This is a genomic window from Dyella sp. ASV21, assembly GCF_016428975.1.
In the GTDB taxonomy this organism is placed as follows: Bacteria; Pseudomonadota; Gammaproteobacteria; order Xanthomonadales; family Rhodanobacteraceae; genus Dyella.
This window is the reverse complement of record NZ_JAELTT010000001.1, coordinates 1-172,407: the sequence shown is the minus strand read 5'-3', so window position 1 is coordinate 172,407 and position 172,407 is coordinate 1. Positions and strand designations below refer to the sequence as shown.

Genomic DNA, 172,407 nt, shown 5'->3' with positions numbered 1-172,407 from the left:
CAACGCCTGGGCATGCGCAATTTCATGGACGAACTGCGCGGCGCCGGCGTCGACACCGGCGGCCCCGCCGCCTTTCATCCGCGCGACAAGCAAGCCTTCGCCAATCAGCTCGATCGCTGGCTAACGCGCCGTCGACAGGCGCGCTGAAGCACCGCTACAAGCCGCGCTCATCCAGATGCGCGCGTCGCGCGGCCACCTGGGCCAGGATCGACCAGTCCACATTCTCATCGCCTGCCGACAAAGCCTCCAGCAAGCTGTCGCGCAACAAGCCCGCCAGCGGCAATGGCACACGCGAAGCATCGGCCGCCGCCAGAGCGAGGCCAATATCCTTGTAGCCCAATGGCAGGGCAAAGCCCGCTGGCGTGTAGCGTTGCTCCGCAATCAGCTTGCCATAGCCCTGATAGGCCGGCGCCGCAAACAAGGTGCTGGTCATCACCTCGAGGAAGTCCGCCGCACTCACCCCGTGCGCGCGAGCAAGCGCGGAGGCCTCCGCCATGCTCTCGATAGCGGCGCCAAGCATGAAATTGCCGGCGATCTTCACCACGTTGGCGCGCTCCGGCGCCTCGCCCAATGGCCAGATGCGGCTACCCATGGCGTCCAGCAGCGGGCGCACGCGTTCGATCACCGCAGGCTTGCCCGCTGCGAGAATGTTGAGCTTGCCGGCCGCCGCCACATCAGGCCGACCGAATACCGGCGCAGCCACGTACTCCAGGCCATGCTGCGCATGGGCTTGCGCCAATTCGCGCGCCAGCGCCAGCGAGATGGTGGCGTGATTGACGTGGATGGTGCCCTTGTCCATGCCGCTGAGCAGATCGCCCGCAAAGAAGATGTCACGTGCGGCCTGATCGTTGGCCAACATGCTGAACAACACTTCGCCCTGCGCCGCACGGTCGGCGCTACGCACCGCCTTGGCACCCAATGACACCAGCGGCTCAGTCGCACCGGGGGAGCGATTCCACACCGTTACCTCATGCCCGGCCTTGATCAGGTTGCTGGCCATGGCGCTACCCATGGCGCCCAAGCCGATAAACCCTACTTTCATTCGTGCCATCTCCAGAACGCGAAAGATGCCCAGTGGAACATGCGATGCGTTCAATGCGTGCGAAATGGCCGCTACGCCACTTCGCCGGCGGCGCGGCCCGATGCCCACGCCCACTGGAAGTTGTACCCGCCCAGCCAGCCCGTGACGTCTACCACCTCACCGACGAAGAACAACCCCGGCACCCGCTTGGACTGCATGGTCGCCGACGACACACCGTCGGTATCGATGCCGCCCAAGGTTACTTCCGCCGTTCGATAGCCTTCGGTACCACTCGCCACGATCGGCCAATCATGCAACTGCGCGCCGATACTGGCCAATTCGGCCTCGCGGTACTGGCGCATCGGACGGCTCTCGAACCACAACTCGCACAAGCGCTGCGCCAGTCGACGCGGCAGGATGTCGGCCAGCACGTTCTTCAGCTCCGCCGCGGGGCGCGCGCCGCGCTGCGCCTGCAGCCACGCCGCCGCCTCCAGCTCCGGCAGCAGATCGATGCGCAAATCGTCGCCCGGCTGCCAATACGAGGAAATCTGCAGGATGGCCGGCCCGCTTATGCCGCGATGGGTAAACAGCATCCCGGCGCGAAAACCGCGCTTGCCTACCATCGCCTCCACCGCCGGCAAAGCCACACCGGCCAGATCCTCATAGCGCTCCTGATGCTTGCCGCTGAGCGTGAGCGGCACTAGACCGGCCCGCGTGGGCAGCACGTTGTGGCCGAACTGGCGCCCCAGCTCATAACCCCAGCCGGTAGCGCCCATGCTGGGAATGGACAGGCCGCCGGTGGCGACCACCAGTGAGGTGGCGTGCACTTCCCCGCGCGCGGTGAGCACGCTGAAGCCTTCGTCGGTCTTGCGCACACGCTCCACGCCACAACTGGTTTCGATGCGTACGCCAGCGGCCGCGCATTCATCCAGCAGCATGCGCACGATCAGCTTGGATGAGTCGTCGCAGAACAGCTGGCCGAGCTCTTTCTCGTGATACGCGATGCGGTGCTTTTCCACCAGCGCGATGAAGTCCCAGGGCGTGTAGCGGGCCAGCGCCGACTTGGCGAAATGCGGGTTCGCCGAAAGGTAGCAGCCCGGCGTTACCCCGAGATTGGTGAAGTTGCAGCGCCCACCGCCCGACATGAGGATCTTCTTGCCGACCTTGTTGGCATGATCGACCACCAGCACCTGGCGACCACGTTGCCCCGCCGTGATGGCGCACATCAGCCCGGCCGCGCCGGCACCGACGATGAGTACATCCACTTTCACCCGCGCACCGCCATCATGACCCGCTCCTTCCACATAAGTGGGGCATTATCCGCCAGAAGGCGCCACATCGCTTAAAATCGCCCCTTTCATTCTCTGGACTGCCACCATGCCCTCCTTTGACGTCGTTTCCGAAGTCGATAAGCACGAGCTGACCAATGCCGTGGATCAGGCCAACCGCGAGCTTGCCAATCGCTTCGACTTCAAAGGCTCGGATGCCAAATTCGAGCTGGACAAGTTCGTCATCACGCAGAGCGCGCCCAGCGAGTTCCAGCTTGAGCAAATGCTGGATATCCTGCGCGGCCGCCTCATTTCGCGGAAAATCGACGTCCTTGCGCTCGAAGTGGGCGATGCCGAAACCAACCTGGGCGGCGCGCGCCAAAAGATCACCGTCAAGCAGGGCATCGAACAGCCGATCGCCAAAAAGCTGGTCGCCACGCTGAAAGAAGCCAAGCTCAAGGTCGAGGCGCAGATCAACGGCGACAAGCTGCGCGTCACCGGCAAGAAGCGCGATGACCTGCAGCTCGCCATGGCGGTGCTGCGCAAAGCCGAAGTGGAGCTGCCGCTGCAGTTCGACAACTTCCGCGACTGAGTTCCCACGGGGCGTTATCCCGGCGCCTGCCGGGATAACGCTAGGCGGCCAGGCCAGCCGCGATATTCACGCTGATCGCGATGATGAAGACGTTGAAAAAGAACGCAATCACGCTGTGCAGCAAGGCCACGCGACGCAGATAGCGACTGGTGATCTGCACATCGGAGACCTGAAAGGTCATGCCGATCACGATGGCGAAGTAGGCAAAATCCCAGTAATCGGGCTGCTCGGTGCCGGGGAAGTCCAGCCCTTCGTGCTGCTTTCCAAAGTCCCCGTAGTAGCCGTGCGCGTAGTGCATGGCGAACATCACGTTGAGAAACAGCCACGACAGCACAATGCTGGCAGCGGCTACCAGCAGGGCTTGCACACCGCCACCCTTGGCCGCGCCCAGCTCGGTGGTCAGCGCCAGCGCCACCACGCCGATCAGGGCCAATCCGGTCCACAACACGCCCCAGCGGCCGGTGTCCTGCTTGTGGGCCTGGGTCTGCATCAACTCCGGCGTCTTCGTCTCGTTGAACAGCATGGCCAGGGCCGACAGATAGATCAGCACACCCAGATCGAAAGCCAATAGCAACGCCTTGGCCGGCTTTATCGCAAAGCCCTGCCATAACGCCACTCCCACCACCAGAAAGACGATGGCGGATACGGCCAGCCGCGGTCGTGCGCGCAGGTTGCGAAAAGGAATCCAGCGCTGTGGCGCACCGGCGGCCATGGGGGTTTTCTCCGTGGGTGCGCTCATACGGCGATCTTGGCGTAAAGCGTAGGGGGCATCATCGAGGCGCAGTCTCCAGTGACCCAAAGCCGGGCCTGGAGCATCTTAATGCGAATGGGACCCCACTCAGATATGCAGGTCGGCGTACTCGGGATGGCGGGTCATCCAGATCTCGGAATAGGAACATGCCGGGTCGACTTTCCAATGTTCGGCGCGTGCCTTGTCCAGCGCGGTACGGACGAGGTTGGATGCAATACCGCGACCACCCACGGCGGACGGCACAATGGTGTGGGTGATCGTCATGACGCCGTTGTCGAGCTTGTAATCGAGCACGCAAGGCACGCCATCGACCTTGACTTCGAAACGGTGGGCGCGTGTGTTGTGGCTGATCTCGGCGGACATGAAACGCTCCCGCAGGCGGTCGAGGGCGCGCAAGAATAAAGCATACGAGAGCGAACCCAGCGTGAAGAATGCATCAGTTCAACGTCGCGTTTCGTGCATACATGAGTCGCCACACTGGCCACACGCACACGACACGAAGACACGCGCACAGGTAAGGAATCTCTCTTACGACCACCATGCAATGGCTTGGCTGACGTTCACAGCATGTCATCCGCGTCCGGCCTGATGCGTTCGGTGTTGGACGGTGCGTTCGTGCACCGCTGCAAACGCAGGGTAGGTAGTGAAAATCACCTGGAACCGACGTCACTTTTTACAGGCATGCCTGAGTGGCGTAGCCTCATTGCCTTTCGCGCGCATGGCCCGCGCACTGCCTGATGGGCGAACCGCCTGTCGCCTCAGTCCGGAACAAACCGAGGGTCCGTATTATTTGGACCGCGCGCTGCTGCGCCATGACATCACCGAAGGCAAGCCGGGGCTTGCGCTGCAACTGCGCTTTGAGGTGCTGGATAGCCGTACTTGCCGACCGCTCAGCGATACCGCGCTGGAGATCTGGCACTGCGATGCGCAAGGCCAATATTCGGGCTTCACCGGCGCATCGACGGTTGGCCGCGGCATGGGTCCGCCACCGCCCGGACCGCCGCCGCAAGGGAGGCCGCCCGGACTCCGCCCACGGGAGCCGGTCGCGGACACGGTGCGTCGCCAAAGAGCGTTGCCACCGATGAGCTCACCTTTCTGCGCGGCGTACAGATCGCCGACACACGCGGTCAACTCGCGTTCCGCACCATCTTCCCGGGCTATTACCCGGGTCGTTGCAACCACATCCATCTCAAGCTGCATGTGGGCGGAAAGACGCAGGACGGGCATTACCGCGGCGGCCACGTGGTGCACACCGGCCAACTGTTCTTTCCGGAAGCAGCAAGCCTCGCCGCGATGGCGCAAGCCCCCTACCCGCGCCAAGGCACTGCGCGTACCACGCTGACGGAGGACAACGTCTACCTCACCCAGCAAGGCAGCGGCTCCATCGTCGCCCTCGCGATGGAAAACGGCGTGCAGGTAGCGCGACTCACCCTCGCGGTAGATCCCACGGGACATACGCGCGAAGGACAAGGTTGAAGGCCCTCGCGCGTCGCTCAGCAAGCCGCTGCGGCGCGCGCCGGATGTACTCGCGATAGATCCAGCGCGCGCCGGGTGCGCACAGCGCGGGCAAGCTGCTCCAGCACGCCGACACTGGCGTCCCAGCCGATGCAGCCATCGGTGATGCTCTGTCCATAACGCAGCGGCTTGCCAGGCTCAAGATCCTGGCGCCCAGCCACCAGATGGCTCTCCACCATCACGCCGACAATGCGACGCTCGCCACCAGCCAACTGCTCGGCGATGGCACCGATCACGGCGGGTTGGTTTTCGGGCTGCTTGCTGCTGTTGGCGTGACTGGCATCGATCATCACGCGCTCATCCACGCCCGCACGCGCGATCGCGGCGCATGCCGCCTCAACACTGGCGGCATCGTAGTTGGGTGTCTTGCCGCCGCGCAGGATCACGTGGCAATCCGTGTTGCCGGTGGTGGCCGCGATGGCCGTCTGGCCATCCTTGGTCACCGCCATGAAATGGTGTGGCTGGGAGGCCGCCTGCACCGCGTCCACGGCGATTTTCACGTTGCCGTCGGTGCCGTTCTTGAACCCCACCGGGCACGACAGGCCCGACGCCAGCTCGCGATGAACCTGGCTTTCGGTCGTGCGCGCACCAATGGCGCCCCAGGCCACCAGGTCGGCGATGTATTGCGGCGTGATCATGTCGAGAAACTCGCAGCCGGCCGGCACACCACGCTCGTTGATGTCGCGCAACAAGCCACGCGCCAGGCGCAGGCCCTTGTCGATCTGGAAGCTGCCATCCAGGTCCGGGTCATTGATCAGGCCCTTCCAGCCCACCGTGGTGCGCGGTTTCTCGAAGTAGACGCGCATGACAATTTCCAGTTCGCCCGCATGCAGCGCGCGCAGTTCGGCGAGGCGTTCGGCATATTCCAGCGCGGCGCGCGTATCGTGGATCGAGCACGGACCGATCACGACAGCGAGACGGTCGTTGCGTCCAGCAAGAATCTGGTGCAGCGCTTCACGCGAGCTGGCGACCGTGTGCGCTGCGCGTACGCTCATGGCGTGATCGCACATCACCTCGGCCGGGGTGCTGAGTGTGGTGATGGCGCGAATGCGCAAATCGTCGGTGGTCGGGTTCACGGGGATCTCCTGGTGGGGTTCCACTCGCGACCATGAAAAAGGCCGCCAGTGGTGGCTGGCGGCCTTTTGGGAATGGTGTCTTGTCGTTATGACAGTCGCTACCAACCCTCCGCCAGCGGCATCGGATAGCCGTAAAACCAAAAATACTGGCGGGCGGTGTGGTTGGTCATGGCGATAAGAGATAACACAGGCTTTTCGCGCTTGCAAAGGATGCATTTGTAACCAAGCGCTACACTGCGCGCATGCCTTCACCCTGGACCTTGCTCACCCGCCCCGCCCGCGAACCGATTCGCCGCTGGGTACTCAGCGCCTTTCCGCGCGGCGGCGGCGGCCATGTCGATTACGACCACCCACTGGGCGATCCCGGCTTGTTCGGTCCCGACAGCGCCACGTGGCGCGTGCATGCGGACTTTCCCGGCATGCTTGCCGGCGGTCTGGCGGCCTTGATGTTGCAGACCCTGCATCCTCGCGCGCTCGCCGGCGTGTGGGACCATTCGAACTTTCGCGATGACCTCGTCGGCCGCCTGCGTCGCACGACCTCCTTCGTCAGCGGCACCAGCTATGCGCCCAGCGCGCAGGCGCAACAGTTGATCGAGCGGGTCAAGACGATTCACGCGCAGGTGCGCGGCGTGACCGAGGATGGCCGTCCATACGCGGCGGACGACCCGGAACTGCTGACCTGGGTGCACGTGACCGAGGCGTATAGCTTCCTGCAGGGCTACCGTCGCTACAGCCACATCGCCCTGCCCGCGGGTGCCGCTGACCGTTACTACGACGAAGCACGGCGCGTAGCCGAGGCGCTGGGCGCACGCGATGTACCTGCCACCGAAGCGCAGATCACCAGCTACTTCCGGCGCATCCGTCCGGAATTGGCGTTCAGCGCGCGCTCGCGCACCGTGCTCGATGTACTGGCGCGCGTGCGGCTGCCCGTACCCATCGCCGGTCTCTCTCGCGACGTGTTCCTGCAGGCAGGCGCCGCCCTGCTCCCTGCCTGGGCGGACACCCTGCTCGGCCGCTCGTCGCTGCAACGCGCCCAGGCCGGCCTCGCCGCGCGGGCGCTGTGGTCGGTGGCGCCGGTGTTCCGCGCCGCCTTGCACGATGGCATCGCCGCCCGAGCCTGCGCTCGCATGGGCGTGGCGGCCGACGCGCTGGAGCGCTGGAGCTAGGGATGCCAATCGGCTAACGTCGCCCGCATCGGAACGTCAGGGGGCCAAGGTGGCGACGCTCATTCCAACCCGTAATAGTTGCCTGCCGCGCATGACCAGCGGCGAGAAGCGCTTGTCCGAGCGCCTGGAGCAGAAGCTCGAGGAAGACTACCTGCTGTGGTACGACGTGCCGATCGGCCCGCGCCAGCGCCACCCCGACTTTATTGTGTTCCACCCGCGCCGCGGCTTGCTGGTGCTGGAGGTGAAGGACTGGAAGCCCGGCACCATCCAGCACGCCGATCGCACCCTGTTCACCCTGCTCACCGGCAACAGCAGCGTCAAGGAGCACAACCCGCTGATGCAGGCGCGCGACTATGCCAGCGAGATCTACAAGGTGCTGGCACAGGACCCCGCGTTGCGCCATCCGCCCGGGCACCCCTACCAAGGCAAACTGTTGATGCCGTGGGGCTATGGCGTGGTGCTCGCCAACATCAGCCGCAAGCAGTTCGATGCCGGCGAGCTGGGCGATGTCATTCCAGCGCACCTGGTGATCTGTCAGGACGAGATGTACGAAACGGTGGAGTCCGAGGCTTTTCAGGAACGGCTGTGGGCCATGTTTCCACAGGTGTTTCCCACCGCGCTCACCCTGCCGCAGATCGACCGCGTACGCTGGCACCTGTTCCCGGAAATTCGCGTGGAGCCCGGCGAAGGCCAATTTGGCCTGTTCCCCGCCCAGGCGCCGAGCACGGCCACCAAAATCGCCATTCCCGACCTCATCAAGGTCATGGATGCCCAGCAGGAGCTGCTCGCGCGCTCGCTGGGTGACGAGCACCGCATCATTCATGGCGTCGCCGGCTCGGGCAAGACCATGATCCTGGGCTTTCGCGCCATGCACCTGGCCCGCGCGCTCTCCAAGCCCATCCTGGTGCTTTGCTACAACAAGACGCTCGCTGCACGGCTGGATCAATTGATGGGCGAGCGCGGCCTGAGCGAGAAGGTGCAGGTCTACAACTTCCACAAGTGGTGCCGCAGCATGCTCACCGCTTACCACGTGCCGCTGCCCGAGGATGGCCCCCATTTCGTGCGCGAGCTGCCCGGTGCCGTGATCGAAGGCGTGGACAAGGGTCAGATTCCGCGCTTCCAGTATGGCGCGGTGTTGATCGACGAGGGTCACGATTTCGAGCCCGAGTGGTACAAGCTGATCGTGCAGATGATCGATCCCAACACCAACTCGCTGCTGGTGTTGTACGACGATGCGCAGAACATCTACGGCGAAGCCAGCCGCAAGAAGCTCAGCTGGAAGAGCCTGGGTGTGCAGGCGCAAGGCCGCACCACCATTCTCAAGCTCAATTATCGCAATACCCTGGAGATTCTTTCGGTGGCCCGCGCGTTCGCCAATGAACTGTTGCTCGAGCGCAGCGAGGATGACGACAGTGTGCCGCTGATCGCCCCGGAGAGCACCGGTCGGCGCGGTGCATTGCCTGAGCTGATCCGCGTGGAGCGCCAGGAAGACCAGCTACCGGCCATCATCCAGCGCCTGCGGGATGAACATGCCGGCGGCCGACGCTACTCGGATATCGCGGTGATCTTCCGCAACAGCTGGGAGGGCGAAAAGCTGCATGAAGCGCTGCAGCGCGCCGGTATCCCAAGCCGACTCGCCGAAGGCAAAGGCAAGAGCACGTTGTTCGTGGTCGATGACACCGTGAAGCTGGTCACCATGCATTCCAGCAAGGGCCTGGAGTTTCCGCTGGTGATCATCCCCGGCCTCGGCTCGCTACCCAAGCCCGGCAAGAACGAGGCGGAAGAAGCACGCCTGCTCTATGTCGCCATGACCCGCGCCACCGAGCGACTGGTGTTGATCCATCACGAGGATTCCATCTTCAGTCAGCGCATCCGCCATTCCATCAACGAGGTGCAGGACCAGCTCCGCGAAGTCGCCTGACGAGTGGCCGCCACGCCCCCTTTGCCGGGTGCGCAAAGCGGCCGATACTCGGGCCAACCATCCTCGGTAGGTAGCCCATGCTCGACCTGCTCGATGCTTCCGCGCTCGCCCCCCAATCGCTGGACTACGCGCTCAGCCTGCCGGCACGCTTTTACACGGACCCGCGCATGGACGCCGTGGACGCGCGAAGCATCTTCGCGCGCAGCTGGCAGCTGGTGTGCCATCAGACGCAGGTGCCCGACAGCGGGGATCACATCGTAACCACCATCGCGGGCCTGCCGCTGTTGGCCGTGCGCGGCGAGGACGGCGTGATCCGCGCCTTCCACAACGTTTGCCGCCACCGCGCCGGCCCCATCGCCAGCTGCGACGGCCGCGGCGCCAAGGCCTTGCGCTGCCGCTACCACGGCTGGACCTACGGCCTGGACGGCGTATTGCGCGGCGCGCCGGAGATGGGGCGCACACCGGATTTTCAACCGTCCGAGATCCGCTTGCCCGAAGTGCGCGTACAGGTATGGCAAGGGCTGGTCTTTGTCGCCATTGGCGAGGCACCGCCGTTTGCCGAGATAGTGGCCGGCATCGATGAACGACTGGGCGCCGAACGCTCCCTCGCCCACTACGCGTTGCATCATCGCGCCAGCTACGACGTGGCCTGCAACTGGAAGGTGTACGTGGACAATTACCTGGAGGGTTACCACGTGCCGCACATTCACCCCGGCCTCGACCGCCTGCTCGATTACCGCAGCTACATCACCGAAACGGCACCGTGGTACTCGTTCCAGTACAGCCCGCTGGAAAGCGCCAGTGATCTCTATGGCAGTGGCGAGGCGCTGTACTACTTCATCCACCCCAACACCATGCTCAATATCCTGCCTGGGCGCCTGCAAACCAATCGCGTGTTGCCGCTGGGCGTAGATCGGTGCCGCGTGGAGTTCGATTTCTACTATCCACCGGACGACAGCGCCCAGGCGCACGTACGTCGCCGCAAGGACGTGGCCTTCAGCGATGAGGTGCAGGACGAAGACGTCACCATCTGCGAAGACGTGCAGCGCGGATTGGCGTCAGGATCCTACGAGGCGGGTCGCCTCAACCCGCTTCGCGAAAACGCCGTGCACCACTTCCATGAACTCGTTCGCCGCGCCTACCGTGAGGCGCTGGGCCAAGCATGAACCTGCGCCTCGCGCCAAGCTGAATGCTTGCACGCAGCCATGCCAGGAATGGGCGCGCCATTGACGGCGTCTTCGCAAAGCGCGCAGTCTGATCGTGTTGCCAAAGGAGAAGCGTCCATGAAGCGATTGCTTTGCATACTGCTGTTGGCACTCGGATTCGCCGGCTCCGCCAGCGCGCAGGGGCTCAACGGCGTCGTGACCTCTTATGTCGATCTGTACGCGGGTCCCGACCCCGGCTACCCGACCATTGCCCAGTTGCCCGCGGGTACCAGCGTGGCCATCCAGGGTTGCACGGAAGGTTGGGGCTGGTGTGATGTCATCACCATGGGTATGCGCGGCTGGGTGGCTGGCACCTTCGTGCAATACACCTACCAGAACCAGCCCGTGATCGTGGCCGACTACGGCCCACGCATCGGTATCCCTATCGTCGCCTTCTCGATCGGCCTGTATTGGGGCAACTACTACCGCGACCGCCCCTTCTTTCGAAATCGAGACTATTGGTATAGCCGTCCATACGTGCCGCGCCCGCCGCCGCGCCCGCCGGGCCATGGCCCGGGCTACCGTCCACCGGGCCCAGGTTATCGGCCGCCGTCGGGCCACCGCCCGCCTTCGCCGCCCAGCCATCGGCCGCCGCCCAACCAAGGCCATCGCCCACCGCCGCAGGGCAACCGGCCACCACCCAGCCAAGGCCATCGCCCGCCCCCGCAGGGCAACCGGCCACCACCCAGCCAAGGCAATCGCCCGCCCCCGCAGGGCAACCGGCCGCCGCCCAGCCAAGGCCATCGCCCGCCGCCGCAGGGCAACCGGCCGCCAAGCAACAACCAGGGCCAACGGCCGCAAACCCGTCCAGCCCCTCGCGATCAGGGCAACCAGGGCAACCACTAAGCAGGGCCACTGGCCTCGCGACGGCACCCGTCGCTACCGCATCCTTCCCTCTACGCGCCGCACCCGGTCAGTTTCTGCCTGACCGGGTCGACGCTGCACGTCACCTCGCCGGTGACGCTCCGCATGAACTTAAGCCATTTACAGGCTTTGCCGGGCGGCAACCGCTGGCATGACTCTTGCCAACCTTCGGGCAGGAAACAAGGGATGTGAACAGCACGCACCCGAGACCTGGGCGCGTGCCAATCGCCAAGCGGACTACCACGCCATGACCTGACCAACGGGTTACCACGTGACTCTTGCCTGGTGCGGCCGCTCGATCTGTGGAACGCAGGCATGAGCATCAACGCACAAGACGTGGCAAGACAACAAAGCCCTGCGCTGGCCATCGCGTTGCCGCGCGCGGCTGCCAATGACAGCAGGCTGCGCCGCTGGCATCACCTTTCCGTGCGCTTCAAGTTCACGCTCACCTTAAGCCTTTCGATCGGCTGGGCCGTCTGTCTTTTCCATTTGACCCAGCATTGGGTGCGCCAACTGGGCGCGCTGGAAGGCAGCTTGCTCGCCCATCTGATGATGGTCGTCATCGCCATCCTGCCGGGCGCCATGAATGCCTTCTTCTTCGTGGGCCTGCTCTTGGATCGCCGGCCACCCCGCTCGCGTTTCGCCGATAGCGACTATCCCGGCGTGACACTGCTGATCGCGGCCTATAACGAAGAGACCTCGATTCTCAGCACGCTGGAAAGCATCGACCGCCAGAGCTATCCAGGTCCGCTGGAGGTGCTGGTGATCAATGACGGTTCCACGGACGACACCATGGGCCGCCTGCGCAGCGTCTCCTATCCGTGGCTGCATGTGATCGACCTGAAGTGCAATGGCGGCAAGGCCAAGGCACTGAACAATGGCCTGCGCCATGCCGCTTATCCCGTCACGGTCACGCTGGACGCCAGTGCCTACCTTTATCGGGACGCACTCCGCCGGCTGGTCGAGCGCTTCATGAGCGATCCGCCCAACACGGCGGCGGTGGCGGGCACGGTGATGGTACGCAACTCGCGCCAGAGCCTGGTCACCCAACTCCAAGAGTGGGATTACTTTCACGGGGTGGCCGCCTCCAAGCGGCTGCAAAGCCTGTTCCAAGGCACCCTGGTGGCGCAAAGCGCGCTCTCGCTGTATCGCACCGACATCCTGCGCGTGGTGGGCGGCTGGCCGGAATGCGCGGGCGAAGACACCGTGCTTACCTGGGCCATCCTGCGCGACGCGCATCGCGTGGGCTATTGCGAGGACGCCATCGCCTTCACCCGCGTGCCGAGCACGCTGGACGCCCTGGTCAATCGCCGCCGCCGCGCCTCGCGCGGCCTGTACGAGGCCTTCAAGGCGCATGGAATCTTGCTGCTGCAACCCCGCATGAGCACGCTGTTCGTATGGTGGAGCTTGCTGCTGCCCACCGTGCAACTTGCCTATACGCTGCTGCTGGTTCCCTGCCTGCTGCTGGCCTGCGCTGGCGTCTGGAGCCTGGCGGCGCCCATCGTGCTGCTCACGCTGCCCGTGGCGCTGCTCGCCAATGGCCTGATGTACCTGATTCAGTCGCGCATGTATCGCGCCCAAGGCCTCACGGTTCGACGCAACCGCCTGGGCCTGCTGCTCTACACCGTGCTCTATGGCCTTGTGCTGCGCCCCGGCGGCGCCATCGGGCATGCGAGCGGCCTGTTGAAACGGTACCGCTCCTGGTAAGCCAGCGCCGGCATCACCACCAAGGCCACCAGCCCGAGCGTTGCAATGCATAGCGATCGGCCGCGCGCTCGAAGGGGTTGCGCGCGCTTACGCCGCCGCACAGCACATACAGCGGCAGAAACAGCGGCCCCAGCAGCATGTACTGGTAAACGTGCGCGCGCTCGTGATCGGCCAGCGAAATGCATGGCTCCACGGCCAGTCCCGCGCGATGCGCATAGGTAAAGCACGGCGACTCCGGATCATCGCCGGTATACAGAATCACGTTGCCCAAGGTCAGCGCCCCACCCACGCCACGCCACGGCATGCGTCGAAACACCAGCGCACAGTCACGGGGCCGCCAAGCCACGCGGGCGCCCCACAGCATGCCGATCGCGCCGGCCAGCAGGCCGATCACACTATTGGGCAAGGTCCAGCAAATCCCTGGTAGCCACCATAGGCGCACGTGGAAACTCCCTTGGTCAGCGCTCCCGTCCTCGGCGGCAAAGCATGCGCCAACTCGCCGGCCTTGTGCGACCACGCCTGCACCACCATCTTGGGAGCCATCGCCAGCCCGCCATGGAGCCCGTCATGTCCGCCCCTCTGAGCGTCCCCTGCCCGCATTGCAGCGCGCTCAATCGCGTCCCCGCCGAGCGCCTTACCGAGCAGCCGCAGTGCGGTCGATGCAAGCTGCCGTTGTTCGATGGAAAGCCGGCCGCGCTGACCACCGCGCAGTTCGACGCGGTAGCGACACGGGGTGATCTTCCCGTCGTGGTGGACTTCTGGGCGCCGTGGTGCGGACCTTGTCGCGGCTTCGCACCGGTGTTTGCCGCTGCCGCACAAAGCCTGGAACCGCAACTGCGTCTGGTGAAGGTGGATACAGAGGCAGAACCTGCGCTGGCGCAGCGCTATGGCATTCGCAGCATTCCAACCTTGCTGGTACTACGCCACGGCAAGGAGATCGCTCGCCAGGCCGGCGCACTCCAACCGGCGCAACTGCGGCAGTTCCTGGCCGGTGTACTGGGCTAGGAACTGCAGGAAAGCATCGAACAGCCGGCCTTGTGCACGGCCCATTCGGGACGCTTCTGCGCAAAACGCTCGCGGCCCGGCTGGTCATCGTAGGGACGACGCATGACGTCCAACAGCTCGGCGATACCCGCGTAATCACCCTGGCTGGCGCGATCGATCGCTTCCTGTGCCAGATAGTTGCGCAGTACGTAGCGGGGATTGGCGGCATGCATGACGCGCCGCCGTTGCTCAGGCGTGGCGCCATCTTCCGCCACTCGCGCGGCGTAGCGCTGCAACCACGCCAGCATGGCCGGCGCCACGCTATCGCGCTCGGTTTGCGAGTAGAACGCGTCATGCAACGGTTGCAGCGAAGGCTCGGCGATATCCACGTCAGCTAGCGCGCGGAAGAACAGCGTCATATCGACATTACCTGCCACCAGCAACGCATGCAGGTCGCGCATCAGGTTCACATCATCGTCGCGGCATTCCGCCAGACCAAGCTTGGCGGCGATGTGAGCGCGATCGGTAGCGGCATACACCGCGGCGTATCGGTCCAAACCTGCTTGCAGCGGTTCCACCCCACGGAACAGCGGCGCCAGGGCCATCGCCAGGCGGCTGAGGTTCCACCACGCCACGTTGGGTTGCTGCCCGAACCGGTAACGCCGACGACCGGCATCGGTGGTGTTGGGCGTCCACTCCGGGTCAAAGTTATCGATCCAGCCATAAGGGCCGTAGTCGATGGTGAGACCAAGGATGGACATGTTGTCGGTGTTCATCACGCCGTGCACAAAACCCACGCGCATCCAGTGCGCCACCATCAGCGCGGTGCGTTCGCACACCTCGGCGAACCACGCGGCGTAAAGCGCCTCACCCTGTCCTTGCAGCCAGGAAAAGTCACGCGCGATGGTGAAATCGACCAACTGCTTCAACAAGCCAAGATCACCACGCGCCGCCGGCAATTCAAGGTTGCCGAAACGGATGAACGAGGGCGCGACGCGACACACGATCGCGCCGGGTTCCGCCTGTGGGTGCCCGTCATAGAACATGTCGCGTACCACGCTGTCGCCCGTGACCACCAGGCTGAGCGCGCGCGTAGTCGGTACACCCAGGTGGTGCATCGCCTCGCTGCACAGAAATTCGCGAATCGATGAGCGCAGCACGGCGCGCCCGTCAGCGCCGCGCGAATACGGCGTACGCCCTGCTCCCTTCAATTGCATTTCCCAGCGCTGTCCCTGCGCGTTGATCACTTCTCCCAGCGACATGGCGCGCCCATCGCCAAGCTGATCGGCCCACGTGCCAAATTGGTGGCCGCCGTAATTGGCCGCATACGGCTGCATACCCTCGAGCAGCGCATTGCCACCCAGCACACTGGCCCAGGCGGGATCGCGCATGTCGGTCGCATCCAGCCCCAAGATACGCGCCACCTCGTCCGACCACGCAACGATGCATGGCGCAGCCACCGGCGTCGGCGCCACAGGCGAATACAGGGCACTCAACACCTGCCTGGGATGGTTGCCCTGCTCAGGATCGGCCGGCAGCTCACGCACGAAAGCGTTGTCAAAGTGCAAGGGACGCATGGGGGAAGTCTGGCTCCATTCGATGACCTGCGTGGCAGCGTCTCGTTCTCTGCATATAGGGACGCATCGTGAGAAAAGCACGCTAACTATTGGAATTTGCGGTCATTCGCGAGAAAAGCCGAAAACCGCGTAATTTCCTTCGTGAAACTTGCGTGTTTATTCAGTGCGCATTGGCATTTGTGTATCGGGCGTGAACCTGTTTAAAGTGTGCTCGACGGCTGCGCAGGGGTAGCCGGGAGTACAACTATGCACATGCTTCTCGCACGTTCCGCGCTGGGTCGCGGAATGCAGCTGGTAGCAGGGATGCTCGCTTTGAAAGATCCGCAGGACGCGGCACAACATGCCACGGCAAATCAGCGCAAGTTCCAACTGGTTTCCTGGCAGCCCGGCGCACATTCGCGCCGGGAAGACGAACTGGCGCGCCGCCGCGAGCCGGACGCGGGCTGATTGCTCGCGCCGCCTCGGGCTGGCGGTTCATTCGAAGATCTGTGCGATCTCGTGAGGCTCCAGCGCACGCCACGCGCCCGGCGCCAAATCGCCCAACCCCAACTGCCCGACCGAAATACGCGTCAGCGTTTCCACGTGGTTGTCCACCGCGGCGAACATGCGGCGCACCTGGTGATAGCGCCCTTCGGTCAGCGTAAGGCGCGCGCGACGCGGCTCCAGCACCTCTAACGACGCAGGCTCCAGCGGGTCGGTTTCCGATTCCAGCATCATCGTACCGCTGGCGAACAAGGCAGCCTCGTCACCACGCAGATCGTTGGCCAGCGTGGCCTCGTACACCTTGGCCACCTTGGCGCGCGGCGAAATGATCCGGTGCAGCAGCGTGCCATCGTCGGTAAACAGCAACAGGCCCGAGGTGTCGCGGTCCAGACGCCCTACCGTGGACAACGCCGGATCGCGGCGGCGATAGCGCGGCGGCAGCAGGTCGTACACCACCCGGCCCTGGTCCTTGCGTGAGCAGGTGGCGCCCAGCGGCTTGTTCATCACCAACACCAGGCCCATCGGCGGATCGAGGGGCTCGTCGTCGATGCGAATGTGTTCGTGCGGCACCTGGTCATCGGCGTACAACACCTCGCCATCGGGATCGGTGATGCGCCCTTCGCGAAACATCAGGGCGACTTCCTTGCGGCTGCCATAGCCAAGATTGCCGATCAGCTTGACCAGTTTCATGCGCGCACTCCGCGTGCTTCGATCACTTTGAATCCTGCCTGTGTAATGACCGTGCGCACCTCGCCAAAGCGTGCGGACAGTGTGGTTTCGTAAGGTAAATGGCGGTTCGCCACCATCCACAACCGGCCGTGCGACGCGAGTGCGTTCGCCGCCGTGTCGATGAAGGCACGCCCGAGTTCGGGTAGATCCGCGCGCCCCTGGTGGAACGGCGGGTTGCTCACGATGGCGTCGTAGCGCTGGCCCAGTCCCTGGGTGACATCGTGCCAATGCAGGGCGACCGTGGCTGTGCGCGCATGCACGCGCAGCGCCTCGTCGAGATTGGCCTGCGCAGGCGCCAATGCGCGCTGCTCGGCCTCGTAGAGATCGATGGCCGTGACACCTGCGCAACGCGCCAGCACCTGCACCGAAAGATACCCATAGCCAGCGCCGAGATCGGCCACGCGGCCCGCCAGGTCATCGGGAAGATGCTCCGCCAGCAGCGCCGAGGCACTGTCCACCCGATCCCAGGCAAACAGGCCGGGACGGCTGACGTAACCGGCCTCATTGCGCCGGGGCGCATCCAGCGCGCTCCATGCGTCGAGCAAACCGCTATCCACGTTCGCGCCGACCTTGGCCCAGAACACGCGGCATTTGTGCTTGGACAAGGACGACGACGCACCCAGCAGGCGCTCGAAATCGGCCTGCCCCGATTTCGCCCCTTCGGCATTGGTCATCGCCGCCAGCACCACGCCGTGGGTGCCCGCGCGATGCACCGCCTGCGCCAGCAGCGCCCGCGCCTCGTCGCGCTGGCGAGGCGGCAGCACCAGCACCCACGGAAAGTGCGAGGTATCGGCCGGGTCGGCCAACGCCAGGCCGCTGCCGCGCAACGCGTCGGCAAAGGGCTTGAAGCTCTGCTCGCACACCCAGCCGGGACGCGCCATTTCGCGCAGGCGAAAGCCATCGCGGGCACGCAGGAACAGCACGCGGCCATCGGCCGGCAACGCCAGGGCACCCGTTTCGAAAGGAACGAACAGGGCCTCCAGCGCGGCGTCATCGGCGGCGGCAGGGAAAGCGGTAGGCATCACGCGGATCGATCCAGGGAGACGGACAACGGCCCGATAGTTTACCGGCCCACTCCGCCAAACGCCTTTATGCGGGTGTCAGCAGCACACGCTCGCTCTCGAAATGGCGTGGCTCGCCGCTGAGCGGGTCGATGAAGCGCAACGCCTTGGCCAGCAATTGCAGGGGATGTGCGTAATCGTCCGGCGCCGCATCGGCCAGATCGGGATAGAACGGATCATGCAGGATCGGCGCCCCCAACCCCGCCAGGTGCACGCGCAGTTGGTGCTTCCTGCCCGTGATGGGCCGCAGAGCGTAACGCCAGTAGTGCGGCAGACGTTCCTCCACGTCGATCCAGGTTTCGCTGTTGGGCTCGCCCGGTTCTTCCACCATGCGAAAGAACGGGTCGCCCGCCACGATGCGCGTGCGCCGCACGTGCGGATACGCCAGCCCAGGCAACGGCGGCGCCCAGGCCTGGTAGCGCTTGTCGATGCGACGCTCACGGAACAGCGCCTGATACGCGCTTCGGCTCGCCGGATGGGCCGAGAACAGCACCAGCCCGGTGGTGTGACGGTCGATACGGTGCAGCGGCACCAATTGGGTATGCCCCAGCGTGCGCGTCAGCCGGGCCAGCAGCGTTTCCTGCACGAAGCCCCCAGCCGGCGTCACCGGCAAAAACGGCGGCTTGTCCACCACCACCAGATGCTCATCGACATGCAGCAAGGTTTCGCGCAGCGGAATCGGCGCCTCGTCCACCACCTCGCGGAAGTAGCGCACATCCAGGCCGACCCGGTACGGCGTATCGGCGGCCAGCGGCTGGCCGTTGCGATCCTGCACGCGGCCACGTGCGAAACGGTCCTCCCACTGCGCCCGCCCGATCTGCGGAAACAGGACACACAAACCCTCCAGCACGGAAGCCCAAGGGCCGGGAGGCAGTTGCACGGTACTGGCGGCGATCGACATACGGCGAGAAGGCTGGCGAACAAGTCCACAGCTTATTACGCCGACGCGGCTGCCATCACCGCGCCCCATGCCGGTCATCGCGATCACCCCATGAGCTTGGCTACACTCGGCAGCGGGACGGGCGCAAGCCCGAGGACATGGCGTCGCCTGTGCGCGGCGCCTGGGACAACTTGGCAGGGGTGGAACATGGATCAGCGGCTCGCCCGCGTTCGACAGAAGCAACAAGCGCCGCGCACGTCCGGGCAACCGGCCCTGCGCTGGCTGGCCTGGCTCGCGCTGCTGGCAGCCCCCGCGCTGAGCGCCGCGACGCTGGACCCTGCCGTGCTGCCGCGCGTGCAGGCGGCCACCTTCGAGGTGGTGATTCCCAAGCCGGTGAATGACCCGCTGACCTACGAAAAGCCGCTGCCGCTGGATCAACTGCCGTTCCAGATGCGCAACGACAAGTACTACTCGGTGGGCACCGCCTTTGCCGTGGGCGACAATCGCTATGTCACCGCCGGCCATGTCATTTCCATCGGCATCGACAGCCTGATGGGCGAACCGGCCATTCGCGACGCCAGCGGGCAGGTCTACGCCATCGACAAGATCACCCGCTTCTCGCTGCAGGAAGATTTCGTCGAGTTCACACTCAAGAACCCGCCCCATATCGCCCCGCTGGAAGCGAACACCCAGCCGGCCATGAACGACGTGGTTTACGCCGTAGGCAACGCACTGGGTACCGGCATCGTGATTCGCGACGGCCTGTACACCTCGCAAACGCCGGAGGAAGAGAACGGCCGCTGGAAGTGGATGCGTTTCTCCGCCGCCGCGTCGCCCGGCAACAGCGGTGGCCCGCTGCTGGACAAGGACGGCAAGGTCATCGGCGTGGTGCTGATGAAATCGCCGGACGAAAACCTCAACTATGCGCTGCCCATCGACATGGTGCTCAAGGCGCCCGCCAACCAGGCCGACGCGGACACGCGCGAGCTGTACCAGTTGGACGTGATCGAGGCCAAATACGCTGGCCGCTTCAAGGCGCAGTTTCCGCTGCCCAAGAGCTTCGCCGACTTCAGCGCTACCTATCAGAAGTTCTACAACGCCAATGCCGACCAGGAACTGCACGCGCTGCTGACAGAGAACGCGGGCAACCTCTTCCCCAATAGCACGGGCGCCAACCGCTTGCTGCACGGCGGCTCCAATCTCAACCCCTTCCCCACCTTGATGCGACGCGCCAACACCGGTATCTGGACCGTGGCCACGCCGTCGGAGAGCAAGGGCAGCCTGGACCGCAACGGCTATGTGGCCAAGGCAGCGGTGGGCAGCCAGGTGATGTTTCACCTGCACAAGCCCGACAACGTAACCGCCAAGCAGCTCTATAACGACCCCAAGCTGTTCATGGATCTGCTGCTCAAGGGCGCGCCGATGCAGCGCACCGTGGGCTCCGAGCAGGTCAAGATCACCTCGCTGGGACAGCCCACCGAACAGCGCCCCTACACCGATCACTACCAGCGCCGCTGGCAGGTGCGGGTATGGCCCATTCCCTACGAAAACTCCAAGATCGTGGCCTTCCTGCTACCGGTGCCCGACGGCTATGCCGCCATGGTGCGCGTGGTACCCGCTCGCCGCGAACACGAGGCGCTGATCGACCTGAGCGCGCTGACCGACTTCGTGTATGTCTCCTATAGCGGCACCTTGGCGCAGTGGAAGGAATTCCTCGGCAACACCGAGCTGCTGCCCGCCGCACTCGCCGACATCGCCATTCGCTTCGACTACGGCAATGACTTCCGCTATCAGTCCAAGCGTCTTGGCTTTGCCTATACGCCGCAGTTGCAGAAGATCGATCAGGACAGCCAGCTGGTGCTTGGCATGTCCTACTTCCAGGACGGCGGCAAGGTCGTATGGGATGTGTCCAACGTGGTGGTGAAATCCAACGTGGATAATGCCGAGCACATCGGCATCAACCGCCATGTGGCGCCATCCGACGATCTGGACGACAGCTACCGCAATCACTGGAACAAGATCGTCCACCGCGATCACCCGGACGACGGTGTGCCGTATAGCGAGAACGACATGACCTATATCGGCACCGTGGGCAGCACCGCCGTCTCCGCCGATACCAAGCCGGCCGTGCTTTACACCGCGTTCTACGGGGTGGATGGACCGCGCCCGGAAGATGCGATGAAGGGTAAGTTGAACCTGCTGACCGAGAAGTTGCAGGTGAACGAGCATTGAGGATGGCGCGCGGGGCGCGAGTGGCGCTCCGCGCGGTTCTTGATGTGGCCGGCGGTGCACCTAGTCCCGCCTCGCCCTACCTCGTCGTTCCTGCGAAAGCGGAAGGGGCTTTTCAGCCGCTGAAGGGTTGGTCAGCTGGTGTCTTTCACTTTTGATCTGGCGTTGTGGCCAGCGTGCTCGCCTGCGGCGGGCTTCCGTCCTCCTGCCGGAGGCCGGGTCACGTTCTCTTGCGTGCCCAAGAGAACGTAACCAAAGAGAAGGGCACCCCCGGTGTGGCGCTTGCTGAGCTATTCGCTCGGCAAGTGCGTGAGGGGCGGCCGGGCTTTTCGACCGGGCTCCTGCCCGGGCGAAAAGGGATCGGCCTCCCTGCCGATCCCCCTGCGGGCCTTTCCGTCCACCCCTCACCGCCACACAGGGGGCCCACCACCCGCCAGGCTCGTGCCGCGAAGCGGCACATCGCACTTCATAGAGCGCATACACAGAACATGCGCATTCGCGGTGTCACGTGACGGGGCAAAAGCCAAGTTCAACTTGTGCAAGTTTGGCTTGGGTTTGCTCCTGCCTTGGCTCCGCTCCGCTTCGGGCGCGACATCGGGGGTGGCCTCTCTTTGGGTGACTTTTCTCTGGCCACTCGGCGAAAAGTGATCCGCTGGCCGGCAGGACAGAGGAAGCCCGCCGCCGGTGAGCCCGATCGCCGCTCGGCATCACAAGAACGACGTACGCTGGACGACCAACCCTTCGGCGGCTGAAAAGCCCCTTCCGCTTTCGCAGGGACGACGACGGAGTTGGGGCGGGTTTGGTGATGCAGGAGAGGATGCGCTCCGCGTTCCGCACGCGCCACTGCGCCGTAGAAACAACCCCCCGTCTCACACCGAAACAACACCCCAAAGCGCAAAGTGCGCCCAGCCACCCTCAAGGAGCCCCGCGTGACGCGATGGCTGGCCGGGATGTGGGCAAGCGCATGCCTCTGCGCAGCGTTCGCCGTATCCACAGTGGCTGCACCCGCCGCTGAGGGCGGCGCGCGCCCTGGCGCTTTCGTGGCGAGGATCGAACTGCAGGGACCCATCGGCCCCGCGGCGGCCGAGTACGTCGACGACAGCCTGCAACGCGCCGCGCGCGATGGCGCCAGTGCGGTCATCGTGCAACTGGACACGCCCGGCGGACTCTCCGACGCCATGCGCCAGATCATCGCCAGCCTGCTCGCTGCCAAACAACCCGTGCTCGGCTACGTGGCCCCCGCGGGCGCACGCGCGGCCTCCGCAGGTACCTACATTCTCTACGCCTGCCCCATCGCCGCGATGGCCCCCGCCACGCATCTGGGCGCGGCCACGCCCGTGCAGGTCGGTGGCGACAATCCGCTGCCCTCCAGCAACGCGCCAGCCCCTTCGGGCAGCACGAATAAACCGGTGGTCGATGCCGAGGCGCTGAAGGTGCTCAACGATGCCGTCGCCTCTCTGCGCTCACTCGCCCAACTCAACGGACGCAACGCGGATTGGGCCGAGCAAGCCATACGCGGCGCGGCCACGCTAACGGCGGAGGAAGCGCTGCAGAAGCATGTGATCGACCTGATCGCTCCCGATACGCGCACGCTCCTGGAAAACACCAACGGACGCCACGTTCGCGTGAATGGTGTCGAGATGGTGCTGCACCTGGGTGGCTTGCCCGTGCGCGATTACCCACCCAACTGGCGCACGCGCTTTCTCGGCATCGTGACGCATCCCACGCTGGCGTACTTGCTGTTGATGGCGGGTATCTATGGGCTGGTGCTCGAAGCGTTTCATCCCGGCGTGCTGCTGCCAGGCGTGGCCGGGGCCATCTGCCTGCTGATCGGCCTTTACGCGCTGCAATTGCTGCCGGTGAATTATGCCGGCCTTGCCTTGATGGTGCTGGGTATTGGGCTGGTGTTGACGGAGGCCTTGGTGCCATCCGTTGGTGCGATCGGGCTGGGTGGCGTGGTCGCCTTTGTGATCGGCTCGATCATGCTGTTCAACACCGGCGTACCCGGTTACGCCGTGAACCTGGGCGTGATCGGCGGCATGGCGTTCGTGGGCGTGGTGGCCTTGGTGCTGCTGCTGCGACTGGTGGCGCGCGCGCGGCGCGCGCGGCCGTTCCAGGGGAACGATCAACTACTGCTCAGCACCGGCGTATTGCTCGAAGCCGTCGATGCGGGCTGCGAAGGTTGGGCGCGCATTGGCGGCGAGCAATGGCGCGTGCGCTGCGAGTCGTCGTTGCCTATCGGTGCGCGGGTGCGCGTGGTGGGGCGCGATGGGATGTTGCTGCGGGTCATATCCGCCTAGCGCGGATCGACGGAGGACGAAAGTATGTTCGGCTTTTTCGGCGTGATCGTGGTGTGGGTGGCGGCGCTGCTGTTCCTGTCGATCAAGGTGCTGCCGGAGTATCAACGCGGCGTGGTGCTCACGCTTGGCCGCTACACCGGCACCAAAGGGCCGGGACTGGTGATCCTGGTGCCGGTGGTGCAGCGCATGATGCGCGTGGATCTGCGCGTAACCGTGATGGACGTGCCACCGCAGGATGTGATCTCGCGCGACAACGTGTCCGTGCGCGTCAACGCGGTGGTGTACTTCCGCGTGATGGAACCGGACAAGGCCATGCTGCAGGTGGCCGACTTTCTACAGGCCACCAGCCAACTGGCGCAGACACGCCTGCGCTCGGTGCTTGGCCAGCACGAGCTGGACGACATCCTCTCCCAGCGCGATTCGATCAATCACAGCCTGCAGCAGATCCTGGACGAAGCCACCGACCCGTGGGGCATCAAGGTGAGCAACGTGGAGATCAAGGACGTGGACCTCAACGAGAACATGGTGCGCGCCATTGCCCGCCAGGCCGAGGCCGAACGCGAGCGCCGCGCCAAGGTCATCCATGCCGAAGGCGAGCTGCAGGCGGCCGAGAAGTTGCGCGATGCCGCCGCGTTGCTGGCGCAGCAGCCGCAAGCATTGCAGCTGCGCTACCTGCAAACCCTCGCCGACATGTCCAGCAACGGCAAGGCCTCCACCATCGTCTTCCCGCTGCCGCTGGATCTGGTCAAGCCGTTGCTGGACCGGCTCAGCGGCTAAGCCCACGGGCGCCGGGCGGCTTGGCGATACAATGCCCGGCCTTTCGCCAGCGCGCCCGCCATGCAAGCCACGCCCTCCCACGTCAGTGTCGCCATCATCGGCGGCGGCCCCGCCGGCCTGATCGCCGCCGAAACGGCGCGTGCGGCGGGCCTGGAAGTGGATGTGTTCGAAGCCAAGGGCTCGGTGGGCCGCAAGTTCCTCATTGCCGGCAAGGGCGGCATGAACCTCACCCACGGCGAACCCAAGCCGGCCTTTGTGCAGCGCTACGGCAAGCGTGCCGCCGAGGTGGGCGCGTGGCTGGAGGCATTCGATGCCGACGCCCTGCGCGCCTGGGCACGCGAATTGGGCGTGGAGACCTTTGTCGGCAGTTCCGGCCGCGTCTTTCCCAGCGATCTCAAGGCCGCTCCGTTGTTGCGCGGCTGGGTACGCCGCCTGCGCGACAGCGGCGTGCGTTTCCACGTGCACCATCGCTGGCTGGGCTGGCATGAGGATGGCAGCCTGCGCCTGGATACCCCCGAAGGCGAACGCGCCATCCGCGCGGACGCCACCGTGCTGGCCTTGGGCGGGGCGAGCTGGCCGGAGCTGGGGTCGGACGGCGCCTGGCAACCGTGGCTGAGCCAGCGCGGGGTGGACGTGACACCGCTGGTGCCCGCCAACTGCGGTTTCGACATCGGCTGGAGCGAGCACCTGTCCAGCCGTTTCGCCGGCTCCCCGCTCAAGCCGGTGGCCATCCACCTGCACGACGCGGCCGGCGGCGAGCACGCGCGCCAGGGCGAATGCGTCATCACCGCCGCCGGCATCGAAGGCAGCCTGATCTATGCCTTTTCCGGCGAATTGCGCGATGCCATCGCCGCGCATGGCAGCACCACCATCCACCTGGACCTGGCCCCCGACCGCAGTCTGCAGCGACTGCGCACCGACCTGGCCAAGCCGCGCGGCAGCCGCTCCATGAGCGAGCACCTGCGCCGCCAGACCGGCCTTGCCGGCGTCAAGGCGGGCTTGCTGCACGAGGTGCTGGACCACACCCAGTTCCACGACGCCGACACCCTGGCCCGCACCATCAAGCAACTGCCGCTGACCCTGCGGCGTGCGCGCCCCATCCAAGAGGCCATCAGCAGCGGCGGCGGCGTGCGCCTGGAAGCACTCGACCAGCAGCTGATGCTTGGCGCCCTGCCCGGGGTGTTTTGTGCCGGCGAAATGCTGGACTGGGAAGCCCCCACCGGTGGCTACCTGCTCACCGCCTGCTTCGCCAGTGGACGCCGTGCAGGGCACGGGGCAGTTCAATGGATCAAGGGCTTGCAGCATCAGGCGACCGTTTGAGCAGGGCTTCGCAGGCGCTTGAAGACAGCCTTTATGTTTTAGCTCCCGCGCCGATACAGAAGCGAAGCGGCAGCGGGCTACGAGGGAGCACACAGCGCAATGATGGGGATCTGGGGGCGGCTATTCGCACGTGAACGCGCGTCCGACGAGCCGGCCGCGCGCCCGCTGGCGGACGCCTCGGCCACGCCGCCGGTGGCGCTCATGCCCGAGGAACAACCGCATGCCGCTCTCGCCGGGGATGAACTGGAGGAGTGCTTCTACCGGTTCGTGCTCAATCAACTGGTGAGCACCAGCGGCAACACCAACCCCAGCCGCGAGCAGGCCCTGCTGCACCGCCTGCACGAGCTGTGCGATGACGATCGCTTCGACGTGCGCAGCCTGCCCCGCATGCCCGCCGTGCTGCCGCAACTGATGCGCGCCATGCGCAACGACGACCTTAGCGGCGCCCAGCTTGCCGACCTCATCAAGCGCGACCCGGTGCTGGTAGGCGAAGTCATGCGCGTCACCGGCAGCGTTACCTATCGCACCGCCCACCCGGTGGGCAGCCTGCAGCACGCGGTGGTGCTGCTCGGCCAGATCGGCCTGCGTCACGTGGTGTCGTCCTACGCGATGAAGCCCATCCTGATGGCGAGCGCCGGCGCCAGCGGCCAGATGGTGGGCCAGCGCCTGTGGGATCACGCCGAACGCTGCGCACACGCGGCGGTGTTCCTCAGCAAGGGCCAATGCGACCCGTTCGAGGCGTATCTGGCCGGCCTGGTCGGCTACGCCGGCCTGGGCGCGGTGGCGCGGGTGCTGGACAAGGAGCTGGACGGCGGCCCGCCGGCCAGCTCGCCGGCCTTTATCGCCGGCTGCGCCGCACTGGCCTCCCACATTACCCTGCAAGCGGGCCTTTACTGGGAACTGCCGGCCAACGTGCTCGACGCGCTCGCCGAACTCACCACGCTGGACCAGCGCGGCATTTCCCTGCCGCTGAGCCGCGTGCTGCATGCCGCCCAGCGACTGGCCATGTACCAATTGCTGGTCGAGCAAGGCCTGGTGGAAGCCGACACCGGCTACGCCGACGATCCGCTGGCGCAGCTTCCATCGCAATTGCTGGCACGCTGCCAGCAAGACCTGCAACAGAACTTCACGCCAAGTTGAGTTTCGCCGTTAGGCGGCCATCAGCCGCTGGCGCACCTCGGCCACGATGGCGAACGAGCGGCATCGCGCTTCATGCTCGAACACATTGGCGGTCACCATCAGCTCGTCCGGGCGATGACGCGCCACAAAGGCTTCGATGCCCTCTTGCACGGTCCGCGCGTCGCCGATGACGGCACACGCCAGCGCGCGCTCCACGCCGAACTTTTCGGTGGGCGTCCAGTAATCCTCGATAGTGTCGATGGGCGGCGGGATCAATCCGGGGCGGCCACGGCGCAGATTGATAAAGCTCTGCTGCTGCGTGGTGAACAGGCGCTTGGCCTCCGCATCGCTGCCCGCGGCGACGACGTTGATGCCAAGCATGGCGTACGGCGCCTGCAGGCGCTGTGATGGCCGGAAATCGCGCCGATACAGCGCCAGCGCCTCGTCCATCGCATCCGGTGCAAAGTGCGAGGCGAACGCGAACGGCAAGCCCATCGCCGCAGCCAGTCGCGCGCTGAACAAGCTGGAACCCAGCAGCCACACCGGCACCTCGATACCCGCGCCTGGCACGGCGCGCACCGCCTGTGTCGGCGTGGCCGGTTCGAAATAGGACAGCAGCTCGGCGACATCCTGCGGAAACTGCTCGGCGCTATCGAAATAGCGGCGCAATGCGCGCGCGGTCGGATGATCGGTGCCGGGCGCGCGACCCAGGCCCAGGTCGATGCGACCCGGATACAGCGACGCCAGCGTGCCGAACTGCTCGGCCACCTGCAGCGGAGCATGGTTGGGCAGCATGATGCCGCCCGCGCCCACGCGGATGGTGGACGTGCCACCGGCCACATAGCCGATCAGCACTGCCGTGGCCGCGCTGGCGATACCCGGCATGTTGTGATGCTCGGCCAGCCAGTAGCGCGTATAGCCGAGCGTTTCGGCGCGACGCGCCAGATCCAGCGTGTTGGCGAAGGCTTCGCTGGCGTGGCTGCCTTCGGTGACGGGCGCCAGATCGAGTACGGAAAACGGAACCATGAGGGCTTCCTCGACGGGGAAGCCCTTCATGTGGGGACGCCGCCGGCAAATGCCAGCCCCGCCGAGGGCCGATTCAGCCCTCTAGCGTTGGCGTGCCCAGTGCGAACGAGGCCCGCGCGATACGGCCCTCGACCACCTCGTACACGCAGAGCATTTCCATGCGTCCGTTGCCTTCGGGGAAGTTGCGCGTCACTTCTTCCAGGTCCACCACCACCGCGCCCATCACCGTGCGGCTCAACAAGCGCGCATGCAGGTTCGGCTCGGCGAAGCGCGCCAGCATGCGCTGGCGCAACTGCGCATGCCCCTTGGCCAGACGATCGCCGTGCAACACATATTGCTCGGCGTCGGGGGCGTAAGTGGCGAGCAAGGCATCGATGTCCTTGCGGTTGTAGGCCTCCAGCTGACGCTGGATGACGGCGGCGGGATCGTCGGTCAACGGCGCGGGCATGCCCATCGATCAGCGCATGATGCCGGTGTGACCCAGCGAGTAGCGGCCCGGCTGCGGCCACACCGCCAGACCGTGCGGCTCCTGGCCCACCTTGATGATGCGCACCTGGCCGCTGGCGGTATCGAACGCATACACCACATCGTCGAAACGACCCGAAAGCCACAGCGTCTTGCCATCCGCGCTCACGTTGCCCATGTCCGGGCTGCCACCGCCGGGAATCGGCCAGTTGGCCACCACCTTCTGCGTGGCGAAATCGATCACCGACACACTGCCCTTGCCACCCCGCGGACCATGCACTTTGTTGGAGCCGCGATTGGCGACATACAACTTGCTGCCGTCCCGGCTGGGATACAGGCCATGCGTGCCCACGCCGGTCTTGATAAAGCCCACCTGCGTGAAGCTGGCGCCATCCACCAGGTACACGCCATCGGCCATCATGTCCGCCACGTAGAAGGTCTTGCCTTCCGGCGACACGCGGATGTCCTGCGGCATGCCTTTCTTGGAGAGATCGAGGTAGCCGAGCACCTTGCGGCTGAGCATGTCGATCTTCACCAGCTTGCCGGTGAATTCGCAGGTAAAGATCACGTAGCTGCCGTCGATGGCGAAGTCGGCGTGGTTGATGCCCTTGCACTCCGGCGCCTGCACGCTGGACTGCAGCGCCATGGTGTGCGCATCGCGGAAATCCAGGCGCGCGTGCGCTTCGGCCACCACGATGGCCTGCTTGCCATCCGGGGTGAAATACATGTTGTAGGGGTCATCCACCGGCACGGCCTTGCCCGGCTTGCCGGTGCGCGGATCGATCGGCGTAAGGCTGCCGGTGTCCTTGCGCTCGGCGTTGTTGGTCACCCACAGCGTGCGCAGATCCCACGATGGCACCACGTGCTGCGGACCCTCGCCGACCTTGAACTTGTCCACCACCTTGTAGGTGGTCGGGTCGATCACATACACGTCGTTGGAGCGCAGGTTCGGCACATAGATGCGCTGAAGATCGTCCTTCACCGCCGGGCTGAGCTTGTTCAGTCCCGCCTCGCTGTACATGTTGGCCGGGTTGGTCACCGGCGGCATGCCGGGCACCGTGGTCACGGTGGACGCGGCCATGGCGGCCCCAGCAAGGCCCAGTGCACCCAAGGCGAACGGTGCCAGGCGGAACAGACGGGAAAAACGCGGGGAATGCGTGTTGGCCATAAGCAATCAACAAGTCCGTGGAGATTGAAGGTCCACCCCGAAGGGCATCAATGCGCCTGTGTGTCTTTCCTCAGGGCATCGACGGTATGTACCACAATAGCATCGATGCCGATTTGACCCAGGTCGGCCGAGGCCCGGCGCGGGTCGCCACCGTAGACACCATCGGCCGGCCCGAGCCGGGGACCCTTCTGCAGTTGCTCCAGGCGCACCATTTGTGGTGCCACGGCCAGTTGCAGCGAGGTATCGGCCAGGCCCGCATGCGTGCCGATTTCATCGTCGCGGAAGCCGCGCTGGCGCAACTGTGCGGCATAGCCATCCGAGGAACTGGCGTAGTACTCCGGCGGCACGATGGCCGTGGCCTTGCCGCCCCAGGCCTTGTTGAGCCGAGCCGCCACGCGCTCCAGATCTTTCTGGTAACCGCCGTGATCGCCCAGGAACACCACATGGCGAAAGCCGTGCACGGCAAAGCTCTGCGCGGCGGACTCCAGCATCTGCTCGAACACTGCATCGGGCATCGTGATGGTGCCGGGGAAGCGCATGTGCGATGACGGCGGCGCATAGCCCCCCTCGGGCACATAGGCCACCACGGGTGCCACCAGCGCGTTGCCGAGGCGCTCAGCGATCTTCTGCGACAGGTAGGCGGCGCGGGCGTTGTGCTTGCCCACCGCGATGCCCGGGCCACTCTGTTCCGTGCCGCCGATGGGAATGATGATGGTGGTTTTGCCGGCTTGCACCTGATCGCGGACTTCCGTCCAGGTAAGGTTTTCGAGCAGCACGGTGTGCGGCGTCTGCGCTGCCGCGAGCGTGCTGGTGGCAAGCAGCGCGGCCAGGGCCAGCGCGCGCAAAGTGGCATGAGGCATGGGGCGACATCCTGATGGCATTCCAAGGAGCGATGGCGCGGGCGACATCGCCGCCATGCTCCGCTCTGAGTGGCATAGCTTGCCGTATCCGCGCGCAGGCGACGAGGGGCTGCGCTGTCGCGCTACACGGTGCCTTCATGCAGGGCGTGGTTTGTTGCGCGGAATCGTTCACCGCCCCTGCCGGATCGCCGCCATGAGCCGCCGCCCCTACCTTGCCCTTGTCGCCCTGTCCGCCGCGTTGACGGCTTCATTGGCCGCATCGGTCGGCTACGCCTGCACACGCACGCTCTACGTGGGCGACGACAACACCGTCATCACGGGCCGCAATATGGATTGGGCCGAGGATATGCAGTCCAACCTCTGGGTGTTTCCCGCCGGCATCAAGCGCGACGGCCAAGCCGGCCCTCACTCGCCGCATTGGACGTCACGCTATGGCAGCCTCATCACGGCCGGTTACGACATCGGCAGCACCGATGGCATGAACGAAAAGGGGCTGGTGATCAATGCGCTCTATCTGGCCGAAACGGATTACGGCAAACCCGATCCCCAGCGCCCGCACGTGTCGATCAGCCTGTGGGGCCAATACGTGCTGGACAATTTCGCCACGGTCGACGAGGCGGTGAAGGTACTGGCCAAGGAGCCGTTCCAGATCATTGCGCCGCCCTTGCCCAACGGAAAGCCACTGACGCTGCACTTGTCGATGTCCGACGCCAGTGGCGACTCGGCCATTCTCGAATACGTCGACGGCAAGCTGGTGATCCATCACGGCCGGCAATACAAGGTGATGACCAACTCGCCGATCTACGAGGAGCAGCTGGCCATCAACGAGTATTGGAAGACCATCGGCGGGCTTACCTTTCTGCCGGGCACCAACCGTGCCGCCGATCGCTTTGCGCGCGCCTCGTTCCTGCTCGACGCCGTGCCCAAGAAGCTGGCGCCCAACTACATCGTGGGCGTGCCGCAGCAGTCCTACGCCTATCAGGCGGTTGCCGAGGTCATGAGCGTGCAGCGTGCGGTGAGCGTGCCGCTAGGCATTACCACGCCAGGGCAACCCAATATTTCATCGACCATATGGCGCACGGTGTCCGACCAGAAAAACCTGGTCTATTACTTTGATTCCGCGACGCGGCCCAACACCTTCTGGGTGAACCTGCACCAGCTCGACTTCAAGCCGGGAGCACCGGTGAAAAAACTCACCCTGGCGCATGGCGAGGTTTATAGCGGAGAGGTATCGGCGCAATTCGTCGATACGCCCTCGTTCCAGTTCATGCCGGCGCCCGCGCCCTAGGGTTGGCCCGATCCGCTGCGCCCAGGCGAGCCTACGCGGGCGACTGGCCGGGGTGACGCGCCTGCCATGCCGCGAGTTCTTCGCGGTAGCGGCCCATGGCCTCATCGTAAAGATCAAAGATGCAGGGCACGCAGCCCTGCCCGCAGCAATCCTCGTCGTCGGGACGCTGCGGGCGAACCGGTGGTGGATCGTTGGAGGGCGCCTGTGCGCCCTCCGTGGTCGGCGCTTGCGACAACACAGTCAAACGATTATCCAGGCTTGCGGAAACGATAGACGAACTGGTCGGTGTGACCACGGATGGATTTGTCGAACACCTTGATGGTGTGTGGATCGGCGGGGTTGCGCAGCACACTGCTCTCGCCATCGAACACAAAGCCCACCGACTCCACCTGCTTGCGCACGATGGCCGGATCGATGCGATGCAACGTGTCGGTATCGCGCATGCCCGAGCCCGCCTCGGCCACGTGATCGACGATCACGAACAAGCCCCCGGGCTTGAGCGAATCGAACACCTGCTTGTCGAAGGTGACCGGGTCCACGTTACCCATGAACTTGTCCGGGTAGTCGTGGTAGTTCTGCGAGGTGAACACCACGTCCACCTTCTCCGGCGTCTTGAACTCCTTGGCAGGCACCATCAGCACGCCGACGTTGGCGTAGTGAGGGTTGGCCACCAGGGCCTTGGACGCCTGTACGTCGGACTTGGCCTCCATGCCGTATTCGTTGGGCCACACCGCGTAGACGCGACCCTTGGGTCCCACGACGCCGCTGAAGACCTTGGTGAAGTAACCGCTGCCTGGAATCAGGTCTACCACCGCCTGGCCCGGCTTCACCTCGGCGAAGGTCATCAGGTCGGCGATCTTGCGGCGTTGGTCGTTGACGGCATCGTCCTTGCGCGCCGCATCGTTCACGGCGGCGGTGACATAGGCGGGGGTGCCCGACGACGCCGGCGCATCAGCCAGCGCAGCGGTAACAGGGAAAGCCAGGGCTACCAGCACTGCGAGAGCGGTCGGACGCATATACGTACTCCGTGACAGGTGTAGGGACGCCATTCTGCGCCCACTCAGGGTAAACCGCAGCATGCATTTGGGCACATCAACAGAACGTTCACTGGGTCACAGGGGGACCGGCCAGCGTGGTGAGCAGTACATGCCAGTAGGCCAGGTCGTCGTAGAACGATTTGACCGGAATGCGCTCGTTGAGGCCATGGGCAAACGCGTCGCTGTTCTTCATGAACAAGCCGCCGACGCCGTACGTGGGAATGCCTACCGCGCGGAAATAGATGCCATCGGTGGCACCCGACTCCTGCACCGGCGTCACCGCCACGCCCGGGCGAATGCTATGCACGGCCTTGGTCACGGCGGCCACCACATCCGGACGCAGCGGCGAGGCTTCGCTGGTGATCGCCTTGCCGACCAGGGTCACTTCCACCTTGGGGCCGACCTGGTCCTGCAAGGTCTGGCGCACGCTATCGATCGCCACGCCAGGAAACACGCGGCAATTGATGGTGGCGGTCGCGGACTGCGGCAATGCGTTGTCGGCATGGCCGCCGCGCAACAGGGTCGCTACGCAGGTGGTGCGCGTCTTACCCACTTCCGATGGTTCATCCGCGAGCACCGCGGCAGCGGCTGCGTCATGCGGATTGCTGGCGAAATCGCGCATGGCCTGCCCCACCTTGCCCTGGGTGGTGGCGCCCAGCGCCTTGAACGATGCGATGGTGGTGTCGTTCCACATGACCGGGAACTGATAGGCCTGCACTTTCTTCAGAGCGTCGGCCAGCTCGTAGATGGCATTGTCCTTGCGCGGCAGCGAGCTGTGACCGCCTGCATTGCGCGTGGTCAACTCAAAGCTGGCATAGGCCTTTTCGGCGGTCTGCAGCCCGTACACCAGCGGCTTGCCGTTCTCGCCCAACTCGCCGCCACCGGCGTCGGTATTGAGCGCGAACTCGGCGTCGACCAGGTCGCGATGGTTCTTGACCAGGTCGTCCATGGTGTCCTGCGTGGTTTCTTCATCGCCGGTGTAGACGATGATGAGATCACGCGTGGGCACGAAGCCTTCTTTCTTCAGGCGAATAAAGTTGGCCGCCAGCACGGTGACACCGCTTTTGATGTCCTCGGTGCCGCGTCCGTAGAAATACCCGTTCTCCTCGATCAGGGTGAACGGGTCGCGCTGCCAGTCTTCCGGCTTGGCGGTGACGACATCCATGTGCGCCATCAGCGCGATGGGCTTGCCGCCGCTGCCATTGCCGCGATAGCGCACCACCATGGCAGCGGTTTCGCCATGCGGGATGATATGAATGTCCGAATCGGGGAAGCCGGCCGCGCGGAACTTGTCCGCCAGGTAGTTGGCCATCACGGGCACCTGTGCCTGCCCCACTTCGGTCTTGTACGCAATCAAGTGGCTGAAGATGTCCCGCGCGGTAGCCTGGTTGGCATCCAGTGCGGCCGCCTGCGCAGGCACGGCGATGGCCAAAGGCAGCAAGGTAGCGAGCAAGGTCTTCAGCATGGAGCGTCTCACCGGCGTCGAAAGGAGCGGTGAGTATGTACCGATCCGGGGCTGGCCGGGGAGGATCACGCACGCGCCCAGCGCGGCTCAGTCGTGGCCCCAGTCCCAGTGGCCCAGCGTCTGGTACTCGCCGCCACCCACCACGCTATGCAACAGGGAAAAGCCCTGCACCCGCCAGTGGATCGGGGCCGTCGGAGCCGACGGTGGCACCGCACCGCGGTGGTACGCGTAGGTGACGTGCGGGGTGAAACTGCGCGACAGATGGGCACCCACGCCAGCGAGCACGAGCGCTTGGCGCAGGCCCTGCCAAAACGCCTGCAAGGCGTCAGGCACCTGGCTGCAACGCAGCACGCAGGGCGGCTCGCGGCCATGGAAACCGGCGGTCTGGTCCAACACCAACTCAAACGGCTGCGCCCTTACCTTGCCCGCGGCGGCCATGGCGGCATGGACGATGTCCTGGCGCAGCATCGGGTAATCACCCAGGAAATGCAGCGTGAGGTGATAGCGCGAGGGACGGATCATGCGTGCCCGCAGCTGTTGCTCGCGCGCCGCGCCGTCGCCGGCAGCCTGGATCTGGCCGGCAACACCCGTATCCGGCAACAAGGCAAAGAACAGGCGATGGATCTGCGCGGGCGCGGCGCCGCCGAGCAGGTCTGCCTGCGGAGAGAAAAGATCGTGACTGCCGGGACACATGGATAGCGAAGGCGCTCGGAAAAAAGCCAAGAAGATGGGCATTGTAATGCCCTCGCCCGGTGCATCGGTGCGCCGGGGCTTGCCGCCACGTAGAGGAACAACGACGTATCCATCGACGATCCAGTTGCTACACCCCCCTCGCCGGTTCAAGACGTGCCTGCAGACGCAGGCATACGCATCGGCACGCTGTGCTGCACCTGCAGGGCGCCGAATAGCTCGCTGGCCGCATAGGTGACATAGACCAACCGTGTCATATCGAGCGCCATCGTTGGCGCCTCCAACGCACCGAGGCGTTGGCGCAGCACCGCCGCACTCACCCGTTGCCGATAAAGCCCCAACGTGATGTGCGGCACGTACGGGGACTGACGGATTTCCGCGCTCACCTGACCGAGCGATTGCCGCCATCGAGCGAGCCGCCGTTGCGGATCGCCCACGGGAATAAAGGCCGCGCTGGCGAAACTGTCCGGTGGCGCCAGCGGCAACTCGCAGGGAGCGGCCATGTCATGCTCCAGGCATGCGATCTGCCGAGCCAAGGCGTCGGGCGGGAAGTCATCGTGCTCCACGCGCGCCGGCTGCTGAAAGCCGCAGACGAATACCGTCAGGTGCGGCTGGCGCTGTGGGCAGGGGTGCAATAGATCGCGCAGGCGGTGCCGGCAGATGTCGATGTACGCCAACAGCGCCGGCTGTTCGATCAGTGCGACCCACGCGCCGTAACGCGCCCGCCCTTTGTGCCACTCGGGGTAATCGCGTACGTCGGCCACCTGCGTTTCAGCGGGGCCGGCCAGGGGATCGGAAAGCAACATGCCGCCGATGCTAACCGCACCGGCGCACTGGAGATGTGTGGAAAGTCATATCGCCCTTGGGTGCCGCAGGGACTAGAGTGCGCGAGCTGTCGTGCCATTGCTGGAATACTTCCCTCTGCCGGAGACCGCCATGCCCCGCACGCGCCACCCTGTTCTTGCCGCCACCGTGTGGGGCGGTCTTGTCGCGGGCACGCTCGATGTCGGTGCGGCCTCGCTGATCAGCGGCTACAACCCCGTCGTCATTCTCAAGTACATCGCCGGTGGCGTACTCGGCAAAGTCTCGTTGACCGGTGGCTGGAACGAGGCGGCGCTCGGCATGCTGCTGCAGTGGGGCATGTCCATCGTGATCGCCGCCATCTATGTGCTGCTTACCCGCAAGCGCATCGCCCGCTCGCCGCAATGGCCGTGGTGGGGCATCGGCTACGGCGTGGTGATCTTTGCGGTGATGAATTATCTGGTGGTGCCGTTCTCGGCCTTGCACGCCCCGCCCCATTTCAGCACCTTCAGCTTCGTTGCCAACCTGGCGGCGATGTTGCTGTTCGGCTGGATCGTGGCGCTGTTCGCCAACACCAAGTTGCGCGCTGCCACCTATTGAGGTCGCATCGAGGTCATCGATGCGCGACACTGCGCGGGTGTACCCACCCGCCTTTGTGCTGCCCCGATGACGCCCGACTCCGCCTCCACCGCCGCTGACATCACCTGGTGGCTGTACCTGATCGAGTGCCAGGATGGTTCGTACTATGCAGGCATCACCAACGACGTCGAAGCGCGCTACCAGGCCCATGCGGCCGGCAAGGGCGCGCGCTACACACGCTCGCATCCACCCACGCGCCTACTCGGCACACGGCCATATGCCAATCGTTCGCAGGCATCGCGCGCCGAATGGGAAATCAAACGCCTGCCCAAGCAGCGCAAGCTCGCCTATCTCCAGGCGGGTGCTGACAGTGCGTTGCCGGCATGAACCGCCAGCCCGGGTGAGTTGAGGTCGCGCTGCGTCGACCATCAACCCACCCTCACCGTGTCCCTTTACCGGCGGATCAGGAGGTCTTCTTGAGCATCGCCGTGAGTCGGTCGAGCTGGGCGCGGTAGCGATCCAGCACCTTGGCCGTCACCGTGGCGTACTGGCTGGCTTCATCCCAACGACGCGCCTCCAGCGCCTCGCGTACACCCGGCACGGTCTTTACTTCGTAGCCGGTAAGCAGGCCCGGCGCGTAGATCATGTGCTTGAACCAGGGGCGCCCCGGCAAACCGGCCTGATCGGACAAAGCCTGCTCCATCTGCGCCATCAACGCATTCAGTTCGCGCAGCTGCGCGGCGGGCAGGTCGAAGCCGGTGGCGGCTCGCGCGTTGTACGCGGCCTCGTAGGCCTGTGCGCTTTGCTTGAGTTGTTTGGCTGCCTGATCGAGCGGGTCCAGTTGCACGGCACCGACATCCGAATCGCGCGCAGGCGGCTGTACCGGCCGCGCCGGATCGACCACCAGCGCATAAGCGCCGCTATCGAGCAGCTTGTGCTGCTTGTCGGTGTCCTTGCGCGTGTCCTCGATCAGCTTGTGCAACTGGGCCACGTAACGGTCCAGCGTGTCGCTGAAGTCGCCAAAGCGCAACGGCACCACGCTGGCGTCGGCGGTACGCAGCATGATGTGGCCAGCCACCTTGGACAGCGCCACCCCGTACTGGAAGGTGGGGTCGCCAAAGCGTACGTAGTGATCGAACGAGTCGTAGGCCGAGTGGTACACGCCGTCGCTGTCGTTCTCGCCCCCAAAGCCCAGATCCAGCGAAGCGACGCCCAGGTGCTCAAGGAACGCGCTGAAATCCGAGCCCGAGCCCAGCGCCCCGATCGGCACGTCACCGCCCTTCTCCGCCACGGCGGCGTCTTCCTTGGTCGACGGGCGCGCATCCTTGCCGTTGCCATCGACCAGCAAGCGCGCACGCATGCGATCGAGCACGCTGGCCTTGGTTTCCGGATCGGCGACGCCAGCCGCCACCTCGTTCACCAGATGCTGCAGCGAGTGGCTGCCACCGGCATTGAGGAAACCATGGCCGTTGGTATCGGAGTTGAGATAGAGCACGGCTTTCTGCTGCAACTCCTTGGCATGCGTTTCGGCCCATTCCGTGGAGCCGAGCAGTCCCGGTTCTTCGCCATCCCAGCTGGCGTAGACCAGCGTGCGCTTGGGGCGCCAGCCCTGCTTGTACAGCGTGCCGATGGCCTTGGCCTCGGCCAGCAACGCCACGTTGCCCGAGAGGGGGTCCCACGCACCGAACACCCAGCCATCGTGGTGGTTGCCGCGCACCACCCACTGGTCTGGCTCGGTGGAACCCTTGAGCGTGGCGATCACGTCGTACACGGGCTTCTGGCCCCAGTTGGATAGCACCGTGAGATGCACCGGCGCATTGCTCGGCCCCACGTGATACGTGAGCGGCAGCGCACCACGCCAACCGGCTGGCGCCACATCGCCGGTGAGCGATTGCAGCAACGGCGTGGCATCGGCGTAGGAAATGGGCAGCACCGGAATCTTCAGGATGGTCTTGGCGTCCTTCAGTGCCAGACGCTTGGCGTCCGGCGTGGAACCGATGCCCGGGGTGAGCGGGTCACCCGGGTATTGCTGCATATCGGCTACCGAACCGCGCTGCACACCGTCAGCGGGGCGCCAGCCACCGTCCGGATAGGTGTCGCCCGCCCCATAGCCATCGTTACGCGGATCGGAATAGATCAGGCACCCCACGGCGCCGTGCTCCTGCGCCAGCTTGGGCTTGAGGCCGCGCCAGCCGCCACCGTAGCGGGTGATGACGATCTTGCCGCGCACATCGATGCCGCGCCGCGCCAGCTCTTTGTAGTCGTCCGGCATGCCGTAGTTCACGTACACCAGGGGCGCGGTGACGTCGCCATCGCCGCCGTAGACGTTGTATGGCGGCAGCACATCCTTCTCGATGCCGGACGTGGCGTCGCCCTGCACCGCCGGCTCATGCAGCTTGGCCGTATAGGGGTGCGGCCCCTGCAGCTCCAGCGCCACTTTCTTGGGCGTGGGGTACAGCACGTCGAAGGTTTCGATATGGGCATCCCAGCCCCACTCCCGGAACTTGGCCAGCATGAACTCCGCATTGGCCTTGTCGTGCGGTGAGCCCACCTGGTTGGGTTCGGCCGACATCAGCTTGAGCCATTCGCGCTGTTCAGCGGGGTCGAGCAAGGCATCGAAACGCTGCTCCAGGCTCTGCTGGTCACTGGTGCCTTGCGCGGTGAAGCCGAGCATCGGGCTGCCCTGGCCGTGATCGTTCGCGGCCAGGGCACTGCCCATGGTCGCCAGCAGGCAGGCCGCCAACAGCGGTCGGGTCTTCAATCGGGTCATGCCGTCGCTCTCCCCAGGAATGGTCATGCAATGGATGGGCGGGCATCACAGCCCTCGGTGCCGCCCATGGCGGCGAATCCCTGACACGGCAGTTATAGCAAGCGGCGTCGGGGCCGCGTCTAGGACAAAGGTCATGCCCTCCACCCCGGCCACGGCGAGCACTGAAGTTTGCGGCGACCCCGCCGATAAGCCTCACAGGCCCCGCCGACGGTGCATCGGCGGATCCGACGAACTCACATCACGCAGGACGGACATGCTGTATTCGTCGCCAAATCTCACTTACCTCAAGGCCGCCTGGGCCGCCTTCGCCAGCATCAGCGGCGCCAATGCCAAGCAAAGCTACGAAGAGGCCGGCCTGAGCTTCTCGCGTATCAACCACTCCGTGCTGGTGCGTAAGAACGATCTGCAGGTCTCCACCATGCCCCTGCGCTATACGCGCCAGGACCTGCGCATAGGCTTCCTGGGCCGTATCGAGAACGAGGTGCGCAAGCTGGTGGCGCAGATCGAGCCGATCCTGCTGCGGGCGCTGCAGATACCCGAAGGCCACCACCTGGTGATCGAGCTGGAGGAATGCCTGCGCTTGCTGCGCCGCAAAGGCCATCGCTCGCTCAGCATCCTGATTCAACCTGACAGCGATGCGGAGCTGGATGCCATCGTGCAGGTGGAAATGCGCGTGTTCCTGGATTCGCCGCGCGCCTGCCTGTTCATCTGCCTGGCGGACGCCACGTCGCACCACCAGTTCGACCTGCTGGCTGCCGCGCCCAAGCGCGCGCGTGTGCCGCGCGCCGACGACTACGTCTCGCTGGCCGAGCAGATGGCCGCCACCGTCAACGCGGCGCTTGAGCTCTCCTACACCGCCCAGCTGGCGGCCTGAACACCGACCCCGGCACTGGCGCCGGGATCGATGTCGATTTCCCATAGCCGTGTTCGTCGTTCTGGCAAGGCCGCGCCTGGCGGCCTGTCGAGCACAACACTGCCGGAGGTTATCGCCATGCCGTCTGCCCAGCCCCTGATTCCCGCTGCTGAACTCGCGCGCCGCAATGGCCTGCGCTTTGCAGGGGAGAGCGACGACTATCGCCGCGCCCGCGATGCATTGCTGGTCGAGGAAATCGAACTGCGCCGCCATATCGAACGCGTCGCCGAGCAACGGCGCGCGCTGCCGCCCGGGCCGCCGGTGCACGCGGACTATCGCTTCATGAGCGAGCACGGCCCCGTCGGCTTGGCCGAGCTGTTCGGCGACAAGACCAGCCTGGTCACCTACAGCTATATGTTCGGCCCGCAACGCGAGCGGCCCTGCCCTATGTGCACGTCGCTGCTGAGCGCCTGGGAGGGTGAAGCCCGCGATATCGAACAGCGCGTGGCATTGGCGGTGATCGCCCGCTCGCCCATCGAACGCCTGCTGGCCTTCAAGCGCGAGCGCGGCTGGCGTCACCTAAAGCTGTATTCGGACCTCGACGGCACCTTCAGCCGCGATTTCCACGCCATCGGCGATGACGGCGGCGACGAACCCGCCTTCAACGTGTTCACGCGCCGCGATGGCGTCATTCGCCTGTTCTGGGCGGGCGAGATGGGTGGCGCCACCGCCGACCCCGGCCAGGACCCGCGTGGCGCGCCGGACCTGATGCCGCTGTGGACCGTGCTGGACTGCATTCCGGAAGGGCGTGGCACCGACTGGTACCCCAAGCTCGACTACCCCGCCTAAGGCGCAAGGGCTATGGGCCGCATTGCACGCAGCCCATAGCCTGACTCACTCGCCTCGGGGACTTCAGCCCGGTTGCTTCTGGCAATTGACCATCCAGGCCTTGCCATAACGATCCACCCGCATGCCAAAGCGGCGCGCCCAGAACGTTTCACCGATGGGCATCTGCGCCGTGCCCCCTTCGGACACGGCCTGGAACACGCGCTCGGCTTCGACCGGCGAGGTTATATCGATATTCACCACACCGCCCTTGGTATCGGACTGCGGCGGACCATCCGCGCCCATCACGATGCCGTGCTCCGCTTCCCGCTGCCAGTGCAGCACGCGGCCGAGCGCGGCTGGCGGCATGTCCTTGGCCATGGGCGAATCGGCAGGCGCTTGAGCAACACAGCGCATCACGTTACGCCAAATCGACACGCGGCAAACCCATTGGGCGTAGGCTTGGGAAATCGCCGTCAGGAGGCTTGAACCATGTTCCGCCGCATCGGCTTCACACTGTGCTTGCTCCCGTCACTGTGGCTGTTTGCCACGCTCGCCCAGGCCGCCACCCCGCCCGCTCCCGAGCTAACCCTGCAACAGGCCGTCGCGGGCAGTTGGCGCTCCGACGCCAACAAAGCGCGTGATACCTACCGCCATCCTATCGAAACCTTGCAGTTCTTCGGCATCCAACCCGGCATGACGGTGATCGAGCTATCACCGGGCGGCGGTTGGTACACCGAAATCCTCGCGCCCTACCTCGCCGCCCACGGCCAGCTGATCGAAGCGGCGCCGCCCAAGGCGGAGAAATTCAACGCGAAACTGAAGGCGAATCCCGACGTGTTCGGCCATATCGCCAAGATCATTCCATTCGCACCACCGGACGCCGTGCAGCTCGGACCGGCGCATTCCGCCGACATGGTGCTGACCTTTCGCAACACGCACGACTGGTTGATCCATAGCCCCGACACACTGGACGCCGTATTCAAAGCGGCGTTCGACGTGCTCAAGCCGGGCGGCATCCTGGGTATCGAGGAACATCGAGCCAAGCCCTTCGGTGATCCGCGCGTTACGGCCGGCGCACTGCATCGCATCTCCGAGGACTACATGATCGCCACCGCCATGAAGGCAGGCTTCCAGTTGGCCGGCGTGTCGCAGATCAATGCCAACCCCAACGATCCGGAAGACATCAACGTGCATCGCCTGCCGCCCGACCTCGCCGGCCCCGACGATGAGCACGCCAAGATGAAGGCGATCGGCGAATCGGATCGCATGACGCTGAAGTTCGTGAAACCGTAGCGCGTCGCGCTTATGGCCAGCGCACGCAGAACAACGGGCGCGACATGAAAATGCTTGCCTTTGTGATCTGCCTCATCGCCCTGGTCGTCGGCCTGATCGGTCTGGTCGCGCCGACCGTGCTGGTGACGCTGGCTCAGGTCAGCATCGCGCCCTCGGCCTTCCTCGCCGCAGGCCTGGTGCGCCTGCTGTTCGGCGCACTTTTGATCGCGGTGGCGACGGCCACCCGCATGCCGCGACTGGTGCGCATCGCTGGCTGCGTCGTGGTGGTGATGGGTACCGTAACGGTGCTGATGTGGGCGTTCGCGATGGCGCAGGCCAACGCCATGGTCGAGCAATGGACCATGGCGGGCGATGGCGTCATCCGCCTGAGCGGCGTTGTTCTGGTGGTGCTTGCCGCCCTGCTCGCCTATGCACTGGCGCCCGGCACTCGCCGGGCCAAAGCCTAGGAATACGCTGAATCATTTCGCCAGGCACTGGCGCGAGTGGTCAGCTCGCGGCATGCCCCAGATGTTGGAACGGCACGTTACGATGACGCAGCAGCGCCTCGAAATCGCGTGCCACAGCCGCGTTGCCGAAATGCTCGGTGACGTAACTGCGTGCCGCGGCACCCAACTCGCGACAGCGCTGCTCATCGCACAGGTCCAGTATGCGATCACGCCATGCGCTGACATTGCCGGGTTCGATCAGGTAACCCGTGACCTGGTCTTGCATGGTTTCCGGAATACCGCCGATGTCGCTGCCGAGCACCGGCACCCCGCTCGCCTGCGCCTCGATGGCAACGCGGCCGAAGGTTTCGGGTTTGATCGAAGGAAATGCCAGGAACGAGAACGCGCCGTAGTAGCGCTCCGTGTCGTTCACCCAACCGGTGAAGTGGTGACGGCCGGACAAGCCCTGCTCCGCCGCCATCTGCTGGAGTCGCCCCTCGTCCACGCCCGCGCCCACCCACAACGCATGCAAGCGCGGCTGCACGGCCATCGCTTCGTTGGCTGCCTTCATCAGATGCACCACGCCCTTGCCGGCATGCACGCGACCGGCGAAGCCCATCACGATGGCGTCCTCGGGAATGCCGAACTCCGCCCGCACCTGCGCGCGCCGCACCGGGTCGGGCTTGAACACATCCACATCCACCGGGTTATAGGAAATGCTCACCAGCTCGGGCGGGATACCCCATTGGAGATAAGCATTGCGCGCGTACTCGGACACGGCGATGAAACGCTGCGCCATGCGCGGCACGCCATACTCGGAAAACTTGCTCATGCGCGGCGTGCGGTGACGGAACAGCGCCACCTTGGTATTCGTCAACCGGCCGCAAAGAATCAGCGGCCAGTACTCCTTGCCGAAGTTGCCTACCAGCCAATCGGGCGAATGCCTGGCGATGTCCTTGAGCACCGCCGCATAGCCACGCAGGTCGAAGGCATTGCGGAACGTGCTGTATGTCAGTGGCACCCGCGCCGCCTCCAGCCCCTCGCCAATAAGGCCACGACGCGACACGATGCCGCGCACCTCATGCCCCGCCTGCGCCATGGCCTTGGCCAGTGTCACGAAATGGGTCGCCGCGCCGGTGTTCTCGGGATTGGTGCCGACAAAAAGCAGTTTCATGCGCGCTTGTCTTCGTAAGCGGTAAGGATGCGCGAGGCCACCTGCGGCAGCAGGTGATGGCGAGCTATCTGAATACGCGGCAAGCGCCACAGATCCACGTCCGCACCGCCGTCGGCGCGACCACGCTGCGTGGTGGTGGCGGCGGCATAGCCCGCGCGACGTGTCGCTTCCACGGCGCGATCGTCATGGTCCCCATAGGGGTAACAGAACTGCGTGACCGGCGCGCCGATCACATCTTCCAGTTCCGCCTTGCAGCCTTCGATCTCTTCGCGCTGCTGCTGATCGCTGCAACGGCTCAGGTGCACATGGGTGCGCGTGTGCGCACCCACCTCCATGCCGGCGGCGTGCCACGACCGCAGCTGTGCCGCCGTCATGATCGGCTTGCGGATACCCAGCTTCTGGTCATCCCAGGCGTTGTACTGACCGAGCAGGCTGCTGACCGCGTAACACGTGGCCGTGAAGTCATAGCGCTGCAATACCGATAATGCCGACTCCAGATTGTCGACATAGCCGTCGTCCAGCGTCACCACGGCCACTCGCCCTTCGCGTTCGCCACGCAGATAAGGCATGGCATCGGCCATGGATACGCCGCGATAGCCGAGCATGCTGAGCAAGCGCATCTGGCGACCGAAAGCGCCCGGCGACACATACAGGCTGCGATACACCGCAAGGTCGCGCGGAGCCTTGGCAATGTTGTGGTACATCAGGATGGGAATCTTCACGAGTGCCCTGGCAACGGGTTTCGAACGGCCCCCGGGGCCTCGGTCGCCACCGACCGAATCGGCCAGTAAGGCGCAGGTAATTTCGAGGCGCTTGGGGAATGCCGACAAAGTACCTTTTCAAGCTGACGGCAAACTTACAGCGGGCGGCCAAATGACCTCTTTTGGATCAATTTACCCGCCATTTATGCTGCATTTCGCCGATGATCGTCTCTGGAACCATCGAGAAATTACGATGACCTGATTCCGGCACCGGCCACGGAAACGTCCACACCATGGATGCAATCAGGAAACAGGCAAGACTGGCGGCTTGCTTTACGCGTTGGTCGCGGTCACCGCGCCCTATCCGGGTTCACGGCACCAGGATAGCCAGCCCTCGTTATGGGTGGCACTTTGGGCAGCACTGGAGGCCCCGCCAGGGCTAGCGCCGGGAGGCAAATACCTAACGAAGCACCCTGAGCCGCCACTTCCTTGCGAAGCGGCGGCTCAGGGCAAGCTTCACATGTTGCGACGGTATTCGCCGCCCACGTCGTACAAGGCGTGGCTGATCTGGCCAAGCGAGTTGTACTTCACCGCTTCCATCAACTGCTCGAACACGTTGCGGCGCTCGCGTGCGGTGTTCTGCAGCACCTTCAGGCTTTCCGGCGCCAGCCCGTTACGCGCCTGACCAAATGCCAGCACGTTATCGATCTGCTGGGCCTTCTCCGATTCGGTGGAGCGGATCAGCTCGATCTCGGTGGCGATCTCGCCGCCGTGATCCTTGGGCAAGAAGGTGTTCACGCCGATGAGCGGAAGGCTACCGTCGTGCTTCTTCTGCTCGTAGTACATCGACTCTTCCTGGATCTTGCCGCGCTGGTACATGGTGTCCATCGCGCCGAGCACGCCGCCGCGCTCGCTGATCGCCTCGAACTCCTTGTACACGGCCTCTTCCACGATGTCGGTCAGCGCGTCGACGACATGGCTGCCTTGCCAGGGATTTTCGTTGAAGTTGAGACCCAATTCCTTGTTGATGATCATCTGGATCGCCACCGCACGACGCACGCTCTCTTCGGTCGGCGTGGTGATGGCCTCGTCGTAGGCGTTGGTGTGCAGGCTATTGCAGTTGTCGAACAACGCGTACAGCGCCTGCAACGTGGTGCGAATGTCGTTGAACTGGATCTCCTGCGCGTGCAGCGAACGGCCGGAGGTCTGGATGTGGTACTTCATCATCTGGCTGCGCGCACTGGCGCCGTAGCGCTCGCGCATGGCGCGTGCCCAGATGCGACGGGCCACGCGGCCGATCACGGTGTATTCCGGGTCCATGCCGTTGGAGAAGAAGAACGACAGGTTGGGCGCGAAATCGTCGATATTCATGCCGCGCGCGAGGTAGTACTCCACGATGGTGAAGCCATTGCTCAGCGTAAACGCCAGCTGGCTGATCGGGTTCGCACCGGCCTCGGCGATGTGATAACCGGAGATCGACACCGAGTAGAAGTTGCGTACCTTGTGGTCGACGAAGTACTGCTGGATGTCGCCCATCATCCGCAGCGCGAACTCGGTGGAGAAGATGCAGGTGTTCTGCGCCTGGTCTTCCTTGAGGATGTCCGCCTGCACCGTGCCGCGAACGGTCTGCAAGGTCTCTTCCTTGATCCGCGCGTAGGTCTCGGCGTCCACCAGCTGATCGCCGGTAACGCCGAGCAGGCCCAGGCCGAGGCCTTCATTACCCTTGGGCAGCTCGCCGGAATACTGCGGGCGACCGTTGGGGAACAGCGCCTTGAGCTGCTTTTCGGCAGCGGCCCAGCGGGCGGGGTCTTCCTTGAGGTACTTCTCGATGTTCTGGTCGATCGCCGTGTTCATGAACATCGCGAGGATGATCGGCGCCGGCCCATTGATGGTCATGGATACCGAGCTGGAGGGAGCGCTCAGGTCGAAGCCCGAGTACAGCTTCTTCATGTCGTCCAGCGTGGCGATATTGACGCCGGAGTTGCCGATCTTGCCGTAGATGTCCGGGCGGGGCGCGGGATCTTCACCGTACAGCGTGACCGAGTCGAACGCGGTGGACAGGCGCGTGGCTGCACCACCCTGGCTGAGGTAATGGAAACGGCGGTTGGTGCGCTCGGGCGTACCCTCGCCCGCGAACATGCGGGTGGGGTCCTCACCGGTGCGGCGGTAGGGATACACGCCGCCGGTATACGGGTAGTGACCGGGCAGGTTCTCGCGCTTGAGGAAGCGCAGCAGATCGCCCCAATCCTTGGTCTTGGGCGGCGCCACCTTGGGTATCTTCTGATGGCTGAGCGATTCGCGGTAGTTCTCGACGCGAATCACCTTGTCGCGCACTTTGTACTCGTTGACCTCGTCGGTCACTGACTTGTAGCGCTTGGGCCAGTCGTGCAGCAGGTGGATCGCTTCGTGACTCAGCTCCTTGATGGCCGCGTTGTAACGCTGGCGCAGGGTGAGCAGGGTGCGATCGATGCCCTCTTCATGCAGCGCCTCCGATTCGTAGCGGGCCAGTTCACGCGGCAGCTGCGTATCGCCGAGGTCCTTGAGCGATTCGTAGTAATGCTGCGCCTTGCTGGCGAATTCGGCTTCCCGCTCGATATCCTGGTTGATGCCGCGGCCTTGCTCGGCGATCTCGGCCAGGTAACGCACGCGGCTGCCCGGAATGAGCACGGTGGCGCGCGGCTCCTTCAGGGTCGTGTCCAGGTCGGGCGTCCACTTTTCGGCCGGCAGGCTGAGCTTGTCGCGCAACAGGCGGCACAGGTTGGTGAACATCCAGGTTACGCCCGGATCGTTGAACTGGCTGGCAATGGTGGGATACACCGGCACCTGCTCGTCGGTGAGCGTGAATGCGGTGCGGTTGCGCTTCCACTGCTTGCGCACGTCGCGCAATGCGTCTTCCGCGCCGCGCTTGTCGAACTTGTTGAGCACCACCAGTTCAGCGAAATCGAGCATGTCGATCTTTTCGAGCTGGCTGGCTGCGCCGTAGTCGCTGGTCATCACGTAGGTGGGGAAATCCACCAGGTCGACGATCTCCGAGTCGCTCTGGCCGATACCCGCGGTTTCCACGATCACCAGGTCGTAAGGCTGCGCCTTGAGGAAATCGATGCAGTCGCGGAGCACGGCGCTGGTGGCGGCGTGCTGGCGGCGCGTGGCCATGGAGCGCATATACACGCGATGGCTGCGCAGGGAGTTCATGCGGATGCGATCGCCCAGCAACGCGCCGCCGCTGCGGCGACGGGTGGGGTCCACCGCCAGCACGGCAATGCGCATGTGCGGAAAGGCGTGCAAGAAGCGCAGCAGCAGCTCATCCACCACCGACGATTTGCCCGCGCCGCCGGTACCGGTGACACCGAGCACCGGCGTTTGCTTGCCGGCCATTTTCCACTGCTTGCGCAGATGCTCCAGCTCCGCTTCCGGCAGCTCGCCTTCTTCGATGGACGAGAGCACATGACCCACGGCGATCTCGTCGCCGATATCCACCAGCGGTTCGATGGCGCTGGCTTCCTGGGCCTTGGCACGCTTCACCGCCGCGGCGCGCGTGCGATGCATCACGTCCTCGATCATCTCGGTGAGGCCGAGCTTCATGCCGTCGTTGGGGTGATAGATGCGCTCGACGCCGTAGCCCTGGAGCTCGCGGATTTCCTCCGGCGTGATGGTGCCGCCGCCGCCGCCGAACACGCGGATGTGTTCGGCGCCATGCTGCTTGAGCATATCCACCATGTACTTGAAGTATTCGACGTGGCCCCCCTGGTAAGAGGACAGCGCGATGGCATCGGCGTCCTCTTGCAAGGCGGCACGCACCACATCTTCCACGGAGCGGTTGTGGCCGAGGTGAATCACCTCGGCGCCTTGCGCCTGGATGATGCGACGCATGATGTTGATCGCCGCGTCATGACCGTCGAACAGACTGGCGGCAGTGACGAAACGCAACGGACGGGTTTCCGCCTGGGCGGTGCTGGCGGGGACGTGCTGTGCGGGGGAACTCATGGGGACTCCGAAACTGCGGACGCGTCGAATTCCCGATTTTAGTGGATGGTTACGTTGGGAACATGTTGCGGCGCGGTGGCGGACATCGCCATGCGGGCAAGTACGTCCCTTTCGCCGACCGGCATATGCTTACCCGGCACGCCGAATCCACCTTCTCGCTTACGCGGGAACGAGCCGCCATGCGGGCTTTCAGCTGTCCCCAAACGGCAAATTCGGCGAGGACACCACGCGCTCACCCACGACTTCGCCACGCAGGAAGGCCACCGATGCGGCCACCACTTCCGGCGCATCGAGCACGCGATGGTGACCCAGGCCTTGGGTGGTAAGCAGGCGCCCGCCACGCCAGTGGCGCGCATAGCGCTCACCTTCCGCCCACGGTACATCGTGGTCGTCCATATCGTGCACGATCAGGCCCGGCTGGCCCAACGATGGCAGGTGACGGTGCACCTGAAGATCATGGATGTTGATCCCGGTCATCGCCTGCAAGCGTTCATGCAGGCGCTCACGCAGGTGATCGCCCAGGCGCACCAGGTGCGAAAAGCGCTGCGTCGCCGCTACCGGGTCCGCCGCCGGCGCGATCAGGATGAGTTTCTGCGCGTGCCAGGCCTCGCCCTGCGCCAGCACGGCCGCCGCACCGCCGAGCGAGTGCGCCACGGTGAGCGCCGCATCGCCATAGTGACGCCCAACCTCGCGTGCGGTGTCGACAAAATCGGGCAAGGTGCAGGTGCGCCCCTCGCTATGGCCATGACCGGGCTGGTCGAACGCCACCACGGCGTAGCCCAGTTCCCGCAAGGGCGCGACCCACGGCAGATAGCGCAGGCCAAAGCTCGACCAACCATGCACCAGCAAGGCATACGGCTGCCGCCCCGGGTCACCCCAGGTGTAGGTGGCGATGCGCCGGTCGCGAATGGTGAGCTCGCCACGCTGCATGTCCGCATCCGGCTGTGCGCGCTGCGCGCGGGTGCGGCTGCTGGCAAAGGGCGTTACGAACAGGCGCAGCGCGTGCTCCACCGCCCGCGCCGGCGCCAACCGGCTACCCAACGAGAAACCGGCACGCACCGCGCCGAGCTTGAACGCGCCAGGACCGTGATGCCGCTTGGCGACGGCCGGGGATGCAGGGCGAGTCATGGCACGGAACTCCCGCCCGCAACCGGGCTGTAACTGGCTAGCAGACGTTCAAAAGCCGCCAGCGTGTGCTGGCGCGCATCCTCAAATCCAAACAGGGCCGCGTCGTGATGCAGGCCCAGCATCAGGGCATAGATTTCGAAAGCGAGCTGGGCGGGCACGGTGTCCGCCCGCAGTTCATCGTTCTCCATGGCGTGGCCGATGGTGCGGCAGATTTCCTGGCGCCAACCGGCCTGCTGGCGGATCACGCAATCGCGCAGCACACCCTCGCGTCCGTCGTACTCGCTGGCCGCGGTGAGCAACACGCAGCCGCTCTGGTATTCCTTGCCCCACTCGACCCAGTTCATTACTACCGCACGCAGCCGGGCGATACCGCGCGGCAACGACAACACGGGCCACTTCACTTGGCGCAGAAAGCGTTGCTGGCCGGCCTCAAGCACCGCCAGTTGCAGATCCTCACGTGATCCGAAATGGGCGAACACGCCGCTCTTGGACATGCCCACGTCTTGCGCCAGCGAGCCGATGGATAGCCCCTCCAGGCCTTCGCGTCGCGCCAGCTCATAGGCGTGCTCAAGAATCAGCTCGCGGGTGGCGGCGCGCTTGGGGGTGCTGAGGGCTGGACTATTCATGAGCCACAAAATAGCACGACCGTTCGTTCTTTTGTCGAGAAGAAAATCTGAATGAAGGCCCGGCCGCAGCCATCACGAAACTGAACAAGCAGGGGTAAACGGGTCAACACCGCGCCGCATACCCCGTTCCCCGCCATAAGGCCGCACGGTGCGGCCATGCACAAGGAGAACGTCATGTTGAGCACTACCCGCAAACTCGCCCTGCTCGCCGTCTTGGGCATTGCCGGCGCGGGCGCGGTTTACGCTCCGACCGCCGCGGCCGGGGTATCGGTCGCGGTGGGTATCAATGTGGCCCCGCCCGCCCCGCAGTACGAAGCAGTGCCGCCGCCGCGCGAAGGTTTCGTGTGGGCACCGGGTTACTGGCGCTGGGAAGGCCAGCGTCATGTCTGGGTGCACGGCTATTGGGTCCCGGTTCGCCCGGGCTACGTCTACCACCCGGCGCGCTGGGAACAGCACCGCGATGGCTGGCACCTCCGTAACGGCTATTGGGCGCACTGAGCCGCCCGCCGAGGGGGCTTTAAGCCTTCCGGGCGAAATCGTAAGTAATTGCCATACAAGCAAAATAACTGCAACAAGAAAGGTTCGCCTCAGCAAGGCGCGTCATCGTCGTCTCACCAAATCACCATCCTTTCACAAAGGCACCTACTCCTATGTCGATCCGCTTTCGCCTGATTGCTCTTTCCGCCGTGACCATGCTGGCCAGTGGCTGCGTGGTGGAACAGCCCGCCCCGCGCCCCCGCCAGGTCGTGGTGGAACGCGAGCCTGTGGTGCAGCGTGAGTACGTTGAAGTCATCGCCCCGCAGCCGCCCCCGGTGGAAGTGGTGGAAGTGGAGCCGCCGCATCGTCCCGGCTACGTCTGGGCTCGCGGTTACTGGCACTGGAATGGTCATCAGTACGTCGCCATGCACGGCCATTGGGAAGCCGAGCGCCCGGGCTACCACTACGTGCACCCGCACTACGAACACCACAACGACGGCTGGCACCTCAACGTCGGCGTGTGGGTCGCCGGCTGATTCAAGCCTGCTTCGACAGACGGCCCCGTTCTCGCGAACGGGGCCGCTTTGTTTTCACTGACCGGCGATGCCCGGCAGCATATGCGGGCCGCGCGATGCCCCTGCGGTGATGGCACGGTAGTCGCGCGGCGTCATGCCCACCATGGCCTTGAACTGACGGGCGAAAGCACTTTGATCGGCAAACCCGCACGCCAATCCGATGGCCGCCACGCTCTCCTCACCGTGCAATCGACGCATGGCTTCCTCCATGCGCAACTTGGTCTGCCATTGCTGCGGGGTGAGCTGGAACACCTTGCGAAAATCCCGCTCCAGCTGCGCCACCGAGACATCGGCCAGTTCCGCCAGCGTGGCGACGCGCACGCTCTCCGCGTAATGCTCCTGCAGATAGGCCAGCACGCGGCGCAAGCGCAGGTACGTGGGATGCTTGCTGTCCGGCTTGCCCAGGTCGCGCGAGATGCCCACGATGCCCTTCACCTTGCCGCCTGCGCGTAGCGGACGCTTGCAGGTCAGGCACCAACCCGGCACGCGGTTGGGGAACATGTGCACTTCCAGCTGGTTCTCGATCACCTCGCCTTCCAGCACGCGACTGTCCTGACTGGCGTAGGAGCCGCCCAGGGCCGAGGGAAACAGTTCGGTCACGTTACGCCCGATCACCTCGCTGCGCTGCTTGAGCCCCAGCCGACGCAGCAAACTCTGATTGGCGTGGGTGTAACGGCCCCGGTGATCCTTCACGAAGAACACCACATCCGGCAACGCGTCGAACAAGGCCTCCAGTTCATCGGCCGAAATCTTCATTTCCACTGCGCCCCCTTGGCCGCCGTTCGCTGCTGCACCTGCAGCATAAGCGCGGTAGCGGCCTCTGCATTGTGCCGATTTCCGCATCCAACGGGAGCAGGCGTTTCTAGACGCTCCGGTCGCCGGACCGCGAGCATAGACCGCATGCACACCATCGACGTGATCGACTCCCATACCGGTGGCGAGCCCACCCGCACCGTGATCGCCGGCTTTCCTGACTTGGGCGGCGGCTCGCTGATGGATCAACGCGAACGCTTCCGTCGCGACTTCGATCGCTGGCGCAGCGCCATCGCCTGCGAGCCGCGTGGATCGAGCACGGTAGTGGGCGCACTGCTGCTGCCACCACAGACGGCCGATGCCTGCGCGGGCGTCATCTACTTCAACAATGTGTCCTACCTTGGCATGTGCGGCCACGGCACCATCGGCGTGGTGCGCACGCTGCAACACCTGGGTCGCATCGGCCCAGGCAGGCATCGCCTGGAAACGCCGGTGGGCGTGGTCGGAGCGCAGCTGCATGAAGACGGCCGCGTCACCATCGACAACGTGGAAAGCTATCGCCACGCCAGCGGTGTACGCGTCGATGTGCCGGGCCACGGCACAGTGACTGGCGATGTCGCCTGGGGCGGCAACTGGTTCTTCATCACCAAAGACAGCCCGCTGCCTTTGGAGATCCACCATCAACGCGAACTCACGGCATACACCGAAGCCATTCGACGGGCGCTCGTCGCACAGGGCATCACCGGTGCCGACGGTGGCGAGATCGATCACATCGAGGTCAACACGACGTCTCCGGTCGCCGGACTGGACGGCCGGAACTTCGTGTTGTGCCCCGGCCTGGCCTATGACCGCTCGCCCTGCGGTACCGGCACCAGCGCCAAGCTGGCCTGCCTGGCCGCCGACGGCAAGCTGGCGCCGGGCGAGCTGTGGCAACAGGAGAGCATCCTGGGCAGCGTGTTCGAGGGACGCTACCTGCCCGGCACACGCGGCGTGCTACCCCAGATCACCGGCACGGCGTATGTCGTGGCGCGCAGCACCTTGTTGTTCGACGAAGCCGATGCATTCACCTGGGGCAGCGGCGCCGAATGAGCGCTTGCGCCAACTACGACCTGATCGTGATCGGCGCCGGCATTGTCGGCGCCAGCTGCGCGGATGCGGCCAGCGCCGAAGGTCTGCGCGTGGCCATCATCGAACCGGGCCCGATCGGCGGCGGCGCCACGGCCGCGGCCATGGGTCATCTGGTGGCGATGGATGACGACCCGGCCGAACTCGCGCTGGCGCGCTATTCGCTGCGCCACTGGGAGGCGTTCGCCGAACTCGAGGAAGCCGAGTTCAGCCGCTGCGGCACGCTATGGGTCGCGCGCAACGAGCACGAATACCAGGCCGCGCGCACGCGGTCCGCACGCCTGGCCAGCGCAGGCATCCAAGCCCACCTCGTCGATGCCGCCACGCTCTACGAACTGGAACCCGCACTGCGACCGGACCTGGCCGGCGGCATGCTGGTGCCCGGCGAAGCGGTGGTGTATCCGCCGCGTGTCGCCCGGCACCTGGTGCAGCGCGCGCTGGCCCGCAGCGCCACGCTGTATGCCGGCCGACGCGTGGTGGCATTGCCAACAGGTGGCGTTCGCCTGGACAACGACACGTGCCTCAGCGGCCCGGTGTTGGTTGCCACCGGCTGCGCGCTGCCCGAGCTGCTCCCCATGCTGCCCATGCGCGCACGCAAGGGACACCTGGTCATCACCGATCGCTACCCCCACCTGGTGCATCACCAATTGCTCGAACTGGGCTACGCCGATAGCGCGCACGGCGATGCCGACAGCAGCGTCGCCTTCAATGTGCAGCCGCGTCCCACCGGACAAATCCTGATCGGCTCCTCGCGCGAATTCAGTGCTACCGACGCCGAGGTATCGCCCGCCATGGTGCAACGCATGTTGGAACGTGCTTTTGCGTTCATCCCCGCCTTGCGCGGCCTGCAGGCACTGCGCAGTTGGACCGGCTTTCGCCCGACCACGCCGGATGGCCGTCCCTATCTCGGTGCCGTGCCGGGCGCGCGCGATCAATGGGTCGCCGCCGGCCACGAAGGTCTTGGCGTCACCACGGCGCTGGGCAGCGCGCGCCTGCTGGTGGATCTGATCCTGGGACGCCAGCCCGCTATCGATCCCACGCCGTATGCGCCGTCCAGGGTGACGGCATGAGCCGCCTGCTCCGTCTCAGCGTCAACGGGCAATCGGTCGATGTACCGGCTGGCGCCAGCGTGGCCGCGGCGATCGCACAGGCCACGCTGCACTTTCGCCGCTCCGTGCGCGGCACGCCGCGCGCGCCCCTGTGCGGCATGGGTGTGTGTTTTGAATGCCGCGTGCGCGTGGATGGCGTGGCACACGTGCGGGCATGCATGACACCGGCTGTCGAAGGCATGCAGGTATATACCGATGGCTAAGCGTTTCGATGTGCTCGTCGTCGGCGCCGGCCCGACCGGCCTGGCCGCCGCACAGGCCGCGGCCAGCCACGGCGCCCAGGTAGGGCTGCTCGATGCGCAAGCGCGGCCCGGGGGACAAGTATGGCGACACGACGTGCGACACCAGGCACCGCGCGCCGCACGCGAAGCGTTTGCCACGCTCGATAACGTAACGTGGCTGGCGCAGCACAGCGTGGTCGCGAACGAGCCGCAGGGGCTGCGCGTGGAAACGCCCGGGGGCAGCGAGCTGCTCGGCTACAACGCCTTGATCCTTGCCACGGGTGCCCGCGAACGCTTGCTGCCGTTTCCCGGCTGGACCTTGCCTGGCGTGTGCGGAGCCGGTGGCGCGCAGGCGCTCACCAAACAAGGCTGGCCCGTCGCCGGCAAGCGCGTGGTCGTAGCAGGCTCGGGGCCCCTGTTGCTGGCCGCCGCCGCCACGCTGCGTGCGCACGGAGCGCGTGTGCTGGGCATCTATGAGCAGGCCTCTGCTGCCACGGTGCGTCGCTTCGCCTCGCAACTATTGCACTGGCCGGCACGCGCGGCCCAGGCGGCGGCCTTGCGCGCGCGTCTCGCGGGTGTGCCCTATCGCTGCGGCAGCGTGGTGCAGCGCGCGCATGGCGAGGCGCAACTGCAAGGGGTGGAGGTCGACGGCCCGCGCGGAACCCAGCGCATCGATTGCGATCTACTCGCCGTAGGCTACGGCCTGGTGCCCCAGGTCGAACTGGCCGCCTTGCTGGGCTGCGCCTTGCAGCAAACCGGCAAGCATCCACGGGTGCGGGTGGATGGATTGCTGCGGACCAGCGTGCCTGGAATCTTTGCGGCGGGCGAGATCACCGGCATCGGCGGCCTGGCCGTGGCGCGCATCGAAGGAACAATGGCCGGCCACGCCGCCGCCGGATTCGACCAGGAAGCACACGCCCTGCGCGCGCAACGCGACAAGGCACGAGGCTTCGCCGCGCTGCTGGACACACACTTCGCGCTCGACCCACGCATTCACCGACTTGCGGACGCGCGGACCATCGTGTGCCGTTGCGAAGACATTACCTTGGGTGAGCTGGACGGTTTCGGCGACGCTCGCGACGCCAAGCTCGCCACGCGCTGTGGCATGGGCGCCTGCCAGGGCCGCCTATGCGGCAGTGCACTGGCCGAATTAGGGCGCTTTCCACGTAGCGGCAGTCGCCCGCCGCTGTTTCCCGCCCGCCTGGCCACGCTGGCCGGGCACACCTCCCTTTCCCCTTCCGACGACGCTTACCGAGGTAGCTGAGCATGAGCAACACCACCCTCTGGCGCGGTGTGATCCCCGCCATCACCACTCCCTTCACCGTGGACGGCCAGGTCGATCACGCCTTTCTCGCCCAGCATGCGCGCACGCTGATCGACAGCGGCTGCACCGGCATCGTGCCGCTCGGCTCGCTGGGGGAAGCGGCCACGCTGAGCTTCGAGGAGAAGCTGGCGATCATGCGCACCCTGGTTACCGCGCTGGCCGGTCGTGCGCCCGTTATCCCGGGCATCGCCGCGCTCTCCACCGACGAAGCCGTGCGGCTCGCGCGTGAAGCCAAGGCGCTGGGCGCCGCCGGCCTGATGGTGCTGCCTCCCTACGTCTACTCCACCGATTGGCACGAGATGGGCGCACACCTGCGCGCGGTCATTGCCGCCACCGATCTGCCGTGCATGCTCTACAACAACCCCGTTGCCTATAAGACCGATTTCTCGCCCGAGCAGATCGCCGAACTCGCCGCGGAATTCCCCAACGTGCAGGCGGTAAAGGAATCCTCCGGCGACGTGCGCCGCTTTGCCGCGCTGCGAACGCTGCTGGGCCATCGCCTGGAGCTGCTGGTGGGTATGGACGATGCCATCGTGGAGGGCGTGGCGATGGGCGCGCGCGGCTGGATCGCTGGCCTGGTCAATGCCTACCCCAAGGAATCGGTCAAACTGTTCGAACTCGCCCGCGATGGCGGTGCCGACGCGGCCGCCGAGCTGTATGGCTGGTTCCTGCCGCTGCTGCGCCTGGATACCGTGCCCAAGTTCGTGCAGCTCATCAAGCTGGTGCAGGAAAAGGTCGGCATGGGCAGCGAACGCGTACGCGCACCGCGCCTGCCCATCACGGGTGCCGAGCGCGAGACGGCGTTGCGCGTGATCGATCACGCCATTGCCCACACACCGGTACTCTAAGATGGCCACCCAGCCGCTATTGATCGATGGCGAGTGGCGTGCCGCCCGTGAACTCATCAACGCGTTCCGTGCGGAGAACCCCGCCACCGGCGAGGCCATCGGCCCAGCCTATCCCGTGAGCGGCGCGGCCGACGTGGAGGCCGCGCTCAGCGCGGCGTCCCTTGCCGCGTCGCCACTTGCCGCTACGCCACCCGAACGCGTGGCTGCTTTCCTGGAGGCCTATGCGGCCGGTATCGAAGCCGATGCCGAGGCACTGGTTGAACTGGCACACGCGGAAACCGCGCTGCCCACGCAACCGCGACTCGCCAACGTGGAGCTGCCCCGCACCACCCATCAGCTTCGCCAAGCCGCCAAGGCCGCGCGCAGCTATGGGTGGACGCAGCCGGTGATCGATACCGCCGCCAACTTGCGCGCGCATCGCGCGCCCTTGTGCAAGCCGGTGCTGGTACTGGGCCCCAACAACTTCCCGTTCGCCTTCAACGCCATCGCCGGCAGCGACTTCGCCTCCGCCATCGCCGCGCGCAATCCGGTGATCGCCAAGGCGCATCCTTCGCATCCGGCCACCAGCGAGCGACTGGCTCAGCTCGCGCTCGCCGCCGTGCGCGAAACCGGCCTGCCTGCGGCCACCGTGCAGATGCTCTATCACCTTGATCCTTCCTTGGGCGAACGACTGGCCAGCGATCCGCGCGTGGGCGCGATCGGTTTCACGGGAAGCCGCGCGGGCGGCCTGGCACTCAAGGCAGCCGCCGATGCGGCGGGCATTCCCGCTTACGTCGAACTATCCAGCGTGAATCCGGTGTTCCTGCTGCCTGGTGCGTTAGCCGAACGCGGTGCCGCATTGGCACAGGAGTTCTACACCTCCTGCACCATGGGCAGCGGCCAGTTCTGCACCAACCCCGGTGTCGTGATCGTGCCGAGCGATGCCGCCGGCGACGCGTTCGTGGCGGCGGCGCGCGAGCATTTCGCGGCAGCCGCGCCCCACGTGCTGTTCTCGCGCGGCGTGCTGGAACATCTGCAACGCAACCTGACCATCCTGCGCGCTGCGGGCGCGCAATTGCTGGCGGGCGGTGATGCCGGCGCACCGGGCTATCGCCACGCGCCGACCTTGTTGAGCGTGGACGCCACGCAGTTCCTGCGCGAGCCGCGCGCCTTGCAGACGGAGGCCTTTGGCCCGGTAAGCCTGCTGGTCCGCGTGCGCGACCAAGCCGAGATGCTTGCCGTGGCGCATGCCTTCGAGGGCAATCTCACTGGCACGCTCTATACCGCCAGCCATGGCGCGGACGATGCCACGGCGACGGCCCTGACGCAGGCGCTGCGTCCGCGCGTTGGCCGGCTCATCGGCAATCGCATGCCAACGGGCGTCGCGGTGAGCCCGGCGATGAATCACGGCGGGCCGTATCCCAGCACCGGCCACCCCGGTTTCACCGCCGTAGGCATGCCCGCCGCCATCCAGCGTTTCACCGCCCTGCACTGCTATGACAACGTGGCCGAGCACCTTCTGCCGGTTGAACTGCGCGATGCCAACCCGGGCGGCGTTGCGCGCTGCATTGATGGCGTGTGGTGCCTCGACCCTCTCGACAAGCAGGCACTGCATTCATGACTTCTTCTCGCCAAATCGGTGGCCTCGACCTGGCCCAGGCACGCGCCGCGCTGGCGCCCTGGCCCAGCCCCGCTCCAGCCATAGCGCCGGAGGAATATCGACAGCGACTGGCGCATGCCCGCCGCCTGCTGGGTGAGCACAAGATCGATGCCGTACTCATCACGGCCGGTACCTCTCTGCGTTACTTCAGCGGCGTCGCCTGGGGCGCCAGCGAGCGGATGGTGGGCTTGCTGCTTACACAGCACGGTGAACCCATCGTGATCTGTCCCGCCTTCGAGCGGGGTTCGCTGGAACACGTATTGCTCGTTCCCGCCGACATCCGCCTGTGGGAGGAACACGACGACCCGCACCAGCTCGTGGCCGATCTGCTGCGCGAACACGGCGCACGCAGCCTCGCCCTCGATCCGGCCGCGCCCTTCGTCATGGGCGAACGTCTGCGTGCCGTGCTGGGCGATACGTCCCTGCACGACGCCAGCGCCATCGTCGATGGCTGCCGCCTGTGCAAATCGCCCGCCGAACTGGCGCTGATGAAACAAGCCACGGCGATGACACTGCAAGTGCATCGCCTGGCGGCAGGCCTGATGCGCGAAGGCATCAGCCGCGGCGAGCTGGTGTGCTTTATCGACGAAGCGCATCGCGCCATGGGCGCGGACAACGGCTCCAGCTTCTGCATTGTGCAATTCGGCCAGGCCACCGCGTATCCGCACGGCGTACCCGGCGAGCAGTATCTGACGCCCAACGAACTGGTGCTGATCGACACCGGCTGCACCGTGCAGGGTTACCACTCGGACATCACGCGCACCTATATCTTCGGCGAACCCACCGCCGAACACCTGCGCATCTGGGATCTGGAGCGGGCCGCGCAACAAGCCGCCTTCGATGCCGTGCGCCCTGGGGTCACCTGCGCCTCGGTGGACGACGCTGCGCGTGCGGTGGTGGAGCGCGCGGGGTTAGGGCCCGATTACCAGCTGCCGGGCATCCCCCATCGCACCGGCCACGGCTGTGGAATGAGCATCCACGAAACGCCCTACCTGGTGCGCGGCAACCCAACCGTGCTGCAACCGGGCATGTGCTGCAGCAACGAGCCGATGATCGTGGTGCCCGATCGTTTTGGCGTACGGCTGGAGGATCACTTCTACGTGACCGAGGACGGTGCGGCCTGGTTCACACCGCCCTCGCCAGCCATCGACCGGCCCTTTGCCTGAGCAGGCGGCGCCACCGGAACGATCAAGGAACGCACGATGAAATTACCTTTCTTCGCCCTCGCCTGCCTTGCCTGTCTTCTGGTGGCGCCATCGATAGCCGCACACGAAGATACCGGTGCGCGCTTCCAGGCCATCTACAGCAAAGAATGGGCGTGGCGGCAAGCTCAATTCAAAGGCGAGGACGACGAAGACAGCCAGGGTGAACTCACCGATCACCTGCCCAAGGTCGATGCGGCCACCCAGCGCATGCGCGGGGACTACTGGGCCAATGTGCTCAAGCAGCTCGATGGCATCCGGCCCGAGTCCCTGCACGGCGACGATCCGGTCAACTACGCGGTGTATCGCAACCAGATCCAGACGCTGCTGGACAACCAGCGTTATCGAAGCTGGGAAATGCCGTTCAACAGCGACACCGCCTTCTGGACCAACCTGGGGTTCACCGCGCGCCGCACGCTGCGCACGGCGGACGATTATCGTCACTACATTGCGCAATTGAACGATATACCGCGTTACTTCGACGAGCAGACGGCCAATATGCGTGCGGGGCTTGCGCGCGGGTTCAGCGTGCCGCGGGTAACGCTGGCCGGGCGCGACCAGTCGATTGCCGATGTGGTCAACGCCACGGGCGATGACAACCTGTTCTACACGCCGTTCCGCCGCATGCCGGGCAACGTTCCCACCGCCCTTCAGACACAGCTGCGCGCCCAGGGTCGCGAAGCGATCCAGCGCAAGGTGATTCCCGCGTACGCCAAGCTGCTCGACTTCATGCGCAGTACCTATATGAAGCAGGCGCGCACCAGCCTGGCGGCGGAAGCCATGCCGGATGGCAAGGCGTACTACGCATCGCGCATACGCGAGTTCACTACGCTGGACATGAGCCCGGATGCGATCCATTCCTTGGGCCTGAAGGAAGTAGCGCGCATCCGCGGCGAAATGGACCAGACCATTCGTGAAACCGGCTTCAAGGGCAGCTTCGCCGAGTTCCTGCACTATCTGCGCACCGATCCTAAGTTCTATCCCAAGAGCGCCGACGAGCTGCTCAAGGATGCCGCGTGGCTGGCCAAGCGCGTGGACGGCAAGATCGGCGACTACATCGGTCGCCTGCCGCGTCAACGCTTCGCCATCGAACCGGTACCGGCCGATCTGGCTCCGTTCTACACCGGTGGGCGCGGCGGCCCGGGCATCTATCTGGTCAATACCCATGACCTACCCTCGCGGCCGCTGTACTCGCTGGCCGCGCTGACCCTGCACGAATCCTCGCCGGGCCATGCCTTGCAGATGCCACTGGCCGCCGAACACGAAGGCTTGCCGGACTTCCGCCGCTACACCTATATCTCCGCCTATGGCGAAGGCTGGGCGCTGTATGCCGAGCGCCTGGGCGTGGAAATGGGTATGTACGACACGCCGTACGACCGCTTTGGCTACCTCAGTTACCAGATGTGGCGCGCCTGCCGGCTGGTGGTGGATACCGGTATTCACCATTTCGGCTGGAGTCGCGCGCAGGCGCAGGCCTATATGCGCGACAACACCGCGCTGAGCGAGCACGAAATCGAAACCGAAGTGGACCGCTATATCGCCTGGCCCGGACAGGCGCTTTCGTACTACCTGGGCGAGCTTGCCATCGTCGATGCACGCACGCGCGCGGAGAAGGCGCTGGGCGAACGCTTCGATATTCGCGCCTTCCACGACACCGTGCTCGCGCTGGGTTCGGTGCCGCTACCGGTGCTGCAACAGCAGGTGGATCGATTCATCGCCGCGGGCGGCACCTCGCCCTATGCCAACCGGGAACCGGCCGCACCCTGATCCCCGGCACGCCTTCGCGAATTTTCAGCGCCGCACCACCACACGCAGCACGGGGAGAAACGGATGGGTCTGATCAACGACATGCTTCGCCGCAAATCGGTGGAATCGCTGCAACGCGAGGCGGCCAAGGGCGGCAGTGGCCTGCGCCGCGTGCTCGGCTTGTGGCAGCTCACCGCGATCGGCCTGGGCGGCATCATCGGCGTGGGCATTTTCGTGCTCACCGGCACCGTGGCCGCCACCCAGGCGGGCCCGGCGGTGCTGGTGTCCTTCCTGATGGCCGGGATCGCCAGCGCCGCCGCGGCGCTGTGCTATGCCGAATTCGCTGGACTCATCCCGGTTTCGGGCAGCGCCTATACCTATGGCTATGCCGTGCTCGGCGAATTCGCCGGCTGGATCATCGGCTGGGATCTTCTGCTGGAATACGCCCTGATCGCCGCCGTAGTGGCCGTGGGTTGGTCGGGCTATATGCAAGCGTTGCTGGACGCCGCGGGCGTGCCGCTGCCCACCTGGGCGCAAGGCGCCTGGGGTAGCGCGCCCGGGCGCATGGTGAACCTGCCAGCCATGCTCATTTCCGCAGCCATCACCACGCTGCTCGCGGTGCGCATGGAATGGGGCGCGCGCTTCAACACGCTGATCGTGGCAATCAAGATTGCCGGCGCCGCGCTGATCGTGGCGGCCGGCGCGGCCTACGTGAAGCCCGAGCGCTGGCACCCGTTCATGCCCTTTGGCATGCATGGCGTAGTCACCGGCGCCGCCGTGGTGTTCTTCGCCGTGTTTGGTTACGACATGCTCACCACCGCCGCCGAAGAAGCGCGTGAGCCACAACGCGACCTGCCGCGCGCCGTGTTGTTGTCGCTGGGCATCGCCATGTTGCTGTACATCGCCATCTGCCTGGTGCTCACCGGCATCGTCCCGTACACCACGCTGGACAATGACGCGCCGGTGGCCGGTGCGTTCCTGCGCATTGGCTTGCCGTGGGCCATGGTGGTGATTTCGCTGGCGTCGGTGTGTGGCATCACCAGCGTGATCTTCGCCAACCTGATGGCCGGTGCACGCATTGGTTTCAGCCTGGGTCGCGATGGCCTGCTGCCGGGTTGGTTCGCCGGGGTGCATCCGCGCTGGCGCACGCCGCACCGCGCCACCCTGTTGCTCGGGGGAGTAACCACGGTCGCCGCCGGACTGTTCCCGCTGGACGAGCTGGCCAAGCTGGTGAATATCGGCGTGCTGGGCGCCTTTATCGTGATCTGCACGGCGGTGGCCGTGCTGCGCTGGCGGCAGCCGGAGTTGCATCGGCCGTTCCGCACCCCCTGGGTGCCGCTGGTGCCGGCGATAGGGGTGGGCTTCTCGTGCTGGCTGATCTGGGGCCTGCCCACCATTACCTATGTGCGCTTTGGCGTCTGGCTGCTGCTGGGCGGCGTGCTTTACCTCGGCTACGGGCGCCGCAACAGCCGCCTGGCCACCAAAGCGGCCTGAGCCGAAGGAAAAAAGCCCCATACGCCAGCGACTTGCCGCGTCGCAACAACCCCGGCCGCAGGGACGTACTAAACTATCCAACTAAGCTCACTGCCCCGACCTCTGGTCGGGGTTTTGACTTTAAGGCTTTTGTTAGTACGCCCGGGCGGGGCCGCACTGGATCGATCCCCGCCTCCATCCTGCGGCTGTCCGTCCCCACGGTGCCGCCAAACGTGGAGTCTCCGTTCCAATGATTTTTGAAACCATCGCCAACACGGGTCACGAAGAAGTCGTCTTCTGCCATAACAAGGACGCCGGCCTGAAGGCCATCATCGCGATTCACAATACGGTGCTGGGCCCCGCGCTGGGCGGCCTGCGCATGTGGCCGTACAAGAGCGAGCAGGACGCGGTGAACGACGTGCTGCGCCTGTCGCGCGGCATGACCTACAAGAATGCCGTGGCCGGCCTGAACCTGGGTGGCGGCAAGGCCGTGATCATCGGCGACCCGAGCAAGGACAAGTCCGAAGCGCTGTTCCGCGCCTTCGGCCGCTTCGTCAACTCGCTCAATGGCCGCTACATCACCGCCGAAGACGTCGGCATCGACGTCAACGACATGGAATACGTGTTCCGTGAAACCGAATACGTCACCGGCGTGCACCAGGTGCATGGCGGCTCGGGCGACCCGTCGCCGTTCACCGCGTTCGGCACGCTGCAGGGCCTGATGGCCGCGCTGCAGGTCAAGCACGGTAACGAGGACGTGGGCAAGTACAGCTACGCCGTGCAAGGCTGCGGCCACGTGGGCAGCGAGTTCATCAAGCTGTTGCGCGAACAGGGCGCCAAGGTGTTCGTCACCGACATCAACAAGGATGCCGTGCAGCGCTGCGTGGACGAGCTGGGCTGCGAAGCCGTGGGCCTGGATGAGATCTACGACGTCGACGCCGACGTGTATTCGCCGTGCGCCCTGGGCGGCACGCTCAACGAGCAGACCATCGACCGCATCAAGGCCAAGATCATCTGTGGCGCGGCCAACAACCAGCTGGCCACCGACGCCATCGGTGACGAGCTGCAGCGTCGCGGCGTGCTGTACGCGCCGGACTATGCGGTGAATGCCGGCGGCGTGATGAACGTGTCGCTGGAAATCGACGGCTACAACCGCGAGCGCGCCATGCGCATGATGCGCACGATCTACTACAACCTGGGTCGCATCTTCGAAATCTCCAAGAACGAAGGCGTGCCGACCTATAAGGCGGCCGACCGCCTGGCCGAAGAACGCATCGAGGCCATCGGTAAGATCAAGCTGCCGACCATGGGCAACCACGGTCCGCGCTTTGCTGGTCGCATGCGCGGCCAGTAAGCGATCGCCGGGCTCACTGAGTCTCGGGTATCCACGAAGCCGCCAGCCCTGCTGGCGGCTTCGTCGCTTCTGGCACCAATGGAAGCGCACGTGCCGCCGACGGTGAACGCAGAAACTCACTCGCCCCAGGTGAGCGAAAAATCCTGGCGCCCCTAGCTCCAAAGACAGATGGGAGCTTCGTAAACTTCTGATACACTGCGATAGTTGCCATGTCTTGCTGTAAGGCTTTGCTTGCAAAGCCATTTGGCAACCAAGGGGAAAAGGGGCCAGCAACGCTGACGACGAGCAGCCGTAGGAACGTGCTGCGGAGCGACCACATACCGTGGCCGTCGTTGGCGATTGTGCGTTTCCCGGGCAGGAAGGCCCGCACAAGGGTTTGCAGCCTCGATGGCGCGGCACGTAACGCCTCGTGGCAATCACTCACGTTAGTAGGATCAAGGATTTATGAGCACCATCTTGGCCGCCGGCATCAGCGACGAGGACATCCTGTCCCGCCTGAAGCAGGTTCTGCACGATAACTTCGAGATCGAGCCGGCCCGGGTAAACCCGGATGCCCACCTGTTCACCGATCTGGAGCTGGACAGCATCGATGCGGTGGATCTGGCGATCCAGGTGCAGGACATGACCGGGATGCGCATCAAGCCCGAGGACTTCAAGAGCGTGCGTACGGTGAGCGACGTGGTCGCCACCGTGCAGGCGCTGCTGCACCGCTGAACGGGTGGTAGCACGCATGACCGCAGGTACCGTGACGGCCGGTATCAGCTTCGCGCCCTGCGCGCTGATACCCATCTACAACCACAAGGACACGATTGTCGAAGGCGTGCATGGATTGCGCGCACACGGTTTGCCGGTGGTGATCGTGGACGATGGCAGCAACGCTGCCACCCGCGATGTCCTCGATGCCCTGGCGCGCGACGTGCCGCAGGTTCACCTGCTGCGCCTGCCGCATAACCAGGGCAAGGGGCGCGCGCTCAGCGCCGGCCTGCTGGCAGCACGCGAACTGGGTTTCAGCCACGCCCTGCAAATCGATGCCGATGGCCAGCACGACGTGAACGACGTGCCGCGCTTCATCGCCGAAAGCGCGACGCATCCCGATGCACTGATCTGTGGTCGGCCCATCTACGACGACAGCGTGCCGCGCGGTCGCCTCTACGGCCGTTACATCACCCACTTCTTTGTGTGGCTGGAAACGCTCTCGCTGGATATCCAGGACTCCATGTGCGGCTTTCGCCTTTATCCGCTGGCGCCCACCTGCGCCGAACTGGCGCGCAAGCCGTTCCCGGCGCGCATGGACTTTGACACGGAGGCCGCCGTTCGCCTGTTCTGGCGCGGTGTGCCGGTGCGAAACCTGGCGACGCGCGTGATCTATCCGGAGAACGGGCTTTCGCACTTCCGCATGTGGCGGGACAACGTGCGCATCTCCGCGATGCACACGCGCCTGCTGCTCGGCATGTTGCCGCGCGCACCGCGCCTGCTGCGTCGCCGCTGGCGTCGCTCGGAGGCTGCGTGCGCTGGCTGATCGTTACCCTGCTCGGTCTTTTGAGCCTCGGTGCCCGCGCCCAGGACTCCGCCCTGCTGCAGGGCGTGCTTGGCGAACTGAGCCAACATGCCAGTGTGCGTGCCGATTTCACGCAAAGCCGCGAAAACCCCGCTCTCACCCAACCGCAACGCAGCGAAGGCCAACTGCTGTTCGTGGTCGGGCACGGCATGTTGTGGCAGGTGAGCCAGCCCTATCGCGAGACGCTCGCTCTGACCGGTTCGCGCACCGCGCGCGTGGGCGAGGATGGGCAGTTGCAAGTCGTGCGCAATGGCGATCGCGGCGTGGCCCAGGTTTCCCAGATGCTGCAATCCATGCTGGCCGGCCAGCCGGAAGAAGCCTTGCGCCAGTTCCAGGTCCAAAGCCACGGCACACTGGCGCAATGGACGCTGCGCTTCACCCCTCGCCAGCAGCGCATGGCCAAAGTGCTGCGCGCCATCGAGTTGAGCGGCGGCCGGTTCCTGCAAGGCATTCGGGTGGAGATGCAGAACGGCGAAACCACGCAGATTCGCTTCAACAACACCCGTGACGCTGGCGGGCTCAGCCCGTTCGAGCTGCACGCACTCGGCATGCCATGAGCGAACGACGCCTGCACGTGCGCGCAGCGCTCTTCGGCGGGTTCGCCGTCAGCATGCTGCTGCTGGGCGCGTGGTTGCTGTTTGGCCGAGGCGGCGCCCCCATACAAACTGATCTGCTTGCCATGCTGCCCGCCACGGAGCGTCATCCGCTGGCGGAAGCCGCGGTGGATCGCCTGGCGCACGCCAATGGCGATCGCGTGGTGATGCTCGTGGCGCATGCTGATGATGCCAGTGCCAAAGACGCGGCTCGCGAACTTGGCCGTGCGCTCGCGCGCGACGCCGTGTTCTCCTCGGTCACCGCCGAACTGCCCGATTTCGATCTCGACCAGTTGGTGGCGCCTTACCTCGCCTATCGCTTCAGCCTGCTCACGGCGGCGGATCGCAGGGCACTGACCCAGCCGGACTATGACGCTAGCCGCGCACTCGCACGCCGACTCAACGAGCCCTTTCTTGCCGGCGTCGGCACCACCGTGCAGAACGATCCCTTCGGCTGGTTGCAACACTGGCTGGATCAGCAGCCGTGGAGCCGCTCGCCACTGGTGCCCGAAGACGACCTGCTTACCGCCCATCGCGACGGACTGACCTACGTCATGGTGATGGCCTCGCTGCGCGGCTCCTCGTACGACGATCAGGTACAGCGCGAAGCGGTGGGCGCGCTGGCCCGCGCCGAGCGTCAGGTGCTGCACGATCACCCCGGCGTGCAACTGCTCAAGACCGGCGCCGTACTCTACGCCGCCGCCGCCCGCGCTGGCGCGGAGCGCGACGTGCATGTGGTGGGCCTGGCTTCCACGCTGGGCATCGCCTTGCTGCTGTTGTGGACCTTCCGTTCCGCCAAGCCGCTGCTGGTCGCCTTTGTTTCCACCGCCGTGGGCGTCGTTAGCGCACTGTGCGTCACCGTGTGGGTGTTCGGCCAGATCCACCTGCTGACCTTGGTCTTCGGCGCGGCGCTGCTGGGCGAAGCCGTCGACTACTCCATCCAGTACCTGTGTGCCCGCGCCAACAGCGGCAGCCGCTGGCAGCCCGAGCAAGGCGTGCGGCAAGTACGCCCGGCCCTGCTGCTGGCACTCGGCACGTCCTTGCTGGGTTACGCGCTGCTGGGGCTGGTACCGTTCCCGGCATTGCGACAAATGGCGTGTTTCGCCATCACCGGCATGCTGGTGGCTTGCCTGAGCGTGTTCTGGCTGTTGCCGGCGTGGTTGACCGCGCCGGCACGCAAACCGCTCGCCCCTGCCCTCGTTCGTGGCGCATGGCTCTTGCAACGACGTGGGCAATACTGGGCACGCGGTCACCGCGCGGCGCTGGCCTTGACCGCCCTGCTTCTGCTGGCCCTGCCGGGCTGGCTGCGCCTGTCGCACGACGACGATATCCACTCGCTCATCGCACCGCCGCCCGCGCTGGTGCAAGCGGATGCGCGCATCCGCGATGTCACGGGCATCGGCAACAATAGCCAGTTCTATCTGGTGACGGGCGATTCGGCGGAACAGACGCTGCAACGCGAGGAAGCGCTGGAGCTTCGACTACAAGCGCTGATAAAGAACGGGCAATTGGCCGGCTGGACCGGGGTGGCCGGCATGATGCCGTCTGAGCGGATGCAGCAAGCCAATCGCGCCGCGCTGGCGCCGCTGTTCGGTCACGCGGCTGCGCTGCAAACCACCCTGCAGCAAGCGGGCCTGAGGGCCGACATCGCCCATGACTACGTCGCCGCATGGCCCGGCCGCGTGCTCAAGATAGACGACTGGCGGTCGATGCCCTTGTCCCTTCCTTTTCGATACCTGTGGATGCACGACGACCAACACGGCTATGCCTCCATCGTGATGCCGCAGGGCCAGGACGATGCGACCGTGCTGCAACACGCTACCGATGGGTTGGAAGGCGTGAGCCTGGTAGACAAGCCTGCCAGCGTATCGGCGCTGTTCGGTCGCTATCGCAGCTATGCCAGCGGCTGGCTGGTCGCCGCCCTGCTGCTGGTCGGCGCGGCGTTTGCCTGGCGTTATCGCCTGGACGCACCGCGCGTGCTGGCACCGCCACTGGCTGGCATTGGCCTCACCCTCGCCATGCTCGGTTACCTGCAGCAACCGCTCACCCTGTTTCACTGGATGGCGCTGATGCTGGTGCTGGGCGTGGGCGCCAACTACGCGGTGTTTCTGCGCGAAGGCGAGCCGCATACCGCGGATATCCCCGGCGCGAGCTACGCCAGCGTGCTGCTCTCGGCGGTGACGGCGCTGCTCTCCTTCGGGCTGCTCGGCCTGAGCAGCATGCCCGCGCTACAGCACTTTGGCCTCACCCTTTTGCTGGGCATCGGCTTTACCGCCGTCTTGGCGCCAATCAGCCTGCCCGCCAACGAGATACGCGCATGAACCCCTGCTTCAACCACAAGGACGCCCGCCGATGAAGCGCGTGGTTATCACCGGCATCGGCGGCATCACACCGCTCGGACACGATTGGGCCACCATCTCCGCCCGCCTGCGCCAGTACCGCAACGCTGTGCGCCGCATGCCGGAGTGGGACTATTTCGATGCGCTCAACGGCCGCCTTGGCTGCCCCGTGGATGATTTCGTGCTGCCGCCGTGGCCACGTCGCCATGTGCGCTCGATGGGACGCGTCGCGCAGCTCGCTGTCGCCGCCAGCGAGCGCGCGCTGCAAGACGCGGGCCTGCATGGCAACCAATGGATAACCGATGGTCGCATGGGCGTGGCCTATGGTTCATCGGGCGGCAGCGTGGAGCCCATCCGCGTGATGGGTCACATGCTCGATACCGGTTCCATGCAGGGCGTAACCGCCACCAGCTACATCCAGATGATGGCGCACACCACCGCGGTGAACATCGGCGTGTTCTTCGGGCTGAAGGGACGCATCGTGCCGACCTCCAGCGCTTGCACCTCGGGCAGCCAGGCCATTGGCTATGGCTATGAGGCGATCCAGCAGGGCAAGCAGAAACTGATGCTGTGCGGCGGCGCGGAAGAACTCTCCGGCCCCGGCGCCGCCGTATTCGACACCTTGTTCGCCACCAGCACGCGCAACGACGAGCCCACGCTTACCCCGCGACCGTTCGACCGCGCTCGCGACGGATTGGTGGTCGGCGAAGGCGCCACCACGCTGGTGCTGGAGGAACTGGAACACGCCCGCCAACGCGGCGCGCGCATCTACGCCGAAGTAGTCGGCTTTGGATGCAACTCCGATGGCAGCCACATCACCCAGCCCACCAGCGAAACGATGGCGGTGGCCATGCGCATGGCGCTGGACGACGCGCAGCTGGCACCGCAAGCCATCGGCTATATCAGCGCCCACGGCACGGCCACCGATCGCGGCGATGTGGCCGAGAGCGAGGCCACGCATGCGGTACTGGGCGCACACACGCCGATCAGCTCAATGAAGAGCTACGTCGGCCACACACTGGGCACCTGCGGCGCGCTGGAATCATGGTGGGCGATCGAGATGATGCGTGAAGGCTGGTTCGCGCCCACGCTCAACCTGACCGACGCCGACCCCGAGTGCGCCCCGCTGGACCACATCGTGGGCGAAGTCCGCTCCATCGATACGCGCTACGTGATGAACAACAACTTCGCGTTCGGCGGTATCAACACATCGCTGATCTTCAAGGCCATCGACGCATGAAGGCGCAGGCCGCCCCTCGCGCCTCGCTGCCACGTGTCGTGGTCACCGGCATGGGCTCGGTGTCGTGCGTGGGCGTGGGCAACCAGCGTCTGCTGGAGGCCTTGCGCGAAGGCCGCAGCGGCTTGCGTCATCTACCTTCGCTGGAGGCGTTGGGCATGCGGTGCCAGGTCGGGGGCATGGTGGATGAGCGCATGCTGGACGAACCGCCGCGCAAGCTGCGCCGATTTTTCCCCGTTACCGCGCACTACGCGTGGCAGGCCGCGCGCGAAGCCATGGCACAGGCCGGGCTTTCGCCCGAACACCTGGCGTCGCCGCAATGCGGCCTGGTCATCGGCGGCGGCGCGGCCCTGAGCGAACATCAGACGGCGCTGGAGCAGCTTGCTTCGCGCGGCATCGCCAGGCTGTCACCGTACATCGTCACGCGTGGCATGAGCAGTTCGGTCGCAGCCGGCTTGGCTCACGCGTTCGGCATTGGCGGACGCAGCATGGTGATTACCTCCGCCTGCACCAGTGGCGCGCACGCCATCGGCCAGGCGATGGAACTGATCCAGCTGGGCAAGTTGCAGCGCGTGATCTGCGGCGGCAGCGAGGAACTGCACGACACCACGGCGCTATGGTTCGACGCCATGGGCGCCTTGTCCACCCATAGCAACGCCGAACCCCAGCGGGCCTCGCGTCCGTTCGATCAGGGGCGCGATGGCATCGTGCTCGCTGCTGGCGCCGGCGTGCTGGTGCTGGAGTCCATGGAGAGTGCGCTGGCACGCGGCGCCACCGTGCTCGCTGAAGTCAGCGGCTACGGCGCCAGCACCGACGCCACCAGCATGGTGGGCCCGGGTCCCGATGGCATCGCCGACGCCATGCATCAGGCGCTGTCCCAAAGTGGTGCATCGCCCGACTACATCAATGCACACGCCTGCTCCACGCCACTGGGCGATCTGGCGGAATGGCAGGCCATCGCTAACGTATTCCGTTCGCGTGGCGAAACCGTGCCTGCGCTGTCCTCGATCAAGGGGCTGCTTGGACATGCCCCCGCCGCGGCCGGCGCGCTGGATGCCATTGCCTGCATCCTGATGATGCAACATGGCTTTCTGGCGGCGGGCGGGCACCTCGACGCGCGCGATGCCGCCTTCGATGCCGCACCGCTATTGACCGAGAATGGGGTGCGCCACGTAGATCACGTGCTGTCCAACAGCTTCGGCTTTGGTGGCAGTTGCGCCTCGCTGATGTTCAGCACCTATCGGGAGGATCGCGCATGATCGACCTGCGCATCGCCGACTGGCGCGCCTGGGCACCGGGCCTGGACTCTGCCCAGGCATGGCAAGCCTGGGCGCAGGCGCCATGCGCTCCCCCTGAGCAGGGAGAACAACCGGACTGCGCGTTTCTGCCCCCCATGCAACGCCGACGCCTGAGCCGCATGGCGCGCATGGCGCTGCATGTCGCATGGCCGTTGTGCGGCGACGACGAGCAGCTGCCGCTGGTGTTTGCCTCGCGTCACGGCGAGACCACGCGCACCTACGCCATTCTCGGCGACGTGGCGGACCAACAGCCACTGTCACCCACACAGTTCGGCCTGTCCGTACACAACGCCATTGCCGGGCAATGGTCGATCCTGCGCGGTCAACGGGCCGAATCCACGGCGATTGCCGGCGAAGGCGACACCTTCGAGCATGCCTTGCTGGAAGCGGCCACGCTGCTCGACCAGGGCGCGCCAGCCGTGATCGTGGTGATCGCGGAAGAACGACCGCCTGAAGCCTACGAGGCCTGGATCGACGACGTACCGTTCTCCTACGCGCTGGCGCTGCGCATCGGCGCGTCCCGTATGGGTGACGCCACGCCCGCGTCGTCGTGGCGTTTGCGACTCGCCGGTCACGCGGCAGTTGCAAGCCGAAGCGACTGGCCATTCGCGCTCGATTTCCTGCGTGCGCTACATGCCGCACCGGCCCCCTTTGTGCATACCTGGAAGACGCGTCAATGGATCTGGCAGCCGAACCTCTGAATCTCCGCCGCAGCGACTTTTACGCATGGCGACTCATCGCCACGGCGCTGAGTTTCCTGTTGTTCGGCGTGGGCGGCATCCTGCTGCGCGTTATCGTGCTGCCCTTGCTGTGGGCGCTGCCGGGCAGCGTATCGGTGCGTCGCCGCCGATTGCGCGCGGCCATCAGCAAGGCCTTTCACCTGCATGTGCAGTTCATGTATCGCACCGGCGTGCTCACCTTCGAGGTCACTGGCGTCGAGCGCCTGGGGCAACCCGGGCAAATGGTCATCGCCAATCATCCGTCCCTGATCGACGTGGTGTTCCTGGTGTCGCAGATACGCGACGCCAACTGCGTGGTAAAGCAAAGCCTGTGGCGCAACCCCTGCATGCGCGGCCCGATCAGCCATGCGCAATACATCAGCAACAACGGCAGCCCGGAGATGCTCGAGCAAGCCGCCGAAGTACTGCGCGAAGGCCAGACCCTGATCGTGTTCCCCGAAGGCACCCGCACCACGCCCGGGCAAGCCCCGCGATTCCATCGCGGCGCCTCGGCGATTGCCCTGCGTGGCGCGCGCGTGGTCACCCCGGTATTCATTTCGGTCAAGCCCACCACGCTGACCAAGGCTGAACCGTGGTACAGCATCCCGCACCGGCGCATGCACGTACGCCTGCGCGTGGGGAACGATATCGATCCGGCCACGTTCAATACCGATACGCCCCTGCCCATTGCGTCGCGTCGGCTCAACGAACACCTGCATCACCTTTATCTCAAGGAGCTCGCCTCGGCATGACCGACCTTCAACTGGACATCGCACAACTCATCATCGATACGCTGAGCCTGGAAGACCTCGCGGCCAGCGACATCGACCCCAGCATGCCGCTGTTCGGCGACGGCCTTGGCCTGGACTCCATCGATGCACTGGAGCTCGCGCTGGCGCTGCAGAAGCGCTATGAGATCCAGATCGCCTCCGATTCGCGCGACGCCCGGCAGCATTTCGCCACCGTGGCCAGCCTCGCAGCCTTCGTCGAGGCACAGCGGACCGCATGCGCCGGCTGACCGCCATCCTGCTGCCGGTCATCGGGCTGCTGTATCCGTTCCTGGTGTACTTCGGCATGGAGCACGTCGACACGCCGGTGTTCGCGCTGGCGTTGGGTGCGGTGTGGCTTATCCGTGCTCCCAGCCTGCTCAAGCAGCCTGGCGGGCGCTGGATGGTGGGCGCGGCGCTGGCCTATTGCGTGATCCTCGCCTTCAGTGGCGAAGCGGCCTTGCTGCGCTGGTATCCCACGCTGATCAGCCTGCTGTTGCTGTCCGTGTTTGCCTTGAGCCTGCGTTTCGGCCCACCCATCGTGGAGCGCATCGCACGCGCGCGTGAGCCGGACTTGCCGGATGCCGCCATTCCCTACACTCGCAAAGTGACCTGGGTCTGGGTGGGCTTTTTCATATTCAACGCGCTCACCTCGACGATACTCACCTTGTGGGAGCCGATCAGCTGGTGGACGCTGTACAACGGCCTGATCGTCTACTTCATCATGGGCGTGCTGTTCATTGGCGAATGGGTTCTGCGACGCCGCCTGCGGGGCAAGTCATGACGACCGCCCATGCATCGGCCGCGGCCGTGCTTGGCACCCACCCCTGGGTAGCCCAGGCCGCCCTCACCCGCGTGGCTGCCGGCAACGATGGCGCAGCGCTGCTGCCGAGCCCGCTGGGTATCGCCATGCTGTGCCAGCAAGGCCGACGTGCTTTCGTGCAAACCCTGTCCGACCATCTCACCGCGCTCGGACATGCCGCACCGGTGCAGTGGCGCTTGTGCGACGAATGGCCGAACGCTGCGCACGCCGCATGGCTCGCTGCGCTGTTCGACCAACCCGCCGTGCGGGAGCCGACGCTGCTGCACGCGCAGCCAACCGCCGATGGCGTGGCGCTGAACCTGCGCCTCCCGCTCGATCTCGCACATTTCGACGTGCACTTCCCCTCCTTGCCGATACTGCCGGGCGTAGTGCAATTGGCCTGGGCACAGGCCTTCGCGGCCGCGCGGCTTGGCACCCCGGCCGTGTGCCGTCGCGTCGACATGCTGAAGTTCCAGCGTCCGCTGCGCCCCGGCGATCACGTGTGCCTGACGCTTGCGAATCAGCCGGCACAACATCGCCTGCACTTCACCTATGAACGCGCCGGCGTGGAATGCTCCTCCGGTCGACTGGTGTGGGAGACGACCGGTGAATGACGCGCGCTCCCCGCAACGCGATTGGGCCGGACGCAAGGAGCGCGGCAGCTTTGTGCTGATGAAGCTCACCGCGCTGATGGCTCGCTGGCTGGGCCGACGCGTCCTCACGCCGCTGCTCTACGTGATCGTGTTCTATTTCTATGCCTCGGACCGGCGCGGCCGCCGCAGCATCCACCAATACCAGACGCGCCTGGCGGCCTGGAGCGGCCGCGCGGAGCTGAAGCCCACCTCGCACTCGGTATTCAAGCAATACCTGGCATTTGCCGAATGCCTGCTCGACCGCCTCGACGTGTGGAATGGCAAGTTGCGCCTGGAACAGGTGCAACTGGATGACCCTGCCGATGTTCGCATGCGCCTATTGCAAAGTCGCGGGCAGGGGCGCGGCCAGATTCTGGTGTGCGCTCACCTGGGCAATCTCGATGTGTGTCGCGCCATGGCCGAGCTGGGCGAACAGGTGCCGTTGAACGTGCTGGTGCATACCCATCATGTCGGGCACTACAACCGGCTACTGGGCGAGGCAGGCGAGCATCGCATGCGCCTGATCCAGGTCAGCGAGCTGGATACGGCCCTGATGATGGATCTGGCGCAACGCATCGAACGCGGCGAATGGTTGGCCATCGCGGGAGATCGCGTGCCCCTGCACGGCGGTCGCTGCATCCAGGTTAACTTCCTCGGCGAAACGGCACCGATGCCGCAAGGCCCATGGCTGATGGCCGGCATGCTGCGTTGCCCGGTGAACCTGATTCACTGCCTCAAGGTGGAGGGGCGCTACACCATCCATCTGGAGCCTTATATCGAGGCCCCCGCGTGGGAGCGCGGTGAGCGCGAAGCGGCCATTCAACGCTGGGCGCAAGGCTATGCGGACCGTCTCGCCCAGCATTGCCTGGATGCCCCACGGCAATGGTTCAATTTCTACCCCTATTGGCAGTCACCGGGCACGGAGGCCACGCATGCGCGCTAAGGGCGTTATGCGCGTCGATACGGACCTTCTGGTGCCGTTCTTCGACGTCGATTCCATGGACGTGGTCTGGCACGGCCACTATGTGAAGTACCTCGAAGTGGCCCGCTGCGCGCTGCTCGACGCGATTGGACACAACTACACGCAGATGAAGGCGGCCGGCTGGGTGTGGCCGGTGATCGACGTGCAACTGCGTTACGCGGCACCCGCGCGATTCGGCCAGCGCATCATCGTGAGCGCCGAACTGGTGGAGTGGCGCAACCGGCTAAAGGTGCATTACGTCATTCGCGATGCCGAAAGCGGCGAGCGCCTCACCCGCGCCAGCACCATCCAGGTGGCGGTGAATCGGCAAGGCGAGATGCAGCTGGTTTCCCCGCAGGCCTTCATCGACGCCGTAGAGCGCCACGTGCCCGACGATGTGCTGCGCCGCCTGCTTCCCGCTGCCGCCGCAGCGGTCGCCTCCCCTATCCCGACGATCGAACCCGCATGACTTACGCCAGCGCTACTTATGTACCGGAAACCCGGCTCGGCTTCCGCTTCCTCGGCACGCACACCTGGCAGCATCACGTGCTGCGCGTCGCCATCAACGATCTCAAGCGGATGCGCGGCGACGCCGTGCCGCGCGGCGGTGTGCTGCTGGACGTGGGCTGCGGCCAGGGCCGATCGTTCCGCCTGCTGCACGAGGCGTTCCAGCCCGCGCGCATGGTCGGTCTGGACGCCGACCCGCACAGCATCGTGCTTTCGCGCGAGGAGGCTGGCAGGCAGCAGCTTGCGGTCGACCTGATCACGGGCGATTGCGCGCGCATCGACTTGCCCGATGGCAGCATGGATGTCGTGTTCTGCCACCAGACCTTTCATCACCTGGTGGAGCAGGAAAAGGCCCTGGACGAATTCTGGCGCGTGCTCAAGCCGGGCGGCCTGCTGATGTTCGCGGAATCCACCAAGGCATACATCGACACCTGGGTAATCCGCTGGTTCTTCCGCCACCCGATGCATGTGCAGAAGAGCGCCGACGAATACATCGCCATGCTGCGCGAGCGCGGTTTCGAATTCGGGCCAGAGCACGTCTCGCTGCCTTATCTGTGGTGGAGCCGCTCACGCGATTTCGGCCTGCTCGAACGGTGGGGACTACGCACGCCGCCACCGCCGGGCATCCGCGAAGAAACCCTGGTCAACGTGGTGGCGCGAAAACCACTGGCGCACGCATGAACACCTTCCTCAACGCGCTCGGCGTGGTCTGCGCCCTGGGCTCCGACAAGGCATCGGTGGCGAAGGCGCTGTTCGCGGGCGAGGACGCGCACATCCGCCATGAGTCTGGCTGGGTGCCGGGCCGCACAGTGGCGCTGGGCGCCGCCCACATGCCCCTGCCAGCCCTGCCCGAGGCGCTCGCCGCTACCCGTGACAACCGCAACAACCGGCTATTGTTGGCGGCGGCGCAGGAAATCGAAGCCGATATTCGCGCCGCAATCGCACGCTACGGCAGCGAGCGCATCGGCGTCATCATCGGCACCAGCACCACCGGTATCGACGAGGCCACCCAAGGTGTCGCCGGCTACCGACGCGATGGCGCCTGGCCGGAACACTATCGCTACGCGCACCAGGAACTGGGCGCGCCCGCGGAGTTCCTGGCGGAGTGGCTGGGCTTGTCCGGCCCCTGCTACGGTATCTCCACCGCGTGCACATCCAGCGCCCGCGCCCTGCTGAGTGCGCGGCGCCTGTTGCGACGGGGCCTCTGCGATGCCGTGCTGTGCGGTGGGGCCGATACCTTGTGCGGCCTTCCCATCAACGGCTTTCATGCCCTGGAGGCGGTGGACGCCCAGCGCTGCAATCCGTTCTCGCTGCAGCGGCAAGGCATCAATATCGGCGAAGCCGCCGCGCTGTTCCTGATGACGCGAGAACACGGCGCCGTGCAGTTGTACGGTGGTGGCGCCAGCTCTGACGCGCATCACATGTCCTCGCCCGAACCTAACGGCCTGGGCGCGCAGGCGGCCATGCGCGCCGCGCTGGCGGATGCCGCCATGGATGCCGCCCAGATCGACTACCTCAACCTGCACGGTACCGCCACGGCGCAGAACGATGCGATGGAAAGCCTCGCCGTAGCCGCGGTATTTCCCCAGGGGGTGGCGTGCTCCTCCACCAAGTCGCTTACCGGCCACACGCTGGGTGCGGCGGGCGCATTGGAGGCCGCGTTCTGCTGGCTGAGCCTGACCGATACACACCAGCCGCGCCGTTTACCGCCGCAGGTGTGGGATGGACAGGCCGACCCCGCGTTGCCCGCGCTGCACTTCACCTCGCCCGGACAGCATTTGCCGGCGCACGGCCCGCGCTACCTGATGAGCAATTCGTTTGCCTTCGGCGGCAACAATGCCAGCCTGATTCTGGGGGATGCGGCATGATCCTGCGTCCGCTGGCCGAGGTGCTGCCCCATGCCGGCGACATGATCCTGCTCGATCGTATCGCGCATTACGATGCCGAAAGCATCGTTTGCCTGCGCCAGGTCACCACTGACCTTCCCTTCGTCGACGCGCTGGGGCAATTGCCTGCCTGGGCTGGCATCGAACTGATGGCGCAGACCATCGCGGCCTGGTCGGGCTGTCATGCGCGCGATGCGGGACAAGCCATTCGCCTGGGGTTTCTGCTCGGCTCGCGGCGCTACGAAGCCAGCGCCGCGCATTTCGTCCCCGGCAGCACGCTGCGCATCGAAGCCACCCGCACCTTTCACGATGAGGAGGGCATGGGTGTGTTCGCCTGCCGGATAGACGCGGGCGACGTCAGCGCCCAGGCGCGCCTCACCGTGTTCAGTCCACCCGATTCCGATACCTTTCTCGCGTCACTTATCTAGGGGAAATCGCCCATGTCCGAGACTATCCTGGTCACCGGCTCCAGCCGCGGCATCGGCCGCGCCATCGCCCTGCGCCTGGCCGCCGCGGGCTACGACCTGGTGTTGCATTGCCGTTCGCGTCGCAACGAAGCCGAAGCGGTGCAGACCGCCATCGAGGCGCTGGGACGCAAGGCGCGCATCCTGCAGTTCGATATCGCCGATCGGATGGCCTGCGTGGCAGCGCTGGAGGCCGACGTGGCCGAACACGGCGCGCCGTATGGCGTGGTCTGCAATGCCGGGCTCACCCGCGATGGCGCATTTCCCGCGCTCACCGGCGACGATTGGGACCAGGTGCTGCGCACCAACCTCGATGGTTTCTACAACGTGCTTCATCCGCTCATCATGCCGATGATCCGTCGTCGCGCACCCGGCCGCGTCGTGTGCATCACCTCGGTGTCGGGCTTGATCGGCAATCGCGGCCAGGTGAATTACAGCGCCTCCAAGGCCGGCATCATCGGTGCGGCCAAAGCCCTGGCGGTAGAGCTGGCCAAGCGCAAGATCACCGTCAATTGCGTGGCCCCTGGCCTCATCGATACCGACATGCTCGACGCCGAACTGCCGATCGAAGACATCCTGGCGATGATTCCGATGCAACGCATGGGTACGCCCGACGAAGTGGCCGCCGCCGTGCAATACCTGGTCAGCCCGGAAGCGGGCTACGTCACGCGCCAGGTGCTCGCCGTGAACGGCGGGCTCTGCTGAACGACTCGGGTCGCGCAGCCAAACCCGATACCCCTGAGTGCTACCCCTAAGGAGAACCAACGCATGAACGCAAAACATCTCTGCCTTGCTGCTCTGCTTCTCATGGCCGTGCCCGCCGCCAGCATGGCGGCCGACAAGATCGTGCATCTGCCGTTCGACCAGGTCGTGGCCGAAGCCCAGCAGACCGGCAAGATCGATGGCACGGTGAAGTTCTACCTGAAAGGCCATAGCCCCACCGGCGATGTGACCGTGGTGAACGACAACGTTTCGACCAACCGCAAGACCAACGCCTTCAACAAGAAGGACGACGCCACCTGCTCCTGGGTGCTGCAGTCCGCCCTGATCGCGCTGCAGGACGATGCCAAGGCTGCCGGCGCCAACGCCGTGATCGATATCGTCAGCGACTATAACGACGTGGTCTACAGCGATCCGGCCAACTACGAATGCCACGTGGGCTTTCTGATGTCCGGCGTGCAGCTCAAGGGCAAGCTGGCCACGGTGAAGTAGGCCCTTCCGCCTCGGGAGCCCGCGACCACAGGAGCGTGGGCCCCGAAGCCAACACGATGGCGACTGGGCATGGTGCGACGCGTCATCGTATGCTGATGGAGTGAGCGCACTCCCTCTTTCCCTGGTCCAACGCTGGCGCCGCCTTCGCGGCTCCGACCGCTATGCCGAATGCCTGCGCGTCTTTGTGGCGCTGGGCGGGGCTATCGTCTGGTGCGCGGGTACCGATCGCATGGCTGGGGTGGTCGCCGTGCTGCTGGGGGTCATCGCCTGCGCCCTGGCGGAAACCGAGGATCACTGGCGCAGTCGGCTCACCACCCTGCTGGTAACACTGGCCTGCTTTGCGGTGTCCTCCGGTTCGGTACAACTGCTGTTTCCCTATCCGTGGTTGTTCGCCCTGGGCCTGACGCTATCCACCTTTGTGCTGTCGATGCTGGGCGCGGTAAGCGAACGCTATGCGACGGTGGCCGGCGCCACATTATTGCTGGCCGTGTACACCATGATCGGTGCCGACACGGCGGGCGCCACGCTCACGCATCCCTGGCATACGCCACTGCTGCTGTTGGCCGGTGCAGCGTGGTATGGCGTGTTGTCCTTGTTGTGGAGCGTGATGGCCCCCCAACAGGCGGTGCGCCATTCCCTGGCGCGACTATTCGAGGCGTTGGCAAACGTACTGGAAAGCAAGGCGGCGCTGTTTACGCCGGTGCATGGCGTGGATCGCGAAGCGCTGCAGCTATCGCTTGCCGTACGCAACGAACGCGTGGTGGAGGCACTCAACGATACGCGCCTGCTGCTGATCGACCGCATGCGCGCGCGGCGTCCGCGCGGCGCCAGCGCGGCACGACTGAGGCTGTATTTCGCCGCGCAGGACATTCACGAGCGTGTGAGTTCGGCGCACTACCCGTACGACGCCCTGGCCGAAGCGCTGTTCCACAGCGATGTGCTGTTCCGTTGCGAACATCTGCTACGGCTGCAGGCACACGCCTGTCGCCAACGTGCCGAGGCGCTGCGCCTGCGCATTCAAACACCGGCCACCGCCGGAATCGCCGAATCGGTAGCGGATCTGCACAGCGCACTCGCCGCGCTGCACGCGCAAGACCATCCGCCTGCCGCGCATCTGCTGCGCTCGCTGGAGGCCGTGATACGCAATCTCTCGGCGATCCAACAGCAACTGGAAGGGGAGGCACCGGTTGGCCTGCCGGCGACAGGCACGGAAAGCCTGCTGCAGAATCCGGGGCCGCAATCGTTGGGCGAAGCCTGGGAGCGCATCCGCGCACAACTGACGCCGCGCTCGTTTCGCTTCCGGCATGCCGTTCGACTGGCCCTGGCATTGCTGGTGGGCTACGGCGTGCTGCATCTGGTGCATCCACGGCATGGCTATTGGATCCTGCTCACCACCCTCTTGGTATGCCAGCCCAGCTACGGCGCCACCGTGCGCCGGCTGCTGCAACGGGTGACCGGCACGATCACCGGCCTGGTGCTGGGCTGGGCCATCTTGCGGCTGGTACCCGGGCTTACGTGGCAACTGCCGCTGATCGTTGCGTCGGGCGTGCTGTTCTTTGCCGCGCGCCTGCGCCGCTATCCCACCGCTACCGCCGCCATCACGCTGTTCGTGGTGTTGTGTTTCAACCAGGTCGGCAGCGGCTATGAGGTAATGCTGCCGCGGCTTATGGACACGATCATTGGCGTAGTCATCGCCGCGCTGGCGATGCGATTGATCCTGCCCGACTGGCAGGGCCGGCGCCTCGATGAGGTGCTGGCCGATATGCTGCGCCACGACGCAAGCTATCTCACGCGCATCGTCGAGCAGTACGCCAGCGGACGCCGCGACGACCTGGACTATCGCATCGCTCGACGCGATGCGCACAACGCCAATGCCACGTTGAGCGGCGTGCTCGCCAATATGCTGCGCGAGCCCGACCGGCACCGGCGTGGCAGTGAAATGCTGCTGCGTTTTCTGGCGGCGGCGCATACCTTGCTCGGCCAGCTGTCCGCACTGGGTGTGCATCGCCAAGCGGTCGCTGCGCCCGCGGCACGCGAATCCATTCAGCGCGAAGGTATGCGAGTGGTCGCGGCACTCGAACAGCTCGCCGATGCGCTGGCCAACGGCTTGGAGGCGACTCCCGCGGCGTCGCAGGCACTGACCGACACGCTCGCCACGCGCGATGCGGACGACATCGCGGGACTGGTGCTGAGCCAGCTCGCGCAGATTCTGGCGCAGCGCGACCAGTTGGCCGAGTTGGCGAACGCCCTGCGCGAGCGCTGAACCAAGCCCCATCCCTCGCCATTCGGCCGCGTGGTTGTGCGTCGCGCAACGGCTTGTCACGGGCGGCGCGCTACTATTTGCCTATACCGCTTCTTTTTTGGAGTACGTTGGCATGCGTCCGTTCCCGCTGGGTGAAGAAATCGATCTATTGCGCGAGAGCGTGCATGCGTTCGCCGAAAAAGAGATTGCGCCGCGTGCCGATCACATCGATCGCGAGAACCAGTTTCCCGCCGACCTGTGGCGCAAGATGGGCGACATGGGCCTGCTTGGCATCACCATTCCCGAGGAATACGGCGGCTCGGGCCTGGGGTTTCTCGCACACCTGGTGGCGATGGAAGAAATTTCGCGCGCATCCGGCTCGGTGGGTCTGTCCTATGGCGCGCACTCCAACCTCTGCGTGCAGAACATTTTCCACAACGGCAACGAGGCGCAGCGCCGCAAGTACATACCCAAGTTGTGCTCGGGAGAGTACGTGGGCGCACTGGCGATGAGCGAGCCGGGTGCGGGCTCCGATGTGGTCGGCTCGATGAGCTGCAAGGCGGAGAAGAAGGGCGACGCCTGGGTCGCCAATGGCACCAAGATGTGGATTACCAACGGCCCGGATGCCGATGTGCTGTTGGTGTACATGCGCACCGCGCCGCGCGCGGCCGGCAGCCGCTGCATGACTGCCTTCATCGTCGAAAAGGGCATGAAGGGCTTCAGCACCGCGCAGAAGCTGGACAAGCTCGGCATGCGCGGTTCCAACACGTGCGAACTCGTGTTTGAGGATTGCGAAATTCCCGCCGAGAACATCGTGGGTGAAGTGAACGAAGGCGTGCGCGTGTTGATGAGCGGCCTGGATACCGAGCGCCTTGTGCTTTCGGGCGGCCCCATCGGCATCATGCAGACGGCGATGGATCTCACACTGCCCTACGTGCGCGAACGCAAGCAATTCAATGCCCCCATCGGCACCTTTGGCCTGATGCAAGGCAAGGTGGCCGACATGTACACCGCCCTGCAGTCCTCGCGTGGCTTTGCGTACATGGTCGCCCAGCAGTTCGACAGCAATGTGCGGTCACGCATCGATCCCGCCGCCTGCCTGCTCAACGCGTCGCAGAACGCGGTAAAGGTGGCGCTGGAAGCCATTCAGGCGCTGGGCGGCAATGGCTACATCAATGAATTCCCCGCGGGGCGTTTGTTGCGCGATGCCAAGCTGTACGAAATCGGTGCCGGCACCAACGAGATCCGCCGCATGCTGATTGGTCGCGAGTTGTTCCACGGCAAGGCGTAAGCAGCGCGCTGACCGCTCGCCTTGGTAAGCAGCCGCACGAAAAGGCGGGGCAACCTCCAACCAGCGGCGAGAAGAACTCGCCGCTGGTTGGAGGTTTCACTACGTACCGCTGTATGGCCCGGGCACCACGCACACCTTAGAAGTTCAGGCGGTAGTTGAGCATGCCCATGGTGCCGCCGCCGTTCTGCCCGAAGTACTGATCCATGCCGAACTGCAGGCTGGAACGCTTGGACATCGCCCAGTCCAGCGTGAGTCCCGCCTGACTCTGATAGCGCGAAATACCCACGCCACCCACGGGCGCCCATTGGTCGACACCGGTGAAGCTGGCGTCGAACACATCGCCATGCGTGGCCAGCGCTTGCTGCCACTGCAAGCGGCCCTGCACGCTCAGGCTGCCGCCTCCGGCCAGCGGCCAGGTATGCCCGGCACGCAAACCCAGTCCAGCCTGCAGGCGATCCACCGATTGCGACGCCGATTTCAGGCCAAAGCCATCGCCACCGACTTCGTTGAAGCCATCGCGTTGAATGCGCGCGTATTGAAGATTCGCGTAGGGCGTGACCTGCACGTCTCCCAGCGTGGTGCGAAAACCGCTTTCGCCATACGCCACGGTGTAGCGGCCGTTGGTATCGCTGGCGACCGAGGCCATGTCGCTACCCAGCAGCAGGTGGCGGTGCATGTCCTCGCGATAGGTGCCATAGCCGAGGCGCCCCATGCCATACCAAGCGTCCTGCGTGACACCCGCATAGAGCATGCCTTCCACGGCGCGGCTCTGCCCCTGGTCGGCGAATTCGGCGAGACGTCCCAGGCCTTGGCTCTGGCTCACCGCGAAACCGAATACACCATTGCTGCCGAAGCGGCGATCCTGGCCGGCCATCCAGCCACTGAGGTCGTAGCCGATGTCGCCGTAGCCGCTACGGCTCATGCTGCCGTGATAGCCCAGTGTCTGCGCCCAGCCACCCGTGGTGCGCGTATCGACCAGGCTATCGAAGTGATCGGACAACGCACGCGTGCCGGCATCGATGGCTTCGAAGGTCATGGCGGCGCTGGCCGCGTGCAACTGGCCGGAAAGGCTTTCCAGCGAACGCTGCAACGCCGCCGTCGTCGCGGTTTGCTGCAAACTCGCCGCACCGTTGACGAAGCTGCTGGACACCGCGCCGCTGGATGCCGTGCCTCCCTGCCCCAGCGAGCTGTTGATCTGGCTGAATGCACCATCCACGCGCTGGGCGGCGGCGGCCGATGCCGCCGTGTAGTTCATGCCCGCGACCGAGGTCGCCTGCACCTGCGACACGTTGAGCCATGCCGTGTTCGGGTCGTAATTGAGGGTGGCCGCGAGCAATACGCCCTGGGCCACATCCAGGCTCTGGAACGTACCGGTCAAGCCGCCCGTAGCCGAAAGCACCACGGTGTGCGCATTGGCGACATAGTTCTTGCCGATACCGATCACATAGAGATCGCCGCCCTTGATCGTGGCGCTGCCGGCCACGCGCAACGCCGAACCGAGCTCCACGGCAAGGCGCCCCTGCGTGAGCGACAGGCCACCCGGCGGCCCCTGGTAATAGCTACCGCCCACGCTCACATCACCGCCAGCCACCGTCAGCGTGCCTGAGTTGGTCACGTTGCCAACGATGCTGCGCACGCCCTTCAAGGTCGCGCTGACGTTATTGATATACAGATCCGCCGGGATCATCGTCGCCGACAACGTGCCGTCGATTACCTGCGTCGCACCCTGGTAACTCAGCGTGTTGGTGAGGGTCAGCGTGCCGGTGCCGCGCTTGATCAGTCCACCCTGGCCGCTGATTGCGTTGCTCCAGGTGGAATTGGTGTTGAGCGTGACGTCGAAATCGCCCCAATCGAAGCGCGCGGGACCGTTGATCGCGCGGCCTACGTCGAGCGCGCCGTAGCCGAAGGTGGGATTGGGCTGCGAGCCGCCCAGGGGATCGGCGGTGCCCAGCAGTGTCTGGCGCACCTGATCGTTGGTGAAGTACGGAAACGCCTGCCAGACCAACGCCGCCGCACCGGAAACGGCGGGCGCCGCAAACGACGTGCCTTCGACGATCCAATAGCTCTGGCTGGCGTTGGTATCGTCCTTGCCGCTCACCACCACATTGCCCGGCGCTGCCAGGCAGTAGTTCATGGCGATGCCGCATTTGTTGGAATAGCTCGCCAACTGGGTGGGGTTGTTGCTGTCCAGCGCCACCGCCACCAGCCAGCCCTTCTGCAGGTCTGGCGCGAGACTTGGCAAGGCCGCGATGGTGCTGGGGTTCGGCTGCGAATCGTTGCCCGCAGCGAACACCACCAGACCGCCCCACTGGTTGACGAAGGCGTTATAGGCGTCGTGGAAACCCTTGGTCGTGGCGGTATCTGACGCGCTCCAGGTGATGCCGCCCCAGGAATTGTTCATCACCTTGACGTTGGAGCTGATCAAGTCGCCATTGATGGACTGAAAAGGGGCCGCGTCGGCAGCGGTTACCGTGGAGGGTGCCGTGGAACCGTTATCGTCCGGCGCCTTGTCCGAAATGATGCGCGCCGACACCAGCGTGGCTCCGGGTGCCAGTCCTCCGGCGAACTTGCCGAACGCCGTACCGGCGGCCACCTCCGACACCCAGGTACCGTGGCCCACGACGTCGTCGATCGCCAGATTGTTGGTGCTCGGATTGATATAGATCAGCTCCTTCGCCACGCGACCGGCGAGCGCAGGATGGTTGCGCATCACGCCGCTATCGACCACGCCGATGGTGACGCCACTGCCGTTGAGGCCCGCCTTCTGCGCGGCATAGGCGTTGGTCAACGAAAGCTGGGCGTCGATCGGCGGCGTAGGCACCGACGGCTGGGTCGGCGTCGTAGGTGTCGTGGGCGTGCTCGGATTGCCCGGTGAAGTGCCCGGACTGGTCGGCGGCTGATAGCCGGAGTTGGGGGGCTGATAGCCCGTGGACGGTGGCGTATACGGTGGATAACTCGGCTTGACGTTGCCGTTGCCACCGCCGCCACCGCAGGCGCTGAGGCCGAGGGTTGCCCACACCAAAACGGACATCTGGCGGAAGCGCAATCCGCCCAAACGGCTATCCATACATTCCCCTGTGCCCACCGTGGGCGTTCCATGCAATCCAAGCGCGGCGGCTACCTACTGGACTCCGCCAGCACCTCCCTGCGAATCGTCGCACATACTTGCAGGGAAATTCCTACGAAGGGCACAAATACGGACATCGCCGCCGACGGCCAGGGGAGCCCCCGGCGGCGATGGGGGCTAGAACGACCAGCGGTAGCTCAGGGTTTCCATCTTGCCGCGGTCGTATTGGGCGACGTACTGGGTCAATCCCAGGGACAGGCTCGCACGCGGACTGAAACGCCAGGCCATATCCAGGCCCGCTTCGCCACCGTAACGGGACAGGCCGATACCGCCCACCGGTGCCCACTGGTTGAGTGCGGTGAAGCTGGCGTCAGGCAACGCCCCGCTCATGCTGAAGGCGCGTTGCCACAACAGCCGACCCTGCAGGCTCAGGCTACCCCCGCCAGGCAACGACCACTCTTGCGCGGCGCGCAAACCAGCGCCGGCCTGCCAGCGCTCGATGGTCTGCGCCCCGGCCTTCAGGCCAAAGCCATCGCCGCCCAGCTCATTAAAGCCATCCGCCTGGATAGCGGCGTACTGGACGTTCACGTAAGGCGTAATGCGCACGCCGCCCATGTTGAGGCGGTAGCCGCTTTCGCCATAGGCCAAGCCATAACGCCCGCTGCTGTCGCTGGCCACGGCCTGCACGTCGCCGCCCAATGCCAGATGCCGCAGCATGTACTCCTGATAGCTGCCCACACCCAGCCGGCCCAGGGCGTACCACTGGTTCTGCGTGATGCCCCCGTAGAACATGCCCTCGACCGCGCGACTGCGGCCCTGATCGGCAAATTCGTCCAAACGGCCCAAGTTTTGGCTCTGGCTCACGGCGAAACCGAACACGCCGTTGGCCCCCACGCGGCGATCCTGCCCCACCATCCAGCCAGTGAGGTCATAGCCTACGTTGCTGTAGCCGCTGCGGCTGAGGCTGCCGTAGTTACCGAGGCTCTGCGTCCAGCCGCCGACTTTGGCCACATCGGACAGTTGGTCGAAGCGGCCGGACAGCGCGCGCGTACCGGCATCCATCGCATCGAAGGTCATGGCCGCGCTGGCCGCATGCATCTGGCCGGAAAGACTGCTCAGCGATTGCTGCAAGGCACTGGTCGTGGCCGTCTGCTGCAAGTTCGCCGCGCCGTTCACGAAGGAACTGGGCACCGCAGCACCGCCGCTGGCCTGCCCTGTCTGCCCGTTGATCTGGGCGAAGGCCGCATCCACTCGCTGGGCTGCCGCATACGAGGCGGGCGTGTAGGTCACGCCGGTGACGTTGGTCGCCTGCACCTGGCTTACGTTCAACCAGGCATCGGTGGCGTTGTAGTTGAGCGAAGCGCTTAACAGCACGCCGGTAGCTACATTGAGTGCGGAGAAGGTACCGCTGAGGCCTCCGTTGGCGGTCAACACGTCGGTGTGGGCGTTGGCCAGGTAGCCCGAGTTGATGCCGGTTACGTAGAGGTCGCCGCCAGTGAGGCTGGCCGTACCGGTAACACGCAGCGCCGAACCCAGCGACACCGCCAGCCGTCCAGCACCCGTCTGGGTGTAGTTACCGCCTACGGTGACATCCGTGCCACTCACCGCCAGCACGCCTGCATTGCTCACGCTACCGCTGACGTTGGGCGTGCCGCTGAGCACACCTTGGGCGCCAATACTCACGCCGGAAGCCAACGACTTGGCCACCAACATACCGCCCTGCACCTGGGTGAGGCCGGCATAGGTGGAAGGTTGGGTCAGCGTGAGCGTACCCGTGCCCTGCTTGATAAGGCCACCGGCCCCCGAGATCGCATTGTTCCAGCTCGAGCTGCCGCTAAAGCTCACGGTAACGTCGCCCCAGTTGAACTGGGCGGGGCCATTCACCGCGCGCCCCACATCCAGCTCGCCGTAGCCATAGGTGGGATTGGGCTGCGAGCCGCCCAGGGGGTCGGCCGTGCCCAGCAAGGTCTGCCGCACCAGATCGTTGCTGAAGTACGGATAGGCCTGCCATACGAGGGCCGCCGCGCCAGTCACCTGCGGCGCGGCCAGCGAGGTGCCCTCGACGATCCAATAGGTTTCGTTGGCCGTGCTGGTATCACCCTTGCCACTCACGATCACGTCGCCCGGCGCGGCCAGGCAGTAGTTCATCGCGATGCCGCACTTGTTGGAATAACCATCGAGCTGGGTGGGATTGTTGCTGTTGATCGCCACCACGGCCAGCCAGCCTTTCTCAAGATCCGGCGCGAGGCTGGGCAGCGAGGCGATGCTGCTGGGGTTGGCCTGTGAATCGTTGCCCGCCGCAAACACCACCAGGCCACCCCAGGTGTTGATGAAGGGGCTGTACGCGTCATGGTAGGCCTGGGTGGTGGCCGTGTCCGACGCACTCCAGGTGATACCGCCCCAGGAGTTGTTCATCACCTTGACGCCTTGGCCGATCAGGTCGGCATTGACCTGATTGAGCGATATGGCGTCGGATGAGGTGACGGTGCTTGTGGGGTTCGTGCCGTTATCGTCAGGGGCGTTGTCATCGATGATGCGCGCGGAAACGATATGGGCGCCCGGCGCAATGCCTCCGGCGAACTGCCCGAACGGCGTGCCCGCGGCGATTTCGGCAACGTAGGTGCCGTGTCCGTTGGCGTCGTCCACGCTGAGGTTGTTGGTGCTGCCGTTGACGTACACCAGGTCCTTGACCACGCGCCCGGCGAGGGCGGGATGGGTGGAGGTGACGCCCGTATCGACGATGCCGATGGTGACACCCGCGCCCGTGTAGCCCGCGGCATGCGCCGCATAAGTATTGGTAAGGCTCAATTGCGCATCGATCGGCGGCTGCGCCACCGAGGAGGAGGAAGGGGGCGGCGTCGATGGGGGTGTCGTCGGCGGCGTTGAGGGTGGCGTCACCGGCGGCGTCGAAGGCGCCTGGGTCGGCTTGGTATTGCCGCCACCACCACCGCATGCGGCCAGCCCAACCGCCAGCCCCATCAGCACCGCCCCGCGGCGATAGCGCAAACCACCAATACCTGTATTCATCGCAGCTCCCCCTACCGCGTAATGGCCAAACCACACGACGCGCCGATGCCTCTTTGCAACGCGCGAATGGCCCCATCGTTGCACAACGAAAAGGCAACGAAACCGGCGTTACATCCCATACCAGCGTCAGATATACCCCGTTTGCCCCTGTCAGCCGAGGACTGCGATAATTGAACGGTTGAATACCGGGCACCCCTGCCCTTTCAAGTACTTGCGGAGATATCCATGTCGGACATCAGCGTCGTCATCGCCGGTGCCAAGCGCACTGCCATTGGCTCCTTCCTCGGTCAGTTCACCGGCGTCCCCACGCCCACGCTGGGCGCTACCGCCATCCGCGCGGCGCTGGAGCAGGCGGGTGTCGCCCCCGCGGATGTCAGCGAAGTCATCATGGGCTGCGTGCTGCCCGCCAACCTGGGCCAGGCGCCAGCGCGCCAGGCATCGTTGGGCGCGGGCCTGCCGCCGGCGGCTGGCTGCACCACCATCAACAAGGTGTGCGGCTCGGGCATGAAGGCGATCATGCTGGGTCATGACCTGATCAAGGCAGGCTCGGCGTCGGTGGTGGTCACCGGCGGCATGGAGTCGATGACCAACGCCCCGCACATGGTCAATGCCCGCACCGGCATCCGCTACGGCGATGGCACCCTGGTCGACCACATGGCCTGGGACGGCCTGACGAATCCCTACGACGGCAAGGCCATGGGCGTGTTCGGCGAGCTGTGCGCAGACAAGTATCACTTCACCCGTGAAGCGCAGGACCAGTACTCCACCGAGTCGGTAGAGCGCGCCAAGGCCGCCCAGCAGTCCGGCGCGTTCGCTGGCGAAATCGTTCCGGTGACCGTATCCAGCCGCAAGGGCGACGTGCAGGTCGACACCGACGAGCAGCCCAGTCGCTCGGACGTCAGCAAGATCCCGACACTCAAGCCGGCGTTCCGTAAGGAGAACGGCACCATCACCGCCGCCAGCTCGTCGAGCATCTCCGACGGTGCCGCAGCCCTGGTGCTCCTGTCGGCGGATGACGCAAAGGCACGTGGGCTCAAGCCGCTGGCCCGCATCGTCGCTCACGCCACCCACTCGCAGGAACCGGAATGGTTCACCACCGCCCCGGTCGGCGCCCTGCACAAGGTGCTGGAGAAGGCCGGCTGGAAGGCCAGCGACGTGGACCTGTTCGAGGTCAACGAAGCCTTTGCCGTGGTCGCCATGGCCGCCATGAAGGAGCTGGATATCCCGCGCGACAAGCTCAACGTCAACGGCGGCGCCTGCGCACTCGGCCATCCGATTGGCGCTAGCGGTGCCCGCTTGGTGGTGACCTTGATCAACGCGCTCAAGACCCGCGGCCTCAAGCGTGGCGTTGCCTCGCTGTGCATCGGCGGTGGCGAGGCCACGGCGATTGCGGTGGAATGCCTCGACTGAGCAGGCTATCGTCGGCAGCCGCCTAGCCGGCTGCCGATGAAAGCGGGGTTAACCGTTTTCGCTTCTTTACACAAATATGTGGCGCATTTTCCACGAAAGCGCTATTAATACGCCCGCCAAACGGCATTCCACGGCAAAGGAGATTCACCATGAAGTTCACGCGTACCCTTCTCGCCTCTGCGCTCGTCGCGCTGCTGGCGGCTTGCAGCAACGGCGCGCAGGATTCCGCGCAGGACGCTCAGAAGTCGGCTGACCAGGCTCAGCAGGCTGCTGACCAGGCTCAGAAGGCTGCTGCTGCTCCGGCTGAACAGCCGGCTGCTGCCGCTGCTTCGACCGCCGCTGCCCCGGCCGCTGAGCAGCCTGCCGCTGCTCCGGCTGAACAGCCGGCTCCGGCCCCGGCCGAACAGCCGGCTCCGGCTGCTGCTTCGACCGCAGGTCACTAAGTACAACTTTGTACTTATCCAAAACCGGCCGCCTTGTGCGGCCGGTTTTTTTTGTGCGCTCGCCATGCTGCGTTGCCGATTTAGCCGCCGCGCCCCGGCCGCTATCATCCATGGTTCCATACGAACGGCCGTGCCAGCATGAGTGTCCTCACCACGCAGATCGATCCCCGCTCCCCGGAATTCCAGGCCAGTAGCGCACAACTGAGGGGGCTGGTGGACGACTTGCATCGCGAACTGGCGCGCAGCGCTGAAGGTGGCGGCGACAAGGCGCGGGAGAAGCACACCGCCCGCGGCAAGCTGTTGCCGCGCGAACGCATCCGCGCCCTGCTCGATCCCGGCTCGCCCTTCCTTGAGCTCTCGCCCCTGGCCGCGCACGGCATGTACGACGACGCCGCACCTGCCGCCGGCATCATCACCGGTATTGGCCGGGTCAACGGCATCGAAGTGGTGGTGGTCGCCAACGACGCCACCGTCAAGGGCGGCACTTACTTCCCGATGACGGTGAAGAAGCACCTGCGCGCGCAGGAGGTGGCCTTGGAGAATCGGCTGCCGTGCATCTACCTGGTGGACTCGGGCGGCGCTTTCCTGCCGCTGCAGGATGAGGTGTTTCCGGACAAAGAACACTTCGGCCGCATCTTCTACAACCAGGCGCGCATGTCCGGGCTGGGCATTCCGCAGATCGCCGTGGTGATGGGATCGTGCACGGCTGGCGGCGCCTATGTGCCGGCCATGAGCGACGAAACCATCATCGTGCGCGAGCAGGGTACGATCTTCCTTGGTGGGCCGCCGCTGGTGAAAGCGGCCACCGGCGAGGTGGTGGACGCCGAGGCGCTGGGTGGTGCGGACGTCCATACCGCGGTTTCCGGCGTAGCCGATCACTACGCGGAGAACGACGCGCACGCACTGTCCATCGCGCGTGACATCGTCGCCAGCCTTAACCGCAAGAAGGCCATGCCGTTGGCGCTGCGCGCACCCAGCGAACCGCTCTTTCCCACCGAAGATCTCTATGGCGTGATCCCGCAGGACACCCGCCGCCCGTTCGACATCCGCGAGGTCATTGCGCGCATCGTCGACGGCTCGGAGTTCCACGAGTTCAAGGCCCGCTATGGCAAGACCCTGGTGTGCGGCTTTGCGCACATCCATGGCTATCCCGTGGGCATCGTCGCCAACAACGGGATTTTGTTCGCCGAATCGGCGCTCAAGGGCGCGCACTTCATCGAACTGTGCAATCAGCGCAATGTGCCGCTGGTATTCCTGCAGAACATCACCGGTTTCATGGTCGGCAAGAAGTACGAGAACGCCGGCATCGCCAAGGACGGAGCCAAGATGGTGACCGCCGTGGCGTGCTCGCATGTACCCAAGCTCACCGTGGTCATCGGTGGCAGCTTCGGCGCTGGCAATTACGCCATGTGTGGGCGTGCCTATGGTGCGCGCTTCCTGTGGATGTGGCCTAACGCGCGGATCAGCGTGATGGGCGGCGAGCAGGCCGCCTCCGTGCTGGCCACCGTGCGCCGCGACGGCATCGAGGCCGCCGGCAAGTCGTGGAGCGCGGAGGATGAAGAAGCCTTCAAGGCGCCCATCCGTGACCAGTACGAACGCCAGGGGCATCCCTACTACGCCAGCGCCCGCCTGTGGGACGACGGCATCATCGACCCGGCGGATACCCGGCGCGTGCTTGGCCTGGCCATCTCGGCCTCGCTCAACGCGTCCATCGAGCCGCAGCGCTACGGCGTGTTCCGCATGTAACCCCAAAGAAAAGGCCTCGTCGCGAGACGAGGCCTTGCCGCCTCCAGTCCGGAGCGACCAAGGGCCGGCAGCGCCGGCCAGGGGGAAGTAACCTAGCGGGGCGTTTCCGGAGTCAGCTCCAGCGTGATCACCTGGAACGGTGCGAGCGTAAGCGTGCTCGATCGCGCTGCGTCCAGCGTAAGCGCGGGCTTGCTGGCGTCCTCCTGCCAAGGGCTACGTGCGCTGTAGCGGGTGGCGGCACCGGGCGGCAGCTCCAACTGACGCGCGAGATCCAGCACGAAAAGCTGCGGCCTGGCATCCGGGTTGCGCAAGGTGATGATGGCCTGCTTCGGGGTCCACGACGCCCAGCCGTAGACGTCCAGACGACCAGGATCGCCACCAACCCAATGCGTATCGCGCAGCACCTCCGCATGGGCACGCGACCAGCGCGCGGCTTCGGCCAGCACATCCCAATCCTGCGCACTCAACAGGTCCGGGGTGATGTACAACTCCTGCAACTGAGTGCCGGTGCCGAAATAAGAGCGCACTTCATTGGCGAAGTCGTGCCCCGGATCGGTGTTGAGCTTGCGATTCTCCTTCGCATAGATGATGCCGTGGAGCATCAGCGAGTTGAGCGGATACAGCGGTCCCTTCTCCACGATGTTGTGGTACGTCTCGCGATCGCGGTAGGTGATCCAGCGCTCACGCTTGCTGCCCACGCCGGTGAGTTCGTCGTCCTCGCCATCGCGCCAGATCGAATCGGCATAGCGCAACCAGAACGGCGAGGCGGTCGTGCCAGTGGTGAGGTTGATGTAGAGATCGGGCTTGGCATCACGCAGGTCGTCGATCAACTGAATCGCCGCATCGAAATCGCTGCTGAAGCGGCTGCCCGGGAACACCTTGTCCGCATTGCCGGTGCCGTCGAACTTGAACTGGTTGATGCCGTCGTTCTTTACCAGGTCGAGCACCGCATCATGGAAGCGCTGATAGTACTTGGGACCCGACAAGGCGAGTCCGCCATCGATGACCTCGTAGCCATTCGCCTGACCATTCTTCACACGGTCCTGCTTGGGCGGCCCGTAGCCACCCCACGGTGACAGCCACATTCCCGGGGCGGCGCCGTACTTGACTGCGGCATCGCGTAACGTCAGGAAACCGTGGGGAAAGTCTTTGCTGAAATGCCAACTGCCGCTGCGGTCGTCCCAGCCGTCGTCGAACAGGTAGGAATCGAGCTTCACTGCCCGCTTTACGCTCAGCTCCTCACCGAAGGCATGAATACGATCCAGTGCCTGCGCCTCGGTATACGGCGTGAAGTAACCAATGTCATACCACGAGTTGTAATGGAGGAAGGTGCGATACGGATGAGCGCGTTCGCGCTCGATGTAAGTAAGGAAATCGCGGCGCAGTTGGTTATCGCGCGTCACACCGATCACGGCCGAATAGGTGATCGACTGGCCCTTGAGCAGCGGCAGACCGCGTTCGATCCATAGCTTCACCTGCTTGCCATGCACCTCGCTGGACGACAAGGGATGTTCGAAGCCAAAGTAATCGTGGCCCGCCACCACCGGCGACCCTTGCACCGTACCCACCACTTCGGCATCGGCCGCCTGTGCCTGCAGCAGCGCCACCTTGCTGATGTTCTCGTCCTGCTTCAGCGCGGTGATGGTGACTTCCGCGCGCAGGTAATCCGAGCCTTCGCGTTGCACCCAGCGCCATTCGATGCGGAAGCGCCCCGCATCGTCGCCCAGCGTGAGTTGCGTCGCTTGCCCAGGCACGCGTTCGGCAAGGCGCGAGGCGCTTTTGTCCGCCTTGAGCCTGCGGGTGCTGGCGGGCGACAGCAGTTTCAGCTGATCCGCACCCAGCTTGCTGCCATCGCGGAAGGTCAGCTCCAACGGAGCGGTGATCGGCAGCGTCTGTGCATTGACGTGATCGACCACGCTGACGTCGACAAGATGGCCATCGCGAACCGCCCAGCTTGCATCGATGGTGGCATTGCCAAAGCGCGCGCCCGCCGATGACGCCGGAACGCCTGCAAACGCATAAGCAGCAGCGGCGAAGCTACTGATAAGCAACGCCGCGCGCAGGGACTGTCGAAGTGAAACCAAAGCCATGCCGGAACATCCTCTCGGGCCATGCCCTTCGCCGATGCCAACGCACCGGCGAAGGGAGATAGATACCGCCGCGACGCTGGATCGCGAGGGCGCTAAAAGTGGCGCCCTCGCGGGCGCCTTCGTGGTCTTACTGGAAGGTATAGCGCAACACCAGCTGGGTGGTACGCGGCACCTGCCACGAGGCCGCCCCATAACTGGGATTGAGCGCCCACACGCCATTGCTGGGCAGGCTACCGGTGTCGTAGATCTGGTTCGCGTCGATCTTGCCCTGGCGGTTGGTCACGTTCTGGATCTGCAGGTCAATGCTCAGGTGATTCTGCGTATTAATGGCCCAGTCGTAGCCCACGCCCAGATTCCACTGCCAGAAGAACGGCAGCCGCCCTGCTCCGCCCAGCGGCGAGGGAACGCCATTGCAGTAATGGCTGGCCGCGCCATACAGCTCCGCCGGATTGTTGATGTCCGGGTACGTACCCAGGCAGCTCAATGGCTCACCCGTATGCATATCCAGTGTGCTGCCGAGGCGCAATCCGTTGGTGAAGTAGTACACCCCATTGATATTCAGGGCATCGCGGATATCGCCGGCAAGATTGCCGCTTCCGTACTCCATCAGGCCCGGAAAGTCCCAGTAGATCTGCTCTCCGGGACCGGTACCGGTACGTGTACCGAGATTGAGCAGACCGTCATCGTTGCCGTAGAGATGCGCCCAGGTGTAGCTCACATCGAGAAAATACGGCTCCTCGTTGCTGCGCTGATGGGTGAGTTCCAGCGTAAGGTGCGAGTAGCGGCGCTTGGGTGCCGGACCGAACACGCTGCCTGGAATGGTCAACTGCGCCAGCTTGCCGTCACCGTTGTAGTCACGCGTGAACACCTGCGCGATGCCGGGGTTGAAGATCGGGCAGCCGCTTTCGTCGACATAGTTGGGGTAACCATGCGCATTGGCGTAATCGGTAATGCCCTGGTTGTAGCAGGTGTCATCGATGATGCGCTTGAGCTGGCTGTAGCCCAGCTCCGCCGAACCCGCCCAGGTACCCCACAACTGCTGCTGCAGATACACCTGGAATTCGTACTGGTACGGCGCCTTGATATTGGACGAGGCGACGTTGTACGCCGTGGGCGCCTGGCCGTTGATCAAGGTGGATTGTGGCCCGATCTGGGTCAGCCCCGTGGGAGCCTTGGTGTTTGGGTCCATGCCCGTATAGGTGTAATAGCGGTTCCACTCGTACACCGCGCCCGCCGCGCCGTTGTTCACGCTGGACGGAATGGCCAGCGCGTACTTGCCCAGGTTCACGCCGAGCTTGGTCGAGCTGTCGCCGTTGACGTCCCAGGACAGGCCCAGGCGCGGCGAGGTGATCGGCATGCGCAGGAAATTCTCACCGTTGACGTTCTTGTTGATGAAGGTGTCGAAGCGTGCGCCCATGTAGACCACCCAGCGATCGGCCACCTGCCAGTAGTCATCGATATAGGCGGCCTTGTTGACCGTGGAGAACGCCCCGCCGGTGCGCTCGTAGAACTGCGCAACATACTGCCCGTTGGCGGGTGCCGGCGAGCCGTTCGGCAAGATGGTGCCGGGCCGGTCGTAATAGGTCCATTCGCCACCATCGGTGGTGGTAATGGTGTTGTTGATGTAGTGCTTGTAGTGCTCGGCGCCGATGGTGATCTTGTGATCGCCCAGGTTCCAGGTGAAGTCGCCCTTGAAGCCGCGGCGGTAATACTGGAATGGGAACAGCTGATTCGGCGTACTGGTGACACCAATGTTGTTGGAGACATTGGTGACCGGATCGACTTCGCTCACATAAGGCAGCCCGGTGCCCGAACTCGACGTGGGGCTGAGCGAGGACTGGCTCAGATAGCCACCCATCAGGCGCAGCGACATGTCGTCGTTGATCTGCCAATGGTAGTTGCCGATCAGGAACTGGTTCTTCACCTTGGTCTGCGACCAGCCGAAATAGTCGCCCACGGACTTGGGGTCGTACGGCGTATTGAGCGTATAGAGGTTGCTGAAACTGGAGTTCCAGTCCTTGTAGCCAGCCACATTGAGCGACTGGTTATTGGTGATGTTCCAGGTGAGATTGACCAGCGCATTCTTGTCGCGATCGGTAATCAGCGACTGTCGGTTCTGCGAATACGTGGTGAACTGATTATTCGGACTATTGCCCAGCATGGCAAAGAAGAACAGCTTGTCCTTCACCAGCGCGCCGGAAGCCCACAGATACTGGCCCGACGTGGAAGGTTGACCCGACGGCACCTCCGGTGCCGGCCCCTGGTAGCCCGTAGGCAGCCCGGTCACGTTGCCACCGTGCGTATTGGCCGAGGCAAAGCTGTAGTAGCTGCCATCCGATGCAAACGAATCATGACGGCGCGGGTTGAGCAGGCGCGACGTCGGCGGCGTGTAATACAGCGAATAGCCCGCCTGGAAGTCGTTGGTGCCCTGGCGGATGGTGGCGGACAGGATGCCGCCGGTGGCGTTGGTCCAACCCACCGAGCCGTTGCTGCTCAGCACCTGCACGGAGCTCAAGGCTTCGGAAGGCAACGACGTAGCGCCGAGCCCGTTGTAATCGTAGGTGGTGTCGAATTCGTTGAAGTAATAGCGATTCTCCGCGGGGCTGGCGCCGCCCATCTGCACCAGGCCCGTGGTCTGGTCGTCGTAGCGCACGTTGGACTTGAGCCGCGCGATGCTTTCCAGGCTGCGCCCGGTAGGCAGCTGATTGACCAGATTGATGTTGTAGTTGTTGGAAAGCTCCGGCGTGCTCACGTCGATCGGCTGCACATCGTTGTTGAATGCCGCCGCGCTCACGGTGACGCCGGAAAGATTGGTCGCCTTGGCGTTCGTCGTCGCGCTGCCGCTGGCGGACACCGGCTGCACCGGCGACTGCACGTTCGGCGATACCGTGACGCTGCGCGTGCCGAGCACCTGCCCGTTCTGGCTCACCGTGACCTCGTACTTGCCGGGATTGAGACCAGCGAGACTGTAGCGGCCATCGTCATCCGCCTGGATCTGCTTGACGTAACCGGTGGCCGGATTGCTGACCTGCACGGTCAAACCCTTGCCCGACGGCTCCTTTCCATACAAACCACCCGTGATCGACTGCGCCTGCGCCACACCCGCCAGGGCGAATGCAAGCCCCATCGCCAACACGGTTTTCCTGATACAGCGCGACTTGCGCCCCTCTCCTGCTGCGTACATGCCTGGACCCTCGTTGTGTGAACCGGGCCACGTCGCGATCGTTCTCCCCGACGCCGAGGCCCTGCTGGAAACGCCACGGGCACGTCCTCCCCCGCGGAATCGATTGGCTTTCTCCGTCGCGCGTCCTCTCCCGACGCACGGCGTACCGCTCACGCCGACAGGCGTGTCACTTCCACGCGCGCACGCAACGCTTCCACGTCGGCACGCCGAACAAATCCGGTTTCTTCATGCAGGGCATTCGCGGCGCCACAAGCCACCGCGAGACGCAACGCCTCGTCGAACGCCCACCCGCGCTGCTGCGCCACCACCAGGCCGGCAAGGAAACAATCCCCGGAACCCACCGCGTTCTCGCTGTGTTCGAGCTGCAACACCGCATGCCATGCTCCATGGCCGTCGTAACCCACCGCGCCTTTGGCCCCCAGCGTCACCACGGGGCGTGCAACGCCGCCCGCATGCAGCACCCGCGCAAGCGCTGCCGCTGCATCGATGCCGGTAACCGCACTGCCGAGCAGCTGCGCGGCTTCATCGCCATTGGGTTTGATCAGATAAGGCATGGCGGCCACAGCCAGACGCAAGGCGTCACCGCTGGCATCGACAAAACACGGCAAGCCCGCCGCCGCGCCCTGACGGGTGAGCTGCGCATAGGTATCGGCCTCGAAACCGCGCGGGAGGCTGCCGGACATCACCAGGGCCGCGCTTGCATCCATCGCCCGGCCCAGCGTGTGCAGCAATTGGTCGCGCACGGCACGCGACAGCAGCGGGCCCGGATCGAGCACCTCGGTCATGCGACCGTCGCGCTCACGCAGCGCCAGGCACTGGCGCAACTCGTCCTTGATTTCCACGCCGTGGAACAGCACGCCGCGCTCACTCATGCGGCGCGCAATGAAATTGCGGTGCGGCCCGTCGACCAACCCCACCAGTTGCACCGGCTCACCCAGCGCGGCGATGGTCTGCGCTACATGCACGCCCTTGCCGCCGGGATAGTTCTGCACCGCATTCGCGCGCTGTACTTCGCCCAGCGTGAAGCTGTCCAGCGTCACCAGGCGATCGATCGCCGTGTTGAAGCCGGCGACCGTGATCACGCGGTCGTCCCCAGTAACGCTTGCACTTCCGCTGCCGTGCCCTGGCACGCCGTGCCCCCCATGCCACGCGTGGACAGCGACCCACAGGCGCTCCCCCAGCGCAGGCAGTCGCGCAACGGCAACCCCTGTCGCCAGGGATGCAGAAAACCGGCATCGAAGGAATCGCCCGCGCCTGTGCTGTCCACCACCTCCACTGCATGCGCCGGCACGCTCAGCAGCTGGCCATCGCGATCGAGCGCGACGCAGCCCTCGCTACCCAACTTGACCACGGTGAGCGTGTGCCCGTTGGCGAGCGCATGCAACGCGGCGAGGGGATCGCGCTTGCCGCTGATGGCGCAGGCTTCGCGCTCATTGGGAAGGAACACGTCCAGCAGTGGCAGCAAGTCCAGCAACGCATCGCCCCAACGCTGGCTGGGGTCGAAACCGGGGTCCAGCGATGTACTCAGCCCGGCCGCACGTGCGCGCGCCAGCAAGCCGTGCAAGCCCGGGCGCAATTGATCCTGCAGGTAGTACGAGGACACATGCAGGTGACCGGCGCTGCCGAGCAGCGCATCGCCCACGTCGTCACTGCGCAGTGCGCCGATGGCGCCAATATGGGTCACCAGGGCGCGGTCGTGCTGCGAAGAAAGTGCCACCGTGACACCCGTCTGCAACCCGTCCCGCTGGGCAATGGCTGCCACGTCGATGCCCGCCTGGCGCATCGCATCGATGCAGTAATCGCCCCAGCCATCGCGTCCGGTGACGCCGGCAAACGCTACCGGGTGCCCCAAGCGGGCGAGTCCCATCGCGCAGATCATCGATGAGCTGCCCGGCCCCTGCCGAAAGCCCGAGGCGAGTACTTCGGCGCCGAACTCCGGCAAGCGCTCGCAGCCGGTGAACACCAGATCGACATTGATCTCGCCAGCGACGAGTAGCGGCTTCACGCGCCCCGCTCCCCGTCGTGGATGGCAAAGGCCTGCACCACCCGCGTAAGTACGCCTTGTGCCGGCGCATCCGGTTGCTGGCCCAGGGCAAGGCAGCGGAACAGCGCCAGCAACTGGCCCACCACGACATGCACCATCGCCTGCCGCGCATCGTCGAGCATCGACAAGTCGGGCAGATCGATCGCCACATCGTTCGGCCCGATCACATCCGCCGGAATATTCTCGCCCACCAGCACGCGCACCCCACCCAGGCCCTTGCGCGCAATCTCGCGCAGCAGGTCCAGCTCATAGGCACGCACCGACGCGGCGGAAGAGAGGAACGCCACGACCGGACATGGACGATCGAGCCACGACATAGGCCCGTGACGAAGACCCAGATAGGTCTCGCACATGGCGCTGACCGCACCACCCGACATCTCCAGCATTTTCAGCGCCGCTTCGCGCGCGGCTCCAAACGCGCAGCCGCTGCCGAGATACAGCGCGGCATCGAAATCCGCCGCGCCTTCGCGCGCCAGGGCATCCCCGTACTGTGCAAATACGCGACTGGCCAGATCGGCGAGGAGATCTGCCCGTGCGGCCGACGCATCCTGCTCGGTATGCAGCAGTCCGGCGCCGCCGAGCACAAGGTTGGTAAAACTGCTGGTCATTACCAGGCTGCGGTCGTTGGTGCGGGCGGCCAGTTGCAGCACATGCACGCGTGGTTCGCTGCGATAGCGCGTTGCCAAACGCCCCTGCGCGTTGCAGGTGATGACGAGATGTTGATAGCCCGGCTCCGCATCGAGCACCTGATCCACCACGCTGGTGCTCTCCGGGCTGTCGCCGGAGCGCGCGATGGATACCAGCACGCCTTTGCCCTTGGGCAAGGTGCCGCGCCGATGCGTGAGCAAAGAGCCCGCTGCGATCGCGAGACTGGGTATATCCAGTGCTGCCTGCAGGGCCGGGGCCAGACACTCACCCACATAGACCGAACTGCCTGAGCCGGTCAGCACGATGTGCCGCGGCGATGCCGCCAAAAGCTCACGCAGCATCGTGCGCGTGGCGCTGTCGGCCAGGTGCGCGGCAGTGTCCCGCCACGTCTCGGGCTGCTGGAGGATCTCGCGCAGGGTGTCGGCATAGCCGCGCCGCTGCTGCTCGGCGGCGGGGGCGGCTTGCAACGATTCCAGCGTGGAAACACTAACGGCGGGTTTGACAGGCATGGTCATCTGATGAAATATGATATAAAACGAAACAACACGAAACCTCAAACACAAGGTATTCGAAATGAAACACAACTTGCAAGCGCCGTCGTTTTCTTCCACCAAGCTGGCTTCGCTGGCCCTTTCGCATGGCAAGCGCACCCGCCTGTGGCGCCTGCTGTATGGCAGCGGTCCGCGCAATGGCAGCCTGCTGGTGCTGCCGCTGGACCAGGGCCTGGAGCACGGCCCGACCGATTTCTTCCCTCACCCGCCGGCGGTCGATCCGAGCTATCAGTTCGAACTCGCCGAAGCCGGCGGCTTTTCGGCCATTGCGCTGGGCATTGGCCTGGCCGAGAAGTACATGACCGAGTACTGCGGCCGCGTGCCGCTGATCCTCAAGCTCAACGGCAAAACCAATATCCCCAGCGATGCGGACGCGACCTCGCCGCTGTTCGCTTCGGTGGAAGACGCCGTGCGCCTGGGCGCGGACGCGGTGGGCTACACCATGTATGTGGGTTCGCCACGCCAGCACGATGAGTTCCGCCAGTTCGAAAAAGTGCGCCAGGACTGCGAACGCTTTGGCATGCCGCTGGTGCTGTGGTCCTATCCGCGCGGCAGCGCCATCAACGGCAAGGGCGGCACCAATACGCTCTATGCGCAGGACTACGCCGCGCGCGTGGCGCTGGAACTGGGCGCGGATATCGTGAAGCTGCATGAACCCAACGACAGCGTAAGCAACGTGCCGTCGCCGTATGACAAGCTGCAGGAAGATGCCGCCGCCCGCTGTGCGCGCGTGGTGCGCTCGGCGGGCCGCACGATGGTGCTGTTCTCCGGTGGCGAGAAGAACGACGACGACGCGGCGGTGCTGCGCAAGGTGGAGTTCTACATGCAGAGCGGTGCCAGCGGCGTGATGTTCGGGCGCAACATGTGGCTGCGTCCGTTCGAGCAGGCCGTGGCGCTGACGCGCCAGGTGCACGACATCATGGCGCGCTACCCGCGCTGAGCCGAGGCGACCCATGCTTCCGGCCCACCATCGCCAGCAGCGGCGCGCCGATCCGGCACGCCGCCATGCATGGAACGTTACCCGCACCGGTTGCGGGTGCTGTGCGCCGCCGATGCTCGGCGGCGGCGGCAAGAATCCGCTGCAGACGGCACCGTCTGCAGGCAGCGAAGCGCTGCGCCTGAGCGAGTTTCAGCCGCGCAGCATGCTGCATGTTCCGGTGACGCAGGTGCAAACGCCCGCGTTCCCGGTGATCGACGTGCACACGCACCTGAGCTGGATGAGCGAAACGCGCAGCGGCGTATCACTGGGCGAGGCGATGACCTACTTCGCCGATCCCGCCGAACTGCTGCCGTTGATGGATCGCAAAGGCATCCGCACCATGGTCAATCTCACCGGCGGCACCGGCCGCGGGCTGGAGGAAACCATCGCGCGTTTCGATGCCGTGGCTCCCGGCCGTTTCCGCACCATGACCGAGCCGTCGTTCGCGCTGTTCGATCAACCCGATTACGCGCGCCTACAGGCCGAGGCCATCGAACATGCGCATCGCGTGGGCGCCGCCGGCCTCAAGCTGCTCAAGACCCTGGGTTTGTACCTTCGCGAAGGCATCGACCAGGGCGAGTTGGTGGGCGTGGACGACGCCCGCTTCGACCCGATGTGGGAGACTTGCGCGGCGCGCCGCATGCCCGTGTTCATCCACACCTCCGACCCGGAAGCGTTCTTTCTCCCGGGCGATAGCACCAACGAGCGTTACGAGGAACTGGCGCGCCATCCGGACTGGTCATTCTACGGCCCGGAGTATCCCAGCCATCGCGACCTGCTCGCCGCACGCGACCGCGTGATCGCACGCCATCCGGGCACGACCTTCGTGCTCATGCACGTAGGCAACCAGGCGGAAGATCTGGCCACCATCGCCGCCTGCATGGATCGCCACCCGAACGTATACGTGGACATCAGTGCCCGCATCAGCGAGCTGGGCCGCCAGCCACGCATGGCGCGGCGCTTCTTCGAGCGCTACCAGGACCGCATCCTGTTCGGCACCGATGCCGTCCCAGCCCCCTACGGCAACGACGTGCCGCAGCAACTGCTGGGCGACGCGCTGTACGAGATCTATTACCGTTTCCTGGAGACAGAGGACGAATACTTCGATTACGCTCCAGCGGCCGTACCGCCGCAGGGCCGCTGGTCGATCTACGGCGTCGGCCTGCCGCACGACATCCTGCGCAAGGTGTATCACGACAACGCCGCTCGATTGCTAGGAATGGACCCATGAACGGACGACGCAAGGCTGCCCCGCTCCCTCCACCGAAGTTACTGGTGGAGGAACGCCGTCGTCGTATCGTCGAACAGGTGAACCAGCAAGGTCGCGTTACGGTGGACGAGTTGGTGGCGCAGTTCGACATTTCCGCCGTGACCATCCGCGCCGACCTGGAAGCGCTCGACCGTGCCGGCGCCATCAGCCGTTCGCACGGCGGCGCCCTGCCCGCTGCGCCCGCCACGCTGGATACGCCGCTCAACATCAAGGAAACCCGCCACCATGCGCAGAAGCGCCGTATCGGCCAGGCGGCTGCACGGCTGATCGAGGACGGCGACACCATCATTCTCGATTCGGGCTCCACCACGGTGGAGATCGCCCGCCAGATCCGCCAGCAGAAATGGACTTCGCTCACGGTGATAACCAACGCGCTCAATATCGCGATGGAACTCTCTTCGCTGCCCAGCGTGCGCGTGATGATGCTGGGCGGGCTACTGCGCCAGACCTCCTACTCGCTGGCCGGCCCGGATGCCGAACAGGCGCTGTCGCGCCTCTCCGCGGACCGCCTGTTCCTTGGCGTGGATGGGTTGGACCCGGAAGTAGGCGTCACCACGCCCGATCCGCTGGAAGCCGCGCTCAACGCGCTGATGATCCGTGTGTCACGCCAGACCGTGGCCGTGCTGGACGCCAGCAAGTTTGGCCAGCGCAGCCTCTCGGTGATCGCGCCGGTAAGCAGCCTGGGCCTGGTCATCAGCGACAGCGCCGCGCCGCCCGAGTACATCGAGGCACTCAACGCCCAGGGTGTGAAGACCCTGCTGGTCTGATCAGCGCGGTACGCGCAAGGCGGAGTCGCGCAAGGCGGCCTCGTGATCCACTTCGTCGTGGTTGGCCATGTCGACGCTGTCCAGCACGCCGTGCGCAGGGTGGCGCATGGCCGTGGGCGGCACGGTGATGTCGGTGTCGTCGCCGTCGGGAACCGCGTCCGTGGAAGATATGGGATGCATCGCGAACTCCTGGAAGTCGCCGGATTCTAGCCAGGTCGCGCCCGAACATAGTCAACCCAATAGTTGACTTTCATTTTCCATCGATAGATATTCAACCTTATGGTTGAGCATATGACACCCGCACTCGACGTGATCTTCCAGGCGCTGACCGATGGCACGCGCCGCGCCATGTTGCGCAGCCTGGCCACAGGGGATCGCAACATCGGCGAACTAGCCGCCCCCTTCGACATGTCGCTCGCCGCCGCCTCCAAGCACGTGAAAGTGCTGGAACGCGCCGGCCTGGTCCGCCGGATGGTGAAGGGGCGCACGCATGTCTGCCGCCTCGAACCCGCCCCGCTGGCCGCCGCCGACGAATGGCTGCGTTTCTACGAGCAGTTCTGGAATCAAAAACTCGACGCTCTCGATGCCTTGCTCAAGGCCGAAGACCAGGCCGCAGGCAAGCACCAACCCAAAGGCACCCTGCGATGACGACTCCCACCGTGCGCACGTTGCACCTCCGCCGGCACTTCGATGCCAGTGCCGAACGGGTCTTCGATGCCTGGCTCGATCCGGCCACGGCGGGTCGCTGGCTGTTTTCCGCGCCAAACGGCGAAATGATCAACGTGGACATCGACGCTCGTCCAGGCGGTCGTTTCCGCTTCGTCGACCGCCGCGACGGCGAGGATGTGGACCACGTCGGCCAATACCTGGAGATCGATCGCCCTCGCCGGCTGGTGTTTACCTTTGGCGTGCCCAAGTACGCCGACGCCACCACGCGCGTCAGCATCGACATCGTCCCGGCGGGCACCGGTTGCAACCTGACCCTGGTACATGAAGAAGTGCTGCCCGAATGGGCCGATGCCACCGCACGGGGCTGGACCGACATCCTCGGGCAGCTCGAAAGCAACGTGCTCGTCCAGCCTCCGCGCCAACGGCTTGCGCCCGATACGATTCGCTTCGAACGCCGGCTACCCGGGACGGCCGAACGCGTATGGTCTTACCTCGTCGATTCGGACAAACGAAGCCAATGGCTCGCCAGCGGCGCCATGGAGCCACGCGCAGGCAGCGAGTTCCAGATGCATTTTCTACATAGCAGCCTTTCGCACACACCGGTGCCACCGCCCGAGCGCTTCAAGGCATACGGCGACGGCGCAACGACCCGCCATCGCGTGCTCGCATGCGAGCCACCGCACAAGCTGGTCATCACCTGGGGCGATCGGTCCGAAGTCACCTTCGAGCTGACCGCCATCCACGGGCAGACCCAATTGACGGTGACGCACCGAAAGCTCGTGCCTGAGGACATCGCGATCACCAGCAGCGGTTGGCACACCCACCTCGATACGCTGATGGATCGTTTGGACGGCCATTTACCGCAACCCTACTGGCCGGTGTTCAGCCACTTGCTGACGCACTACGAGCAGCACTCGTCGGATTGACACCACGCGAGCGACGCAAGTCCGAAGAAAGCCCGCGCCACCGCCGGGCGGCGCCGGATCGTACCAACCGCCCTTCTGCTCCCGTCTTTACTGCCAAAACGCGCCGCGCATAGCCCTCAGGCTTCGCGGTGCTTCTTCACGCCATGCGCACGGCGTGGATGGCAGCGGGCGACTATTCGGTGAACTGCATCACACGCCATCGCATCAAGCTGCATCGTATGTAACCGCATGAACTTGCTTTCCCCTGCTGCAGACGATCTGTCACATAACCGCAGTGTGATGCTGCAGCCGCCACCCGTGCGATGTATCGGTCGACCATCTCGCCGATGGCTCGCAGGCGGCCCGCCGCGCGGCCAAGGCGCTGCGCTCCGACCCATGCCACATTACGAAGGGAGCTCGTCATGAAGTCTCGTTACATGTTGTTTGCGCTGTGCGCACCGGCCATCAGCGCCACCTTGCTATGCGGATGCCTCGCGGGTGTGGCGACACCCGCCAAGGCCGCGACGCTGTCGGCCAACACGGTCACCCGGTCGCTGGTCATCGAGCCCGACCAGGGGCTGACGCCGATCTACAACCTGATTCAATCGGCTACGCGAAGCCTCGACATGACCATGTATGAATTGGTGGATACGCAGGCGCAGGCGCTGCTGTGCCAGGCGGCCGCCAATGGCGTGGCGGTACGCGTGATACTCGACCAGAACCTCGAGTACAACAGCAACCTCAGCGCCTATAACCAGCTCAACAGTTGCGGCGCCAAGGCCGTTTGGGCCTGGACCAAGTACGACGCCACGCACCAGAAGAGCATCGTGGTCGACGGCACCACGGCGGCGATCATGTCGCTCAATCTGACCAGCCGCTATTACTCCACCAGCCGCGACTTTGCGGTGATCGAGAATGATGCATCCGACGTCGCTGCCATCGAAAGCACGTTCAATGCGGACTTCCTGGCACAGGCCATCACGCCGCCGGTGGGCGACGACCTGGTGTGGAGTCCCACCAATGCCAAGACCCAGCTGCTCAACGTGATCAACAACGCGCAGACCAGCCTGCAGGTGGAGAACGAGGAAATGAGCTACAGCACCATCGTCACCGCGCTGGAGAACGCGGCCAAGCGCGGCGTGGCGGTGACCGTGTGCATGACCAACACCAGCAATACGTACGCCACCGAGTTCAATGCGCTGAAGAAGGCCGGCGTGAACATCACCACCTACGCCGCCACCGCGCCGCTATACATCCACGCCAAGGCCATCGTGGCCGATTACGGTACGGCCAATGCGCGCGCGTTCATGGGGTCGGAGAACTTCTCCTCCAACTCGCTCAACTACAACCGCGAGCTGGGCCTGGTAACTACCGACGCCAACCTGCTGACCCAGCTGCATACCACGCTGGCCAGCGACTACGCCGGGGGCACCGCCTGGTAAATACGGCAAGGCCGAGGCGCAGTGCGCCTCGGCCGATCCCGTGGCACGCCCCGGTTACGCGTTACTTCGCGCGAGGACGAAATTCCAGCGGATACGTGTCGCGCGCAGCCATCGGCGGCTTCGGCCCGCAGGCACCACAGGTACTGCAGCCGTCGCTGCAATTGCCGGTGGCAGCCTTGGGTTGCAGGCGCCGCCCCAGCGCACGCAGCCACGCGCGGCGACCGGGTCGATCGACGTGCAACGCAGCGGCGGCGAGCCAACGGTTGCTGAGCTGCGGTGCCAGCTTGCGGAAAGTAATCAGCACGCTGGCCAGCACAGCCACGCCGATGATCACGTATTGCGCGAGCAGCCCGGTATTCATGTCAGCAAGCTGGTGATCTGATAAGTGAGGAACGAGGCCACGTAGGCCACCACGAACATGTAGCCAAAGGAGATGCCCACGTTGCGCCAGGAGTTGGTTTCGCGGCGGATCACCGCCAGCGTGGACATGCACTGCGGGGCAAAGGCAAACCACACCAGCAACGAAAGCGCGCTGGCCAGCGAGAAGTTGGCCGCCAGCGCCTGCGCAAGGCCGGCGCCATCGGCGCCATCACCACCCACCGCATACACCGTCGCCAAGGCGGCCACGGCCGTTTCGCGCGCAGCGAAGGCCGGGATCAGGGACACGCTCATCTGCCAGTTGAAACCCAGCGGCGCAAAGATCACCTGCAAACCACGCCCGATATAGCCGGCAAAGCTGTAATCGATGGCCGGTCCGGTGGCGCCTTCCGGTGCACCGGGGAAACTGGACAGGAACCACATCAGCACGGTCAGCCCCAGGATCACGCCAGTGAGGCGCTTGAGGAAGATCATGCCGCGCTCCCACAGGCCGATCGCCACGTCGCGTACCTTGGGCAAGCGATAGGAGGGCAGTTCCATCAGCAATGCATGTTCGCTGCGATCGCGACGCAGCTTTTTCATCACCCAGCCCACGCCCATCGCGCCAGCGACGCCCGCGGCGTAAAGCGCAAACAGCACCAGGCCCTGCATATTGAAGATGCCCAACACGCGGCGGGTGGGAATGAACGCACCAATGAGCAGCGCATACACCGGCAATCGCGCCGAACAGGTCATCAGCGGCGCCACCAGGATGGTCGCCAGCCGGTCGCGCGGATCGGTGATGCTGCGCGTACCCATGATGCCGGGGATGGCGCAGGCAAAACTGGAAAGCAGCGGAATGAACGAGCGCCCGGTGAGGCCCACCGACACCATCAGGCGATCGAGCAGGAAGGCCGCGCGCGGCAGGTAACCGGACTCTTCCAGCACAAGAATGAAGAAGAACAGCACCAGGATCACCGGCAGGAATCCGATGACGGTGCCGAGGCCGCCGAATACGCCATCCACGATCAGGCTTTGCAGCGGGCCGGCGGGCATCCACTCGGTGGCGTGCTCGCCCAGCCAGCCAAAACCATCGCCGATCAGATCGGTCATCGGCTTGCCGGCGGCGTACACCGCCTGGAACACCAGGAACATCACCACCGCGAGAATGCCCAGCCCGAATACCGGGTGCAACGCCCAGCGATCCAGCGCGTCGTCCAGCTCGGCGGTGGCGCGCGGCATGTGCACGGTGGCGGCCAGCAGCTCGCGCACCTGCGCGTGCAGGTCGGCGCGACTGGCCGGGTCGTCCGGCAACGCTTCCGGGGCTTCGGGCGTCTCGCCATCGACCTGGGCGATCAATGCCTTCACGCCGTCGCGCTTGACGGCCACCGTCTCCACCACGGGCATGCCCAGGCGGCGCGATAGTTCGACAACGTCGATGACCACGCCACGACGACGCGCGGCATCCATCATGTTCAACGCCAGCACCACCGGGCGGCCCAGTCGCTTTACCTCCAGCACGAAGCGCAGATGGAGGCGCAGGTTGGTGGCGTCGGCCACGCACACGACCAGATCCGGCGCAGCCTCGCCCGGATAGTTGCCTTCCAGCACATCGCGGGTGATCTGCTCGTCCGGGCTGGTGGCATCGAAGCTGTAGGTGCCTGGCAGATCCAGCACCTGCAGCACGCGACCGGAGGGCGCGGTGAAGCGGCCTTCTTTGCGCTCGACGGTAACACCGGCGTAGTTGGCCACCTTCTGGCGGCCGCCGGTAAGCTGGTTGAACAGCGCCGTCTTGCCGCAGTTGGGGTTGCCCACCAGGGCGATGCGCAACGTACCGGCGCTCATGCGGCGACCTCCTGTGTCACCAGCACCCGTGCGGCCTCGGCGCGACGCAGCGCAAAGCGGGTCGAGCCAATCTGGATCAGTAACGGGTCGGCACCCAGCGGCCCCACGGCAACCAGCCGGACCGGCTCACCCGCCACGAAGCCCAGATCGCGCAAGCGCTGCGCAATCGGGTCGGAAGCATGAGCATCGTCCACTCGGTCCACCACGGCAGTTGCCCCTTTCGGCAGGTCGGACAGGCGCACTGGTCACCAACTCAAATAAGAATGGTTCGCATTGTACATTAGTCGCGCGCGGACTGCAGCGCGGTCTCATGCCGCGCCGGCCGGGCCCGTCCCATGCAACACGCAAGAAACTGCCCTCGCCGTCACCGCGTGACGACTTGCAAGTTGCCAAGGTTGCCCCGATAGGCATGAGAAGGGGCCGCTTCCCCAAAGGGACGGTTTGAACAGGCCCTCGCCTTCGCGCAAGCGAGTGGCGATGGCCAGCCAGGCGTTCAAGCCATCCCCAGGCGGCCCACCCCACTTCGCTCGATGAGGTCCACATGGCTTTGCTCGCCCGACACGCCGCAGGGCTGCGGCTGGAACGTATGCAGGCATCCGCGCAATATGCCGGCGACGGTTTCGTCAACACGTATCCATCCAGCACACCGCGCGTGACCGACGATCGGCCCTCCCTGGTCGATTTCGTCTTTCGCGGCGAAGGCCGCACGCCATCCAAGCCGCTGCCGTCGTTCGATCCACGGCCAAACTGGGTGCTCCCCAGTGAAACCGGGCTGCGCGCCACCTGGCTGGGTCACTCCACCGTGCTGCTGGAAATCGACGGCGTGCGCGTGCTCACTGATCCCGTTTGGGGACAGCGCGCCTCGCCGTTCTCCTTTCTCGGGCCCAAGCGCTTCCAGCCAGTGCCGGTGGATATCGCCCAGCTACCTCCGCTGGACGCCGTGCTGATCTCGCACGATCACTACGATCACCTGGATTACCCCACCATTCGCGCGCTCGCCAAACTGCGTGTGCCCTTCATTACCTCGCTTGGCGTGGGCGTGCACCTGGAGGCCTGGGGTGTGCCACCGGAGCGCATTACCGAGCTGGACTGGTGGGAAAGCGTCACGCTCCCACGCGGGCTCACCCTCACCGCCGCGCCTTCGCATCACTTCTCCGGGCGCAGCCTGCGCGATCGCAACGCCACGCTGTGGTCCTCCTTCGCCTTGCGCAGCGAGCACCACGCGGTGTTCTTCAGCGGCGACACCGGACTCTCGCCGCACTTCGAAGAGATCGGCCGGCGACTGGGGCCGTTCGATCTGGTGATGCTGGAAGTGGGCGCATTCCATCCCTCCTGGGGCAGCGTGCATCTGGGTCCGGATAACGCCCTCGCCGCCTGGCGCCAGTTGGGCAGCGGCCGCCTGTTGCCCGTGCACTGGGGCACGTTCAATCTGGCCCTGCATCCCTGGCAGGAGCCCGCCGAAGTGCTGCTCGCCAAGGCGCCGGAAGGCTTGGTGATGCCACGCCTCGGCGAGCCGGTGGAACCCGAGCGCGTGGACACGGTGCTGCCCTGGTGGCGCGATGTCGCGCCCGGGCACTGGCAGGGTTCGGCCCTGGAGGCCGCGGAGTTCCTGGTGCTGCCGGCCAAGGACTGAGCGCCATTCAGGCGGAGCGCTAAGATGTGGCGCTTCACCAGGAGCCCCGCATGACCGCCAGCATCCACCTCGCCGACCAGGCCGGCATTCGTCGCATCACGCTTAATCGCCCGCAGGTGCACAACGCGTTCGACGACACGCTGATCGCCGAACTCACCACCGCGCTGGAACAGGCGGGAGCCGATGAGACCGTCCGCGCGGTGGTGCTTACCGGCGAAGGCGCCAGCTTCTCGGCAGGCGCCGACCTGAACTGGATGCGCGGCATGGCCAGCGCCAGCGAAGCAGCGAACCGCGAAGACTCCCTGCGCCTGGCCAAGCTCATGCGCACCCTGCAATACCTGCCCAAGCCCACCATCGCCCGGGTCAACGGCGCCGCTTATGGCGGCGGCGTGGGCTTGGTCGCCTGTTGCGACATCGCCATCGGCGTGGACACCGCGCGCTTTGGCCTCACGGAGGTAAAGCTGGGCTTGGTGCCGGCGGTCATTTCGCCGTACGTCATCCACGCCATGGGCCTGCGCCAGGCGCGGCGCTTGTTCCTCACCGGCGAACTATTCGACGCCCCCACCGCGCTCGCCATCGGCCTGCTGCATGAATGCGTGGCGTCGGAGCAACTGGACGAAGCCGTCGACGCGACGCTCGCCCTGCTCGCCAAGGCCGGCCCGCTGGCGCAGGCGCAAGCCAAGCAACTCGCGCTGCGCGTGGCCGGTGCCGATCCCGCGCAGGCTGAGCGGCTGGATCAGGACAACGCCGCCCTGATCGCCCGCCTGCGCGTATCCCCCGAAGGCCAGGAAGGACTCTCCGCGTTTCTCAACAAGCGCGCCCCCGCCTGGTGCACGCGAGACTGACAAACCGCGCGGAATACTTCGTTACGTCCTTCATCGCCAAGGAAAGCAACATGATCGATCACGCAGGTCTGCATGTATCCGGCTACGAACGCAGCCGCGATTTCTACCGCAAGGTGCTGGCGACGCTGGGCGCCAGCCTGGTGATGGAAATCACCGCCGAACAGACTGGCGACGGCGCGCATGCCGGTTTCGGTACCGACGGCAAGCCCAGCTTCTGGATCGGCACCTCGCAGCACGGCAGCATCGCCGGGTCCGTGCACATTGCCTTTACCGCAGGCAGCCGCGCGGCCGTGGATGCCTTCCACGCCGCGGCGCTCGCGGCAGGCGGCAAGGACAACGGCGCGCCCGGATTGCGTCCGCACTATCACGCGCAGTACTACGGTGCCTTCGTGCTCGATCCGGATGGGTACAACATCGAGGCAGTCTGTCACCGGCCGGAGTAAGCCCGCGCAACCGGGCCCAGTAGTTTCGGCACGGGTCAGTCCGCCTTTCGGCGCGTATGCTCCGCGCCGTCTCCCAGGAAGTCATGCCATGAAGCATCCGATCATCAATATCGCCGATATCGAGTTGCAGCCTTACCCGGAAGCCAGCCGCCCCACCGGCGGCGCGGCCGACCGCTTCGAGGCACGCATGGGCCGCTTTTCCAGTCAGCTCGGCGCGACCAAACTCGGCTACAACATCACCGCCGTGCCACCCGGTAAACGCGCGTTTCCGTTTCATTGCCATCACTTCAACGAAGAAATGTTTTTCATCCTGCAGGGGGAAGGCGAACTGCGTTATGGCGAGGAGCGCCATCGCATTCGCGCCGGCGATGTCATCGCCTGTCCGCCCGGCGGCCCCGAGCGCGCGCACCAGATCATCAATACCGGCCTGCTGGAGATGCGCTACCTCTCGGTAAGCACCAAGGAAACGCCGGAGATCTGCGAATACCCGGATACCGGCAAGTACGCTGTCATGGCCGAGTTCCAGCACAGCGAGGACGGCAGCACGCAAGGTTTCCGTATCATCAGCAAGCCGGACATGACGGTGGGCTACTGGGACGAGGAGTAATAGCCCGCCGGCCACTGAAACGCGCATTTTTGCTGCGCCGCGCATCGGCGGCGGCGCGGCGATCTGCTAGGTTTAGCGACTTCGCCCAACCCCGGATGCCGCATGTTCGAGCGCGTACTCATTGCCAACCGTGGCGAGATCGCCTGCCGCGTGATCCGCACCTGCCGACGCCTGGGCATCCACACCATTGCCGTGTATTCGGAAGCGGACGCCAGCGCCCAGCACGTGCGCCTGGCCGATGAAGCATGGCCGATCGGCGGCCCTCGTCCGACCGAATCGTATCTACGCGGCGAGGTGATTCTCGACGTGGCCCGGCGCAGCGGCGCACAGGCCATTCATCCGGGTTACGGCTTCCTTTCGGAGAACACCGCCTTTGCGCGTGCCTGCACCGAAGCGGGCATCGCCTTTATCGGCCCGCGCCCGGAAAGCATCGACGCCATGGGTTCCAAGGCGGCGGCCAAGGCGCTGATGGAACAGCACGCGGTACCACTGGTGCCCGGCTATCACGGCGCCGACCAGGCACCCGACACCCTGGCCGAACAGGCACGCCGCACCGGCTTCCCGCTGATGATCAAGGCGGCATCGGGCGGTGGTGGCAAGGGCATGCGCATCGTGCGTAGCGAAACGGAGTTTGCCGACGCCCTGGCCTCCGCGCAGCGCGAGGCGGCCAGCGCCTTCGGCGACACGCGCGTGATCCTGGAGCGCTACGTCGAACATCCGCGCCATATCGAATTTCAGGTATTTGGCGATACGCAGGGCAACGTCATCCATCTCAACGAGCGGGAATGCTCGGCCCAGCGTCGCTACCAGAAGGTGCTGGAGGAAACGCCCTCGCCCTTCCTCGACACCGCACGTCGCACCGCCATGGGCGCCGCTGCCGTGGCCGCCGCCAAAGCAGTGAACTATGTCGGCGCGGGCACGGTGGAATTCATCGTCGGCCAGGATGGCGAGTTCTTCTTCATGGAGATGAACACGCGCCTGCAAGTGGAACACCCGGTTACCGAGGAAACCCTGGGACTGGACCTGGTCGAATGGCAACTGCGCGTCGCGGCTGGCGAACCCTTGCCGCTGGCACAGGATCAGATCCACGCGCGCGGCCATGCAATTGAAGTGCGCTTGTACGCCGAAGACCCCGACCAGAACTTTCTGCCAGGCTCGGGCAAGCTCCTCAAGCTGCGACTGCCAACGCCATCGCGCCACGTGCGCCTGGACGGCGGCGTGATCGAAGGCGACACCGTTACCATTTTCTACGACCCCATGATCGCCAAGCTGATCGTGTGGGATACCGATCGGCCCCAGGCACTGCAGCGCCTGCGCGATGCGCTGATGCAATGCGAGATCGTGGGGCCGAAATCCAACATTGCTTTCCTCGAACGTCTCGCGCGCCACCCAGTCGTGGTCGATGGCCGCATCGACACCGGCTACCTCGATCGCCATCTCAACGAATTCCTCGCCGGCGACGCGCCTCCCGCGGACCGCATGCTGTTCGCCGCCACCGTGGCCGCGCTGCTTAACGACGAGAAAGCAGCCGCCGTACCGCCGACCGGCAGCAGCGATCCGCATTCGCCGTGGTCGCAGGCCGATGCCTGGCGCGTGGGCCATGCCGGCAAGCGCATCGTGGCGCTGTCGCTGCATGGTCAGCGTTACGAAGTAGAAGCACACGGCTATGCCGGCAACTACACCTTGAACCATGGCCATGACAGCGTGAACGTCAGCGGCGCTCGCCTGGAAAGCGAGGCGCTGAGTGCCCGCTTCGATGGCCAATCCCAACGCGTACCCGTTCGCAGCGATGCCGCCCGCGTCACCGTGCACGACGATGCCGGCCACCGTTACGCCTTCGAGCGCGCAGCGGCCTTTGCCTGGCAGTCCAAGGAAGGCGCTGGCGGCAACCAGATCGTGGCGCCCATGCCAGGGCGCATCGTGCTGGTGAAGGCCCAGGCCGGTGATACCGTGGAAGAAGGCCAGGAACTGTTGGTCATGGAGGCCATGAAGATGGAGCTGGCACTCAAGGCACCACGCGCCGGAACCATCGACAGCATCGCCGCCATCCAAGGTGACTTCGTCGAGGCCGACGCCGTGCTCGTGCGCTTTCGCGACTGATCCTCGTGCTGCCAGGCAGCGTCATGCGGCGCTGCCCGGCATACGGCCAGCGTCCGCTCGATCGGCACACCAACACCGCACGCCCCACTCCCGCGCCTTCCTTGAGGGGATCGCGCTATGCTCGGCACCTATGAACACCAGCAACCATGTCCGCATCGTCGAAGTCGGCGCCCGCGACGGCCTGCAGAACGAAAAGACCCTGCTGCCGACCGACGTGAAGATCGCCCTGATCGATCGCCTCTCCAGCACCGGCCTCAAAAGCATCGAAGCCACCAGCTTCGTCAGCCCCAAGTGGGTGCCGCAGATGGCCGATGCGGCCGAGGTGTATCTAGGCATCCGTAAGCTTCCGGGGGTGAGCTATCCCGTACTGGTGCCCAACGAACAAGGCTATGAACGCGCACGCGCCGTGGGCGTGAGCGAAGTGGCGGTGTTCAGCGCAGCCTCTGAAGCATTCAACCAGAAGAACATCAATGCCTCGATCGACGAATCGATCGAACGCTTCCGCCCCGTGCTCGAGCGCGCCAGGGCCGACGGCGTAAAGGTGCGTGGTTACGTCTCCACCGTGCTGGGCTGTCCCTATCAGGGCGAGGTGCCCGTGGCCGATGTGGTGCGCGTGGCCCAGCGCCTGCACGCCCTGGGTTGCTACGAAATCTCGCTGGGCGACACTATTGGCGTAGGCACGCCGGCCAAGGCGCGCGCGATGCTGCACGCCGTGGCGCAGGAAGTGCCGATGAACGCGCTGGCGGTGCATTTTCACGATACCTACGGGCAGGCGCTGGCCAACATCCTGAGCTGTATCGAGGAAGGCGTGCGCGTAGTCGACAGCGCGGTGTCCGGCACGGGCGGCTGCCCCTATGCCAAGGGTGCGACCGGCAACGTGGCCAGCGAAGATGTGGTGTACATGCTGCACGGCATGGGCATGCACACCGGCATTGACCTGGACATCCTCATCGCCACCGGAGCGTGGCTATCCGGACAGCTACACAAAGAAACCGCGAGCCGCGTAACCCGGGCGCGCACCGCCACCTGATCCGCGCGTCTTCGCCGCTGAGACGCGCTGCCGGCATGCTGGCTACCCGCTAAAGCGCGCCTATCCACCATGGATGATCCCTTCCAGCCACCGCGTTTCGCCGAGAAAGGGCGCGCCTATGTGTATGTGCTGCCCTGCCGCGACGAAGACTTACTCAAGATCGGATTTTCGCGCACGCCATTGCAACGCTTCCACACGCTGCACCGACGCTTCTATGCGTTCTTCGATCTGGAGCGCGGCCTGCTGATCGAAACCGAACGCACCGCCCAGGCACGACGCATCGAACGACGTTTCCACACCACCTGGGCGGACCAGCGTGCGCCTGCGCCACTGGTGGTGCGCGCTGCCGCCGCGGGCGACACCGAATGGTATCGGGGCATCGACGCCCAAGTGACCGCACTCGCCCGCCAGATCGCCCACGAAGACGGCCTGCCGCTGCACGAACCCCTGCGGCCCTGGCTGGCCAGCCAACTCACACCGCCGGCCAATGCCCTGTACGACTGGAGCGAACGCATGCTCGCCGCGGCTCAACTCGAACGCGCCTGCAGCCCCGGAGCGGCATCCGGCCCGGTGGAACGCGCCCTGCTGGATGCCTTGGCACTATGCGAAGGCGTGGGGTTGGATCTGGGGCCTCGCCTCCCATCCTCGGTGCTTCAGTGGTACCGCTTTGGCCCGCATCGGGCGCTGTTCGGCCACTGAGCCACCTTAGTTTCGTCCTCGTCAACGCGGCCTTCGTCGCCGCAGCGGTGGTTTCGTCGCAAAGCCGCCCCCAGCCCGATACAGGCTAGGTATGCTCCGTTTCGCCCACTTCACCGCCAGGATGCCTCCCGTGATCACGAACCTGCTCTTCGTCTTCCGCTTGGTCCTGGCCTGGTTCCTGGCGTTGCTGTTTGCCTCGCTCGTGCTCTCCAACGTCCCGCCCTTCCGCTTCTTCGACATCGGCCCGAGCTTTGTGCTGCTCATCGCCGTGGCATTGATGATGGTGGCCACCAGCGCCATCTCGCATCTGCGGCGCGTGCGACTCATCGTGGGCCATGTGGACGACGAGGCCGCCAGCAATCGCCAGCGACGCCGCGTAGAAATTCCGCTGTCGGCGGATGAGGCATTCGACCTGCTCGACGCCGCGATTCGCGAACTGCCCGCCACCAAGGAAGTACAAAGCGCCCGCGATAGCCTGCAGATCCGGGCCAAGCTGCAGCGCGAACTGCCCTATGGGCAAGGCGCCTTTGGACGGCTCAACCCCACCACGTGGTTTGGCCACCTGCGCAACCAAGTCTTCGCCATCGTGACGCCGGGCGAGGAAAGCAGCAGTGTCACCCTGATCTGCGAACCCGAGGCGGCCGCCTGGAGTGACTTGTTCCGCGTGGACGACGGCACCAACCTGGAGAACGCCGAAGCCATTACCCGCGCCATCAGCCGCCGCATCGCCGAGCGCCGCCGCCACGAAAAAATGCAGGCGCAGCAGACCGAGAGCGAGAAGGAACGCACCGTCGCCCGCCTGAACCTGCTGCACGCCCAGGTGGAGCCGCATTTCCTCTACAACACCTTGGCAAGCGCGCAGTATCTGGCCCGCACCGACCCGCCCCAGGCCGATCGCATGCTCGGTCACCTCATCCACTACCTGCGTCATTCCTTGCCGCTCACCGACGATGCACTCTCCACCGTGGGCAATGAGCTGGAGCGCACGCGCGCCTACCTGGAAATCATGAAGCTGCGCATGGGCCCGCGCCTGGCCTTGCAGATCGATGTGCCCGACGAGCTGCGCCCGATCACGCTGCCGCCAATGATGCTGCAGACGCTGGTGGAAAATGCCATCAAGCACGGACTGGAACCCAAGCCGGGTGGCGGCACCGTGTGGATTCTCGCCCGCCGCGCCGAAAACACCGTCACCATCACGGTCGCCGACGACGGACGCGGATTTGGTGCGGCAACCGGCGGCACCGGCATCGGCCTAAAGAACGTGCGCGAACGCCTGCGCCTCATCTACGGCGCGGATGCATCGCTCGCGGTCGTAGCCAATGTGCCTGAAGGTGTCGCCAGCACGATCACCGTACCGGCCCGCATCAACGCGGCTCCCTCGGGAGAGGCATCCCCATGACCAGCGCCATCGTTGCCGAAGACGAAACCCTGCTACGCACGGCGCTATGCGACTTGCTCGGCGAGACCTGGCCGGAGCTGGAGATTCTCGCCGAGTGCGAGGATGGCGCCAGCGCCTTGGAGTCCATCGCGAACCTGCGTCCGGACGTCGCCTTTCTGGATATTCGCATGCCGGGCCTCAATGGGCTCGAAGTGGCGACCGCCGCCGCCGAAGCCAGCCCCACGACGCAGGTAGTGTTCACCACGGCGTATGACCAATACGCCATTGCGGCGTTCGAACGCGGCGCGGTGGATTACCTGCTCAAGCCCATCACCCCCGAACGCCTCACCGCCACCATTCAGCGGGTGAAAAGCCGTGGCGATGCGCGCCAGCCGGATACCGCCGCCCTCGGCGCCCTGCTGCGCGAATTGACGATCAATCAGGGACGCGGCACCCCGCCACTCACCTGGATTACCGCCAGCAATGGTCGCGAAACGCGCCTGATCATGGTGGACGACGTCGCCTATTTCCGCGCCGAACAGAAATACACTGTGGCGATGACCGCCGAAGGCGAAGTGCTGCTACGCAAACCCATCCGCGAACTGGTCGCTGCGCTCGACCCGAACATATTCAAGCAGATTCATCGTTCCACCATCGTCAATCTCAAAGCCGTGGCATCCGTCATTCGCGATGACACCGGCAAGGGCACGCTGCGCCTGAAGCAACGCCCCGAGACACTGACCGTCAGCCAACCCTTCATGGCGCTGTTCCGCAACATGTAAACGCCACGCACCACGCACGAGGTCACCATGAATAAGCTCATCGCGCTCTTCTACGTGCTGCTTTCCTTCGCCGGCTGCGAACAAGGTCGAACCGTCGTCGTGCAATCGAGCGTCGACGGCCGCGACGTGCTCTACAGCAAAGTGCACGTCAACGGATCGCAGGCCGACTTCCAATGCATACGCAGCCAAAGCGGCGAATGCCATTACTCGTTAGTCAACAACGACTGCGCGCCCGCCAGCATCGCCTGCACGGAGCCGCTCGCCCACTTCACCGTTCCGGTCGGCAACACCCGCCACATGACGAGCCTTCCGGCTGGCTTCCAAAGCTGCGTCACCCCTACACCGACGCCCGACGACCGCTGCGTCGCACTAGCCTCTGACCCACCCCCGGAAAACTGGGCCATCGTAAAGTAGAGACTTCGCCACCATGGGCCCCCGTAGCCAACGAGGAGTCAGGCAGTGAAGAAGTCGCGATTTACGGAAGAGCAGATCGCCTACGCGCTCAAGCAGGTAGAGCTCGGAACGGCGGTGGGAGAGGTGTGCCGGAAGATGGGGATCGCTGAGGCGACGTTCTACGTGTGGCGCAAGAAGTACGGTGGCTTGGGCCCGTCGGAGCTCAAACGGCTACGCGTTCTCGAAGAGGAGAACCGCAAGCTCAAACAGCTGGTGGCCGACCTGAGCTTGGACAAGGCCATGCTGCAGGAGGTGGTCACAAAAAAGCTCTGAGGCCTGCCCAGAAGCGTGCCTGGGTAGGCCGATTGCAGGAACGGTTTGGGGTGAGCGAGCGACGCTCCTTGAGAGTGATGTCGATGTCGCGATCGTCATTCGCGTATCGGGCGAAAGCGCGCGATTGCAGTGCGATCCGTATGCGGATGCGGGAAATCGCATTGAGCCGAGTCCATTACGGATGCGAGCGGGTCTTCGTGATGCTGCGGCGCGAGGGCTGGAAGGATAATCACAAACGCGTGCACCGGCTTTACAAGCTGGAAGGCCTATCGCTTCGGCATTGCCGTCCGCGTCGCAGTCGCAGCGCGCGCCGGCGCCAACCCCAGATGATCGCGACTACTCCGAACGAACTGTGGGGCATGGACTTTGTCAGTGACGCGTTGTTCGATGGGCGACGGTTCCGCTCGTTGACGGTGGTGGATCACTTCACCCACGAGTGCCTGGACATTGTGGTGGATCAGTCACTGCGTGGCGAGCACGTGGCGGAGGCCATGGCCAGGTTGGTAGCGCAACGTGGCAAGCCCGCGGCGATCAAGGTGGACAACGGAAGCGAGTTCGCCGGGAAGGTGATGGATCGCTGGGCCTACGAGAATGGCGTGGAGCTGGACTTCTCCCGACGCGGCACGCCGACCGACAACGCGCTGGTGGAAAGCTTCAATGGACGGCTTCGGCAGGAGTGCTTGAACGAGCACTGGTTCTTGTCGCTGGAGGATGCACGGAGCAAAATCGCAGCATGGCGGCGCTTCTATAACGAGGATCGCCCCCACTCTGCACTGGCATGGAAAACACCTGCCGAATTCGCCCGAGAATACGGGTCCCAAGCGAATTCACAGGCGCCGTAACAGGTCGGATTCTCTACCGACTGTTGGCCTAGAAAACGGGGGTGGGTCAAGCAAATCAGCGAGGAAATTGCGCGGGCAAGTTCTAGCGGGCGACTTTGAGAACCTTCCCACGCCACGCCGACGGCTCATTCTCGCTGGTAGGCCTTCGCTATCGCGGCCTGCTCTGCTTTGGCTTTGCCAGCGGCCGCCGACGCGGTGACGTCGCCACGGCCGATCTGCGCAAGACCAGTGACGAGGCTTAGGCTTACATCTACCGGCTGTAATTTTTGACAGCGCGACAGGCGGGCGTCAAGGTAATTTCGAAACCGGGCACAAGCCAATCCTGGGGCGCAGCGTCCAGGCGCTGTCGGCGTGGATCGAGGCGACGGGGATTCATGAAGGAGCAAGTCTCGGCGAATTTGGAAGATCGCTTCGGTCCGGCCGTGCTGCCGGGGGCGATAGCCGCGATCGTCAAGCGACGGGCCTCAATGGCGGTGCTGGAGGGGGACTTTGGGGCGCACAGCCTAAGGTCAGGCTTTTTGACGGAGGCCGCTAAGCAAGGTGTGCCCCTACCTGCCGTGATGGCCATGACTAGGCACCCTGACGCAGGGGCGTCGATAGGATCTGAGAACTTGCTGCACACTTACCCTTCCCTTGGCTGCCGCATTAAAAGCGTTGGCGGCAATTCCATGGACGCGCATCCATACCACAAACATCGATGACGTTATGGGGATGGCCGTGAGCGGCGCCTCACAGAAACCGCACACTGACACGCGGTGAAAACAAAATCCAATGCGACTGCAAGAACTGCCTATGGCGAACGCCCAGCATCGAGTATTCCCTTCTGAGAAATCAATCACACGCCAGCCCCTGCCTACGCATTAACTATGCAACCGCGGGAAGCAACGTCGCCGCGAAAAGGAGACACTTCGATTGCGTCTACTTACTGTAGGTCGGACGCTCCAAAGCCAGACAATTTTCTGGGCCGCAAGCTCTGCACCTGCTTCAGGATCAACAGCGACTGTATTAGCTACTCCACATCCACTCAGGGGAAACACTTTGAAGAATCTTAGGCGTTCACGCCTTGCCACGCTTATTTTGGCGTGTTGCTCTCCTTGCACCGCAGTGGCCGCGACCGCGCAACGCGCCACGGAGGCAGAAGCTGTCTCGGGCGGCACTGTAATTACCGACAGTGATGCCAGTGGCCAGCAGGCCGTTACTCGCACGACAGAGGGCATTTACACGTGGTGGGTATTGCCCAGTGGAAACGTACCCTCGGGCGATTACACTGTCTTTGTACGAGCGCGAAGTGTGGACGGTCAACCTCACGAGTTCACCGATCTGGCCTATGCCGATGACGCTCAAGTCGGAACCATGTCCACAAGCATCACCTCAAAAGCTTACCGGTGGTATCGCTTAGGCGAGTTTGGTTTTGCAGGCTCGACGCTGCGCCTCGCGGATTGGTCGGATGCCTTGCTTGTGGTGGATCGCATCATCATTGAGCCCGTGATAACTGCCAACGCGAAGGATGTGTCCGGCGGCAATTTGGTTTCCGATCCGGCCTCGATGTCTGGCACAGCGGTAACTCGGACAACCGATGGTATTTATACGTGGTGGCAGCCCACTACGACCAGTCTGCCTCATGGTTCCTATTCCGTCTATTTGAGAGCACGCACACAAAACGGTGGCACCTTGAATTTCACGGATTTCGTCTACGTGAACGGTACGCAGGCGGCTATGCTGTCTGTCCCCATTACAGGAACGACCTACCAGTGGATCAACGTAGGCAGCTTTGACTACATGGGATCCAACTTAAGAATAGCGGACTATTCCAGCGCTGGTCTGGCGATCGACCAAGTGAGACTAGTGCAAAACAAACCCATGGATGGCACGCTTGGCCTCTACCACTGGTGGTATGGCAATGCCAGCCTGGGCGGCACGCTCAGCGCTGAGGCGGAAAGCATCGCGGGAGGAACAGCTATCAATGATATCGCCGCGAGCAATGGTCAGGCCGTGACGTTGAGCGCGACGGGCATTTACCTGTGGTGGAACGTGGCGGCGACATCACTGGTGGCGGGCGCCCAGTACACGGTCGATGTGCGAATGAAGTCACTCGATGGCAGCAGCCACAATTTCGGATTAATTGCGAAATCAGGTAGCACGCAACTGGCGCAACAGAGCACTGGCGTCTCTAGCACTTCGTATCAGTGGTACAAAGCCCTCCCCACTATTACCTACAAGAACGGTGGCTTGCTGCTGTCCGACTGGTCTGATGCAGGCTTGGCGGTGGACCAGATTCGCATCCAGCTACTTTCGCCCCAGAGCACGGATTATCAGCAGATCAGTTACTACGGTCAGGGCGCGCCCGGGACGCCTGGTATCAGCAGCACCCCCGGCCGCATGACAGTGCTGCCGCAAACCAATGGGCAAGTTTATGGCTATTTCCGCCAAACCGCGTCCGACAGCTCGCTAGAACAATATGCGGGCGTTTCCTCCGACGGCGGTTTGACTTTTGAAGTGCAACCCCGCCCGATCATCGCCGTGTCCCCCAATCCCAATGTACCAGGCTTTGGGAGCCTGACGGCAGCCTACGATGGCTCACCGTTTCAAACGGCTTCGGGCTACTACCTGGTTTTTGAGGGCGCCGGTACGCACCCATTTTCCTCGTTACTGGCCTACTCTCCCGACGGCCTACACAACTGGACGGTTCAAGGCGGACTGGTCACCCCACCCTCTTACACCAGTAGTGCCAGCACGCCCAGTGTCTTACAGGATGTCGAGTCGTCTGCGCTCTATCTTCAATGGGTCGATGTGGACTCAACAGCCAACAAGACCAGCCGCCACCAAGCCAGTATGAGCTATCTGCAGTCATGGAATTCGCAGGCGACGTGGCCATCGGCGTCCGCGCTATGGTCAGACCCCACCATCGGAGCCCTCGCGCAATCACCTGCGAACACGTGGGACGCAAACAACTACGGAGCGGGTGGGGTCATCAACGAAGACGGCTATTACTACATGGTGTTTGAGGGCGCAGAGACCTATATATGTTCCGCAACGACCACGGGCACGTGGGGTATAGGCCTAGCACGAAACGCGCAGGCCACACTTGCAGACCCTTCGAAATGGGCGAAATCATCCTTCAATCCAATCATGAAGCAGATTCAGCCAGGGGACTGCTGGATCGGCTACCCCCAACTGGCGAAAATCGGCGCTACGTATTTCATCTATTACTCCGACTCAGAAGCCAACTACTCCACATCGGGCACCAATTCGATCTATCGTCGATCCATTGTATTGCCGGTATTGCCGAACAATTGACGTCGACATATTTGGTGTATGCGGCCGGTGCGGCCATAGGCAGGCTGAAGCGCCCTCGTACTTCGAGTCATTCAGAAGTAGAGGTGATTGATGATGCCATGGCATAGCGGATGGGCGACAGACCGCCGAGAGAGCGATGCAGTCGGTCATGGCTGTAGCGGTGTTGCCAGTCGTCGGTCATGCGTCGGACTTGGGCCAGTGTGGTGAAGACGTAGCGGTCCGGCCTTCGGTGCGGTTGAAGCGCTCGATATACGCGTTCTGAGTGGGCTTGCCTGTCTGGATGTGTAGCAGTTCGACGCCGTGACGTTGCGCCCATTGCTTGAGCGCCGCACTGATGAACTCCAGGCCGTTGTCCAATCGCAGCCGTCGCGAAGCTCGACAAGCTCGTCCAGCACCCGAATGACGCGTTGCGAGGGCAGGCTTGTATTAATCTGGATACGCAGTGACTGGCGATTGAAATCATCGTTGAACGTTGATCGTTGAACGTTGAAGGTGCGAAAGCGTCGGCCCGACCACAGCGCGTCGCTCATGAAATCCGCCGACCAGGTGTGATCGGCGTGCATGGGAATCTCCAGCGGTTCGCGGATGCGATCAGGCTGGCGCCGCTTGCCTCAACGCGGCGGGTTTAGCTTCAGGGCCACGTAGACCCGCCAAATACGGGTCTTACCGAACCCCTCGGGCCGAAGGGCTTGATCGAAAAGCAGGCCAAAACCGTGGCCCGGATTGTCCTTCAGATGCGCCTCGATGGCGATGATCAACGGACCATCGTCACGCGTACGCGGGTAAAACGGGGTCAAACGGGGTCAGGTTCACTTTCCATGATGTCCTACTGGTGGAGATCAACGCCGAACGAGGCGCGACCTTTTGCGCACCGCTGCGCGAGGATGTCGAGCGCGACAAATTGCTCGCCGACCCTGCGATTCGCGGGCATTCGCCAGGCACACCACCCACCGCGCAGGAAGTGAACCTCTCCCGGTTTGCAACAACAACGTGCTTTGGGGTGGGATGCATTCAGAGCGCGCTCGCGCTCTCGTTGACGGAGAATCTCCTGTGCGGCGCTTTCGTGCGACTGCGCCATGGCCGTAGCCAGCGGTGTGCAGATGCCCATCACAATGCACCAGGATCGTCTATGCAAAAGGTTTACTCGATGCTTCACGACGTTCGCTTCCTTCGAGGCAAGCCTCCCCGCACCGCGACAAACGTCGCAGCCCGCGATGGCCTGGGGATATTCGAAAAAGTGGAGAGCGAACCCACTGCTTGAGTGACTGCCACGCCCTTCCTGCGTACAGCACCAACAAGCTCGCCGCTGCCGATCGGGGAGATAGACGCGAACGATCTTGCTGGCAGTTTCGAGACTAACGGGGAGTTCTACGCCCAAAAATCGGACAAGGCTCAAAATGCCGAGTGGTCTCCCGAACGACAGGCGTCCATGGCGAAACCTCAAGCGCGGCGCCTGCCATTGATCTTCACGAGCCGTCGCACCAGAGCTAAGGTGACCGATGCGACCAAGCCTTCTCTGACGCCATCGACTCGCCTGCACACGCACCCTGTGGCTAGAATCAGGCTTCACATATGCGGGGGCGGGCAATGCCTTGGAACAGGTGGGCGAGTTGGCTGGGCGTGGTAGCGACAAGTTTGCTCGCGGGAGCGGCAGTCGCGGCAACGCCGACGCCCCACGGCGACGTCCTGCTGCTACCTGATCGCGTATGGACGGCCGATGGCGATGTCGCTCACCCCGGCTGGGCCGTACTGGTGCATGAGGGCGCGATTGCCGCCGTTGGCCCCACCCGCAGCCTGAGCGTACCGGCCGACACCCAGCGCATTGAATTACCCGGCGCTACGCTGCTGCCTGGCCTGATCGACCTGCACTCGCACGTGTTCCTGCATCCCTACAACGAGACGTTGTGGAACGATCAGGTGCTCAAGGAACCGCAGGACTACCGCACCCTGGCCGCCGCCGTGCACGCACGCGCCACCTTGCTCGCTGGCTTTACCGCCTTGCGCGACCTGGGCACCGAGGGTGCCGGCTATGCCGATGTCTCGGTCAAACGCGCCATTGATGACGGCATGATTCCCGGTCCGCATCTGTTTGTCGCTACCCGCGCCATTGTTGCTACCGCCAGCTACGGCCCCGGTCCGCGCGGATTCCGCCCCGACATGGATTTACCGGGCGGCGCCGAGGAAATCAGCGGTGTCGACGAAGCCATTCGCGCAACGCGCGAGCAGGCGGGTCGCGGCGCGGACTGGATCAAGCTGTATGCCGATTACCGCGTCGGCACCGATGGCAGCACGCAGCCCACGCTATCGCTGGCGGAGATGAAAGCCATCGTGGATACCGCGCATCTCTCCGGGCGCCCGGTGGCCGCGCACGCTTCCAGCGATGCCGGCGTGCGATTGGCCGTGGAAGCCGGCGTGGACAGCATCGAGCATGGCTACGGCGCCAGCGAGGCTACCTTCCGCCTGCTCAAGCAACACGGCGTGGCTTATGAGCCCACGCTCACTGCCGTGGAATCCACCGCACAGTATTTCGAGCACTACGTGCCGGGCCAAAGCCCACCCACCGCGCGGATGCAGGAGGCCAAACGTGCCTTCCGCACCGCGCTCAAGCTCGGCGTAACCATCGGTAACGGCAGCGATGTCGGCGTGTTCGCGCATGGCGACAACTGGCGCGAGCCGGCCAACATGGTGCGCGACGGCATGACCGCGCCGCAGGCGCTGCACGCCGCCACGGACGTCGCCGCGCGCATCCTGCGTCAACCGCAAGCACTCGGACGCATCGCGCCGGGCCTTCGCGCGGACCTGGCGGCGTTCCAGGGCGATCCCAGCGCGCACATCGAGGATCTGGCTCACCCCGTCTTCGTGATGAAGGACGGTATCGTTTACCGCACACCACAAAGCACACCATGACCGACTATCTGATCCGCCCCATCGAGGCACGCGACAACGCCGCCATGGCCCATATCATTCGCGCGGTGATGCCGGAGTTCGGCGCGGATGGCCCGGGCTTCGCGATTCACGATGCCGAAGTGGACACCATGTACGAGGCGTACCGCCGCCCACGAAGCGCCTACTTCGTGGTGGAACGCAACGGCGAAGTGCTGGGCGGCGGTGGCGTCGCTCCATTGGAGGGCGGCCATTCGGCGGTATGCGAGCTGCGCAAGATGTACTTTCTACCGCAGGCGCGCGGCCTGGGCGCGGGCCATGCCATGATGTTGCGCTGCCTTGACGCGGCGCGCGAGCATGGCTTCAGCCAGTGCTACCTGGAAACGCTCACCGGGATGGACGCAGCGCAAGCGCTCTATCACCGTCACGGATTCACCACGCTGCCTGCGCCCCTGGGCGGCACCGGACATTTCAGCTGCGACCGGTTCTTTATCCGCGAACTGTAGGAGGCCACCTCATGTCCAACCACGATCCCAGGGTCGATGCATACATCGCCAAGTCGGCCGAGTTCGCCCGGCCCATCCTGGAACATTTGCGTGCCGTGGTGCATGCGGCTTGCCCGGACGCGCAAGAGGCCATCAAGTGGAGCATGCCGTTCTTCCTCTACCAGGGCGCGCCCCTGTGCCACATGGCGGCGTTCAAGCAACACTGCTCCTTCGGTTTCTGGCGCGGCAAGGACGTGGTGGCCCATGCGGACCAAAGCCGTGACGAGGGCATGGGGCAATTCGGCAAGCTTTCTGAGCTTAAGGATCTGCCCAGCAAGAAGGAACTTACCGTCCTCGTGAAGAAGGCCGCGGCGGCCATTGCCGATGGCACCCGCGCCGCGCGTCCCAAGAGCGCGCCGAAACCGCCACCGTCGCTGCCGCCGGACCTCGCCGCGCTGTTCGAAAAAAAGCAGCACGCCGCCGCGCGCAAGCATTACGAGAGTTTCCCGCCGGGTGCACAGCGCGAGTATGTGGATTGGATTACGGAAGCGAAAACCGACGCCACGCGCCAAAAGCGCATCGCCAGCGCGCTGGAGTGGCTGACGGAAGGCAAGCGCCGCAACTGGAAGTACGAATCATGCTGAAGGCACCCCAGCTGCACTTCGCCATCGACGACCCCGCCTCCTCGGAGGTGATGCCGCTGATCGAGCAATTGGACGGCTATTTGGCGGAGCTCTATCCCACCGGCAATATCCATCCGGTGCCGGTGGAGGAGCTGAAACAGCCCAATGTCACCTTCCTCACCGCCCGGGTGGATGGCCTCCCGGTGGCTTGCGGCGCCTGCGTATGGCATGCCGGTTATGTCGAGGTGAAGCGCATGTACGTGTTGCCGGCCTGCCGCGGGCTGGGCCTGGGTAAACAGTTGCTGGAGGCGCTGGAGAAGGAAGTGCGTCGCGGCGGCGGCCGGTTGATCCGCCTGGAGACCGGCACCGCCCAGGCCGAGGCGCTGGAACTGTACGAGCACGCCGGCTATCGCCGCTGCCCGCCTTTTGGCGAGCACCACGCCAATCCCCGCAGCGTCTGCATGGAGAAAGCCCTCGCATGATCCGCATCGCCCGCGCAGACGACGCCGCTGCCGTCCATGCCATCTATACCCCTTCCGTGCTGGATGGCGTGGAGACCTTCGAAACCGAACCGCCCGGCGTGGACGCCATGCGCGAACGCATCATCACGCGCCTGCGCCAGTACCCGTGGCTGGTCTGGGAGGAGCATGGCCGCGTGCTCGCTTATGCCTATGCCAGTCGCTTCCGCGAACGGGCGGCCTATGACTGGATCGCCGAGACTTCCATCTATGTCCATGCCGATGCCCGACGGCGCGGCATCGCCAGCCGGCTTTACCGCGGCCTGCTGGACAGCATGCGCCTGCAGGGACTCAACCAGGCGGTGGGCGTCATTACCCTGCCCGGTCAGGCCAGCGTCGCCATGCACGAGGCCATGGATTTCACCCCTGCCGGGGTCTGGCGCAGCGCCGGCTACAAGCTTGGCCGCTGGTGGGACGTGGGCGTATGGCAAAAGGAGCTGCAGGCGCCTGGCAACCCGCCGCAGCCCGTGCGCCCCTTCGTCCAACTGGTCGACGACCCGGCACTGCGGGCCCTGCTGCAGGTCGGCTAAACTTGTCCGCTGGACTCATTCAGCGGACACCCCCATGCAGCTCAATCAGGTCAAGGCGATCATTACCGGCGGCGCCTCCGGTCTCGGCCACGCGGTGGCTCAGTTCATCGTCGCCCACGGCGGCAAGGTCGCCCTGTTCGACGTCAACGAGGACAAGGGCCAGGACGCCGCCAAGGCGCTCAACGGCCACTTCTTCCGCACCGACGTCACCTCCGAAGAGGGCGTGAGCGCCAACGTCACCGCGGCGCGCGACGCCATGGGCGGCCTCAACGTGGTGGTGAACTGCGCGGGTATCCTGGGCGCCGGCCGCATGCTGGGCAAGGAAGGCCCGATGCCGCTCAATACCTTCGCCACCACCGTGATGGTGAACCTGGTGGGCAGCTTCAATGTGGCCAAGGCGGGCGCCGCCCTCATGCAGCACAACGAGGCCGGCGAAGACGGCGAGCGCGGCGTGATCATCAACACCGCCTCGGTGGCCGCGTACGAGGGCCAGATCGGCCAGGCCGCCTACTCCGCCTCCAAAGGCGGTGTGGTGGGCATGACCCTGCCGATGGCGCGCGAGCTGTCGCGCTTTGGCATCCGCGTGGCGACCATCGCCCCGGGCATCTTCTGGACCCCGATGGTGGATGGCATGCCGCCGCAGGTGCAGGAGGCGCTGTCGGCCTCCATCCCGTTCCCCTCGCGCCTGGGCAAGCCAGACGAGTTCGCCAACACGGTGGGCTTTATCCTGGGCAATCGCTACATCAACGGCGAAACTATCCGCCTCGATGGCGCGGTGCGTCTGCAGCCGAAGTAATTCCCCTTCCCCGTCATCCCCGGCGAAAGCGTGGAGCCGGTGACTTTGGCGTCTGAGGATGAAAGACGCTGGATTCCCGCTTTCGCAGGAATGACGATCGTGAAACGCCCCAACTATTTGGTCTTACACCGATGAAAGCTTCCGACGTCAAGAAAGGCAACGTAGTCGAACACGAAGGCACCGTGTACCAGGTGCGCGATATCGAACGCAGCGCGCCCACCGCGCGCGGCGGCAATGTGACTTTCCGCTTCACCATGTATTCGATCCCCGGTGGCCGCAAGTTCGACCTGAGCCTGCGTGCCGACGACGATCTGAAGGAAATGGACCTGGTGCGCCGCGCGGCGAATTTTTCGTACATGGACGACGGCGCCTTCGTGTTCATGGACAACGAGGATTACACCCAGTACCTGCTCTCACCCGAACTGATCGGCGAGAACGGCGGCTATATCGTGGAAGGCGTCGAGGGCTACTACGTCCAGCTGATCGACGACGCCCCGGTAGGCCTGCAGGTGCCGACCAGCGTAACGCTCACCGTGGTCGACACCGCACCGGAACTCAAGGGTGCGAGCGCCACCAAGCGCACCAAGCCGGCCAAGCTCAACACCGGCATCGAAATCCAGGTGCCCGAATACATCACCAACGATGAGAAGGTGTGGGTGAACACGCTTACCGGCGAGTTCGCCGGCCGCGCCTGAGCCTTGCGCACACGTTGTCCGACAGCGGCGCCCGGGTTACCGGGCGCCGTTTTCATTTAGCTTGACCTCGCGCAGCGGCTGCGGCAGTTTCGTCACACTCCCCCGTGACGAGACCGCCATGCCTTCGATCGCCCCCCGGCGTGCGTTGTTGTTGTCTTCGCTGCTGTCCGTGCTGGCTGCCTGTGCGCCCGTGCCGGTGCACAACCCGATGGCGCAATGGGTCCCCTCGCCGAATATGGATGCGCGCCGACCGGTGCTCATCGTCCTTCATTTCACCAATGAACATTCCGCCGCGCAGGCACTGCATACGCTGCGCACAGGCAATAGCGGCGGCCCGGTGAGCGCGCATTACCTGGTTGGCAACGATGGGCACATCTATCAGTTGGTGGCCGATGAACAACGCGCCTGGCATGCCGGTGCCGGGCGCTGGGGCACCATCACCGACGTCAATTCGGCGTCGATCGGCATCGAACTGGACAACGATGGCGACTCGCCCTTTACCCAGGCGCAGATCGACAGCCTGCTAGGCCTGCTGGCCGATCTCACACAGCGCTGGCGCATCCCGCCCACGCAGATCATCGGCCACGAAGATCTCGCGCCTGGTCGCAAGGACGATCCGGGCCCACGCTTTCCCTGGCAAAAGCTAGCCCAGGCCGGCTTTGGCCTGTGGCCACGCGGGACGCTGGTCGATCCACCGGCTACCTTCGATCCGTGGATGGCGCTGGGCCTGATCGGCTACCCGCTGGACAACCGCACCGCCACGGTGCGCTCTTTCCACCACCATTTTCGCGGCATGGATGGCGACACGCTCGACGACCAAGACCTGCGCATTCTCTACGCGCTGTCGCGCCAGCTCGGCGCCGTTCGCTGACACCGGTTTCGTCGCGCTCGCTTCAGGCGGCCTGAGGCACAATCCACGCATCGTTTAGGAGTGAACGAAGCCCCATGTCTGCCAGCGGTTATTCGCTACGCGCCAGCGTCGTCGACAGCTTGCTCACCACCAAGCGGCCGGACGTGCCGTTGCGCGTGGTGATCCGCAATACGGCGGCGGTAATCCTGCCGCTGGCCATCGGCATATTGGTGGGACACCCGGGTATCGGCCTGGGCATCGGCGCGGGTGCGCTGGATACCATGTTCTCCGACCAGCCGGGCCCGTACCGCCAGCGCATGACACGCCTGCTCTTGGCATCACTGGCCGCGGGCGTGGCCTCCCTGCTCGGCTTCCTGATCGGCGACCAGTTGGTGCCGATGCTGATTGCCACGGCGGCCTTTGGCTTCTTCGGCGGCTTGCTGGTGGTATTCGGGCCGGACATGACCCGCGTAGGCATGACCAGCATGATCCTGCTGGTGGTGACAGCGGCTACACCACGCCCCTTCATGGAAGCCCTGGGCGCAGCCGCGCTGATCTTCTCCGGCGGCTTGCTGCTTACCGTGTTTTCGGTGGCCGCGTGGCCGCTACAGCGCTATCGCCCCGAGCGCCATGCGCTGGCGGCCGTGTATCGCGGCCTGGCGTCGCTGGCCAAGCAACAAGCGCATGACGACGCCGATGTGCCCGCGCTGACCGATGCCATGACCACGCTGCAACACACCCTGCTGGGGCGCCACCATGCGCGCGGACGCGCCATGGAAGCCTTCGGCGTGCTGCTGGAGCTGGCCGAGCGTATCCGCCTGGAACTCACCGCCATGGCGGAACTGCGTGCCAACCCCACTATCCACGCCATGTTCCGCGGCGACGCCGCCCGCGTACTGGCCGCCGTCGCCGAGGCATTGGAAGCCGGTGAATCGCCGCGCCAGGCCGAACATGCTTTGCAGACGCTGCAAGCCAGCGAGAACGCCTTGCTCGGCAACGGCGGCAACGCCGATGGCTTGGCGACGCACATCCACGCCCTTTCCGGCCAGCTCGCCGCCGCAGTTCGTAACGCCAACTGGGCGGGCAGCCGCGGCGAACTGCGCGCGGCCGACGCGGAGACGCCGCTACCGGCCGCCCTGCGCAGCAGCTCGGCGCGCGCCACCTTTCGCGCCAATCTCACTCCACACTCCGTGGCGTTTCGTCACGCCATTCGCAGTGCGGTCACCTTGTCCGCCACCTTGTTCGTGGCGCGGCAACTGGGGCTACCGCATGGTTACTGGCTGCCGATGACGGCCGCCATCGTGCTGCGCCCGGATTTCGCCGCCACGTTTAACTTCGGGCTGCTGCGCGTGGTGGGCACCGTGCTCGGGCTGATCCTCACCACGGCGTTGCTGCACTACACCCCGCACGAGGCCTGGGCGCATCTCGCCCTGATGGCGTTGCTGTGCATGGCTTTTCGATATCTGGCTACCGCGCATTACGGCGTGGCCGTGGCGGCGCTGACCGGCACGGTGGTGATCCTGCTGTCGTTCGAGGGCGTCAATTCCACCGATGCGGTGACCGATCGCGTCATCAACACCGCGCTGGGCAGCGGCATGGCCCTGCTGGCGTATGTGCTGTGGCCGACCTGGGAGCGGGGGCGCGCCCGCGCCGCCCTGTCGGACATGCTCGATGCCTATGCCGACTACCTGCAGGCGCTGGCACGCCCGGAGCGCCGCGATAGCCGGCGCGAAGCCCGCACGGCCGCGCGCACCGCACGCAGCAATGCGCAGGCTTCGCTGGACCGCATGCGCGCGGAGCCGGCCACGCCCCCCGCCTTGCTGGAGCTGGCCAACGCACTGTTTGCCAACGGCAATCGCCTGGCGCGTACGGCCATGACGCTGGAGGCGTTGATCGACGATCACGATCACCTGCCGGAAATGGCCGAGATGTGCATCTTCGTCACCCAGGTAGCCGAAGCGCTGCATGAGGTTTCCGGCGCCCTGCGCGCGCAACGCGCACCGGATCAATTGCCCGATCTACGAGGCCTGCAGCGCTCGCTGGCGGCGCTGCTGAGCATGTCCGACGAAAAGCCATCCGCCGAGCTGCTGACGCGCATCAGCGATCGGTTGGTGGATAACGTCAATACCCTGGCCCATGTCACCGGGCGCAGTCGCAGCAAGTCGGTCGAAACGGTTTAAGCGCGCCAGGCTCAGGCGCCGACGCGCTGCCTCACCGCATCGATATCACGCACGGGGCGAACCTCGATACGCCCCGTGCGCGACCACGGGAACGTGCGTGCGATGCGCAGGGCCTCGTCCATGTTCGCCGCTTCGATCAGGTTGAATCCGCCGAGGTATTCCTTGGCCTCGGCAAACGGGCCATCGATCACGCTCATCGTGTTGTCGCGCATGCGCAGCGACTTGGCCTGCACCGGGCTTTCCAGTTGCATGGAATCGAGCAGGCACCCTTCGGCACGCAAGGCATCGGCATGCACGAAGCAGTCGCGCATCATGCTGTCGAATTCACCGGGCGGCAGCGCATTGAGCAGGCTGTCGTCGCTATAGATCATGACCAGGAACTTCATGCTTGCCTCCCGTGGCTCGGCGGATGTCACCGCGCCGGCCATCATGCCGGCAAAACGTCGGCGACGCACGTTCAGTCCGTTTGCAGCTCCCGCTGCAACCACGCGCGGGCCAGTCGCCATTCCCGCTGCACGGTGGAGGGGGATATGGCGAGCGCCGCGCCGATCTGCTCCGCGGTGAGACCGACAAAGAAGCGCATTTCCACGATCCTGGCCTGGCGGGGATCGATGGCCTCCAGCCGATCAAGCGCGTGTTCCAGCGCATCGGGCTCCACCTCGCCCACCAGCGCCGCCGCGACTTCGGATAGCTCCAGGCGATCCTTGGCCTGGGGGCGCTTGGCAGCCTTGCGTCGACGGGCCGCGTCGATCAGCACCTGACGCATGGCCCGGGCGGTGATGCCCAGCAGATGCCCACGACTTTCCCATGATGGCAATGCGGCGCCCTGGAACACCCGCAGATAGGCTTCGTTAACCAGCGCGGTCGCGCTGAGCGTGCGTTCGTTGCGGTCCTGACGCAGTTGTTCGTGCGCCAGCCGATGCAGCGCGTCATAGAGCAGGCGCAGGGCCGCGTCCAGCGCCTGGTCATCGCCCTCGCGCGCAGCGCCTAGCAGGCGCGTGATATCCGCGCTCACGGCGCAGCACTCGCGCAATGTAGATATTGCGGCGCCGCAAAACCCAGCCCCCGCCAACCGTCCTGGTGCATGCCGAACCCCCTGTCGACCGCCCGCTCCGGGCAGGCTCCAGTATAGGGCGCCAGCATCCGGGGGCTGGTAGGCCAGTCGTCATGCCGCGACGCTCAGTCGCCCAGGACGTACACTGGGCGACATGCTCAAGATCGATACCCACGCGCACATCCTGCCCCGCGACTGGCCGAATCTGGCGGCCAAGTACGGCGACGATCGTTTTCCGGTGATGATCCACAACGATGGACGACACCGTATTTACAAGGATGGCAAGTTCTTCCGCGAAGTCTGGGAATCGGCCTTCGATGCACGCCACCGCATCGATGACTACGCCCGCTTCGGTGTCGATGTGCAGGTGGTGTCCACGGTGCCGGTGCTGTTCTCGTATTGGGCACCGGGATATCAGGCGCTGGAGCTGCATCGTCACCTGAACGATCAGTTGGCCGTGCTGTGCAACGACCATCCGCGGCATTACGCGGGCATCGCCACGGTGCCACTGCAGTCGCCGGATCTGGCGATCCGCGAACTGGAACGCTGCATCGACGAACTGGGCCTGCAGGGCGTGCAGGTTGGCTCGCACTGCAACGACTGGAACCTGGACGCGCCGGAGCTGTTTCCCTTCTTCGAGGCCGCGGCCGATCTCGGTGCGGCGGTGATGGTGCACCCCTGGGACATGATGGGCGCCGCCAGCATGCCCAAGTACTGGTTGCCCTGGTTGGTCGGCATGCCGGCGGAGCAGTCACGTGCGGGCTGCTGCCTGGTGTTCGGCGGCGTGCTGGAACGCCTGCCCAAACTGCGCGTGATGCTGGCCCACGGCGGCGGCAGCTTCCCCTGGAGCATCGGCCGCATCGAGCATGGCTTCCGCATGCGGCCAGACCTGGTGGCCACGGACAATCCACGCAACCCGCGCGAATACCTCAAGCGCCTGTATTTCGACTCCTGCGTCCACGACCCGCACGCGCTGCGCTATCTCCTGGATGTGACCGGCGTCGATCGCGTGATGCTGGGTACCGATTATCCTTTCCCCTTGGGGGAACAAGTGCCGGGCAGCGGCATCGAGGCATTGGGTCTCGACGATGCCGATCGCGCACGCCTCTTTCATGGCACCGCCCTGGAATGGCTGGGGCTGCCACGCCATCGTTTTGAACCGACCGCCGTTTCTCAGGAGCAGGCATGAGCTTTATCCGCAACATGGTTATCGCCAGCGCCCTGGTGCTGGCCGGCGCCGCGCACGCCACCGACATCAGCATGGCCAATGGCAGCGTCAGCTTCAGTACGCCCGATCAATGGCTGGGCATCATGGAAACCCAAGGGGATCCGGAAGTGCGCGTGTTCCAGGTACCGGACCCCTCGCCCACCGCCAGCAGCAGCCTCGCGCGCGTGACCGTAACGGTAAAGCAGCTGCCCGATGCCAGCGCCTTTCAGGCGTATGTGAACGGCGCCATGAGCAAGGCCAAGGCACTCACCGGCTACCAGGCCGGCAGCACCCAAGGCAGCGACAATTTCGTCTATACCGCACAGGAAAACGGGGCGCCGTATAGCTACACCGAGCGCTACTGGTTCAAGGACAATCACGCCATCCAGCTGCGCTGCGTGCGCCCCTCGCAGAGCCAGGCGGGCGCCGCCTGGCGTACCGCGTTCGACAAGGGCTGTGACGCTATTGCCAGCCGCCTGAAGTAACCTGCCTCACCGGCGACGCGCCGCCACGCGCGCATCGCCTCAGCACGAGATACCCCATGTCCGCACCCTACGAAGCCACCCTCGCCTGGGCGCAAGCCCAGGATGCCGCCGATCCGCTGCGCAGCTTTCGCGATGAGTTCCTGATACCGCCGCATGAGGGGCGCGACAGTCACTACTTTTGCGGCAACTCGCTGGGCCTGCAGCCACGCGCCGTGCGGCCCGCGCTGAGCGCCGAGCTGGATTACTGGGGCGAACTGGGCGTGGAAGGCCACTTCAAGGGCCGCTTGCCGTGGATGGATTACCACGAGTTCGTGCGTGACGACCTCGCCACGGTCGTTGGCGCACAGCCCACCGAAGTCGTTGCGATGAATACGCTCGGCGTGAACCTGCACCTGATGATGGTGAGCTTCTACCGCCCTACGCCGGAACGCCACGCCATCTTGATTGAGGCCGGCGCTTTTCCCACCGATCGTTATGCGGTGGAGTCGCAAATCCGCTTTCATGGCTACGACCCGACCACGGCGCTCATCGAGCTCGAAAGCGACCCGTCCAGCGGCCTGATCTCGATGGAGGCGATCGAGCGAGTACTCACAGAGCACGGCTCGCGCATCGCACTGGTGATGCTGCCGGGCATCCAGTACCGCACGGGACAGGCGTTCGATCTCGCTGGTATCACCCGCCTGGCCAGCCGCCATGGCTGCATGGTGGGCTTCGACCTCGCGCACGCCGTGGGCAACATGCCGCTGCAATTGCACGACAGCGGCGCGGACTTTGCCATCTGGTGCAGCTACAAGTACCTCAATAGCGGCCCTGGCGCCGTCGGGGGCGCCTTCGTGCACGAGCGTCATGCGCGCACGGAGCTTCCACGCTTCGCCGGCTGGTGGGGGCACGACAAGGCCACGCGCTTCCAGATGGGGCCCGAATTCATCCCCACCTATGGCGCCGATGGTTGGCAGCTGAGCAATCCCCCCATTCTCGCGCTGACGCCGCTGCGAGTTTCGCTGGAGATTTTCCGCCGCGCCGGCATGTCGCGCCTGCGTGCCAAATCGTTGCATATCACCGGCTACCTGGAGTGGCTGGTGAAGAGCCAGCTGCACGATGTGCTGCAAGTAGTGACACCGGCGGAGCCGGAACGTCGCGGCAGCCAGCTCTCCATCCGCGTTCTGGGTGGCCGTGAACGCGGTCGCGCGCTATTCGAATACCTGATGGAAAACGGCATCATCGGCGATTGGCGCGAACCGGACGTGATCCGTATCTCCCCCGCGCCCCTGTACAACCGCTATGCGGACTGCGTGGCGTTTGCGCACACTGCACGGCAGTGGGCGAGCTTATAGCGTGAACTGAGGGGCTGGGCGTTGCAGTGGCCGCGCCTGCCCCGTCATCAGAGCAGACTTGCGTCCGTCCGCTTCATACCGAGGCGAGCCGCTGCTCGATCCGACGATTCAGTGCACCTAGTGCGGTTGCATGGCCGGGGCTGAAATTCCCCGCATTTTGCTCCAGCTGGATCAAGTCAAAGCCGGCCTCCGCCTGCGCACGCAGATCCTCGTAGATCCTTACCACATCGGCTGCGAGGGGCTGCACGTGCCCGGGAAGTTGCTCCATGGAGTAGTGCCGCACGCGGGCGTCATCGTAGTAACTCGCCGCTCGCGCCAAGTCGATATCCAGCCAGCTACCCAGCTGTCGAAAGGCACGGGCATCCATGTGTTCATGAAACACGGAGGTCACGAACGGCAGATTGCGCAACATGCGAATGTACAGCCCCATGATGCGCAGGAAGCTGCCGAGAATCACCTCATGACTCACCGCCTCGTAGCCACTGAGCTCGGCCAAACCACGCGTCGACATCAGCACGTCCACCGGGTGACGAAACGTGAATATGTAATGCGCGCGATAAAAGTTACGGCATTGAAAGTCGAACACGCTCTCGCAAGCGCGAGCGGCATGCTCAGGGTTGATCACAATCTTGCTGCCCACGTAACGATGCATGCTCGCGAGCCTGTCGAGGTAATGCCTCCAGGTCGCATCGCCATCGAACAGGGGCGGACAGAAGCTGCTCTTATTCTCCTGGTTGCCCCAGGCGCGGTGCATGCCGTTGTAGCGCCGTGCGAAATCGGCACTCCCCGGATCGTCGTGGAATGAAGGCTCACCAAACAAAAAGACGTCATGCGAATCGTTGAGCGCGTTCTGCAAGACGGTGGTACCGCTGCGTGCCGCACCGATGACGAACAAACCCTGAGCATCGAGGTCTTTCAGCACGGGTTGCGATGCAGGCGCCACCGAAGGCGCCATGGCTTTGCCGGGCGAGGATCTTGGGGCAAGGACACCCCATCGACGCAGAACGCGAGAGAGAGGCCCCTGCGGGCCAGTCGCGATGCCATCCATTCCCCACCCTTCACATGATGACAGAGTGATTACAGATTACGTCGCAACGAGCCGCCCAGCAAGCTTCACGCAAGGATTTGCGGATGTCGCACCTGTCCTTGTCCACGCACCACGAAACGCTCCACGGTAAGCGACTCCGCGCCCATGGGGCCGTAAGCATGCAGGCGCGTCGTGGAGATACCGATTTCCGCGCCAAGGCCCAGCTGGCCCCCGTCCGAGAAGCGGGAGGACGCATTGACCATCACCACCGAGGACCGCAGCGCCTGTACAAAGCGCTGCGCTGCGGCTTCATCGCGGGTGGCAATCACTTCGGTGTGATCGGAGCCGTAGCGACGGATATGCGCGATGGCCTGCTCAAGATCGTCCACCACACGCACCGCCAGAATCAGATCGAGGAACTCGGCCGCGTAGTCATCGTCGCTAACGGGAACGGCGTCTGACACCCATGCGCATGTCGCATCGTCACCGCGCAGTTGCACACCGCGTGCGGCCAACGCCTGGGCCGCCAGCGGCAGGAATTGCCCGGCGACGTCGCGATGAACCAAGAGCGTCTCCAGCGCATTGCACACGCCCGGACGCGAGGTCTTGCCGTCCACCAGCAAATCCAACGCAAGCGGGAGATCGGCGGCTCGATCCACAAAGAGATGGCACACACCCTTGTAGTGCTTGATCACCGGCACGCGCGCGTGTTCAGTGACGAAACGGATGAGGCCTTCGCCACCGCGTGGGATGGCGAGATCGACGATATCGCTGAGCTGGAGCAACGCCACCATGGCTTCACGGCGAAGGTCGCTGATCAGGGTGACCGCTGCTGCTGGCACAGCATGCCGATGCATCGCCTCATGCAATGCCGCCGCGATAGCCTGATTGGAATGAATCGCTTCGGAGCCACCGCGCAGGATCACCGCGTTACCCGCCATCAGGCACAGCGCAGCGGCATCGGCCGTGACGTTAGGTCTCGCCTCGTAAATCATCGCCACCACGCCCAGTGGAATTCGCACGCGCTCGACCAGTAACCCGTTGGCAAGGGTCTCGCTACGTGTGGTGACACCCACCGGATCGGGCAGCTCAGCCACGTCGCGCAGGGCCTGTGCGATGACCGCGACGCGACCCTCGTCCAATCGAAGGCGATCGAGCATCGCACCCTGTACACCGTTGTCTGCGGCGTGCCGCATGTCCTGTGCATTGGCGGCGAGGATGCGGATGCCATGTCGCTCCAACGCGGTCGCCATATCCCGCAGCAGTGACCGCTTGGCGTCTGTATCCAAGGCAGCCACCCTCAGGGCGGCGTCGCGACAGGCCAGCGCCTGGGTTCGCAGCTCATTCATGCGCAGACTTCTCCATGGGTCCGGACTCCAACAGCGTCACCAGATCGTCTCGATGAACGATCTCGGCGCTATAGCTGTAGCCCAACGTCGTGGCGATATCCCGGCTATGTCGCCCTGCCAGACGACGCACTTCGCCAGCACCGTATTGGCAAAGTCCGCGCGCCACCGAAACACCGCCTGCACCGACGATCTCGACCAGATCGCCACGATGAAACTCGCCGGTTATGCCCACGATGCCACCCGGTAGCAAGGATGCGCGACCGCTGGACAACGCATGCGCCGCCCCTGCGTCCACCTCGATTTTTCCCGGAGCCGCCGGTGCATGACGCAGCCAATACTTGCGCGCCTGCATGCGCGTGCGCGCGGCATCGAACAGGGTGCCACGCAGCCGCCCAGCCGCGAGCCCGCGCACCGTGGATGCATTGCGACCACTGAACAGCGCCGTTGGAATGCCCGCCCCGGCCGCCTTGGCGGCCGCTTCCAGTTTGGTACGCATGCCACCGGTACCCACCGCACTACCGCTGTCGCCCGCCATGGCCAACACCTCGGGTGTAAGAACCGGCACATACCCCAACGGCGTGGCCTGGGAATCGCGCCGCGGATCGGCGCTATACAACGCTTCGATATCGGAGGCGATCAGCAATAGGTCGGCATCGACCAAGGCGGCCACGATGGCCGCCAGATTGTCATTGTCGCCCAGCTTGAGCTCGTCCACCGCTACGGTGTCGTTCTCGTTCACGACCGGCAGCACATCCAGCGCCAGCAGCTCGCGCAAGGTGGCGCGGGCATTGAGATAGCGGCGGCGATCGCGCAGATCGTCATGCGTCAGCAGCACCTGGGCCACCGGGCGCGTCGCCAGGGATTGCCACAGGGCGATCATGGGCGCCTGCCCCAACGCCGCCAATGCCTGCCGGGCGGCCAGCTCACTGGAGGTGGCGGCGTGCTCGCGCAACAAGGCACGCCCCGCCGCTACCGCGCCGGACGACACCAGAACGACGTGCCGGCCGGCCGCATGGCTCCCGGCGATAAAGTCAGCCAATGCGCGCGCGTATCGGTTGGTGAGGCCGCCACCATCGGCCGCCAGCAAGTTGCTGCCCACCTTGAGTACGGCACGTCGCCACGAGGGCAACGGTTGCTCCGGGATCAGGCTCATGGCGTGTCCCCTGCGGGTGCATCGAAGCGATCACCATGACTGCGTGGCGAGGAGATCACCAGAAAGTGCGTATCGCTCGCCGCTTCATTACGCGCTTGATGCGCTTCGCCCGGCGGCACATGCAAGCCCTGCCGGGCTTGCAGTCGATGCAACGTGCCTGCCAGCTCCAGCGTCAGCTCGCCTTCCAGTACGTAAAAGAACTGGCGCGCTCGCTGGTGCCGGTGCCGCACTTCGGCGGCGCCCGGCGGCATGCGTTCCTCGATCACGCTCAGATCGCTGCCGGCCAGCAAATGCCAGCCGTCGCAAGCCTGCCCCCAGCGGTAATGTTCGGCATTCCCCGTACTGACGGTCCCCATGCCTTTCCCCGTTTAGCCGTCCAGACGAACGAGCCTGGCGTGCAATTCATCCAGGCGGAGATCGTTGCCGGAGCCTGGCGATACGCGCGCTGCCAAGCTGCCCTCGGGCGTTCGCCCCGCACCCGCCGAGGCCTCGGCATCGGCCGCTGCGCGATACGCATCGCGAAACGGTACGCCGGCGGCGGCTTGTTCGATCGCCACATCCGTGGCGTACATGGCCGGCTCGATGGCCGCACGCATGGCCGGCTCGTTCCAACGCAGGCGCGCCAGCAGATCCGGCACCAGCTCCAGCGCCGCGAGGCCGTGGCGCACGCCATGGAACAGCGATCCCTTGGAGAACTGCAGGTCACGCTGGTAACCCGAGGGCAACGAGAGCAGCTGTTCGATCTCGGTACGCGCCGCCGCCACGCTGGCGTAGCTGGCACGTAGCAGCTCCACCACATCGGGGTTGCGCTTGTTGGGCATGATTGAGCTGCCGGTGGTGTACTCCGAAGGCAGCTTGACGAAATCGAACTCGGCCGTGGTGAATAGCGAGAGATCCCATGCCAGGCGGCGTACGTCGAGCAGTGCACCGGCCATGGCCTCCAGCACCGCCATTTCAAACTTGCCGCGCGAGAGCTGGGCGTAAATCGGCGAGATCTGCATACGCGCAAAACCCAGCGCCTGCGTGGTGTGCTCGCGATCCAGCTTGAGGTTTACGCCATAGCCGGCCGCGGTACCTAGCGGGTTGGCGTCGATAAGGGCCGAGGTCTGGCGTGCACGCAGGGCATTGTCGACAAAGCCCTCGGCAAAGCCGGCAAACCACATGGCGGTCGACGAAACCACCGCGCGCTGCAGATGCGTATAACCGGGGAGCGGAATGGCCGGCTGGGCGGCGCGCTCCAGGCAAACGTGAGCAATGGCGCGGCAATGGGTTTCCAGCGCGGCCAGTTGCTCCTTCAGCCAGAGGCGCGTAGCGACCAGAATCTGGTCGTTGCGGCTGCGGCCGGTGTGCACACGGCGACCGGCATCACCGAGGCGCTCGGTAAGGCGCGCCTCGATGGCGGAGTGCCCATCTTCGTAGCGCTCATCCAGCACGAACTGGCCGGCGCGGAAGTCGTCGGCCAGCAGGTCGAGTTCGCGCTTAAGCGCCGCGGCCTCGTCCGCACTCACCACGCCGATATGCGCCAGGCCTTCTACATGCGCCTTGCTGGCGGTGATGTCGTGAAGGAAGAACTCGCGGTCCAGCAACACATCGTCGCCAGCGAGGAATTTCATGATGCGGGCGTCGATCTTGATGTTGGATTTCTGCCAGAGAGGCTGGGTCATGGGGCCTTGTCCTGCGAAAGATGGAAGACGTATCCGCTAAGCAGGTTCTGCCTGCGAAGGCAGGCAGAACGCTCAGCTCAGCGGGATCGCCGTGTACTCGTCCACGCCAATGGCGCGATTGATGTTCTGCATGGCCTGCGTGGCGGCACCCTTGAGCAGGTTGTCCAGCGTGGCCACCACCACCACACGCTTGCCATCGTTGGACACCGCGAAGCCGCCGATATCGACGTGATGCTGGTTGGCGATGTGGCTGACCCAGGGCGCCTCATCAACCACCCGCACCAGCTTCTCGCCGTCGTAGGCGGCGTGGAAGCGTTGCACAATGTCCTCACGCTTCACCTGACGCGCGAGGTAGAGGTTCGTGGTTACGGTGAGGCCACGAAAATGCGGCGCCACATGCGGCATGAACTCCACCGGTACACCCAGGTGGCGGCTCGCCTCCTTCTCGTGCATGTGACCGGTAAGCGAGTACGGCATCAGATTGTCGCGCAGCTTTTCGGGATCGTTGCGATCGGACGGCGTGGTACCCGCGCCGGAGTAACCGGAAACGCCGAAACTTACCGGCGGCGCGGCCAGCAGATCCTTCAGCGGCGCAATCGACAACTGCACGGCGGTGGCGTAGCAACCTGGGTTGCTGATGCGCTTTTCACCGCGCCAACGCTGGCGAGTCAGCTCAGGCAACCCGTAATACCACTTCTCATTGAAACGATAGTCCGCCGAAAGATCGACGATCAACGTATCGGGCCTGGCCTGATCGATGGCCTGCACATACGGCTCGGCCTTGCCGTTGGGCAAGGCAAGCACCACCACATCGGCGCCCTGCGCCGCGACAGCGGCCGGGTCGAGGCTGGCATAGCGCAGCTCTCCGTGGAACCCGCTCACATGATCGGCCACGCGCTGGCCGTCCAGTTCACGGGAGGACACGAAGACGAGCTCCAGCGACGGATGTGCCGCCACCAGGCGAACCAGTTCGGCGCCGGTATGGCCACGCGCACCAACGATGCCGATGCGAAAAGTGTTCGTACTCATGAGTCAGTCCACCAGGGTCGGCAACCGCTCGGCGCAATGCGCGACGCAGCGGGCAATCGTGTCGAAGTCGTTGATGCCGTACCAGAACACTTTCCAGCGTGGCTGCTTGAGACAGCCATCCGATTCGGCGTAATAGAAGTGGTTGACGTTGTTGCCGTGACGCGAGCGCCAGAATAGCTGCGGGTTCTCATCGCGCATCACCTGCCACACGGCGCGCCCCAGGCCCTCGCCCTGTGCATCGTCGAGCACGGCGAACTTGTCGAGATACGGCAGCCCGTCTTCCATGGTGAGGATCATCGCCGCGCGGTAGTTCTCGCTCACGTACACGCGGTGCGGCTGGGTGCGGGAAAAATAATCCGGCACCAGCGTGCGTCCGAAACTGGATTCGATCAGCGCACGCATGCGCTCCTGATCGATACCCTCCCAGGATTCGTAGCGCTTCACCTTCTCGCCACGGCGCACCAGCGTGCCGGAGCCCTTATGGGTGAACAATTCCTTGGCCAGCTCGGAGGGTTTGGTGATGGACACGGACGAGGTAAGCGGAAGGTCGTTGAGCAGATCGGCGATCTGTTCGATCTTCAGCTTCATGCCCCCGTTGATCCACGGCTGCTTCATCAGGTGATCGAACTCGGTGCTGAGGTTGATCGAGTCGATGATCTTGCCCTGATCGTCCAGCAGACCGCCGGTGCCGGTGAGAAACACGATCTTGTAGGGCTGCAGTACACGCACCAGCTCGTTCGCCGAGAAATCGGCGTTCACGTTGAGGATCTGCCCCTCTTCCGTCTCGCCCAGGCTGGCGATGACCGGAATGGAGCCTGCGCGCAGGCTGGCCTCGATCGGTGCGAGATTGATGTGGCTGACCTTACCGACCAGGCCATAGGTGTCACGATCGATGTAGCTGGCCGTGAATACGCCCGACAGCACCGAGGTGGCGCGCGTATCCATGGTCTGCAGGGCCTCGACCAGGCGCAGGTTCTGCTCCTGGAACACCTTGCGCACGATCGCCAGCGCCTTGGGCGTAGTCACACGCAGGCCGTTGACGGTGTGCTTTTCGATGCCGGCGGCCGAGAGCTCCTCGTCCAGCTGCGGACCGGCGCCGTGCAGCACGATGGGCGTAAGGCCCACCTGCTGCAGGAAGGTGAGCGATGAGGTGAGTGCAGGCAGATCGTCGCGCAGCACGGCGCCACCGACCTTTACCACGGCGAAACGCTTCGCATCGAGCTGGGAAAAGCGCTTGAGGTATTGCTGGATCTCCTTCGCGCTGCCCATGCTCGAAAGCAGGCGGACGATGGTTTTCCGGGTGTGCTTGTGGGCTTCCACGATGACTTAGCTCTTATCGATGATGCGGTAGATGGTTTCGGCGTAATGCTGCAACTGGTCCAGTGCAACCCATTCGTCGGCGGTGTGCGCCTGCGCGATGTCGCCAGGGCCGTAGACGAAACAGATGTAGCCCGCGGCGGAAAACAGCGCGGCCTCGGTCCAGAAGTCCACGGCATTGCCGATGGGAATATTCAATTCATCCGCCAGGTCCCGCGCAGCGAGGCGACGAGCCTCGGCGGTGGCGGTATCGCCGGCCGGCAGCGAGTCGCCGCGAAACAGTTCGTCAAACGCCACCGGCAGCGGCTCCACCAAGGTGCGGAAGGTGTGCAGAAGCTGATCGGGTGCCATGGTGGGCAACGGACGGAAGCCGAAGCGCACCTCGGCCGACGGCGCGATCATGTTGGCCTTGATGCCACCTTCGACCTTGCCGATATTGAAACGCAGGCCGGTAAGGCCGCCGAAGCGCTCGTGCGCCTGCTTTTCCACATAGTCCAGCGCCGCACTACCCCAGCGCATCGCCTGATGCAGCGCGCTGTCAGTAGGCTTCTGCTCACCCGAGGCGTGTCCGGCATGCCCCGTGAAGCGCATCTGCACCGAATGGATGCCGCGATGCGCGAGCACCGCTTCGCCTTTGGTCGGCTCGGCGACGATCACGGCGTCGTAGGCGGGCTTGTCCTTGAGGAAGCCGGCGATACAGCGCGGATCGTTAGCCTCCTCATCCGTCGACAGCAGCATCGCCATATCCCCACTGGTGGCATTGGCTACGGCCACGAGTGCGGCGGCGGCGCCCTTGATGTCGCAGGCACCCAGGCCGATGGCGCGGTCTTCGGTCACGCGCAGCGCGTGCGGGCTGGCGGTCCAGTTAGGCGAATCGGGCACGGTGTCCAGATGCACGTTAAACAGTAGCTTGGGCTGCCCGCGCACGGCATACAGGGTGACGGCGCCCGCGCCGTAATCGGTCACGGTTACGTCAAACCCGGGAAGGTTGTTCCGCAGGTAATCGAAGATGCCGTCCGTGCCGATATCGCGCGGCGGATTGCGCGTGTCATAGCCGACCAGCGCGCGAAGGTGACTGAGGGTTGCGTCGAGTAGTGCGCTCATGAGGTTCGTCGTTGAAGGTGCGTCGCCCGGCTCGTCACGACTGAGCCGACTGATAGATACCCGGCTGATAGATTTCCATCAGCGTCTCGGGGCGATGGGGCGCAGTGAAGCCGTGGCGCGCATAGAGGTCGTGTGCATCGAAGGTCGCCAAGGTGAAGCGGCGCAGCCCCTGCAAATCCGGGTGCGCCATCACCGCGTCCACCACGCGCTTGCCGTAGCCCTTGCCGCGGTGGCTGGGCAGCACGAATACATCGACAAGGTTGGCGAACGTGGCGAAGTCGGAGATGACCCGCGCGAACGCCACTTGGCCGGTGCTCACGTAACCCCCGAAGCACAGCGAGTGATCGATGGACCGGCGCACCGTCGACAGCGGAATACCTTTCGCCCAGGTCGACCCGGTCGAGAGAAAGTCGTGAATCAGCGCGAGGTCGAGCCGATCCTTGTCCGTAGAGATGTAGAGGTTATCGTCCATTTCGCCGTGCTCCGGGCTGCGCTTAACTGCGGTTTACTTCGGCCCACAGAGTGCTGCTCATACCGAACAGCTTGATGAAGCCCTCGGCCTCTTCCACGCCCCAGTCTGCCGACTGTGCGTAGGTGGCACCCTTAGCGTTGAGGATGTGCGGCGAACGCACTTCCACCGCGGTAACCTGCGCACCCGTGGTTTCCAGCACCACTTCACCGTTCACGCAGCGCTGGCTGGAGGCCAGGAAAGCTTCCAGATCGGTCTTGACCGGGTCGTGGTAGAAGCCTTCGTACACCACTTCCACCCATTTGCGTGCCACATCCGGCTTGAAGCGGTTCTGCTGCTTGGTCAGCACGGCCTCTTCCAGCGCGCGATGCGCGGCGAGCAGCGAGATCAGGCCCGGGGCTTCGTACACGATGCGGCCCTTGAGACCGATGGTGGTGTCGCCGGTATACATGCCACGACCCACGCCGTAGGGCGCGAACAGCTCGTTGAGCTTGGCCAGCAGCTTGGCACCCGGCAGCTTCTCGCCGTTGAGCGACACCGCTTCGCCCTGCTCGAAGCCGAGGGTGACGGTGAGCTTTTCGGACGGCCATTCGGCACGCGGCTTGCACCAGCCGCGCGCGCCTTCGCCCGGCGTCTTCCAGTGGTCGATCTCACCGCCGGACAAGGTGACGCCGAGCAGGTTTTCGTTGATGGTGTAGCTCTTTTGCTTGGCGCGCACATCGAAACCGCGCTCTTCCAGATAGGCCTGCTCGTAGGCGCGGGTCTGGGTGTGCTCCTTCTGGATCTCGCGGATCGGCGCCACGATTTCGTAGTCGCCCAGGGCCTTCACCGCCAGGTCGAAACGCACCTGGTCGTTACCCATGCCGGTGCAACCGTGCGCAATGGCCTTGGTGCCCAATTCCTTGGCGCGCGCAATGGCGGCGTCCACGATCAGGTAACGGTCGGAGACCAGCAGCGGGTATTGGCCCTGATAGGCCTCGCCAGCCTGTACGAACGGCTTGACGAAGCCTTCCCAGATGGCGGGGCCGCCATCCACGGTGACATGACTGGCTACGCCCAGCTCCTTGGCCCGCTGCTCGATATAGGCGCGCTCTTCGGCGTCCACGCCACCGGTGTCGGCAAACACGGTGTGCACGGCCCAGCCGCGCTCCTTGAGGTAAGGCACGCAGAAGCTGGTGTCGAGGCCACCGGAGAAGGCGAGAACGATATCTTTGCTCATGGCTTGCAGATCCTGGATGGAAGGCTAAACAGAATGGATGTCAGACGGATTCGACGACGATGCGCGGTTCACAGCGCACCGGAAAATTGACGGAATTGGCGATAAAACAGGCATGGTGCGCAGGGTCGTGCGCCGCCTCGGCCTTGGCCGGGTCGCTGCCGGCCGCAATGGTTACCACGGGGCGCAGCAGCACCTCGACGAAGCGACCGCCGTGCACCGTGGTCTCCATGGTGCCCTCGGCCTGATCGACATAGGCGGTGACCACCACGCCGGCCAACACGGCCTGATGCAGGTAGGACAGCATGTGGCAGGTGGAAAGCGCCGTGACCAGCATGTCTTCCGGGTTGTGCTTGCTGGCGTCACCGCGGAACGTGGGGTCGGACGAGCCGGCCAGCGTCGGCTTGCCGGCAATGCGGATGTCATGATCCCGACCGTACCCCTGATAGGTCTTGGTGCCGGCACCCTGGTTGCCGGTCCAGGTCACTTCGACCTGATAGCGATGCGCGTGCGTTCTACTCACGACCTGCCCTCTTCGAGTTGTGACATGAGATTGGCGAGCTCGGCATCCCCCGGGGCCGCACGCTGGCGCAGGCCGGCGATGACGCCCACACGATTGGCCGCCGGGTGGTTCTGGCTCAACTTGAACTTGCCCTCGATGCGCTCGATGGTGATGTCCAGGCCCACGATGGCGCGCAGCAGCTTCTGCGTGTGTTCTTCCGGCGCATCGCCGACATGCCAGGGCGACGGCTGGCCGGCCTCGTGTCGATCGGTGAGCCGCTCCAGCAACGCGCGCAACCAGGCGGCGTCCTCGATCACCCGCAGGCGCCCTTGCACGTGCACTACCGCGTAGTTCCAGGTGGGCACCTCACGACCGGTTTCATGCTTGCTCGGATACCAGTTGGGGCTGACATAGCCATCCGGCCCACGAAAGATCACCAGCACTTCGGCACCATCGAAGCGCGACAGCTCGTTGCCGCGCGCCACATGTCCGTGCAGGTGGGTGCCATCGACCCGCTCCAGCGGCAGGTGATTGGCCACCATGCCATCGGGACCGTGCACCAGCACGGTCGCGAAGGGATACGCCTGCATCAATGCGTGCAGGTGATCCTCTCGCGTTTCCCGGAAGGACGAGGGCAGGTACATGGCGTGACTCAGCGCTGGCCGATCAGCGAGGCCATCACGGCCTTCTGCACATGCAGACGATTCTCGGCTTCATCGATGGCGATGCAGGCAGGCGAATCCATCACCGCGTCGGTGGCCTTCACATTGCGGCGCAGCGGCAGGCAATGGCTGAACAGACCGTTGTTGGTCAGCGCCATCTTGGCTTCGTCCACGATGAAGTGCTTGTTCGCCTCGCGGATCGGCTTTTCCTGCTCCCAGCGACCGAAGAACGGCAGCGCGCCCCAGCTCTTGGCGTAGACCACATCGGCGCCGCGATAAGCCTCTTCGATATCGTGGCTGACCTTGAGCGAACCGCCGTTCTCCTTCGCGTTCTGGTAGCCGAACTCCATGTAGCGCTCGTCGAGCACGTAATCGGGCGTGGGGCACAACAGGGTCACGTCCATGCCCATTTTGGTGGCGATCAGCAGGGCCGAGTTGGCCACCGCCGTGTTCAGCGGCTTGGGATGATAGGTCCAGGTGAGCACGTACTTCTTGTTCTGCAGGTTGCCCAGGTGCTCCTTGAGCGCCAGCGCGTGCGCCAGCTCCTGGCACGGATGGGTGATGGTCTCCATGTTGATCACCGGCACCGTGGCGTACTTGGCGAACGCCTTGATCACGTTGTCCTGGCGATCCACTGCCCAGTCCTGGAACTTGGGAAAGGCCCGCACGGCGATAAGGTCCACATAGCGGGACAGCACGCGCGCCACTTCGGCAATGTGCTCCTCGGTGTCGCCATCCATCACGGTGCCCACCTCGAACTCGATCGGCCACGCGTCCTTGCCCGGCGCCAGCACGATCGCGTGACCACCCAGATGGAAGGTGCCCAGCTCAAAGCTCGTGCGGGTGCGCATGGAGGGATTGAAGAACATCAGCGCCACCGATTTGCCGGCCAGCTGCTGGCCGCGCGGGCTGCGCTTGAAGGCGGCAGCCTGCTCGAGCAGCGCATCGATTTCGGCGCGGCTGTAATCCTGGGTGGTCAAAAAGTGGCGGAGAGTCATGATGGTGAGAGCCCTTGTCGAATCTTCGGATTCCGGAAACAAAAAAACCCGGCTGCAGGCCGGGTTTTGTCGTCGATACACATGAAACGCGTGCGACAGCCTACCCGGCCGAATGTCGGGACAGCGGTCGGCGAGCACGCGACGTCATGCCAGCAGCCATGCGGGCGCTGGTAAGAACAGTAGCGGTATAGACGGCTGCGGACATGGAGGTTCCGGGAGGTTGAACGCGCATCATGACGGGATTTTCGCTGCCATGCAACAACGGTATGACGCCGGGGGCCTGCTCGGGCCCTTTTCCGGGAGCCAGGCACGATCCCCTTGGAGGCCATGCGATCAGCGTGGCAGGCAACCTACCCCGGAAAACAAATCGCCGCCCGAAGGCGGCGATGGAGCAGTCTCAGTCGGCGGGAGAGACGCTAACCCTCACCCGCAGGCGCTCACCCGGGTCGTAATTGAGCCGGGACACGTAGACCTCGCCGCGATAACGGTATTCCACGTCATAACCCATGATGCGGCGCTGCTCGCTCACGGCCGATACCTGGCGGCAATGGGTCTCCGTACTTTCATACTCGCCACCACCGGAACGGGAAACGCTATTGCCCACCGCACCGCCAGCCACCGCGCCGGCTACCGTGGCTGCGGTACGACCATCGCCCTTGCCCACGGTGCTGCCCAGCACACCGCCAACCACCGCGCCCAGAATGGTGCTGGCCGTGGAGCCCTGGCTGGGGGCCTGGCGAACCACCTGCTGGTCATAACATTCCTGGCGGGGCACCTCGGTACGCGCCACGCCATAGACCGGATCGACGCGCAGCACATCGGCCCAGCCGTAGTGGGTGTTGTTGTCGTCGTTCTGGTACTGCTGGTAACGCGCATCCTGTGCGAACACGCCAGTTGCCATCAGCGATAGCGCCAGCGCGGGGAACAACCATTTGGTCACAGCGGCCTCCGATGGGGGCAAGGGACGGGCGCTTCTTCGCACCACTTAGCATCCATTGCAGCAAATTCACACTGAATCGACGCTTAGAGCTTTTCTGCGACCGCCTACCCTCTTGGGCCGCGATTCATGCCACCGGCCCACCCATGCCCTGCGGAGAGCCCGGCAGCTTGTTAAGATGCGCGACCGGCTTGCGCCCGCCCGGGCGCCCGCTTCCCACCGCCCGGACCTCCTGCCGATGCCGATTTCGCTCCACAACAGCCTTACGCGCCGTGTCGAACCGTTCACCCCACTCAATCCTGATCGGGTGACGATGTATCTGTGCGGTCCGACGGTCTACAACTACGTGCACATCGGCAATGCGCGCGGCCCGGTGGTGTTCGATGTGCTGGTGCGCCTGCTGCGCCGCCACTACCCGTACGTGGTTTACGCCCGCAACATCACCGACGTCGACGACAAGATCAACGCCGCCGCCCAGCAGCTGGGCGTGGGCATCGAGAGCATCACCCATCGCTACGCTCAGGCCTACCGCGAGGATATGGCGGCGCTGGGTATCGCCCCGCCGGACGTCGAGCCGCACGCAACCACGCACATCCCCCAGATCATTGCGATGATCGAGCGCCTGATCGCCAGCGGCCACGCCTACGAGGCCGAGGGCCACGTGCTGTTCGAGGTGGAGTCATACCCCGCCTATGGCGCGCTCTCCGGCCGCGACCCGGAGGAACTGCTGGCTGGCGCTCGCGTGGAAGTGGCGCCATACAAGAAGAATCCCGGTGATTTCGTGCTGTGGAAGCCCTCCACGCCGGAATTGCCTGGCTGGGAAAGCCCCTGGGGCCGAGGCCGCCCGGGCTGGCACATCGAGTGCTCAGCCATGAGCGAGGCCCATCTGGGCGAAACCATCGACATCCATGCCGGTGGCGTGGACTTGCAGTTTCCGCACCACGAGAACGAAATCGCCCAGTCCACCTGCGCGCATGGCGGCAAGGTATTCGCTCGCTTCTGGCTGCACAACGGCATGTTGACATTCAGCGGCCGCAAGATGTCCAAGTCGCTGGGCAACGTGATGCTGGTGCACGAGTTGCTCAAGGAGCACCCGCCCGAAGCCCTGCGCCTGCTGCTGCTGCGCGGCCACTACCGCCAGCCGCTGGATTGGTCCGACGCGGCCATTACCCAGGCCATCAGCACCCTGGAAGGCTGGTACCGCGTGCTGCGCGACCTGGCCGACATCGCGGTGGATACCCACGCGCTGCCGATACCCGCGGCGGTCGAAGCGGCGTTGTGCGATGACCTCAACACCCCGCAAGCGCTGGCCGAGCTGTCACAACTGGCCGATGCCGCCCGCCAGGCCGAGGACGGGGACACCAAGCGCGCCGCCAAGGCCGCGCTGCTCGGGGCGGGCGCCCTGCTCGGCCTGCTGCAACAGGAGCCGGAGACCTGGTTCAAGCAGGCCGGCGGCGGCGCCACCATCGACGCGGCACGCATCGACGCCTTGCTCGACGAGCGCCAGGCAGCGCGCGCCGCACGCGATTTCAAGCGCGCCGATGCGATCCGTGAGGAGCTATCGGGCATGGGCATCGTGATCGAGGACGGTGCACAGGGTACGCGCTGGAGCGTCGCCAAGGGTTGAGCGAGGCCGCGTGCGGCTTCGGCCTGTGCGCCCGCTCCAAGCAGGAGCGGGCGCTTGAAAGGGGCGGCGCGGGGGCAAAACGCGCGATAATGCGCCCATGAATGCTATTGCCACATCCAGCGCCGAGCAGGCGCAGCAGGACATCGTCGAAGAGTTCGCCTTCTTTGGTGACTGGACCGAGCGTTACCAGTACCTGATAGACCTGGGCAAACAATTGCCGCCCTTCCCCGAAGAGCTCAAGTCCGAGGACTTCCGCGTGCACGGCTGCCAGTCGATGGTATGGCTGGTGCCCAGCGGCAACGCGGAGCGCCTGCATTTCCAGGCAGCCAGTGATTCGGCCATCGTCTCTGGCCTGATCGCCCTGGTGCTGCGCGTGTACTCCGACCGCCCCGCCAGCGAAATCGTCGCCACCGAGCCGCGGTTCATCGAAGCGATTGGCTTGGCCAAACATCTATCACCGACCCGCTCCAATGGCCTGGCAGCGATGCTGTCCAAGCTCAAGGCATACGCCGCGGCGACGCTGAAGGCTTGAGCGCGACCCGCCGAAACGTTACCTACGGCGCGCGTCTCGCCCGTATCGCATGAACAACAAAGCCCCGCTCGATGGCGGGGCTTTGTTTTGGAGCGGCGCGGCAAAGCGACCGATCAGTCGCCCATCTGCTTCTGCAGATGCTCGCGGCGCTCCTGCGCGTCGAGCGACAGGGTGGCAATGGGACGCGCATCGAGGCGTTCCAGGCCGATTTCCTCGTCGGTCTCTTCACAGTAACCGTAGCGACCTTCTTCGATGCGGCGCAGCGCCTTGTCGATCTTGGAGATCAGCTTGCGGTAGCGATCGCGGGTGCGCAGTTCCAGCGAATTCTCCGTTTCGCGCGTGGCACGCTCAGCTTCATCGCCCACGTCACGCACTTCGTCACGGAGGTTTTCCATGGTCTGACGCGACTCTTCCACCAGCTGGTCACGCCAATCGCGCAGCTTGTTGCGGAAGTACGCCAGATGCTTGGGGTTCATGTACTCCTCATCGTCATTGGACGAGGGGCGGTAACCCTTGGGCAGGTCGATCGTGGTCGTGGAAGGCAGCGCGTAACGGCCGTCTTCGCGGGTAATGCCATTGTCGAGAGTTGCAGGTTTATTCATCGAGGACTGCTGGGCTTTCTGTTTTTTGATGGGGGTATGACGCGCGGTCGCACTGGCTACTTTACCTGCAAGCGGGGTCGCTGCGGGTTTTGCCGGTGCGGCGGGGACCGGCGCCGCTTTAACCGGAGCCGGCGTGGCCTGCCTGGCCGCGGCGGGCTTGGCAGGTACGGGCTTCTCGGCTTTTACAATCTTTTCCACCGGCTTGGGCGGCGTCGCCTTGGCGACGGCCTTGGCGGGCACTACCGGCTTGGCGACCGCCTTGGATGGCTGCGGCTTGGCCGGCGCAGCCACCTTCTTGGCCGCGGGCTTGACGGCCGGCTTGGCGACCTTCTTGGCGGGAACCTTGGCCGTGACCGGCTTCTTGGCCGGCGCGGCCTTCTTGGCCACTGGCTTGGTCGCGGCCTTTTTGGCGGCAACGCGCGGCGCGGGAGCCTTGGCTACTTTCTTAACCGCGGCCTTCTTGGGGGCCGGCTTCTTGGTGACGGCCTTGGTGACTGCGGTTTTCTTGGCGGCCACCTTCTTGGCCGGCGCGCTCTTGGCGCTCCGGGCAGCGGCGGCTGGCTTCTTGCCGGACTTGACGTCCTTCACCTTGCCGACAGGCTTTCCCTTCTGCGGCTTGGTGGCTGTCGCACTACGCGTCGTTTTCGCCATTTCCCTTCACCATTTTGGCCTTGGCGGCCGGGTGTTATAGCCCAACCGGCTTACACCGGCAACCGTGCTTCTGGAATACTTGCCCCACTACATGCCGCAAGCTGTCTCGGCAGCGTCAAACCGTCGTGACCCGACTATTACTTCTACTTCTCGGCTTCTACAAGCGCTGGCTCAGCCCGCTGCTGGGGCAGCGCTGCCGCTTTTACCCTACTTGCTCGGATTATGCACGGATTGCCATTACGCGCTTTGGTCCACTAAAAGGCGGAGCGCTGACCGGCTGGCGGCTGCTGCGTTGCCAGCCGCTGTGCGAGGGCGGCGATGACCCAGTCCCCGAGCAATTCACTTTCCGCCGTTGCCGCAATCCCGGAGAACACCATGTCCACTGATTGGCTGATCAAGAACGCCGAACTGGTCAATGAAGGCCGCCGTTTCCACGCCGACGTGCGCGTCCGGCAGGGCCGCATCGACGCCATCGGCGGTGATCTGGCCGCCCACCCCGGCGAGCAGGTGATCGATGCCAGTGGCCTATGGCTGCTGCCCGGCATGATCGACGACCAGGTGCATTTCCGCGAACCGGGCCTGACCCAGAAGGCCGACATTGCCCACGAGTCGCGTGCCTGTGCTGCCGGCGGCATCACCAGCTTCATGGAGATGCCCAACACCAAGCCCCCGGCCCTCGATCGCGAGACGCTGGAGGCCAAGTACGCCCGCGCCGCCGAAACATCGGCCGTGAACTACGCCTTCTATATGGGTGCCAGCAACGACAACCTGGAGGCCATCCGCCGCCTTGACCCGCTTGCCGCGCCCGGCATCAAGGTGTTCATGGGTGCCTCCACCGGCAACATGCTGGTGGATAACCCCGAGGTGCTGGACGGCATCTTCCGCGAGGCCCCCACCCCGATCATCACGCATTGTGAAGACACGCCGATGATCGACCTGAACCTCGCCAAGGCACATGAAAAGTACGGCGACGCCATTCCGGCCTTCGAGCACCCGCTGATCCGCTCACGCGAGGCCTGCATCAAGTCCACCCGCCTGGCGATCGAGCTGGCCCGCCGTCACAACAGCCGCCTGCACGTGCTGCACATCTCCACCGCCGACGAGCTGGCACTGTTCGAGCCCGGCCCGATCAAGGGCAAGCGCATCACCGCCGAGACGTGCGTGCATTTCCTGCATTTCGACGATCGCGACTACGAGCGCCTGGGTTTCCTGATCAAGTGCAACCCGGCGATCAAGACCGCCGCGGACCGCGAAGCCATCACCAAGGCCTTGGCCGAAGGCCGCCTGGACGTGCTGGCCACCGATCACGCGCCGCATCTGCTGGAAGAGAAAGCGCAGTTGTACGACAAGGCGCCGAGCGGTCTTCCGCTGGTGCAGTTCGCCCTGCAAGCGGCGTTGCAGCGGGTGTTCGAAGGCAAGCTCACCTTGGAACGTGTGGTTGAAGCGGTAACCCATGCACCGGCAACGCTCTTTGACGTGAAGGGCCGCGGCTACCTGCGCGAAGGGTATGCCGCCGACCTGGTGCTGGTGGATCCCAACAAGCCACACACCGTGCGTCGTGAGGAAGTGCTCTCCAAATGTGCTTGGTCGCCGTTCGAGGGCTACACCTTCAACAGCTCCATTGTCGCGACCTTCGTCAATGGTCAGCGCGTGTGGGACGGCCGTGTGGTCGACCCCAATGTGCGCGGTCAGCGTTTGACCTTCGATCGATAAGCCTGGCGCCCCGGGCGAGCGCTGTGCTCGCCCGGGGACAGGATTTGCACGGCGAGGCCGCTCTGTTCCGCGTCGTTCGGCCCCCCTGCCGCTTTCGATAACCTGCTCGCCTGCGTCCTCATGACGCAGGCAAAAGGCCTCAAGAGATACCCGCGCGCCGCCGAGAACGCATTGCCCGTCGATGGGCGCGACGCCGCAGGTGGAAGCACTGCCAGTACGGAGCTCATTGGACGTGGCCTAGCCGTCTTTTGAGGATCCAGTCATGCGTAACAATCAGCCTATAACCCAGCGCGAATACGACGTTCCTGACGACGCCACGCTGATGTCCGTCACGGACCCGCACAGCTACGTCACCTACGCCAATACGGCCTTCGTCCAGGTCAGCGGCTTTTCTCAGGAAGAGATCCATGGCCAGGCGCACAATCTGGTGCGGCATCCGGACATGCCACCCGAAGCCTTCGCGGACATGTGGGCCACCATCAAGGGTGGTGAGCCGTGGACGGCGCTGGTCAAGAACCGTCGCAAGAACGGCGATCACTACTGGGTGCGCGCGCATGCCGTGCCGGTGGTGCGCGAGGGCAAGCAGGTGGGCTACATGTCCGTGCGCACCAAGGCGACGCGCGCGGAGATCGCATCCGCCGAAACGCTCTACCGGGACTTTCGCGAAGGCAGCGCCGGCAACCGGCGCTTTCATAAAGGACTCATCGTGCGCGGCGGCTGGCGCGCGTGGAGTTCGCTGCGACAAACCCTCCCCATTCGTTGGCGCATCCGTGTCGCCCTGCTCAGCACCGTTCCCACCATGGCCTTGGCTGAGTGGCTGTTTGGCGCTCCGCTCGGCCGGATCGCCTCGGTCAGCGGCATCACCGCATGGATGGCAGTGCTGCTCGCCTGGTGGCTGGAGCGACAGATCGCGCGACCGCTGGAGCGCATGCTGCATGAGGCGCTGCAGGTCGCAACCGGCGCCCGTCACCACTGCACGCATCTCGATCGCGTGGACGAAATCGGCATGACCCAGCGCGCCATCGGCCAGCTGGGCCTGATGTTCCGCTGGCTGATAGCGGACGTCGCCGCACAAGCCATCGAGGTGCGTGCCGCCAGCCAAGACATCGCCACCGGCCATGTCGACCTGCATGCGCGCACCGACCAGGCCGCCGACCACGTGCAGACGACCGCCGCCTCCATGACGCAGATATCGGCCACCGTAAGCAGCAATGCGGAAACCACCGCGCAAGCGAGTGAACTGTCGAGCGCGGCCAGCGGCGCCGCCGCGAAAGGCGGCCAGGCTGTCGCCGACGTGGTGGATACCATGAACGGCATACGTGCCAGCTCGCAGCAGATCGCCGAGATCATCGGGGTGATCGACAGCATTGCCTTTCAGACCAATATCCTCGCCCTCAACGCTGCGGTCGAAGCGGCGCGCGCCGGCGAACAAGGGCGCGGCTTCGCCGTGGTGGCGGGGGAGGTGCGGGCGCTCGCGCAACGCAGCGCCCAGTCGGCACGGGAGATCAAGCAACTGATCGGCGCCAACGTGGCACACGTGGAATCGGGCTCGCGCCTGGCCGACGATGCGGGCAAGGCCACCGGCGAGATCGTCTCGCAGGTGCGGCGCATGAGCGAACTGCTGGCAGAAATCAGCGCCGCTACCGACGAACAGAACAAGGGTATCGCGCAGATCGACCGTTCGGTGGCCGACCTGGATCGCATCACGCGCCACAACGCCAGCCTGGTGGCCGAAGGCGCGGCCGCGTCAGCCAGCCTCAAACAGCAGGCGAGCCGACTGGCCGAGGCGGTCAGCGTATTCCGCTGAACCTTGCGCAGGTGCTCAAGGCACCGCCTTGAGCACCACGCTCACCGGTCCGTTCTCGCCGGAGCGGCCCAGCACGCTGACACGGGCATCGTTGATGGCCAGCAGCTTGTCGCCCTGCTGCAGACGCACGTTGATGGCGAAATCCACGCCATCGCGCAGGTCCGCCGGATCATAGGCAAGCAGGAAATCCACCGGTGAGGCGCCCACTGGCTGGATGCGCTCCTCGGCGACGGTGCGCGCGGGAGCGTCCTGCTTGCTGACATCGGCGAGCGTAATCAACAAGTAGGCATCGGCCGGTAACGCCTGCGGCAGCTCGTACCGCACATCGCCCACCATGGATTTCATCAGCGACTGATGCACCGGCGGCGCGGGCGTCGAGGGTGCGGCGTCGCGCTGGGCGGCATGGTGATGGGGAAGCCAGGAGCAACCCGACATCGCGACAAGCGCGACGGCGAGCAGGGGAAGACGAAACCGCATGCATTTCTCCAGAAGGGAAGCCTTACCAGGCTTCCCGCATGCTAACAGTCCACACTTGAATGCGACTTCAGGCGCAGCCCTTGCCCGCGTAGCCGCCTTCCACTCCCTTGCTGGCATAGGCCACGGCGTCGTGCGGATGCAGGCTTTCCTGATGTTCCACGCGAATGTGGAAGTCGCTGAGGCTGGCATCGGCATCCAGTGCCTTTTGCAGACGACGAGCCGCATCTTCGCAAAACATCAGGTTGGCGCCATTGGCGCGGGCAAACGCCTGCTCATCCTCACGCTTCACGGCGGTCTGCACCGGCGTACCCAGCGCTTGCTCGGCCTGGTCGATCAGCTGAATCAGGTTGAAGCTGGCGTTGTCGGCCAGGCGCACGCGCAGGCGGGCCACGCTGCGCTGGGCGTGCGGGGTTGCCACAATGCCCTTTTCGCTGCCCAACCACGCCAACACGGCGGCGTGATCGATCGGCTGGCCAGCATCGAAATCCTTGGTGAATTGATCCTGGATGAGCTGACGCGACAGCGCCGCGGAGGCCGGGCAGGTCGAGGAGTAAACCACCTCGGTGCCGAACTCCAGCAGGAACTCCTCGCCCACCAGGCTGGCCTCGATGCACACCGGATAGGCGCGCCAGCCGCTGTTGCTGCTACGCAAGGCCGGACGACGCACCAGATGCTCGAAACGAATGCTCAGGCAGGCGCGGTCAGAAAGGTCTTTGTGCGAATCCAGGAAGGCGCGCAGCAGCCCTCGCAGGGAGGCCACGCTCAGCGTCTGCGTGCTCAGCGCCTCTTCAACCAGCAGGTACAGCCGCGACATGTGAATGCCGCGCTTGTCGGGGCGGCGCAAGTTGACGAAGGCGCCAACGCGCGCGCTGGCGCGCTGCACATCGCCATCGCCGGCGTCGAAACGCACCGGCACCTCGATGCCGTTCATGCCGACCCAATCCAGTTCGCCCGCCAGGTGCGGCTGGGCATGAACCGCCACATCGGGGAGCAATCGGGCGGTGTTTTCCTCGGTATGCATGGGAAATCCTGTCATCCAGCGGGCGACCGGGTCGCCGCGTGAGTCATCAATCTTGGGGCAGCACACCGGGCTCGCAATAGTGGCGCAGGGGAAACGCTGCGTCCCGGCAACGCTCAATCGGCCTGTTGACGCCAGGCCCGCGCCGCCAGCCAGGCCTGCCAGGCCACACCCGGCCCTTGCCGGCCCTGCCCTTTGCGCAGCACGGCCAACGGATCCCTGGCGCCGCGCGCACGCGCCACCAGGCGGCGCCCGTGCCGCGACTCCAGCCCACGGAAGGCGCTCAACGGCCCCGGCAGACGTTCCGCATCGCGCCAAGCCGTGTGCAAATCCTCCAACTGCGCGCGTATGGCCTCTTCACGCGCCGGACTGGCCGCGCGCAGGTCATGGCGGCTCAGGCCGTGACGGGCCAGCCGTGACATCGGCAAGGCCAGGCGGTCGCGCTCGGCGTCCTCCTCCAGGCGCAGCAGGGCGAACAGCAGGTGCGAAAGCGTGGCCACGCGCTCGGCGCGTGCGGATGAGGCACCCTCGCCATACCACCAGGCCGTTTCCAGCCGGGCAATCGCGCCGTGCAGCAGCGCACCTGCGGCCAGTTGGGCCGGGAAATCCGCCGCCGTACCCTCTTCCAGTTGCGCCATGGCGGCCAGCACCGGATCGACCCAGCGCTCGCTGGGCATGGCATGGGCTCGCTCATCGTCAAACAACACCTGCGTCAGCGGATGGCGACCACCGCTGGTGGCGGCGCCGGAAAGCTCCTCCGCCCACCAGTTCAGCTTGGTCGCCGCCACTTGCGGCTCGCGGATGCCATAGGCCGCCGCCAGCAACTCTTGCTCCAGTGCGGCCAGCGCAATGTGCCCGGGATACGTGTGGGGGGCGACAAAGGCCAGCGCGATGCGCTGCTGCGGCTGCACCGCCAGCCACTTGTCGATGTAACTCTGCGGGGCGGTCTCGCTCATGCCGCCACCTGCAGGCGATGGGTGAGTTCCGCCGGGTGATCGAGCACCCAGTCGGCGCCCCACTCGTGGGGGTTGCCGCCGTCGAGGTAGCCCCAACGCACGGCCACCGTATAGAGGCCGGCGGCCTTGCCGGCCATCACGTCCCGGCGATCGTCGCCCACGAACAGGCAGCGCGCGGGATCAAGCTCGGCCTGCTCACACGCCAGCAATACCGGCGCGGGATCCGGCTTTTTTACCGGCAAGGTATCGCCGGAGACCACCGCCGCCGCGCGCGAAGCCCAACCAATGCGCTCGACCAGCTCATCGGTGAGGAAGCCAGGCTTGTTGGTCACGATGCCCCAGCGCAGGCCCTGCCCTTCGATGGCCGCAAGTAGTTCGTTAATGCCGTCGAAAGGATGCGTATGCTGCGCCATCACTGCCTGGTAAAGCTCCAGGTAACGCGGCACCAGCGCGAGCAATTCGGTGTCACCGATATCGGGGAACGCGCAGCGCAGGATGGCGCGCGAACCGCGCGAGACCACTTCGCGCACCATCGCGTACGGGGGCACCGCGACCTGCACTTCTTCGCATTGGGTCTTCAACGCGGCGTAGAGGTCGGTGGCACTGTCCAGCAAGGTGCCGTCGAGGTCGAACAGCACACCCTGCAGTGATTCGGGAAACAACGTCATGCCGGCTTGCGCGCGCTGATGAGGTAATTGATGGCCGTGATGCGACTCAACCATGCCTTGCGGCTGATCGGGTTGTAACTAAGGCCGGAAACGTCCTCCACCTCCAACCCGGCGTGGCGCATAAGGCGCCCCAGCTCGGAAGGCTTGAGGAATTGCGCGTAGTGATGGGTGCCGCGCGGCAGCATGCGCATCAGGTATTCAGCGCCGAGAATCGCCGCGCCGAAAGCGGCCGGCGTGCGATTGAGGGTGGACATGACGACCACGCCGCCGGGCTTCACCATGCGCACGAGGTCTTGCACCAGCGCGGCCGGATCGGGCACGTGCTCGATCAGCTCCATGCAGCACACCGCATCGAAGCTTTCCGGCTCGGCCGCTGCCAGATCAGCCGATGACTGCACGCGGTAATCGATGTCCAGGCCCGGTATCTCCAGGCGTGACTCATGCATGTGCAGGCGAGCGATCTCGATCACTTTCTCGCCCATGTCGATACCGGTGACTTGGGCGCCGGCCTTGGCCAGCGCCTCGCTGAGCAGACCGCCGCCGCAGCCGACATCGGCCACGCGGGCGCCACGCAGGTTCAAGCGCGCGGCCACGTAATCGGCACGCACCGGGTTGAGGTCATGCAGCGGACGGGATTCGCCGTCCGGGTCCCACCAGCGTGCGGCGAGCTTGCCGAAACGGGCGATCTCTTCGGGACTTACATTGGCTGCGGCTTGCATCGAAAGCATCCTTTGAAGCTGGGCGCAGAGCTTACCGCGCCTGCCATTCGTAGACCGTGATATCCCAGCCGCCGCTGGTATAGGCGGGGTCCTGGTGGGCGATGGTGAGCGCCTGCTCCAGGGATTGGGCGCGCATCAGGTAGGCACCGCCGGATTGGTCACTGAAGCCACCGGACAGCTCCAGCGTACCGCCCGCGCGCAGGCCTTCGAGGAAGTCCTTGTGCGGCTGGACCATGGCCGGATCAACGTGGGGGCGGCGCATGGCCATCACCAGATAGCGGTTCATGCTGCGCTCCTCATGCCGCGTCGATGGCGGCAATACGTTCGCGCCAGGCGTGCGTCTTTGCCAGCACGGCGTCGGTGTCGATATCGGTGAGCTGGCGGTTGGCGAGCTTGCGCACACCGTCGATCCACACGTCACTCACTTGATGGCGCCCCACTGCATACGCCAGCTGGGAGGCGATATGGAACAGCGGCTGCGTCTCCAGGTCCGACAGGCGTACAGCAGCCATATCCGCGCGCTTGCCCACTTCGAGGGAGCCGATGCGATCCTCCAGGCCCATGGCTCGCGCGCCATTGAGCGTGGCTGCGCGCAACGCATAGGCCGCGTCGAAGGCGGCGGCATCGTGTGCCACAGCCTTGGCCAGCAAGGCTGCCGTACGCATCTCGCCGAACATGTCCAGATCGTTGTTGGAGGCACAGCCATCGGTGCCCAGCGCCACGTTCACGCCGGCGCGGCGCAGTTTCTCGGCCGGGCAGAAGCCCGAGGCGAGCTTGAGATTGGATTCAGGGCAATGCACCACGGACACGCCAGCTTCCGCACAGGCGGCGATTTCATCGTCGGTGAGCTGAGTCATGTGCACGGCAATCAAACGATCGTTGACCAGGCCAAGCTGTTGCAGGCGCTGGAACGGGCGTCGACCGCTCTTGGCCTTCTCCTCGTCCACCTCGTGCGCAGTCTCGTGCGTATGTAGATGCACCTGGATATCCAACTGGTCCGACAGCACGCGAATGCGCTCGAAGCTTTCGTCGGACACCGTATACGGCGCATGCGGAGCAAACGATGTACTCACCAGCGCATCGCCGAGGAAGCTGTCGTGTACCTCGATGGCGCGCTCGAAATATTCGTCCTGGGTCTTGGCCCAGGCCGTGGGAAACTCGATCACCGGCAAGCCGACCACGGCACGGAAACCCATGCGGCGATAGGTGGCGCCAATCACGTCGGGGAAAAAGTAGTTCTCGTTGGCGCAGGTGGTGCCGCCGCGGATCATCTCCGCCACGGCCAACTCCACGCCATCGCGCACGAACTCCGGCCCAATCACCTGCCCCTCGACCGGCCAGATGTGCTTCTGCAGCCACACCATCAGCGGCAGATCGTCGGCCAGGCCGCGCAGCAAGGTCATAGGGTTGTGCGTATGGGTATTGACCAAGCCCGGGATGAGCACATGCTCGCCCAGGTCCACGCGCTCGCGCGGTGCGTAGGCGGCACGAGCCTGCTCGATGGGCAGCAGCGCCACGATAGCGCCCTGGTCCACGGCTACGGCATGCCGCTCCAGCACCACGCCGTGAGGTTCCACGGGTACGACCCAGCGGGCTTCGATCAGCAGGTCGATGGTTTGCGGGGCAGCTTGGCTCATCCCTAGGCTCACTTTTTCAATGTTGGATACGACATGGGGCGGATCACCTTGCGGTGGCCGCCCCATGGTTGCCTGATTTCATGACGCTTCAGGCATCGTCGTTCCAGCGAGGCGCTTTTCAACCGCAGAAGCGCTGGTCAAGCTGGAATTTCGCCCGTCATGCTGGCGAACCGGCAAAGGCACGGGCATAGCCCGCGCGCCGATTCGTCACTTGCCGACGCGGCTGACGTATTCGCCCGTGCGGGTGTCGACCTTGATCATTTCGTCGGTGCTGACGAACAGCGGCACGCGCACCACGGCACCGGTTTCCAGGGTCGCCGGCTTGCCGCCGCCGCCCGAGGTATCGCCACGCAGGCCCGGATCGGTCTCGGTGATCTTCAGCTCGACGAAGTTCGGCGGCTGCACGGCGATGATTTCACCGTTGAACAGCGTAACCACGCACTCTTCCTCACCCTTGAGCCATTTGGAGGCGTCGCCCATGCCGACCTTGCTGGCCTGGTGCTGCTCAAAGCTCTCCTGGTGCATGAAGTGCCAGAACTCACCGTCCGAGTACAGGTACTGCATGTCGGTATCCACGACGTCGGCGACTTCAAAGGAGTCGCTGGACTTCATGGTCTGTTCGGTGGTGCGGCCATTCTTCAGGTTGCGAATGAAGATGCGGGTGAACGCCTGACCCTTGCCGGGCTTGATGAAGTCGGCGTCGGTAATGACCCACGGGTCATTATTGTGAAGGATCTTCATACCCTTCTTGACGTCGTTGAGACCGACGGTGGCCATGCGCTGTGTACTCCGGATGTGACGCCGCCGGCAGGCGGCTAGAATAGGGGTTTGCCCGGGCCTTCGGCCCGACTCAAGACTCACTATGATAACCGCAAGCCCCGCCGCCCGCCTATCTCCGCCCGCTTCCGACTGGCGTACGCTCTGGCGCGACGCCATCACGGACCCGCGCGAGCTGCTCGAAGCCGTGGCTCTTGGCCACCTGGCCGATCGCTTGCCACCGGGTGACGCGGGGTTCAGCCTACGGGTCCCGCGCGGTTTCGTGGCCCGCATGCTGACGGGCACCCCCGACGATCCCTTGCTGCTCCAAGTGCTGCCCCAATTGGCTGAACTGGACCAGGTGGCCGGCTTCAGCGTGGATGCGGTAGGTGACATGCACGCCCGCTCCGCCCAGGGCGTGCTGCACAAGTACGAAGGTCGTGCCCTGCTGATCGCCAGTGGCAGCTGCGCCATCAATTGCCGGTACTGCTTCCGCCGCCACTTTCCCTACGGGGACGAAATGGCGGCCGCGGGCCAATGGCGCAAGGCCCTGGAGCATGTGCGGCAGGATGCATCGATCACCGAGCTGATTCTCTCCGGCGGCGACCCGTTGGCGCTGGCCACCAGCAAGCTGGAAGAGCTGAGCCGCGGCCTTGCCGACATTCCGCATGTCACACGCTTGCGCATTCATACGCGCCTGCCCGTGGTATTGCCCCAGCGCATCGACGAGGCCTTTACCCAGTGGCTGACTGCACTGCCGCTGCAGAAAGTGGTGGTGCTGCATGCCAACCATGCCAACGAGTTCGATGCCGACGTGGACGCCGCCTGCGCCCGTTTGCGTGGGGCCGGAGCGACCCTGTTGAACCAGGCGGTGCTGTTGCGTGGCATCAATGACCAGCCCGAAATCCTGGAAGCGCTCTCCGAGCGTCTGTTCGCCGCAGGCGTGCTGCCCTACTACCTGCACCAGCTCGACCGTGTGCAGGGCGCCGCGCATTTCGAAGTGGACGATGCGCGAGCGCTAGCCCTGGTTGAGGCCGTCCGTCATCGCCTGCCGGGCTATCTGGTACCCAAGCTGGTACGCGAAGTGGGTGGTGAGCCCTCCAAGCGGCCGCTGTAATCAGCACGCCACACGTCACGCCCCACAGTTGTGGGCCATGTCACCTCCGGAATATTTCCGCTAGCAGAGACTGGCGGAATCCGCTAAAACCACGAATGGCCGCAGCCTGCTGTCATGGCAGGTTCGAACCGGCAGCGGCAAACATATGGATAGACCGACGTGCCCACCAAAACTGACCAGGTCATCAAGATCCTTTTCATCGAAAAGTCGGTCGAAGATGCGGAACAGATCATCAGCCTGCTGCGCAATGGCGGCATAGCCGTCCGCCCCGCACGCGCCACCAGTGTCGAGCAGATCAATACCGCCCTGGACGAACTCGGGCCGGATATCGTGTTGTTCGACCCCGCCGTAGGCACGCTGGAGCTGCGCGAGGTCGCGCGGATGCTCGACGCCAGCGGCCGTGACCTTTCGCTGATCGCGCTGGTCGGTCAGGTCGACAACGCCATGATCACCGAACTGTTCGTCAGCGGCGCACGCAGCGTGGCGTTGCGCCCGCAGCCCAAGCAGCTGATGGCGGTGATCCAGCGCGAGTTCGAAGCGCTCAATGCCCGCCGCCAGCTGCGTCGCCTGGAAACCGCGCTGCGCGAATCCGAACGTCGCTGCGACGCACTGCTCGACTCATCCACCGACGCCATCGCTTACGTGCACGAAGGCATGCATGTGCGTGCCAACCACGCGTACCTGGAAACCTTCGGCTATACCGACTTCGATGACCTGCTTGGCCTGCCAGTGCTGGACATGGTCGGCGCCAACGATGCAGAAGAGTTCAAGAACACCCTCAAAGGCCTCTCGCGCGGCGAGAAGCCAAACGGACCGATCGAACTGCAGGCGCGCCGCGCGGACGCCAGTACATTCAAGGCCAATGTCGAGTTCGCGCATGCCACCTTCGAGGGCGAGCCCTGCCTGCAGGTCGTGTTCCGTCGCCAGCAGATCGACGCTCATGTGATTGAACAGCTGCAGCGCGATCAGGTCACCGGCCTGTTCAACCGTGCACGCATGGTCGAATGCATCGATCAGGCGGTTGCCGCGGCCACGGAAGGCGCCAAAGGCCAGTCATTGCTGCTGGTGGAGCCGGACAATTGGCAGGCCATCGTCGGCGGCGTGGGCCTGTCCAAGGCCGACGAGCTGTTGGCCGCCTTCGCCGCACGCGTAGAAGGCCAGCTAGGCGCGCATGACACGGCCGGCCTGCTGGCCGACCACACCATCGGCGTGCTGTTGCATACACGCAACGACGAAAGCATCAAACAGTGGATCGCCGCCCTGCAGCAGGCCATTGCCGGGGGCATCTTTGACCTGGGCACGCGCTCCATCACGGTCACCACGAGTATCGGCGGCAGCCTGCTCGGCGAGAAAAACGCCAACACCGAATTGCTGCTCAACCAAGCCAGCCTGGCGCTACGCAACGCACAGAGCCAGGGCGGCAACCGCAGCGAATTGCACGACCCCGCCGCGCGCGAAAAGGCGGACGAAGAGCGCGAGCGCTACTGGCTCAACGTGCTGCAGCAGGCGCTGACCCAGAACGATTTCGTGCTTTATCACCAGCAGAGCATCAGCCTGCAGGATGCCGAAGGCGAGTTCTCCGAGATCCTGCTGCGACTGAACGGCCCGCAGGGCGAGGTGCTGCCGGGCTTCTTCATGCCGATCGCCGAAAAGCACAACCTTACCCCGGCGATCGACCGCTGGGTGCTCAATCAGGCGATCGAGGCCCTGCGTACCCGCGATCGCATGGGCGCGCCCACCACCTTCTTCGTCAAGCTCACCTCCAGCTCACTGGAGGATGCAGGGCTGCTGCCCTGGCTGGGTCAGCGCCTGAAGGAGGCTGCACTCAAGCACGGTCAGCTGGTGCTGGAAACCACCGAGAGCAAGGTGGTGACGGCGCTGCGCCCGGCGCAGGAGTTCATCCGCGCGTGGAAACAGCTGGGCGGCCAGTTCGCCCTGGAACAATTTGGCTCGGGCCTCAACTCGTTCCAGCTGCTCAACCATATCGAAGCCGACTACCTGAAGATCGATCGCAGCTACATGGCCGACCTGCCACAGCAGCCGGAAAGCCAGAAAAAGGTGGCGGAGATCTGTCGTCAGGCGCGCGAGCTGAAAAAGCTGACCATTGCCGAATGGGTGGAAGACGCCGCCAGCACGTCGCTGCTGTTCGCTTGCGGCGTGGATTTCGTGCAGGGCAATTTCCTGCAGGAACCGCAACGCCTGATGTAGTCCGTAGCGACACAGCGCCCGGCTAGCGGGCGCCCGCCCAGGCGGGCCAACGACCAGGGCACCGGCAACAAAAAACCCGCGGAGCGATCCGCGGGTTTTTGTTTGACTCGATGCAGCGCCCGAATTACTCGGCGGCAGCAGCGGCCTTCTTGGCAGCCTTGGCGGCCGAGACGGCAGCCACGTCTTCCTTGATGCGGGCAGCCTTGCCTTCCAGGTTACGCAGGTAGTACAGCTTGGCACCGCGGACCTTACCCTTACGCTTCACTTCCAGCGAGTCGATGGCCGGGCTATGAGCCTGGAACACGCGCTCCACGCCGGTGCCGTGCGAAATCTTGCGCACGGTGAAGGCCGAATGCAGGCCGCGGCTACGCTTGGCGATGACGACACCCTCGAACGCCTGGACGCGCTCGCGGTTACCTTCCTTCACCTTGACGTTGACCACCACGGTGTCGCCAGGGCCAAATTCCGGCAGCTGGCGGGTGATCTGCTCGGCTTCGAACTGTTCGATGATCTTGTTCATGGCAACACCTGTCTTAATTTCAATACCTGCGGTCACTGCTCGGCCGCATCGTTGTGCCGCGTCTGCCGTGCATGCTCGCGGCGGAATTCGTCCAACAGCGCTCGGGATTCAGCATCCAGCGCGCGCTGCGCCAATAGATCGGGACGCCGCAACCAGGTCCGTCCCAGCTGTTGCTTCAGGCGCCAACGGCGAATAGCCGCGTGATCGCCAGAGAGCAAAACCTCCGGTACGTCTCCCAGCGCGTCATGCACCGGTTTCGCATAGTGCGGACAATCCAGCAGTCCGTCCGAAAACGAATCCTGCTGCGCTGACTGCGCATCGTTCAATGCGCCGTCCTGCAAGCGGCCCACGGCATCGATAATCACCGCCGCACCCAGCTCGCCGCCAGACAACACATAATCGCCGATAGAAAGCTCTTCGTCGACCTCGTGCGCCAGCAAACGCTCGTCCACACCTTCGTAACGTCCACAAAGCAAGGCGATGCGCGGTAATTTGGCCAGCGCTTCCACCCTACCCTGCGTCAGCCGCGCACCTTGCGGGCTGAGATAAATCACATGCACCGGCTCCGGTGCTGCCTCGCGCACCGCCTTGAGGGCGTCGCGCAAAGGCTGAATCAGCATCACCATTCCGGGTCCACCGCCACAGGTGCGGCCGTCCACGGTACGGTAATTATCGGTGGCAAAATCGCGCGGGTTCCAGGTTTCCACCTGTAACAGCTCTCGCTGCTGCGCACGACCCACGACACCTACGGCGGCACATTGACGCATGAAGTCGGGAAACAACGTGACGACATCGATGCGCATGAACCCTCAACCCTTTAGACCGCGCCAAGCGCGCTTAGAATTCAGGATCCCAATCCACCACCATGCGTCCACCGGAGAGATCCACCGAACGCACATAAGAACCCTGGATGAAGGGAACCAGCCGCTCGCGCGTACCGTCCTTCACAACCACCACGTCGTTGGCACCGGTGGCGAACAGGTGACTAACCCGCCCCAATGCCACGCCTTCCGTGGTGACGACCTCAAGACCTTCGAGATCGACCCAGTAATACTCGTCTTTGCCGGGAGGCGGCAGCAGTTCGCGGGCGACATAGATGTCTTGTCCCACCAAGGCTGCTGCTGCATCTCGATCGTCGATGCCGGGAAACTGGGCGATAAGCCCCTTGCCCTGCGGACGACCTTTGACTCCCGCGATCTCCGTCTCCACACCCGGCGCCGATGTAAGCAGCCAGGGTTGGTAGCTGAAGATTCGCGTGCGGGGCTCGGTCCAGGATTCGATCTTGACCCAGCCCTGCACGCCATACAGCCCGACGATGCGTCCAACCAGGACGCGCCGACTGGCTGCCGTCATGCTCAGGCAGCCTGCTGCTTGCCGGCTTCCTTGACCAGGGCGGCGACCTTATCGGTCAGCTGCGCACCCTTGCCCACCCACTCCTGCACGCGGGCGAGGTTCAGCTCAAGGCGCTTGTCCTTGCCCGAAGCGACCGGGTTGTAGAAGCCCACGTTTTCGATGCTACGACCGTCGCGCTTGCTGCGCTGGTCGGTCACAACGACGTGGTAGAACGGACGGCCCTTGGCGCCGCCGCGCGAAAGACGAATCTTGACCATAAGTAAAAGCTCCAGAGTTGCCGGATGCCGGCAGCACGCACGAGTGCCGTGCGCGGTAAACCCGGCATTTTAATGAATTTTGTGGAAAAAGGAAGAGCCAGCGGATAAATCCAGCCAACAGAAGCTGCTGGACCATTCAGGCTCAGCGCATCGGGGGGAATCCGCCACCCATGCCGCCCATGCCCTTCATGGCGCCGCGCATCTGCCGCAGAAGGCCCTTGCTGCCGCCCTTGGAGAGCTTGGACATCATTTTCTCCATCTGCATGTACTGCTTGAGCAGACGGTTTACATCGGCCGGCTGCACGCCGGCACCTCGCGCCACGCGGGCACGACGCGAGCCGTTGAGCAGATCCGGATGACGACGCTCTTTCTTGGTCATCGACTGGATGATCGCGACCATGCGCTTGATCTCGCCGTCGTTGACCTTGGATTTCACGTTCTCCGGCAGGCCGGACACGCCAGGCAGCTTGTCCATCAGACCAGCCAGGCCGCCCATGTTGGTCATCTGCTCGAGCTGGTCGCGCATATCGTTGAGATCGAAGCGCTTGCCCTTGATGACCTTCTCGGCCAGCTTCTGTGCCTTCTCATGATCGACCTTGCGCTCGACCTCTTCCACCAGCGACAGCACGTCGCCCATGCCGAGAATGCGCTGGGCCACACGATCGGGATGGAACGGCTCCAGTGCGTCGGTCTTCTCACCGGCGCCGAGGAACTTGATCGGGCGACCGGTGACATAGCGCACCGACAGCGCAGCACCGCCACGGGCGTCACCGTCGGTCTTGGTAAGCACCACACCGGTAAGCGGCAGCGCTTCGGCGAAGGCCTTGGCCGTGTTGGCGGCATCCTGGCCGGTCATGGAGTCGACCACGAACAGCGTTTCGATCGGCGTGATCGCGGCGTGCAGCGCCTTGATCTCGGCCATCATCGCCTCGTCCACGTGCAGGCGCCCCGCGGTATCGACCAGCAGCACGTCCACCACTTCGCGGCGCGCCGCGGCGATGGCGTTCTTGGCGATATCCACCGGGTTCTGGCCCGCCTCGGACGGGAAGAACTTCACGCCCACCTGCTCGGCCAGTGTGCGCAACTGCTCGATAGCGGCCGGACGGTAGACGTCGCAGCTCACCACCATCACTTTCTTTTTCTTGCGCTCGGTGAGGAAGCGCGCCAGCTTGGCCACCGTGGTGGTCTTACCGGCACCCTGCAGGCCAGCCATCAGCACCACCGCCGGCGGCTGCTGCGCCAGGTTGAGCTCGCTGTTGGCGGTACCCATCACCGCGGTCAGCTCGTCGCTCACCACCTTCACCAGGGCCTGGCCCGGCGAAAGGCTCTTGAGCACTTCCTGGCCGACCGCGCGCACCTTCACGCGCTCGATCAGCGCCTGCACCACCGGCAGGGCCACGTCGGCCTCCAGCAGGGCAATGCGCACTTCGCGCAATGACTCGCGGATGTTTTCCTCGGTCAGGCGACCACGGCCGCGCAGGCGGTTGACGGTGGCGGAAAGGCGTTGGCTGAGCGATTCGAACATAAGGGACGAAAGACCTAAGAGGATCGCAGAGTATAGCGGACCTTGGGGGCGGGGCTGGCAAGCCGCCCCAGCCGCGTCACATGGCCGCCTGCTGCACAGCGGGCGGCCTTACCCCCTAAACTCCGGCCCCATGGCCATTACCCTGTACACCCTGCTCGCCATCGTGCTGTATCTCACCGCCGCGACCGGGCTGGCGCGGCCGATGTTGAGCGGCGGCCTGCCGCTCAACCGCCTCGCCCTGGCACTGGCCGGCACGGCGGTGCTCATCCATGCGGGACTGTTACTGAGCATCCATCGTGGTTCGCTCGATCTGCACTTCTTCTCGGCGTTGTCGCTGGTGGCTTGCGTGGTGTCCGCGCTGACCCTGCTGGTCAACCTGTCGCGGCCGGTGGCGGCCCTGGGCGTGACCGTGTTTCCGCTCGCCGCGCTGTTACTCGCGGCGGATACCTTTCTCGCCCCGACCACGCTGCCCGAGCCACTGGGCTGGCAGATCAAGCTCCATGTGACGGTGGCCTTGCTTGCCTTCAGCGTGCTGTCCATCGCCGCGGCACTGGCGCTGCTGCTGGCCGTGCAGGAACGCGCTCTGCGCCACCGCCAATTGGGCCCATGGCTGCGCGCACTGCCGCCGCTGACGCTGACCGAGACGCTGCTGTTCCGGCTGATCGGCGCGGGTTTCGTGCTGCTCACACTGACCCTGCTCAGCGGCATTCTGTTCGTGGACAACCTGTTTGGTCAGCACCTTGTGCACAAAACGGTGTTGTCGATTATTGCCTGGCTGGTGTTTGGCGCCCTGCTGTTTGGTCGCTGGCGTTATGGCTGGCGCGGCAGTCGTGCGGTCAACCTCACCCTGATCGGCATGGGTGTACTGCTGCTGGCCTTCTTCGGTACCAAGCTGGTACTGGAACTGATACTTCATCGCACGCCATGAACGGCATGGGCCAGTTCGTTCTCACCCTGTCCTGCCCCGATCGCCCGGGCATCGTGGCGGCGGTGTCGAACCACCTGGCCCATCAGCACTGCAATATCCTCGAGGCCCAGCAGTTCGGCGACGCGGAGACGGGGCGCTTCTTCATGCGCCTGGTATTCGACAGCGCGCATCTTGCGATGAACGAGCTTCGCGCGGGGCTGGAAGCGTTCGCGCCCTCACTGCAGCTGCAATGGACGTTGCGCGATCGCGGCGAGCGTCGGCGCGTATTGCTGCTGGTATCGAAATTCGATCACTGCCTGGCCGACCTCCTGTATCGCTGGCGCATCGGCGAGTTGTCGATGGAGATCGTGGGCGTGGTTGCCAATCATCCTCGCGACACGTATCGCCACCTGGATCTGGACGGCATTCCTTTCCACTACATGCCAGTGGACCGCGCCTCGCGCGACGCGCAGGAAGCCACACTATGGTCGCTGATCGAGCAAAGCGGGACCGAGCTGGTGGTGCTTGCACGCTACATGCAGGTGTTATCGCACGAACTGGCACGACGACTGCAAGGTCGATGCATCAACATCCACCACTCCTTCCTTCCTGGCTTCAAGGGCGCGCGCCCGTATCACCAGGCGCATCACCGCGGGGTCAAGCTGATCGGCGCCACGGCGCATTTCGTCACCCCTGACCTGGACGAAGGCCCCATCATCGAGCAGGACATCGAGCGCGTCACGCATGCCGATACGCCGGAAGACCTGATTCGCATCGGCCGCGATATCGAGCGTCGCGTGTTGGCACGCACACTGCGGCTCTACCTGGACGATCGCATTCTGCTCAACGGCGGCAAGACCGTTGTTTTCCATTCCTGACCGGGAGAGTTCTGTGGAATTGATCGGTATGCTCGACTCGCCTTTCGTACGGCGCACGGCCATTTCACTGCGCATGCTGGGCCTCCCCTTCCATCACCGCTCGCTGTCGGTCTTCCGTAACTTCGACGCGTTCCAGGCCATCAATCCGCTAGTCAAAGCCCCAACGCTGATCGGTGATGATGGCGAGCTCCTGGTGGACTCCTCCCTGATCATCGACTGGGCGGAGTCAGTGCGCACCGGCCCCAGCCTGATGCCTGCGGCACCCGCCGATCGCCTGCAGGCATATCGCCTGATCGGCGCGGCACTGACCGCCAGCGAAAAATCCGTACAGATCGTCTACGAACACAAGCGCCTCCCTGAGCGGCGCGACAGCAACTGGCTGGCTCGCGTGCAAGGCCAGCTCAACGCCGCGTACGCGATACTGGAGCAGCACGCTGAAGCCACTGCCGGTGACTGGCTGGTCGGCGACGGATTCAGCCAGGCCGATCTCACGACGGCCGTGGCCTGGCGCTTCACCCAACAGGTG

At 64.8% G+C, this 172,407-nt stretch carries 169 protein-coding genes; 99 read left to right on the top strand and 70 right to left on the bottom strand.

All coding sequences use genetic code 11. The annotated features are described in order from the left end of the window. On the top strand, positions 1 to 147 hold a 147-nt coding region (locus tag JHD67_RS00845; protein ID WP_199096367.1), incomplete at its 5' end, for a DUF188 domain-containing protein. Between the two features lie 7 nt (positions 148 to 154). Here the strand turns inward: JHD67_RS00845 and JHD67_RS00840 are convergent. Both JHD67_RS00840 and JHD67_RS00835 read right to left on the bottom strand, forming a co-directional pair. After that, positions 155 to 1,051, bottom strand: coding sequence for an NAD(P)-dependent oxidoreductase (locus JHD67_RS00840; protein WP_199096365.1), 897 nt, complete (start codon positions 1,049 to 1,051; stop codon positions 155 to 157). 62 nt (positions 1,052 to 1,113) lie between these two features. Beyond that, positions 1,114 to 2,292 (bottom strand): NAD(P)/FAD-dependent oxidoreductase, encoded by a 1,179-nt coding sequence (locus tag JHD67_RS00835; RefSeq protein ID WP_199096363.1) that lies wholly within the window; start codon positions 2,290 to 2,292, stop codon positions 1,114 to 1,116. A gap of 106 nt (positions 2,293 to 2,398) precedes the next feature. Between JHD67_RS00835 and JHD67_RS00830 the strand changes: the two genes are divergently transcribed. After that, positions 2,399 to 2,881, top strand: coding sequence for a YajQ family cyclic di-GMP-binding protein (locus JHD67_RS00830; protein ID WP_199096361.1), 483 nt, complete (start codon positions 2,399 to 2,401; stop codon positions 2,879 to 2,881). Between the two features lie 40 nt (positions 2,882 to 2,921). On the opposite strand, the gene JHD67_RS00825 is transcribed toward JHD67_RS00830, so the two are convergent. Together JHD67_RS00825 and JHD67_RS00820 are read right to left on the bottom strand one after the other, a co-directional pair. Continuing rightward, positions 2,922 to 3,620, bottom strand: coding sequence for a DUF1345 domain-containing protein (locus JHD67_RS00825; RefSeq protein WP_199096359.1), 699 nt, complete (start codon positions 3,618 to 3,620; stop codon positions 2,922 to 2,924). Positions 3,621 to 3,719: 99 nt separating this feature from the next. Then, positions 3,720 to 3,995 carry a GNAT family N-acetyltransferase gene (locus JHD67_RS00820; RefSeq protein ID WP_199096356.1) on the bottom strand — a complete coding sequence of 92 codons (276 nt, stop codon included), beginning with the start codon at positions 3,993 to 3,995 and terminating at the stop codon, positions 3,720 to 3,722. Positions 3,996 to 4,511: 516 nt separating this feature from the next. Here JHD67_RS00820 and JHD67_RS00815 point away from each other — a divergent pair. Next, positions 4,512 to 5,108 (top strand): hypothetical protein, encoded by a 597-nt coding sequence (locus tag JHD67_RS00815; RefSeq protein ID WP_199096354.1) that lies wholly within the window; start codon positions 4,512 to 4,514, stop codon positions 5,106 to 5,108. A gap of 17 nt (positions 5,109 to 5,125) precedes the next feature. Here JHD67_RS00815 and JHD67_RS00810 read toward each other — a convergent pair whose 3' ends face one another. Further along, the gene (locus tag JHD67_RS00810; protein ID WP_199096352.1) at positions 5,126 to 6,223 is read right to left on the bottom strand and encodes a 3-deoxy-7-phosphoheptulonate synthase; all 1,098 of its coding nucleotides are present in this window, start codon (positions 6,221 to 6,223) and stop codon (positions 5,126 to 5,128) included. A 242-nt stretch (positions 6,224 to 6,465) separates the two neighbouring features. On the opposite strand from JHD67_RS00810, the gene JHD67_RS00805 reads away from it, so the two are divergent. The 5 genes from JHD67_RS00805 (at position 6,466) to JHD67_RS00785 (ending at position 13,086) form a co-directional block, all read left to right on the top strand. Continuing rightward, positions 6,466 to 7,389 carry an oxygenase MpaB family protein gene (locus tag JHD67_RS00805; RefSeq protein ID WP_199096350.1) on the top strand — a complete coding sequence of 308 codons (924 nt, stop codon included), beginning with the start codon at positions 6,466 to 6,468 and terminating at the stop codon, positions 7,387 to 7,389. Between the two features lie 49 nt (positions 7,390 to 7,438). Continuing rightward, complete coding sequence (locus JHD67_RS00800; RefSeq protein ID WP_343214276.1) at positions 7,439 to 9,310, top strand: 3'-5' exonuclease; 1,872 nt, start codon at positions 7,439 to 7,441, stop codon at positions 9,308 to 9,310. A 77-nt stretch (positions 9,311 to 9,387) separates the two neighbouring features. Continuing rightward, positions 9,388 to 10,476, top strand: coding sequence for an aromatic ring-hydroxylating dioxygenase subunit alpha (locus JHD67_RS00795; protein WP_199096348.1), 1,089 nt, complete (start codon positions 9,388 to 9,390; stop codon positions 10,474 to 10,476). Between the two features lie 117 nt (positions 10,477 to 10,593). Next, the gene (locus JHD67_RS00790; RefSeq protein ID WP_199096347.1) at positions 10,594 to 11,361 is read left to right on the top strand and encodes an SH3 domain-containing protein; all 768 of its coding nucleotides are present in this window, start codon (positions 10,594 to 10,596) and stop codon (positions 11,359 to 11,361) included. 333 nt (positions 11,362 to 11,694) lie between these two features. Then, complete coding sequence (locus JHD67_RS00785; RefSeq protein ID WP_199096346.1) at positions 11,695 to 13,086, top strand: glycosyltransferase family 2 protein; 1,392 nt, start codon at positions 11,695 to 11,697, stop codon at positions 13,084 to 13,086. A 13-nt stretch (positions 13,087 to 13,099) separates the two neighbouring features. On the opposite strand, the gene JHD67_RS00780 is transcribed toward JHD67_RS00785, so the two are convergent. Continuing rightward, positions 13,100 to 13,450, bottom strand: coding sequence for a hypothetical protein (locus JHD67_RS00780; RefSeq protein ID WP_233171552.1), 351 nt, complete (start codon positions 13,448 to 13,450; stop codon positions 13,100 to 13,102). A gap of 203 nt (positions 13,451 to 13,653) precedes the next feature. Between JHD67_RS00780 and trxC the strand changes: the two genes are divergently transcribed. Beyond that, on the top strand, positions 13,654 to 14,091 hold the full coding sequence (trxC, locus tag JHD67_RS00775) for a thioredoxin TrxC (RefSeq protein WP_199096344.1): 438 nt from the start codon (positions 13,654 to 13,656) through the stop codon (positions 14,089 to 14,091). On the opposite strand, the gene JHD67_RS00770 is transcribed toward trxC, so the two are convergent. Continuing rightward, positions 14,088 to 15,647 carry a YdiU family protein gene (locus JHD67_RS00770; RefSeq protein ID WP_199096343.1) on the bottom strand — a complete coding sequence of 520 codons (1,560 nt, stop codon included), beginning with the start codon at positions 15,645 to 15,647 and terminating at the stop codon, positions 14,088 to 14,090. The two genes, trxC and JHD67_RS00770, sit on opposite strands and share 4 nt — an antisense overlap. 246 nt (positions 15,648 to 15,893) lie before the next feature. Here JHD67_RS00770 and JHD67_RS00765 point away from each other — a divergent pair, with 246 nt between their 5' ends. Beyond that, a complete protein-coding gene (locus JHD67_RS00765) occupies positions 15,894 to 16,094 on the top strand; it encodes a hypothetical protein (RefSeq protein ID WP_199096341.1) in 201 nt (66 codons plus the stop codon). 27 nt (positions 16,095 to 16,121) lie between these two features. On the opposite strand, the gene JHD67_RS00760 is transcribed toward JHD67_RS00765, so the two are convergent. From JHD67_RS00760 to JHD67_RS00750, 3 genes are all read right to left on the bottom strand, one after another. After that, positions 16,122 to 16,820, bottom strand: a complete 699-nt coding sequence (locus tag JHD67_RS00760) for a 16S rRNA pseudouridine(516) synthase (RefSeq protein ID WP_199096339.1) — start codon at positions 16,818 to 16,820, stop codon at positions 16,122 to 16,124. Continuing rightward, positions 16,817 to 17,881 (bottom strand): methyltransferase, encoded by a 1,065-nt coding sequence (locus tag JHD67_RS00755; RefSeq protein WP_199096391.1) that lies wholly within the window; start codon positions 17,879 to 17,881, stop codon positions 16,817 to 16,819. The genes JHD67_RS00760 and JHD67_RS00755 overlap by 4 nt, the downstream gene beginning before the upstream one ends. 67 nt (positions 17,882 to 17,948) lie before the next feature. Next, positions 17,949 to 18,821, bottom strand: a complete 873-nt coding sequence (locus JHD67_RS00750; RefSeq protein WP_199096337.1) for a pseudouridine synthase — start codon at positions 18,819 to 18,821, stop codon at positions 17,949 to 17,951. 186 nt (positions 18,822 to 19,007) lie between these two features. On the opposite strand from JHD67_RS00750, the gene JHD67_RS00745 reads away from it, so the two are divergent. From JHD67_RS00745 to JHD67_RS00725, 5 genes are all read left to right on the top strand, one after another. Next, positions 19,008 to 21,032 carry a serine protease gene (locus tag JHD67_RS00745; protein ID WP_199096335.1) on the top strand — a complete coding sequence of 675 codons (2,025 nt, stop codon included), beginning with the start codon at positions 19,008 to 19,010 and terminating at the stop codon, positions 21,030 to 21,032. Positions 21,033 to 21,958: 926 nt separating this feature from the next. Further along, positions 21,959 to 23,329 carry a nodulation protein NfeD gene (locus tag JHD67_RS00740; protein ID WP_343214275.1) on the top strand — a complete coding sequence of 457 codons (1,371 nt, stop codon included), beginning with the start codon at positions 21,959 to 21,961 and terminating at the stop codon, positions 23,327 to 23,329. Between the two features lie 24 nt (positions 23,330 to 23,353). Continuing rightward, a complete protein-coding gene (locus JHD67_RS00735) occupies positions 23,354 to 24,106 on the top strand; it encodes a slipin family protein (RefSeq protein ID WP_199096333.1) in 753 nt (250 codons plus the stop codon). A 60-nt stretch (positions 24,107 to 24,166) separates the two neighbouring features. Then, positions 24,167 to 25,426: a TIGR03862 family flavoprotein gene (locus JHD67_RS00730; RefSeq protein ID WP_199096331.1), complete on the top strand. Its 1,260-nt coding sequence runs from the start codon at positions 24,167 to 24,169 to the stop codon at positions 25,424 to 25,426. Between the two features lie 99 nt (positions 25,427 to 25,525). After that, positions 25,526 to 26,566 (top strand): HDOD domain-containing protein, encoded by a 1,041-nt coding sequence (locus JHD67_RS00725; protein WP_199096329.1) that lies wholly within the window; start codon positions 25,526 to 25,528, stop codon positions 26,564 to 26,566. 9 nt (positions 26,567 to 26,575) lie between these two features. On the opposite strand, the gene JHD67_RS00720 is transcribed toward JHD67_RS00725, so the two are convergent. The 4 genes from JHD67_RS00720 to JHD67_RS00705 all read right to left on the bottom strand — a co-directional run bounded on the left by JHD67_RS00720 (position 26,576) and on the right by JHD67_RS00705 (position 30,064). Further along, entirely contained in the window at positions 26,576 to 27,571 is a 996-nt protein-coding gene (locus tag JHD67_RS00720; RefSeq protein ID WP_199096327.1) for an LLM class flavin-dependent oxidoreductase, read from the bottom strand. A 73-nt stretch (positions 27,572 to 27,644) separates the two neighbouring features. Next, the gene (locus JHD67_RS00715; RefSeq protein WP_199096325.1) at positions 27,645 to 28,019 is read right to left on the bottom strand and encodes a nuclear transport factor 2 family protein; all 375 of its coding nucleotides are present in this window, start codon (positions 28,017 to 28,019) and stop codon (positions 27,645 to 27,647) included. Between the two features lie 9 nt (positions 28,020 to 28,028). Continuing rightward, positions 28,029 to 29,204, bottom strand: a complete 1,176-nt coding sequence (locus JHD67_RS00710) for a YncE family protein (protein ID WP_199096323.1) — start codon at positions 29,202 to 29,204, stop codon at positions 28,029 to 28,031. Positions 29,205 to 29,251: 47 nt separating this feature from the next. Continuing rightward, positions 29,252 to 30,064: a creatininase family protein gene (locus tag JHD67_RS00705; RefSeq protein ID WP_199096321.1), complete on the bottom strand. Its 813-nt coding sequence runs from the start codon at positions 30,062 to 30,064 to the stop codon at positions 29,252 to 29,254. A 193-nt stretch (positions 30,065 to 30,257) separates the two neighbouring features. Between JHD67_RS00705 and JHD67_RS00700 the strand changes: the two genes are divergently transcribed. Then, positions 30,258 to 31,352 carry a linear amide C-N hydrolase gene (locus tag JHD67_RS00700; RefSeq protein ID WP_199096319.1) on the top strand — a complete coding sequence of 365 codons (1,095 nt, stop codon included), beginning with the start codon at positions 30,258 to 30,260 and terminating at the stop codon, positions 31,350 to 31,352. A 31-nt stretch (positions 31,353 to 31,383) separates the two neighbouring features. Here the strand turns inward: JHD67_RS00700 and JHD67_RS22220 are convergent, their stop codons facing one another. From JHD67_RS22220 to JHD67_RS00675, 5 genes are all read right to left on the bottom strand, one after another. After that, positions 31,384 to 31,596 carry an oxidoreductase-like domain-containing protein gene (locus tag JHD67_RS22220; protein WP_233171538.1) on the bottom strand — a complete coding sequence of 71 codons (213 nt, stop codon included), beginning with the start codon at positions 31,594 to 31,596 and terminating at the stop codon, positions 31,384 to 31,386. A 4-nt stretch (positions 31,597 to 31,600) separates the two neighbouring features. After that, positions 31,601 to 32,368 (bottom strand): class I SAM-dependent methyltransferase, encoded by a 768-nt coding sequence (locus tag JHD67_RS00690; RefSeq protein WP_199096316.1) that lies wholly within the window; start codon positions 32,366 to 32,368, stop codon positions 31,601 to 31,603. Between the two features lie 88 nt (positions 32,369 to 32,456). After that, a complete protein-coding gene (locus tag JHD67_RS00685; protein WP_199096314.1) occupies positions 32,457 to 33,854 on the bottom strand; it encodes a M20/M25/M40 family metallo-hydrolase in 1,398 nt (465 codons plus the stop codon). Between the two features lie 87 nt (positions 33,855 to 33,941). Then, a complete protein-coding gene (locus tag JHD67_RS00680; RefSeq protein WP_199096312.1) occupies positions 33,942 to 34,547 on the bottom strand; it encodes a 2'-5' RNA ligase family protein in 606 nt (201 codons plus the stop codon). Between the two features lie 146 nt (positions 34,548 to 34,693). Continuing rightward, the gene (locus JHD67_RS00675) at positions 34,694 to 35,350 is read right to left on the bottom strand and encodes a 2'-5' RNA ligase family protein (RefSeq protein WP_199096310.1); all 657 of its coding nucleotides are present in this window, start codon (positions 35,348 to 35,350) and stop codon (positions 34,694 to 34,696) included. 130 nt (positions 35,351 to 35,480) lie between these two features. Here JHD67_RS00675 and JHD67_RS00670 point away from each other — a divergent pair, with 130 nt between their 5' ends. Both JHD67_RS00670 and JHD67_RS00665 read left to right on the top strand, forming a co-directional pair. Then, positions 35,481 to 35,945: a hypothetical protein gene (locus JHD67_RS00670; RefSeq protein WP_199096308.1), complete on the top strand. Its 465-nt coding sequence runs from the start codon at positions 35,481 to 35,483 to the stop codon at positions 35,943 to 35,945. A gap of 66 nt (positions 35,946 to 36,011) precedes the next feature. Further along, complete coding sequence (locus JHD67_RS00665; RefSeq protein ID WP_199096306.1) at positions 36,012 to 36,311, top strand: GIY-YIG nuclease family protein; 300 nt, start codon at positions 36,012 to 36,014, stop codon at positions 36,309 to 36,311. Between the two features lie 76 nt (positions 36,312 to 36,387). Here the strand turns inward: JHD67_RS00665 and JHD67_RS00660 are convergent, their stop codons facing one another. Continuing rightward, entirely contained in the window at positions 36,388 to 38,694 is a 2,307-nt protein-coding gene (locus tag JHD67_RS00660) for a transferrin receptor-like dimerization domain-containing protein (RefSeq protein WP_199096304.1), read from the bottom strand. Between the two features lie 253 nt (positions 38,695 to 38,947). Here JHD67_RS00660 and JHD67_RS00655 point away from each other — a divergent pair, with 253 nt between their 5' ends. Beyond that, a complete protein-coding gene (locus JHD67_RS00655; protein WP_199096302.1) occupies positions 38,948 to 39,568 on the top strand; it encodes a hypothetical protein in 621 nt (206 codons plus the stop codon). Between the two features lie 30 nt (positions 39,569 to 39,598). Continuing rightward, the gene (locus JHD67_RS00650; RefSeq protein WP_233171537.1) at positions 39,599 to 40,396 is read left to right on the top strand and encodes a DUF899 family protein; all 798 of its coding nucleotides are present in this window, start codon (positions 39,599 to 39,601) and stop codon (positions 40,394 to 40,396) included. Positions 40,397 to 40,459: 63 nt separating this feature from the next. Here JHD67_RS00650 and JHD67_RS00645 read toward each other — a convergent pair whose 3' ends face one another. Beyond that, positions 40,460 to 40,810 carry a VOC family protein gene (locus tag JHD67_RS00645; protein ID WP_199096301.1) on the bottom strand — a complete coding sequence of 117 codons (351 nt, stop codon included), beginning with the start codon at positions 40,808 to 40,810 and terminating at the stop codon, positions 40,460 to 40,462. A 54-nt stretch (positions 40,811 to 40,864) separates the two neighbouring features. Here JHD67_RS00645 and JHD67_RS00640 point away from each other — a divergent pair, with 54 nt between their 5' ends. Next, positions 40,865 to 41,668, top strand: coding sequence for a class I SAM-dependent methyltransferase (locus tag JHD67_RS00640; RefSeq protein WP_199096299.1), 804 nt, complete (start codon positions 40,865 to 40,867; stop codon positions 41,666 to 41,668). A 44-nt stretch (positions 41,669 to 41,712) separates the two neighbouring features. Further along, positions 41,713 to 42,114, top strand: a complete 402-nt coding sequence (locus tag JHD67_RS00635; protein ID WP_199096297.1) for a hypothetical protein — start codon at positions 41,713 to 41,715, stop codon at positions 42,112 to 42,114. Positions 42,115 to 42,154: 40 nt separating this feature from the next. On the opposite strand, the gene JHD67_RS00630 is transcribed toward JHD67_RS00635, so the two are convergent. The 5 genes from JHD67_RS00630 to JHD67_RS00610 all read right to left on the bottom strand — a co-directional run bounded on the left by JHD67_RS00630 (position 42,155) and on the right by JHD67_RS00610 (position 49,706). After that, positions 42,155 to 43,267: a glycosyltransferase family 4 protein gene (locus JHD67_RS00630; protein ID WP_199096295.1), complete on the bottom strand. Its 1,113-nt coding sequence runs from the start codon at positions 43,265 to 43,267 to the stop codon at positions 42,155 to 42,157. Further along, entirely contained in the window at positions 43,264 to 43,971 is a 708-nt protein-coding gene (locus tag JHD67_RS00625; RefSeq protein WP_199096385.1) for a polysaccharide deacetylase family protein, read from the bottom strand. Before JHD67_RS00625 ends, JHD67_RS00630 begins: the two co-directional genes overlap by 4 nt. A 513-nt stretch (positions 43,972 to 44,484) precedes the next feature. Further along, a complete protein-coding gene (locus tag JHD67_RS00620) occupies positions 44,485 to 47,952 on the bottom strand; it encodes a methylmalonyl-CoA mutase family protein (RefSeq protein ID WP_199096293.1) in 3,468 nt (1,155 codons plus the stop codon). Between the two features lie 189 nt (positions 47,953 to 48,141). After that, positions 48,142 to 49,080 (bottom strand): alpha/beta fold hydrolase, encoded by a 939-nt coding sequence (locus JHD67_RS00615; RefSeq protein WP_199096291.1) that lies wholly within the window; start codon positions 49,078 to 49,080, stop codon positions 48,142 to 48,144. Further along, positions 49,077 to 49,706 carry a TetR/AcrR family transcriptional regulator gene (locus JHD67_RS00610; RefSeq protein WP_199096289.1) on the bottom strand — a complete coding sequence of 210 codons (630 nt, stop codon included), beginning with the start codon at positions 49,704 to 49,706 and terminating at the stop codon, positions 49,077 to 49,079. The genes JHD67_RS00615 and JHD67_RS00610 overlap by 4 nt, the downstream gene beginning before the upstream one ends. Positions 49,707 to 49,880: 174 nt before the next feature. Here JHD67_RS00610 and JHD67_RS00605 point away from each other — a divergent pair, with 174 nt between their 5' ends. Together JHD67_RS00605 and JHD67_RS00600 are read left to right on the top strand one after the other, a co-directional pair. Then, on the top strand, positions 49,881 to 50,204 hold the full coding sequence (locus JHD67_RS00605; protein ID WP_199096287.1) for a YXWGXW repeat-containing protein: 324 nt from the start codon (positions 49,881 to 49,883) through the stop codon (positions 50,202 to 50,204). A 152-nt stretch (positions 50,205 to 50,356) separates the two neighbouring features. Beyond that, a complete protein-coding gene (locus JHD67_RS00600) occupies positions 50,357 to 50,719 on the top strand; it encodes a YXWGXW repeat-containing protein (protein WP_199096285.1) in 363 nt (120 codons plus the stop codon). Positions 50,720 to 50,773: 54 nt separating this feature from the next. Here the strand turns inward: JHD67_RS00600 and JHD67_RS00595 are convergent, their stop codons facing one another. After that, entirely contained in the window at positions 50,774 to 51,514 is a 741-nt protein-coding gene (locus tag JHD67_RS00595; protein WP_199096383.1) for an AraC family transcriptional regulator, read from the bottom strand. Between the two features lie 144 nt (positions 51,515 to 51,658). Between JHD67_RS00595 and JHD67_RS00590 the strand changes: the two genes are divergently transcribed. The 30 genes from JHD67_RS00590 (at position 51,659) to JHD67_RS00445 (ending at position 82,060) form a co-directional block, all read left to right on the top strand. Continuing rightward, positions 51,659 to 52,600 (top strand): proline racemase family protein, encoded by a 942-nt coding sequence (locus tag JHD67_RS00590; protein ID WP_199096283.1) that lies wholly within the window; start codon positions 51,659 to 51,661, stop codon positions 52,598 to 52,600. Next, complete coding sequence (locus JHD67_RS00585) at positions 52,597 to 53,706, top strand: FAD-dependent oxidoreductase (RefSeq protein ID WP_199096281.1); 1,110 nt, start codon at positions 52,597 to 52,599, stop codon at positions 53,704 to 53,706. Before JHD67_RS00590 ends, JHD67_RS00585 begins: the two co-directional genes overlap by 4 nt. Then, entirely contained in the window at positions 53,703 to 53,948 is a 246-nt protein-coding gene (locus JHD67_RS00580; RefSeq protein WP_199096280.1) for a 2Fe-2S iron-sulfur cluster-binding protein, read from the top strand. Before JHD67_RS00585 ends, JHD67_RS00580 begins: the two co-directional genes overlap by 4 nt. After that, positions 53,941 to 55,230 (top strand): NAD(P)/FAD-dependent oxidoreductase, encoded by a 1,290-nt coding sequence (locus JHD67_RS00575; protein WP_199096278.1) that lies wholly within the window; start codon positions 53,941 to 53,943, stop codon positions 55,228 to 55,230. Before JHD67_RS00580 ends, JHD67_RS00575 begins: the two co-directional genes overlap by 8 nt. A gap of 2 nt (positions 55,231 to 55,232) precedes the next feature. Then, positions 55,233 to 56,138 carry a dihydrodipicolinate synthase family protein gene (locus JHD67_RS00570; protein WP_199096276.1) on the top strand — a complete coding sequence of 302 codons (906 nt, stop codon included), beginning with the start codon at positions 55,233 to 55,235 and terminating at the stop codon, positions 56,136 to 56,138. Position 56,139: 1 nt separating this feature from the next. Further along, positions 56,140 to 57,738 carry an aldehyde dehydrogenase family protein gene (locus tag JHD67_RS00565; protein WP_199096274.1) on the top strand — a complete coding sequence of 533 codons (1,599 nt, stop codon included), beginning with the start codon at positions 56,140 to 56,142 and terminating at the stop codon, positions 57,736 to 57,738. Continuing rightward, positions 57,735 to 58,943 carry a Xaa-Pro peptidase family protein gene (locus tag JHD67_RS00560; protein WP_199096271.1) on the top strand — a complete coding sequence of 403 codons (1,209 nt, stop codon included), beginning with the start codon at positions 57,735 to 57,737 and terminating at the stop codon, positions 58,941 to 58,943. Before JHD67_RS00565 ends, JHD67_RS00560 begins: the two co-directional genes overlap by 4 nt. A 36-nt stretch (positions 58,944 to 58,979) precedes the next feature. After that, the gene (locus JHD67_RS00555) at positions 58,980 to 60,746 is read left to right on the top strand and encodes a DUF885 family protein (protein WP_199096269.1); all 1,767 of its coding nucleotides are present in this window, start codon (positions 58,980 to 58,982) and stop codon (positions 60,744 to 60,746) included. A 63-nt stretch (positions 60,747 to 60,809) separates the two neighbouring features. Next, positions 60,810 to 62,219: an amino acid permease gene (locus JHD67_RS00550; RefSeq protein ID WP_199096267.1), complete on the top strand. Its 1,410-nt coding sequence runs from the start codon at positions 60,810 to 60,812 to the stop codon at positions 62,217 to 62,219. 229 nt (positions 62,220 to 62,448) lie between these two features. Next, a complete protein-coding gene (locus JHD67_RS00545; RefSeq protein ID WP_199096265.1) occupies positions 62,449 to 63,552 on the top strand; it encodes a Glu/Leu/Phe/Val dehydrogenase in 1,104 nt (367 codons plus the stop codon). A 444-nt stretch (positions 63,553 to 63,996) separates the two neighbouring features. After that, positions 63,997 to 64,266, top strand: a complete 270-nt coding sequence (locus JHD67_RS00540) for an acyl carrier protein (protein ID WP_199096263.1) — start codon at positions 63,997 to 63,999, stop codon at positions 64,264 to 64,266. Positions 64,267 to 64,282: 16 nt separating this feature from the next. Then, a complete protein-coding gene (locus tag JHD67_RS00535) occupies positions 64,283 to 65,071 on the top strand; it encodes a glycosyltransferase family 2 protein (RefSeq protein WP_199096261.1) in 789 nt (262 codons plus the stop codon). Then, entirely contained in the window at positions 65,059 to 65,667 is a 609-nt protein-coding gene (locus tag JHD67_RS00530) for an outer membrane lipoprotein carrier protein LolA (RefSeq protein WP_199096259.1), read from the top strand. The genes JHD67_RS00535 and JHD67_RS00530 overlap by 13 nt, the downstream gene beginning before the upstream one ends. Continuing rightward, positions 65,664 to 68,024 carry an MMPL family transporter gene (locus tag JHD67_RS00525; RefSeq protein WP_199096257.1) on the top strand — a complete coding sequence of 787 codons (2,361 nt, stop codon included), beginning with the start codon at positions 65,664 to 65,666 and terminating at the stop codon, positions 68,022 to 68,024. The genes JHD67_RS00530 and JHD67_RS00525 overlap by 4 nt, the downstream gene beginning before the upstream one ends. Before the next feature lie 31 nt (positions 68,025 to 68,055). Next, on the top strand, positions 68,056 to 69,282 hold the full coding sequence (locus tag JHD67_RS00520; RefSeq protein WP_199096255.1) for a beta-ketoacyl-ACP synthase: 1,227 nt from the start codon (positions 68,056 to 68,058) through the stop codon (positions 69,280 to 69,282). Then, complete coding sequence (locus JHD67_RS00515) at positions 69,279 to 70,538, top strand: beta-ketoacyl-[acyl-carrier-protein] synthase family protein (RefSeq protein ID WP_199096253.1); 1,260 nt, start codon at positions 69,279 to 69,281, stop codon at positions 70,536 to 70,538. The genes JHD67_RS00520 and JHD67_RS00515 overlap by 4 nt, the downstream gene beginning before the upstream one ends. Then, positions 70,535 to 71,278, top strand: a complete 744-nt coding sequence (locus tag JHD67_RS00510; RefSeq protein ID WP_199096251.1) for a beta-ketoacyl synthase chain length factor — start codon at positions 70,535 to 70,537, stop codon at positions 71,276 to 71,278. Before JHD67_RS00515 ends, JHD67_RS00510 begins: the two co-directional genes overlap by 4 nt. After that, a complete protein-coding gene (locus JHD67_RS00505; RefSeq protein ID WP_199096250.1) occupies positions 71,254 to 72,048 on the top strand; it encodes a lysophospholipid acyltransferase family protein in 795 nt (264 codons plus the stop codon). The genes JHD67_RS00510 and JHD67_RS00505 overlap by 25 nt, the downstream gene beginning before the upstream one ends. After that, positions 72,045 to 72,314: a phosphopantetheine-binding protein gene (locus JHD67_RS00500; RefSeq protein WP_199096248.1), complete on the top strand. Its 270-nt coding sequence runs from the start codon at positions 72,045 to 72,047 to the stop codon at positions 72,312 to 72,314. Before JHD67_RS00505 ends, JHD67_RS00500 begins: the two co-directional genes overlap by 4 nt. After that, positions 72,302 to 72,847 carry a hypothetical protein gene (locus JHD67_RS00495; RefSeq protein ID WP_199096246.1) on the top strand — a complete coding sequence of 182 codons (546 nt, stop codon included), beginning with the start codon at positions 72,302 to 72,304 and terminating at the stop codon, positions 72,845 to 72,847. Before JHD67_RS00500 ends, JHD67_RS00495 begins: the two co-directional genes overlap by 13 nt. Further along, entirely contained in the window at positions 72,844 to 73,479 is a 636-nt protein-coding gene (locus JHD67_RS22215; protein WP_233171536.1) for a hypothetical protein, read from the top strand. The genes JHD67_RS00495 and JHD67_RS22215 overlap by 4 nt, the downstream gene beginning before the upstream one ends. Then, positions 73,472 to 74,440 (top strand): glycosyl transferase, encoded by a 969-nt coding sequence (locus tag JHD67_RS22840; RefSeq protein WP_199096244.1) that lies wholly within the window; start codon positions 73,472 to 73,474, stop codon positions 74,438 to 74,440. The genes JHD67_RS22215 and JHD67_RS22840 overlap by 8 nt, the downstream gene beginning before the upstream one ends. Next, positions 74,430 to 74,927 carry an acyl-CoA thioesterase gene (locus JHD67_RS00480; protein ID WP_199096242.1) on the top strand — a complete coding sequence of 166 codons (498 nt, stop codon included), beginning with the start codon at positions 74,430 to 74,432 and terminating at the stop codon, positions 74,925 to 74,927. The genes JHD67_RS22840 and JHD67_RS00480 overlap by 11 nt, the downstream gene beginning before the upstream one ends. Next, a complete protein-coding gene (locus JHD67_RS00475) occupies positions 74,924 to 75,646 on the top strand; it encodes a class I SAM-dependent methyltransferase (protein WP_199096239.1) in 723 nt (240 codons plus the stop codon). Before JHD67_RS00480 ends, JHD67_RS00475 begins: the two co-directional genes overlap by 4 nt. Continuing rightward, positions 75,643 to 76,833, top strand: coding sequence for a beta-ketoacyl-ACP synthase (locus JHD67_RS00470; protein WP_199096237.1), 1,191 nt, complete (start codon positions 75,643 to 75,645; stop codon positions 76,831 to 76,833). The genes JHD67_RS00475 and JHD67_RS00470 overlap by 4 nt, the downstream gene beginning before the upstream one ends. Continuing rightward, positions 76,830 to 77,279 carry a hotdog family protein gene (locus tag JHD67_RS00465; protein ID WP_199096235.1) on the top strand — a complete coding sequence of 150 codons (450 nt, stop codon included), beginning with the start codon at positions 76,830 to 76,832 and terminating at the stop codon, positions 77,277 to 77,279. Before JHD67_RS00470 ends, JHD67_RS00465 begins: the two co-directional genes overlap by 4 nt. Positions 77,280 to 77,291: 12 nt before the next feature. Further along, the gene (fabG, locus tag JHD67_RS00460) at positions 77,292 to 78,020 is read left to right on the top strand and encodes a 3-oxoacyl-ACP reductase FabG (RefSeq protein ID WP_199096233.1); all 729 of its coding nucleotides are present in this window, start codon (positions 77,292 to 77,294) and stop codon (positions 78,018 to 78,020) included. Between the two features lie 63 nt (positions 78,021 to 78,083). Further along, positions 78,084 to 78,527 (top strand): excinuclease, encoded by a 444-nt coding sequence (locus JHD67_RS00455; RefSeq protein ID WP_199096231.1) that lies wholly within the window; start codon positions 78,084 to 78,086, stop codon positions 78,525 to 78,527. Positions 78,528 to 78,627: 100 nt separating this feature from the next. Then, entirely contained in the window at positions 78,628 to 80,790 is a 2,163-nt protein-coding gene (yccS, locus tag JHD67_RS00450; RefSeq protein ID WP_199096229.1) for a YccS family putative transporter, read from the top strand. A 112-nt stretch (positions 80,791 to 80,902) separates the two neighbouring features. Next, positions 80,903 to 82,060 carry an isovaleryl-CoA dehydrogenase gene (locus JHD67_RS00445; RefSeq protein ID WP_199096227.1) on the top strand — a complete coding sequence of 386 codons (1,158 nt, stop codon included), beginning with the start codon at positions 80,903 to 80,905 and terminating at the stop codon, positions 82,058 to 82,060. Positions 82,061 to 82,196: 136 nt separating this feature from the next. On the opposite strand, the gene JHD67_RS00440 is transcribed toward JHD67_RS00445, so the two are convergent. After that, the gene (locus tag JHD67_RS00440; protein ID WP_199096225.1) at positions 82,197 to 85,127 is read right to left on the bottom strand and encodes an autotransporter serine protease; all 2,931 of its coding nucleotides are present in this window, start codon (positions 85,125 to 85,127) and stop codon (positions 82,197 to 82,199) included. Positions 85,128 to 85,304: 177 nt separating this feature from the next. Next, on the bottom strand, positions 85,305 to 88,154 hold the full coding sequence (locus tag JHD67_RS00435; protein WP_199096223.1) for an autotransporter serine protease: 2,850 nt from the start codon (positions 88,152 to 88,154) through the stop codon (positions 85,305 to 85,307). A 225-nt stretch (positions 88,155 to 88,379) separates the two neighbouring features. Between JHD67_RS00435 and JHD67_RS00430 the strand changes: the two genes are divergently transcribed. The 3 genes from JHD67_RS00430 to JHD67_RS00420 all read left to right on the top strand — a co-directional run bounded on the left by JHD67_RS00430 (position 88,380) and on the right by JHD67_RS00420 (position 91,753). Further along, positions 88,380 to 89,564, top strand: a complete 1,185-nt coding sequence (locus JHD67_RS00430) for an acetyl-CoA C-acyltransferase (RefSeq protein WP_199096221.1) — start codon at positions 88,380 to 88,382, stop codon at positions 89,562 to 89,564. Between the two features lie 149 nt (positions 89,565 to 89,713). Next, positions 89,714 to 90,007, top strand: a complete 294-nt coding sequence (locus JHD67_RS00425; protein WP_199096219.1) for a hypothetical protein — start codon at positions 89,714 to 89,716, stop codon at positions 90,005 to 90,007. A gap of 138 nt (positions 90,008 to 90,145) precedes the next feature. Beyond that, on the top strand, positions 90,146 to 91,753 hold the full coding sequence (locus tag JHD67_RS00420) for a carboxyl transferase domain-containing protein (protein ID WP_199096217.1): 1,608 nt from the start codon (positions 90,146 to 90,148) through the stop codon (positions 91,751 to 91,753). Between the two features lie 92 nt (positions 91,754 to 91,845). Here JHD67_RS00420 and JHD67_RS00415 read toward each other — a convergent pair whose 3' ends face one another. The 5 genes from JHD67_RS00415 to JHD67_RS00395 form a co-directional block, all read right to left on the bottom strand. Further along, on the bottom strand, positions 91,846 to 93,843 hold the full coding sequence (locus JHD67_RS00415) for an enterotoxin (RefSeq protein WP_199096215.1): 1,998 nt from the start codon (positions 93,841 to 93,843) through the stop codon (positions 91,846 to 91,848). Positions 93,844 to 93,970: 127 nt separating this feature from the next. Beyond that, positions 93,971 to 97,027 (bottom strand): carboxypeptidase regulatory-like domain-containing protein, encoded by a 3,057-nt coding sequence (locus tag JHD67_RS00410; RefSeq protein ID WP_233171535.1) that lies wholly within the window; start codon positions 97,025 to 97,027, stop codon positions 93,971 to 93,973. Between the two features lie 149 nt (positions 97,028 to 97,176). Then, positions 97,177 to 98,109, bottom strand: a complete 933-nt coding sequence (locus tag JHD67_RS00405) for a 1-phosphofructokinase family hexose kinase (protein ID WP_199096213.1) — start codon at positions 98,107 to 98,109, stop codon at positions 97,177 to 97,179. Then, positions 98,106 to 99,032, bottom strand: a complete 927-nt coding sequence (locus JHD67_RS00400) for a carbohydrate kinase family protein (protein ID WP_199096211.1) — start codon at positions 99,030 to 99,032, stop codon at positions 98,106 to 98,108. Before JHD67_RS00400 ends, JHD67_RS00405 begins: the two co-directional genes overlap by 4 nt. Then, entirely contained in the window at positions 99,029 to 100,228 is a 1,200-nt protein-coding gene (locus JHD67_RS00395) for a tagatose-6-phosphate ketose isomerase (protein ID WP_233171534.1), read from the bottom strand. The genes JHD67_RS00400 and JHD67_RS00395 overlap by 4 nt, the downstream gene beginning before the upstream one ends. Before the next feature lie 64 nt (positions 100,229 to 100,292). Between JHD67_RS00395 and JHD67_RS00390 the strand changes: the two genes are divergently transcribed. From JHD67_RS00390 to agaR, 3 genes are read left to right on the top strand one after another with little or no spacing between them, the layout of a single operon-like run. Next, entirely contained in the window at positions 100,293 to 101,210 is a 918-nt protein-coding gene (locus tag JHD67_RS00390; protein WP_199096207.1) for a fructose-bisphosphate aldolase, read from the top strand. A gap of 13 nt (positions 101,211 to 101,223) precedes the next feature. Continuing rightward, positions 101,224 to 102,480 (top strand): amidohydrolase family protein, encoded by a 1,257-nt coding sequence (locus JHD67_RS00385; protein WP_233171533.1) that lies wholly within the window; start codon positions 101,224 to 101,226, stop codon positions 102,478 to 102,480. Continuing rightward, entirely contained in the window at positions 102,477 to 103,286 is an 810-nt protein-coding gene (gene agaR, locus JHD67_RS00380) for a transcriptional repressor AgaR (RefSeq protein WP_199096205.1), read from the top strand. The genes JHD67_RS00385 and agaR overlap by 4 nt, the downstream gene beginning before the upstream one ends. Here the strand turns inward: agaR and JHD67_RS00375 are convergent, their stop codons facing one another. After that, positions 103,287 to 103,466: a hypothetical protein gene (locus JHD67_RS00375; RefSeq protein ID WP_199096203.1), complete on the bottom strand. Its 180-nt coding sequence runs from the start codon at positions 103,464 to 103,466 to the stop codon at positions 103,287 to 103,289. Positions 103,467 to 103,577: 111 nt separating this feature from the next. Here JHD67_RS00375 and JHD67_RS00370 point away from each other — a divergent pair, with 111 nt between their 5' ends. From JHD67_RS00370 to JHD67_RS00360, 3 genes are all read left to right on the top strand, one after another. Continuing rightward, the gene (locus JHD67_RS00370; RefSeq protein WP_233171532.1) at positions 103,578 to 103,934 is read left to right on the top strand and encodes a metalloregulator ArsR/SmtB family transcription factor; all 357 of its coding nucleotides are present in this window, start codon (positions 103,578 to 103,580) and stop codon (positions 103,932 to 103,934) included. Then, the gene (locus JHD67_RS00365) at positions 103,931 to 104,881 is read left to right on the top strand and encodes an SRPBCC domain-containing protein (RefSeq protein WP_199096199.1); all 951 of its coding nucleotides are present in this window, start codon (positions 103,931 to 103,933) and stop codon (positions 104,879 to 104,881) included. The genes JHD67_RS00370 and JHD67_RS00365 overlap by 4 nt, the downstream gene beginning before the upstream one ends. Positions 104,882 to 105,282: 401 nt before the next feature. Further along, the gene (locus JHD67_RS00360) at positions 105,283 to 106,302 is read left to right on the top strand and encodes a phospholipase D-like domain-containing protein (protein ID WP_199096197.1); all 1,020 of its coding nucleotides are present in this window, start codon (positions 105,283 to 105,285) and stop codon (positions 106,300 to 106,302) included. A gap of 61 nt (positions 106,303 to 106,363) precedes the next feature. On the opposite strand, the gene JHD67_RS00355 is transcribed toward JHD67_RS00360, so the two are convergent. The 3 genes from JHD67_RS00355 to JHD67_RS00345 are packed head-to-tail and all read right to left on the bottom strand — an operon-like array spanning position 106,364 to position 108,746. After that, positions 106,364 to 106,663: a DUF6587 family protein gene (locus JHD67_RS00355; RefSeq protein ID WP_199096195.1), complete on the bottom strand. Its 300-nt coding sequence runs from the start codon at positions 106,661 to 106,663 to the stop codon at positions 106,364 to 106,366. Next, the gene (locus JHD67_RS00350; RefSeq protein WP_199096193.1) at positions 106,660 to 108,504 is read right to left on the bottom strand and encodes a ferrous iron transporter B; all 1,845 of its coding nucleotides are present in this window, start codon (positions 108,502 to 108,504) and stop codon (positions 106,660 to 106,662) included. The genes JHD67_RS00355 and JHD67_RS00350 overlap by 4 nt, the downstream gene beginning before the upstream one ends. Further along, positions 108,501 to 108,746 carry a FeoA family protein gene (locus JHD67_RS00345; RefSeq protein ID WP_199096191.1) on the bottom strand — a complete coding sequence of 82 codons (246 nt, stop codon included), beginning with the start codon at positions 108,744 to 108,746 and terminating at the stop codon, positions 108,501 to 108,503. The genes JHD67_RS00350 and JHD67_RS00345 overlap by 4 nt, the downstream gene beginning before the upstream one ends. Positions 108,747 to 109,045: 299 nt before the next feature. On the opposite strand from JHD67_RS00345, the gene JHD67_RS00340 reads away from it, so the two are divergent. From JHD67_RS00340 to JHD67_RS00280, 13 genes are all read left to right on the top strand, one after another. Then, positions 109,046 to 110,137 carry an MBL fold metallo-hydrolase gene (locus JHD67_RS00340; protein ID WP_233171531.1) on the top strand — a complete coding sequence of 364 codons (1,092 nt, stop codon included), beginning with the start codon at positions 109,046 to 109,048 and terminating at the stop codon, positions 110,135 to 110,137. 50 nt (positions 110,138 to 110,187) lie between these two features. Continuing rightward, positions 110,188 to 110,982 (top strand): enoyl-CoA hydratase/isomerase family protein, encoded by a 795-nt coding sequence (locus JHD67_RS00335; RefSeq protein WP_199096189.1) that lies wholly within the window; start codon positions 110,188 to 110,190, stop codon positions 110,980 to 110,982. A 50-nt stretch (positions 110,983 to 111,032) separates the two neighbouring features. Beyond that, entirely contained in the window at positions 111,033 to 111,425 is a 393-nt protein-coding gene (locus JHD67_RS00330; RefSeq protein ID WP_199096187.1) for a VOC family protein, read from the top strand. Positions 111,426 to 111,513: 88 nt separating this feature from the next. Then, positions 111,514 to 112,032 (top strand): cupin domain-containing protein, encoded by a 519-nt coding sequence (locus JHD67_RS00325; RefSeq protein ID WP_199096185.1) that lies wholly within the window; start codon positions 111,514 to 111,516, stop codon positions 112,030 to 112,032. Positions 112,033 to 112,134: 102 nt separating this feature from the next. Further along, positions 112,135 to 114,132 carry a biotin carboxylase N-terminal domain-containing protein gene (locus JHD67_RS00320; protein ID WP_199096182.1) on the top strand — a complete coding sequence of 666 codons (1,998 nt, stop codon included), beginning with the start codon at positions 112,135 to 112,137 and terminating at the stop codon, positions 114,130 to 114,132. Positions 114,133 to 114,262: 130 nt separating this feature from the next. Then, positions 114,263 to 115,162, top strand: coding sequence for a hydroxymethylglutaryl-CoA lyase (locus JHD67_RS00315; RefSeq protein WP_199096180.1), 900 nt, complete (start codon positions 114,263 to 114,265; stop codon positions 115,160 to 115,162). Between the two features lie 69 nt (positions 115,163 to 115,231). Beyond that, positions 115,232 to 115,861 carry a GIY-YIG nuclease family protein gene (locus JHD67_RS00310; RefSeq protein WP_199096178.1) on the top strand — a complete coding sequence of 210 codons (630 nt, stop codon included), beginning with the start codon at positions 115,232 to 115,234 and terminating at the stop codon, positions 115,859 to 115,861. A gap of 130 nt (positions 115,862 to 115,991) precedes the next feature. Continuing rightward, positions 115,992 to 117,260 carry a histidine kinase gene (locus tag JHD67_RS00305; protein ID WP_343214271.1) on the top strand — a complete coding sequence of 423 codons (1,269 nt, stop codon included), beginning with the start codon at positions 115,992 to 115,994 and terminating at the stop codon, positions 117,258 to 117,260. After that, on the top strand, positions 117,257 to 118,021 hold the full coding sequence (locus tag JHD67_RS00300; protein WP_199096176.1) for a LytTR family DNA-binding domain-containing protein: 765 nt from the start codon (positions 117,257 to 117,259) through the stop codon (positions 118,019 to 118,021). The genes JHD67_RS00305 and JHD67_RS00300 overlap by 4 nt, the downstream gene beginning before the upstream one ends. A 27-nt stretch (positions 118,022 to 118,048) precedes the next feature. Beyond that, a complete protein-coding gene (locus JHD67_RS00295; protein ID WP_199096174.1) occupies positions 118,049 to 118,435 on the top strand; it encodes a hypothetical protein in 387 nt (128 codons plus the stop codon). A gap of 45 nt (positions 118,436 to 118,480) precedes the next feature. Continuing rightward, positions 118,481 to 119,589 (top strand): IS3 family transposase gene (locus JHD67_RS00290; protein WP_199096172.1). Its coding sequence is split into 2 segments (ribosomal slippage): positions 118,481 to 118,733 and positions 118,733 to 119,589, totalling 1,110 coding nucleotides; the frame shifts between segments, so codons are not numbered across the junction. A gap of 95 nt (positions 119,590 to 119,684) precedes the next feature. Then, positions 119,685 to 119,831, top strand: a complete 147-nt coding sequence (locus tag JHD67_RS00285) for a hypothetical protein (protein WP_199096170.1) — start codon at positions 119,685 to 119,687, stop codon at positions 119,829 to 119,831. 1,048 nt (positions 119,832 to 120,879) lie between these two features. Next, a complete protein-coding gene (locus tag JHD67_RS00280) occupies positions 120,880 to 122,886 on the top strand; it encodes a hypothetical protein (protein WP_199096167.1) in 2,007 nt (668 codons plus the stop codon). Between the two features lie 177 nt (positions 122,887 to 123,063). Here JHD67_RS00280 and JHD67_RS00275 read toward each other — a convergent pair whose 3' ends face one another. Then, complete coding sequence (locus JHD67_RS00275) at positions 123,064 to 123,243, bottom strand: integrase core domain-containing protein (RefSeq protein ID WP_199096165.1); 180 nt, start codon at positions 123,241 to 123,243, stop codon at positions 123,064 to 123,066. A 254-nt stretch (positions 123,244 to 123,497) separates the two neighbouring features. Further along, positions 123,498 to 123,644 (bottom strand): hypothetical protein, encoded by a 147-nt coding sequence (locus JHD67_RS00270; RefSeq protein WP_199096163.1) that lies wholly within the window; start codon positions 123,642 to 123,644, stop codon positions 123,498 to 123,500. A 74-nt stretch (positions 123,645 to 123,718) separates the two neighbouring features. On the opposite strand from JHD67_RS00270, the gene JHD67_RS00265 reads away from it, so the two are divergent. The 10 genes from JHD67_RS00265 to JHD67_RS00220 all read left to right on the top strand — a co-directional run bounded on the left by JHD67_RS00265 (position 123,719) and on the right by JHD67_RS00220 (position 132,446). Then, positions 123,719 to 124,147 carry a hypothetical protein gene (locus JHD67_RS00265; RefSeq protein ID WP_199096161.1) on the top strand — a complete coding sequence of 143 codons (429 nt, stop codon included), beginning with the start codon at positions 123,719 to 123,721 and terminating at the stop codon, positions 124,145 to 124,147. Positions 124,148 to 124,473: 326 nt separating this feature from the next. After that, on the top strand, positions 124,474 to 125,793 hold the full coding sequence (locus JHD67_RS00260; protein ID WP_233171530.1) for an amidohydrolase family protein: 1,320 nt from the start codon (positions 124,474 to 124,476) through the stop codon (positions 125,791 to 125,793). Then, entirely contained in the window at positions 125,790 to 126,275 is a 486-nt protein-coding gene (locus tag JHD67_RS00255; protein WP_199096156.1) for a GNAT family N-acetyltransferase, read from the top strand. The genes JHD67_RS00260 and JHD67_RS00255 overlap by 4 nt, the downstream gene beginning before the upstream one ends. Before the next feature lie 11 nt (positions 126,276 to 126,286). Next, on the top strand, positions 126,287 to 126,898 hold the full coding sequence (locus JHD67_RS00250) for a YdeI/OmpD-associated family protein (RefSeq protein ID WP_199096154.1): 612 nt from the start codon (positions 126,287 to 126,289) through the stop codon (positions 126,896 to 126,898). Next, positions 126,892 to 127,359: a GNAT family N-acetyltransferase gene (locus tag JHD67_RS00245; protein ID WP_199096153.1), complete on the top strand. Its 468-nt coding sequence runs from the start codon at positions 126,892 to 126,894 to the stop codon at positions 127,357 to 127,359. Before JHD67_RS00250 ends, JHD67_RS00245 begins: the two co-directional genes overlap by 7 nt. Continuing rightward, positions 127,356 to 127,925, top strand: a complete 570-nt coding sequence (locus tag JHD67_RS00240; protein ID WP_199096151.1) for a GNAT family N-acetyltransferase — start codon at positions 127,356 to 127,358, stop codon at positions 127,923 to 127,925. Before JHD67_RS00245 ends, JHD67_RS00240 begins: the two co-directional genes overlap by 4 nt. A gap of 34 nt (positions 127,926 to 127,959) precedes the next feature. Beyond that, the gene (locus JHD67_RS00235) at positions 127,960 to 128,721 is read left to right on the top strand and encodes an SDR family NAD(P)-dependent oxidoreductase (protein WP_199096149.1); all 762 of its coding nucleotides are present in this window, start codon (positions 127,960 to 127,962) and stop codon (positions 128,719 to 128,721) included. 131 nt (positions 128,722 to 128,852) lie between these two features. Continuing rightward, positions 128,853 to 129,416 carry an elongation factor P-like protein YeiP gene (yeiP, locus tag JHD67_RS00230; RefSeq protein ID WP_199096148.1) on the top strand — a complete coding sequence of 188 codons (564 nt, stop codon included), beginning with the start codon at positions 128,853 to 128,855 and terminating at the stop codon, positions 129,414 to 129,416. 118 nt (positions 129,417 to 129,534) lie between these two features. Next, positions 129,535 to 130,287, top strand: coding sequence for an N-acetylmuramoyl-L-alanine amidase (locus tag JHD67_RS00225; protein WP_199096147.1), 753 nt, complete (start codon positions 129,535 to 129,537; stop codon positions 130,285 to 130,287). A gap of 74 nt (positions 130,288 to 130,361) precedes the next feature. Continuing rightward, positions 130,362 to 132,446, top strand: coding sequence for an FUSC family protein (locus tag JHD67_RS00220; protein WP_199096146.1), 2,085 nt, complete (start codon positions 130,362 to 130,364; stop codon positions 132,444 to 132,446). An 11-nt stretch (positions 132,447 to 132,457) separates the two neighbouring features. Here JHD67_RS00220 and JHD67_RS00215 read toward each other — a convergent pair whose 3' ends face one another. Then, complete coding sequence (locus JHD67_RS00215) at positions 132,458 to 132,832, bottom strand: YciI family protein (protein ID WP_199096376.1); 375 nt, start codon at positions 132,830 to 132,832, stop codon at positions 132,458 to 132,460. A gap of 71 nt (positions 132,833 to 132,903) precedes the next feature. After that, positions 132,904 to 133,461 (bottom strand): ECF-type sigma factor, encoded by a 558-nt coding sequence (locus JHD67_RS00210; protein ID WP_199096145.1) that lies wholly within the window; start codon positions 133,459 to 133,461, stop codon positions 132,904 to 132,906. Between the two features lie 193 nt (positions 133,462 to 133,654). Here JHD67_RS00210 and JHD67_RS00205 point away from each other — a divergent pair, with 193 nt between their 5' ends. Genes JHD67_RS00205 through kynU form a run of 3 tightly spaced genes read left to right on the top strand, consistent with a single transcriptional unit; the run spans position 133,655 to position 136,526 of the window. Further along, on the top strand, positions 133,655 to 134,689 hold the full coding sequence (locus tag JHD67_RS00205; protein ID WP_199096144.1) for an amidohydrolase family protein: 1,035 nt from the start codon (positions 133,655 to 133,657) through the stop codon (positions 134,687 to 134,689). Next, positions 134,686 to 135,192: a hypothetical protein gene (locus JHD67_RS00200; RefSeq protein WP_199096142.1), complete on the top strand. Its 507-nt coding sequence runs from the start codon at positions 134,686 to 134,688 to the stop codon at positions 135,190 to 135,192. Before JHD67_RS00205 ends, JHD67_RS00200 begins: the two co-directional genes overlap by 4 nt. Positions 135,193 to 135,248: 56 nt before the next feature. Then, the gene (gene kynU, locus JHD67_RS00195; RefSeq protein ID WP_199096141.1) at positions 135,249 to 136,526 is read left to right on the top strand and encodes a kynureninase; all 1,278 of its coding nucleotides are present in this window, start codon (positions 135,249 to 135,251) and stop codon (positions 136,524 to 136,526) included. A 73-nt stretch (positions 136,527 to 136,599) separates the two neighbouring features. Here the strand turns inward: kynU and JHD67_RS00190 are convergent, their stop codons facing one another. The 14 genes from JHD67_RS00190 to JHD67_RS00125 form a co-directional block, all read right to left on the bottom strand. Next, the gene (locus JHD67_RS00190) at positions 136,600 to 137,481 is read right to left on the bottom strand and encodes a sulfotransferase (RefSeq protein WP_199096139.1); all 882 of its coding nucleotides are present in this window, start codon (positions 137,479 to 137,481) and stop codon (positions 136,600 to 136,602) included. Between the two features lie 158 nt (positions 137,482 to 137,639). Next, positions 137,640 to 138,902 (bottom strand): glutamate-5-semialdehyde dehydrogenase, encoded by a 1,263-nt coding sequence (locus JHD67_RS00185; RefSeq protein WP_199096137.1) that lies wholly within the window; start codon positions 138,900 to 138,902, stop codon positions 137,640 to 137,642. Then, positions 138,895 to 140,055 (bottom strand): glutamate 5-kinase, encoded by a 1,161-nt coding sequence (proB, locus tag JHD67_RS00180; RefSeq protein ID WP_199096134.1) that lies wholly within the window; start codon positions 140,053 to 140,055, stop codon positions 138,895 to 138,897. Before proB ends, JHD67_RS00185 begins: the two co-directional genes overlap by 8 nt. After that, on the bottom strand, positions 140,052 to 140,411 hold the full coding sequence (locus JHD67_RS00175) for a cupin domain-containing protein (protein WP_199096132.1): 360 nt from the start codon (positions 140,409 to 140,411) through the stop codon (positions 140,052 to 140,054). Before JHD67_RS00175 ends, proB begins: the two co-directional genes overlap by 4 nt. A 12-nt stretch (positions 140,412 to 140,423) precedes the next feature. Beyond that, a complete protein-coding gene (gene argH, locus JHD67_RS00170) occupies positions 140,424 to 141,719 on the bottom strand; it encodes an argininosuccinate lyase (protein ID WP_199096130.1) in 1,296 nt (431 codons plus the stop codon). Positions 141,720 to 141,791: 72 nt separating this feature from the next. Beyond that, the gene (gene argC, locus JHD67_RS00165) at positions 141,792 to 142,748 is read right to left on the bottom strand and encodes an N-acetyl-gamma-glutamyl-phosphate reductase (protein ID WP_199096128.1); all 957 of its coding nucleotides are present in this window, start codon (positions 142,746 to 142,748) and stop codon (positions 141,792 to 141,794) included. Between the two features lie 3 nt (positions 142,749 to 142,751). Next, complete coding sequence (locus JHD67_RS00160; protein ID WP_199096126.1) at positions 142,752 to 144,068, bottom strand: acetylglutamate kinase; 1,317 nt, start codon at positions 144,066 to 144,068, stop codon at positions 142,752 to 142,754. A gap of 6 nt (positions 144,069 to 144,074) precedes the next feature. Further along, a complete protein-coding gene (locus JHD67_RS00155; RefSeq protein ID WP_199096124.1) occupies positions 144,075 to 145,169 on the bottom strand; it encodes an acetylornithine deacetylase in 1,095 nt (364 codons plus the stop codon). A 34-nt stretch (positions 145,170 to 145,203) separates the two neighbouring features. Beyond that, positions 145,204 to 145,641, bottom strand: a complete 438-nt coding sequence (locus tag JHD67_RS00150; RefSeq protein ID WP_199096122.1) for a GNAT family N-acetyltransferase — start codon at positions 145,639 to 145,641, stop codon at positions 145,204 to 145,206. Positions 145,642 to 145,663: 22 nt separating this feature from the next. Next, on the bottom strand, positions 145,664 to 146,857 hold the full coding sequence (locus JHD67_RS00145) for an argininosuccinate synthase (protein ID WP_199096121.1): 1,194 nt from the start codon (positions 146,855 to 146,857) through the stop codon (positions 145,664 to 145,666). Between the two features lie 40 nt (positions 146,858 to 146,897). After that, positions 146,898 to 147,377 carry an OsmC family protein gene (locus tag JHD67_RS00140; RefSeq protein ID WP_199096119.1) on the bottom strand — a complete coding sequence of 160 codons (480 nt, stop codon included), beginning with the start codon at positions 147,375 to 147,377 and terminating at the stop codon, positions 146,898 to 146,900. Continuing rightward, positions 147,374 to 148,000: an FMN-binding negative transcriptional regulator gene (locus tag JHD67_RS00135; RefSeq protein WP_199096117.1), complete on the bottom strand. Its 627-nt coding sequence runs from the start codon at positions 147,998 to 148,000 to the stop codon at positions 147,374 to 147,376. Before JHD67_RS00135 ends, JHD67_RS00140 begins: the two co-directional genes overlap by 4 nt. Positions 148,001 to 148,008: 8 nt before the next feature. Beyond that, positions 148,009 to 149,016, bottom strand: a complete 1,008-nt coding sequence (locus tag JHD67_RS00130; RefSeq protein WP_199096115.1) for an N-acetylornithine carbamoyltransferase — start codon at positions 149,014 to 149,016, stop codon at positions 148,009 to 148,011. Between the two features lie 397 nt (positions 149,017 to 149,413). After that, on the bottom strand, positions 149,414 to 149,956 hold the full coding sequence (locus tag JHD67_RS00125) for a glycine zipper 2TM domain-containing protein (protein WP_343214269.1): 543 nt from the start codon (positions 149,954 to 149,956) through the stop codon (positions 149,414 to 149,416). A gap of 235 nt (positions 149,957 to 150,191) precedes the next feature. On the opposite strand from JHD67_RS00125, the gene cysS reads away from it, so the two are divergent. Both cysS and JHD67_RS00115 read left to right on the top strand, forming a co-directional pair. After that, positions 150,192 to 151,580 (top strand): cysteine--tRNA ligase, encoded by a 1,389-nt coding sequence (cysS, locus tag JHD67_RS00120; protein WP_199096113.1) that lies wholly within the window; start codon positions 150,192 to 150,194, stop codon positions 151,578 to 151,580. A gap of 97 nt (positions 151,581 to 151,677) precedes the next feature. Continuing rightward, positions 151,678 to 152,112, top strand: a complete 435-nt coding sequence (locus tag JHD67_RS00115) for a SufE family protein (protein ID WP_199096111.1) — start codon at positions 151,678 to 151,680, stop codon at positions 152,110 to 152,112. Positions 152,113 to 152,225: 113 nt separating this feature from the next. Here the strand turns inward: JHD67_RS00115 and dksA are convergent, their stop codons facing one another. Beyond that, a complete protein-coding gene (gene dksA, locus JHD67_RS22205) occupies positions 152,226 to 153,365 on the bottom strand; it encodes an RNA polymerase-binding protein DksA (protein ID WP_233171529.1) in 1,140 nt (379 codons plus the stop codon). Positions 153,366 to 153,490: 125 nt separating this feature from the next. Here dksA and yidD point away from each other — a divergent pair, with 125 nt between their 5' ends. The 3 genes from yidD (at position 153,491) to JHD67_RS00095 (ending at position 156,885) form a co-directional block, all read left to right on the top strand. Next, positions 153,491 to 153,751 carry a membrane protein insertion efficiency factor YidD gene (gene yidD, locus JHD67_RS00105; RefSeq protein ID WP_199096110.1) on the top strand — a complete coding sequence of 87 codons (261 nt, stop codon included), beginning with the start codon at positions 153,491 to 153,493 and terminating at the stop codon, positions 153,749 to 153,751. Then, positions 153,741 to 155,078, top strand: a complete 1,338-nt coding sequence (locus tag JHD67_RS00100; protein WP_199096109.1) for a dihydroorotase — start codon at positions 153,741 to 153,743, stop codon at positions 155,076 to 155,078. Before yidD ends, JHD67_RS00100 begins: the two co-directional genes overlap by 11 nt. 262 nt (positions 155,079 to 155,340) lie before the next feature. After that, positions 155,341 to 156,885, top strand: a complete 1,545-nt coding sequence (locus tag JHD67_RS00095) for a PAS domain-containing methyl-accepting chemotaxis protein (RefSeq protein WP_199096108.1) — start codon at positions 155,341 to 155,343, stop codon at positions 156,883 to 156,885. Between the two features lie 15 nt (positions 156,886 to 156,900). Here JHD67_RS00095 and JHD67_RS00090 read toward each other — a convergent pair whose 3' ends face one another. From JHD67_RS00090 to efp, 8 genes are all read right to left on the bottom strand, one after another. Further along, positions 156,901 to 157,362, bottom strand: coding sequence for a YbaY family lipoprotein (locus JHD67_RS00090; protein WP_199096107.1), 462 nt, complete (start codon positions 157,360 to 157,362; stop codon positions 156,901 to 156,903). 67 nt (positions 157,363 to 157,429) lie between these two features. Beyond that, the gene (folE2, locus tag JHD67_RS00085) at positions 157,430 to 158,383 is read right to left on the bottom strand and encodes a GTP cyclohydrolase FolE2 (protein ID WP_199096106.1); all 954 of its coding nucleotides are present in this window, start codon (positions 158,381 to 158,383) and stop codon (positions 157,430 to 157,432) included. Positions 158,384 to 158,496: 113 nt separating this feature from the next. Further along, positions 158,497 to 159,336: a squalene/phytoene synthase family protein gene (locus JHD67_RS00080; RefSeq protein WP_199096104.1), complete on the bottom strand. Its 840-nt coding sequence runs from the start codon at positions 159,334 to 159,336 to the stop codon at positions 158,497 to 158,499. Next, the gene (gene gph, locus JHD67_RS00075) at positions 159,333 to 160,004 is read right to left on the bottom strand and encodes a phosphoglycolate phosphatase (protein WP_199096102.1); all 672 of its coding nucleotides are present in this window, start codon (positions 160,002 to 160,004) and stop codon (positions 159,333 to 159,335) included. The genes JHD67_RS00080 and gph overlap by 4 nt, the downstream gene beginning before the upstream one ends. Next, complete coding sequence (gene ubiG, locus JHD67_RS00070; RefSeq protein ID WP_199096100.1) at positions 160,001 to 160,723, bottom strand: bifunctional 2-polyprenyl-6-hydroxyphenol methylase/3-demethylubiquinol 3-O-methyltransferase UbiG; 723 nt, start codon at positions 160,721 to 160,723, stop codon at positions 160,001 to 160,003. The genes gph and ubiG overlap by 4 nt, the downstream gene beginning before the upstream one ends. A gap of 31 nt (positions 160,724 to 160,754) precedes the next feature. Beyond that, a complete protein-coding gene (locus tag JHD67_RS00065) occupies positions 160,755 to 161,009 on the bottom strand; it encodes a YciI family protein (RefSeq protein WP_199096098.1) in 255 nt (84 codons plus the stop codon). 10 nt (positions 161,010 to 161,019) lie between these two features. Further along, a complete protein-coding gene (locus JHD67_RS00060) occupies positions 161,020 to 162,360 on the bottom strand; it encodes a TRZ/ATZ family hydrolase (protein ID WP_199096096.1) in 1,341 nt (446 codons plus the stop codon). A 207-nt stretch (positions 162,361 to 162,567) separates the two neighbouring features. After that, complete coding sequence (gene efp, locus JHD67_RS00055; RefSeq protein ID WP_199096094.1) at positions 162,568 to 163,137, bottom strand: elongation factor P; 570 nt, start codon at positions 163,135 to 163,137, stop codon at positions 162,568 to 162,570. Positions 163,138 to 163,222: 85 nt separating this feature from the next. On the opposite strand from efp, the gene epmB reads away from it, so the two are divergent. Together epmB and JHD67_RS00045 are read left to right on the top strand one after the other, a co-directional pair. Then, on the top strand, positions 163,223 to 164,233 hold the full coding sequence (epmB, locus tag JHD67_RS00050; RefSeq protein WP_199096092.1) for an EF-P beta-lysylation protein EpmB: 1,011 nt from the start codon (positions 163,223 to 163,225) through the stop codon (positions 164,231 to 164,233). Between the two features lie 159 nt (positions 164,234 to 164,392). Next, on the top strand, positions 164,393 to 166,441 hold the full coding sequence (locus JHD67_RS00045; RefSeq protein ID WP_199096090.1) for an EAL domain-containing protein: 2,049 nt from the start codon (positions 164,393 to 164,395) through the stop codon (positions 166,439 to 166,441). Positions 166,442 to 166,565: 124 nt separating this feature from the next. On the opposite strand, the gene rplS is transcribed toward JHD67_RS00045, so the two are convergent. The 5 genes from rplS to ffh all read right to left on the bottom strand — a co-directional run bounded on the left by rplS (position 166,566) and on the right by ffh (position 170,096). Continuing rightward, positions 166,566 to 166,961 carry a 50S ribosomal protein L19 gene (gene rplS / locus JHD67_RS00040; protein WP_199096088.1) on the bottom strand — a complete coding sequence of 132 codons (396 nt, stop codon included), beginning with the start codon at positions 166,959 to 166,961 and terminating at the stop codon, positions 166,566 to 166,568. A 32-nt stretch (positions 166,962 to 166,993) separates the two neighbouring features. After that, entirely contained in the window at positions 166,994 to 167,764 is a 771-nt protein-coding gene (gene trmD, locus JHD67_RS00035; RefSeq protein WP_199096086.1) for a tRNA (guanosine(37)-N1)-methyltransferase TrmD, read from the bottom strand. Positions 167,765 to 167,798: 34 nt separating this feature from the next. Then, positions 167,799 to 168,314 (bottom strand): ribosome maturation factor RimM, encoded by a 516-nt coding sequence (gene rimM / locus JHD67_RS00030; RefSeq protein ID WP_199096084.1) that lies wholly within the window; start codon positions 168,312 to 168,314, stop codon positions 167,799 to 167,801. A gap of 2 nt (positions 168,315 to 168,316) precedes the next feature. After that, the gene (rpsP, locus tag JHD67_RS00025; RefSeq protein WP_199096083.1) at positions 168,317 to 168,571 is read right to left on the bottom strand and encodes a 30S ribosomal protein S16; all 255 of its coding nucleotides are present in this window, start codon (positions 168,569 to 168,571) and stop codon (positions 168,317 to 168,319) included. Between the two features lie 142 nt (positions 168,572 to 168,713). Next, positions 168,714 to 170,096, bottom strand: coding sequence for a signal recognition particle protein (ffh, locus tag JHD67_RS00020; protein ID WP_199096082.1), 1,383 nt, complete (start codon positions 170,094 to 170,096; stop codon positions 168,714 to 168,716). A gap of 130 nt (positions 170,097 to 170,226) precedes the next feature. Between ffh and ccsA the strand changes: the two genes are divergently transcribed. The 3 genes from ccsA to JHD67_RS00005 all read left to right on the top strand — a co-directional run. After that, positions 170,227 to 171,024, top strand: coding sequence for a cytochrome c biogenesis protein CcsA (gene ccsA / locus JHD67_RS00015; RefSeq protein WP_233171528.1), 798 nt, complete (start codon positions 170,227 to 170,229; stop codon positions 171,022 to 171,024). After that, positions 171,021 to 171,881: a formyltetrahydrofolate deformylase gene (gene purU, locus JHD67_RS00010; protein WP_199096081.1), complete on the top strand. Its 861-nt coding sequence runs from the start codon at positions 171,021 to 171,023 to the stop codon at positions 171,879 to 171,881. The genes ccsA and purU overlap by 4 nt, the downstream gene beginning before the upstream one ends. 13 nt (positions 171,882 to 171,894) lie before the next feature. Continuing rightward, on the top strand, positions 171,895 to 172,407 hold a 513-nt coding region (locus tag JHD67_RS00005), incomplete at its 3' end, for a glutathione S-transferase family protein (protein ID WP_199096080.1).

Excerpts from the sequence above, each read along its gene's own strand:
- JHD67_RS00370 (WP_233171532.1), top strand. The coding sequence starts at position 103,578 with ATGACACCCGCACTCGACGTGATCTTCCAGGCGCTGACCGATGGCACG.
- gph (WP_199096102.1), bottom strand. The coding sequence starts at position 160,004 with ATGACGTTGTTTCCCGAATCACTGCAGGGTGTGCTGTTCGACCTCGAC.
- rpsP (WP_199096083.1), bottom strand. The coding sequence starts at position 168,571 with ATGGTCAAGATTCGTCTTTCGCGCGGCGGCGCCAAGGGCCGTCCGTTC.
- JHD67_RS00340 (WP_233171531.1), top strand. The coding sequence starts at position 109,046 with ATGGCTTTGCTCGCCCGACACGCCGCAGGGCTGCGGCTGGAACGTATG.
- JHD67_RS00325 (WP_199096185.1), top strand. The coding sequence starts at position 111,514 with ATGAAGCATCCGATCATCAATATCGCCGATATCGAGTTGCAGCCTTAC.
- JHD67_RS00060 (WP_199096096.1), bottom strand. The coding sequence starts at position 162,360 with ATGAGCCAAGCTGCCCCGCAAACCATCGACCTGCTGATCGAAGCCCGC.
- JHD67_RS00730 (WP_199096331.1), top strand. The coding sequence starts at position 24,167 with ATGCAAGCCACGCCCTCCCACGTCAGTGTCGCCATCATCGGCGGCGGC.
- JHD67_RS00435 (WP_199096223.1), bottom strand. The coding sequence starts at position 88,154 with ATGAATACAGGTATTGGTGGTTTGCGCTATCGCCGCGGGGCGGTGCTG.
- JHD67_RS22215 (WP_233171536.1), top strand. The coding sequence starts at position 72,844 with ATGACGACCGCCCATGCATCGGCCGCGGCCGTGCTTGGCACCCACCCC.
- JHD67_RS00600 (WP_199096285.1), top strand. The coding sequence starts at position 50,357 with ATGTCGATCCGCTTTCGCCTGATTGCTCTTTCCGCCGTGACCATGCTG.
- JHD67_RS00805 (WP_199096350.1), top strand. The coding sequence starts at position 6,466 with ATGCCTTCACCCTGGACCTTGCTCACCCGCCCCGCCCGCGAACCGATT.
- JHD67_RS00780 (WP_233171552.1), bottom strand. The coding sequence starts at position 13,450 with ATGCTGTGGGGCGCCCGCGTGGCTTGGCGGCCCCGTGACTGTGCGCTG.
- JHD67_RS00700 (WP_199096319.1), top strand. The coding sequence starts at position 30,258 with ATGAGCCGCCGCCCCTACCTTGCCCTTGTCGCCCTGTCCGCCGCGTTG.
- JHD67_RS00240 (WP_199096151.1), top strand. The coding sequence starts at position 127,356 with ATGATCCGCATCGCCCGCGCAGACGACGCCGCTGCCGTCCATGCCATC.
- JHD67_RS00550 (WP_199096267.1), top strand. The coding sequence starts at position 60,810 with ATGGGTCTGATCAACGACATGCTTCGCCGCAAATCGGTGGAATCGCTG.
- trmD (WP_199096086.1), bottom strand. The coding sequence starts at position 167,764 with ATGCGCATCGATGTCGTCACGTTGTTTCCCGACTTCATGCGTCAATGT.
- JHD67_RS00705 (WP_199096321.1), bottom strand. The coding sequence starts at position 30,064 with ATGCCTCATGCCACTTTGCGCGCGCTGGCCCTGGCCGCGCTGCTTGCC.
- JHD67_RS00235 (WP_199096149.1), top strand. The coding sequence starts at position 127,960 with ATGCAGCTCAATCAGGTCAAGGCGATCATTACCGGCGGCGCCTCCGGT.
- JHD67_RS00455 (WP_199096231.1), top strand. The coding sequence starts at position 78,084 with ATGAACGCAAAACATCTCTGCCTTGCTGCTCTGCTTCTCATGGCCGTG.
- JHD67_RS00565 (WP_199096274.1), top strand. The coding sequence starts at position 56,140 with ATGGCCACCCAGCCGCTATTGATCGATGGCGAGTGGCGTGCCGCCCGT.
- JHD67_RS00425 (WP_199096219.1), top strand. The coding sequence starts at position 89,714 with ATGAAGTTCACGCGTACCCTTCTCGCCTCTGCGCTCGTCGCGCTGCTG.
- JHD67_RS00315 (WP_199096180.1), top strand. The coding sequence starts at position 114,263 with ATGAACACCAGCAACCATGTCCGCATCGTCGAAGTCGGCGCCCGCGAC.
- proB (WP_199096134.1), bottom strand. The coding sequence starts at position 140,055 with ATGAGCCTGATCCCGGAGCAACCGTTGCCCTCGTGGCGACGTGCCGTA.
- JHD67_RS00500 (WP_199096248.1), top strand. The coding sequence starts at position 72,045 with ATGACCGACCTTCAACTGGACATCGCACAACTCATCATCGATACGCTG.
- rplS (WP_199096088.1), bottom strand. The coding sequence starts at position 166,961 with ATGAACAAGATCATCGAACAGTTCGAAGCCGAGCAGATCACCCGCCAG.
- JHD67_RS00300 (WP_199096176.1), top strand. The coding sequence starts at position 117,257 with ATGACCAGCGCCATCGTTGCCGAAGACGAAACCCTGCTACGCACGGCG.
- JHD67_RS00465 (WP_199096235.1), top strand. The coding sequence starts at position 76,830 with ATGATCCTGCGTCCGCTGGCCGAGGTGCTGCCCCATGCCGGCGACATG.
- JHD67_RS00360 (WP_199096197.1), top strand. The coding sequence starts at position 105,283 with ATGAAGTCTCGTTACATGTTGTTTGCGCTGTGCGCACCGGCCATCAGC.
- JHD67_RS00830 (WP_199096361.1), top strand. The coding sequence starts at position 2,399 with ATGCCCTCCTTTGACGTCGTTTCCGAAGTCGATAAGCACGAGCTGACC.
- JHD67_RS00760 (WP_199096339.1), bottom strand. The coding sequence starts at position 16,820 with ATGAAACTGGTCAAGCTGATCGGCAATCTTGGCTATGGCAGCCGCAAG.
- JHD67_RS00260 (WP_233171530.1), top strand. The coding sequence starts at position 124,474 with ATGCCTTGGAACAGGTGGGCGAGTTGGCTGGGCGTGGTAGCGACAAGT.
- JHD67_RS00580 (WP_199096280.1), top strand. The coding sequence starts at position 53,703 with ATGAGCCGCCTGCTCCGTCTCAGCGTCAACGGGCAATCGGTCGATGTA.
- argH (WP_199096130.1), bottom strand. The coding sequence starts at position 141,719 with ATGACCCAGCCTCTCTGGCAGAAATCCAACATCAAGATCGACGCCCGC.
- JHD67_RS00175 (WP_199096132.1), bottom strand. The coding sequence starts at position 140,411 with ATGGGGACCGTCAGTACGGGGAATGCCGAACATTACCGCTGGGGGCAG.
- JHD67_RS00585 (WP_199096281.1), top strand. The coding sequence starts at position 52,597 with ATGAGCGCTTGCGCCAACTACGACCTGATCGTGATCGGCGCCGGCATT.
- JHD67_RS00220 (WP_199096146.1), top strand. The coding sequence starts at position 130,362 with ATGTCTGCCAGCGGTTATTCGCTACGCGCCAGCGTCGTCGACAGCTTG.
- JHD67_RS00440 (WP_199096225.1), bottom strand. The coding sequence starts at position 85,127 with ATGGATAGCCGTTTGGGCGGATTGCGCTTCCGCCAGATGTCCGTTTTG.
- JHD67_RS00330 (WP_199096187.1), top strand. The coding sequence starts at position 111,033 with ATGATCGATCACGCAGGTCTGCATGTATCCGGCTACGAACGCAGCCGC.
- JHD67_RS00430 (WP_199096221.1), top strand. The coding sequence starts at position 88,380 with ATGTCGGACATCAGCGTCGTCATCGCCGGTGCCAAGCGCACTGCCATT.
- JHD67_RS00295 (WP_199096174.1), top strand. The coding sequence starts at position 118,049 with ATGAATAAGCTCATCGCGCTCTTCTACGTGCTGCTTTCCTTCGCCGGC.
- JHD67_RS00100 (WP_199096109.1), top strand. The coding sequence starts at position 153,741 with ATGTCCACTGATTGGCTGATCAAGAACGCCGAACTGGTCAATGAAGGC.
- JHD67_RS00520 (WP_199096255.1), top strand. The coding sequence starts at position 68,056 with ATGAAGCGCGTGGTTATCACCGGCATCGGCGGCATCACACCGCTCGGA.
- JHD67_RS00445 (WP_199096227.1), top strand. The coding sequence starts at position 80,903 with ATGCGTCCGTTCCCGCTGGGTGAAGAAATCGATCTATTGCGCGAGAGC.
- JHD67_RS00680 (WP_199096312.1), bottom strand. The coding sequence starts at position 34,547 with ATGTGTCCCGGCAGTCACGATCTTTTCTCTCCGCAGGCAGACCTGCTC.
- trxC (WP_199096344.1), top strand. The coding sequence starts at position 13,654 with ATGTCCGCCCCTCTGAGCGTCCCCTGCCCGCATTGCAGCGCGCTCAAT.
- JHD67_RS00505 (WP_199096250.1), top strand. The coding sequence starts at position 71,254 with ATGGATCTGGCAGCCGAACCTCTGAATCTCCGCCGCAGCGACTTTTAC.
- JHD67_RS00625 (WP_199096385.1), bottom strand. The coding sequence starts at position 43,971 with ATGTACCACAACATTGCCAAGGCTCCGCGCGACCTTGCGGTGTATCGC.
- JHD67_RS00655 (WP_199096302.1), top strand. The coding sequence starts at position 38,948 with ATGCTGTATTCGTCGCCAAATCTCACTTACCTCAAGGCCGCCTGGGCC.
- JHD67_RS00410 (WP_233171535.1), bottom strand. The coding sequence starts at position 97,027 with ATGTACGCAGCAGGAGAGGGGCGCAAGTCGCGCTGTATCAGGAAAACC.
- JHD67_RS00735 (WP_199096333.1), top strand. The coding sequence starts at position 23,354 with ATGTTCGGCTTTTTCGGCGTGATCGTGGTGTGGGTGGCGGCGCTGCTG.
- JHD67_RS00545 (WP_199096265.1), top strand. The coding sequence starts at position 62,449 with ATGATTTTTGAAACCATCGCCAACACGGGTCACGAAGAAGTCGTCTTC.
- JHD67_RS00605 (WP_199096287.1), top strand. The coding sequence starts at position 49,881 with ATGTTGAGCACTACCCGCAAACTCGCCCTGCTCGCCGTCTTGGGCATT.
- JHD67_RS00090 (WP_199096107.1), bottom strand. The coding sequence starts at position 157,362 with ATGCGGTTTCGTCTTCCCCTGCTCGCCGTCGCGCTTGTCGCGATGTCG.
- JHD67_RS00130 (WP_199096115.1), bottom strand. The coding sequence starts at position 149,016 with ATGACTCTCCGCCACTTTTTGACCACCCAGGATTACAGCCGCGCCGAA.
- JHD67_RS00245 (WP_199096153.1), top strand. The coding sequence starts at position 126,892 with ATGCTGAAGGCACCCCAGCTGCACTTCGCCATCGACGACCCCGCCTCC.
- JHD67_RS00200 (WP_199096142.1), top strand. The coding sequence starts at position 134,686 with ATGAGCTTTATCCGCAACATGGTTATCGCCAGCGCCCTGGTGCTGGCC.
- JHD67_RS00510 (WP_199096251.1), top strand. The coding sequence starts at position 70,535 with ATGATCGACCTGCGCATCGCCGACTGGCGCGCCTGGGCACCGGGCCTG.
- JHD67_RS00635 (WP_199096297.1), top strand. The coding sequence starts at position 41,713 with ATGAAAATGCTTGCCTTTGTGATCTGCCTCATCGCCCTGGTCGTCGGC.
- JHD67_RS00540 (WP_199096263.1), top strand. The coding sequence starts at position 63,997 with ATGAGCACCATCTTGGCCGCCGGCATCAGCGACGAGGACATCCTGTCC.
- JHD67_RS00660 (WP_199096304.1), bottom strand. The coding sequence starts at position 38,694 with ATGACCCGATTGAAGACCCGACCGCTGTTGGCGGCCTGCCTGCTGGCG.
- JHD67_RS00785 (WP_199096346.1), top strand. The coding sequence starts at position 11,695 with ATGAGCATCAACGCACAAGACGTGGCAAGACAACAAAGCCCTGCGCTG.
- agaR (WP_199096205.1), top strand. The coding sequence starts at position 102,477 with ATGAACGGACGACGCAAGGCTGCCCCGCTCCCTCCACCGAAGTTACTG.
- JHD67_RS00535 (WP_199096261.1), top strand. The coding sequence starts at position 64,283 with ATGACCGCAGGTACCGTGACGGCCGGTATCAGCTTCGCGCCCTGCGCG.
- JHD67_RS00470 (WP_199096237.1), top strand. The coding sequence starts at position 75,643 with ATGAACACCTTCCTCAACGCGCTCGGCGTGGTCTGCGCCCTGGGCTCC.
- JHD67_RS00495 (WP_199096246.1), top strand. The coding sequence starts at position 72,302 with ATGCGCCGGCTGACCGCCATCCTGCTGCCGGTCATCGGGCTGCTGTAT.
- JHD67_RS00765 (WP_199096341.1), top strand. The coding sequence starts at position 15,894 with ATGCACATGCTTCTCGCACGTTCCGCGCTGGGTCGCGGAATGCAGCTG.
- purU (WP_199096081.1), top strand. The coding sequence starts at position 171,021 with ATGAACGGCATGGGCCAGTTCGTTCTCACCCTGTCCTGCCCCGATCGC.
- JHD67_RS00420 (WP_199096217.1), top strand. The coding sequence starts at position 90,146 with ATGAGTGTCCTCACCACGCAGATCGATCCCCGCTCCCCGGAATTCCAG.
- JHD67_RS00840 (WP_199096365.1), bottom strand. The coding sequence starts at position 1,051 with ATGGCACGAATGAAAGTAGGGTTTATCGGCTTGGGCGCCATGGGTAGC.
- rimM (WP_199096084.1), bottom strand. The coding sequence starts at position 168,314 with ATGACGGCAGCCAGTCGGCGCGTCCTGGTTGGACGCATCGTCGGGCTG.
- JHD67_RS00205 (WP_199096144.1), top strand. The coding sequence starts at position 133,655 with ATGCTCAAGATCGATACCCACGCGCACATCCTGCCCCGCGACTGGCCG.
- JHD67_RS00650 (WP_233171537.1), top strand. The coding sequence starts at position 39,599 with ATGTCGATTTCCCATAGCCGTGTTCGTCGTTCTGGCAAGGCCGCGCCT.
- fabG (WP_199096233.1), top strand. The coding sequence starts at position 77,292 with ATGTCCGAGACTATCCTGGTCACCGGCTCCAGCCGCGGCATCGGCCGC.
- JHD67_RS00690 (WP_199096316.1), bottom strand. The coding sequence starts at position 32,368 with ATGCGTCCGACCGCTCTCGCAGTGCTGGTAGCCCTGGCTTTCCCTGTT.
- JHD67_RS00115 (WP_199096111.1), top strand. The coding sequence starts at position 151,678 with ATGAATGCTATTGCCACATCCAGCGCCGAGCAGGCGCAGCAGGACATC.
- JHD67_RS00065 (WP_199096098.1), bottom strand. The coding sequence starts at position 161,009 with ATGAACCGCTATCTGGTGATGGCCATGCGCCGCCCCCACGTTGATCCG.
- JHD67_RS00640 (WP_199096299.1), top strand. The coding sequence starts at position 40,865 with ATGTTCCGCCGCATCGGCTTCACACTGTGCTTGCTCCCGTCACTGTGG.
- JHD67_RS00795 (WP_199096348.1), top strand. The coding sequence starts at position 9,388 with ATGCTCGACCTGCTCGATGCTTCCGCGCTCGCCCCCCAATCGCTGGAC.
- ubiG (WP_199096100.1), bottom strand. The coding sequence starts at position 160,723 with ATGCAAGCCGCAGCCAATGTAAGTCCCGAAGAGATCGCCCGTTTCGGC.
- JHD67_RS00710 (WP_199096323.1), bottom strand. The coding sequence starts at position 29,204 with ATGGCCAACACGCATTCCCCGCGTTTTTCCCGTCTGTTCCGCCTGGCA.
- JHD67_RS00415 (WP_199096215.1), bottom strand. The coding sequence starts at position 93,843 with ATGGCTTTGGTTTCACTTCGACAGTCCCTGCGCGCGGCGTTGCTTATC.
- JHD67_RS00595 (WP_199096383.1), bottom strand. The coding sequence starts at position 51,514 with ATGAAGATTTCGGCCGATGAACTGGAGGCCTTGTTCGACGCGTTGCCG.
- ffh (WP_199096082.1), bottom strand. The coding sequence starts at position 170,096 with ATGTTCGAATCGCTCAGCCAACGCCTTTCCGCCACCGTCAACCGCCTG.
- JHD67_RS00515 (WP_199096253.1), top strand. The coding sequence starts at position 69,279 with ATGAAGGCGCAGGCCGCCCCTCGCGCCTCGCTGCCACGTGTCGTGGTC.
- JHD67_RS00620 (WP_199096293.1), bottom strand. The coding sequence starts at position 47,952 with ATGAGTTCCCCCGCACAGCACGTCCCCGCCAGCACCGCCCAGGCGGAA.
- JHD67_RS00190 (WP_199096139.1), bottom strand. The coding sequence starts at position 137,481 with ATGGCGCCTTCGGTGGCGCCTGCATCGCAACCCGTGCTGAAAGACCTC.
- JHD67_RS00755 (WP_199096391.1), bottom strand. The coding sequence starts at position 17,881 with ATGCCTACCGCTTTCCCTGCCGCCGCCGATGACGCCGCGCTGGAGGCC.
- JHD67_RS00355 (WP_199096195.1), bottom strand. The coding sequence starts at position 106,663 with ATGAATACCGGGCTGCTCGCGCAATACGTGATCATCGGCGTGGCTGTG.
- argC (WP_199096128.1), bottom strand. The coding sequence starts at position 142,748 with ATGAGTACGAACACTTTTCGCATCGGCATCGTTGGTGCGCGTGGCCAT.
- JHD67_RS00610 (WP_199096289.1), bottom strand. The coding sequence starts at position 49,706 with ATGAATAGTCCAGCCCTCAGCACCCCCAAGCGCGCCGCCACCCGCGAG.
- JHD67_RS00225 (WP_199096147.1), top strand. The coding sequence starts at position 129,535 with ATGCCTTCGATCGCCCCCCGGCGTGCGTTGTTGTTGTCTTCGCTGCTG.
- JHD67_RS00080 (WP_199096104.1), bottom strand. The coding sequence starts at position 159,336 with ATGAGCGAGACCGCCCCGCAGAGTTACATCGACAAGTGGCTGGCGGTG.
- JHD67_RS00670 (WP_199096308.1), top strand. The coding sequence starts at position 35,481 with ATGCCCCGCACGCGCCACCCTGTTCTTGCCGCCACCGTGTGGGGCGGT.
- JHD67_RS00615 (WP_199096291.1), bottom strand. The coding sequence starts at position 49,080 with ATGACTCGCCCTGCATCCCCGGCCGTCGCCAAGCGGCATCACGGTCCT.
- JHD67_RS00575 (WP_199096278.1), top strand. The coding sequence starts at position 53,941 with ATGGCTAAGCGTTTCGATGTGCTCGTCGTCGGCGCCGGCCCGACCGGC.
- JHD67_RS00720 (WP_199096327.1), bottom strand. The coding sequence starts at position 27,571 with ATGGTTCCGTTTTCCGTACTCGATCTGGCGCCCGTCACCGAAGGCAGC.
- JHD67_RS00350 (WP_199096193.1), bottom strand. The coding sequence starts at position 108,504 with ATGAGCGCCGGTACGTTGCGCATCGCCCTGGTGGGCAACCCCAACTGC.
- JHD67_RS00335 (WP_199096189.1), top strand. The coding sequence starts at position 110,188 with ATGACCGCCAGCATCCACCTCGCCGACCAGGCCGGCATTCGTCGCATC.
- JHD67_RS00320 (WP_199096182.1), top strand. The coding sequence starts at position 112,135 with ATGTTCGAGCGCGTACTCATTGCCAACCGTGGCGAGATCGCCTGCCGC.
- JHD67_RS00560 (WP_199096271.1), top strand. The coding sequence starts at position 57,735 with ATGACTTCTTCTCGCCAAATCGGTGGCCTCGACCTGGCCCAGGCACGC.
- JHD67_RS00675 (WP_199096310.1), bottom strand. The coding sequence starts at position 35,350 with ATGTTGCTTTCCGATCCCCTGGCCGGCCCCGCTGAAACGCAGGTGGCC.
- JHD67_RS00570 (WP_199096276.1), top strand. The coding sequence starts at position 55,233 with ATGAGCAACACCACCCTCTGGCGCGGTGTGATCCCCGCCATCACCACT.
- JHD67_RS00135 (WP_199096117.1), bottom strand. The coding sequence starts at position 148,000 with ATGTACCTGCCCTCGTCCTTCCGGGAAACGCGAGAGGATCACCTGCAC.
- JHD67_RS00150 (WP_199096122.1), bottom strand. The coding sequence starts at position 145,641 with ATGGACGATAACCTCTACATCTCTACGGACAAGGATCGGCTCGACCTC.
- JHD67_RS00475 (WP_199096239.1), top strand. The coding sequence starts at position 74,924 with ATGACTTACGCCAGCGCTACTTATGTACCGGAAACCCGGCTCGGCTTC.
- JHD67_RS00385 (WP_233171533.1), top strand. The coding sequence starts at position 101,224 with ATGCTTCCGGCCCACCATCGCCAGCAGCGGCGCGCCGATCCGGCACGC.
- JHD67_RS00525 (WP_199096257.1), top strand. The coding sequence starts at position 65,664 with ATGAGCGAACGACGCCTGCACGTGCGCGCAGCGCTCTTCGGCGGGTTC.
- JHD67_RS00095 (WP_199096108.1), top strand. The coding sequence starts at position 155,341 with ATGCGTAACAATCAGCCTATAACCCAGCGCGAATACGACGTTCCTGAC.
- yeiP (WP_199096148.1), top strand. The coding sequence starts at position 128,853 with ATGAAAGCTTCCGACGTCAAGAAAGGCAACGTAGTCGAACACGAAGGC.
- JHD67_RS00365 (WP_199096199.1), top strand. The coding sequence starts at position 103,931 with ATGACGACTCCCACCGTGCGCACGTTGCACCTCCGCCGGCACTTCGAT.
- JHD67_RS00820 (WP_199096356.1), bottom strand. The coding sequence starts at position 3,995 with ATGTCCGCCGAGATCAGCCACAACACACGCGCCCACCGTTTCGAAGTC.
- JHD67_RS00145 (WP_199096121.1), bottom strand. The coding sequence starts at position 146,857 with ATGAGCAAAGATATCGTTCTCGCCTTCTCCGGTGGCCTCGACACCAGC.
- JHD67_RS00255 (WP_199096156.1), top strand. The coding sequence starts at position 125,790 with ATGACCGACTATCTGATCCGCCCCATCGAGGCACGCGACAACGCCGCC.
- JHD67_RS00590 (WP_199096283.1), top strand. The coding sequence starts at position 51,659 with ATGCACACCATCGACGTGATCGACTCCCATACCGGTGGCGAGCCCACC.
- JHD67_RS00790 (WP_199096347.1), top strand. The coding sequence starts at position 10,594 with ATGAAGCGATTGCTTTGCATACTGCTGTTGGCACTCGGATTCGCCGGC.
- kynU (WP_199096141.1), top strand. The coding sequence starts at position 135,249 with ATGTCCGCACCCTACGAAGCCACCCTCGCCTGGGCGCAAGCCCAGGAT.
- cysS (WP_199096113.1), top strand. The coding sequence starts at position 150,192 with ATGCCGATTTCGCTCCACAACAGCCTTACGCGCCGTGTCGAACCGTTC.
- JHD67_RS00750 (WP_199096337.1), bottom strand. The coding sequence starts at position 18,821 with ATGTCGATCGCCGCCAGTACCGTGCAACTGCCTCCCGGCCCTTGGGCT.
- JHD67_RS00215 (WP_199096376.1), bottom strand. The coding sequence starts at position 132,832 with ATGAAGTTCCTGGTCATGATCTATAGCGACGACAGCCTGCTCAATGCG.
- ccsA (WP_233171528.1), top strand. The coding sequence starts at position 170,227 with ATGGCCATTACCCTGTACACCCTGCTCGCCATCGTGCTGTATCTCACC.
- JHD67_RS00825 (WP_199096359.1), bottom strand. The coding sequence starts at position 3,620 with ATGAGCGCACCCACGGAGAAAACCCCCATGGCCGCCGGTGCGCCACAG.
- JHD67_RS00725 (WP_199096329.1), top strand. The coding sequence starts at position 25,526 with ATGATGGGGATCTGGGGGCGGCTATTCGCACGTGAACGCGCGTCCGAC.
- JHD67_RS00770 (WP_199096343.1), bottom strand. The coding sequence starts at position 15,647 with ATGCGTCCCTTGCACTTTGACAACGCTTTCGTGCGTGAGCTGCCGGCC.
- JHD67_RS00375 (WP_199096203.1), bottom strand. The coding sequence starts at position 103,466 with ATGCATCCCATATCTTCCACGGACGCGGTTCCCGACGGCGACGACACC.
- JHD67_RS00685 (WP_199096314.1), bottom strand. The coding sequence starts at position 33,854 with ATGCTGAAGACCTTGCTCGCTACCTTGCTGCCTTTGGCCATCGCCGTG.
- JHD67_RS00395 (WP_233171534.1), bottom strand. The coding sequence starts at position 100,228 with ATGCCTGTCAAACCCGCCGTTAGTGTTTCCACGCTGGAATCGTTGCAA.
- JHD67_RS00630 (WP_199096295.1), bottom strand. The coding sequence starts at position 43,267 with ATGAAACTGCTTTTTGTCGGCACCAATCCCGAGAACACCGGCGCGGCG.
- JHD67_RS00745 (WP_199096335.1), top strand. The coding sequence starts at position 19,008 with ATGGATCAGCGGCTCGCCCGCGTTCGACAGAAGCAACAAGCGCCGCGC.
- JHD67_RS00155 (WP_199096124.1), bottom strand. The coding sequence starts at position 145,169 with ATGAGCGCACTACTCGACGCAACCCTCAGTCACCTTCGCGCGCTGGTC.
- efp (WP_199096094.1), bottom strand. The coding sequence starts at position 163,137 with ATGGCCACCGTCGGTCTCAACGACGTCAAGAAGGGTATGAAGATCCTT.
- JHD67_RS00185 (WP_199096137.1), bottom strand. The coding sequence starts at position 138,902 with ATGAATGAGCTGCGAACCCAGGCGCTGGCCTGTCGCGACGCCGCCCTG.
- JHD67_RS00555 (WP_199096269.1), top strand. The coding sequence starts at position 58,980 with ATGAAATTACCTTTCTTCGCCCTCGCCTGCCTTGCCTGTCTTCTGGTG.
- JHD67_RS00250 (WP_199096154.1), top strand. The coding sequence starts at position 126,287 with ATGTCCAACCACGATCCCAGGGTCGATGCATACATCGCCAAGTCGGCC.
- JHD67_RS00310 (WP_199096178.1), top strand. The coding sequence starts at position 115,232 with ATGGATGATCCCTTCCAGCCACCGCGTTTCGCCGAGAAAGGGCGCGCC.
- JHD67_RS00480 (WP_199096242.1), top strand. The coding sequence starts at position 74,430 with ATGCGCGCTAAGGGCGTTATGCGCGTCGATACGGACCTTCTGGTGCCG.
- JHD67_RS00665 (WP_199096306.1), top strand. The coding sequence starts at position 36,012 with ATGACGCCCGACTCCGCCTCCACCGCCGCTGACATCACCTGGTGGCTG.
- dksA (WP_233171529.1), bottom strand. The coding sequence starts at position 153,365 with ATGGCGAAAACGACGCGTAGTGCGACAGCCACCAAGCCGCAGAAGGGA.
- folE2 (WP_199096106.1), bottom strand. The coding sequence starts at position 158,383 with ATGCATACCGAGGAAAACACCGCCCGATTGCTCCCCGATGTGGCGGTT.
- epmB (WP_199096092.1), top strand. The coding sequence starts at position 163,223 with ATGATAACCGCAAGCCCCGCCGCCCGCCTATCTCCGCCCGCTTCCGAC.
- JHD67_RS00390 (WP_199096207.1), top strand. The coding sequence starts at position 100,293 with ATGAAACACAACTTGCAAGCGCCGTCGTTTTCTTCCACCAAGCTGGCT.
- JHD67_RS00715 (WP_199096325.1), bottom strand. The coding sequence starts at position 28,019 with ATGCCCGCGCCGTTGACCGACGATCCCGCCGCCGTCATCCAGCGTCAG.